We start from the raw sequence: 230,686 nt of genomic DNA on the forward strand, positions 1-230,686 counted from the left end.
TTATTAATCCAGGCAGTATTTTATTACCACGTCAGCGTGTAGAAAAGACATTTGCTTTATTAGAAATGGATGGAAATCAAATGGAAGTTCGTTTTGAAACGTTAGACGGACAACTAGTTGAACAAGCAGTTTTTAAAAGAGGATAAGAAAATTTATCCTCTTTTAAAAAAGGTGTTGACTTTATGTGTGGTTATACATATAATAAATATTGTCGATAGGGCAACGGCGCTAACGAAGAAAAGAAAATAACATATGCGGGTGTAGTTTAGTGGTAAAACAAGAGCCTTCCAAGCTCTGGTCGAGAGTTCGATTCTCTTCACCCGCTCCATGTCCCAGTAGCTCAGCCGGATAGAGCATACGCCTTCTAAGCGTACGGTCGGGAGTTCGAATCTCTCCTGGGACGCTAAAAAAACCTTGTTATCTTTTGATAACAAGGTTTTTTGTTTGTCTAAAATTTGATGTTTGGGTTATAGGTGTAGTTCATTCTTGATATTTGCGACCTTTCCTTTGATATTAAGTAGTTGCATATGTACTTCTTTTTCTTAAATAAAAAGAGCGCCATTTATGCGCCCTATTCCTCGTATTTAATTTAAAGAATCAATAGGTTTATGATGGAACTCAAATCCATATCCAGATTCTCTTAATTGTTTACTTACAATATTATAAAACTCTTTACCATTCTAGTACAATTCAGCAGCAGTTATCGGAACTTATTCCCGGTAGTGTGTTACAATTAATAGAAGCGGAAAACGAGAATCTCCAATTGACTGGACCTGTGATTGGTTAGATGGTTTAAGAAGGTCGTATAAAAAAGGGAGATGGCGCAAAGATGGCGAGATCAAATGAGAATGATTTAACGGAGAAATTGGCGGAAGGTCACCGGAAATATGGTGATGGCAATTTTACAGTACAGAACATCGGTGATGAAACTAACCCGAATTGGACTGTCGTAAAAAATGTGAGGAAAGGATCGGCAGGCATTCGCGAAGGAGAAGATATATTAAGACTGCGATCAAAATATATAAAATAGTACGGAAATGGGCGGAGCGGGAGTTCGAATCTCTCCTGGGACGCTAAGAAAACCTTGTTATCTTTTGATAACAAGGTTTTTTGTTTGTTTTAAATTAGTTGTTAATAAACTTGTCAAAGACAAAACCATAATCTTTCACATTATATTGTTTCTTCGTATCAACGAGCCAGTTAAAAGCGATTTCGTTTATTTCTTTAAACTGTTCTGCTAAATTTACTTGTGCGTTTGAAATACGGCTGAAAGCGTTAGATGCCATATCTAAACTTTTATGTGCATATTGTAATGTAATATCGTTGTCGTATGAAATTTCTTCAATTTTAAGTAAAGCCTTATATAAATCTTTTAATTCTTCAATATGTTTTTTATGGACATCAATTGAATAGTGTTCATCGCCCATTTGGAACTTAATTTCTACATCTAAATCAATCGTTCCCGCAGTTTCAAGCGCTACGTTTTTAATTTGATATTTACTATAGCTAAAGCGGCGTAGTGTACGTTTTTTACTTGTTGCGCTTGTACCGTCTAAGTGAATTAACCCTTTGTTTGTGAAGCAATATTCATCTGATTTCGATTTAATTAGAAAGTAAATTTTCTCCCCATCTTCATGCATTACATAATCATCGGCATCGACCTTATCATAGTCTTTAGGTGTAATAACAGAACCTACATCGCTTAGTCCTAATACATCTGCGGCCATTTTTTTAAACATATATAATCCCCCTTGTAAATTAAAGTCTTAATTGTACAAAAATATATTAACATGATCTTCATCCTTTGTTTTCTTGTAATACGAAAATATCTGAAGGTAAGTTAAGAAAAGTAATGAATAATTATTTTGATCCTAAATTATTTAGTAAATCTATTAGTTTAAGAGTGGATTCTCCGAAAAATAACCAAGAGAAAAAAGTTAATTTTGCAAGTGATTATAAATAAATTCCGTGAAAGCACCTCAAGCGATATGAGGTGTTTTTCAATCTCTTTTTGAAATCTTACAATTCTGTAAGGTAACTGTAAGGTAGTTCGATGGTAAGAAATTGCTAATCTTTTATAATGAAGATAACAACGATAAAACGAGGAGGCAGAAATGATGAAAGGATTAGTTGTAACGGGCTTGACGGTTGCTTTTGGATTTGTAGCGTATGAGAAATTAACGTATGTAGTTGATGTTGTGAAACATTTGATTGCTTAGAGAAAACAGCCATGAGAGGGAAAGGGAATGAGTGAATGAATGGAATGGTTATTTGGAATTATAGGTACTTGTAGTGTAGTGTTATTGTTCTTTGTCCCAAGTGGTATACTTAGTTCGACAACAAGTTTGTTCTTCTTAAGTTTGTTTGCTTGTACGATGCTTATTATTATGTTTTTAATGAAGCGAAGTAAACCAATCTTCTATTTTAGCATGATTGTTATGGCAATTATTGTTCTCCAAATTATTACCCTTGTAATATACCCCACAATTATAAAAGCTTTCCATTAATGATGAATCCTCTGCGTTTGTTGCTGGGGATTTTTACTTGTACAATTTTAATTTTTAGTAGAGATTTATTTGTATTGGAATGTAAAAATTAAATATTTTCATATTTCAAACAAATAGTTTTGGGATGTTGTGTTCTCATTACGCATTTGATATATTTACTTTGAACATAATTAAAATCAAGAAAAAGAGGCGGACGTATGGATAAAAAAGAAAATACGGTCGTATTGTTTCCACAACTATCAGAGCGCTATATTGATGAAGGTTTTTTAGCGCTGAAAGAGCGGAAGTTCGAAGATGCATTGCGCTGCTTTGAAATATTACGTCAGTATAATGCGGAAACGGAACAAACGGAATTAGCTTCAGTTATTTGTTTACTCGAATTAAAACGTATGGAAGAAGCGAAAGACAAATGTGAACAGTTGCTTAAAACAGGAGTTGTCTTATTTGGTGATATTCTTGAAACGTACGTGACTATTTTAGTTCAAACAAATGATTATGAAGGTGTTATTGAAACTGTTGAAAAGGTTTTACAAACGAAAGATATAATGCCTGATCAAAAGGAAAAATTAGCGCAGCTTGCTTTATTTGCAGAAGGTATGCTAAATGAGGGAGACGCATCGCTAGTGGATTCAAATTTTGAGTTGGATGAGTTTACTAAAGAAATTTTTGGAGAAAACTTTGGACAGAAGCTAAGAGCGATTCAGCGACTTTCATTAAAAGACTTAGATCTTGCATTACCTGTTTTAAAGAAATTTTTAATAGACGAAGAGCAACACCCCTATTTGAAAACTTCTATTTTGTATAAAATGATAGAAAGTCAGGTAGAAGAGGAAATAGAGGTAGAAAAGTTTGGGAATACGATTAAGGTAATTCCAGCATTTACAGGTCATAATGAGGAGCAATCCAATAACATTATACATAAATTATCAAGTCGATTAGAGCAAAAATATCCCGATATATTTGAAGCGATGGTTACATATTGGAAAGAATTGCAAATTAGCGTTTTCCCATTCGCTCTATTAATGGATAAAGAAGAGATTTGGTCAGCTGTTTTAGAGAGAATTGGAAGAAAGCGTTTCGGATTGGCTATTGATGAAGAAGAGCTTATGGCAGCATACAATATCGAATTGGAAGAGTTTCATATTGCCTATCAATGGTTATTACGTGTTGAAAGAGAAGGATATTTGCCCGTATAATTATGAAAAAGAATCGTTCAGTTCTTGAAACGAGCATATTCTATGTTATAATGTAAGGGTTGCAAAAGGCAGAAAACTGCCTGTTTGTAAGAGAAGAGAAGTGTAATTCTCTTACTTAATATGTTTCATATTATTCTCGAACAAAATATACCGTAGTTGTCTTCTGGGCAATTAGTAGATTGGAACATTATATCTGAAAGCTTTTGCTAGAGGATTATTTGTGTATTTGTTATTTCAAAAAAGAGATAATGAAGATCTTAATCTATAGAGGTATGTGCATACATTATTATAGTTGGAGGGAAAGAATAAATGTCTACAAAATGGGAAAAATTAGAAGGTAACGTTGGCGTTTTAACAATCGAAGTTGATGCTAAAGAAGTAAACAACTCTATCGACGCTGCGTTCAAAAAAGTAGTAAAAACAATTAACGTACCAGGTTTCCGTAAAGGAAAAATGCCTCGTCCATTATTCGAACAACGCTTTGGTATTGAATCTTTATACCAAGATGCTTTAGATATCATTTTACCAAAAGCATACGGTGAAGCGATTGAAGAAGCTGGTATCTTCCCAGTTGATCATCCTGAAATCGACATCGAGAAGTTCGAAAAAAATGCTAACCTTATCTTCACTGCAAAAGTTACAGTAAAACCTGAAGTTAAATTAGGTGAGTACAAAGGTTTAGCAGTAGAAAAAGTTGAAACAACTGTAACTGACGAAGATGTAGAGAACGAATTAAAATCTTTACAAGAGCGTCAAGCTGAACTAGTTGTTAAAGAAGAAGGAACTGTTGAAAACGGTGATACAGCTGTAATCGACTTCGAAGGTTTCGTTGATGGCGAAGCATTTGAAGGTGGAAAAGGCGAAAACTACTCTCTAGCAATCGGTTCTGGTACATTCATCCCAGGTTTCGAAGAGCAAGTAATCGGTCTTAAATCTGGTGAGTCTAAAGACGTTGAAGTATCATTCCCAGAAGAGTACCATGCTGCTGAATTAGCTGGCAAACCAGCAACATTCAAAGTAACAATTCACGAAATCAAAACAAAAGAACTTCCTGAGTTAAACGACGAGTTCGCTAAAGAAGCAGACGAAGCGGTTGCAACTCTTGATGAATTAAAAGCAAAACTTCGCACAAACTTAGAAGAAGGCAAAAAGCACGAAGCTGAGCACAAAGTACGTGACGAAGTAGTAGAATTAGCTGCTGCTAACGCTGAAATCGAAATTCCAGAAGCTATGATCAACACTGAGTTAGATCGTATGGTTCGTGAATTCGAGCAACGTTTAAGCCAACAAGGTATGAACCTTGAGCTTTACTACCAATTCACAGGTACTGATGCTGACAAATTAAAAGAGCAAATGAAAGAAGATGCACAAAAACGTGTAAGAATCAATCTTGTTCTTGAAGCTATCATTGAAGCTGAAAACATCGAAGTTACTGAAGAAGAAGTAACTGCAGAAGTTGAAAAAATGGCTGAAATGTACGGTATGCCAGTAGACGCTATCAAGCAAGCTCTTGGAAGCGTAGACGCTTTAGCTGAAGATCTTAAAGTGCGTAAAGCTGTAGACTTCTTAGTAGAAAACGCTGCATAATAAAATAACAAGGCACGATTAAAATCGTGCCTTGTTTTATAAATATAGAAATATATTTATAAAACTTTTCGATGGAGAAGGAAAAGTTCCTTTACAAGTCGAATATACATATTTCAAAAGTTTTAAAAATTTTTTATTTGTACATAACTAGTCATATTATTTGTATTTCTCGCCACGTAGTGACATAATATGTATTTACATACGATACATTTATCGTGTACATACGAAGGCAAGAGGTTAGCACTTTGTAAGGGGTGTGAAAATATGTTTAAATTTAATGATGAAAAAGGGCAATTAAAATGTTCTTTCTGTGGTAAAACACAAACGCAAGTTCGAAAGTTAGTGGCAGGTCCAGGTGTTTACATTTGTGACGAGTGTATCGAACTTTGTACTGAAATTGTACAAGAGGAGCTTGCGAAGGACGAAGAAGTAGAATTCAAAGATGTACCGAAACCGGTAGAAATTCGTGAAATCTTAGATGAGTATGTCATCGGGCAAGATAGCGCGAAAAAAGCACTAGCGGTAGCGGTATATAACCATTACAAACGCATTAATTCTAACAGCAAAATTGATGATGTAGAATTAGCGAAGAGTAATATCGCACTTATCGGGCCAACAGGTAGTGGTAAAACATTACTTGCACAAACGTTAGCGCGTATTCTAAATGTTCCATTTGCAATCGCGGACGCAACATCTTTAACAGAAGCTGGATATGTTGGAGAAGATGTAGAAAATATCTTACTAAAATTAATTCAAGCAGCTGATTATGATGTAGAGAAAGCGGAAAAAGGAATCATTTATATTGATGAGATTGATAAAGTGGCACGTAAGTCCGAAAATCCATCAATTACACGTGATGTATCTGGTGAAGGTGTGCAGCAAGCACTTCTGAAAATTTTAGAAGGTACTGTAGCAAGCGTTCCACCTCAAGGTGGTCGTAAGCATCCGCACCAAGAGTTTATTCAAATTGATACAACGAACATCTTATTCATTTGTGGTGGAGCGTTTGATGGCATTGAGCCGATTATTAAACGTCGCCTTGGTGAAAAAGTAATTGGATTTGGTTCTGAGAAGAAAAATGCTGATGTAAATGAGAAGCATGTTTTATCTCACGTATTACCAGAGGATCTTTTAAGATTTGGTTTAATTCCAGAGTTTATCGGTCGTCTTCCAGTTATTGCGAACCTAGAGCCACTTGATGAAGATGCTCTTGTTGATATTTTAACGAAACCGAAAAATGCACTTGTTAAGCAATTCCAAAAACTATTGGAGCTTGACGATGTTGAGTTAGAGTTTGAAGAAGGTGCACTAATCGAAATTGCGAAAAAAGCAATTGAACGTAAAACGGGTGCTCGTGGACTTCGTTCTATTATTGAAGGCTTAATGCTTGATGTAATGTTCGAACTTCCATCTCGTAAAGATATCGAGAAGTGTATTCTTACAAAAGAAACAGTAGCTGATAATGAGCCGCCAAAATTGGTGTTACAAGACGGTACTGTACTTGATACAAAAACATCTGCATAATGCGAAAGGGAAACAGCAATTTTTATAATTGCTGTTTTTCTTTATGTTTAGCTACGTTCCTCCGCGGAAATACTAAGAGATAAAATATTGCGGGAGGAAATAAATAATGAGCTGGACAAATATATTTTTAGTTGTTCAACTTGTTTTTGGTGTAATTGTCGGATTGTATTTCTGGCATTTACTTCGAAATCAACGAACACAAAAAGTTTCAATTGATCGAGAATCGAAAAAAGAATTAGAACAGCTTCGTAAAATGCGTGAGATTTCTTTAACAGAGCCGCTAGCAGAAAAGGTGCGTCCTACAACCTTTTTAGATATTGTAGGGCAAGAGGACGGAATTAAGTCGTTAAAAGCGGCTCTTTGTGGTCCGAATCCGCAACATGTAATCATATATGGCCCACCAGGTGTTGGGAAAACAGCGGCAGCACGTCTTGTATTAGAAGAAGCGAAACGAAATCCTAAATCTCCATTTCGTACGAATGCAACATTTATTGAACTTGATGCGACAACAGCTCGGTTTGATGAACGTGGTATCGCAGACCCTTTAATTGGTTCGGTGCATGATCCGATTTATCAAGGTGCTGGGGCGATGGGGCAAGCAGGTATTCCGCAACCGAAAAAAGGTGCTGTAACAGATGCACATGGTGGTATTTTGTTTATTGATGAGATTGGCGAGCTCCATCCGATTCAAATGAACAAAATGTTAAAGGTGTTAGAAGATCGAAAAGTATTTTTAGAAAGTGCGTACTATAGTGAAGAAAATACAATGATCCCAACATATATACATGATATTTTCCAAAAAGGCTTACCGGCAGATTTTCGCTTAGTTGGAGCAACGACACGTTCGCCAGAGGAAATTCCTCCTGCTATTCGGTCACGTTGCTTAGAAGTATTTTTCCGTGAATTAGATACGGAAGAAATTCAAAAAGTAGCGAAAAATGCCGCGGAAAAAGTGGAAATGCAAATAGGTGAAAATGGTATTGAGATGATTGGGATGTATGCAAGGAATGGACGAGAAGCGATTAATCTCGTGCAAATCTCTGCGGGTATGGCGATAAATGAAGAACGTTCTTTCATTAAGGATGAAGATATAGAGTGGGTTGTTCACTCAAGTCAGCTTACACCGAAATATGAAAAGCGCATTTATCCGATTCCAAGGATCGGTCTTGTAAATGGTCTTGCTGTATACGGACCAAATACAGGTGCGTTATTAGAAATTGAAGTAACAGCAATTCCGGCGAAAGATAAAGGATCGGTAAATGTTACCGGAATTGTGGAAGAAGAAAGTATTGGTAGTCAAACGAAATCTATTCGTCGTAAAAGTATGGCGAAAGGCTCTGTTGATAATGTATTAACAGTACTTCGTTCTTTAGATGTGTTGCCAGAAGGATACGATATACATATTAATTTTCCAGGGGGTATCCCAATTGATGGCCCTTCTGCAGGAATCGCTATGGCAACAGGTGTATATTCTGCGGTGCATCGCACGTATGTAAATAATGAAGTAGCGATGACAGGTGAAATAAGTATACACGGAGAAGTAAAGCCTATTGGTGGTGTATACGCAAAAATAAAAGCTGCGAAAAAAGCGGGAGCTAAGAAAGTCATTATTCCTGCTGAAAATATGCAACCATTTTTGTATACGATCAAGGGAATTGAAATTATTCCTGTCCGTAAGTTAAAAGAAGTATTTGAGTTAACGTTTATGCAAGGAAATATGCATAGAGAGCTAGATGTACATACTAACGTAGACGAAACAGATGCACAATCTATGTAAAAATAAACAATAATAAAATTTGCCAGACTTCGTTTAAGTTTGTATGCTTAATCGGAGTCTTTTTCTTTTCGTGAGGTAGAAAAACAAGCTATTTACAATTGCGCGGAATCTCAGCAATTGCATCTAGGTGTATTGTAATATAAAATAGTTGAACAGGAGTTTAATTTATTATGGAGGTGCTATGTCTAGTATGAATACGAACGAAAGAATCGTGCCCCTCCTACCATTAAGAGGCGTTCTCGTATATCCAACGATGGTTTTGCATCTTGATGTAGGACGTGATAAATCGATACAAGCACTAGAGCAGGCGGCAATGGATGAAAATATCATCTTTTTAGCAATGCAAAAAGAAATGAATATCGATGATCCGAAAGAAGATGACATATATAGTGTAGGTACAGTGGCGAAAGTGAAGCAAATGTTAAAATTGCCGAACGGTACGCTTCGTGTCCTTGTGGAAGGTTTACATAGAGCAGAAGTAATAGAGTTTATCGAAGAAGAAAATGTAGTACAAGTGTCTATTAAAACGGTAACTGAAGAAGTAGAAGATGATTTAGAAGAGAAAGCTTTTATGCGTACGTTACTGGAGCATTTCGAACAATATATTAAAGTTTCGAAAAAAGTTTCAAATGAAACTTTTGCAACGGTAGCTGATGTGGAAGAACCAGGGAGATTAGCTGATTTAATTGCTTCTCACTTGCCGATTAAAACGAAGCAGAAACAAGAGATTTTAGAGATTGTATCTGTAAAAGAACGATTACAAACACTTATTTCAATTATTCAAGATGAACAAGAGTTACTTAGCCTAGAAAAGAAAATTGGGCAAAAAGTGAAACGTTCCATGGAGCGCACGCAAAAAGAATATTTCTTACGTGAGCAAATGAAGGCGATTCAAACTGAACTTGGCGACAAAGAAGGCAAGGGCGGAGAAGTAGAAGAACTTCGTGAGAAAATTGAACAGTCAGGAATGCCGGAAGAAACAATGAAGGCTGCCCTGAAAGAATTAGATCGTTATGAAAAGTTACCAGCAAGTTCTGCGGAGAGTGGTGTTATTCGCAATTATATTGATTGGTTATTAGCGCTTCCGTGGACAGAGGCAACAGAAGATATAATTGATCTTGCTCATTCGGAAGAGATTTTAAATAACGATCATTACGGTCTTGAAAAAGTGAAAGAGCGTGTACTTGAATATTTAGCTGTACAGAAGTTAACGAATTCATTAAAAGGACCTATCCTTTGTTTAGTAGGCCCTCCTGGGGTCGGCAAAACTTCATTAGCGCGTTCAATTGCAACATCATTGAATCGTAACTTCGTCCGTGTATCTCTTGGTGGTGTGCGTGATGAATCTGAAATTCGTGGTCACCGTCGTACATATGTTGGAGCAATGCCAGGACGCATTATTCAAGGTATGAAAAAGGCGAAAACAGTTAATCCAGTCTTCTTATTAGATGAGATTGATAAAATGTCTAACGATTTCCGTGGAGATCCATCAGCGGCATTACTTGAAGTATTAGATCCAGAACAAAACCATAACTTCAGTGATCATTACATTGAAGAACCATATGATCTATCAAAAGTTATGTTTGTAGCAACTGCTAATACACTTTCAAGTATTCCAGGTCCATTACTTGACCGCATGGAAATCATTTCGATTGCTGGCTATACAGAACTTGAAAAAGTACACATTGCTCGTGAGCATTTATTGCCGAAACAATTAAAAGAACATGGCTTACGAAAAGGTAATTTACAAGTGCGTGATGAAGCGCTTCTTGAGATTATTCGTTATTATACACGTGAGGCTGGTGTTCGTACGCTAGAGCGCCAAATTGCAAAAGTTTGCCGTAAAGTAGCGAAGATTATCGTTACAGCAGAACGTAAACGTATCGTTGTGACAGAGAAAAAGATTGTTGATTTACTTGGTAAACACATATTCCGTTATGGGCAAGCTGAAAAAACAGACCAAGTTGGTATGGCAACAGGTCTAGCTTACACAGCAGCAGGCGGCGATACACTTGCCATTGAAGTTTCTGTAGCGCCAGGAAAAGGGAAACTAATTTTAACAGGGAAACTTGGGGATGTTATGAAAGAATCAGCACAAGCTGCGTTTAGTTATATACGTTCTCGTGCAGAAGAGCTTCAGATCGATCCGAATTTCCATGAGAAAAATGATATTCATATTCACGTTCCAGAAGGAGCAGTTCCAAAAGACGGACCGTCAGCAGGTATTACGATGGCAACGGCACTTATTTCTGCGCTAACAGGTATTCCTGTAAGTAAAGAAGTGGGTATGACAGGTGAAATTACACTTCGTGGTCGTGTATTACCAATTGGTGGTTTAAAAGAAAAAACATTAAGTGCTCACCGCGCAGGCTTAACAAAAATTATTTTGCCAGCAGAAAACGAGAAAGATTTAGATGATATTCCAGAGAGCGTAAAAGAAAACCTTACGTTTGTGCTTGCATCTCATTTAGATGAAGTATTGGAGCACGCATTAGTAGGAGTGAAACAATGAAAGTAACAAAAGCAGATATTGTAATTAGTGCTGTTAAACCAGAACAATATCCAGACAGTGATTTACCAGAAATTGCATTAGCAGGTCGTTCAAATGTGGGGAAGTCTTCCTTTATTAATAAAATTTTAAATCGTAAAAAGTTAGTGCGTATTTCTTCTAAACCAGGAAAAACGCAAACGCTGAACTTTTTCTTAATCAATGAGATGATGCACTTTGTTGACGTTCCAGGTTATGGATATGCAAAAGTATCTAAATCGGAGCGCGCTGCATGGGGGAAAATGATTGAAACGTACTTTACAACCCGTGAGCAATTAGACGCAGCTGTATTAGTAGTTGATTTACGTCACCAACCAACAAGTGATGACGTGATGATGTATGATTTCTTAAAGCATTATGAAATCCCAACAATTATTATTGCGACGAAAGCCGATAAAATTCCGAAAGGGAAATGGCAAAAGCATTTAAAAGTTGTAAAAGAAACGCTTGCTGTTGAAATTGGCGATGAAATTGTTCTATTCTCTTCTGAAACAGGACTTGGAAAAGAAGAAGCGTGGAAAGCAATTCATAAATTTACAAAAACAAAAAACGCGTGACGAATGTCGCGCGTTTTTGTTTTGCTAAATTTTTTAGCGTACGTTTAATGTAACTTCAATATTTCCTCGTGTTGCTTTCGAGTAAGGACATACACCGTGAGCCGCTTCTACAAGTTCTTGTGCTTCGCTATGTGAAACGCCAGCCACATGTACATCAAGTACAGCAGATAGACCGAAACCACCATCTGTATCTTTTCCGATAGAAACGTGAGCAGTTACTTCTGTACTTTCTACTTTCACACGTTTTGTACGAATGACAAGTTGTAATGCACTATCGAAACAAGCTGCATAACCAGCTGCAAATAGTTGTTCTGGATTTGTTGCTTCTCCGCCTGCACCACCTAGTGCTTTCGGCATTTTTACATCAAGATTTAATATGCCATCATCTGAAACTACTTTCCCATTTCTTCCACCTGTTGCTGTTACTGAAGCAGTATATAATTTATCCATATTTATTCCCCTTTTCCATCATTAATTGTTTTCATTGTGTCAATTAGTTTATTTAGTTGAATTAATAAAGAGCGATATTCTTGCTCTGTAATTCCTAAGTTTGTAGCCATCGTTGTCGGTAATGAACAAGCCTTTTCCTTTAAATCTTTGCCTTGTTCTGTTAATTCAATACAAACTTTTCGCTCGTCTTCTTTGGAACGAACACGTTTTACAAGTTTTAATGATTCCATGCGTTTTAACATAGGTGTTAACGTACCAGAATCTAAAAATAGACGTTCTCCAATTTCTTTTACTGTTAGTCCATCTTGCTCCCATAGTACGAGTAAAGTAATGTACTGGGGATACGTAATACCCATTTCTTCTAAATAAGGTCGATAAAAACGAGTAACCTCTCTAGAGCAGGCGTAAATAGAAAAACAAAGTTGGTTATCTAGATGCAAAGAGTCCTCTGTCATAAATAACTCCCTTCTAATTAAGTTGTGCACAATTTAATTTTGTAAAACCAATATAACGAAAAAGAAATACAATGTCAAATACATTGTATTGAGAAAGTCTTTGTTGCATTTTGGAACAATCATACATATTTTCCTTCATGATGAAAGAAGATAGGGAAGATGATGTTATAATTTATATGGAATAGTTTCCATCACTTGATTATGAGGGCTTTTTTTGGTAACGTACAAATAGAGTTATTAATTTATAATCATTATAAAGTAGAAGTTTTTTTATTAGTGTTACTGAATCTCCTTTATTACATACGGAGAATAATTAAAAAATAATCGGTTGTTCACACGATTGTCAGATTCATAAGAGGAAAGTTGTATTATGATAGTAGATAAAGTGATAAAACGGGTGAAGGGGGACATGCTGCGTGCATATTCTTGTTGTTAGTGTAAATTATCGAACAGCCCCTGTAGAATTTCGTGAGAAACTCACATTTCAGGCAGCAGAACTAGAGCGAGCGATGACTACATTACAAAATCAAAAGAGCGTGTTAGAGAATGTCATTGTATCAACTTGTAATCGCACTGAGATTTATGCTGTTGTCGATCAATTACACACGGGACGGTATTATATTAAGAAGTTTTTAGCTGATTGGTTTCAGCTTGAAATAGAAGAAGTCGCGCCATATTTAACTATTTTTGAACAAGATGGTGCAATAGATCATTTATTCCGCGTAACGTGCGGTTTAGATTCTATGGTAGTCGGAGAAACGCAGATTTTAGGTCAAATAAAAGATAGCTTTTTAGAAGCGCAACAAGTTAAAGCAACAGGCACAATTTTTAATGAATTGTTTAAGCAAGTCATTACATTAGCAAAACGTGCCCACTCAGAAACAACAATCGGGGAAAGTGCGATGTCTGTTAGTTATGCTGCTGTTGAGCTTGGAAAGAAAATATTTGGCGAGTTAACAGATTGTCATGTGCTTATTCTTGGTGCTGGTAAAATGGGCGAACTTGCACTGCAAAACTTATATGGAAGTGGTGCTCGTAAAGTAACAGTTATGAATAGGACGCTTTCGAAAGCAGAAGTAATGGCTGAGAAATATATGGGACATGCAAAATCGTTAAGCGAATTACAATGTGCATTATTAGAAGCAGATATTTTAATTAGTTCAACTGGTGCATCGGAGTATGTCATTACGAAAGAGATGATGACGAAGGTAGAGAAAATGCGCTCTGGTCGCCCTTTGTTTATGGTTGACATTGCAGTGCCACGTGATATTGATCCAGCGATTGATGAGCTAGAAGGTTCTTTCTTGTATGATATTGATGATTTACAAGGAGTAGTGGAGGCAAACCGTGCTGAGCGTTTGAAAGAAGCAGAGAAAATTCAATTTATGATTGAAGAGGAAATTGTTCTATTTAAAACGTGGTTAAGTACACTTGGTGTTGTTCCATTAATATCAGCTCTTCGTGATAAGGCACTTGCAATCCAAAGTGAAACGATGGTAAGCCTAGAGCGAAAAATACCAAACCTTAGTGATCGTGAGAAAAAAGTCATTAGTAAGCATACGAAAAGTATTATTAATCAATTATTAAAAGACCCAATTTTAGTAGCGAAAGAAATAGCTGCTGAAGAGGGAGCGAGCGAAAAATTAGCGTTATTTGCGAAGATTTTCGATTTAGAAACGGAAGACGTAGAGAGTTGTGCGGAAGAAGTAGAACATAAAAAAGTGTGGACACCATCCGTTCCATCTTTATAATTTGGAAGGATGATCGGATGAGTTTTTTAAATAACAGTATTATTTATCATATTGCAATTATTTTATATGCTTGTAGCATTAGTTTATATTTTATAGATTATTTCCAAAGTAACCGAAAGGCGAACCGATTTGCTTTTTGGTTACTTGCGATTGTATGGGTCCTGCAGTCTATTTTTATGTTGCTTAGGGCTACAGATTCAGAAACGAATCCTATTTTAACTTTATTATCAGGGATTTATTTTTATGTTTGGTTATTGATTACGATGTCGTTAGTCATTAATCGATTTATGAGAATCGACTTTTTAGTCTTTTTTACAAATGTTGTTGCATTTGGCGTAAGCGCTTTTTCTATTTTTACACCGCTCGGAAAGATGTCGCCAGTACTTGCGGAACAATTAGTTTCAGAACTTGTATACGTGCATGTCGGTATGGCAATTATTTCTTACGCAACGTTTACTGTATCGTTCATTTTTTCTATTATGTACTTATTACAATATCGCCTATTAAAAAAGAAAAAATGGAATGCGAGATTAAGAAGGTTAGGGAATTTACCGAAGCTAGAATCTATGTCTTACGGATTAAATTTATTTTCTGTTCCATTTTTCTTACTAGCAATTTTATTAGGATGTATATGGGGATATACAAAATTGGATAATTTCCATTGGTATGATACGAAAGTAATCGGATCTTTTGTCGTTCTATTTGTGTATTGCACAGGTTTATATTTACGAGCGGCAGATGTGTTGCAAGGTAAGAAAATTGTACAGTGGAATATCGGATCGTTTCTCGTAATGCTAGTAAACATTTTTCTATTAAGCAGTTTATCCAATTTCCACTTTTGGTATTTATAATGAGGAGAGAGAATTATGCGCAAAATTATTGTAGGATCACGAAAGAGTAAACTAGCATTAACGCAAACAAACTGGTTTATTGATCAGTTAAAAGCCCTAGGTCTACCATATGAATTTGAAGTGAAAGAAATTGTCACAAAAGGTGATGTTATTTTAGATGTTACTCTTTCAAAAGTAGGCGGCAAAGGCTTGTTTGTAAAAGAGATTGAACACGCGCTACTTACGAAAGAAATCGATATGGCTGTACATAGTATGAAAGATATGCCAGCCGTACTTCCAGAAGGTTTAATGATTGGCTGTACACCAAAGCGTGTTGACCCTCGTGATGCTTTTATCTCAAAAAATGGAGCATCGTTTAAAGAGTTAGCGGAAGGTGCTATTTTAGGTACGAGTAGTTTAAGACGTAGTGCACAGCTACTCGCTGCGAGACCAGATTTACAAGTTAAGTGGATTCGCGGGAATATCGATACACGTTTACGTAAATTAAAAGAAGAAGATTACGATGCGATTATTTTAGCGACAGCTGGATTACAAAGAATGGGCTGGGATGATGAAGTTATTACAGAACATTTAGATGAAGCGTTATGTGTACCTGCTGTAGGACAAGGTGCATTAGCGATTGAGTGTCGTGAGGATGATAAGGATTTATTGCAATTGTTAGCGCATATTAATGATACGATAACAGAAAGAACAGTGGCAGCGGAGCGAGTATTTCTTCATAAACTTGAAGGTGGATGCCAAGTTCCAATTGCTGGATATGCAACCCTTACAGAAAACGATGCAATCGAATTAACAGCTCTTGTCGGCTCTATGGATGGCTCTGTTTTATTAAAAGAGACAGTAGTGGGTACTAATCCTGAGGAAGTAGGATTAGAGGCCGCGGACCGTTTAATTAAGCAAGGCGCCAAAGAACTCATTCTTGCTGCAAATAAGGAGCAACAATAAATATGAACGCTCTCGCTGGAAAAACGGTATTGATTACACGTGCCCAGCATCAAGCGAAACAAATGAGTGTAGCAGTGAAAGAAAAGAGCGGAATTCCATTGGAAATTCCGCTTTTGCGTATGGAAGGTATGTCTCATAGGCAAATTCAACATATTGAAGAGCAGCTACATTCATACGACTGGGTTATTTTTACGAGCAGAAATGGTGTAGCTTTTTTTCTGGATAGTTTAAAAAAGAAACTACCACTAACCATTAAAATCGCTGCGGTAGGTGTGAAAACAAAATTAGAGTTAGAAAAAAGGGGCTATCAAGTTCATTTTGTTCCGACTTTATTTGTTGCAGAAGCATTTGCAGAAGAGTTTCTAAAAGAATTAAGTGGAAATGAACGTATTTTATTTCCGAAAGGGAATTTAGCAAGAGAGGTAATTCCGGTTGCACTTCGGGAAATTGGTATTTCTCTAGATGAGCTAACCGTATACGGTACGAAAGTGAATATAGAAAAAAAGCAAGAGCTTATAGCGGCATTGAAGTTAGGGAAAGTAGACATTATTACATTTACGAGCCCTTCAACTGTTACTAGTTTTGTTCGTTTACTTGAGGGTACAAACTGGAGAGAATGGACAAAAAAATGTACAATTGTTTGTATAGGACCTATTACGGAAAAAGAGGCAAGTCTTTATTTTCCGTCTGTTATTGTGCCGAAAGAGTACACTGTAGAAGCATTACTACAATGTGTTTGTGAATCTATAAAATGAAAGAATGGGGATAGAAATCTATGAACTCTTTACAATTTAATCGTCATCGTCGTTTAAGACAAAGCGGGGGCATGCGTGCGCTTGTGCGTGAAACGTTTTTACATACGGAAGATTTTATTTACCCTATTTTTGTATTAGAAGGTGAAAATGTTCGTAATGAAGTTCCTTCTATGCCAGGCGTATATCAAATGTCTTTAGATTTATTGCAAGCTGAAATGCAAGAAGTTGTTGATTTAGGTATTCGTTCTGTTATTGTATTTGGTTTACCTGCTGAAAAGGATGAAGTTGGATCATCAGCATATTGTGATCATGGAATTGTACAACGTGCTATTCAGCAAATTAAAGGTGATTTCCCTGAGCTAGTAGTAGTTGCAGACACATGTTTATGTCAATTTACAAGCCATGGTCATTGCGGTGTAATTGAAGATGGTATTATTTTAAATGACGAGTCTCTTGCAGTTCTTGCGAAAACAGCTGTAAGTCAAGCGAAAGCAGGAGCGGACATTATTGCGCCATCAAACATGATGGATGGCTTCGTAACAGCAATTCGCCATGCATTAGACGAAAATGGTTTTGGACACGTGCCAGTTATGTCGTACGCTGTGAAATATTCATCAGCATTTTATGGACCATTCCGTGATGCTGCGCACGGTGCACCGCAATTTGGTGACCGTAAAACATATCAAATGGATCCGGCAAACCGTATGGAAGCATTCCGTGAAGCAGAATCGGATGTAATGGAAGGTGCAGATTTCTTAATCGTAAAACCAGCTCTTTCTTACTTAGATATCGTTCGTGATGTGAAAAATAACTTTAATTTACCAGTTGTCGCTTATAATGTAAGTGGTGAATATTCGATGATTAAAGCGGCAGCGCAAAATGGTTGGATTAATGAAAAAGAAGTTGTTCTTGAAAAATTAATTAGTATGAAACGTGCAGGAGCAGATTTAATTATTACGTATCATGCAAAAGATGCAGCAAGATGGTTACAAGAAGGAGGCGCTAAATAATGAAAAAGTTTGATAAGTCAATTGCAGCGTTTGAAGAGGCGCAAGACTTAATGCCTGGTGGCGTAAATAGCCCGGTTCGTGCCTTTAAGTCTGTTGGGATGAATCCGTTGTTTATGGAGCGTGGAAAAGGCTCTAAAGTATATGATATCGATGGGAATGAATATATCGACTACGTATTATCATGGGGTCCTTTAATTCATGGTCATGCAAATGATCGTGTTGTAGAAGCGTTAAAATCTGTTGCTGAAAGAGGTACAAGCTTCGGTGCACCAACAGAAATTGAAAATAAATTAGCAAAACTTGTTATTGAGCGCGTGCCATCAATTGAGATTGTGCGTATGGTTAACTCTGGAACGGAAGCAACAATGAGTGCACTACGTTTAGCTCGTGGTTATACAGGTCGTAATAAAATCTTGAAATTTATCGGTTGTTACCACGGTCATGGTGATTCGCTATTAATTAAAGCTGGTTCTGGTGTGGCGACTTTAGGTTTACCAGATAGTCCTGGTGTACCAGAAGGTGTAGCGAAAAATACGATTACAGTAGCTTATAACGATTTAGAAAGCGTAAAATACGCGTTTGAACAATTCGGTGATGATATTGCTTGTGTAATTGTAGAACCAGTAGCAGGAAATATGGGGGTTGTTCCTCCACAGCCTGGATTTTTAGAAGGTCTTCGTGAAGTAACAGAACAAAACGGTGCATTGCTTATTTTTGATGAAGTAATGACAGGGTTCCGAGTAGCTTATAATTGTGGCCAAGGTTATTATGGCGTAACGCCTGATTTAACATGCTTAGGTAAAGTAATCGGTGGTGGTTTACCAGTAGGAGCATACGGTGGTAAAGCGGAAATTATGCGCCAAGTTGCGCCAAGCGGACCGATTTACCAAGCTGGTACTTTATCAGGTAACCCACTTGCAATGGCGGCAGGTTATGAAACGTTAGTACAGTTAACGCCAGAATCATATGTAGAATTTGAGCGTAAAGCTGAAATGTTAGAAGCTGGATTACGTAAAGCAGCTGAAAAACATGGCATTCCTCACCATATTAACCGTGCAGGCTCTATGATTGGTATTTTCTTTACAGATGAACCCGTTATTAATTACGATGCAGCAAAATCTTCAAACTTAGAATTCTTTGCGGCTTACTATCGTGAAATGGTAGAACAAGGTGTATTCTTACCGCCATCTCAATTCGAAGGTTTATTCTTATCGACAGCACATAGTGATGCAGATATTGAAGCGACGATTGCAGCAGCTGAAATTGCAATGTCAAAATTAAAAGCGTAATGTATTAGAGAAAATCGCTCTCCGTAAGGGGAGCGATTTTTTTTATTCATAAAGTAAGCTTTCCGCACATAAATCTGTAATGACATATAGTTTGGGAGGGGGAAAAGAAGTGGCTGCAGATCATTCATTACGATTTTCATTAAAAGAATCTGTGTGGTTCCAAAAAGGACAGGAAGTCGAAGAACTTTTGTCAATTTCGTTAGATCCAGACGTTGAGATAGAAGAGCTTGATCATGAAGTAATCGTGAGAGGACAATTAGATTTAACGGGAGAGTATGTTGCACGAAAAGATGATTCGGCGTATTCATTAAGAGAACTATCGCCAGCAAAGTCAATTGATTATGTAGAAACAAGAGAAGATGGGGTTAATGAACTTGTTCATTCCTTTCCACTTGAAATATCAATTCCGAGAAATCGAGTGAAAGTAATTGAAGAGCTATATGTATCAATCGAGGAATTTGATTATGAATTAAAGGAAAATGGTTGCTTACAATTATTAGCGGATATATCTATTACCGGTTTGTGTGATGAAGAGAGAAGCGAGGATGAAGTTGAAGAGGAAGAGGAAGAAACGGTGTATGCTGAGTTAGAAGAAGATTCAGCGCAAGAGGATGAAAATAGACCGGCGCCGCATGTAGAAGAACCAGCATATAAGGAATCAGATGAGTGGGAAGATTACGCATTTGAACCGTTCCAATTAGAGGAAAGAAAAGAGCAGGAATTAGAAGAAGAGAAAATAGAAGAACATGAATTTGTGGAACGTGAAGAGGAGCAAGAAACAACGCCACAATTTGAACTGTTCGGACGAAAAGATTTCAAGAAAGAAAAAGCGAAAAAGCAGGAAGAACAAGAAGAAGAGTACTCACAGCGAGATGAAAATGCGCTTTATTTAACAAAACTATTTACGAAAGAACCGGAAGAAGAATTTACAAAGTTAAGAATGTATTTCGTGCAAGAAGGGGATACAATTGAATCTATTGCAGACCGTTATGAAACGTCTGTACAAAATTTACACCGTGTCAATCAAACAGAAGATATATTTTTAAATACGGGGCAAATTATTTATATTCCCGTTTCAAGGGTAAAGACGAAATAAGGAAGTGAGTGTTTTCACTCACTTCCTTTCTTAGAGGCTATGTTTTGAATAGAAAGGGTTATTCGTATGGATATTGAGTTGCGAAATCACTATGAACCTATTGTGAGGCAATATAGATTGGATACGCAGCATATGGAAGAGCACGGAAATGTAATGAAAATTTATACGAATCAAGGTCCATATGCACTCAAGAAAATAGAAGGCAGAAAGTTAGAGCGGAATAACTTTCTGCATCATATTCAATATTTGAAGGAGAAAGGTTTTTCAAATTATGTACCTATATATCATGCGACGGATGGAAGTTATATTTTAAGTGACGGGACGTATAATTATTATTTAATGCCTTGGTTAGAACGTGCAGAAGGAAACGGTGAGGACAATGATCAATACCATAAAATGTTTCAGACACTTGGAACGTTGCATCAAAAAACTGTGAAGGAAGAAACGTATACGGAAGAAGATTTAGAAAAACATTATACAAGTATATCCGATCGTTGGGAAAATGATGGTGAGATGTTAGAAGAGTTTCTCGTAGAATCTGAATCAAAATGGTATATGTCCCCGTTTGAATTGCAATATTGTACGTACTATCATCATGTAATGAGAGCGCGTGAATTTGCAACGAAGCAATTAAATGAGTGGAACGATGCGATGAAAGAAAAAGAGAAAACGCGTATTACTTTTGTGCATGGTAATGTGTCACTTAATCATTTTTTATTTGACTATGAGCGGAATGGCTATTTTATTAGTTTAGAAAAATCGAAGTTTGCAACGCCTGTGCAAGATATAGTAGGTTTTTATTCACGGTCTTTAAACACATATCCAATCGCAAGAAGTGATCGGTTTGAATGGTTTCAAATGTATCAAAAAAATTTCCCTTTTACGAAAGAAGAGCAACTACTTATGTTTGCGTATATGACGTATCCATCGCAATTTATTCGGCAAATCCAGTCTTATAAGAAAAGAAGAGATAATCGCAACGAGGAAAATGAACTGCGCGGAGTAAAGAGTTTGCAACAATCGCATTGGCTCGTTAGCAATATAGAATATTTCCTGTCGCAATTACAAGCTGCCCAGCAAGGGAACGGATAAAGTAAAGGCATTCTCCGCTGATGATTAGCCTTCACCAATTGGGCGTTTACGGGCAGCAGGGCTCCCATCTAACTTCTTTGCTTCAGCTGAGTTTTGAGGTGGAGGTCTTACTGCCCGCAAATAGCGGGGGAAAGAAGATAAGTAGAGGATTCTACTTATCTTCTTTTTTTGCACGAAAAGCTGTAGTTTTAAATTTATCTTGACGAATAAGGTTTCGTTTTTTACACTATTGTATATAATAATTAACAATCATATAAATGCCTTGAAGGGGAAGAGTATAACATGAAACGTCTTCAGAGAGGAGAATCATTAGCTGAGAGATTCTCTAGATAGTTATGTTAGAAGGTAGCCCTGGAGCATCTTTTCTGAACGGAATAGTTCTTATTAGGAAAAGACGGATTTGTCCGTTATCAAATTAAGAGTATAAGCAAATTATGAATTTGTTTGTAAATAAAGGTGGTACCGCGATGTCCCTCGTCCTTTTTGGATGAGGGACATTTTTTATTTTAAGGAGGGAAAATAATGTCAAACACGGAAAAGAATTTACCAACTAAATATGATCATATGTCCGTTGAAGAAGGCCTTTATCAATGGTGGCTTGAAGGCAAATATTTTGAAGCAACAGGAGACGAGAAGAAACAACCGTATACAATTGTAATTCCACCTCCGAACGTAACTGGTAAGTTACACCTAGGTCATGCTTGGGATACAACTCTTCAAGATATTTTAACTCGTACGAAGCGTATGCAAGGATACGATGTACTATGGCTTCCAGGAATGGACCATGCTGGTATCGCAACACAAGCGAAAGTAGAAGGAAAACTTCGTGAAGAAGGTATTTCACGTTACGATCTTGGCCGTGAAAAATTCCTTGAAAAAGCTTGGGAGTGGAAAGAAGAGTACGCTTCTCACATTCGTCAACAATGGGGGAAAGTTGGTTTAGGACTAGACTATTCTCGTGAACGCTTCACATTAGACAAAGGTTTATCAGATGCGGTTAATAAAGTATTCGTTCAATTATACGAAAAAGGCTTAATTTACCGTGGTGAATATATCATCAACTGGGATCCAGCAACACGTACAGCTCTTTCTGATATTGAAGTAATTCATAAAGAAGTTCAAGGTGCATTCTATCATATGAACTATCCGTTAACAGATGGTTCTGGTCACATTCGTCTTGCGACAACTCGTCCAGAAACGATGCTTGGTGATACAGCAGTAGCAGTTCATCCAGAAGACGATCGTTACAAACATTTAATCGGAAAAACAGTTACACTTCCAATCGTAGGCCGTGAGATTCCGATTATTGCTGATGAGTACGTAGAAAAAGATTTCGGAACGGGCGTTGTAAAAATTACACCAGCTCATGACCCGAATGACTTTGAAGTAGGTAACCGTCATGACTTACCACGCATATTAGTAATGAACGAAGATGGAACAATGAACGAAAAAGCTGGTAAGTATAACGGTATGGATCGTTTCGAATGCCGTAAAGAATTAGTAAAAGACTTACAAGAAGCTGGCGTATTAGTAGAAATCGAGCCACATATGCATTCAGTAGGTCATAGTGAGCGTAGCGGTGCAGTTGTTGAGCCTTATTTATCAACACAGTGGTTCGTAAAAATGGCTCCACTTGCTGAAAAAGCAGTAGCGCTTCAACAAAAAGAAGAAGAAAAAGTAACGTTCGTACCAGAGCGTTTTGAAAACACATATTTACGTTGGATGGAAAATATTCATGACTGGTGTATTTCTCGTCAATTATGGTGGGGACACCGTATTCCAGCTTGGTACCATAAAGAAACTGGTGAAGTATACGTAGGTACAGAAGCACCAGCAGATATTGAAAACTGGAATCAAGATAACGACGTACTTGATACATGGTTCAGTTCAGCGTTATGGCCATTCTCAACACTTGGTTGGCCAAATGAAGATTCAGCAGATTTCAAACGTTACTATTCAACAGATGCACTAGTAACGGGTTATGATATCATCTTCTTCTGGGTATCTCGTATGATTTTCCAAGGTTTAGAGTTTACAGGAGAGCGTCCATTTAAAGATGTATTAATTCACGGTTTAGTTCGTGACGAGCAAGGTCGTAAGATGAGTAAATCTCTTGGTAACGGTATTGACCCAATGGATGTTATCGAGAAGTACGGTGCAGATGCAATGCGTTTCTTCTTATCAACAGGAAGTGCACCAGGTCAAGATTTACGTTTCAGCATGGAAAAAGTAGAATCTACTTGGAACTTCATTAATAAAATTTGGAACGCATCACGTTTCGTATTAATGAACATGGATGATATGAAGTATGAAGAAATCGATTTAACTGGTGAAAAATCAGTAGCAGATAAGTGGATCTTAACGCGCTTAAACGAAACAATCGAAAGCGTAACACGTAACATGGATAAATATGAGTTCGGTGAAGCTGGTCGTTCATTATACAACTTCATTTGGGACGATTTCTGTGATTGGTATATTGAAATGGCGAAACTTCCACTATACGGTGAAGATGAAGCAGCTAAGAAAACAACTCGTTCTATTTTAGCTTACGTATTAGATCAAACAATGCGTCTATTACACCCATTCATGCCATTCGTAACAGAGAAAATTTGGCAACATTTACCGCATGAAGGCGAGTCTATTACAGTAGCTGCGTGGCCAACAGTTCGCGAAGATTTACAAGATACGGAAGCTGCGGCAGAAATGCACCTTCTAGTTGATATCATTCGCTCTGTTCGTAACATCCGTGCAGAAGTAAATACGCCAATGAGCAAAAAAGTTCAAATGCAAATTAAAGCAAAAGATGAGGCTGTACTTGCTCAACTTACGAAAAACAGCTCTTACATTGAGCGTTTCTGTAACCCAAGCGAATTAACAATTCAAACGGACTTACAAGCGCCAGAAAAAGCAATGACTGCAATCGTATCAGGTGCAGAGTTATTCTTACCGTTAGCTGATCTTATCAATCTTGATGAAGAGAGAGCTCGTCTTGAGAAAGAACTTGAGAAGTTCGATAAAGAAGTAGAACGTGTACAGAAGAAACTTTCTAACCAAGGTTTCGTAGCGAAAGCTCCTGCAGCGGTTATTGAAGGAGAGCGTGCGAAAGAGCAAGATTACCTAGAAAAACGCGAAGCAGTTCGTCAACGTCTAGCAGATCTTGAAAAGTAAAAATGTTTTTAGAGACTCACTATATTGGTGAGTCTCTTTTCTTTGCGTATAATAGAACTATGAAAGTTGTCTTTTGAAAGGGGAAAAACATACGTGATACATACATACGAAGAAGCGATAGGGTGGATTCATAGCCGATTGAAATTTGGAATTAAGCCAGGATTAGAAAGAATGAAATGGATGCTAGCAGAACTTGGAAATCCAGAGCGTCATATAAAATGTGTTCATCTTGCTGGTACAAATGGAAAAGGTTCAACATTAACATATATGCGTTACATGTTAGAAGGCGCGAAATATAAGGTAGGAACGTTTACCTCTCCTTACATCGAAACATTTAATGAGCGCATTAGTGTGAATGGAACACCAATTGCAGACGAAGAGATTACTGAACTTGTAAAGATGGTAAAACCAGTCGTGGAAAAACTAGATGAAACGGATTTAGGGGAAGCGACAGAGTTTGAAATTATTACTGTTATGGCGATTTACTATTTCGGTAAAGTCAATTTCTGTGATGTTGTTTTATTTGAAACAGGGCTTGGTGGACGTTTTGACTCTACTAATGTCATACACCCTGTTCTCACGATTATTACGAATATCGGTCACGATCATATGCATATTTTAGGAAATACACTAGGGGAAATTGCATATGAAAAGGCGGGGATTATTAAGTCTGGCGTGCCGGTAATTACTGGTGTACAAGATGAAGAAGCTTTGCAAGTCATTCAAAATGTTGCAAAGGAAAATCATGCAAACTTATACGAACTTAGCAAGCATTTTACAGCGTTACATAAACAGTCTAATGAAGATGGGGAACAGTTTGATTTTACTTGTCCTTTTTCCGCATTTGAAGATTTGCAAATCTCAATGAAAGGCATTCATCAAGTAGGAAATGCAGCGTTAGCACTTATGGCAGTAATGTATGTAAAAACATATTTATCATTTTTAATTGAGGAAGAGGAAATAAGAACGGGATTACTGGAAGCATATTGGATTGGGCGCTTTGAAAAGCTGCAAAGTAACCCGGATATTATTATAGATGGTGCTCATAATCCAGAAGGTATCGAAAGCCTTGTGAAAACAGTAGAAGCGCATTACAAAGATAAAAATGTAATAGTGTTATTTACTGCCCTTGGTGATAAACAATTACATAACATGGTAGGCCAATTAGAAACCATTGCAGATGAAATTATTTTTACAACATTCGCCTTTGATCGTGCTATTTCTGCTGACAAGCTTGCATCATATTCACAGAAAGAATCAAAATTAGTTTTTGAAAATTGGAAAGAGGCAATTGATACAAAAGTTGAAAAGATAGCAGAAAATGATGTTTTTATCATAACGGGTTCTCTTTATTTCATTTCTGAAGTACGAAAATATATTCGCGAGAAAAACTAGATAGTCTTTGCTATCTAGTTTTTTTGTTCTACAAATGAAGTCAAATGCATACATATAAGATAAATATATAGGGTTATTTGGCGAATTCCTCTGACAAATATCTCGTTTTTTTATGAAATGAATATGATATGATGCGGACAACGATAAGAGGTGAGGTGTGAGTGTATGGACAAGCAATCACGAACGATCTCAGTGAAAGTGAATGGAACAGAAGCGAAGTATGAGGAAAAAAAGAAAGATGAATTTGAATGGATGGTAGTAGAAAGTGAACGACCGAAAAATGTTGTTCCGTTTCAAAAAGCGAAATCAATGTCTGTGGAAAAATACCGAAAGAAGTGGAGTAATACATTAATTGTAATCGTTGCAACTGCAATCATTATCGGTACGGCGTTTGGAATGGGGATGCTTCATTTACTTACTGGACAAGGAACGACAGGAGGAAGTGAAGTGACAGCTTCAAGGCCGACTGGAAATGGAGAATCAAGGGTGGGTGGAACGGCAGAACAAACACCAGCACCGAAAGAAGAAAAACAAAAAGCACAGGCAGGAACGTCATTGGATCCGATGAAATTATTTTTTGTTCAAGGGGGGCTTTATTCTTCTGAAGAAAAGGGACAGGCAGCTCTTGAAGAATGGAAAGGCAATGGGGGCATTGGTGCTTTGAGACCGAGCGGTGATAAGTATGCAATAGTTGTTGGTATTGCTAGCGATGAACAGTCTATAAATCAATTAATGACTAAGTATAAAAATGATGGTGTCTCCGTTTTAAAAAAGAGCTGGGATATAACAGATAAAGCATTGCTGAAAGATGATAAAGAAGTAGGGACATTTTTAACAAAAGTGCAGCCATTATACACTCATTTAGCAAAATATGCTTCTAGCGTACAAGTTGGTGGAAAAAGCAGCCCAAAAGATATAGAAGCAATTGAAAAAGAATGGAAAAAGGTTGAAAAAGAAGGGGAAAGTATGAAACGAGAAGAAGCAAAGAAACTGTATATGTATACGTCGGTAGCTGTACAAACAGTAAAAGATGGGAAGATGGATAAGGAATCTTTGGCGAAATTAAATCAAGTTATTATTGATGGTTTACTCTCGTATGAAAAAATTGTTTCGTAGAAAGTGAAATGATAGGATAATAAAATGAGTAAGAAAGAAGTACATGTACTTCTTTCTTTTCTTTTGAATTTAGAGCAAAGTGCTTTCTCTATGATGGGAATATAATCGTATGCAATAAAGAAGTGTTATTTTAGTTAGAGAAATTAATATTTCTTTCATTTGTGGGCAAACTATTCCTTTGATACGATTAATATAAATTGTTCTGCTTCATGTGAGAAAGGAAGGAGAAAATATGAGAAAAATAATTTTAGCTTCAGGATCACCTCGGAGGAAGGAATTGCTTGAGTTAGCTAGTGTGCCATTTGAAATCGTTGTAAGTGAAGTAGAGGAAACAATTGGTGCATATTCATCGCCTTCGGATATTGTAATGTCGCTTGCCTTGCAAAAAGCATCAGCGGTGGCAGAAAATAATAGTGATCACATTGTGTTAGGTGCAGATACAATTGTTACATATGAGTCGCGTATTCTTGGTAAGCCTTCTAATGAGGATGAGGCGAAAGAGATGTTACAATTACTATCAGGGAAAACACATGAAGTGTATACAGGTGTTGCGATTATAGCAAAAGAAAAAACGGTTACTTTTTATGAGCGTACAGAAGTTACATTTTGGGAGTTAACAGAAGAGGAAATTGATACATACGTCGCGTCGAAAGAACCTCTTGATAAAGCCGGTAGTTATGGGATTCAAGGTAAAGGATCTATTTTCGTTCAAAATATTCAAGGGGACTACTATAGTGTAGTTGGCTTACCAATCGCACGCCTCGTTCGGGAATTAAAACAATTTGATATTGATGTAACCCATGCGTAAAATTGCATGGGGTTTTCTTTGAGAGAACAAATAAAGGGGTGGAGAGATGAACGGTATTCGTGATGTTGTAAGAGAAGAACAGCCACGGGAGCGTTTATTGTTAGAAGGTGCTGGAAGTTTATCAAATCGAGAGCTTCTCGCAGTGTTACTCAGAACAGGTTCTAAAGAAGAAACAGTTTTAAAGTTGTCAGATAAAATTTTACACCAATTTGATGGCTTACGTATGTTGAAAGATGCAACATTAGAGGAGCTAATTAGTATACATGGTATTGGGATTTCAAAGGCATCGCAACTTATGGCAGCCTTTGAACTAGGCAGAAGAATGGTACGTTTAGAATATCAAAATAGATATAGTATTCGAAGTCCAGAAGATTGTGCGAAATACATGATGGAAGAAATGCGTTTTTTACAACAAGAGCATTTTGTTTGTTTATATTTAAATACAAAAAATCAAGTTATACATAGGCAAACGATCTTTATTGGAAGTTTAAACACGTCAATTGTACACCCGAGGGAGGTTTTTAAAGAAGCCTTCCGTCGTGCAGCAGCCTCTATCATATGTCTTCATAACCATCCCTCAGGAGATCCCACGCCGAGCCGTGAAGATATTGAAGTAACAAAACGCTTAGTAGAATGCGGCCAGATTATCGGAATTGAAGTGCTTGATCATATTATAATAGGTGACCATAAATTCGTGAGTTTAAAGGAAAAAGGTCATATTTAAGACTATGCTTTTTACTTATTTTGTTTTATAATGTGATTTATGAGTTTTTTGTAGAAATTTATCTACAAAAAGGATAAAGATATAAAAAACGTACTGTTTTTATAATATAAATTAAGAAAAAATGAGTCCGTGAAAACAAGAAAGGAAGATAAATAATATGTTTGGATTTGGTGGATTTACTCGCGATCTTGGAATAGACTTAGGAACTGCGAACACGCTTGTATATGTAAAAGGAAAAGGTGTAGTTTTACGTGAACCTTCAGTAGTGGCGTTACAAACTGATACGAAACAAATCGTTGCTGTAGGTAGCGACGCAAAACAAATGATTGGTCGTACACCAGGGAACGTTGTGGCACTTCGCCCGATGAAAGACGGTGTAATTGCTGATTACGAAACAACTGCAACAATGATGAAATATTACATTCAACAAGCTCAAAAATCAAACGGTTTCTTCTCACGTAAGCCGTATGTAATGGTATGTGTACCATCTGGTATTACAGCTGTAGAAAGACGTGCAGTAATCGATGCGACTCGTCAAGCGGGTGCTCGTGATGCTTATCCTATCGAAGAGCCATTTGCAGCAGCGATTGGTGCAAACTTACCTGTTTGGGAACCAACTGGTAGTATGGTTGTTGATATCGGTGGTGGTACAACAGAAGTTGCAATTATTTCTCTAGGTGGTATTGTAACAAGCCAGTCAGTCCGTGTTGCTGGTGATGATATGGACGATTCAATCATTCAGTACATTAAGAAAAGCTATAACTTAATGATCGGTGAAAGAACAGCTGAAGCATTAAAATTAGAAATTGGTTCTGCAGGCGAGCCAGAAGGTATCGAGCCTATGGAAATTCGCGGTCGTGATTTAGTAAGTGGTTTACCAAAAACAGTACTAATTCAGCCAGAAGAAATTGCAGATGCATTAAAAGATACAGTAGATGCGATTGTAGAATCAGTTAAAAATACGTTAGAAAAAACTCCACCTGAATTAGCGGCTGATATTATGGACCGCGGTATCGTATTAACAGGTGGCGGGGCATTACTACGTAATTTAGATAAAGTAATTAGTGAAGAAACGAAAATGCCAGTTCTTGTTGCAGAAGATCCATTAGATTGCGTAGCAATTGGAACAGGTAAAGCATTAGACAATATCGATCTTTTCAAAACTGCTGCTCGATAATATTGCAAAATAAAAATCAGTGAAATTAAGAGGGTGTGAACGTGCCACAGTTTTTCTTAAACAAAAGATTAATTGTTTTGTTGGTTAGTATTATTCTTCTCGTGGCATTGATTGGAATCTCATTGAAAGAACGGAACAGTTTAACATGGCCAGAGCAGTTTGTTAAAGATACTGTCGGTGTTGTAGAACGTGTATTCCAAAAGCCAGCGAAATACGTAGCTGGATTCTTCGAAAATGTAGAGGATGTAAAGCGCACGTATGAAGAGAATAAAGAATTAAAAGCAAAATTAGATAATTATGCAGGTCTATCAGGGAAAGTAAAACAATTAGAAGATGATAACAAGAAGCTACAAGAGCTAACTGGTAAAAAAGAGTTAAATAGCGGGTATACTGAAATTCCAGCTACTGTTGTTTCTCGTAATCCAGATAAATGGTACGATTTAATTGGAATTGATAAAGGGGCACAGCAAGGAATTAAAAAAGATATGGCTGTAGTAACTTCACAAGGGTTAGTTGGAAGAGTGAAAAGTGTATCTCAGTTTACATCATCAGTAGAATTACTAAGTTCTATGAGCCGAACAAATCGTGTTTCTGCTATTGTACAAGGGCAAGAGAAAATCTTTGGATTGATTGAAGGTTATGACAAAGAAAAGCAATTACTTCTTTTCACAAAGATTGGCTCTGATGCACCGGTAGTGAAAGATCAACTAGTTGTAACATCTGGACTGGGTGATATTTTCCCGAAAGGTCTTGTAATTGGAAAAATCGTTGAAGTTCAGCCGGATGCATATGGCTTAACAAAAACAGCTTATGTAAAACCTGCCGCTGATTTAAATGACGTAGAGCATATTACGGTTGCTAAACGTGCAACACCTTCAGCGCCATTAGAATAGGAGGAGAAGAAGAGATGATGAAGATATTAAAAAGAGCAGCTCTTCCTCTTTTGCTCCTTTTTGTGTTTCTATTTGAAAATATGTTTGCTACTGTTGTTCCAACGGATGTGTTTTGGAAAGACAGCATAGCAGCACCGCATTTCTTTATAATCGTCTTATGTTTTATTACAGTGTATTATAGTCCGGTCCAAGGGATTTATTACGGACTATTATTTGGCTTCTTATTTGATACCGTATACACAGAACTTGTCGGGATATATATTTTTGCTTATCCGATTTTAGCTTATTTAGTATATAGTGTGATGAAAGTACTACAATTGAATTTATTTATTGTTGTTTCTATCATATTAGCTAGCGTTGTAGCACTAGAGTATTATGTGTATGGATTCTTAACTTTATTAGGACGTACTCATATGCCAGCGTATGTCTTTTTCACAGATCGTCTCCTTTCTACTTTATTGTTAAATGCTATTTTCTTATTGATAGTTTGTTTCCCACTGAGACGATATATAGTGCGTCTTTCAAAAGCGATGGAAGAAAAAGAAAAAAGGATTTTCTAATTTTATGTCGAATTGAATCGGTGGGGTGAACTTTAGTGGAAGAAAAAAAGCAACAAAATGTAACGATAAAAGGGACAAAAGATGGGATAACGCTTCATTTAGATGATTGTTGTTCATTCTCAGAATTATTGGTGGAATTAGACGAAAAACTTTCTACACATTACTACGATGGTGATGGGCGCTCTTTAATTGAAGTGCATGTGAAAGTAGGAAATCGTTATTTAACAGAAGTCCAACAAGAAGAGATTCGTACGTTAATTCGTAATAAAAAGAATCTTGTTGTGGATTCAATTGAAAGTGATGTTATCACTAAAGCAGAAGCAATAGCTTGGAAAGAAGAAACAGAAATTGTCCCTATTTCCAAAATTGTTCGCTCTGGACAAGTTTTACATGTAAAAGGAAATTTGTTGTTAATTGGAGATGTTAATCCAGGCGGAACGGTTATCGCTGGGGGGAATATTTTTGTCGTAGGATCATTAAGAGGAATTGCACATGCTGGGTATTATGGGGATTCGGATGCTGTAATCGCTGCATCTGTTATGAACCCGATGCAACTTCGAATTAGTGATGTGGCAATGCGGGCTCCGGAAGAGAAAGAAGACGGAGCGGAGGCGGCAGAATGTGCGTATATTAATGAGAACAATCACATTGTTGTCGATCGCCTGCAACTTCTCACTCATCTTAGACCTAATTTAACAAAGTTAGAAAGGGGAATTGTATAGCTGTGGGAGAGGCAATAGTAATTACATCTGGAAAAGGCGGAGTAGGTAAAACTACTACATCTGCGAACATTGGTACGGCCCTAGCGTTATCTGGAAAGAAAGTGTGCTTAATTGACACAGATATCGGTCTTCGAAATTTAGACGTAGTAATGGGGCTGGAAAATCGTATTGTATTTGATCTTGTTGATGTCGTTGAAGGGCGTTGCCGTTTACCTCAGGCTCTTATTAAAGACAAACGTTTTGATGATCTTTATTTATTACCTGCAGCACAAACGAGTGATAAATCAGCGGTAACACCTGAACAAATGGATGAATTAATACAAGTATTACGTCAAGATTATGATTACATATTAATCGATTGTCCTGCGGGGATTGAGCAGGGATTTAAAAATGCGGTAGCTGGTGCGGATAAAGCAATCGTTGTTACGACTCCAGAAGTATCCTCAATGCGCGATGCGGATCGTATTATTGGGCTTTTAGAAAAAGAGGATATTGAACCACCGAAACTTGTTATTAACCGTGTACGTAGTCATATGCTTCATGAACAGGATATGTTAGATGTTGATGAAATTGTACGTACATTGTCAATCGAGCTTCTTGGTGTTGTCGAAGATGACGATGAAGTTATTCGAGCTACAAATACAGGTGAACCTGTGGCGTTGCAACCAAGCGGAAAAGCAGCGTTGGCTTATCGTAATATTGCAAGACGCTTGTTAGGTGAGAATGTACCATTACAAGCATTTGAACAAGAAAAGGTATCGGTATTTGCAAAGGTGAAAAACTTCTTTGGAATCCGTTAAGAGCACTTCGCACATATGCGAGGTGCTTTCTTTTTTCTTCACACGAATATCTTTCTTTCTTAGCTCATACATATGTACAAACTGTATACAACTGTTTCTAATGAAATTAGCTTAACGAAAGAAAGGAGACAGTATGAAGAATAGACGCGTAGAAGAAATTAAAAAGCGGATTGCAAAAAGGAAGGCCGAGCAAGAAAGGATGGAGGAAGAGCAGTATTTTAACGGAGGGAATTTCGATAGTGAAGCGGTATTTATTGAAGATGGAGAAAAGGAAATGCATCCTTTATTTCGAAAGGAAGTCTTTTTCTTCAAAGTTTTATTATCAGCAATATTAGTTCTTTCGGTTGCTATTTTATATAAGAATGCTCCTTCTTCATTCAATGGAGCTAAAGCTGTTACAGAAAAAGTGATGAAAGAGGAATTTCAGTTTGCTACTGTAGCGAAATGGTATGAAAAGCAATTTGGAAAACCGCTCGTATTCTATTCGCCGAACGAGAAAAAAGAAGGAAGTATTCAGCAAAAGGATTATGCAATTCCTGCTTCTGGAAAGGTAATGCAAGGGTTTCAAAAAAATGGCCAAGGTGTATTTGTCCAAACAGCTACAAATGCAAAAGTGGAGTCAGTAAATGAAGGGTTAGTTGTTTTTGCAGGCAAGAAAGAGGAACTTGGAAATACAGTTCAAATTCAACATGCAGATGGTACGGAGTCATGGTATGCAAACTTAAACGATATGTCAGTGAAATTATATGATTACGTTTCAAAGAAACAAAAAATTGGAACGGTGAGTAATGATACAAATGATAAAAATGGAAAGTTTTATTTCGCGATAAAAAAGAATGAAAAATTTATTGATCCGATCCAGGTGATATCATTTGATTAAATATAGGGACGTTTTAACGAAAATTTCCGTGCATCCATTATTTTGGGTTATTATTGTCATTGGTATTTTTACTGCGCGTTTTAAAGAGTTACTACTGTTATTTTGTATTGTTCTTATTCATGAACTTGGGCATGCTTTTGCAGCAGCACACTATAATTGGCGTATAAAAAGAATTCAACTTTTGCCGTTTGGTGGCGTGGCCGAGCTTGAGGAACATGGTAATAAGTCATTGAAAGAGGAACTTGTTGTCGTAATTGCAGGACCGATTCAACATGTTTGGATGATGCTGGTAGGTTATATGTTGTTCGAAGTCGGTTGGCTGAATACAGATTTATATTATTTCTTTATGTGGAATAATATAATTATTTTAGCATTTAATTTACTCCCTATTTGGCCGTTAGATGGCGGGAAAGTATTGTTTAATGTATTATCATATCGTTTCCCTTATTTACAAGCACATGAAAAGATGATGCAATTGTCATGTGTTTTTTTTGGTGTAATATTAGGATGGCAGTTACTCTGGAATAGTAACAATATTATGATGTGGGTACTACTCATATTTTTAGCAGTGTCATTATATCAAGAGTGGAAACAAAGACGGTATGCATTTATGCGTTTTTTATTAGAACGTTATTATGGAAACAAAAGAGGAATCGAAAAGATTGCACCTATTGAAGTGCAAACGGAAGATCGTTTATATACGATCTTCACAAAATTTCGTAGAGGATATAAGCATTCAATTATCGTCCGTGGAAAATATAAAGAGCATTACACATTGGATGAAAATGAATTGCTCTATGCATATTTTACTGAAAAACGAACAACTTCATCAGTTGAAGAATTAATCGGTTAGTGTTGACGATAGCACTAACCTTTTATTATTGTAAAAGCAAAGAAGATTATAAAGTGAGGAAATAATTTTGAAAACGTTATATGTGAATTACGCTGGTTCGGAAAAGCGCGTTGCAATTGAAGAGAAGAAAAAAATTGTTGAGTTTTTATGGAAACGTAATGAAGAGCAAGAGATTGTTGGGCATATTTATGTTGGACGTGTCGTAAGAACAATTGCTGGAATGAATGCAGCTTTTGTAAACATCGGTTTAGAAAAACATGCTTACCTTTCATACGATGATGTACCATCTTCTTATCGTATACATGAAGGGCAAGCGATACTCGTACAAGTTGTGAAAGAGGCAATTGATACGAAAGGGCCTAAATTGACAGCGAATATAGAATTTACCGGGAAATATGTCGTTTATATGCCGTTTGATGAGATGCGCGCTGTTTCTCGAAAAATAAAAAATAATAAAAGAAGACAACAGCTACTCCAAATTGAAATAGAGGGAACGGGGGGATACATTTTCCGCTCTGCTTCTGAAAAAGGAGCAATTGAAGAAATACAAGCTGAAATGCAAGGGTTACAACAGTTGTATGAAGAGTTAAAAAGAAAAGAGGGCCAAGGAAAGGCGCCGTTATTACTTCATCGACCGGCGACCTTTTTAGATCGTGTATTTCAAGAGAATCCAATTGAAACCATTGAAAAAGTAGTTGTAGATACAAGAAGTATAGTAAAAGAATTAGAAGACAAAGTTGGAAAAGAAAAAGTATCTTTTTATAATGAAAAGTCTTCGATGTTTAACCATTTTGGAATAGAGCGTGAAATTGAGAAAGCACTCCAAAAAATTGTGTGGCTTCCAAATGGTGCTTATTTAATTGTAGAACAAATGGAGACGATGACTGTAATTGATGTGAATACGGGCAAGTTTACGGGAAAACAAAATTTACAAGATACAGTACTTCGCACAAATGAGATGGCAGCTGAAGAAATTGCACGCCAATTAAGACTTCGTGATATTGGTGGTATGATATTAATTGATTTTATTAATATGAAAAAAAGAGAAGATAAAGAAAAGGTAAGAGAATGTCTTATAGCTGCTATGCAAGATGACCGCACATATACAAGGGTGCTCGGCTTTACGGAGCTAGGGATTTTGGAAATGACACGTAAACGTAAAAAGCATTCTTTACGGGACGTATTATTAAAAGAGTGTGTACCTTGCAAAGCGACGGGTTATGTGATGTCGCATGAAACAATTGCGTATGAGTTAGAGAGAGAACTAATCACATATGGCAATATAGAAGATGAAGCGGTATTAATCGCTGCGCCTAAAGAACTGCAAAAACAGTTTTTGCAAAAAGAATTACAAAAAAATATTCCATTTGAAATTTATTTCAAAGATGATAATATCGAAAAGTATGCTATCGTTCGTTTTGGAAGTAAAAAAGAAATTGTAGAGCGGAAAAAATAGTTAGCAGAACATTTATTGACAACCGTCTATGATTCATGATAACATCTTTATGTTATAGTTTATAGCACCTAAACGGCTATATGCTACAACCGCACAAGACAGGTTCCCTAAAGGCATTTATGTCTACCTCGTTTTTGGCGAGTCTTAGTAATTAAGAGGAGGTGCAAGTATGTACGCAATTATCGAAACAGGTGGAAAACAAATTAAAGTTGAAGCTGGTCAAGCAATCTACATTGAAAAATTAGATGTTGAAGCTGGTGAAACTGTTACTTTTGACAAAGTTCTTTTCGTTGGTGGCGAAAACGTTAAAGTTGGTAGCCCAGTTGTAGAAGGTGCAACAGTTACTGCGAAAGTTGAAAAACAAGGTCGCGCTAAGAAAATTATCGTTTTCAAATACAAAGCGAAAAAGAACAATCGTAAGAAACAAGGTCATCGTCAACCTTACACTAAGCTAGTTGTTGAAGCTATCAACGCTTAATTCTGGTTAACATGATTAAAATTACGATAAGTCGCACGAAATTAGGAAGTATCCAATCATTTAAAATGACTGGACATGCCGATTATGCGCCACATGGACAAGACCTTGTCTGTGCTGGAACTACAGCGGTTGTGTTTGGTTCTATAAATGCAGTGGAAGAACTTTGTAATGTGCAAGCAACTATTGAACTCGGAAGTGATGGCGGATTCTTAACGTATGAATTGCCTAATGATTTAGACGTTCATACAGCAGAAAAAGCACAAACGCTTTTAGAAGGATTAGTTGTTTCGCTTAAGACGATCGAACTTGATTACGGAAAGTATATCCGTTTAATAGAAAAAGTGCAGGAGGTGTAACGTATGTTAAGATTAGATCTTCAGTTTTTCGCATCTAAGAAAGGTGTAGGTAGTACAAAGAACGGTCGTGACTCTCAGTCAAAACGTCTTGGTGCTAAACGCGCAGATGGTCAAACGGTTACAGGTGGTTCAATTCTTTACCGTCAACGCGGTACAAAAATTTATCCAGGTGTTAACGTTGGTCGTGGTGGCGATGACACTTTATACGCGAAAGTTGACGGCGTAGTACGCTTTGAGCGTCTTGGTCGTGACCGCAAACAAGTGAGCGTATATCCTGTTGCTCAAGAAGCATAAGAACTCACGGAAAACTCTAACCTGAGTGCAGGTTAGAGTTTTTCTATATTAAGGGGTATCTAAATGAATGAAAAATGGACAATTATAGATGCATTGCGCCATTCAAGACATGATTGGCTCAATCGTATGCAGATGGTGAAAGGAAACCTTTCCCTTGGAAAAGTGGAAGAAATTCATAGTCTCATCGATCGTTTTGTCCAAGAAGCGAGACAAGAATCCAATCTGATGGGGCTATCAATGCCTTTATTTTCAGAGTGGATTTTAACATATAATTGGAAACAGCAGCCGTGCTTATTGGAGTACGAAGTATTAGGGAAATTACATAACTTATCTCACTTAGATGAGACTGTATGTACATGGACGAATCAATTTTTCTCGATGCTTCAGCATAGTTTAGACGTATATGTTGAAAATTATGTTTGTATCACAATTGAATGTGACGCGGATAATGCTCGTTTCTTTTTTGATTTTCGTGGTAAGCTAACGAGTGTAGAAGAACTACAGAATTGGCTTGCGACCCAAAACAATAAATGGTATTCCATTTCTTATACAGTGCGAGACGAAGAAGTCTCAGTTATATTACAACCAATTGAAAAAAGTGTGGTGAAATAATGTTTGTAGATCAGGTCAAGATATATGTAAAAGGCGGCGACGGTGGTAACGGTATGGTTGCGTATCGTCGTGAGAAGTATGTACCAAAAGGTGGCCCAGCAGGTGGCGACGGCGGTAAAGGTGCAGATGTTGTTTTCGTAGTTGAGGAAGGCTTACGTACATTAATGGACTTCCGCTACCAACGTCATTTCAAAGCTGATCGCGGTCAGCACGGAATGAGTAAAGGTCAGCACGGACGTAAATCTGAAGATTTACTTGTAAAGGTTCCACCAGGAACAGTAGTAAAAGATGAAAAAACTGGTCAAATTCTTGCCGATTTAGTAACGCATGGACAAACTGCTGTAATTGCAAAAGGTGGCCGCGGTGGCCGTGGTAACTCACGTTTTGCAACAGCTACGAACCCAGCGCCAGAAATCGCTGAGAACGGGGAACCAGGTCAAGAGCGTGATGTTATTCTAGAACTTAAAGTACTAGCAGACGTTGGACTTGTTGGATTCCCAAGTGTAGGTAAATCTACATTATTATCTGTTGTATCATCAGCGCGTCCGAAAATTGCAGAGTATCACTTCACAACAATCGTTCCAAATCTTGGTGTTGTTGAAACTGGTGATAACCGCAGCTTCGTTATGGCTGACCTTCCAGGACTAATTGAAGGCGCACATGCTGGCGTCGGACTTGGACACCAATTCTTACGTCATATTGAGCGTACACGTGTAATCGTGCATGTTATTGATATGTCTGGTTTAGAAGGCCGTGATCCATATGAAGATTACGTAACGATTAATAATGAATTAAAAGAATACAATCTTCGCTTAACTGAGCGTCCACAAGTTGTTGTTGCAAACAAAATGGATATGCCAGATGCAGAAGAAAATTTACAAGCATTTAAAGAGAAAGTGGGAGACGAAGTAAAAATCTTCCCAATCTCAGCTGTAACAAGACAAGGGGTTCGTGACTTACTGTTTGAAGTAGCGAACTTAATAGAAACAACACCAGAATTCCCAATACATGAAGTTGCGGATGAGTCTGATACAAGTGTAATGTACAAATTTGATACTGAAGGTGTTAAATTTGAAATTACACGTGAAAGTGATGGCACGTTTGTTATCTCTGGTTACGATATCGAGAAAACATTCAAGATGACAGACTTCTCACGTGATGAATCTGTACGTCGTTTCGCTCGTCAAATGCGCGGAATGGGTATTGATGAAGCGCTTCGTGCACGTGGTGCAAAAGACGGAGATATTGTAAAAATTCTTGAATATGAATTTGAATTTATCGATTAAGACTGCCGAAATACGGCAGTCTTTTTTTATATCGTAAAAATAGGATTTATATAGGAAAAAATCCCCACTAATTAAATTTTCAATTTATAATAAAAAGGGGAGTGGTTTTAGAAGAATTTTTTTATGGGGAGAAAACGAACATGTATAAAATATTAATTGTAGAAGATGATGAGAAAATCGCGGGAATATTAGAAGAGCATTTAGAAAGGTATGGCTATCAATCATTTAGAGCAAGTGATTTACGTCAAATAAAAGATGAGTTTGTAAAAGTGAATCCTCATCTTGTGTTACTTGATATTAATTTACCGTACTTTGACGGTTTTTATTGGTGTCGTCAAATTCGTACTGTATCGAATGCACCAATTATTTTTGTTTCTGCAAGAACAGGAGAAATGGATCAAGTAATGGCGATTGAAAATGGCGGCGATGATTATATTACGAAGCCATTCCATTTAGATATCGTAATGGCAAAGGTGAAGAGTGCACTTCGCCGTGGTTACGGAGAGTATGCTTCTGCCGCTGAGAGTGATTGTTTAGGTGTAAATGGACTGTTGTTATTCCCGTCTCAGCATATTGTTGAGTGGCAAGGACAACAAACTGAACTGACAAAAAATGAGTTTTACTTATTAGAGTGTTTAATGAAACAGGTGAATCAATATGTAACGCGCGAAGAACTGTTAGAAGCTCTATGGGATGAAGTAGCATTTGTGGATGATAATACATTAACCGTAAATGTAAAACGTGTAAGGAAGAAACTAGAGGAGTTAGGCATTAAAAATGCAATTGTAACGAAACGTGGATATGGTTATGCGCTTTTTACGGAGTGGGGCGAAGGGCATGAAGGTTAAAAATTACCTTATGGACCGCTTTTCTTTAATTCTTTCTTATATTGTTAGCCTTTGTTTATTTGGGCTCGTTTTACAGCTGCAAAGTCTTTTAGAAAAGAAATCCATTGATTGGAGTACGTGGTTATATGGACTTTTATTAGGAACAGTTGTGTTTACTGTATACCTCATTTACGATTACCGAAAACGGAGTGTGTTTTTAAAGAGGATCGAAAAGTATGTTACTGATGGAAATACATTACATGACTCTTTACTTATTGATGAATCTTATACATCAGAGCAAGAAATGGTCGTTGAATCTTTTACGTTATTAAGACAGCAATATATGAATGAAGTTCATAAACAGCATGCGAAAGAGCAACAGCAAATGATATTTATGAACCAATGGATTCACCAAATGAAAACACCAGTATCTGTTATTGAATTATTGCTGCAAAAGTTTGGCAAAGAGCATCGTGAGGCAAGAGCAACAGTTGAAAGTATTCGTGAAGAAAATAACCGTATACTAAATGGTTTAGATTTAGCGTTACATATGGCAAGACTAGAGCAGTTTGCGAAAGATTATAAGATAGAAGTAGTAAATGTTATAGATGTCGTGCGAGGTATTATTAATGAAAATCGGAAATCCTTTATTCAATCGTCTGTATTTCCGAAAGTGATGTTTGAAGAAGATACTTGTATGGTTGCATCTGATAGAAAATGGCTGAGTATTGCTATAGGTCAAATTGTTGTAAACGCAATCAAGTATACAAAAATTTCAGCGGCAGAGAAAAAAGAAATTCAATTTCAAATTGAAGAGAAAAATCAAAAGGTGTTATTACATATTAAGGACAATGGAATTGGTATTCCAGAGCAAGACGTAAAGCGCATATTTGATCCATTTTTTACGGGAATAAATGGACGTAAAACGAGAGAAGCGACTGGGATGGGCTTATATATTACGAAGGAAATTTGCGATAATTTACATCATGGAATGTATGTCCAATCGGCTGAAGGAGAAGGGACAACATTCACGTTCCAATTTGCAAAAGATGAAGAATATCATACATTGATGAGAAAAATGACAAAACTGTAAGATAACAAAACGTTTTGTAAGGGAAATCACTCGTTTCTTTTTCTTATTTTTCTTATAGTAAATGTAAGAAGAAAACACGTAGGGGGATTAGAAATGAGTGTTCTTGAAGTAAAAGGATTAACGAAGGTGTACCAATCAAAAGGTTCAGTAGCGACGACTGCTTTAAACGATATAAATTTTAAAATAGAAGAAGGCGAATTTGTAGGGATTATGGGTCCTTCAGGAAGTGGGAAAACGACGCTTTTAAATTTATTAGCAACAATTGATAAGCAAACTTCAGGTCATGTGCTTGTAAATGGTGAAGAAATTAATCAAATGCGTGCTGCAAAATTAGCGGAGTTTCGCCGTACACATTTAGGGTTCATCTTCCAAGATTTTAATTTACTTGATACGTTATCCATTAAAGAAAACATTATTTTACCACTTGTAATGGCGAAGAAATCTGTAAATGAAATTGATGCGAAAGTACTGGAAATTGCGAAGTTTTTAAACATCGAAGAAATTTTAAATAAAAAAGTATACGAAGTATCTGGGGGACAACAACAACGTGCAGCAGCAGCGAGAGCAATCATTCATGAACCGACGTTAATTTTAGCAGATGAGCCAACTGGAAACTTAGACTCGAAGTCAGCAAAATCGCTAATGGGCGCTCTGCAAGATTTACACGAGCAAAAGAAAGCAACGATTGCAATGGTTACGCACGATCCAGTAGCGGCTAGTTATTGTGAACGTATCCTTTTCATACGCGATGGAGAAATTTTCTCGGAAATACATAAAGGAAGAACGAAACAAGCCTTTTTCCAAGAAATCCTGGACGTACTTGCGATGCTAGGAGGAGAATATCATGAACTTTCGCCAGCTCGCGCTTAATAACGTAAAAGGAAATTGGCGTAACTATAAAGCGTTTCTTATAAGTAGTTGTTTATCGATTGTCGTATTTTTCATGTATGCTTCTTTTATTTATCATCCAGATGTCGTAAGCGGTAATATTAGTATGAGAAAGATGATCACAAAAGGATTAGAATCGATGAATTATATTGTGGTCATCTTCTCGGCACTCTTTATTTTATATGCAAATTCAACGTTTTTACGAGCAAGAAAAAAAGAGTTTGGTCTACTAACATTAATAGGCGGAACGAAATCGCAGCTCGGCCGAATGATTATATTAGAGCAACTGATGTTAGGTAGTATTGCAATTGTAGTTGGTATTGGGGTTGGGATGCTTTGTTCAAAATTATTTTTCCAAGCGTTAAGCGTATTATTAAAAATAGATAAGACACTTCCACTTGTTTGGAATAGTAAAGCAGTTCTTATTACAGCTGGTGTATACTTTATTCTATTTTTAATCCTATCATTGTTTAGTGTTTGGACAGTAGGACGCTTGCAAATTATTGATTTATTAAGAGAGGCAAGAAAGCAAAAAGTAGAGCCGTTTGCATTTACATGGTTATGTGTAGTTGGTATAGGATGTATTATTGTTGCATATGTACTTAGCTTCCAAGTAACGTTTCTGAATTTCCTCATCCTTTTTTTACCGGTGGTGGGACTGACAATTGGCGGAACGTATTTACTATTTACACAAGGTAGTACAGTTGTATTAAAAGCATTACAAAAAAGAAAGCAATCTTTTTATACGTACCCAAATATGTTCGTCCTTAGCAACCTTATTTATAAAATGAAAGATAATGCTCGTTTTCTATTTGTAATTTCTATCATTACGGCGGTAGTATCTTCAGCGGTGGGTACACTGTACGTATATTTTGAAAATATGAGTGCGAAAACGGTAGAACTTACACCACATGCTATTTCATATGAGGAAAAGGGGTTAAATACGCATAACCTTATTAATGAAGAAAAGGTACAGGAGCTTGTGAAGAGACACGGGTTTGAAGATGCGCGAAAAGTAACATACGTTAAACTACCGGCAACACAGAAAATAACGTTGTTTAATAGTGAACATGAAGTACCGATGACGATTATTTCAGAAAAAGAATATAATGCAGAAGTGCGCAAACAAAAGAGAGAGCAACCTACAGAAGTTCATAATGCACCAGGTAGTGCAACGATGGTTATGGTTGATATGTCAAATGAACTGATGAAGATAGATCGTACGAAATCGTATGAATTTACAATTAATGGACAAAAGCAGTCTGTTCAATTAAATAATCCAACGCAGTATTCTGTTTTTAATGATAGTGAATATCTCATTGTAAATGATCAAGATTTTGAGAAATATGCAACACTCGTACCAGATGAAGAAAAGACAAAATATTACGGTTATTATATTGAGGATTGGAAAAGTACAGAAAACCTTGTATTAGATTTGAAAAATGAAATTGTACCAGAAAAGCAAGGGGAATTGAGAAATTCAGTGTTTGCGTATAAGGATATAAGAGAAGGTGGAGCAATTACAATGTTCATCGGTTTCTTCGTAGCGGTACTGTTCTTCTTCTTCGCTTGTAGTATGACATACTTTAAATGGTTTAACGATAAAGAACAAGATCGTATTCAATTTAAATCGTTAAAGAGAATTGGTATGACAGATAAAGAAATTCGCAAAATTGCGATTCGACAAATGGGAGTTATCTTCTTTATCCCAATTTTAATCGGTTCCATTCATAGTGGATTTGCTCTTCATACGTTAGGAAAAATGCTTTATATTAATTTGTGGAAATCAGGTGCGCTTGTAATTGGAGCATACATTTTAGCTTCTGCCATTTACTTTATGATCGCGCAAAGAGGATATTTAAAACACGTAAAAAGCTAGGGGAACCTCTAGCTTTTTGCCTATGTAGTAAGTTACAGGAGGACGATAGATGAACATTCGGCAACTAGCGCTGCAAAATATAAAAGGAAATTGGCGTAATTATAAAGTGTTTTTCTTAAGTAGTTGTTTTGCAATATTTGCTTCTTACGCATATATGTCTGTCATTGTGCATCCATATATGCAAGAGACGATGTGGTATCAAAACGTACGCTGGGGACTTATCATATGTAATGTTATAATCATTTCTTTTTTCGTCATATTTATTTTGTACTCTACTTCTATTTTCATAGAAGCACGTAAGAAAGAATTAGGGTTATATATGTTAATGGGAGCAACGAAGTCTAACGTAATAGGAGTGATTATGACCGAGCAAATTTTAATCGGGGTCTTCGCGAATATTTTCGGTATTGGGCTTGGTATGATATTTTTAAAGCTCTTTTTTATGGTATTTAGTATGTTACTGGGGCTTCCGAAAGAACTCCCTGTCATATTTGACGTAAGGGCGATTGGTGTAACATTTATTACATATATGGTCGTTTTTATTTTGTTATCTTTTATAAGTGCTTTACGTATATGGAATATAAAAATCATTCGGTTATTGAAAGAATTTCGAACAGATAAAAAAGAGAAGAAAACATCAAAGTGGCTCTGTTTATTCGGTTTTGCTTGTTTAGTGGGCGGGTATGCATTGGCGCTACAAGTGACGATGGCTACGATAGCGATATACTTTTTCCCTGTGTCTATACTTGTCTTTTTTGGAACGTACTTTTCTTTTACACATGGAGCTACCCAAGTGTTAGAAATAATAAAGAGAAATAAAAAGATTATGTATACATATCCTTATTTATTTATAGTGAATCAATTGTCACATCGAATGAAGGAAAATGGTCGCTTTTTCTTTCTGATGTCTATGGCAACGACGTTTGTAGTTACAGCAACAGGTACGGTGTTCTTATATTTTTCTAGCATGCAAGATATGTGGCGAACTGGAGGGGTACACTCGTTTTCGTACATAGAAAAAGGTATTTCTACTCATGAAGTCTTTGAGGAAGGTGCGGTTGAAAAATTACTGCATCAATATGGGTATGACGATTTTCAATATATGAGTTTTGTTGGAGTGTATGCATCCTTTCAGTCTAGTAAAGGAGAAACAACAATAGTACCGCTTATAAAAGAAAGTGAACATAACCAAGAAGCAAGGAAACAAAAACAGAAAACGTATCGTCCTAAAAAAGGTACAGTGACACTCGTTTATTATAATAAATACAATAATTCGAATGTATATAATCAAAAAGAGATTCAATTGCAAGTAATGAATCAACCATATCAATTCGTATTTAACGGTCAGAAAGAAGGGGTTCAATTTAACCATCACCCTTCGTACATTAATGGTCTGTTCTTCGTTATGAATGATGAAGATTTTGATAGTATAGCAAATCAGGTTCCTGATTCTGAAAAAATGATATATAGAGGCTACACATTACCAAATATCGAAAAGACGAAGAAATTAAATGAAGATTTACGGAAACATATGAAACAAGATAATAATAATGCATTTCGAAGCAATATGGAGTTGTATGTAAATATGAAAGAAGGCGGCGATATTACTCTATTTGTAGGCTCATTTATTAGTATATTATTCTTTCTTACTTCATGTAGTATCGTTTATTTTAAATGGTTCCATAATATTGCATCGGACCGAAAGCAGTATGGTGCACTCTCTAAACTTGGAATGACGAAGGAAGAAGTATGGAAAATTTCTCGTTGGCAATTATGTATGCTATTTTTTGCGCCAATTATAGTAGGGAGTATGCATAGTGCAGTTGCGTTATATACGTTTCATAATACGCTTTTTATGGATGGATCATTAAGAAAAGTAGGTTTGTTCATTCTGTTTTATATCGCAGCATGTATCATTTATTTCTTCTTCGCTCAAAGAGAATATAAGAAACATTTAGACTAGCGAACGCTAGTCTTTTTTTTAATATTCGAAATTTACATAGAAGAATATAAAAAAGTATGGTATAACAGTAAGAAAACGAAAAAGAGGGGAAAAGACGATGATTCGAGTAGGATATTTAGGACCAGAAGCAACATTTACAAATATGGCGGTGAGTCGTTTTTTTCCGGAAGCAGAGCATGTACCATATCGAACGATTCCAGATTGTATAGATGCAGCTGCAAATGAAAATGTAGACTTCGCAGTTGTACCGTTAGAAAATGCAATAGAAGGTTCAGTGAATATAACGGTTGATTACCTTGTACATGAGCAGCCGCTTTCCATTGTAGGAGAAATTACAGTACCAATTCAGCAGCATTTACTTGTACATCCGCAGTATGCAGAAGTGTGGGATGAAGTATATGCAGTGCATTCTCATCCGCATGCCATTGCACAGTGCCATAAATTTTTAAATGAAGAATTAAAAGGAGTAACTGTTCGAGATATGACATCTACAAGTGCTGCTGCGCAATATGTGAAAGAACATCCTGAAGAGAAAATTGCCGCTATTGCAAATGAAGCGGCTGCAGAAAAATACGGATTAACAATTGTGAGACGTAGTATTCATACGCATAAAAATAATCACACACGTTTCTTGGTACTCCATAAGAAAAAGAAAGCAGTACTCCCGAATAACGGAGAGAATCGCGGAGAGAAAACGACGCTTATGATAACGTTACCTGCAGATTATGCAGGTGCCCTATATCAAGTGTTATCAGCTTTCGCATGGAGAAAATTAAACTTATCAAAAATCGAATCGCGTCCGATGAAAACAGGTCTTGGAAATTACTTTTTCTTAATCGATGTTGATAAAGCATACGATGACGTATTATTGCCAGGCGTAACGATGGAACTTGAAGCACTCGGTTTTTCTGTTACTGTGCTGGGGAGTTATTCTTCTTATTGGTTGTAAGATGTAGATGGAATGTTGGTATTTGTCTAATCGTCAATATCATTTCATTGCCTAGTATATTTTTTAATAGATTAATAAAATCCCACCTGCAGAAGGTGGGATTCTTTATTTTAACTTCGCAAGACGATCTTCTAACTGACCACGCCAAATATCAGCTAGTTCTGAAACAGCAAGAATTTTTTCAATACCATCTTTATCTTTTCTATTATGAAAATAAATTTCGTTAGAGAACAAGACAGAAACATTGCTCGGTTGACGTTCTAGTAATGTAATTTTAGAATCTTTACGTACAGTACCTTCTTGAAGAACGCGGCATAGGTAGCCTGTAAATCCAGTTGCTACAATGCGTGGCAGTATGCCAGGGATGCCAAGGCGTTTTGAAATAGTGCTACAAGGAACGCGAGCTTGTGTCACTTGAATGATTGCTCCACCTAGTTGATATGTATCTCCAATGCAAACATCACGCTCTAACATATTTGTTACGGTAATGTTTTCGCCAAATGTGGAAGCTGGTAGCGTAGTTTGAAATTCCTCTTCCCATAGTGCGTAATGCTCGTGTGGGTATACACAAACAGCTCGATCAGGACCGCCGTGATGTTTTAAATCCGCTACGTCATCACCACGAAATCCGTCTTTTGAGAGAAAGGCCTCTTCTGTAGGATCTTTACATATACCTGTTATCATTTCTTTATCTTCGCCATATTTCATTTGTTTCGGTTTACCAGTACTAAAGTGAACGAGTTCAATTCCCATATTTGATCTCCTTTACGATTGATTACAATATTATAGCATTAAAAAAGCACAGAGAATGATAAAAACTCTGTGCTTTACATTAATAAACGAGAAATCCTGCTTTATCTAACGCCTCACAAGCAGCATCTAACTTCTCTTTAGAATCTGCTTCAATTGTATGTAAGTGAATACCGTCTGTTAGTTGCGATAGATAGGAAGCATTTGTGTTTTCGATTTTTTGTAAATATTGCTCTACATCAAATCGATTACTTACCATAATTGATGCTGTTAAGTCGCCGTATACAGGATGCTCAACTTTTACGTCTTTAATCGTAACGCCATGGTCAACAAGCATTGTAAGTTCTTGACGTACTTCTGCTGGTTTGTGCTGGCATACGATTACGCGTTCGAAAGCTTGTTGTTTTTCTTGTGGCTTTAAATATAAATAGCCTTGAGCAGTCGCGATAATTGGTTCGTTTCGTGCTTTAAGCAAGGAAATATCTTGTACGATAACTTGTCTACTTACGTTTGTCTTCTTCGATAGTTCATTCCCAGATAACGGCTCATTTGCAGCGAGAAGCCACTGAAGGATAAGCTGTCGTCTTTCTTCGCCTAAAATCTTTTTTTGGTCATTTTGTTTCATTATGATTTAACACCTCTATAAAATTGATTTCCAATTGTGTGTAGTGCATGAATAGTAGTATCAATTTGATCTTTCGTTGTTTGTTGTCCGAAAGAGAAGCGGACATATTGTTTGGCCTCTTCATACGTTTTTCCAATTGCAAGCATAGTTTTCGAAGGTTCTTGTTTACCGACTTGGCAAGCACTTCCGGTGGAAATGGCGATACCATGGCGATTACATTCTAGCATAGTATATTGACCTTCTATTCCTTTTATTGTAACCCCAACAATATGTGGTAAACAAGAAGTAGAATGACCTTCTACTTCAATTTCTAGCGGAAGTGTTTGTATTTGCCCTAAAAAGTAGGAGCGTAACTCTTTAAAACGTAAACTTTCTTCCCATTGAGTTTTTAATATATTTTCAGCAGCTGTTAAAAAAGATGCGATGCCGGGAACGTTCACTGTACCTGGGCGAAATCCCTTTTCGTGAGAAGTTCCCGGGAATACTTGCTCCCAGCGAGATTGCGGATTTATGTAGCAAGCGCCGACACCTTTTGGTCCGTATATTTTATGTGCTGAAACAGAAAGACTATCAATCCCCATCTCAAAAACATGGATAGGCAGTTTACCAAACGTTTGCACACAATCCGTATGAAATAAAACATTATATTTTTTTAAAAGTGCCCCGATTTCTGTAATGTTTTGAACGGTTCCGATTTCAGAGTTTCCATGCTGTATACTTGCTAGCACAGTATCTTCTGTAATAGCTGCCTCTAAATCTACTAAACAAATGAGTCCATTTTTATCAACAGGAATTTCAGTGATCGTATAGCCTTTTGATTTTAGAGATTGAAAATAACTTCGAATGGATGCATGTTCCATAGGTGTCGTAATAATATGCTTCTTAGTTCGGGGATTTAGAAGTGATTGGATCGCAAGATAGTTTGATTCCGATCCGCCACTTGTGAAAAATACTCCTTGTTCTTTTCCTCCAATCATTTCCGCAAATGTTTTTCGGCAAACTTGTAATAAAGAAGCAGCTGTTCCTCCAATATCATGTAAACTTTGTTCATTTCCGAAGTATTGCGACGCTGCTTTCATATATGTTTGTAACGCTTCCTCGCTCATAGGTGTAGTAGCTGCATAGTCAAGATATATCATCATATAAGTTCCTCTCTCTAGTAAGAGTTACATTTCTTTTATTTTTTAAATGGTAGTGAAAATAAGAATTATAAAAAAACTCTTGTCATTATTTTAAAACTATGTAAATATAGGTGTCAAGACAGTTGAAAAGTGTAAAGTAGGAGGCAACAATTATGCCAAGCGCAGATGTCTTAATTATTGGAAGTGGCGTTGCGGCACTTCGTGTTGCAAAAGAGATTTGTCACGAAAAGAATGTGATTATTATCACAAAGGAGACGAAACGTAATAATAATACACATTTAGCTCAAGGTGGAATTGCCGCAGCGGTAGCTACCTATGACAATCCTAATGATCATTTTGAAGATACATTAGTAGCAGGTTGTCATTATAACAATGAAGAAGTGGTCCGTTATTTAGTCGAGGAGGGACCGAAAGAAATTAATAACCTTATTGAAAGAGGAATGAAATTTGATGGGGATGAAACAGGTCCTCATCTTGGAAAAGAAGGAGCGCATCGAAAACGTCGTATTTTACATGCAGGTGGCGATGCAACAGGAAAGAATTTATTAGAGCATCTTATTCAAGAAGTAGCTCCATACGTTACGGTAGTGGAACAGGAAATGGTGCTCGATTTTATTATAGAAAAAGATAAATGTGTTGGGGCTTTAACTCGCAACAATAAAGGAGAATTGAAACGTTACAATGCAGATTATACGGTGTTAGCTTCAGGCGGTATTGGCGGTTTATACGCCTTTACTTCTAATGATGAGACGATTACAGGCGATGGACTTGCAATGGTGTACCGTGCAGGCGGAGAGCTTGTAGATTTAGAGTTTATACAATTTCATCCGACGATGTTATACGCGGGTGGGCGTTGTTCCGGCCTCGTGTCCGAAGCTGTTCGCGGAGAAGGAGCTGTCCTTATAAATGGAAAAGGGCAGCGTTTTATGATGGATATACATTCCGAACAGGATCTAGCACCTCGTGATGTAGTCGCACGGGCTATTCATGAACAGCTACTTGCGGGTGAAAAAGTGTACTTAAACATCGAAATGATTCAAAACTTTGAACAACGCTTTCCGACCGTGTCATCGATATGTAAAACAAATGGAGTCGATATAAATAAAAAACTTATTCCAGTCGTGCCTGGTACTCATTTTCACATGGGCGGCGTGAAAACGAACTGTGATGGAGAGACGTCTATTCCGAACTTATACGCAGTCGGTGAAGTAGCTTGTAACGGAGTTCATGGTGCAAATAGATTAGCGAGTAATTCATTATTAGAAGGTCTTGTGTTTGGAAAAAGAATCGGACGACACATTTTATCTAGAGAGACAAAAGAAAAGGTGAACATGCTAGCTGAAAAGGAAGCAAAGTTCATCGTTCTGAATCATTTACCGACGAAAGAAGAAATACAAAAATGCATGATGAAATATGTTGGGATTGTGCGAACAGAGCAAAGTTTATCTTATGCGAAGAGATGGTTTAGTAAGTATGGTGTTCGAAATATGATATTACAACATGATGTTCTTACGAATGAAGAGATAACACTTATTAATATGTTAACGGCTTGTGAGCTTATAGTTGTGTCAGCCTTGCAAAGAGAAGAAAGTATTGGCGGGCATTACCGGAGTGATTATCCAGATAGAAATATAGGAAAGAAAGAGATTGTTCGAGTAAAGAGAAAACTACAACTTGTGTGATGAGGGGAAGAGAGGCTTTATGAACACGATAAAAGTTAAAGAAGCATTAAACCGATTTTTTTTAGAAGATATAGGAGAAAGAGATGTAACATCTCAGCTTATTTTTCCAGATAACTTGCTTTCGAAAGGAACGTTTCTTGCGAAGGATACAGGGGTCTTTGCAGGATGTTTAGTAATTGAATCAGGATTTAAATTAATTGATGAGAGAATTGAAATAGAGCTTCATAAAAAAGATGGGGATCTTGTAGAAAAAGGAGAAATTATTGCAACAGTGCAAGGTCCAATCGCATCGTTATTAACAGCAGAGCGCGTTATATTAAACGTTATTCAGCGTATGAGTGGAATAGCGACGATGACGCGTAAAGCGGTTCTTGCTTTAGATAGTAGCTATACTCGTATTTGTGATACGCGAAAAACGATGCCAGGACTGCGTATGTTTGATAAGTATGCAGTCGTGTGCGGCGGTGGATTTAATCATCGCTTCGGTTTATATGATGGTGTCATGATTAAAGACAATCATATTGCTTTTGCTGGTTCTATTACAAAAGCTGTTACATCAGTGAAAGAAAAGTTAGGACATATGGTGAAAGTAGAAGTGGAAACAGAAACTGAGGAACAGGTGAGAGAGGCTGTCGCTGCTGGTGCGGATATTATTATGTTCGATAATCGTACGCCAGATGAAATCCGGGAGTTTTCAAAGATTGTACCAAGTGCCATCGTTACGGAAGCTTCAGGAGGCATCACAATTGAAGATTTATCGAAATACGGAAAAACAGGGGTAGATTATATTTCACTTGGAGCGTTAACACATTCAGTGAAAGCACTTGATATTAGTTTCAATATTGAAGAGTAAGGAAAGTGGCTTAGAGGGGGAGAAACGTATATGAGTATTTTAGAACAAGTACAGCCAATTGAAACGATGTTACCAGAGCGTTATTACACAATGTCAACGGAAGATATGGAAAAGCGTGTTCGTGAAATTAAAGAGAAAATGGGGAAAATGTTATTCATTCCAGGGCATCATTATCAAAAAGATGAAGTGGTACAATTTTCAGATGCAGCAGGGGATTCACTTCAGCTTGCGCAAGTTGCAGCGAGCAATAAAGATGCAAAATATATTGTGTTTTGCGGGGTGCACTTTATGGCGGAAACAGCAGATATGTTAACTACAGATGATCAAGTTGTCATCTTACCAGATATGCGTGCAGGTTGTTCGATGGCGGATATGGCAGATATTGAACAAACAGAAAGAGCATGGAAAGAGCTCACGAAATTATTTGGAGATACGATGATTCCGTTAACATATGTGAACTCTACAGCTGCAATTAAAGCGTTTTGTGGTCGTAACGGAGGAGCAACAGTAACTTCTTCTAATGCAAAGCAAATGGTATCTTGGGCGTTTACTCAAAAAGAACGTCTCGTCTTTTTACCAGACCAACATTTAGGGAGAAATACAGCGCACGATTTAGGTATCCCGTTAGATAAAATGGCAGTATGGGACCCACACACAGATTCATTAGAGTACGATGGGGATATAGAAGAAATTCAAGTGATTTTATGGAAAGGACATTGTTCTGTTCATCAAAATTTTACAATGAAGAATATTGAGAGTGTACGAAAAAATCATCCGGATATGAATATTATTGTACATCCAGAATGTTGCTATGAAGTTGTAGCTGCTTCAGATTATGCAGGCTCAACGAAATATATTATTGATATGATTGAATCAGCGCCATCTGGTAGCAAATGGGCGATTGGTACAGAAATGAATTTAGTAAATCGAATTATTAAGCAACATCCAGATAAAGAAATTGTTTCGCTTAATCCATTTATGTGTCCGTGCTTAACGATGAATCGAATTGATCTGCCTCACTTATTATGGACACTTGAAACGATAGAAAGAGGAGAAGAAATTAACGTTATTAGCGTAGACAAACAAGTAACGGCAGAAGCAGTTCTTGCATTAAATCGTATGTTAGAGCGTGTGTAAAGCAACGGTATTCCCGTTGCTTTTTTTCATACATATAATCATAACGAGAACGAAATGGGCATACATTGTTTTGAAGAAATCATTGTGGTTCTTTATGCTTATTCCACTTCGAATGATATTGAAAATCGAAGAAGTGATAAAAGTGAAAAGAAGTTAATGTTATTTAGAAAGAGTTACTTCAAGAGATTTGTTACTTATAGATAAGTTATACAGGAGGGGGAAAATTTGAAAATTCATATCGTGCAAAAAGGGGATACCCTTTGGAAAATTGCGAAAAAGTACGGAGTGGATTTTGACACGTTGAAAAAAACAAATACACAACTTAGTAATCCAGATTTAATCATGCCAGGTATGAAAATTAAAGTGCCATCAAAGAGTGTTCACATGAAACAACAGGCTGGAGCAGGTTCAGCGCCTCCAAAGCAATACGTAAAAGAAGTGCAGCAAAAAGAATTTGCAGCAACACCAACTCCGCTTGGAATAGAAGATGAGGAAGAAGTTACGTATCAATCAGCACCAATTACACAGCAGCCAGCTATGCAACAAACACAAAAAGAAGTGCAAGTAAAACCGCAGAAAGAGATGCAAGTAAAGCCACAAAAAGAAGTACAGGTGAAACCACAGAAGGAGATGCAGGTAAAGCCGCAAAAAGAAGTACAGGTGAAACCGCAAAAAGAGGTGCAAAAAGAACAGCCAATTCAAAAAGAAAAACCGTCTGTTATTCAAAAACCACCTGTGATAGAAAAACAAAAACCGGCGGAAAAAGAAAACACGAAGTTTTCGGTAAATGTATTACCGCAGCCGCCACAACCACCAATAAAACCGAAAAAAGAATATAAAATTTCAGATGTAATAAAAAAAGGAAGCGAGTTAATTGCTCCTCAAATTAGTAAAATGAAACCTAACAATATCATTTCTCCGCAAACGAAAAAAAATAATATAATATCGCCGCAAGTGAAAAAAGAAAATGTAGGGAATATAGTGTCGCCGCAAGTGAAAAAAGAAAATGTAGGGAATATAGTGTCACCACAAGTGAAAAAAGAAAATGTAGGGAATATAGTGTCGCCGCAAGTGAAAAAAGAAAATGTAGGAAATATAGTATCGCCGCAAGTGAAAAAAGAAAATGTAGGGAATATAGTGTCACCACAAGTGAAGAAAGAGAATGTAGGAAATATAGTGTCACCACAAGTGAAGAAAGAGAATGTAGGAAATATAGTATCGCCAAATGTATCGAAAGAAAATGTAGTTATTCCACAAGTCATACCGCCAAATATTCAAATGCCAAATATAATGCCGATCATGGATAACAACCAACCACCGAATATAATGCCAATTATGGATAACAATCAAATGCCGAATATGATGCCAATTATGGATAACAATCAACCACCGAATATGATGCCAATTATGGATAACAATCAAATGCCGAATATGATGCCAATTATGGATAACAATCAAATGCCGAATATAATGCCAATTATGGATAATAACCAAATGCCGAATATGATGCCAATCATGGATAACAATCAAATGCCGAATATGATGCCAATTATGGATAACAATCAAATGCCGAATATGATGCCAATTATGGATAACAATCAAATGCCGAATATAATGCCAATTATGGATAATAACCAAATGCCGAATATGATGCCAATCATGGATAACAATCAAATGCCGAATATGATGCCAATTATGGATAACAATCAAATGCCGAATATGATGCCAATTATGGATAACAATCAAATGCCGAATATGATGCCAATCATGGATAACAATCAAATGCCGAATATAATGCCAATTATGGATAACAATCAAATGCCGAATATGATGCCGAGTATGGATAACAATCAACCACCAAATATGATGCCCTATCAAATGCCCATGATGCCGCCGAATCCGTATTATCAACAACCAAATCCATATCAAATGCCATATCAGCAAGGAGCGCCGTTTGGACCGCAACATACGTCTATGCAAAACCCGAATATGATGCCAATGGATAATAACATGCCGCCGCTTGTGCAGGGTGAGGAAGATTGTGGATGCGGAGGAGAAAGTAGACTATATAGTCCACAACCAGGCGGTCCGCAATATGCGAATCCTTTATATTATCAACCAACTCAGTCTGCATATGCACCACAGCCAGGAACGATGTATTATCAACCAGATCCACCAAATGTATTTGGAGAGCCCGTTTCAGAAGAAGAGGACGAAGAAGAAGTTTAAAAAGGCGGGAGTATTCCCGCCTTTTTTGCATTCCTGTTAATTAAGAAAAGGCAGTTTTTTTATGAAGTGCTAGAAAATTCCCAGTGAAATATTAACAGTGTAAAAACCTTCTCTGTTACTCATCATAAGAGGGAGCTTTTCAGTAGAGAAGCTCATTCTAACAGAGGGGGTTTTTGTATTGAATACGAAAGTAAAAGTGATTGCTGCTTCTTTGTTAGTTACTAGTGCATTAGCTGCATGTGGTACACCAAAAAACAATGCAATGGATGGACGTAACTACAATTACGAGCGTACATCTTATAATGATACACACCAGTATCGTGATAATGTGACGCGTAATGATCGTTATACAGATTATGTAACATATAGAAATGGTCGTAACGATACAGGATACAATTATTACCGTGATGTAAATTACAATGGACAAATTGCTAATCCGCATCCAACTCGTAATATTACAATGAACAATTCATACATTAACAATGATGGTAAAACAGCTGAAAGAATAACAAATCGTGTGAAACGTATGAATAACGTAGACCGTGTGTCTACAGTTGTATATGGAAACGATGTAGCGATTGCGGTAAAACCACGTAACACAGTGACAAATGAAACGGCGATGGCGAACGAAATTCGTCAAGCTGTTGCAAATGAAGTTGGAAACAGAAACGTATATGTTTCTGTAAGAAATGATATGTTTACTCGTGTCGATGCAATGAGTACGCGTCTACGTAACGGTACAGTTACAAACGATTTTAATCGTGATATAGGAAATATGTTCAGAGACATTCGTTACGGTTTAACTGGTACAGTGCGATAGCAAAACAAAAGAGGAAGGGGGAGCCCTTCCTCTTTATTCATCTTCGTCTTGTAAACGACGTTTTTTAATAAAATAACTAACGGAATAAGAACCTAAAAAGCATATGAAGAGAATACCACCTGTTAAAATAGCTTCAAATAGGGGGCTTTCTGGACTGAAAATGATATAAATAATAGCCATAACGATTCCTACAATAAGAGACCGTAAAACAATTTTGTAATAAGGAGTTAATTTTATCTCCTTTTCACTTTCTTCTACATCAATTGAAACACTTAACTGTAAATAACTAAGGATCATACTCGTAAGAATAAATACTAGCCATAATGGAGATTTCGTAATTTGATCTATTCCTTCAGTAAATCCGATATAGCCTAAAATACCGATTATACCAAGTGATTGAAAAAGAAAGACAATACGTATGTTTTTTAACGTTTGCAGAATGAGACGTTCATCCTTTATTTGTTTCATAATATCTATCTCCCGTTTATGATGATTTCGCTATTATGTTTATTGTAATATATATATTGCATTTATCAATTTATAATTTGCGTTTGATTTATTTGGATGAAAGAGGAAATAAAATATTTTTATAAACATGTTGCACTTATACTTTATTAATGTTATATTAGCAAAGCGATGAGCTAATTTACGTAAGACGAGAGATATGCTTAAGTGCTAAACACGCGAATGTGGTCGCCTGGTCTCTCGCCGTAAACGCATCAAGACGCCTGCTTTGCAGGCGTCTTTCATTTTATATGAATGTAATGGGAAGAATGGAGGAATCCAATCTTCCTTTTTTGATTAGAATTAAAGTCAGAAAATAAAGTTATTTACAATTGTATATGAAAGAGTTACTATTTAATGGTAATATATTACATGTTTTTTAGACATAAAAGGTTGGGATGAATAGGATATGGAGAATTTTGAATGTAGAAATACAGAAGTTGTATTAGAGAAATTTCAGGTTGTAACACCTATATTTCAGGCGTTAGGAGATGAGAATCGCCAGCAAATTATTATGCTATTATTAGAAAGCAAACAGATGAATGTAACACAAATAACAGATGAAATGGGAATTTCTAGACCGGCTGTTTCGCATCATTTAAAAATTTTAAAACAAGCAGAACTAGTTGAAGCCGATCGAAATGGAAAAGAAATTTTTTATTCTATAGTGGCTGGAGAGTTTTTAAAACAGGTAAAAGATTTAATTCAAGCGATAGAGTCAAATTATTAATTTTTTTTGATTGATAAGTAAACAAGTTTAAACTTATAAACGCGTTTTGTGGAAAAGGGGTAATAAAAATGAATAGTATAAATCGAATGTACGTAATTATGTTACTTGTTCCGTTGTTTTGGGGTGGCTCTTTTGCGACAGCGGAGCATATTATTACGGAGATTCCACCAATTACTGCAGCAACAATTCGTTTTGGTTTAGCTGGTTTTATTTTAATAGGCATAGTTTTTATGAAATCTGAGTGGGATACAAGTTTGTTATTAAAGAATTGGAAAGGGCTGTTATTTGTATCGTTAACAGGTATTTTTGGCTACAATGTTTTTTTCTTCATGGGACTTAACTATACTTCCACTCTGAATGGCTCACTTATCATTGCTACAATGCCCGTTTTTGTAACATTGGGAGCAATATTGTTTTTTAAAGAGCCTTGGAGTATAAAAGTCGGAATAAGTTTAACTTTGTCCCTTGTCGGTGTAATAGTTGTTATTACGGGTGGTTCAATGCATATACTTATGTCTTTGGCATTTAATAAGGGAGATCTTTTATTTATAGCTGCTTTAACCTGTGGGGTTTTATATAGCTTAACAGGAAAAAAAGTTATGAGTGGTGTCTCCCCTTTGTTAACTACAATGAGTATGACGGTATTGGGTACTGTGTTTTTAGCAGGCCTTTCTCTATATGAAGATGGATGGGGAAAGGTTGTAACATTTTCTTTACAGGGATGGATAGAAATGTTGTATATGGTCATATGCGGGACATTAATTGGATATATCGTGTTTAATAAAGGAGTAGAAGAGCTAGGTGCAAGCAAAGCGAGTGTGTATTTAAATCTAACACCTATTGTAGCTACTGGTATATCAGTTGTCTTATATGGAGCAGCTGTTACGTGGCAACAAATAGTTGGAATGATAATTGTACTAATGGGGGTTTATATTGTAACAGTACAATCAAATAAAGATATAAAGAAGCTTTCGCATAATCAATGTGTTTCCAAATAGATAAAAGTAATTGAACACTATAATTCTTAATGATGGCATTCTATGAATTAGGGATAAAACCCCCATTTCCGGAAAAACTACTAATGAAAGTATGATCTTGCCTAAAAGAGGTGAACGGAAATGAAATGGATACTGATTGCGATGCAAGCTTTCGTTATGATGTTTTGTTTCGTTTATGAAACGAATGTGAAGGCGGAAGGGCCAGTACCAGAAGTAACGAAAAAAGAACCTGAGGTTACAATTTTATTAGAGCGTATGTATGTTGATGGCGAAGTAAGCGAAGAAATACTTACAGAAAAAGTGACGGATTTAGAAAAGTTTTTACAGCAGTATAAAGAATGGCAGCTCGTTGATCGTGATGATGTACAAATTGTATTGCAAAAGAAAGTTGATGATATTTCTCCGTTATTGAAAACGAGCGGGTATTTTGGTGTTTCAGAGGAAGGGATATTACAAATTTTCAAAGGTGTGCCAAAAAATGATAATGCGATCCATTCTTTCTTTCAAATTGATATGAAAAAGCTTGAGAGCTATGAACGTGCGAAATTGAAACGTGGCATTCGTATTAAATCAAAAGAAGGTTTTGTGAAGACGATTGAAAAAATGAAGCAATACGCAGTTCAAAGTAAGAAAAAAAGCAGCTCATGGTGAGCTGCTTTTTTTCTTATTTATTTTTAGCTAAAATTTCTTTTGCGATTTCATCAATTAGCATATCTTTTCCGATTGGATTGAATGTTTTCGTATTGAAGACTTCATTTGATACTTCATATACGTGATTATTTTTAACTGCTTTATTGTCTTTCCAAACGGCACTGTTTTTGTAGTCTTCGTAAACTTTATCAGCTTCGCCGCCGAAGTTTACAATAAACATTTGGTCAGGCTGGAATGCAACTAGACCTTCTAGTGATACTTGCGCCATCGTTTGTTTTAAATCCGTACCTTTTGTTGCTGGAAGTTTTAAGTCATTAAAGATGATGTCACCGTATCCGAAGCTACCGTATACACGGAAGTTTTGTGGTGTAACTGCAACGAACATAAAGTTCTCATCTTTTGTTTTCTCTTTAATTTTTTTAGATAAAGAGTCTGCTTTCTTATCGTAGTCTGCAATCCATTTGTCTGCTTTCTTCTCTTCGTCAAATAGCTTACCTACTTCTTTAAACTTACCACGCCAGTCTTCTAAGTTTGTTTCTAGAACAACTGTAGGTGCAACCTTTTCTAGTTGATCATAAATTTTTAATTGACGGTTGTTTAAAATAATTAAGTCTGGTTTTAAAGCAGTAACAGCTTCTAAATCAACTTTAGGTGCCCAGTACCAACCTACTGCTTTTACTCCATCTAACTTGTCTGTTAAGTGATTTTGGATTTTATCTTTATATGTATTTGCTGTACCAACAGGTTTATGTCCAAGAAGTAATAGTTCTTCTGTTGATCCAGATAAGTCAACAATTCTCTTTGGATTTACTGGAATTGTAGCTTCACCTTTAGCATGTTTTACAACTTTTGTTTTCGGTTGTTCTTTTGCTTTCGATTCTTCTTTTTGAGAAGAACAGCCAACGATAGAAAGAACAACAAGCATAATAGTAAATAAAATAAATAGCTTACGTTTCATCCTGATGTAACCCCTTTAATTAGTATTGATAATCATTATCGACTTCTGTATATTAAGGTGCTTTAACCTTTCTGTCAATGGAAAACAACAGAAGTTTCAAGTGGAGAACATTTGTTGGGGCAGTCTCGCTTTTCTATCATTAAATATGTTAAAATGGAATACATGATTTAAGAGGGAGAGATCGTATTTTGTTTGAATATGTTACAGGTTACGTGGAGTATGTAGGGCCGGAATATGTCGTAATTGATCATAATGGAATTGGTTATCAAATTTTCACACCAAATCCGTATGTATTTCAAAGAAGTAAGCAAGAAATCCGTGTCTATACATATCATTATGTGAGAGAAGATATTATGGCACTTTACGGTTTTAAAACACGTGAAGAGCGTTTATTATTTACAAAGTTGTTAGGCGTGTCTGGCATTGGGCCAAAAGGCGCTCTTGCAATTTTAGCTTCTGGTCAAACAGGACAGGTCGTTCAAGCGATTGAGCATGAAGATGAGAAGTTTTTAGTGAAATTCCCAGGCGTCGGAAAGAAAACAGCACGCCAAATGATTTTAGATTTAAAAGGAAAACTAGCAGATGTCGTACCAGATGCATTTGTTGATTTATTCTCAGACACAGAACGTTTTGATGAGAAGAAAGGTTCATCAGCTGAGCTTGATGAGGCACTGGAAGCTCTGCGCGCACTTGGATACGCAGAACGCGAAGTTTCTCGTGTTGTACCAGAGTTATTAAAAGAAGCATTAACGACGGATCAGTATATTAAAAAGGCACTTAGTCTTTTACTAAATGGTAAGAGGTGAGTATAATGGACGAACGTCTCCTTTCAGGGGAATCTGCATATGAAGATGCGGATTTAGAATATTCATTACGGCCACAGACGCTCCGTCAGTATATTGGCCAAGATAAAGCGAAACATAATTTAGAAGTATTTATTGAAGCGGCGAAAATGCGTGAAGAAACGTTAGATCACGTGCTTTTATATGGACCACCAGGTCTTGGTAAAACGACGCTTGCGAATATTATTGCCAATGAGATGGGCGTTAATGTTAGAACAACTTCAGGTCCCGCAATTGAAAGACCAGGAGATTTAGCTGCTGTATTAACAGCGCTTCAGCCAGGTGATGTATTATTTATTGATGAAATTCATCGTTTGCATAGATCAATTGAAGAAGTATTGTATCCTGCGATGGAAGACTTTTGCCTTGATATTGTAATTGGAAAAGGGCCTTCAGCACGTTCTGTACGCCTAGATTTACCGCCATTTACATTAGTTGGAGCAACAACACGTGCTGGAGCATTATCGGCACCGCTTCGTGACCGCTTCGGTGTACTTTCAAGGTTAGAGTACTACACAGTAGATCAGCTTTCTGCGATTGTTGAACGTACAGCAGAAGTATTTGAAGTTGAAATCGATTCGTTAGCTGCATTAGAAATTGCAAGACGTGCTCGTGGTACACCTCGTATTGCGAATCGTCTTTTAAGACGTGTACGTGATTTCGCACAAGTTCGTGGTAATGGAACGGTTACGATGGAAATTACACAAATGGCATTAGAGCTACTGCAAGTAGATAAATTAGGTCTAGATCATATTGATCATAAATTACTGCTTGGTATTATTGAGAAATTCCGTGGCGGTCCAGTTGGATTAGAAACGGTTTCAGCAACAATTGGAGAAGAATCTCATACGATTGAAGATGTGTATGAGCCGTATTTATTACAAATTGGCTTTTTACAACGAACGCCGAGGGGCCGAATTGTAACGCCGCTTGCGTATGAACATTTCGGAATGGAGATACCAAAAGTATGACGGAGATGCCAAAGCTGCTTATTACAGCCGGGATCTTACTCATCGTTGTTGGATTAGCTTGGAAGTTCATTGGAAGGCTTCCAGGCGATATTTTTGTGAAAAAAGGAAACGTTACCTTTTATTTTCCTATCATTACATGTATTGTGTTAAGTATTGTATTATCTTTTATTATGTATATAATAAATCGATTTAAATAAGAAATAGGTGGATATAGCTATGGATATAAATCTGTTTGATTTTCATTTACCAGAAGAACTTATTGCACAAGTCCCGTTAGAAGAGCGTGAAACATCAAGATTAATGGTGTTAGACCGTGAAACAGGTGATATTGAGCATAAACATTTTACGGATATTCTTTCTTACTTACATGAGGGGGATTGCTTAGTTTTAAATGAAACGAAAGTTATGCCTGCTCGTTTGCACGGTGTGAAAGAAGATACAGGCGCGCACATTGAAGTACTTCTTTTAAAACAAGAAGAAGGTGATAAGTGGGAAACGCTTGTAAAGCCAGCGAAACGTGTAAAAGAAGGAACTGTTATCTCTTTTGGCGAAGGGAAATTAAAAGCAACTTGCACAGGAACTGCAGATCAAGGTGGACGTCAGCTTGAATTTTCATATGACGGCATCTTCTATGAAATTTTAGATGAACTTGGGGAAATGCCACTTCCTCCATATATTAAAGAGACGCTAGAAGATCGCGATCGCTATCAAACAGTATATGCGAAAGAAATCGGTTCAGCAGCAGCGCCGACTGCGGGACTTCACTTTACAGAAGAGTTACTTGAGAAGTTAAAGCAAAAAGGCGTTCAGTTAGCATTCATTACACTTCACGTAGGACTTGGAACATTTAGACCAGTTTCTGCAGACACGATTGAAGAACACCATATGCACGCAGAATATTATCATATGTCTGAAGAGACAGCGGCATTATTAAATCGTGTGAAAGAGAATGGTGGACGTATTATTACTGTAGGTACGACATCAACTCGTACGTTAGAAACAATTGCAACAGATCATGAAGGTAAGCTTTGCGCCGCTTCTGGATGGACAGATATTTTCATGTATCCGGGATATGAATTTAAAGCAATTGATGGTTTAATTACAAACTTCCATTTACCGAAATCAACATTAATTATGCTTGTAAGTGCATTTGCAAATAGAGATAATGTACTTCATGCTTATAATGAAGCAGTAAAAGAAAAATATCGTTTCTTTAGCTTCGGTGATGCAATGTTCGTTGCATCTCACGCTAAAATGAGAAACAAATAAAAGGAGTAAGTTATGACAGCAATTCGTTATGAATTTATTAAGACATGTAAACAAACGGGTGCCCGTTTAGGTCGTGTGCATACGCCGCACGGTTCATTTGATACACCAACATTTATGCCAGTTGGTACACTTGCAACAGTTAAGACAATGTCACCAGAAGAATTAAAAGCAATGGATTCTGGCATTATTTTAAGTAATACGTATCATTTATGGCTACGTCCAGGTCATGAAATTATTCGTGAAGCAGGCGGTTTGCATAAATTTATGAACTGGGATCGTGCAATCTTAACAGACTCTGGTGGTTTCCAAGTATTCAGTTTAAGTGACTTCCGTCGTATTGAAGAGGAAGGCGTTCACTTCCGTAATCACTTAAATGGAGATAAATTATTCTTATCACCAGAAAAAGCGATGGAAATCCAAAATGCATTAGGTTCAGATATTATGATGGCATTTGATGAGTGTCCACCATTCCCAGCTACTTTTGAATATATGAAGAAATCTGTAGAGCGTACGAGCCGCTGGGCAGAACGTTGCTTAAAAGCGCATGAACGTCCGCAAGATCAAGGTTTATTCGGTATTGTACAGGGGGGAGAGTACGAAGAGCTTCGTCGTCAAAGTGCGAAAGATCTTGTTTCAATGGACTTCCCTGGTTACGCTGTAGGTGGTTTATCTGTAGGCGAACCGAAAGATATTATGAACCGTGTACTTGAGTTTACAACACCACTTCTTCCAGATAATAAGCCTCGTTACTTAATGGGTGTAGGTTCTCCTGACTCGTTAATCGATGGCGCAATTCGTGGTATTGATATGTTTGACTGCGTACTTCCAACTCGTATCGCTCGAAATGGTACATGTATGACAAGTGAAGGTCGCCTCGTTGTAAAAAATGCGAAATTCGCAAGAGACTTCGGTCCGCTTGATCCAAACTGTGATTGCTACACATGTAAAAACTACTCTCGTGCGTACATTCGTCACTTAATGAAATGTGATGAAACGTTCGGAATTCGTTTAACGTCTTATCACAACCTTCATTTTCTGTTAAACTTAATGGAGCAGGTGAGACAAGCTATTCGTGAAGACCGTCTTGGCGATTTCCGCGAAGAGTTCTTTGAACAGTATGGCTTTAATAAACCGAATGCTAAAAACTTCTAATACATAATTTAAAAGGAGGAACAAAAGATGAATGCAGGTATGATGAATATCGTTATGATCGTTGCGATGTTTGCGATTTTCTATTTCTTATTAATTCGCCCGCAACAAAAACGTCAAAAAGCAGTTGCTCAAATGCAAAGTGAGTTAGCAAAAGGTGATGCTATCGTAACAATCGGTGGTTTACACGGTACAATCGAATCAGTAGATGAGACGAAAATTGTTATTAAATCTGGTGGTTCACACTTAACGTTCGATCGCAATGCGATTCGTGAAGTTGTGAAAAACTAATTTGGAAGGCCCTGCATGAAATATGCAGGGCCTTTTTTAGTTACTTTGCTTTGACATATTTACACCGAAAATACCACCGAGTGTACTCGCCCCCATTAATGCTAATTGATAAAGTAATTGTGAGTTCGATAAAGTTTGAGAAAAGCCTAAATAGTTAACTAGAAAAACGAGTATAGTGAACGTGAGACCTGTTGTGAGACCTACTAGCCAACCTTTTCCTTGAGCCTTTTTGCCGGCAGTAAATCCAGACATAAGCATAGATAAAAGAGCGAGTATAAAAATAGTAACGGTTAATGTCCCTTCGTTTATATTCGTAAACTTTAATAAAAGAGCCATAATCATGCTAGTAATAGATGCGAGAATTAGTAGTGTAATAATACCGAAGCCAATTGCAGTTGATAATTTTTTCGTTCTATCCATTTATGCATTCCCCCTTTTTAATACAAGCATATTTTCCTTTTGTCTAAGTTAGACTAGTTTCTTTTTTATAGGGGAGTCTATACGTAAAAAAGGAGATGTAGAAATGGAATGGATATCAATAATTGGACGGACAATGCTTTTGTATATCATCATCTTAATTATTTTTCGTCTTATGGGTAAACGTGAGATAGGAGAGCTAAGTGTATTAGATTTAGTCGTATTTATTATGCTTGGAGAAATGGCTGTAGTGGCAATTGAAAATACCGATAAATCACTTTGGCATCAATTAGTTCCGATGACTTTTCTTATGTGCATCCAAATTATTTTGTCAGTCATTTCCCTAAAGTATCAACGCTTTCGGCATTTAATAGAAGGTGAGCCGGCTATTCTTGTAAACGCGGGAAAGATTGATGAAAAGAAGATGAGAAAGCAACGTTATAATATAGATGATTTAATGATGCAATTAAGGGAACAAGGAGTTGGAGATATTCGGGATGTAGAATATGCTATTTTGGAACCGTCTGGGAAGTTATCTGTCTTTCAAAAACAAAAAAATAAACAAGATACATTGCAGTTTACGCTTCCTCTTATTATTGATGGAGAAATTCAATCTAGTCATTTACAAATGATTGAACATACAGATGCATGGCTTATTGAGAAATTAAAAAACTTAGGTTATAACGATGTAACACAAATTTTATACTGTAGTTTTCAAAACGGAAAATTTTTTGTTGATTTAAAAGAAGATTAGAGATTTATCCTTTGAAAGAGTAAGAATGATTAGTTTAACTAATAATCAGTGGAGATTACCCCACTGATTAAAGTTTCAACTTATTTCAAAAATGAAAGTTTACGAATGATAGGGAGACGACTTAACTCTTCTTTTCGAATGAGTTTGAAAGTGAAGAGAAGTACGATATAAACAATTGTTGTTAAAGTGATTTCCCATAATGTTTGTATGCCAAGGGCATGAGAGAAAATAATATATTTATGAAGATAAAAACCGAAGGCGCCCGCGATACCGATGGCGAGTCCACCGAAAATATAGTCTTTTGCGTAAATGGTAAATGTAATCTTTTTTAAAACAGTAGCGTAGTGAAGAAATGTTACTGTTACAATATTTGCAGCAATAGCGAGAGCAACCCCCATCATTTGAAATTCTGGCCTTGATGCTAGTACAAAAATAACGATTAATTTCACGATGGCACCAATAAATGTATTCATCATTGCAGCTCTTGCTAAGTTTAAAGCTTGCAAAACAGAGGTAAGTGGACTTTGGAAATAATGAAATAAAAAGCAAGGCGCAAGAAGTTGAATGAATGCTGTTGCACTGTCTGACCCATACATAAGAGTTAAAACAGGAGAAGCGAATACGTATAATATAACGACAGACCATCCGCCGGTAATTAATGAAATTCGAAGTGCTTGTTGTAAACGGTGCTCCACTAATTTATGTTGTCTTTTTGCCATTGCTTCACTAATAGAAGGGACGAGCGCTGTAGAGAGAGCGTATGTAATAAAGGCGGGTAGTGATAGAAGCGGGAATGCATAACCGTTTAATATACCGTATTGCTGAGTTGCAACAGAAGCAGCGACACCAGCAATTGCTAAGCTTTGCATAACGACAATAGGTTCAAAAAAATATGAAACGGAGCCGATTAAACGACTTCCTGTAGTTGGAAGGGCAATATCCATCAGAGAATAAAATGTCCCTTTGCTTTCCTTTACAGTAGTAAAAAATCCAGAGCGTATTGATAAATGTTTTTCTCGCTGAAATAACGTGAGTAAAAATAATAACGATGCAACTTCACCGAGAACAGCTGATAACATAGCGCCGGCTGCAGCGTATTCTATGCCGTAAGGTAAAAATAATTGAATGCATATAGCAATAATGGTAATGCGGACGACTTGTTCTAGAACTTGCGCATAAGCGCTAGGTTTCATGTTTTGTTTCCCTTGAAAATAACCACGCAAAACAGAAGAAACAGCAATAACAGGAACAACGGGCAAAATGGCCATTAATGGATAGTACGTTCTTTCGTCGGTTAATAATGTTTTTGCTAAAATAGGTGTGAGGAACATAATTCCGATTGTTAAAATGATACTAATAACGGATGTAACAGCTAGTGATACGGTTAATATTTTTTTAACTCTTTGTTTATCGTTCACAGCTTCCGCTTCTGCTACAAATTTTGCGATTGCGACAGGAAGACCAATTTGTGTCAATGTAATTGCTAAAATGAATGTAGGAACGGCCATCATATAAAGACCAACGCCTTCTTCTCCCAAAATACGTGCCATTACTATGCGGTTGATAAAGCCGAGTATTTTTGTAATAAAGCCGGCTATCATTAAAATAAATGCGCCTTTTAAAAAGCTTTGTCTCGTCATGTTCTTCTCCTACCTTCTCAAAATCAATGGAATGATTTACAATAATTTATATGCACGTACGAGACAAGAATGACAAGCATTTAAGAGAGTGAAATATGATAGTGCTCTTGAAAGTAGTTATTGCTGTCCATTAGAGCGGGAATAAAAGCGACTTTTCGTGCGAAATAAGAAGGAGATGTTATAGATGTTAGATAGAGAGGCTTTGGTAGAATCATACCGCGGACAGTTACAAGTCGTTTTAGAAAGTAAAGTAGAAGAGTTTCAAATGTTCGGCTACGACAGAGTGACAGATGATGACATTTGGAAGTTTCTTAAAGTAAAAAAGTGGAAGAAGATAGACAGCGATGTTAGATTGTATGAATTAGTTAATGACGTATTAACAGTAAGTGCTAATGAATATATGACATATTTAACTGTTGAAGCATATCAAGCGCCACTTTGGTCATTTGATGAATATGAAAATAAATAACCGACTGCAATTGGTTTGTTCTTCCTTTTGCAGTATAATGATAGGTATTGATAATCAGGAAATAATTATGTCTAAGATCATATATAAAGGAGGTAGTGAAGAGAGAAAACAAATAATGAAAGTGCAGGTATCGTGAAAACGTACCGGCACAGCTAGTGATGAGCTAGCAAAATTATAGAAAGGAAGTCTACTAACTAGACGTATGCACACGTGTAAAAGTGAATCGTAAGAGATTTATTTAAAGTGTTAGTAGCGGAAAGAGGGTACATATGGCAAAGCGTGGTACGAGAATTGCCGCCTTTTTCCTCATCGTTTTATTAATCGGTGGAGTAATTGGTGCGGCAGGAAAAGACATAGCAAAAGGAATTAGTCTAGGACTAGACCTTCGCGGTGGTTTTGAAATTCTGTATGAAGTAAAACCAGCCAAAAAAGGTGACAAAATCGATCGAGACGTACTTGTAAGTACAGTAGGTGCTCTTGAGAATCGTGTCAATGTTCTCGGTGTAAGTGAGCCGAACATTCAAATCGAAGGGCAAGATCGAATTCGTGTACAGCTTGCTGGTGTACAAGATCAGCAAAAAGCACGTGAAATGTTATCAACACAAGCGAAATTAACATTCCGTGATGTAGATGATAATCTTCTTATGGACGGAACGGATTTAAAAGGCGGCGGAGCGAAGCAAACATTTGATGAGCAAGGCCGTGCGAGCGTAGGTCTTACACTAAAGAGCGCTGAAAAATTCCGTGAAGTAACTGAAAAAATTTCAAAAATGCCACCACCAACGAATTTAATGGTAATTTGGCTTGATTTTGAAGAAGGAAAAGATTCGTACAAAGCAGAATCTGCAAAACCGAATCCGAAGTTCTTATCAGCAGCAACAGTAAACCAAGTATTTAACCAAGCTGAAGTATCTATCGTAGGTGGAAACTTCACAGTTGAAAGTGCGAAACAACTTTCATCTTTATTAAATGCAGGTGCACTTCCTGTTGATTTAAAAGAAATGTATTCAACATCTGTTGGAGCGAAGTTTGGTCAACAAGCGTTAGAGCAAACGATTTTCGCTAGTGCGATTGGTATCGCTCTTATTTTCTTATTTATGCTTGTATTCTACCGTTTACCAGGACTTGTAGCGGTTATTATGTTAGGTTTATACATTTTCGTTACATTACTTGTCTTTAACTGGATGCATGCAGTTCTTACGTTGCCAGGTATTGCGGCGTTAGTGCTCGGAGTAGGTATCGCAGTTGATGCGAATATTATTACGTACGAGAGACTGAAAGAAGAGTTGAAAATTGGTAAGTCCATGATGTCGGCATTCCGCGCTGGTAACCATCGTTCATTAGCAACAATTCTAGATGCAAACGTTACAACTCTTGCGGCAGCTGGTGTGTTATTCGTTTATGGTAATAGCTCTGTAAAAGGATTCGCAACAAGTTTAATCGTAAGTATTTTAGTTGGTTTTATTACGAACGTATTCGGTACTCGTTTCTTACTAGGTTTACTTGTAAAGAGCCGTTACTTTGATAAAAAACCAGGATATTTTGGTGTGAAACAAAAGGATATTATTCCATTAACAAAAGGTGTAGTACATCCGCCAACGAGATTTGATCGTATTAACTTCGTAAATATCGGTCATAAATTCCTTATCTTCTCGATTGTAGTTGTAATTGCGGGTGCAATTATCTTACCAATTTTCAAATTGAATCTTGGTATTGACTTTGCAAGTGGTACACGTATTGACTTGCAATCAAAACAAGCCGTTACGGTGTCTGATGTTCATAAAGATTTTAAAGAATTGAACATTGATGTGAAGGAAGAAAATATTGTACCGACTGGAGATGACAATAAAGGTTTCGCAGTTCGTACATTAGGTGTTTTATCAAAAGATGAAATTGCGAAAACAAAAACATTCTTCCACGATAAATATGGTACAGATCCAAACATAAGTACAGTTTCACCGACAATCGGTAAAGAAATTGCACGAAATGCATTTATCGCTGTACTGATTGCTTCTGCGGTTATCATTTTATACGTAAGTATTCGATTCCGATTTACGTATGCGTTATCTGCAGTACTTGCATTATTACATGACGCTTTCGTTATGGTTGTTATGTTTAGTATTTTCCAACTAGAGGTAGACTTAACGTTTATCGCTGCAGTGTTAACAATCATCGGTTATTCTATTAATGACTCGATTGTTACATTTGATAGAAACCGTGAATTATACAAACAGAAAAAACGAGTGCGCGATATAAAAGATCTAGAAGAAATCGTAAATGCAAGTATTCGCCAAACGCTTGGTCGCTCGATTAACACCGTATTAACAGTGTTATTCCCAGTAATTGCACTGCTTATCTTCGGTAGTGAGTCACTACGTAACTTCTCGTTTGCGTTACTTGTTGGATTAATTGTAGGTACGTACTCTTCTGTTTTCGTTGCCTCTCAAATTTGGTTAATGCTTGAAAACCGTCGTTTGAAAAAGGGAAAAAACAAGAAGAAGGTTGAGAAAGTAGAATCTGAACCGCAAGTATAGAAAAGATGATGTCTCTTTATGAGGCATCTCTTTTTTCGTTTGTGGATACAATAAGATAGCAACTTTTTAACAGAAAGAAGATGGAAGAAAGTGGTGGTGTTATCGCTGTTTTTGTTAAAATAAAAAGATAGGTTAAGAAAAGAAGGGATTTTAATTATGGAAAAAGATGAACGTTTTAAACAGGCCGAGTTTGGTGCTATTGTCGGGATCGTTGGTAATATTATATTAGCGATTGTAAAGGCGGTAATTGGTTATATTGGGAACAGTAAAGCGTTATTAGCGGATGCCGTGCATTCTGCATCAGATGTAATAGGTTCGCTAGCTGTACTTTTTGGACTGCGAGCGGCAAAGCAGCCACCTGATGAGGATCATCCGTATGGTCATGGTAAAGCGGAATCGATTTCAGCGATTATTGTTGCGGTATTATTATTTATTGTGGGACTTGAAATCGCGATTTCGTCTATAAAAGCTTTTTCGCAAGAACTAGAACCGCCGAAAGGAATTACGATATTTGCTGTTGTTCTTTCAATCGTCGTGAAAGAAGGAATGTTTCAATATAAATTCCGATTAGGGAAAAGAGTAAACAGTGATGCAATTATTGCAAATGCATATGAGCACCGTTCTGATGTATTTTCTTCAATTGCAGCTTTAATCGGTATTTGTGCAGCTATAATCGGTGGTAAGTTTGGTATAGACTGGCTCGTATATGCTGATCCGATTGCAGGATTAGTTGTTTCACTTCTTGTTGTAAAAATGGCATGGAGCATTGGAGCGGAAGCAATTCATGCAACGCTTGACCATGTTCTTCATGAGGAGGATGTTATTCCGCTTAGAGAGGCCGTTCTTCAAGTAGATGGTGTGAAAAAAATTGGTTCTTTATATGCACGGGAGCATGGTCATTATGTTATTGTCGATATTAAAGTGTCTGTAGATCCATACATTACCGTAGAAGAAGGACACCGTATTGGAAAACATGTGAAAGAAATACTTATGAAACAAGATAATGTACAAAATGTATTCGTACATATAAATCCGTATTCTCCAAATTAAACATCATTAACATTTTAGTATATAGATATTGCATCGTAGTTTGCATTATATTGTCACCCCTTAATCTGTCTTGTATAATGAACAGGTTAAGGGGTGATTTCGTGTTACAACCGAAGACGCGTTGGAAAGAAAAAGAATATAATGACGAGCGAGTGAGTGAATTAGCAAGTAAATTACAGTTATCGCCACTTGTCGTTTCATTATTCCTCGGTAGAGGACTAGATACAGAAGATAAGATTTTAGATTTTTTAAATACAGAAAATCAAGAATTTCATGATCCATTTTTATTAGAAGGAATGGATAGAACGGTAGAACGTGTAAATAAGGCGATTCAAAATGGAGAGCAAATATTAATATTTGGTGATTATGATGCGGACGGAGTAAGTAGTACGACGGTTTTATATCTTGCTCTTCAAGAATTAGGTGCAGAAGTAGAATTTTACATTCCAAATCGTTTTACAGAAGGGTATGGACCGAACGAAGAAGCATTTCGTTGGGCGCATAGTGCAGGTTTCTCACTGATTATTACTGTCGACACTGGCATCGCAGCAGTACATGAAGCGAATGTAGCGAAAGAGCTTGGAATAGATCTAATTATTACAGATCACCATGAGCCACCGCCAGAATTGCCAGAAGCGCTTGCGATTATACATCCGAAATTAGAAGGTGGCGTATATCCGTTTCACTATTTAGCTGGTGTAGGTGTTGCGTTTAAAGTTGCGCATGCACTATTAGGCCGTGTACCAGAACATTTATTAGAGATTGCAGTAATCGGTACAGTAGCCGATTTAGTATCACTTCATGGTGAAAATAGGTTGCTAGTGAAACGCGGTTTAAAACATATGCGTATGACGAGAAATATTGGTTTGAAGGCATTGTTTAAAGTTGCTAACGTTTCGCAAAGTGAAATTACAGAAGAGAGTATTGGCTTCTCAATTGCACCTCGTATTAATGCGGTTGGGCGTTTAGAAGATGCTGCGCCGGCTGTACACCTTTTATTATCAGATGATCCAGAGGAAGCGAAAGAGTTGGCCGAAGAAATTGATGAGCTGAACAAACTGCGAAAAGATATTGTAAAGCAAATTACAGAAGAAGCTATCGCTGAAGTTGAAAATAAATTCCCGCCAGAAGAAAACAAAGTATTAGTACTTGCAAAAGAAGGCTGGAACCCAGGGGTAATTGGAATTGTTGCTTCTAAATTAGTTGAACGTTTTTATCGTCCGACGATTGTATTAAGCATCGATCCTATAAAAGAAACAGCAAAAGGCTCAGCACGTAGTATTGCAGGATTTGATTTGTTTGCAAACTTATCAGATTGTAGAGAGTTATTGCCACACTTCGGAGGGCATCCGATGGCAGCGGGAATGACGCTACATATGAATGATGTAGATGAATTACGTCGCCGATTAAATGAACAAGCAGATGCGATTTTAACAGAAGAAGATTTTATTCCAATTACAGCAGTTGATGTTTTTTGCAAAGTAGAGGATGTAACGCTAGCGGCAATTGAAGATATGCAAAAACTAGCCCCGTTTGGTATTGGAAATCCGAAACCACGTATTGCAGTAAAAGATGCAGAGTTAGAAAGCATTCGCGCAATCGGATCAGATGGTTCTCATTTAAAAATGGCTCTTCGTGATGGACAAGCAACACTGGATACAATTGGATTTGGTTTTGGTGCATATGCTAAAGAAATCTCTCCAGTTGCAAAAGTATCTGTAATAGGAGAAGCATCCATCAATGAATGGAATAATTTTAAGAAGCCACAACTAATGGTACAAGATATTGCTGTAGAGGCGTGGCAATTATTTGATTGGCGTAGTATGCGTAATGCAGAAGCAAATTTAGCAGAACTTCCGAAAGAAAAAATAACAATGGTGTATTTTTCTGAAGAGGTATTGAATAAATTCTCTTTAGAGAGCTATAAAGAAAAGCTCATGCATGCTTCAGAAGTAACGCATTTAGATGATCAATATATCGTGTTACTTGATTTACCAAAAGGAACCGATGAATTACGTGAGTTATTTAAGGCAGGATTCCCAGCGCGAATTTATACGCTATTTTATCAAGAGAATAACCACTTATTTAGTACAGTTCCTACGAGAGAACACTTTAAATGGTATTATTCTTTCTTAAACCAAAAAACACCATTTTCTTTAAGACAATATGGAGAACAACTATGTCGTCATAAAGGTTGGTCAAAAGATACAGTAAATTTTATGACACAGGTGTTTTTTGAGTTAGAATTTGTTACAATAAAAGATGGCGTCATTTTTATGGCAGACAAAAAACAAAAGCGTGATTTAATTGAATCGAACACATATCGTGAGAAAATGAACCACTTACAATTAGAAAAAGAATTGGTTTATAGCACATATCAGCAACTATATACATGGTTTGAAACGATTCGTAATCATAAAGAAGTAGAACAGTTAGGGTAAAGGATTTGTATTTACAAACCTTTTAGATCTGAGGAGGATTCAGAAATATGGATTTCAAGCAACATATCGCAATTGTACCGGATTATCCGAAAGAAGGTATTGTGTTTAAAGACATTACACCTTTAATGAATGACGGTAAAGCATACAAAGCAGCAACAGATGCAATCGTTGAATACGCAAAAGAAAGAGATATCGATGTTGTAGTAGGACCAGAAGCTCGTGGTTTCATTATCGGTTGCCCAGTTTCTTATGCGTTAGAAGTAGGATTTGCGCCAGTTCGTAAATTAGGAAAATTACCACGTGAAGTAATTACAGTTGACTACGGTAAAGAATATGGTAAAGATGTTTTAACAATCCATAAAGATGCAATTAAGCCAGGTCAACGCGTATTAATTACAGATGACCTATTAGCTACAGGTGGAACTATCGAAGCGACAATTAAGCTAGTTGAAGAACTTGGCGGAGTTGTAGCAGGGATTGCATTCTTAGTAGAGCTTACTTACTTAGATGGTCGTAAAATGTTAGATGGTTACGATGTATTAGTATTAGAAAAATACTAATCACTATATAGGTAAAACTACGGTGATAAAAAGTACCCGTGAATCTCTTGGAGAGGAGCGGGTACTTTTGTATAATTGAACAAAAAATCATGGTGAAATGTCAGTAAAATCTTTTCCTTTTCACAATTCACAATCATTGGGTTATAATGATAGAATATAATTTATTCTATTAAATAAAGATAAAGTCAATTTTCAATAAAAGGTGATTCGATGGCAAATGAGCAGGTACTAACAGCTGAACAGGTACTCGAGAAAGCAAGTCAATATTTAGTGGATGAAGATATTGAGCTAGTAGCACGTGCCTATGAATATGCACGCGATGCGCATAGCGAACAATACAGAAAATCGGGTGAACCGTATATTATTCATCCAATTCAAGTTGCAGGTATTTTAGTTGATTTACACATGGATCCAGCTACGGTATCAGCAGGTTTCTTACATGATGTAGTGGAAGATACAGAGATTACGTTAGAAGATATTGAACGGGAATTTAACAAAGAAATTGCTATGCTTGTTGATGGTGTTACGAAGCTTGGGAAGATCAAATATAAATCTCACGAACAACAACAAGCAGAAAACCATCGCAAAATGTTTATTGCAATGGCTCAAGATATTCGAGTTATTTTAATTAAACTAGCTGATCGTCTTCATAACATGCGTACATTGAAACATTTGCCTCAAGAGAAGCAGCGTCGCATAGCGAATGAAACGCTAGAAATCTTTGCACCTTTAGCACATAGACTCGGAATTAGTACTATTAAATGGGAGCTAGAGGATACGTCACTTCGCTATTTAAATCCACAACAATATTATCGTATTGTAAATTTAATGAAGCGTAAACGTGCAGAACGTGAAGAATACTTAGACGAAGTAATGACTGGTATTCGTGAGAAATTAAAAGAAGTTGCAATTCAACCTGAGATCTCTGGAAGACCGAAACATATTTACAGTATTTATCGTAAAATGGCACTGCAAAATAAACAGTTCAATGAAATTTACGATTTATTAGCTGTACGTGTCGTTGTAAATAGTATTAAAGATTGTTATGCAGTGCTTGGAATTATTCATACGTGCTGGAAGCCGATGCCAGGTCGTTTTAAAGATTATATTGCAATGCCAAAAGCAAATCTATATCAATCTCTTCATACGACTGTAATTGGACCGAAAGGTGATCCACTTGAAGTGCAAATTCGTACGAAAGAAATGCACGAAATTGCAGAATTCGGGATCGCGGCACACTGGGCATACAAAGAAGGAAAAACAGCAGAAACAACAGGTACATTAGAGAAGAAACTCACGTGGTTCCGTCAAATATTAGAATGGCAAAATGAAGCTTCTAATGCAGAAGAATTTATGGAGTCATTAAAAATTGATTTATTCTCTGACATGGTATTCGTCTTTACACCGAAAGGCGATGTAATGGAATTACCACTTGGATCGGTTCCAATTGATTTCGCGTATCGTGTCCATTCGGAAATTGGGAATAAAACAATTGGTGCAAAAGTAAACGGGAAAATGGTAACGCTGGATTATAAATTAAAAACCGGCGATATCATTGAAATTTTAACGTCGAAACATTCATATGGCCCAAGTCAAGATTGGGTAAAACTTGCTCAAACATCTCATGCGAAAAATAAAATTCGTCAATTCTTTAAGAAACAACGTAGAGACGAAAATATTGAAAAAGGCCGTGAACTTGTTGAAAAGGAAGTACGTGGTCTAGAGTATGAGATGAAAGAAGTATTAGCGCCTGATAACTTAAAACGCGTCGCTGAGAAATTTAACTTTGCAAATGAAGAAGATATGTTTGCGGCAGTTGGATATAGCGGAATTACAGCTTCGCAAATTGTTACGCGACTAACGGACAAGTTCCGCAAGCAACGCGAAGAAGAAGAAATTGTTGAAGTCAAAGAAGTTCGTAAACCGATGAAAATTCGAAAATGGGATTCTGGTGTAAAGGTAAGCGGTGCTGATAATTTATTAATCCGTTTATCGAAATGCTGTAACCCAGTTCCGGGTGATGATATCGTTGGGTATATTACGAAAGGCCGAGGTGTATCGATTCACCGCCGTGATTGTGTAAATGTTCATACAGAAGAAGCGATAGAACGTTTATTAGAAGTTGAGTGGGAAGGTAGCCCTGAAAAAGAAATAGAGTATAACGTTGATATTGAAATTTCAGGTTACGATCGCCGCGGTTTATTAAATGAAGTACTGCAAGCTGTTACAGAGACGAAAACATACATTTCAGCTGTTTCTGGTAGAAGTGACCGTAATAAGATGGCAACAATTAATATGTCAATCTCGATTCGTAACTTACAACACTTGAAAAAAGTAGTAGAACGCATTAAACGCGTTCCAGAAATTTATGCAGTACGACGCATGATGCATTAATAGGGAGTGTAGAAAGATGAGAGTTGTTTTACAACGATCAAAGAAAGCGTCTGTCACAGTAGACGGTGAGATCGTAGGACAAATTCCGTTCGGTTTAACATTACTAGTTGGCATTACGCACGAAGATACAGAAAAAGATGCAACTTACATTGCGGAAAAAATTGCAAACTTACGTATTTTTGAAGATGAGAGCGGAAAGATGAATCATTCTGTACTTGATGTAGAAGGACAAGTTCTATCTATTTCGCAATTCACATTATACGGAGATTGCCGCAAGGGAAGACGTCCAAACTTTATGGATGCTGCGAAACCTGATTATGCAGAGCGTTTATACGATTTCTTTAATGAAGAAGTTCGTAAACAAGGATTACATGTGGAAACAGGGAAGTTCGGAGCAATGATGGATGTTTCTTTAATCAATGATGGTCCGGTGACCTTAATTGTAGAAAGTAAATAGTGTTGATAAAAAAGAGAGGGTTATATAATCCTCTCTTTTTTATACATTGTTGTATGTTTTGTTCATTTATTTGGAATTAATAGCAGTTTCGGTTATGTATAACTCTCCCATCAATATGGAACAATAAAAAGTAAAACATCCATATTGAATGTGAGGGATATACGTATGCGTATGAATGAAAAAGGGCATTCTGTTACAAATGGTGCAAATCAACTATTTAACGTGAATTTTCATGATTTTATTTCAAAAGAGCAAAACAATACTTCAATGGAGCTTGCTTCCGAGTTTGGGATTTCTCTTCAAGATGTAAAGCGTTTAAAGAAGCAGATTGAACGTTCTTAGAGCACTTGACAATCCTACTTAACAAACGTATAGTAATTTTATATTTACATATGAATATAACCGTTGATAGAGAAGAGTAAATGAGACACACATGGAAAGAGAAGAAATGTCTTAGGCTGAAAACATTTCTACATGATGACTGATTGAATGACACTCTAGAGGTTTCAACTTGAACGGCATATACGCTTAGTAGGGATGAACGCATATTTAAGCGTTATTAAAAAAGTGGAAGCATAAGTGCTTCAATTAGGGTGGCACCACGGGTATAATACTCTCGTCCCTACTGTTCAAACAGTAGAGGCGGGAGTTTTTTTATTTTTATTAAGATTAAAACAATTTGAGGAGGAACTGAATATGTCTATTCAAATCCCACGCGGAACGCAAGATATTCTTCCAGGCACTGTTGAGTTATGGCAGTATATCGAAGGGCAAGCACGCGAAATTTGCCGTCGTTACAATTATAAAGAAATTCGTACACCAATTTTTGAGCACACTGAGCTATTTTTACGCGGTGTTGGTGATACGACAGATATCGTACAAAAAGAAATGTACTCATTCCAAGATCGTGGAGAGCGCAGCTTAACATTACGTCCAGAAGGTACTGCACCTGTTGTACGTTCTTATGTTGAAAATAAAATGTTTGGTGATGCAACACAACCAACGAAATTATACTATATCGGTCAAATGTTCCGTTATGAAAGACCACAAGCAGGTCGCTATCGTCAATTCGTACAATTCGGTATCGAAGCAATCGGCAGTAATGACCCTGCAATTGATGCAGAAGTAATTGCACTTGCTGTTGAATTTTACCGCGGCATGGGCTTGAAAAATATTAAAGTTGTATTAAACAGCTTAGGTGATGCGGCGAGCCGTCAAGCACACCGTGATGCGTTAATCGCACACTTTGAGCCACGTATCGGTGAGTTCTGTTCTGACTGTCAATCTCGTTTAGAAAAGAACCCTCTTCGTATTTTAGATTGTAAGAAGGACCGTAACCATGAATTAATGGGAACAGCACCATCTATTACAGAATACTTAAATGAAGATTCAGCAGTATACTACGACAAAGTTCAAGAGCTATTAACGATGATGGATGTTCCGTTTGAAAAAGATCCGAACTTAGTGCGTGGTTTAGACTACTACCAACACACTGTTTTTGAAATTATGAGTGAGGCAGAAGGTTTCGGTGCGATCACTACATTAAGCGGTGGTGGCCGTTATAACGGACTTGTACAAGAAATCGGTGGACCAGAAATGCCAGGTATCGGTTTTGCAATGAGTATTGAACGTTTAATTATGGCGCTAAAAGCTGAAAACATTGAATTACCACTTGAACATAGCATTGATTGTTACGTTGTGGCGCTTGGCGAAAAAGCGAAAGACCATGCTGCAAAAGTTGCGTTCGATCTTCGTAAAGCTGGATTGTCAGTTGAAAAAGATTATTTAGATCGCAAAATGAAAGCACAATTTAAATCAGCAGATCGTCTAAAGGCGAAATTTGTAGCTGTATTAGGAGAAGATGAGCTAGATAAAGGCATCATTAACTTAAAAGATATGGCAACAGGTGAACAAGAAGAAGTAGCGTTAGATGTATTTGCTTCATACGTAGCAGAGAAATTAATATAGGGGGAACTTACAGTGGCTGAAAGAACACATGCATGTGGAAAAGTAACAGTAGAAGCTGTTGGACAAACAGTTCAATTAAAAGGTTGGGTACAAAAACGCCGTGACTTAGGTGGATTAATCTTTATCGATTTACGTGACCGTACAGGTATCGTACAAGTTGTATTTAACCCAGAAACATCAAAAGAAGCGTTAGAAGTAGCAGAAACAATTCGTAGCGAGTACGTATTACACGTAGAAGGTACAGTTGTTGAACGTGGTGAAGGCGCAATTAATGACAATATGGCAACTGGTCGTATTGAAGTACAAGCAACGAAAGTAAATGTACTAAATGCAGCGAAAACAACGCCAATCATCATTGCTGATGATACAGATGCATCAGAAGATGTGCGTTTAAAATATCGTTATTTAGACTTACGTCGCCCAGTAATGTTTAACACATTCAAAATGCGTCATGACGTAACGAAAACAATTCGTAACTTCTTAGACACAGAAGAGTTCTTAGAAGTAGAAACACCAATTTTAACGAAAAGCACGCCAGAAGGAGCTCGTGACTATTTAGTACCAAGTCGTGTGCATGATGGTGAATTCTATGCACTACCACAGTCACCACAGTTATTTAAACAGCTTCTTATGGTCGGCGGATTTGAGCGTTACTATCAAGTAGCACGTTGTTTCCGTGATGAAGATTTACGTGCGGATCGTCAACCGGAATTCACGCAAATCGATATCGAAGCTTCATTCTTAACACAAGATGAAATTTTAGATATGATGGAGCGTATGATGACGAAAGTTATGAAGGATGCAAAAGGTGTAGAAGTTAGTGCACCATTCCCTCGTATGAAATATGCTGATGCAATGGCTCGCTACGGTTCTGATAAGCCAGATACACGCTTTGAAATGGAACTAACAGACTTATCTGAGTTTGCAGCAGGTTGTGGCTTTAAAGTGTTTACAAGTGCTGTAGAAAGCGGCGGACAAGTAAAAGCAATCAATGCAAAAGGTGCTGCAAGTAAATATTCTCGTAAAGACATCGATGCATTAACTGAATTCGTGAAAGTATACGGTGCAAAAGGTTTAGCTTGGCTTAAAGTTGAAGAAGACGGTTTAAAAGGACCGATTGCAAAATTCTTCGGTGAAGAAGATGCAAATGTGTTAATGAGCACATTAGAGGCTACTGCTGGCGACTTATTACTATTCGTAGCAGATAAGAAGAGCGTTGTTGCAGATAGCTTAGGTGCACTTCGCTTACGTCTAGGTAAAGAGCTTGAGTTAATTGACGAAAGTAAATATAATTTCCTATGGGTAACGGATTGGCCACTTCTTGAGTACGATGAAGATGCAGATCGTTACTTCGCAGCTCACCACCCATTCACAATGCCATTCCGTGAAGACGTTGAGTTACTAGAAACAGCACCAGAAAAAGCACGTGCACAAGCATATGACCTTGTATTAAACGGTTATGAGCTTGGTGGTGGATCACTTCGTATTTACGAGCGTGACGTACAAGAAAAAATGTTCAAAGCACTTGGATTCTCACAAGAAGAAGCGCAAGAGCAATTCGGGTTCTTACTAGAAGCATTCGAATACGGTACACCACCACACGGCGGAATCGCATTAGGTTTAGATCGTCTTGTTATGTTACTTGCAGGCCGTACGAATCTTCGTGATACAATTGCATTCCCAAAAACAGCAAGCGCAAGCTGCTTATTAACAGAAGCTCCAAGCCCAGTTGCAGAAGCACAGCTTGAAGAGTTAAACTTAAAATTAAGCTTAAAAGAAGAGAAGTAAGAATAGGGTCTAGATGGTTATACTATAACCGTCTAGACTTTTTTTGAGAGGTTGTTTAAAAAGTCCGGTTTAGATAACTGTCGCATCTCATCGTTGCTTCGCCAGTCCGGTGCTCGAGTAGTATTTTTCTACACTGCGCTCCTCCTGGCTTCAGCGCCTCGATCTGCTTGGTTCTCTAAATCCTCCTTTTTAAACGTGTATTGAAAGGAAGTTTAAAAAGTCCGGTTTAGATAACTGTCGTATCTCATCGTTGCTTCGCCAGTCCGGTGCTCGAGTAGTATTTTTCTACACTGCGCTCCTCCTGGCTTCAGCGCCTCGATCTGCTTGGTTCTCTAAATCCTCCTTTTTAAACGTGTATTGAAAGGAAGTTTAAAAAGTCCGGTTCAGATAACTGTCGCATCTCATCGTTGCTTCGCTAGTCCGGTGCTCGAGTAGTATTTCTACACTGCGCTCCTCCTGGCTTCAGCGCCTCGATCTCCTCGGTTCTCTGAATCCTCTTTTTTAAACGTGTATTTAGGAAGAAATGAAATTCTGGTCTATGTTTTCATTTTCGAAATATGTATTTTTAGGAATTCTATAACTTTTTCTATACAAATAGTCGGAAAAACGCTAGAATACATGGTAGACCATTTTTGTAATAGGAGTGTAGAGCTGAATGTTACATCAATTTTCACGTAATGAATTAGCCTTCGGTAAAGAAGGACTTGAAATATTAAAAAATAGTACAGTCGGTATTTTAGGAATTGGCGGCGTAGGTTCATTTTCAGCTGAAGCGTTAGCGCGTTCTGGAGTAGGACGTCTCGTATTAGTTGATAAAGACGTTGTAGATATTACAAACGTAAACCGTCAAATTCACGCTTTAGTATCTACTGTAGGACGTTCAAAAGTAGAATTAATGAAAGAGCGTATTGCAGACATTAATCCGGAATGTGAAGTAATTGGACTAGAAATGTTTTATACAGATGAAACATATGAAGAGTTTTTTAAACACGGTTTAGATTTCGTAGTGGATGCATCTGATACGATTACGTTCAAAATCCATTTAATTAAACAATGTTTACGTCGTAAAATTAAAATTATCTCATGTATGGGTGCAGCAAATAAAATGGACCCAACTCGTTTCCGTATTGCGGACATTTCTAAAACACACACAGATCCGATTGCGAAAGTCATTCGTACGAAGCTTCGTAAAGAGGGTATTAAAAAAGGTGTAAAAGTTGTCTTCTCTGACGAAAACCCAATCGTAATTCGTGAAGAAGTACGTAAAGAAATCGTACCAGACGAAAATGCAAAAATTCGTAAAGCGAAATTACCGCCTTCATCAAATGCATTCGTACCATCTGTGGCAGGCTTAATTATGGCAAGTCACGTTGTACGTGAACGTATTAAAAATGTAGAAGTGAAACGTGTAGGGCAAGAATAAAAGAAAAGCATATATCCATTTTGGATATATGCTTTTTTATATGTATTAAAGAAATATGGAAATTTGCATCACTACTAGTTCAAATGTAAGTAAGGTTAGTAAGTAAAAATCATATTTATCTGATTTATAGGCGGATGTCTTTTTTAGACTGTTAATGGTGAAAAGAGCTAAAGTCAGGACGAGAAGGCCAAGAGTTATTTTGAAGATTATTAATGAAATAGCAACCATCCCCCTTTAAAGGTATATGTTTATAATAACATTTTAGTAAAAAATATCTAATCCGTTTTAGGAGTTTCCTTGTATGACAAGGAGGAATGTTATTGTCAATCTTTGTCGTTAAATCGATATCCTTTATTGAATCGTTGATATATTGCAAATTGTGATAGATATATTCGAAAAATCGTTAATATAATTTCATTTACCGACATGTATATATATGATTTACCGAAAACAAACAAGGATGTCACTCAGTTAAAAAAGTGACATCCCTGTTTTTAATTCTCAGCAGAATAAATAATATCTAAATTCCCGTTTTGATCGGTTTTGAAAATCGGGGCAATTTGCTCTTCTTGCTCTTCGACCGAAACAAGTTTTCGAGCACGATCCATAATTCGAACAAGCATCGCGTAATCTTCTTCGATTGCTTGTTGTTTTTTTGTGAGTACCGCTAATTTCGTTTCAAGTTCATGATTCGTTTTTTGCAGAGAAGTGAGCTGAGCTTGTAATACATCATTTTCAGTTTGCAACTTTGCGAGTGAAGGGTTATTATGCTCCAAGTTTTGCAAAAATGAGATGACATTTTGCATCGTAAGTTCTTGTTTACTTGGCGTAATATCTTCAGAAAACTCAGCATCGATTACGAGTTGTTTCGTTTTCGTGAACTGATTTTTTTCTATTTTAGCTTCAGAGCGCTTTAATTCTTTACGTTGTTTCTTCGCAAGCTGCACAGCATCTTCGTAATTTGGTCTTACTTCAGCATTCCATCTAAAGCCGCAAGCTGCTGAAGTCCGGTTCAACGTATCGCCGACTTCATCAAATGCTTTTATTTGTGTACTTCCACTGCGAATATGTCGTAAAACAGTTTCTGCTAAAAGGAGATCATCTTCTTTTGTCCATGCATCTTGACGTGTTTTCATAAGCGAAGCCTCCATAATGGTGACGTTTTCGTTTATGTTACCCTTTATTTTTCGTTTTATTCGAAGTTTGTAATCTTTCATAAACAGTAGAAAGGGCTTGCTCAAATTTCCCTGTCGTTTTCGGTTTATAATATTGCTTGTTTTTTATTTTATCAGGTAAGTATTGTTGCCTGACCCAGCCGTTTGGATGGTCGTGTGGATATAAATATCCAATGCCTCTTCCAAGTGATTCTGCGCCTTTGTAATGACTATCTTTTAAATGGCTTGGAATGTCACCTGTTTGACCGTTGCGTAAATCGTGTAATGCAGCATCAAGTGCTTTATAAGCTGAATTTGATTTTGGTGATAAGCATAGCTCGATAACGGCATTTGCAAGTGGGATGCGTGCTTCTGGGAATCCAACTCGTTCAGCTGATTCAATTGCAGCTAGTGTACGTGGTCCAGCTTGTGGGCTAGCAAGTCCAATATCTTCATAAGCCATAATAAGAAGGCGTCTGCCAATACTTTGTAAATCACCTGCTTCAATAAGGCGTGCTAAATAATGGAGCGCTGCATTTACATCACTTCCGCGCACTGATTTTTGAAATGCTGATAATACGTCATAATGAGCATCGCCGCCTTTGTCGTGAACGAAGCTCTTCTTTTGTAAGCATTCTTCCGCAATCTCGAGTGTGATTTCAGCCGCTTGATCGTCTGTAGTAAAGCTAGATAATACAGCAAGCTCAAGTGCGTTATAAGCGGAACGCATATCACCACCAGAGGCGTTTGCAAAGTGATGTAGTGCTTCATCTGTTACCGTTACAGCATATTCTCCAAGGCCTTTTTCTTTATCTTCTAAAGCTCTTTTTAACCCAATTAAAATATCATCTTCTGTTAGTGCGTGTAATTCGAAAATTTGACACCTGCTTCGAATAGCGGAGTTTATTGCATGGAATGGATTACTTGTCGTTGCACCAATTAAAGTAAGAAGTCCGCTTTCTAAGTGAGGTAATAGAAAGTCTTGCTTTGCTTTATCTAGACGGTGAACTTCATCTAAAATTAAAACGAGGTGTCGATGCATCTTCGCTTCTTGTACGACAACTTCCATATCTTTTTTATTGTGAGTAACAGCATTCAATAGACGAAACGGGGTACCGGTACTTCCAGCAATTGCACTGGCAATGGATGTTTTTCCTGTACCTGGAGGACCGTATAAAATCATAGATTGAAAATGATTGGCTTGGACCATTCGCCATAAAATCTTTCCTTCACCAACTAAATGTTGTTGCCCAATAATTTCTTGAATATTTGTAGGGCGCATTCGATGTGCGAGTGGTTGTTTCATTTGGACCGTCTCCCTTAATATATAATCTCGTTCTATCGTATCATTTTTTTCTACGAAATTTGAAATAGGATGCTGTTTTATGGGGAAAATAAATGATAATATTTTCATTTTTCTTTCAATTGTAATAATTCCCGAGTTTTTCAATGTGATTTTATGTTATCATTTTGATACACAAGTTGAAATTTCTTATAATACTATATTATGCTATAATTTCATAGGATTTTAAATTGTGTTCTTTTTATAAATAAGATATAACCAATAGAAGTGAAAATTTGAAAAGAGGTGCAAAATAGATGAAAATTTCAACGAAAGGCCGCTATGGCTTAACAATTATGATTGATCTTGCAAAAAAGTTTGGTGAAGGTCCGATTTCATTAAAATCAATTGCGCAGGCACATGACTTATCGGAACATTACTTAGAGCAATTAATTTCACCACTTCGTAACGCGCGTCTAGTAAAGAGTACGCGGGGAGCATATGGCGGATATGTACTATCAGATCAGCCGGCTAACATTACAGCTGGAGATGTAATCCGTGTATTAGAGGGTCCGATTAGTGTTGTAGAAATGATAGAAGAAGAAGAACCAGCACAACGCCAATTATGGATGCGTGTTCGTGATGCGGTGCAAGAAGTGTTAGATAGTACAACGTTAGAAGATTTAGTACGTTATGAGGAAGAAAATCACGGGGGCTATATGTTTTACATTTAATTCCTTGTGAAACGATTTGGAAAGAAGGAGATTTAATGGAACGCATTTACTTAGATCATGCTGCGACATCTCCGACTCACCCAGAAGTGGTCGAAAAGATGATTCCATATATGACAGAAATATTCGGGAACCCGTCTAGTATTCACTTTTATGGACGTCAAACTCGTCACACAGTAGATGAGGCGAGAAGAGTGTGTGCACGCAGCATTCATGCGAATCCGAATGAAATTATATTTACGAGCGGTGGTACAGAAGCTGATAATTTAGCGCTTATCGGTGTAGCACGTGCGAACCGTCATAAAGGTAACCACATTATAACGACGCAAATTGAACATCATGCGATTTTGCATACGTGCGAATTGTTAGAGCGTGAAGGGTTTGAAGTGACATATTTACCTGTCGATGAAACAGGGCGCATTCAAGTTTCTGACATACAAAAGGCATTAACAGAAGAGACGATTCTTGTATCTGTTATGTTTGGGAATAATGAAGTAGGGACGATGCAACCGATTGTGGAAATAGGAAAGCTGTTAAAAGAGCATCAAGCGTATTTCCATACAGATGCGGTACAAGCTTACGGTTTAGTAGAAATTAATGTGAAAGAGTTTGGTATTGATTTATTATCAATTTCAGCTCATAAAATTAACGGGCCAAAAGGTGTAGGTTTCTTATACGCTGGTGCAAATGTGAAATTTGAACCGTTATTAATAGGCGGAGAGCAAGAAAGAAAACGCCGTGCTGGTACGGAAAATGTGCCTAGTATTGCTGGGCTTCAGCATGCAATTCTTATAGCTGAAAAAACTCGTGAGCAAAAAAATGCCCAATATGAAGAGTTTAAAGATATAATGGTATCTGTCTTCAAAAATGAAGGCATTACTTTCGAGGTAAACGGAAACTTAGAACATCGCTTACCGCATGTACTTAATGTAAGTTTTACAGGAATGAACATTGAACCGTTTCTTGTGAACTTAGACTTAGCTGGTATTGCAGTATCAAGTGGTTCTGCTTGTACAGCTGGTTCGATTGATCCATCACATGTATTAGTAGCGATGTTTGGAAAAGACTCCGATCAAATACGTTCATCCGTACGCTTTAGTTTTGGACTTGGAAATACGAAAGAGCAAATTGAAAAAGCGGCGTACGAAACAGTGAAAATCGTGAAGCGATTAACACAAAATTAGTATGGGAGGTGACATGATGAACAAACTACCTCACGAAACACGCGTTGTCATCGGAATGTCCGGTGGCGTCGATTCATCTGTAGCAGCACTTTTATTAAAAGAGCAAGGTTATGATGTAATCGGAATTTTTATGAAAAACTGGGATGATACAGATGAGAATGGTGTCTGCACAGCAACAGAAGATTACAATGATGTAATTGAAGTGTGTAACCAAATTGGTATTCCGTATTATGCAGTAAACTTTGAAAAACAATACTGGGATAAAGTATTTACGTACTTCTTAGATGAGTACCGAGCTGGTCGCACACCAAACCCAGATGTAATGTGTAATAAAGAAATTAAATTTAAAGCATTTTTAGAGCATGCAATTGCGCTTGGTGCGGATTATGTGGCAACAGGCCATTATGCACGCGTTGCTTATATGGACGGCGAATATAAAATGCTTCGCGGTGTTGATGACAATAAAGATCAAACATATTTCTTAAATCAATTAAGCCAAGAGCAATTATCAAAAACAATGTTCCCGTTAGGTGAATTAAAGAAACCGCAAATTCGTGAAATGGCGAAAGAAGCTGGCTTAGCGACAGCGGCGAAAAAAGATAGTACAGGTATTTGCTTCATTGGTGAGCGTAACTTTAAAGATTTCTTAAGTAACTACTTACCGGCACAACCAGGTGTAATGCAAACATTATCTGGTGAAGTGAAAGGGAAGCATGACGGTTTAATGTATTATACAATTGGACAACGTCATGGCCTTGGAATTGGTGGTAATGGTGATCCATGGTTTGCTGTTGGGAAAAATCTAAAAGAAAACATTTTATATGTTGATCAAGGATTCCATAACGAACTTCTATATGGTGATGAAGTTATTGCTACGAATGTAGGATGGGTAAGTAACAAAGAAAAAGAAACAGAATTTAAGTGCACGGCGAAATTCCGTTATCGTCAAGAAGACAATAAAGTAACGGTTCAAATCGTTGATGAAAATACAGTTCGTATTCTTTGTGATGAGCCAATTCGTGCAATTACACCAGGACAAGCAGTCGTTTTCTATGATGGAGATGAGTGCTTAGGCGGTGCTACAATTGATGAAGTATACCGTAGTGGTAAGAAATTGGATTATTTAGGATAAATGAGAAGCCTCTGCCGATTAGCGGTTAGAGGTTTCTTTTACATAAAGCGAATTTTCGTTCGCTTGGAAAATACATTCTTTGTTATAATTTGTTGTAGAGGTGAAGGACATGTCAAACAAACTTGAAACAGGTATTCAATATATGCAAGAAGGAAACTGGGAAGAAGCAGCTAAAAATTTTACAGAAGCAATCGAAGAAAATCCGAAAGATGCGCTTGGGTACATTAATTTTGCAAATTTATTAGACGTATTAGGTGATAGCGAGCGAGCGATTTTATTTTATAAACGTGCACTAGAGTTAGATGATAAATCTGCAGCAGCCTATTATGGTTTAGGAAATGTATATTATGGCCAAGAGCAATTTACTGAAGCGAAAGCTGTATTTGAACAAGCAATGCAAGCTGGATTACAATCAGCTGATGTAACATTTATGTTAGGTATCACACATGTACAGCTTGGAAATGATCGTCTTGCACTACCATTCTTACAAAGAGCAACAGAATTAGATGAAAACGATGTAGAAGCTGTATTCCAGTGCGGACTTTGCTTCGCGCGATTAGAACACGTTCAAGAGGCGAAACCTTATTTTGAAAAGGTATTAGAAATGGATGAGGAGCATGCAGATGCGTATTACAATTTAGGTGTTGCGTACGTATTTGAGGAAAATAATGAGAAGGCTCTCGCTTTATTTAAGAAAGCAACTGAAATTCAGCCAGATCACTTTTTAGCGGGTAATGGCGTTCGTTTATTAGAGCAAGAAGCTGAATAAGATAAAAATATAGTTTAATGGGTAGTTATCCCTCATCTAAAAAGGTGGGGGATGTACTGCTCATTAAAGTGAAAATACCGGAAAGGAGAGGAAAAATGGGAAATCAACATGCAATGGATTTGTTTGAGGAAGAGAAAAAGTTTATAAAAGCGCAAGTTCTTCATACCATTTTCCACAACGAAGAAAACCTCTATTCCGTTGTCAGTATGAAAGTCATTGAAACGAATGAAACGTATGACGAAAAGAAAGTAATGATAAACGGTCATTTTCCCCGCATGCATGAAGATGAAGTGTTTACATTGACAGGTCATTTTAAGGACCATCCAAAGTATGGAAAACAATATATGGTTGAAACATTTAAAAAAGAATTGCCGCAAACAAAAGCAGGTATGGTGCAATATTTAGCGAGTGATTTATTTAAAGGGATAGGAAAGCGTACAGCTGAAAAAATTGTGGACCATCTCGGAGAACATGCTATTTCTAAAATTATGGATGACCCTGAGGCATTAAATGGTGTCGTTAATAAACAAAAGGCTCAGGAAATATATGAGACAATTGTTGAACATCAAGGGCTAGAGAAAGTAATGAGCTTTTTAAATGGCTACGGTTTTGGAACGAAACTTTCTATTAAGATTTACCAGCAATATAAAGAGATGACATTAGAAGTGATTCGTAATAATCCGTATCAACTTATCGAAGAAGTGGACGGGATTGGTTTTGGAAGAGCGGATGATATAGGGCGTGCGTTAGGGATATCGGGTAATCATGACGACCGTGTACGCGCAGGATGTTTTTACACATTAGAGAATGTCTCATTACAACTTGGTCACGTTTATATGAGGAAAGATCAACTTGTAAGAGAAACGATGTCACTTTTAAACAATCAAGAAGGAAGAGTGACTGAGGAAGATATTATAGGTTGTATTGAAACGATGCAAAGTGAAGGGAAAGTCATCATAGAAGAAGAACGAGTGTATTTAGCAACGTTATTCTACTCTGAGAAAGGTGTTGTAAAGTCTATTCGCAGGCTTATGAATCAAGAAGAAACACCTTCATTTCCAGAAGCAGAAGTGTTAAAAACGTTAGGTGAAATTGAAGAACAACTGAACGTACAATATGCACCGTTTCAGCAAGAAGCAATTCAAACGGCACTTCATAAACCGATGATGTTATTGACAGGTGGACCAGGAACAGGGAAAACAACAGTTATTAAAGGGATTGTTGAAATGTATGCATCACTACACGGGTTATCGTTAAATCCGAATGAATACAGTGATGATAATCCATTTCCAATACTATTAACAGCTCCAACAGGAAGAGCAGCGAAGCGGATGAGTGAATCGACAGGACTTCCAGCTTGCACAATTCACCGTTTACTTGGTTGGACGCCAGAAGGATCTTTCCAGCGTAATGAAACGGATCCTGTCCAAGGTAAGCTCCTTATTATCGATGAATTTTCAATGGTTGATATTTGGCTTGCAAATCAGCTATTTAAGTCGTTGCCGACGAACATTCAAGTTATCGTTGTAGGTGACGAAGATCAGTTGCCATCTGTAGGACCTGGACAAGTATTAAAAGATTTATTAAATGCAGGCGCAGTTCCGACAGTGAAGCTTACTGAAATTTATCGTCAAGCGGAAGGCTCATCAGTGATTCAACTTGCCCATGCGATAAAAAATGGAACTCTACCACCAGATTTAGCACAAAATCAAAAAGATCGTTCATTTATCGGCTGTACAGGAGCTCAAATTGTTGAGGTTGTGAAAAAAGTTTGTGAAAATGCTAAAACAAAAGGCTTTAGCGCAAGAGATGTACAAGTATTAGCACCGATGTACCGCGGGCCTGCTGGTATTAATGTATTAAACGAAGCGCTGCAACAAGTATTTAATCCGAAGAGGGAAAAGAGTAAAGAAATTGCTTACGGTGATGTTGTGTACCGAAGAGGCGATAAAGTACTGCAACTCGTGAATCAGCCGGAGAGCCAAGTGTTTAATGGTGATATTGGAGAAATTGTTTCGGTGTTTTATGCGAAAGAAAACGTTGAGCAACAAGATATGATTATCGTTTCATTTGACGGAATTGAGGTAACGTATACGAAGCCCGATTTAAATCAAATTACGCATGCATATTGTTGTTCCATTCATAAATCACAAGGTAGTGAATTTCCGATTGTTATTATGCCAATCGTGAAAAGTTACAACCGTATGTTACGTCGTAATTTAATTTACACGGGCATTACAAGAAGTAAGAAGTTCCTTATTATTTGCGGAGAGGAAGCAGCTTTCCAATCTGGTGTAAATCGCCTTGATGATGCAATGCGTCAAACAACCTTAGCTAGTCGCTTGCAAGAATCACAAGGAGAAGTACAGATGGTCACAGTTAATGGCGAGGAAATGGACGTGGAAAACATTTCACCGTATGATTTCATGTAACAAGGTGAAATTATATAGTGAAACTTTCAAAAGCATAGCGTTGAAAGGCTCCAGTAAAATGTATAAATGAATGCAGTTTGGACATAATGGCGAATAGAATCTGGGAGACTGTAAGGAGATGAAAGCCATATGTTTATTTGTCCAAATTGCAAAGGGAAAGACATTGGAAAAATAGGTGTCAACCAATTTTATTGCTGGAATTGTTATATCGAATTATCGGTTTCAAAGGGGAAAATCCATACGCATCAAGTTGAGGAAGATGGTTCACTAAGCTCTCTTGATGATTTATTTGATGAGAATGAAAGAACGATCGGATAACGAAAAGGGGGATTTACTTTGAATCTACGCAATTCATTAATCGCATTAGGTGTTGGAGCTGCAGCATATCAATATGCTCGTAAGCAAGATGTATTTTCAAAACGCAATATGAAAAAAGCACGTAAGATGATTAAGTCTTACTTATAATCATTTCGATAAAGTGAAAAACTCCCTTGTAGACAAGGGAGTTTTTTTATGCACCCATATGTAAATAAAAAAGTCCGATCTCTGAGAAAAGATAAGATAGACCGTAGCAGCCAACGCCAAGTATTCCATACTGCCATAATTGCTTCGCTTTTTCTTTACGTGAGGAATGAATAAAGAACCCCTTCCAAATACCGAACCCGATACAAATCCATTCAAGAATCATAAAAAGTGCTGATAATCCAAGCATAAACAAAACCATAATTAGCCCTCCTGATTATATTAATTCATGCTGTATTCTCAGGGGTGGTTGTCCTTGTTATGTTATTTATATGTACGTCTTTAAAAAACAGTATGGTCCGTATGAAAAGATTTTAAAAGTTTCGCACATAACCTACCCCATTTATTTTCAAAATAAAGGTGGAGGAGGTTTTTCATGTGAAGAATCTTAAAATCATTTGGATATATCGTTTAGGATTATTGTTACTTGTTTTTCTTTGTCTGCTCGTCTTTTTAAAAATTAAGCCGCTATGGGCACCGATTATTTTTGTATTTAAAGTAGCAATCACGCCGTTTCTTATCGCGTGTTTTATTGCGTATTTATTGCACCCTTTAATTGAAAAAATTCATAAGGAAGGGATGCCCCGTACACTTGCCATTTTGCTCATTTATATCCTTTTCTTTGGCGGAATTGGTTATGGGATTTATAAAGGAACACCAGTCGTTATTAAACAGTTACAAGAGATTAATGAACAATTTCCGCAGTTTACAAAAATGTACGATTCGTGGATGGATGGCGTTACAGAACAAACGGCGAATTTCCCTTCGTTCATTCATGAAAAGGTGAAACAACTTTTTGTGGGTGTGGAAACGAAGATTCAAGCGCTTTTAAATAAAGTGATGAGTACAGCTCGTGGTGTACTCGATTCATTGCTCATTATTTTCTTAATACCGTTCATTGTATTTTACATATTAAAAGATTATGGTGAGTTTTATCATATCTTTTGGAAACTAGTCCCAAGTAAATGGCGAGGTACGGGGCAAATGCTTGCGAAAGAAATTGATAAATCACTTGGAAGTTATATTCGAGGACAGTTATTTGTTTGTTTAGTATTAGGGGGAGTATCAGCTCTTTCTTTTTGGTTTATCGGTATGAAATATCCATTATTGCTTGGCATTATTATTGGGGTAACGGATATAATCCCGTACTTCGGTCCTATTTTAGGAGCAATCCCGACGTTAATGATTGCAGCAACAGTATCAACGAGTTTACTTATTAAGGCGGGGATCACAATTGCGATTTTGCAATTTGTGGAGAGTAACATTTTATCGCCTTACATCGTTGGTAAGTCACTTCGTATGCATCCCGTTATTATTATGCTTGCCTTACTAGTTGGGGGAGAGGTAGCTGGGATTGTAGGATTGCTAATATCGGTTCCGATTTTAGCAGTTATTCGCACTGTCATTGTTCATGTGAGACCGCTCTTGAAAAAAGAAGATGTGTAAGTATAGAAGCCCTCTATGTAAGAAATAGAGGGCTAATCATATATTTATTTAGAAAGCTGCTCGTGTATCTTTTGAACGAGGGAGCTCACATCATTTGTTTGAATATGTTTTATTTTTTTCCATTCGTTATCATACATAAATACAATTTGATTGTTGAAAAGACGCTTTTGTTCTTTTAGATTAGAAATTTTTGCGAAAGAGTACTCTTCAAATATTGGATTCTTACTTACATCTGGCCCATAAAAAAATAGCCTTTTGTTCGTTAAAATTAGCATTCCTGGCCTTGCGACGGAACGATAAATAAATATGTCTAATGAACATGCTGCGTAAAATAATATCGTTTCGTCAGTCGCTAATATGTTTTTAGCTTTGCTAAGTAAGGTTGTCATTGTGATCGCTCCTTTATTTTATTAACAATAATTTAATTATAACAAAAAAAGTAATATTTAGAAATTTTTATAAATTATTCTTATAAGGAGATTCCGATTTATTAATAAATGCATACTATATGAAAAGGCTGTTAAGAATGAATAGTAGAATACTTATGATTAATAAGTAATTAATCCAATATAAATGATTATCTACATTGACAAACTTAAGAGAATTCTATTATATTTAGTCATATAATACATTAAATCAATGACGGAACAAGTACGTTACAGCCCATTTATAGAGAGAAGCTTCCATATGGCTGAAAGAAGCTTTAAATGAAGGGTAACAGAAAGCTAATCCTGAGAGCAGCTAATCACTGCCGTCTTGCCACGTTACGGCACCATGAGGTGATGGATTGATTGTTATTGTAATCAATTCATAATTAGGGTGGTATCGCGAGTTAACTCTCGTCCCTTTTATAGGGACGGGAGTTTTTTATATTTAAGGAGGAAAATACAATGAAACAACTAACAGGCGCACAAATTCGTCAAATGTTTTTAGACTTTTTCCAAGAAAAAGGACATGCAGTAGAACCTAGTGCATCACTAGTTCCGCATGAAGATCCATCTCTTCTATGGATTAATAGTGGTGTAGCTACATTAAAAAAATATTTTGATGGACGTGTAATCCCACAAAATCCACGTATTACAAATGCTCAAAAATCAATTCGTACAAACGATATTGAAAACGTAGGGAAAACAGCTCGTCACCATACATTCTTTGAAATGTTAGGAAACTTCTCAATTGGTGATTACTTCAAAGAAGAAGCAATTACATGGGCTTGGGAATTCTTAACGAGCGACAAATGGATCGGATTCGATAAAGAATTACTATCAGTTACAATCCATCCAGAAGATGAAGAAGCATTCACAATTTGGAATGAGAAAATGGGCGTTCCAAAAGAGCGTATTATTCGCTTAGAAGAAAACTTCTGGGATATCGGTGAAGGACCAAGTGGACCGAATACAGAGATTTTCTATGACCGCGGAGAAGCCTACGGTAATGACTTTAGTGACCCAGAATTATATCCAGGCGGAGAAAACGAGCGTTACTTAGAAGTATGGAACCTTGTATTCTCTCAATTTAACCATAATCCAGACGGTTCATATACACCACTTCCTAAGAAAAACATTGATACAGGGATGGGTCTAGAGCGTATGACATCTATCGTTCAAGATGTGCCTACAAACTTCGATACAGACCTATTCATGCCGATGATTGGTGCAACAGAAACAATTTCTGGTGAAAAATATCGTAATGGCGATTTAGAAAAAGATATGGCATTCAAAGTAATTGCTGACCATATCCGTACAGTAACATTCGCTGTTGGTGACGGTGCTCTTCCATCTAACGAAGGCCGTGGTTATGTATTACGTCGTTTATTACGCCGCGCTGTTCGTTATTCGAAGAAATTAAACATCAATCGTCCATTTATGTTTGAATTAGTACCGGTTGTTGGAGAAGTAATGAAAGACTTCTATCCAGAAGTACTTGAAAAGAAAGATTTCATTGCGAAAGTTGTGAAGAACGAAGAAGAGCGTTTCCATGAAACACTTCATGATGGTGAAGCGATTTTAGCTGAAGTAATTGCAAAAGCAAAAGAAGAAAAAACAACTGTTATTTCTGGAGTAGATGCGTTCCGTCTATATGACACATACGGTTTCCCAATTGAATTAACAGAAGAATATGCAGAAGAAGCTGGCATGACAGTTGATCATGAAGGTTTTGAAAATGAAATGGAAAAACAACGTGAGCGTGCACGTGCTGCTCGTCAAGACGTTGATTCTATGCAAGTTCAAGGTGGTGTCCTTGGAGAAATTAAAGTAGCGAGCGAATTCGTTGGTTACGGTACAGTTGCAACAGAAAGTAACGTTGTTGCACTTGTGAAAAACGGTGAATACACAGACAGCTTACAAGCTGGTGAAGAAGGGCAATTAATGCTTGATGTAACACCATTCTATGCTGAGAGCGGTGGACAAATTGCAGACCGTGGTTACCTTCTTGCGGATGGTGTGAAAGTTCTTGTAAAAGACGTACAAAAAGCACCAAACGGCCAAAACTTGCATAAAGTTGTTGTTGAAGAAGGTACATTAACGAAAGATGCGGCTGTAAAAGCTATTATCGATACAAAAAACCGTAGTAGCGTTGTAAAAAATCATACAGCAACTCATTTACTACACCAAGCATTAAAAGACGTACTTGGAACACACGTTAACCAAGCAGGTTCTCTTGTAACTTCTGAACGTCTACGCTTTGACTTCTCTCACTTCGGTCAAGTACAAGCTGACGAATTAGAAAAAATTGAGCGTATGGTAAACGAGAAAATTTGGGAAAGTATTGATGTTGAGATTTCTCAAAAAGCAATCGAAGAAGCGAAAGAAATGGGTGCAATGGCATTATTCGGTGAAAAATACGGTGATGTTGTACGCGTTGTACAAGTTGGCGATTACAGCTTAGAGCTTTGCGGCGGTTGTCACGTTGATAACACAGCTTCTATCGGTATTTTCAAAATCGTTGCTGAGTCTGGTATCGGTGCAGGAACTCGTCGTATTGAAGCAGTAACTGGTAAGTCTGCATACGAATTAATGAATGATCAAGTAGGTTTATTAAAAGAAGCAGCAGGAAAAATGAAAACAAATCCGAAAGATATTTTAACAAGAGTTGATGGTCTATTTGCTGAAGTGAAACAACTGCAAAAAGAAAATGAATCTCTTGCTGCGAAATTAAGCAATATCGAAGCTGGAAACTTAACTGATTCTGTAATGACAGTTGATGGTGTGAATGTATTAGCAGCGAAAGTAAATGTTGCAGATATGAATAACTTACGTACGATGATGGATGATCTGAAAAATAAATTAGAGTCAGCAGTTGTTGTATTAGCGTCTGTTAATGACGATAAAGTAAACATCCTAGCAGGTGTAACGAAAGACTTAATTAGCCAAGGTTACCATGCTGGTAAACTTGTGAAAGAAGTAGCTTCTCGTTGCGGCGGTGGCGGTGGCGGCCGTCCTGATATGGCACAAGCAGGCGGTAAAAACCCAGCTCAAGTCGAAGAAGCTTTAGCATTTGTACAAGAGTACGTTAAATCTGTTTCAAAATAAAGAGATAGTAGTGTACAATGGTAGGGAGAGGAGAAGTTCTTCTCCCTATACTTACTATATAAGTGAGGTGCTTGAAATGGACGGTTTTGATAAAACAATGAAGTTTAGCATTCAAGATGAAAAACAGAGTGTCCATGTAAATGATGTACTTTTAACTGTGTATGATGCACTTCAAGAAAAAGGCTATAATCCGATTAACCAAATCGTCGGTTATTTATTAAGTGGAGACCCAGCATACATACCTCGCCATAAAGATGCACGTAGCATCATTCGCAAGCTTGAACGTGATGAGTTAATTGAAGAGCTTGTGAAGTCTTACTTGAAACATCATCGTGAGGAGTAGTTTATGCGGATATTAGGTTTAGATGTAGGTACAAAAACAGTCGGAGTTGCAATTAGCGACGAAATGGGCTGGACAGCACAAGGATTAGAAACAATTAAGATTAACGAAGAACGAGGTCACTTTGGTTTTGATCGTATTTCTGAGTTAGTAAAGCAGTACAATGTGGACAAGATAGTAGTAGGTTTACCTAAAAATATGAATGGTACAATTGGCCCGCGTGGTGAAGCGTGCCAACAATTTGCAGAAAACCTACGAGAGCTGTTACAATTAGACGTTGTAATGTGGGACGAGCGTTTGTCAACAATGGCAGCGGAACGTCTGCTCATTTCAGCCGATGTAAGCCGTAAGAAGCGAAAGCAAGTAATTGATAAGATGGCTGCAGTCGTAATCTTACAAGGATTTTTAGATAGTAAATAAGAGGTGACCAAAATGGAAGAAAATCAAATTACAATTGTAGACGAAAAAGGTAACGAACATTTATGTGAAATTATTTTCACTTTTGACGCTGAAAAATTTGGAAAAAAATCATACGTAGTCTTCTCTCCAATCGGTGAAGTAGACGAAGATGGAGACCAAATTTATGATGCAATGGCTTATGAGCAAAATGAAGAAGAGGGCGGAACTTTACTTCCAATCGAATCTGAAGAAGAGTGGGAAATGGTACAAGAAATGTTCAACACTCTAGCTGATGAGCAAGAAGCTGAATAATAAGTACTGAAAAGATGGACGACATACAGTCCATCTTTTTTTGTATTTATATGTAAAATGAAAGATTTTTTGTCGAAACTGTGTAAGTCTTTGTAGTATAATGAGACGGATTGTAGAAAAATAAAGTGTCAATTAAAAAAGATAAGTGAATTTTTTGCGTTTTTACATCGTGCTGTATAGAAAGGTGTACATACGGTCTACAATTAAGTAAGGAGGAAATGTTTTGATAGAGAATCAAGTGAAAAAGAAGCGTAGACGTATCTTTTTATTTTCGATTATTGCACTGCTTTTAGTTTGTGGTTCAGTCTATGCGTATATTTCATCCGCATTAGGACCAGTTGATAGCGGGAATAAAAAAGAGATTGAAGTAGAAATTCCGAAAGGATCATCTACAAGTAAAATTGGAGAAATTTTAGAAGAAAAAGGCGCTGTAAAAAACGGTACAGTTTTTAGTTTTTATACAAAGGCTAAATCGAAAAGTTTACAAGCAGGTACATATTTATTAAATCCTTCAATGAATGCTGAAGATGTGATTGAACAAATGTCATCTGGCAACGTGCATCGTCCAGCTCTTTATAAAGTGACGATTAAAGAAGGGGCGCAAGTAACTGAAATTGCAGAAACGATTGCGACAGAACTAAAGTGGAATAAAGATGATGTTACGCGTCAATTAAACGATAAAGCATTTATTCAAAAAATGCAGCAAAAGTATCCGAAGTTATTAACGGATAAAATCTTTGATAGCAATATTAAATACCCATTAGAAGGTTATTTATATCCTGCAACGTATTCGTTTTATAAGAAAGATACGACGTTAGAAGAAATTGTAATTCCAATGCTTGAGAAAACAAATGCAATCATTGTTCAAAATGAGGCGAAAATGAAAGCGAAGAATTGGGATGTTCATCAGCTTTTAACATTATCTTCACTTATTGAAGAAGAGGCAACTGGTTTTACAGATCGTCAAAAGATCTCTAGTGTCTTTTATAATCGTTTAGCAAAAGGTATGCCGCTTCAAACGGATCCAACGGTATTATATGCACTTGGAAAGCATAAACAACGTGTATTATACGAAGATTTAAAGGTCAACTCACCGTACAATACGTATGTTGTAAAAGGATTACCGGTAGGGCCGATCGCAAACTCTGGTAAACATTCAGTAGAAGCTGCGTTAGAACCTGCGCAAACAGATTATTATTATTTCTTAGCTGCACCAAGTGGTGAAGTGTACTATGCGAAAACATTAGAAGAGCATAATGCATTAAAGCAAAAATACATTACGAAAAAATAGTGAAATGGGGAGGGATAGCGAAAAAAGTCGCACATCCCTCTTTTTTGTGGTAAAATATATCGGGTTAAAAACTGGCAGAAGAATCGTTTTTAATATCAAAACGGGACGTACAAGCTAAGGATAAAGCTGGCTTGTATTTTTATTGCATTCTATGTGTGAAAAGACGTCATAGAGGCACTTCTCCATGTAAATAAGGAGGACCATTTATGGAGGATGCAGTTAACGAGTACCTATTATCATTTATTGATCCGAAAGATAAATTAATTCTTGAAATGGAAGAATATGCAACAGAAAATCATGTGCCGATTATGGATCGACTTGGAATGGAATTTATGCTGCAATTTTTACGTTTAATTGGACCGAAAAGCATTTTAGAACTTGGAACAGCAATCGGTTATTCTAGTATTCGTATGATGCAAGCTATTCCAAATTCACGTATTGTGACAGTTGAGCGCAATCGTGAGCGATATGAAAAAGCACTTGAATATATAGAACGTTCCCCAGTAACAGATCGTATTTCAGTTATTTACGGTGATGCGTTAGAGACAGGTGAACAAGTAAAAGAACACGGGACATTTGACGTTATTTTTATTGATGCAGCAAAAGGACAGTATCGTCGCTTTTTTGACTTATATGAACCGTTATTAAATCCTGGTGGCGTAATTATTTCAGATAATGTTATGTACCACGGTCTTGTAACGACAAAAGAGAAAATTGAAAACAGACGTACACGTGGTTTAATCCGTCGTATTAAGACGTACAATGAGTGGCTTATGAACCATGAAGGATATGATACAACGATTTTCCCAATTGGTGATGGAGTAGCTGTTAGTAAAAAGAGAGGGTGACCAAGGTATGAAGAAACCTGAATTGTTAGTAACGCCAAGAGCGGTGGCGGATATCGAACAACTTGCAAAAGCAGGAGCAGATGCGGTAATGATCGGTGAGCAAAAGTTTGGTTTACGTTTAGCAGGGGAGTTTTCACGTGAAGATGTAAAACAAGCTGTGAAGATTGCACATGAAAATGGTGTGAAAGTATACGTAGCCATGAACGCTATGTTCCACAACGATAAAGTAGAAGAATTAACAGATTACGTTTCATTTTTAAACGAAGTAAATGTAGATGCAATTGTTTTCGGAGATCCAGCGGTATTAATGGCTGTTCGTGAAGTAGCACCAAATATGCAGTTGCACTGGAATACAGAAACGACAGCAACAAACTGGTTCACTTGTAATTACTGGGGACAAAGAGGATCAAAGCGTGCTGTATTAGCTCGTGAGCTTAGCTTAGATGAAATTGTTGATTTAAAAGAAAATGCTGAAGTGGAACTGGAAGTACAAATTCACGGTATGACTTGTATGTTCCAATCGAAGCGTTCATTAGTAGGAAACTACTTTGAGTATCAAGGACGTAATCTTGACATTGAAAAGAAAAAATATGAAGAGAATATGTTCTTATATGACCCAGAGCGTAACAATAAATATCCAATTTATGAAGATGAAAATGGTACTCACATTATGAGTCCGAACGACATTTGTTTCATCGATGAATTAGAGGAACTAATCGATGCTGAAGTTGATAGCTTAAAAATCGACGGTGTACTAAAAAGCTCTGAATACATTATTGAAGTAACGAAGAAATATCGTCAAGCGATTGATTTATGCGTAGAAGATCGTGATGCATATTATGACGTGAAAGATGATCTATATAAAGAAATAGAAGAAATGCAACCAGTAAATCGTCCGTTAGATACAGGATTCTTCTTTAAAGAAACGGTTTACTAAACGAGGAGGGTGTAGGAAATGACTGTACAAGAAATTTCACGAGTGATCGATGGCAAACGTGTTATTGTGAAGAAACCTGAACTGTTAATCCCTGCGGGTAACTTAGAAAAATTAAAAGTAGCTATCCATTACGGGGCAGATGCTGTATATTTAGGTGGACAAGAATTTGGTCTTCGTTCGAATGCAGGTAACTTTACGCTAGAAGAAATGGCAGAAGGCGTTGAGTTTGCAAAGAAGTATGGAGCGAAAATATACGTAACAACAAATATCTTTGCACATAATGAAAATATGGACGGGCTAGAGGAATATTTAAAAGGGATTGAAAAAGCTGGCGTAACGGGAATTATCGTTGCTGATCCGCTTATCATTGAGACTTGTAAACGCGTAGCGCCTTCTGTTGAGGTGCATTTAAGCACACAGCAATCACTATCCAACTGGAAAGCAGCACAGTATTGGAAAGAAGAAGGTTTACATCGTCTTGTATTAGCTCGTGAAGCAAGCTATGAAGAAATGAAAGAAATTAAAGAAAAAGTGGATATTGAAATTGAAGCGTTCGTCCATGGTGCAATGTGTATCGCATATTCAGGAAGATGTACATTAAGTAACCATATGACAGCGCGTGATTCTAATCGTGGTGGTTGTTGCCAATCTTGCCGCTGGGATTATGATTTAGTTCAAACAGTATCACAACATAAAGATGCAAAAGAGCTTCCTCTATTCCAAGAAGGAGATGCTCACTTTGCGATGAGTCCAAAAGATTTAAATTTAATTTTATCAATTCCAAAAATGATTGAAATCGGAATCGATAGCTTAAAGGTAGAAGGACGTATGAAATCAATCCATTACGTAGCGACTGTAGCAACTGTATATCGTAAAGTAATTGATGCGTATTGTGCGGATCCAGATAACTTTGAGTTTAAACAAGAATGGTTAGATGAGCTTGATAAATGTGCAAATCGTGATACAGCTCCTGCCTTCTTTGAAGGGGTTCCAGGACATCAAGAGCAAATGTTTGGAAATCATAGTAAGAAAACAACGTATGATTTTGCTGGTTTAGTGTTAGATTATAATGAAGAAACGGGCATCGTAACGATTGAGCAACGTAATCATTTCAAACCAGGACATGAAGTGGAGTTCTTTGGACCAGAAATAGAAAACTTTACGCAAACGGTGGAGAAAATTTGGGATGAGGATGGAAACGAATTAGATGCAGCGAGACATCCGTTGCAAATCGTGAAATTCAAAGTGGATCAACGAGTGTATGTGAATAATATGATGCGCAAAAGCATACTTCAATAAGAAAGAGTGATAGTCGAATGGGGACGAATAAGCCTGTTGTAATTGGAATTGCTGGTGGTTCGGGATCAGGTAAAACGAGTGTAACGAAAGCGATTTTTGACCATTTTAAAGGTCATTCTATTTTAATCTTAGAGCAAGATTATTATTACAAAGATCAAAGCCATTTACCAATGGAAGAGCGTTTAAAAACAAATTATGATCATCCGCTTGCGTTTGATAATGATCTGTTAATTGAACATTTGCAGCAGTTGCTTGCATATGAGCAAATTGATAAGCCTGTATATGACTATACATTGCATACGCGTTCAGAAGAAATTATTCCGGTTGAGCCGAAAGATGTAATTATTTTAGAAGGAATTCTTATTTTAGAAGACCCACGTCTTTGCGAGTTAATGGACATTAAATTATTCGTTGATACGGATGCTGACCTTCGTATTCTGCGCCGCATGCAACGTGATATTAAAGAGCGCGGTCGTACGATGGATTCAGTTATTGATCAGTACGTAAATGTTGTACGTCCAATGCACAATCAATTTATTGAGCCTTCTAAGAAATTTGCGGATATTATTATCCCTGAAGGTGGACAAAACCACGTTGCAATTGATATTATGGTGACAAAAATTGCAACAATTCTTGAACAAAAAGTAAATTTGTAATAGCATAGTAAAAGATATACGGTAGGAAGGGATTTTTTCCCTTCTTATCGAATACAATGAAACATGCAACCTCATCTATATATAGGTGAGGGCATATTTATATCAACTTTCCATACATATCTTCTTTATATAAAGAAGAATTGGAAATACGGGGTTGTATGTGACAACTCCGCTAGTGCAAGGGTACTAGAAACCTCCGCTAACAATGGAAGCGGAGGAGTTTTCATATGGAACTCCTCTTTTTTTTCGGGGGATTGGTATATAAAAGGAGTGGAAAATATGTCAACAGAAAAAACATACCCTATGACGCAAGAGGGTAAGCAAAAACTAGAGAACGAACTTGAGCAATTAAAAACAGTAAGACGTAAAGAAGTAGTAGAACGTATTAAAATCGCACGTAGCTTCGGGGATCTTTCTGAGAACTCTGAGTACGATGCAGCGAAAGATGAGCAAGCGTTCGTAGAAGGACGTATTACACAATTAGAAAATATGATTCGTAACGCAGTTATCATTAAAGATACTGGCGAAGTATCTACTGTTGTTACATTAGGTAAAACAGTAACATTTAAAGAATTACCAAACGGAGATGAAGAAGCGTATACAATCGTAGGTAGCGCGGAAGCTGATCCATTCGAAGGAAGAATTTCTAACGATTCTCCAATCGCAAAAAGCTTATTAGGTAAGCAAATTGGTGAGAAAGTAACAATCCAAACACCAGGCGGAGAAATGCAAGTAGAGATTGTCTCTGTAAAATAAAAAAAGATTCTCCTATCGGGAGAATCTTTTTTTTCTGTCGAATGAAAAAAATTGTGTAAACCTTAGAGTGATTCGACAAAAAATGTCAAAAAAACACTTTAAGCTTTGATATCATAATTAGAGACCATAGGTTTTAAAAGGGAAAAGGGGCTAATTATGAAACATAAAATCTTTACAGGATTGGTTTGTAGTATCTCCATATTAGGACTTGCTGCATGCGGAACGAATGAAGAAACTACATCATCAAAGGGAGAAAAAGTGAAGCAAGAAGAAAAAAAGGATATTAAAGCAACTGAGAGTTCAAAAGCCTTAGAAAATCCACAAGATAAAAAGGAATTTAATGATTTTGATGTAGCGTATCAATTAGCAATTGTCATGAAAATATTTCAAGATGTAACGATTAAGTATGATTACGCAATTGGGAATCCAGATTATTTATTGCGAGATTCGATGGATCAAAAAACAATAGATGATATGAAGAATATGTTACAAGAACAGGCGAAGAATAATGATAAAATTTTAAAAGATGAAGTGAATCAAGCATATACATATTTAAAACAATTGAAAGTAAGTAATAAAGATGATATTCAAAAAATAATAGATGCACAAAATAATTATTTACATATTGTAGATAAGATGATTACTTGTATTGATTCTGTAACAGTTGAGAATGCAAAAGAAAAAAGAAATGAAATGGATAATCTTAGTAAGGATTATTTAAAAATAGCGGCTAATGTAACAACCACTGTAATTGAAGTTGCTAAAAACACTGGAGTGAATGAAACTGAATTTAGATCGCTTCTTATGAAATTTTTAGAGAAGCCAAAGAAACAATAATAGCCTTATATAATATCTGTTTTTGTTTTGGAGATTGTATAAATAAAATAGTACCTCGTCTAAACTACAATAGACGAGGTGTTTTTTATGAAAATAAAACGGAGAATTACAATTGTTTTAATTTGTTTTATGAGCGTTATGTTTGTATTGCTTTGTCGTTTAATCCAAATTCAAATTATAGATACAGAATCATTTACTGATCGCAAAATAAATTTAATTGAAAAAAGTGTTACGCAACGTACACAATCCATTACAGTAGACGATGGACGTGGGCAGTTTATAGATCGTAATGGTAAAAAAATAGGTGAGGAAAAATATCCTGTTTTAATTATTTTTCCATTTTTACAAATAAAAAATGACATGTTAGAGAAAATCGCGCATATCATTGGTGTGTCGAGACAAGAGATTAGAAGACAAATGAAAAATAATAAAAATGCATTTACACTACAAGGAGAAACTGCTCCATTTCGAGTGACACGAGAGCAGATGGAGAAGGTAAATGAATTACATGTATTAGGTATTGTAGCAGCTGAAGTGCGATTAAAACAAACTGGAGAGATAAATCATTTAATTGGTGATGTAGGGGAGAACGAAAGGGAGTTTCAAAAGCGATATGGAGAATTGAAAAGAATCTCAAAACAAACGCCGATAGGTATTTCAGGATTACAGCAATCATTTGATGAATTTCTATTGACTGATGGAGAGGCAAAAGTATTATATCAAGTAGATCGGCAAGGAGAACCAATTTTCGGAAAGCAAGCGAAATACACTTCACCAGGAAATCCATTTTATCCAGTTAGGATTCAAACTACTTTACATAAAGAGTTGCAGCAAAAAGCAGAAGAAGTGATTGAAGCGAATGAAATAAAGAAGGGGGGACTAGTATTACTTGATGTAAAGACAAATGAAATATTAGCGATGGCTAGTAAGCCGTCTTTACAAGTAAGGGATGAGAATTTATATAAAACTACACTTGAAAATCAAATGTTAACGCCACATTTTCCAGGCTCTGTTTTTAAAACAGTAGTTGCAGCTGCAGTCATTGATCAAAAAGTAAATTTGTTTAATCGGACATTTAACTGTAATAAAGATTTATATGGTGAAAACGACCCGCAAGTTAGGATGGGTACACTTAACTTTAAAGAGAGCTTTGCTAGGAGCTGTAACAGGACATTTTCCGAGTTAGGTAACGAGCTATTACAAAAGGATAAGACGGTGCTAGAAACATACGTAGCAGCTTTAGGAGCAAATGAAAAGGTTGGATGGAAAGGTTCTGTATTTCATACACCTCATTTTGAGCAAATGCCAGAAGAAAAGGGTACTACTATTTGGGGGAATGAAGAAAATAAAAAGAGTAAAAAAGCGGTAGAACAAACAGCAATTGGACAGAAAGATGTACGTATATCACCTCTAGCAATTGCAAATATGATGGCGACGATTGCGAGGAATGGAGAAAAGATGGAAGTGAAAGCAGTTGAAAAAATAGTATATAAAAATGGAGCGGATTTTTTTACATTTGAGAGCCATACGTTAAATGGAAAACAGCTTTCGTATGAAACAGTGAAAACATTACAAGAGTTATTAAGAGGCGTTGTAACAAGGGAGAAAGGAACAGGAACGGCATTCCGTTCGTTGCCACTAAGTGTCGCTGGAAAATCCGGGACAGCGCAAACAGGGAAAGGGACGAGGGTGAATCGCTGGTTTGCAGGTTATTTTCCGTATGAGAATCCAAGATATGCTTTAGTTGTTGTTGATCTAGAGACTGATAGCAAAGTGAATAAAGTTACACCTATTTTTAAAGATATGGTAGGAGCAATCTATCAATTGGAGAATGAAAAGTAATCTTGCAATTTATAGTGAAATGTCTTCATTTCATGAAAATATCATTGTAAATGTTCAACCTTTCTAGATTTAATGTTACAATAGCAATTAGGAAAAACTGCATGGAGGTTTGGAGAATGGCAGGAGGATCAAGATTCCAACAGAAACAACAAAAACGTCGTCAAAACGGTGTTTTAAATATTGCAATCGCTATTGTATTACTATTAGTAGCTATTGTAGCATATCAATTGTTCGTTCCTAGTACGAAAGAGCAAGCATCTTCTACTGATAAGAAAGTCTCTCAACAAACAACAAAGAATGAGAAAGCTGGAAAATCAGAAGATAAAGAATCTGCTAAGAAAAAAGAAAAAGAACAAGAGCAAGCAGAAGCTAAGAAAAAAGCTGAAGAAGAGAAGCTAAAGGCTGAAGAAGAACAGAAAAAAGCTGAAGAAGAAGCGAAAGCTAACGAGAAAGTATCAGCTGAGAAAACTGTATCTAAGGCAAAAGAGGCGTATACAAAACCTTCTTGGAAAGCTGTAGGAACAGAACAAGGTTCATCACCAGCGATGACGTTTAAACAGGGTTCATCAGATTGGAATGAGATGCAAAGTGCAATTGCTGCAGGTGTTGAAGTACCAAAAGAGCAATTAGTATTCCATTTTGTTGGAAGAGACAAAACTGGAAAGAGCAAAGCTTATGGTGATGTTCAAGATAAGCAAAGTGGGAAAAGATATTATGTAAATATTGATTGGGTAGACAATGAGGGCTGGAAACCAGTACTTGTTCAAACTCTAAACTAAAAAAGAGAGGCTCCTTAGGAGCTTCTCTTTTTTGTTAACGCAATTTCTTTAATTTAAAATGAACAACCGCGCTATAATACGGTCTTTTACTTTCAGGATCCATAACCATTTGATGTGAGATGTGATGAACTTCAAGCATAAGTGCTTTATTATTATCAATTTGTTCACTAATTTTTCGTTCTAAAGAAGCTAAGTCTCCCGCTTCAAAAAACTCTACTTTATCTTCTAACATTTCAAAGGTAAATGACATGAAGACGGCCCCTCTCCTATGTAATCAACTATAGTGTAACAAAGAAAAGAAGGAAATACCATGTACATTTCAATTGACATTTTTAGAAAGAGGGAATATCATACTGATAAAACCGATAAGAAAAAGGGGAATTTTTATGGGTACAGAATTTAATGGTTTATTTGATGAGTGGGCTCATACGTACGACTCATTTGTACAAGGCGAAGATATACAATATAAAGAAGTTTTCGCCCATTATGAGGACATTCTAGAGGATGTAGTTAACAAGTCATTTGGTAATGTATTAGAATTTGGTGTCGGTACAGGTAATTTAACAAATAAATTATTACTTGCTGGCCGCACAGTTTACGGTATAGAACCGTCGCGTGAAATGCGCATGATTGCAAAAGAGAAATTGCCAAAAGAATTTTCAATTACAGACGGTGATTTTCTTTCGTTTGAAGTTCCAAATTCAATTGATACCATTGTAAGCACCTATGCATTTCATCATTTAACAGATGATGAAAAAAATGTAGCGATTGCGAAGTATAGTCAATTGCTAAACAAAGGTGGTAAAATAGTGTTTGCTGATACGATATTTGCAGATCAAGATGCATATGATAAAACTGTTGAAACAGCAAAACAAAGAGGTTTCCACCAGTTAGCAAACGATTTGCAAACGGAATACTATACACGTATTCCAGTTATGCAGACTATTTTTGAAAACAATGGCTTCCATGTAACGTTCACGAGATTAAATCATTTCGTTTGGGTAATGGAGGCAACTAAGCAATAGAAAGAGGGATTAGATTGAGAATTGCTGTAATTGGAGCAATGGAAGAAGAAGTACGTATTTTACGTGACAAATTAGAACAAGCAGAGACAGAAACGGTTGCAGGTTGTGAATTTACGAAAGGGCTATTAGCAGGGCATGAAGTAATCTTGTTAAAGTCTGGTATTGGTAAAGTAAACGCAGCGATGTCAACGACAATTTTATTAGAAAAATATAAGCCTGAAAAAGTAATTAATACTGGTTCAGCTGGTGGCTTCCATCATTCTCTAAACGTTGGTGATGTAGTTATTTCCACTGAAGTTCGTCACCATGACGTAGATGTAACAGCATTTAACTATGAATATGGTCAAGTACCAGGAATGCCGCCTGGATTTAAAGCTGATGAGGCGTTAGTTGCATTAGCTGAGAAATGTATGCAGGCTGAAGAAAATATTCAAGTTGTAAAAGGTATGATTGCAACAGGTGATTCATTTATGAGTGATCCGAACCGCGTTGCAGCCATCCGTGATAAATTTGAAAATCTTTATGCGGTAGAAATGGAAGCAGCAGCTGTTGCACAAGTATGCCACCAATATGAAATTCCGTTTGTTATCATTCGCGCACTTTCTGATATTGCTGGTAAAGAATCAAATGTTTCATTTGATCAGTTTTTAGATCAAGCAGCTCTTCATTCTACAAACTTTATCGTAAAAGTGTTAGAAGAGTTAAAGTAATGTAACAAAAAGGCAACTGTCTCATATAAAGAAAATACATACAGTTGCCTTTTCTTTATTGGCAAACAAGGGGGAGAACACGATGAATGTATATCGTGGAGTTCATGAGTTAATTGGTCATACACCAATTGTAGAAATTACTCGTTTTTCACTTCCGAAAGGAGTCCGTTTATTTGCAAAGCTTGAATTTTATAACCCAGGCGGAAGCGTTAAGGATCGTTTAGGAAGAGAATTAATCGAAGATGCGCTAGAAAAAGGGCTTGTGACCCAGGGTGGAACAATTATTGAACCGACTGCTGGGAATACTGGTATTGGACTGGCACTTGCAGCATTAGAACATGATTTACGTGTTATTGTTTGTGTACCAGAGAAATTTAGTATTGAAAAACAAGAATTAATGAAAGCACTAGGTGCAACGGTCGTGCATACACCGACTGAGCAAGGAATGACCGGTGCAATTGCTAAAGCAAAAGAGTTAGTAAATGAACTACCGAATTCATACTCTCCAAGTCAGTTCGCAAATGAGGCAAATCCTCGTGCATATTTTAAAACACTAGGACCTGAACTGTGGGACGCATTGAATGGAGAGATTAACATATTTGTTGCTGGAGCAGGAACTGGCGGTACGTTTATGGGGACTGCATCTTATTTGAAAGAAAAAAATATAGATATTAAAACAGTTATCGTAGAGCCAGAAGGATCTATTTTAAATGGTGGTAAGGCTGGTTCACATGAGACCGAAGGAATTGGACTGGAATTTATCCCGCCATTTTTGAAGACATCTTATTTTGATGAAATTCATACGATTTCTGATCGAAATGCATTTTTACGAGTGAAAGAATTAGCGCAAAAAGAAGGACTTCTCGTTGGGAGCTCTTCAGGAGCAGCATTTCATGCGAGCTTACTGGAGGCCGAGAAGGCAGCACCAGGTACAAATATTGTAACGATTTTTCCTGATAGTAGTGAGCGCTATTTAAGTAAAGACATATACAAAGGATGGGAATAAAAAATGAGAGCAAAGACAAAGTTAATTCATGGTATTCGCATAGGAGAACCTTCAACTGGATCTGTAAACGTACCGATTTATCAAACAAGTACGTACAAACAAGAAGCAGTTGGTAAGCATCAAGGATATGAATATTCACGTACAGGTAACCCAACACGTGCAGCTTTAGAAGAAATGATTGCTGTATTAGAAAATGGGCATGCTGGATTTGCATTTGGTTCAGGAATGGCTGCTATTACAGCGACAATTATGTTGTTCTCAAAAGGTGACCACGTTATTTTAACAGATGATGTTTATGGCGGAACATACCGCGTTATTACGAAAGTATTAAACCGTTTCGGTATTGAGCATACATTTGTAGATACAACAAACTTAGAGGAAGTTGAAGAAGCGATTCGTCCAAATACGAAAGCAATTTATGTGGAAACACCAACGAACCCACTACTAAAAATTACTGATATTAAGAAAATATCTACTCTTGCTAAAGAGAAAGACCTATTAACAATTATTGATAACACATTCATGACGCCATATTGGCAGTCGCCGATTTCTTTAGGAGCAGATATTGTGCTTCATAGTGCAACGAAATATTTAGGAGGTCATAGTGATGTAGTTGCAGGTTTAGTAGTTGTAAATAGCCCACAACTAGCAGAAGATCTTCACTTTGTACAAAACTCAACAGGAGGTATTCTTGGGCCACAAGATAGCTTCTTACTACTTCGCGGTTTAAAAACATTAGGAATTCGTATGGAAGAACATGAAACGAATTCACGTGCTATTGCTGAGTTCTTAAATAATCATCCAAAAGTAAATAAAGTATATTACCCAGGTCTTGAATCACATCAAAATCACGAATTAGCAACAGAACAAGCAAACGGGTTTGGTGCTATTATCTCATTTGATGTAGATAGTGAAGAAACATTAAATAAAGTACTTGAGAAACTACAATACTTTACACTTGCTGAAAGCTTAGGAGCGGTAGAAAGTTTAATTTCTATTCCATCTCAAATGACACATGCATCAATCCCAGCTGATCGCCGCAAAGAATTAGGAATTACAGATACATTAATTCGTATTTCTGTCGGTATTGAAGATGGTGAAGATTTAATTGAAGATTTAGCACAAGCGCTAGCATAATAAAAAATGCACTGCTCTATATTAGCAGTGCGTTTTTTTATTACGTCTATTTTGTGAAACATTTCACAAAATAGACATACACAAACGAAATGATTTCATGTATATTGAATTCAGGAAACGTTACTCACGAACAAACTTGTGAAACTTTTCACAAACAATGAAATTCATGTAGGAAAGCATCTCTATTTTTTTGTGTTAATTGGGACTTATTTTGACCTACAGGGACATATAAGGACCGTAATAGTAGAATAGGAGGAAATTCACATGGTAGTCAAAGAGAAAGTTGTAAATGAAATGCAGGAAGTAAAAAAGATGATTGATACGCTAGTAAATAATGGTCAACAAGCTTTACAAGCATTAGAAAGTTTTACACAAGAGGAAATTGACAACATTGTTCATGAAATGGCATTAGCAGGTGTTGATCAACATATGCCGCTAGCAAAATTGGCAGTTGAAGAAACTGGCCGTGGTGTATATGAAGACAAATGCATTAAAAATATTTTTGCCACTGAATATATTTGGCATAGTATAAAGCAAGATAAAACGGTAGGGATTATTCACGAAGATCCTCATGAAGAAATAATAGAAATCGCGGAACCTGTCGGTGTAGTAGCTGGAGTAACACCAGTAACGAATCCAACGTCGACAACAATGTTTAAAGCGTTAATTGCGATAAAAACAAGAAATCCAATTATTTTCGCATTTCATCCTTCCGCACAAAAATGTTCTGTGGCAGCAGCGAAAACCGTATATGATGCAGCGATGAAAGCTGGTGCACCAAAACACTGTATTCAATGGATTGAAAGACCGTCTGTTGAAGCGACGAAACAATTGATGAACCATGATGGTGTAGCACTCGTTCTAGCAACTGGAGGCGCTGGTATGGTGAAATCAGCTTACTCTACTGGAAAACCAGCGTTAGGCGTTGGTCCTGGTAATGTACCGTGTTATATAGAAAAATCAGCACATGTAAAACGAGCTGTTAATGATTTAATTTTATCAAAAACATTTGATAACGGTATGATTTGTGCATCGGAACAAGCAATCATTGTCGATAAAGAAATTTATGATGATGTTAAAACAGAAATGATTGAAAACAGTTGTTACTTTGTAACAGAAGAAGAAAGAAAAAAATTAGAAAAGCTCGTTATAAATGAAAATACATGTGCAGTAAATAGTGATATTGTAGGGAAATCCGCACAGTATATTGCCGATTTAGTTGGGATCACTGTTCCTGGACATACAAAAATGCTTGTAGCTGAAATTCAAGGTATCGGAGCAGCATATCCGTTATCCCGTGAGAAACTGAGTCCAGTATTAGCTTGTGTGAAGGCAAATTCATTAGAAGAAGGATTTACATATTGCGAAGAAATGTTGAACCTCGGTGGTTTAGGACATTCAGCAGTTATCCATTCTACAAATAAAGATGTGCAAAAGCAATTTGGGTTACGTATGAAAGCTTGCCGTCTCATTGTAAATGCACCTTCATCACAAGGTGGAATAGGGGATATATATAATGGATTTATTCCATCACTTACACTTGGTTGTGGTTCATACGGAAAGAATTCAGTTTCCCAAAATGTAACAGCGACTCATTTATTAAATATAAAAAGGCTGGCAAATAGAAAAAAGAATATGCAGTGGTTCAAACTGCCACCAAAAATTTATTTTGAAAAACATGCTACAGCTTATTTAGCAAATATGCCTAACATTTCACGTGCATTTATTGTAACGGACCCCGGAATGGTTGAACATGGCTATGTCGATACAGTCGCGCACTATTTAAACAAGAATGCAAATGATGTGAAAGTTGAAGTTTTCTTTGAGGTCGAACCAGATCCATCAGATGAAACTGTTTTCAAAGGTGCGGAAATGATGAAAAGCTTTAAGCCAGATGTAATTATCGCACTTGGTGGTGGTTCAGCTATGGATGCAGCAAAAGGAATGTGGTTATTCTATGAGCATCCAGAAACGACATTCTATGGTATTAAACAGAAATTTTTAGATATAAGAAAACGTACATGTAAATATCCGGAATTAGGAAATAAGGCGCAGTTTGTTGCGATTCCAACGACATCAGGAACGGGATCAGAAGTGACACCATTTGCGGTTATTACAGATAAGAAAAATAATATAAAGTATCCGCTCGCAGATTATGAATTAACACCAGATGTAGCAATTGTTGATCCACAATTTGTAATGACAGTACCACCACATGTAACAGCAGATACTGGTATGGATGTTTTAACACATGCAATTGAGGCGTATGTGTCTGTTATGGCAAATGACTATACAGATGGATTAGCATTAAAAGCTATTGATCTCGTATTCAAATATTTACCGAGAGCATATAAAGATGGAAATGATGAAGAAGCAAGAGAAAAAATGCATAACGCTTCTGCAATTGCAGGGATGGCATTTGCAAATGCTTTCCTCGGTATTAATCACAGCTTAGCACATAAGATTGGACCAGAATTCCATATTCCGCACGGACGCGCAAATGCCATTCTAATGCCGCACGTAGTCCGCTATAATGCTATTAAGCCAAGAAAACACGCATTGTTCCCAAAATATGAGCACTTTGTGGCAGATGAAAGATATGCACATATAGCGAGAATGCTCGGGCTTCCAGCAAGTTCGGCAGCAGAAGGGGTGGAATCACTCGTCCGAGCAATTATTGAGCTTGGAAAAAGCTTAAATATTAATATGAGTATTGCGGGACAAGGAGTCGATAAAGAGCAATTTGAAGAGGTTGTTGGAGTATTAGCAGAAAGAGCTTTTGAAGATCAATGTACAACTGCTAATCCAAAGTTACCGCTTATTTCAGAGCTGAAAGAAATTTATATGGAAGCATATAAAGGTGAATAATGATAAAAAAAGAGCCGCAGTAAAAGCGGCTCTTTTTTTATTGGAAAACATCTCCCAGAATGGCTGTATTTACTGGTCTTTCAGTTTCATAGAATATGATACAGTGAAATGGAGGAGTGAGAATATAATGAAAGAATTAAAAGGAAAAATAGAAGATTATACTCGGTTTGGACAAATGCTTCTCGCTGTAAGTACATTGTTAATGGTTGGCTTATTGATTCCGAGTGGAGCAAAAGAGACAATCCAATTTTTTGTTATGATGGGGAGCATCGTTATATTTTTAAGCTTATCGTTCTTTTTCTTTCAGCGTGTGAAAGTGATGCGTGACCAGCTAGAGGAAAATGAATGTGAATAATATTGTTAACTAGAGCGCAGCGAAAAGAAAAAATCTTTTTGTCGCGCTTTTTGTTTTTTTGTAGGAAAATATATGCGTTTCGTGTTGACAATGATAATCCTTATCAATTAAAGTAGAATAGTAGTTAATGATTATCATTATCAATTAGAGGTGAAGGAATGAAAAAATCTATTACGCTATTTACAGCGATTTTATCTATTTTTTTCTTGTTAATAGGTTGCAGTGCCAAAGGGGACGAAAAAGCGTCTGCAATCAAAACAGAAAAAGGAAAAGAGAAAATCGAAATTACCGACCTATCAGGAAGAAAGGTAACATTCGATAAAGTGCCAGAAAGTTTTGCAACATTAAGTATGGGGGACATGGATATTATTGATGTTTTAGGTGGAAAAATAGTAGGTCGCCCGGATACGAAATTAACTCTTCCAGATGAGCTAAAGAAAGCACAAGTAATTGGGAATGCACATCAACCGAATTTTGAGCAAATTGCTAGTTTAAAGCCCGATGTACTTGTTGCTAACAATGGATTCCAAAAGAATGTGCCAACGGTTGAAGGACAAGGAACGCAAGTTATCATTTCTTCTGCGAATTCTGTACAAGATATTCAAAAAAATATTGAATTATATGGAACGGTAATGAAGAAAGAAGATAAAGCAAAAGAAATTAATCAAAAAATGAATGATCAAATGAAGAAATATGAGAAAAAGAGCGATGTGAAAGCATTGCTAGTGTATGGCGCACCAGGAACTTATTTAGCGGCATTACCAACATCTTTATCAGGTGATATTTTAGAAAAAACAGGCGGAAAAAATATTGCTTCTGATTTTCCAGAAACGAAAGAATATCCGCAATATGCACAGCTAAGTGTAGAACGTATTATTGAGGCGAATCCAGATGTGATTTATTTAATTACACACGGAGATCCAAAAAGTGTGAAAAAAGCATTCGAAGGCGAAATGATGAAAAATGAAGCGTGGAAAAATTTAGAGGCAGTAAAACAAAACCGCGTAGTTATTTTGCCACCTGATTTATTTGGATCTAATCCTGGTACAAAAGTTACAGAAGCAATGGACTTTATGTATAAAAGTATACAAGATGTAAGGAAATGATACTATGGAAAGTAGTGAAGTAGTAAGAGAAAAGGAACATCCTTTTGCGAAAAAAAGATGGATAATAGCAGTTACTTTAGTTGTATTAACAATCCTAGGTCTCTTTTACGGTCTTTTCGCAGGAAGTTTATCCTTTTCTGTACGAGATATTCTAACGGGTATACAAGATGAAGGTTCGACAGTTCATCGAATTGTATGGGATCTTCGCATACCGAGAGTGCTCATTGGGTTTATAGTAGGAACATGTTTAGCTGCATCTGGTACACTGCTACAAGGAGTTATGAGAAACCCTCTTGCAGATCCTGGTATTATCGGAGTTTCATCTGGGGCAGGCCTTGTAGCAATTGTCATCATGATTTTATTCCCACAGCATCTAGCTTTTTTACCACTAGGGGCGTTTTTAGGATCTTTCATAACAGCGATGGTTATTTATGCTTTATCATGGCAAAAAGGGGCACCACCTTCAAAAATCGTCTTAGTAGGGGTGTCGATCAATGCATTAATTGGTGCAGCAACGTCAGCATTAATGTTATTACATAGTGACAAAGTACAATCGGTGTTACCGTGGCTAGCGGGTGGTATTGGTGGTGTAAGTTGGGCACATTTAAATATGATTATTTATTATGCAATATTCGCCATTATATTAGCTTTCTTTGGTATTAAGCATATTCGAGTGTTAATGCTTGGAGATGAAATGGCAAAGTTATTAGGACATAACGTGGAAAAAAGTCGGTTTTATTTAATCGTAGTAAGTACATTATTAGCTGGAATTGCAGTAAGTGTGTCTGGTCTTATTGGATTTGTCGGTCTTGTCGTACCACATATGCTACGTTTATTAGTTGGAAATGATTATAGATATTTGCTACCTTTATCATGCCTTGGCGGCGGGGTATTACTTGTTTTTGCGGATGCAATAGCTCGAAGTTGGTTTGACCCAATCGAATTGCCTGTTGGTATTTTACTGTCCTTCTTAGGTGGTCCGTTCTTCTTATATTTAATTCATAGAGGAGGAAAACAAAGTGATTTCCGTTAACAAAGTGTTTTACGCACACTCTGAAAGATTTCAAATGCAAAATATGAATGTACATATTAAGGCTGGAGAAATCGTTAGTTTAATTGGTCCGAATGGATCGGGAAAATCTACTTTGCTTCGTTTAATAGCAAGGCTACTGAAACAAAGCGAAGGGGACATCATTTTAGATGGGAAAAATATTCATATGATGAAGAGTGCTGATGTAGCGAAGCAATTAGCAATGTTACCACAAATGCATGATCATCAATTAGATTTAACAGTGAAAGAACTAATTGAGTTCGGAAGAGGTCCACATAAATCATGGAGTAGCCACTTAAATAAAGAAGATGAAGAAATTGTTGATTGGGCATTGTCTGTTACAAATCTTGAAGGGTATGAATATCGTCTTTTACATTCTTTATCAGGAGGGGAACGGCAACGTGCTTGGATTGCGATGACGCTAGCGCAACGTACAAATGTCTTATTATTGGATGAACCAACAACCTTTTTAGATATCGTTCACCAGTTGGAAGTAATGGAACTTGTGAAACGATTAAATGAGGAGTTTGGAATGACAATTATAATGGTTTTACATGACATTAACCAAGCTGCTCAATATAGCGATCGTTTACTTGTATTAAAGCGAGGAAAAATTCAGTATGATGGTATACCAGAAGAAGTACTATGCCATGAAATGTTTCAACATGTATTTGGCATAGATGTAGATATTTTTCAGGGAAGTGACAAGCCTTTTTTTACACCGAAACGAATTTCTAAAAGGGGAGAAGAGCGATGCAAACAGAAGAGCGTATTACCATTGAATTAGTAAGAGAATTTGTTATGGCAGCTCACGGGGATTTAGAGAAAGTACAAGAGCTATTGGTTGAATCACCAAGCTTACTTCACGCCTCTTATAATTGGGGTGGATCAGATTGGGAAAGTGCGTTAGGCGCATCGGCACATGTAGGTCGTAAAGATATTGCTCTTTATTTACTAGAAAAGGGTGCTCGGATGGATATTTTTGCAGCAGCTATGCTTGGTGAATTAGAAGTTGTACAAGCTATTTTAGTAGCTCAACCAGAAGCATTGCGCGCATCTGGTCCTCATGGTATTTCTCTTCTTCAACATGCACGAATGGGTGGAGAGAAATCTAAGCGTGTATATGATTATTTAGCAATACTATCTTAATGAACGAAGGAAGTTCTTATGTGCGGTAAACTTTTCACTTGAAACAATTGGAAAGTTTACCGCCCGTTAGAACGGGATAAGTATCTAGTATATTTGAAAATCCTACACCCCCCTCAATTGTAGTTTTCTTTATGCTAGTTATGATATGGATGCAGTGGACAATATTTGTCTACTGCTTTTTTGTTTCTATAAGATTGAATATTCTGTGTTATGTGGTTGATTCATTTATAATAAATGGTAACACTTATTGTGCATACAAAATATGATTGTGAAATTAAGAAGAAATTAGTAGAAAGGAGTGAAGGAATGTTTCATACAGACCGTTTACAAATTCGTAAATATACAATGGATGATTTACAGTTCTACGCTTCACTATGGGGAAACGAAAAAGTAATGCGCTATATTGGAAATGGGAATTTAAAAACATATATGCAATGTAAAAAAAGTTTGGAAGAGTGGGTAATTCCTAGCTATAAAAACGGCCTCGGTTTATTTGTATTAATTGAAAAGGAAACGGGGATACGGATTGGTCATGCAGGATTAGTAAAGCAGCAGATAGATGGAAAAGAGGAAATTGAAATTGGTTATTGGTTATTACCTCAGTATTGGGGAAAAGGCTATGCGAGAGAAGCAGCGGCAGCATTTCGAGACTATGGCTTCCAAGCGTTACGAATGAATAAATTGATTTCTCTTATTAATCCGGACCACCCCGCCTCAATCTTTGTTGCTAGAAAAACGGGGCTTAGTTATGAGAAAACAACTTCATTTCATGGGATGGATGTTCTCGTTTATTCCATTAGGCGCGTTGGATGAAAAAAGGTTAATTGCATTTTTTGAAGAATGGTATATAAAAATAAAGGGGGGATTACATGTACATTTATCATAATGGACTTATTATTCGTGAGGGGACGAATGGTGTACCTGCATATGCAATTAAGACTTTATTCGAAGATGCCGGTTGGAGCAATGATAATATCCCTTCTTGGCAAATTGAAAAATTCACGATAGCATTTGAAAATTCAACATGGGCATTCACAATTTGGGATGAAGAAGAGATGATTGCCATGGTTAGAGTCATTTCTGATGGAATCATGGTCGCGAACATAGTAAATTTAGTTGTGAAATGTGAATATAGAGGGAAGGGATTAGGTAAGAAACTTGTCGCTCTTTGTTTGCAAAAGCTACCACATGGTGACTGGTTTGCACATACTTCTGCGAACAATTTTGATTTTTATAGAAGCTGTGGATTTGAAGTTAGAGAGCTATCGAGAAATGGAACATGTGCGTATTATGGATATCAAGTCGCGAAAAGAGATGGTCACCGATAAATGAATGAAAAGTAAAAGTTTAGCGAGGTAATTTTGAGGATTTGATAATAGAGAATGGATTGAGGCACATTTTATGATAAAATAAAAGAAAATTCTGTTTATTATTAGGGGGATAAAAATGAGTATAAAAGTTGGGGATGTATTTAAATATGAAAGAAGATTTACTGAGGAAGAGGTGTTTGAATTTGCAAATATTACCGGAGATAAAGGTAGACACCATGTGGAATATGATGAAAATGGAAGATTAATGGTCCATGGTTTATTGACTGCTAGCATTGGAACGAAAGTAGGCGAAGAATTACATTACATAGCAAGAGAATTAGTAAGTGAGTTTATTAGACCAGTTTTCACAGGAGATACAATCACTTGTGAATTAACTTTAACAAATGTTGAGCAAATGGAAGGATATAAAAAAGTTTCAATCGAGTCAGTTTATCGCAATCAACACGAAAAGACTGTACTAGTGGGGACAAGTTATGGAATTATAAGGGGATAAAAAAGAAGCCTGTTTAGCAGGCTTCTTTTTTATTATTTAGTAAACACGTTTTCGATTTTCCGCATAACTAGAGATGAGTAGTAATGCAGTTTCTTCTCCTATATTACGAACAATATGAGGAACGCATGCATTCCATGAGAAAGAATCACCTTCTTCTACAATTGCAATATCTTCACCGTGCTGAACTTCTAGTTTTCCGCGTAATACAAGGTGACATTCTTCCCCTTCATGGGCATTTGGTGAGTTTTCTTTCGGGAATCCAGTAGGGATTTCTACTAAAGATAGGCGAAGGCCCCCTTGCTCCGCAACATGTTCAATTCTTTGCTCATCTTTGCCGTATACACTGTATTTCCGTTCTTCTTTTTTGACAATTTTTAATCGATCTTTTTGCTCTAACAATAAATAGGGAAGGGGAACGTTTAAAAAATTGGAGATCGTTTCTAAAGTTGAGATAGATGGTGATGTTTTATTATTTTCAACCTGACTCATAAATCCTTTAGAAAGACCTGTTCCCTCACAAATTTGTGCGATTGTTATGCCCCTACGTTGACGAATTTCACGTATTGCAGAACCAATATTCATAAAATCAAGCTCCTTTTTGTAAACAACTATTTGTATCATAGCAAAAAAAATATATTTTTTCCCAGTGAAAATGAATTGACGAATAAAAAAAATTAGTGTATGTTTTGTAATGTAAATAAAAGTTTTGTATAAGAAAACTATAAAGGAGAGAAAGAAATGAATCAACATATTGGTAACTTAATTATTCGTATCGTGTTAGGGGTAACATTCTTCATGCACGGTTTAACAAAATTCCAATCAGGAATTGACAATATTGCAGGGTGGTTTACAAGCATTGGTTTACCAGGAGGACTTGCATACGGTGTAGCAACATTTGAATTAGTTGGAGGCCTATTATTAATTCTAGGTTTAGGTGTAAGATATATTGGATTATTATTTGCACTTGTTATGGTTGGAGCAATCGTAAAAGTGAAATGGTCAGCTGGTTTATTGGGAGATGGAAAAAATCCTGGTTTCGAATTAGAACTTGCATTATTAGCAATGGGTGCATACTTATTTGTTGCAAAAGCTGATGGTTTTGTAGATAATTTCTTAAAAGAAAAAATGTCAAAGAAGAACTAATTTAAATGGGGGGCTAACAAGATGAGTTTTCAACTTCATCCCGATACAACACTGGATGTTGTTCATTTATACGTATCTAATGTAAAGAAATCACTAGAGTTTTATACGGAAGTACTAAGTATGAAGGTGCTAAAAGAAGAAAAAGCAGTCGTTACATTTGGGAATGAAAATGATGAACCACTTCTTATCATTGAAGAAAAAAAAGAAGCTTTTCCGAAGCAAAGAGGAAGAACAGGGTTATATCATTACGCAATTTTATTACCAAGTAGGCAGGATTTAGCGAATGTTCTTCGTCATCTTGTAGAAATGGTATATCCACTACATGGCGGGGCCGATCATTACTTTAGTGAAGCTCTTTATTTAGCTGATCCAGATGGAAACGGGATTGAAATTTATCATGATCGACAAAAAGAAGTTTGGCGTGATGAGAATGGAGAGCTCCCATTTGTTAGTAACCCGTTAGCTGGTGAAGAATTATTGCAGCAAGGAAGTACATGGAGTGGATTTCCAGCTGGTACTGTGATGGGGCATATTCATTTCCATGTAGCTGATTTAGAGGAAGCGAAACGTTTCTATGTTGATGGTCTTGGTTTTGAAGTAACAATCCCAGCTCGTAATGGAGCGTTGTTCGTATCAGCAGGTGGCTATCATCACCATATCGGTTTAAATACATGGCAAGGTGAAGGGGTACCACCGCAAATGCCAGGTTCTGTTGGTTTGAAATATTTCACAATTGTATTAGCGGATGAAAAACAAAAAGAGCAAGTATGTGAAAGCTTAAAAAATATTGGTAAGATTGCTACGTACAAAGATGGAATATTACAAGTCGAGGATCCATTTGGACATTGTATCCATTTCCAAATAAAAGGAGAAGCCTAAAAAGGCTTCTCTTTTTTATTTTCTTATAATTGCATTTTCGTTTTGTAAAAATAGTTCATCAAATTGTTTTGCAAGCTCAAAATCTAGTTTCGTTAAACCTTTTGCATTCCAAGATGACAAAGTAATAATAACTGCTTTATACTGGATAAGGATAAATGGATGGTGATTATGTTCTTCTGATAGTTTGGCGGCTTCAGAGACAAATTCGACTCCTTTTAAGTAGTCGGAAAACATATATTTTCGTTCAATCCATTTCTCATCTTTTACCATCCATTTATCTACCTTCAATAATTCCTCGTGAACTTCTTCTTCAGTTAATCTTAGCATCATTTTTCACATCCTTTATTGGAAGTAACGCAAGACCATTGTTAATAAGGCGTGTTACAGCTTCGTCAGTTGTGAAAGTAGAAAGTTGATGTAGTAATGCTGCAGATGTTTCATGCCCTTTGTTATGCTCTAAAAGTAACTCTAATACTTCAAGGCGCAGCAACCATTCTTTCGCATAAAATTTATTTAATACTTCTTGGATTGCTACTAATTGATCGATATGCGCGTCGTGTAAAATCCCCTCACTTCGAATATCTCGAACTGTTTGATACATACGCTCGAGTTCATTCAGTACAAGCGGAGCAGGAATTTCTTGAACTTCTTCATCCATTGGGAAAAATGCTGCTGCATCTGCGGCACCTGGGAATACTGAAGTGATTTGTGAGCCAACAGCCATATCAAATGCGCCCCATGAAGCATCAAATAAAACGCGGGCGTTATAAGTAACTGTGCAATCGATAAAGGAAATAAGAGCAATTTTCTTATCATTTTTCACAATATCTGTTACTGTTCCTTTTACATGAATACCACTTGCAAAAGTAAACTCAGCGATAGTTCCAATTGTAATTCCTAATGATTGTAGTTGTTCGTCTGTACAATTTTCTAATGCAATATTTTCAGTAAGTAATCCAATCGGTGTTCCAAATCCGTCACTGTGTACAGAAGTAGAATGATTCGCTAACTGTTTATTATGAAGCGCTAATGCCGTTGGCGAATTTGTTCGCATGTAAATTAATTCACCTGCATCGTTTTCAATTGTCTCGCTAAATGTACCTGTAATTTGTAATCCACTATTTAGCTCAGCTGTTGCATAGTTCTCAGAGCGAATTGCTTTTTCTAAACCTTCTTTTCCACCTGTTTTAAAGGCCATTGTTTTAGAAAATGTTTCAAGCGCATCTGTTAATTCTTCAAAGGATTCACAAACAAATAGTTGTGGTTGCATTTTTGTTACGTCATAAGTTGTCCCTGTACATGCTTCGATAGAAAATGGAACCTTTTCTACAGCGTCTGTTAAGCAATGTTTGCTTTCGCCAACAGAAGAAAGGAGACCAGCACCATATATCTTTGGATCATCTATATTTCCGATCAATCCATATTCTACTGTCCACCAGAAAAGACGTGAAATTTGTTCAGCTTCCGATAAACCAGAAACTAAGCTTTGTTTTTCAATTACAGCATTTTCAGCAGCCTTAACTTCATCAGGAGTAGAAGTAGGGCTTTCTTTTACTATCGTTAATGTACGAACAGCTTCAAATGCATCATGTTCTTCTTTTGTAGAGAAAGCTTTTGCACCAATTTGCCCAAAACGTTTCACATATTTTGCATATGTAGGATCAAGTAAAATCGGTGCGTGTCCTGCGGCTTCATGTACGATATCTGGAGCTGGTGTGTACTCGATATTTTCTACTTTCCGGATATCTGTTGCAATCGGTAGTAATCCGTGTCCTTGAAAATCGAAGAATGCTACGCCAGGAATAAGTCCGTCAATTGTTACAGCGCCCCAGCCGCTTGGTGCCAAACACTCATTCATTTCTTCTACTTTTGGAATTGCATCTATATTAATACCAGATGATTGTAGTCCGTTCACATAGGCTGGATGAGCAACGTCTTTTAAGAAGCTATGATTTTGTCTCATAATATAACGCCACACAGCGTGATTCACCGGTGTGTATTGATCATAATGTTGTGTGGATACAAATGGTTTTAAATGCGATGGAATTTCTGTTTTCTTTGTCATTTAGACATCCTCCTTTTTTTCAATAAAAATGAATATCGATTTCGTATAGCTTGTATCACCCCCTTTCATTTTTTGTAAGCGCTTATAAAATTTTATCATAAGATTCGGAATTATTTAACATATGTTTCTGTGATAAATAGAAAAAGCCCCTATCGGAAAATCCGATAGGGGCGAAAGAATCGCGGTACCACCCTATTTGTAAGTGAAAATATACTTACATCTCAATTAATGATAACGGAAAAATTCCGTCTTTTCCTTCATGCATAAAAGCACTACGAAAAAGAAGCTCCAGAATTGTAATTCATACTTATATATGTGCTAATTTCCACCGACCATTAGCTCTCTGTAACAGGGATATAAGATACTACTGCGATTCTTTCAACGCGTATATATGAAATTGTGTAAGAGGATGGATGCAAAAAAGTCCCTATCGGAAAATCCGATAGGGACGATAAAAATCGCGGTACCACCCTATTTGTAAACAACTAATTGTTTACCACTCACTTTACGATAACGGAAAGATCCGTCTTTCTCTTCATGCATAAAAAGCATTACGGGAAAGAAGCTCCAGAATTGTAATTCACGCTTGTATATGTACTGATTCGCACCAACCATCAGTTCTCTGGGACAGTGATATAAGTCGCTACTAGCATTCCTTCAAAGCCGATATATAATTCGTTCAACTAAACTATGTTTTGTATTATAAAACTATATTAAAAAAATTGTCAACAAAAATTTTTTATCCCGTGTTAATGAGCAGTAAAATTCCTACCTCAAAATTCAGTGGAAGTAAAGAAGTAAGGTGGGAACCTAACTGCTCGTGAACCCCCGATTGGTGAAGGCTAAAAATCAGTGGGGATGAACGAAATATCCATTGATTAACGTTTCACTTTATTTCACTTCTAAATTAACAGTTAAATTAGAGGTATTGCCAGCTGCATCAGTTGCTACAATGTGAATAGTATTTTTTTCTTCGTGTAATTGAGTGCGATCGAAATAAATGTCATAGCTTTTCTCCCAAGGGTTCAGGAATGCCTGTTCCCATACACCATTTCCGTTAATTTCATATTGCATTCTCACTGGAATACCAGGTGCTATCCAACCAGATTCTGACATCCAATCTAGTAGAATATCATCAACTTTTCCTCTAATTACGAGATTTTCTTGGTCAACTTCGTGTGTTAACTTAGGTGCAGTTCGATCAAGAAATACAGCAGCTGTTTGTTTTGTTTCCCCACCAGAATTAGAAGCAACTGCTTCGATTTGATATAGCCCGTCAGCTAAAGGAGTGCCATCTGCTTTTGTACCATTCCATTTGAAAGGTTTGCATCCAGGAGTTGCATTTTTAGCTTGATGGATAATCCCTTGATACGTTACACGTTCTTTCGTAACTAAATTTGCATGTAATGTTACATCATCCACAGGCGCAACTAAATAGTAGTTGATGAGATTATCATCTAGTACGTGGTCGCCATTTGGGCTAAAAGTAGAATTAATAATTTCAAGTCCATCGATACGTTTATAATCTTTAGGATCGATACTAAATGTGAATGGAATTCGAATTTCTTCTTTTGCCCCTTGTTCTTTTACATATACATTTCCAGTATACAAACCTTGTGGTAGTGAGCTATCTACCGTGATAGTAAATGGTTTTTCGGTACTACTATTCGGTTGTATGCTAATCGATGAAGGGACAGAAGCTTTTACTTTTGTTTTTGTGTTGGCATCTAGTAATTCCACACGAGTTGAAAAACTTTTCTTTTTACTAGAAAGGTTTTGTAATGTAACATTTTGCGTCAGTTTTACTTTTCCGCTATTTGGCTTAATAAGACCAAAGCTGACATTGTTAGGTTTTACTAATACATTTGTTTGAGCTGCTTTCGGAATGTTAATTAAACCAGATCCTTGTGCCATAACAGGGTATGTATTTTCATTGACATCATGTAATGTTTTTGCATTGTTAGCAAGAGCCGCTTTCAATTGTTCTGTCGTCCAATCCGGATGCATTTGACGCAAGAGGGCAACCGCTCCAGCTACTTGCGGAGCAGCCATACTTGTTCCGTTATGCGATTCATAGCCGCCTCGCGGTACTGTACTAGTAATTTGTACTCCAGGTGCAACAACATCAGGCTTTATTAGCCAACTTCCTTGTGATGGTCCTCTTGAACTAAAGTTACCGATAAGTTCTGTTTGCTTTGGTTGTCCAATTTTTATATTTTTCTTTCGTTTTGTGATTAAAGTTTTTAATTCTTCCCCATTTGTATTTGATAATTGCATTACTGGGATAGCCAGATGTTCACGTGAAAAATATTCCGGCATCATATTAATTTCTTTTTCGTTAGAGATTAATAACACACCAAGTGCCCCAGCTTGCTTCGCTTGTTCTGCTTTTACTAATGTACTAGAAGTACCTTGTAAAATAAGTGCGAATTTCCCTTTCACATCTTGTTTTGCATAATCACTTGGATTGCCATAACCAACATATACAAGAGGGGAATCATTTCCTATTGGAAAATCGGATTTTGATAACGGTAACCCTTGATATGTTTTGCTGGAACCAGCTACTTGGAATGTTGGAAACGGGATAGAAACCGTAGATGCTCCAACAGAAATGACACTACTTGCGTTACCGGGAGCATCAACAGACCAAGGTTTTGGTCCGTCATTTCCATTTGAAACGACAGTAGTAACACCAAGTTTCGCTGCTCGTTCTAACGTTAATGTTACAGGCTGATCAGGTACATTTAAATCTTGCCCAAGGGAGAGGTTTAACACATCCGCACCATCTTGAATCGCTCGCTCAATCCCTTGGATAATATCATCTGTTGTACCAGTTCCACCGTCATTCATTACACGATAGGCTAGAATAGAAGCGTTTGGAGCAACGCCTTTAATTTTTCCATTACCCGCAATAATTCCAGCTACATGAGTACCATGTACGTTACCATCCATTGGATCGCTATCTTCATCAACCGTGTCATATCCACCGATATAATTTGCCTTTAAGTCAGGGTGTGTATAGTCTACGCCAGAGTCGATAATGGCTACTTTCATGCCTTTTCCATCAAGCGGTTTGCCAGATGGATCTTTTAAATTCCACGCTTCAGGTGCACCAATTGTCGGTCCACCGATATTTGGTGCTTCTTCGTTAGTAGTACTTTTTGATGTTTCATGCAATTTATATGTTAAGTTCGGATAGACTGCTTTTACTTCAGGTAAAGAGGCAAGAGAGGTAATTTGATCTCCAGGAACTGAAATAGAGAATCCGGAAAATAACGTATTATACACTTCTTTAATTTTTGCACCAGGTGCTTTTTCTTTTATTTTCTTAGTCGTATCTTCTTGTGCTTTTTTTAGCTCAGCATGATAAGACTGAGCATTACTATTTTGTAAATCTGGAGCATGCTGAATATTACTTTGAGCAGCGAGAGGTGCATGTTGCAATTCTACAATTACTGATATTTCTTTTTTTGTTTTCGTTTCAACATTTTGAGCAATTTTATGTTCTCCCCACTGTTCAATCGTTGTTTTTAATTGTGGACTAAATTGCTTCTCCTTTTGTAGTGATTCAGCATGAGCGCTTAAAGCTCCAAAACTAGAAAAGACAAGCGCCATGCTTAATAGTGTAGAAGTAGTTTTTTTCATTGATACTCCCCCTAATAAAAAGTGCCAATATTCAGAAATGAAATCTTACATTTTAGTTATAACTTATAAATATAAATGTTGGCTAAACTATACTTTCGACATAATTCATACCAATCCTCTATGAATTGAAAATTTCTTGGGAAATTTTTTCTGATTATGTCGAATCGATATTTTTCACATATTGTAGGAAGAAAGTGAGGAATGCTATGAGGGAAATGGAGTGATGGTATGAAAAGGCTAATAGTAAGTGGTAGTGTAGTGTTGTTTATGTTTTTGTGTTCTATCACTATTACTAGCGCAGAAAATAATAGTGTGAAAGTTGCTTTTATTCGTCATCATAACCTTTGGATTAAAGTTGAGGGGAAAGAAAAACAACTTACAAAAGGAGAGAACATAACAGGGCCAAAGTGGTCACATGATGGAGAATGGCTGGCATATGTAAAAGGGAAGAAACAAAATATTCTTGAGTTATATCGGCTGAAAGATGGAAAGAAAGTTACGCCGTTTCACTCAGAAGCATCGAATTATCAATGGTCACCAACAGAAAATATAATTGCATTTATATTTACAGGTACATTAAATACATTTGATGTAGAAAAAAAGAATGCAGATTTTGAAAATGTATCGGCTGGTGTAGGGGATTATGCATGGTACCCCGATGGAAAGAACTTTCTTGTATCCTCTGAAGCGCACTTACTTCCAACAGGATGGACAGGGGCTCAGCTATATGAAGTGCAAAAAGATGCACATATGAATCCTCACAAAATGAAGCATTTGTATGCATTGCCAAATGAACATGATGATTTCCTAGCCCTAGTAGCAAGTGGCTTTAAGTGGTCACCAGATCAAAAGTGGATTTCATTTTTAGCAGTACCGACAGCTTCATGGTCAGCTGATAGTAATACGCTTTGCTTAGTTCGTGCAGATGGCAGTCGGTTTGAAAAAGTAGATCAAATGTTACTAAACGCACAATGGTTTCAATGGGCACCATCAAAAAATATATTAGCTTATATTGAAGGGAGCGGAAGAGTTGCATTAGAAAATAAGCATTTAAAAGTAAAGGAATTGCCAGCACTTCAGCAGAACATATTTACGCCGAAAGGATATGTTGATTGGGATTTTGTATGGAAGAACGATAGAGTAATTATCGTTTCACGAGCAAAGGAGGCAGGGATAGAAACTCCACCAGAAAAAAGGCCACTACCATCTTTGTATGAGGTCGATAGTACAAGTAATGCACAGCATCAAATCACAAAGAAAAAGAACAAGCAAGGGGATTACCACCCGATCTTCATGAAGAAGAGTAATCAATTAATTTGGATACGTTCAGACCGTAAGAAAGCGGATGTATGGCTTGCTCATAAAGATGGGAAACAGGAAAAGAAGTGGATTGAAAATATAGATGTACCAGCGTGGTATTATGAGAAATGGAATTGGGAAAATGTCATCTCGGTGAAATAACAATAAAAAACTGCCTAAAAGATCATTTTAGGCAGTTTTTTATTGTTATTTATGCGTTTTATTTGGCTTTTTTTTCGCTGGGTTTCCGTTCCCTTGGCGCTTTCTATTTTGTTCATCTTTTGCTTGTTTTTCATGTAGTGTATCTAAAAATTCATTCGAGTTACTCATTTTTCTATCGCTCCTTTCATTTCGTCCTAATTACTATAACCATTTAGGAGGATAATCATGAGTTAGAAGTTAGGCACTTAATTTTCTTCGATAATGTAAGTAAAATATTCCATACATAACAAATAGCATGAGTAAAACTTGTAACTCTACATTTTCCTTTAAAATAGCTGCGATAGGGTCTGGTAAGTACGGTGATTTATCGTTTGTGCTTAAACCTAACCATTTATTTAAGAGGCTAATGGTACAAAACATAAAAACACCGGACCAGCTTGCCGTAATTGCTTTTTGTTTAATTTTTGTTTCACGTTCATCATCTGTAATCCAGGGATTAGCAGTTTGATCACTACTAAAGAAGCCGTTTATATATCCCCATACAATCATTCCAATAAAGACAATTATCCATTTCATATATGTAATTCTCCTTTCGGTGTAAAAAGTATTTTACATGTAATATTGTAATATTTTACAAAGATTAGTGTCAAATGTTTTTTACATATCGGTTTTTATACAGCAGGAATAAAGAATGCAATAGGGAAGAAATATGTGTGAGGATTTTATAGTAAGAGGAGGCTGAATATGAAAATCGTTTTTGTTCGGCATGGTGAAGGTGAACATACAACGGATTTACCAGAAAGTTTACAAGTGTTTGACCCACCATTGACGAGAGTAGGAAAGGCTCAAGCTAAATTACTTCAACGTGATATATCATTACAAGAAGCGGATATATTAATTGTTAGTCCTACACTTAGAACTTTGCAAACGGCGACAATATGGAGTGCGAAAGTTGCTTGTCAAAAACTAGTCCATCCATATGTATCCCCACGTATTTTTCCTTATCGAGAAGGAGCGAAAACATTACCGTGCGATTATATAGTAGATCAGGGAATGATAACAAAGTTATTTCCGCATTTTTCGATAGAGAAAAGCTCAAATAATCAGTTATGGAAGGAAGGTATAAACACTATTTCAGAGAATAGTTTTCAGCAAATAGTAGATGAATTTCTTCTTTGGTGTTATGAACTGGGTGCTGAAAGAATTTGCATTGTATCTCACGATGGAACAATTACAGCATATAGGCAATATTTACAGAAAGTCGTTTTAACTAGATCAGATTTTTTGAAAGAAACGGGCATATATGAAATGGATTTATCCCATAAAATTCTGATTGATAAGGGCTGATTATAGGATGGGGGTTGTATGTTGAATATTGCATTAGTAGTTGGTTTTAATTCGGATTTAGAAGCGCAATCAATTCGAGCATCTCTTGAATATTTTGGTGCAAGGGTTGTGACATATTGGATTGGTAGACCGAAAGATTTTGTGGAAGTTCTTTCTGGAAAGAACTTATTTAACAATATTAATTATATTATTTTTTGCTTTCATGGTGAAGAAGGGAAGTTTGTCATGGAAGAGTTAGGCGAAGAAGTATATGAACAAGATGAACCGAGAGGGTATTTTGGTACAGAAGAAATTTATAAATATGCAAAATTGCATAATACACATATTGTAAATAGCGGGTGTACGTTAGGGGAGCAAAATCTAGCAAAATCTTTTTTACATAGTGGTGCGAAATCATATATTGGATCGATTGATTATGTAGATGGAAATGCAGCACTTATGTTTACTATACGCTTATTTTATGGGGTTATTAACCATGGGAAAACGTTAGAAGAAGCGTTTCAAGAAGCGAGTTTAATTGATGAGGAGACACATACATTTCGATTCTATAATTAGTGTGAAACACGTTTATTCTATATTCGAATAAACGTGTTTCACATTTAACTCACATTTTTTTTACATTTTTTTCAATGAAAATGGTTATCACTTGTGGTATGATATGTTCAAGTTTTTACAGGTAATAAAAGTTACTATATAAACGTTAGTTTTTAATGTTTCATACGCATGTCACAGATTATTCATAATTAACGTTTGAAAAATAAGTAACTAATGTTATTATATTATCTGTAACTAACTTAATTACAACTTTAGGAGGAAGATATGGTTATTCAATTTTTAAGAGAAAACAAAGCAGTTTCTTTTGCATTAGCAGTAATTCGAGTATATCTTGGTTACACATGGTTAATGGCTGGAATCGGTAAACTACAAGGAAAAGGATTCGATGCAACAGGTTATTTGCAAGGGGCAATTGAAAAATCTAAAGGTGCACAACCGGCTGTTCAATCTTGGTGGGCATCATTCTTACAAGAATTTGCAATTCCAAATGTAGATTTGTTTAATACACTTGTAACATGGGGAGAAATTTTAGTCGGAATTGGTTTAATTGTAGGCTGTTTAACAAAAACAGCGGTCTTTTTTGGTCTTGTAATGAACTTTTCCTATATGTTTAGTGGGTCAATTGGTGTGAACCCTGAGATGGTTATCTTATCTATGTTTGTTCTTGTTTCCGGTATGAACGCTGGGAAATTTGGAATGGATGGCTTCGTTATCCCGAAAGTATTAGGATCAAAAACTCCAAAACGCCAAAAGCAAGCTGCTTAATATATGAAAACGGGTATCTCATTTTGAGATACCCGTTTATGTTATTTTTCAACTTTAATCGGATTGTTCTTAAAGAAATCTTTTACATACCCGACAAATTCTTGTGGTTCTTGGCGAAATGGTGCATGATAACCTTTTTCAATAATATGTAAAGTGCTATTTTTTAAGAATTGATGATACGTTTCTCCTTCTTTCCAGGAAACGCTACTATCATTTCTGCCCCATATAATTAAAGTTGGCTGTTTTATTTCATTTGCATTAATTTTAAGACGTCTAGGCCATAATTTCATTTTATTATAATGCTCTTCATCATTACGTTTGAATTTCACTTTGCTTTCATCATAATCTGTAATAGAAGAAACGGCATTTAAATCAGTCGACAATTGTGGTTTTGGTGAGCCTTGTTTATTAACGAATGTATGAGGGCCACCTGTAGCATCAGTTAAAATAAGGTGAGTAACTGCTTCAGGATATAAATATGTTAAATTTAGAGAAATTTCTCCCCCCATGGAATGCCCCAGTATTGCGAATGAATCATACCCTAGTTTTTTCATTAATTTATAATACAAATTTGCATGAGTTGGAAAAGAATAATAAAAATCCATTGGCTTAGATGAGCGCCCGAATCCTAAAGCATCTACAGAAATAATTGTATGATCTTTTGCTAAATCGGAGTAAATCTTTTGAAAACCATCTGATGACCCTCCAAAGCCATGAATCATAAGTAAAGGTGGTTTTTCATTACCAATCTTTTTAAAGTAAATGGTTTGACCATCTATTTCTACCATTTTTTCCTCGGTAGCTAGTTTCGCTGTAATTGTATTTTTAACTTGTTTTACTTGTTCTACTGGCTTTTCTGCTGCACTACATCCTACTAATAGTGTAAGAGTAAGACAACCTACCATAAAATAGCTAAATCGCTTCAATTAGGTGTCTCCTTTCTAACATAACGCTGTATCTATCATAGCAAATAGCATATTACGATTTCCAGGAAGTTGGCTACCATTTTTTATCATAAGAGGTGAAAGGAGCGTTTCTTGGAAATTTTCTGTTTGAAGAAATTGACGAAATGTAAATTGTGAGTGTGGAACATCAATTCGTACTATACCATTCCAACATTCACATATCTTTTTTAATAATTGGATAGCATCTTCTTCTTGCTTGGCGATAAGTGGATTGATACATAATATATTGCCCTTTTGTATGCATAATGAAAAAGCTTCTATACAGTTATTTCTTTCAATTTTAAAAGAGTGTACGGCCCTTGGTAATAGCAAAGAGTAAAGTAGAGAACGATTCATACCAGTTGCAATTTGATCCAGAGAAGTAACAGATATAAGGTCTTCTTCTTGTACTTGTTGTAAGTGAGAAGGGTACGTCTTAATAGTTTGCTTTTCAAAACGATGAATCGTTGTTGCTGTTTGAAATCCGCATGATGTGTATAGAGGTTCGCCAGCTTTTGTCGCAATAAGTGCAATGGGTTGTTTTGGATGAATTTGTTCCAAGCAATGATTTAGCAACATGCGCCCTATTCCGCGTCCTTGAAAATTAGGGTGAACGATTAACATACCAATGGAAGCGAAGTTACTTGTAAAGGGAAATACTCCTCCAGTCGCAATGAGTTTGTTTTCATGAATGTAACCTACAAGTGTGCCGATAGAAAGATACATTTCGAATTGTTTTTTCATAAAAATTTCATCGTGTAACCATCCAACAGATTTGCAAAGATTAAGTAATTCAAAAATAAAAGATTCATTTAGCTTTACTATTTTCATAAAGGCTCACCGCATTTCTATTTATTTTCATAAACATAGAGTCAAAATGTAAAAAAAGAGATTTACGTTAAATGAAATCCAACTTGTTTATATTTAAATTGTAAAGGGCGGAATGATTGATACAAAAAGACAAACTTATACAAATTATAACTGATATTTACATAAGTTAACAAAAAATTTACATACAGCTAATTTTCTCTTAATAGTCTTCCATTAAATTTGATAGTGGGAAATGAATAACCTAATTAGGGGGACAAGACAGTGAAAAAGTTTGTGAAAAAAGCATGGCCATTTGCAGTTGTGGCATCATTAGCAGTTACTTCGGTAGCAACATGGAATTTTACTCGTTCTAGTGAGGTTAATGCAGATGAGAACGGAAGCAATGCAAAGATTAAAAATGTTATCGTATTAATTGGGGATGGTATGGGTCCTTCATATATGACGGCTCACCGTTATATGAAAGATAATCCAAAAACCTTTGAAATGGAATCTACAGAATTTGATAAGCATCTTGTAGGAACACAAAAAACATACCCAGAAGATGAACATGAAAATATTACAGACTCTGCATCGGCAGCAACAGCTATGTCAGCAGGAATTAAAACATATAATGCTGCAATTGCAGTTGATAATGATAAAGCGGAAGTGAAAACAGTTCTTGAGCAAGCGAAAGAAAAAGGGAAATCAACGGGACTCGTTGCAACTTCTGAAATTACACATGCAACACCAGCTGCTTTCGGTGCGCATGACATTAGCCGTAAAAATATGGATGCAATTGCAAATGATTATTTTGATGAGAAAATTAAAGGGAAGCATAAGGTAGATGTTATGCTTGGCGGCGGCGTAAAGAACTTTGTTAGAAAAGATCGTAATCTTACAGAAGAGTTTAAGAAATCTGGTTATAGCTATGTAACGGATCGAGATCAATTGTTAAATGATAAAAATGATCAAATTCTTGGTTTATTTGCACCAGGTGGATTAGATAAAATGATTGACCGCAATGAGAAAACACCTTCATTAGAAGAAATGACTAATGCAGCAATTGAGCGTTTGAACAAAAATAAAAATGGTTTCTTCTTAATGGTGGAAGGAAGTCAAATCGACTGGGCTGGACATGATAATGATATTGTTGGTGCAATGAGTGAAATGGAAGACTTCGAAAAAGCTTTCAAAGCAGCGATTGAGTTTGCGAAAAAAGATAAAAATACGTTAGTTGTTGCAACGGCAGATCACGCTACTGGTGGCTTATCTTTAGGTGCCAATGGCGAGTATAACTTTAAAGTAGATCCAATTAAAGCTGCAAAACGCACACCAGACTTTATGGCAAATGAGATTGCAAAAGGTGCAAATGTAGAAGAAACATTGAAAAAGTATATTGATTTACAATTAACTCCAGAAGAAATTCAAGCTGTAAATGATATAGCTCCGTCAAAAGATGTAACAAAGATTGATAATGCAATTGAAGATATTTTCAATAAGCGCTCGGTTACAGGCTGGACAACAGGTGGACATACAGGGGAAGATGTGAACGTGTATGCATTTGGTCCAGGTAAATACTTGTTCTCTGGCGTTCAAGAGAATACAAATATAGCGAAACGTGTCTTTGATATTGTTGGCGGTGGTGATCCGAATAAAGGAAGACGCTAATTAAGAGCGAAAGTGAGGCGAACTGCCTCGCTTTTCTTTTTAGGAGTTGGAAATATGAAAAAAATATTTGCGAAATTAAGATTCCTTCTAGCATTTGTAGTATTACTAGTTGGATGTCAACAAGAAGAGAATAATGTAGCACAAAAATCTACTACTAAAAAAACTGAGGAAAAGGTACAAATAACAAAAGAAGAAGAGAAATCTATTCAAGATATTATTCATACATTTGTGCGAACGACCAATGAAAAAAATCTTGCAGAACATATGGAGTTATTTTCAAAGAAGATGCCTAGTGCTGAAGACTTAAAAACACAAAAAGAAGCCGCATTTCAAAAGGGAAATAAGAAAATTGAATTGGAACATATAGATATGAATGTTAGTAAAGTAGGGTATGTTATTGTTGAAACGAAAGAAAAGGAAGTAGACGACAGTATTACTCTTCAAAAGAAAGTACAGTATGCCCTTGGAAAAGAAGAGGGTAAATGGAAGATTGAAGAGGTTCGAACAATAGAGAAAAAATAACGTGAAACTTTAATAAGTGTGGAGTCGTACTTCCCAAAAATGATAGAAAAAAGGTTCTCATTGGCGAGAACCTTTTTTTATAGTGGTAGCATAATTTGATTTGAACATGCCTCAATATCATCAATATCTTGACGAATTGTGGCCATTTTATTATCCAGATCTTCAGCTTTCATTGCTGCATCATGTAGTTCATCTTTTAAATACTCCGGTATTTTTCCTTCATATTTATAATAAAGTTTGTGTTCTAAACTTGCCCAAAAGTCCATTGCCAGTGTACGTAACTGAATTTCTGCAAATACATCTTTTGTACCAGAATTTAGTGATAAAGGGTATTTAATGATCATGTGTAAACTTTTATATCCGTTTCGTTTTGGGTTAGCGATATAATCTTTTACTTCTATGACTTCCATATCTTCGCGTTTTTGAATGACTTCTTTCAAATGATAGATATCTTCTACGAAGCAACATGTAATACGAATACCAATAATATCTTGTAAATGTGTTTGAGCATTTTCAACTGTTGGTAATAAGCTTTTGCGCTCTAGTTTTTTAATAATACTTTCAGGTTGTTTTAGTCTTGTTTTTATATGTTCAAACGGGTTGTAATCCTCTAGAAATTGAGCTTCCCGGTTCATAATTTCAAATTTAGTTTTTAACTCTTCTAAAGCAAATGTATATGGTAATACAAAAGCTTTCCAGTAGTTAACTGTTGATTGATTATATTCCATTTATATACACACCTTTTCCTATTTGCAAGTGAGGTCGTTATTATACTAAATACCAAATCATATAAGCGCAAGCAGCAAATGATGAGATCATAAAGCGATATTTAGTTTTCATACTTTCAACTCCTTTCGAGTAAGATTTTATATAAATAAACGTGATTGTTAATAAGTTCACTATGTACAGTTTCTATAGTAATAGATTCGTGTGAATTTCGTATGAACTAATTGTTTCAGCTTTTTGTCTTTTTTGCTGTTAATCATAATTATTATTCGGATTTAAAGTGTTTTTATTTGATTTATCTATTTGTATAAATTAATGTATATTTAAATTTACAGTTATCGAGGAGGATATATGGTGAACTTTGAAGAATTAGCAATTGCTAGACGTTCTGCAATGAAATTTATACAAGGTATAGAAATCCCTGATGAGGATTTTAAAAAAATATTTGAGTTAACTAAGCTTTCTCCATCTTGCTATAATTTGCAGCACACACATTATGTTGTAATTCGTGATCAAGAGCGAAAAGAAAGATTAAAAGAATTAGCTTTCGGTCAATATAAAGTATCGAGTGCATCAGCGGTAGTGCTCGTTTGTGGTGATAAAAAAGCATACCAAAATGTTGAAAATATTTACTTCGGTATGAAAGTTTTAAAAATGATTGATGAATGTGAATATGAAGATACAATTAGGCAAACGAAAGGTTTATATGAAGGAAAAGGAGAGCGTTTCATGGAGGATGAAGCGATTAGAAATGCTTCGTTAAGCGCGATGACTTTTATGTACGCAGCTAAATATTATGGCTATGATACATGTCCAATGATTGGTTTCGATGAAAAAGCAGTACAAAGTGAATTAAATATGCCGGAGCATATAGTACCTGTTTTAATGATTACGATAGGAAAAAGTGATACGACTAAAACTCGCCTACGAGGATATCGAAAGCCGATTAGTGAGTTTGTTACATACGAATCGTTTTAATAAAGTGAAACTTTTAATCAGTGGGGGTCTTACTGCCCGTTAATGCGGGAGAAAATTTATTTAACTATAAAAACAAGGGGATTCTAAATGGAATCTTCTTGTTTTTGCAATTGACAAATGGAATGAAGTTTTATAATATATAAATCGTAATCATTACGTTTTAGTTGCGATTTTTGAAAGAAAGGAGAATTAAATATGCGTGTAAATATTACATTAGCTTGTACGGAGTGCGGTGATCGTAATTACATTTCTAAAAAAAATAAACGAAACAATCCAGAACGCATCGAATTAAAAAAATATTGTCCACGATTAAAGCGAGTAACGTTACATCGTGAAACGAAGTAGAAGACTAGAGATATCTCTAGTCTTTTTTTATAGTTCTTTGGTTTTGTTTGTTATAATTACCTTAAATTGTAATAAAGGGAGCGGTATGATGAATCAAAAAGATAAAGAAAGAAAAGAGCAAGTGGCTCATATTATTAATATTCCAGATGAATATAGTCTTGTTGTAGATGATCAAGAAGGGGTTGATGACCCGTATCATCTATTATGGTGGGAGCATAAAGGGGATCAGGAGAGAACGATACAAATTACATTGAATAGACATACTGGTAATTTAATTGAATTTAGGATAGATGATGAAAATCCTTTTTCAAGTGGCAAGGAAGCGATAGAGGAGAAGAAGGCAAGAGAGATTGCAAATGCGTTCTTGAAAAAATATACAAAAGAAGGATATGAATTCTATACATATGTAACGGTTAAGGACGACAGGCGCGGTTGGAAAGAAGTAAATTATATGCAAGAAGTGAATAGCTATCCATTGCCGAATACAGGGTGCGTTGTGCGAGTGCACTCTTCAGGTAATGTTGTGCATTTTCATTACAATGGACAAAAAGCTATAGAGAAAAAACCGTTATGGCCAAGTGAAATTGTTGAGGAGAATATCGTTTTAGAAAATTTGAAAGCTAGACAAGATATGAGACTTGTATTTATAGATTTAACATACTCTTCATGTGAGTATGAAAACGGGGAAGAAGTAAAAGGGTACCATCTTGTATATGAACCAGAGCCTAGTCATGCGTTTATTGATGCAAGTACAGGTAAAGATTTATTTGGACCAGATCATTATAAATTGCCTTCGGCTGTAGCTGTTGAAAAATCGAAAAAAGGTAACGAACGAGGTGAAGTATTCGAATTATTTGACTGGAATAAAGAAGGTTTTACAAAAGTAGATGAGACAGAAAATGATGATGAAATAAGGATGAAATTTGTTCCGAAAGAGGAATTACAAAAACAGAAAGAAGAAAAGAATCCATATTTAATGAATGAATTCTTTAAAAAGCATTTACCGATGTTGAAATATAATAATTTAGTTAGCGTTACAATTGATAAATTAACCAATGAATTAACTGGTTTTATAAAACTGACAGATGATAAAGAAGTAAAGCAAATACTGTCTAGAGAGGAATGTTTACAAAGAGCACTTCAATTTTTAGAACGAGTTATTCCAGATATCACACAATATCTGCGTCTTTGGGAGGAACGTGAAGAAGCAGAAGATGGGATTGAAAGATTTATCTTTTCTGTATATATAAATGATATTCCGGCAGAGTATAACCAATTTATGATTAACATCAATGCAGAAAATGGTGCTGTTATGCACTACTCGGGGGAGTCTAGCAACTTTATAAAAGAATTGCTCACATATGAAATAACACCAAAAGTAACTAAAGAAAAAGCGTTAGAAATATACAGAGAGGCTATCCGAGTTAAATTAGAATGGTTTTTAGATCATGATGCAGAGGAAACGAAATACAAACTACTTTACAAACAAACGACAGATGAAAAACATAAAGAACCTTTTAATTGTAGGCGGGAAATTCGTTATATTGATGCCCAAGCGGGGAGAAAGATTTGGAGTAAGTAAAATAAAAGAGTTATTTTTCAAAGAAAATAACTCTTTTTATTTTTATACTTTGCCTGTTCGTTTTTCAAAAGTAAATGTGATAGGAAGATTGGAATAAGAACTATCACTTTTAAATATTACTTTCCATTCTTTAGTATGGGCTTTAATTTCAAAATTAAGAAGATTCATCGCTCTACGTTTATCTATTTCTAAAAACATATTATGAATCTCTGGTTCTTGCTGTAAATTAAGAGCCTTTAGTGTGACTGTAAATGTGAAAAAATTCTGTCCTTCATATACTATTTTTGATATTTTTGTTTTTTGTTTATTTAACAGCACATAAAAACGGTCTGATGGAGTTAATTGTACAGAGTCATCAGTAATTTCATTTTCGCTATTATGAAGTTCAACTAAGTAAGATGTACTATGGGAAGAATCTTTTTTGCTTGTAATCTGTAATTCAGTAGGAATCATCGGTATTTCATAAAAATCATTTCTTATTATGTTGTTGTAATCCTCTGAAAATTTACGAACTTCTTTTGGAAAAGAGTCATCTTGTGTACTTAAAAAAGTTTTGTTTTGCTTTGGAATTTTTTTACTAAAATTTAATGTTTCTTTAAAGTAATAATTGGATCCAGTTAAAAATAAACAACTACAGATTAATAAAAAAATTCGATACGGATTTTGAAAGTGAAAGAATAATAGTATACATGTAATAATTCCAATTACATAGAAAATAAAGATAAGTAGTTCTAGTTTTGAGTGAAAGGAGAAACCATAGTTATGAAAAAATTTTATTCCAGTTATAATTTGAGCTCCAAAAAATAAAGAAATTCCAAATTGAAAAAATAATAAATCAGGCCCTCTTTTAATAACAAAAGTAATGAACGAAATGAAAAGTAAAAATACCCCTAAATAAATTGTTACATTTAATAATCGTTCTAATGTAATCATGAATAGTGTCCCCTTTAATAGCATATTCATATATAAATAACAATTTTATTTAATTATAATATAACGATAAAATATTTTAAATGTTAGAAGTGTTGAGTTTTATAAATAAACTGTACAGACACAAACAACCTCACGCCCACATACACATAATAAAGACCACTATTTTGGCGGAGGTGAAAGGTTTGAGTCTATTCGCCGCAATTGGATATATGGTTCGAGAAGTGTTTGTCTTTGTTTCTTATGTGAAGAACAATGCGTTCCCGCAGCCGTTATCATCAGATGATGAGAGAAAGTACTTAGAGTTAATGGAGCAAGGTGATGCTCAAGCGAGAAATCTTTTAATTGAACATAATTTACGGCTTGTAGCTCATATCGTTAAAAAATTTGAGAACACAGGAGAAGATGCAGAAGATTTAATTTCAATTGGTACAATCGGGCTCATTAAAGCGATCGAGAGCTATTCTGCAGGAAAGGGAACGAAGCTTGCGACGTATGCAGCACGCTGTATTGAAAATGAAATTTTGATGCATTTACGTGTACTAAAGAAAACGAAAAAAGATGTTTCACTTCATGATCCGATCGGGCAAGATAAAGAGGGCAATGAAATATCGCTTATTGATATATTAAAATCAGAGTCTGAAGATGTAATTGATATGATTCAGCTTAGTATGGAGTTAGAAAAAATTAAAGAGTATATCGATATTTTAGACGAAAGAGAAAAAGAAGTGATTGTGAAACGTTTTGGACTTGGGCTAGATAAGGAGAAAACACAGCGGGAAATCGCTAAGGCGCTTGGTATTTCTAGAAGCTACGTATCACGGATTGAAAAGCGTGCTTTAATGAAAATGTTCCACGAGTTTGTAAGGGCAGAGAAAGAGAAAAAAGCGAAAGAGTAAAGTGTATTAGAAGCAGCCATATTTAAAATGGGCTGCTTTTTTTATTGTAAATAAGAAAAGAAAACGCGTTATGCTAAGAAGAAATACACGTTCACTGTTGAAAATGACGGATTCTATCTGTAATATTAGAAGGTGCTAAATAATTTAAGAATAATACCATACTTAGTTTTCTGTATATATAATAAGGCTGCTTTATATGATATGTGGGAATAAGAACCAATTTTACATATGATATAGAAAGAAAAGAAGGGAAAACTAAAGTTATAGACTGATTAGGGGGTTTCGCAATTTGCGACGTACATTATATCGACTTATGATAGAACTTACAAATGGTCGCTTTACTTCTTATATATTACGTAAATTTGCACAATCTCGTTTGAGCTCTATCATTATTCCATCGTACGCGAAAGTTTTTCAAATTAATCAAGATGAGATGGAAAAGGGTTTGAAGGAATATAGAACATTGCATGAATTATTTACGCGTAAGCTAAAAGAAGGAAAGCGTAGTATTGATACAGATGCATCGAGTATCGTTAGTCCTGTTGATGGTGTTTTTGCAGATCATGGTCCTATTGAGGATACAAAAACATTTGATATTAAAGGAAAGCGCTATTCAATCGTGGATATGCTAGGTAATGAAGAACGTGCAACGCGATATGCAGGCGGTACATATATGGTAATTTATTTGAGTCCAAGTCATTATCATCGCATTCATAGTCCGCTTTCTGGTTCTGTGACTGAAAGATTTGTACTCGGTAGAAAATCATATCCGGTAAATGCAGCTGGTATGGAATACGGGAAAGAACCACTGTCAAAAAATTATCGTTCTGTTACAGAAGTAAGCAGTGATGGCGAGCATATGGCTCTTGTAAAAGTAGGTGCTATGTTTGTTAATAGTATTGAGCTTTTGCATGAGAGAGACACTGTTCAAAAAGGTGAAGAAATGGCATACTTTACATTTGGTTCAACAGTTGTGTTATTGTTTGAAAAAGATATGATAGAAGTAGTGCAGGAATTAAAGAGTGGACAAGAGCTTCGTCTTGGTGAAAAAATAGCTACTCGCTTAGCTCATAAATAAAGAAAAGCTTTTATAACCGTAAGTAAGAGTTATGGGCAAAGATACTTAATGATGAAATCCCCTAGATGGGAGTACTTGTTTATTCGAGAGCCATCGTAGGATGGCTCTTTTTACAGGGCATCTAATAATTTATCCTTTAACTGTTTGATTGGTAAGGGCTGATTAAACTTTCACTTTATATGTAATCAAGATGATTTGACAAGCTTGTCCTCTAATGAGCGTCTAATGATTTCTTGTTTTATAAGTAAAATGAAGTCGGGATTTAATTTTAGTTCTTTTGCTTTATAATAAGACTCAGTGAGTAACTCAGTGGATAACTGTTCCATATGTTTTGTTTTCAAGGTGAGTCACCTCCTAATAATATAAGGATTGATTCGTTGATGCATTTAATGTACCAAAAAAATATGACAGTCACAAACGAGTGGTTATCCACATACCTAGGTGGATAAAGTGTGTATAGTTTGTTAGTAAATTCCAAATTAACTGCAAAATTAATGTGGAAAATGTGTACAATTTTATCCACAGGTTATATATCGAAAAATGTTGTCGAAAAATTTTATGAAAAATCCTCAAAGAGGTGAAAGAAATTGAAACTATTTTTACCAAATGAATATGTGAAAAATGTATATCATGTTCAACCAGAAGATTTAAAAAAACGTGGGATTAAAGGCGTTATTACTGACTTAGATAACACTTTAATTGAATGGGATCGTCCCAATGCAACGCCGCAACTTGAAAAATGGTTCTTGGAAATGAAAGAGCAAGGCATTCAAGTAACGGTCGTTTCAAATAATAATGAGCAACGTGTGAAAGATTTTGCTGATCCATTAGGTATTCCATTTATTCATAGTGCACGTAAACCATTTGTTCGCGCATTTAAGCGTGCGATACAAGAGATGCGTTTGCAGCCAGATGAAGTTGTAGTAATTGGAGATCAGTTACTGACTGACGTGCTTGGTGGAAACCGAGTAGGCCTTCATACAATTTTAGTTGTACCGGTAGCACAAACGGACGGATTAGTAACGCGCTTTAATCGAAAAATTGAACGAAGAATTATGAAAAATATGAAGAAAAAAGGTTTAATTAACTGGGAGGAATAAAGTTTGACTGAAACAATTAAATGTATTGGTTGCGGTGTAGAAATTCAAACAGAAAATAAAAACGAAGTGGGGTATGCTCCTGCCTCATCTTTAGAGAAAGAACAAGTCATTTGTCAACGTTGTTTTCGCTTGAAGCATTACAATGAAATTCAAGATGTATCGTTAACAGATGATGACTTCCTACGCATTTTAAATGGAATTGGAAAATCAGATGCATTAGTAGTCAAAATTGTAGATATTTTTGATTTTAATGGTAGCTGGTTACCTGGCTTACATCGTTTCGTAGGGAATAATAAAGTATTACTTGTTGGAAATAAAGCTGATTTAATTCCAAAGTCAGTAAAACATGATAAAGTAAAACATTGGATGCGCTATAGTGCAAAGCAGCTAGGATTAAAACCAGAAGATGTCTTTTTAATTAGTGCAGCGAAGGGACAAGGAATTGCTGAACTAGCAGATGCTATTGAGTATTATCGCGGCGGCAAAGATGTTTATGTTGTTGGATGTACGAATGTAGGAAAATCGACATTTATTAATCGTATGATTAAAGAATTTAGTGATGAGACTGAAAATGTAATTACAACATCTCATTTCCCAGGAACAACACTGGATTTAATTGATATTCCATTGGACGAAGAGTCTTCTTTATATGATACGCCAGGTATTATTAACCACCACCAAATGGCTCATTATGTTGGAAAGCAAAGCTTAAAGCTTATTACACCAACAAAAGAAATTAAGCCGATGGTATTCCAATTAAATGAAGAACAAACGTTATTCTTTAGTGGATTGGCACGTTTTGATTATGTAAGTGGTGGTCGTCGTGCATTTACTTGTCACTTCTCGAATCGCTTAACAATCCATCGTACAAAGCTTGAGAAAGCAGATGAATTATATAAAAATCATGCCGGGGATTTATTAAGCCCACCAACGCCAGAAGAATTAGCAAATATGCCTGAGCTAGTGAAATACGAATTTAATATTCGTGAACCTAAAACGGATGTTGTATTCTCTGGATTAGGATGGGTTACTGTGAACGAACCAGGAGCAAAAATTGTTGCACACGTACCAAAAGGAGTAAGTGTTTCACTACGTAAATCTTTAATTTAATATGGAGAGGGATTTATGAAACAATTATATGGTGTAATCGGAAATCCAATTGGACATTCATTATCACCCGTTATGCATAACGATGCATTTGAACACTTGAATATGGATGCCCATTATCATGCGTTCCTTGTTGAAGAGGAATTGCTAGGGGAAGCAGTAAGAGGTTTAAAAGCATTAGGTATTTCAGGATTTAATGTAACAACTCCGCACAAGGTTGCTATTATGGAGTATTTGGATGAGATTGACCCATTGGCAAGGAAAATCGGTGCAGTAAATACAGTGGTTCATAAGGATGGAAGATTAATTGGCTATAACACAGACGGGATTGGTTTTGTTCGAGCGCTGCAGTCAATTAGTAATGAACCACTTCAAGGGAAACGTATTTTGTTACTTGGTTCAGGTGGTGCTAGCCGAGCTATTTATTTTTCTCTTGCTGATGTAGGTGTAAAAGAGATTGATGTAGCCAATCGTACAGTAGATAAGGCGAAGGAACTTATTGCTGCACGTACGGCCGATGTTAATTCTGTTGCTTTGTCGTTAGAAAAAGCGACAGAAGAACAAGGAAATTATGATATTATCATTCAGACGACAACGATAGGTATGCATCCGCACGTAGAATATACGCCATTACAAATTTGTTCGTTAAAAAAAGGAACGATTGTATCAGATATAATTTATAATCCATTTGAAACGAAAATTTTATGTGAGGCAAAAGAGCAAGGTGCAATCATTCAAAATGGTATTGATATGTTTGTTTATCAAGGAGCACTTGCATTTGAAATGTGGACAGGACGCACCCCAAATATCGAGAGAATGAAACAATTAGTTATAGAAAAGCTTGGAGGCTAACATATATGTTAACAGGAAAACAAAAAAGATTTTTACGTGCACAAGCACATCATTTAACACCAATTTTTCAAGTAGGAAAAGGCGGAGTAAATGAAAATATGATTAAACAAATTGCAGATACTTTAGAAGCTCGTGAGTTATTTAAAGTAAGTGTATTACAAAACTGTGAATTTGATCGCCGTGAGGTTGCGGAAGAACTTGCAAAAGGTGCACGTGCTGAAATCGTTCAAGTAATTGGAAGCACAATCGTTTTATACAAAGAATCAAGAGAAAATAAACAAATTAAGCTTCCTCGATAAAAAGATTAGCATGGGCTATTTTTATCGCTGATGCGTAATGATGTAGAGAGCGAAACCAATTGAACTTTTATTAATAGCAACTCTCTTCATTTCTAACCGAGGAGAGTTGCTGTATATAAAAGGAAGGGGCGTTTCTTTTGAGGAAAATTGGCATCATTGGCGGTACATTTGATCCGCCTCACTATGGACATTTGCTAATTGCAAATGAAGTATATCACGCTTTGAACTTGGAAGAAGTATGGTTCTTGCCAAACCAGATTCCCCCACATAAACAAGGGCGGAATATTACAAGTGTAGAAAGTCGTTTACATATGTTAGAGCTCGCGACTGAGGCAGAAGAACACTTTTCTATTTGTTTAGAAGAGCTAAGTAGGAAGGGCCCATCTTATACGTATGACACTATGTTACAATTGACGAAGAAGTATCCGGATGTGCAGTTTCACTTTATTATTGGTGGGGATATGGTTGAATATTTACCGAAGTGGTATAACATTGAAGCTTTACTTAATCTTGTAACGTTTGTTGGAGTTGCAAGACCTGGGTATACATTGCATACACCATATAAGATTACTACAGTGGAAATTCCGGAATTTGCAGTTTCTTCATCCTTATTACGTGAGAGATATAAAGAGAAGAAAACGTGTAAATATTTACTTCCTGAAAAAGTACAGGTATATATCGAGAGGAATGGGTTGTATGAATCGTGAGAATGCACTGCATATTGTCAAACAACAAATGCATGAAAAACGTTATATACACACAATTGGTGTAATGGAGACAGCGATTGAGCTTGCTAAGTTATACGGTGTGGACGAGAAAAAAGCAGAGATGGCAGCTATATTCCATGATTATGCGAAATGTAGAGCAATTTCAGAAATGGAAGAGATTATTAAACGTGAAGATTTGCCGAAAGATTTACTTTGCTATAACAAAGAGTTATGGCATGCACCTGTTGGGGCATACTTAGTAGAAAAAGAAGTAGGCATTACGGATTCTGAAATTTTGCAAGCTATTACATATCATACAAGTGGTCATGAGAATATGACGATGTTAGATAAAGTGATTTATGTAGCTGATTACATTGAACCTGGGCGAAAGTTTCCAGGAGTGGAAGAGGCTCGTAAACTCGCATATACGGATATAAATCAAGCCCTATTATTTGCGTTAAAGAGAACAATTCAATTTTTAATGGAAAAAGATCAGACGATTTATCCATTAACATTCCAAACATACAATGCAGTTATCAAGGAGGAAATGAGTAAATGAACGATAAAGAATTATTAGTATTAGCGGCAAAAGCAGCTGATGATAAGAGAGCAGAAGATATGGTTGTCCTAAATATGCAAGGTATTTCACCAATTGCAGATTATTTCATTATTTGTCACGGAAATTCAGATAAACAAGTGCAAGCAATTGCACGTGAAATTAAATCAAAAGCACATGAGTTCCAAATCGACGTACAACGTATGGAAGGGTTTGACGAAGCACGTTGGGTATTAGTTGATCTTGGAGATGTAGTTGCTCATGTATTCCATAAAGATGAGCGTAATCACTATAATTTAGAGCGTCTATGGGGCGATGTGCCACGTGAAGATATTACAGAAGAGTTAGGCCAATGAAATACGAACAATTTGCATTGTTGTACGACGAACTAATGAATGATGTCCCTTATGATAAATGGGTGGAATTTACAGAGGGAAGTTTACAGCAGGCAGGTATGAAAGAGGCAAAAATTCTTGATGTAGCATGCGGTACAGGTAATGTAACCCTGCCGCTTGTGCAAAAGGGTTACGATTTAATAGGTGTCGATCTTTCAGAAGAAATGTTAACAGTCGCTCAGCAAAAACTAGGCGGAGAAGGGCATTTTATTCCTTTTTACCAACAAGATATGCGCGAGCTTGATGTTCCGGGTGAGTTTGACTGTGTAACGATTTTTTGTGATTCATTAAATTATGTATTGCAAGAAGATGGAGTACAAGAAACATTTAGAAGAGTATTTCACCATTTACGTCAAGATGGTTTGTTTTTATTTGATGTACACTCTTTATATAAAATACATCATGTATTTCAAAATGAAACGTATACAGTGAATGGAGAAGAAATATCTCTTATTTGGAATTGCTTCCCTGGTGAAGAATCAAATAGTGTAGAGCATGATTTAACATTCTTTGTTCAAGATCCAGAAGAAGATGTGTACCATCGGTTTGACGAAGGTCACGTGCAACGTGCATATCAAGTGGAAGAGTTAACGAAATGGCTTGAAGAAGCAGGTTTTACAGTGCTTCGTGTAACAGGTGATTTTGAGCGACTTGAAGTTACAGAACAAACAGAGCGTATTTTCTTCATGGCGAAGAAAAACGGATAAAAACAAAAGCAACCGAGAAGGTTGCTTTTGTTTTATAAAGAAGATGTATTTTTAGTTCTAGCATAATCTAAAGATCGTATGCGTAAAGTGTGGGAATAGTAGTTGAAGTGAAAATGTATTGTAAAAAAGTAAGTATTTATAAAAAGGATTTGGAATGAAAATGACGTATTTATTATGTGTGTTTATTGAATTGCTGATCAACGCATTCTAAATCTTCATCAAATTTTTCATGTGTTCGCTCGATTAACTTATGGAACATATCTCCAACGTGTTCTTCTAAAACCCGAATGCCTTCCCCAGTAACGCCGCCTTTCACGCAAACCTTTTCTTGTAAGGTAGGTAATGTGAAGATTTCTTTTTCAAGTAATTTCCCCATCCCCACGACCATTTCACTTACTAAAGTAGTAGCCTCTTCGTGTGTAATATTTGTTTTATCTACAGCAGCGTTAATGAAGCATTGTAGTAAATAACTAAAGAAAGCAGGACCGCAACTTGCTATATCAGATGAAACGCGCGTTATATCTTCTTTTATTACAAGAGGTGTAGAAATGTTTTTGAATAGACGAAGTAGTTTTTGTTGCCATTCTTCAGAGCAATTATCTCCAAATGTAAATAGTGAGGCGCCAGAGAGAGCGCGATTTGTGATACTTGGAATGATACGCGCGACGTGGCAAGGTACGAGAGTCTCTAATTGTGATGGAGATATTGGACTTGTAATAGAAACTAAGCACGTTTCATCAGAAAAATGTTCAGCGTATTTTTTTAGGATAGGGTATATATCTATCGGCTTAACACAAATAAAAATAAGTTGTGATTGTTCGATTACTTCCGGGATTGTTTTTGCTATCTGAACAGAAGGGTATTTTTCTTTTATATGATATGCTTTTGCGGGCGTCCGATTAATGATTGTAAGGCAAGAAGGTTTGACAGCACGGGTTTCTAAAAATGCATCGATTAGTATATTTCCCATGTTTCCTGTCCCTATAATTCCTATGTTCAAAGTTTCATCCCTCCTTCGTAACAGCTTTCTCCTAAACAATATGAATGATGTTATAAATTTATGATTAGAGGTGTAAAATGATGTGGGATTTTCCGAAAAAGTGGTTAGGTTTAGTAGCTATTATTGGAACTTTACTTTTTCTTGTTTTTTGGAAAACGAATCAGAATGTAGAACGAACGCCTATTACAATGAATGTACAAGAGAAGGAGATAGAAAAAAAGGGTAAACCGAAAATATCGGATACAAAGGAACAGAAAAGAACAATTATAATTGATGTGAAAGGAGCGGTTAGTAAAGAAGGGGTATATGAAATGAAGGAAGGAGATCGCGTAAAGGATGCGGTTCAAAAGGCTGGTGGTTTTTTATCAGAAGTAGATATGAAAAAAGTAAATTTAGCACAAATTGTACAAGATCAAATGCTTCTTTATATACCGAGTAAAAATGAGTCAGAACAAGGGGTGCTTACTTCTTCTAAGGAAGATGGCAAGATTCGAATAAATACAGCGGCGAAAGAACAACTAGAAAAAATTACAGGGATTGGCTCTCGAAAGGCAGAAAGTATTTTGAAATATCGAGAAGAACATGGTCCGTTTCAGAAAATAGAAGATTTATTAGAGATTGATGGGATTGGTGCGAAGTCTCTTGAAAAGATAAAAGGTCAAATTATTATTCCGTAAAAGATTGACGAAGTTTTTCTTCTTTCGCTACACTACAAGTAGACAAAAAAGTAGGTGAAAAATATGGAACGAATTTCATGGGATCAATATTTTATGACGCAAAGCCATCTACTATCTTTGCGTAGTACATGTACAAGGCTTGCGGTAGGAGCGACAATCGTTCGCGATAAACGAATTATTGCTGGTGGGTATAATGGTTCAATTAAAGGTGGCGTACATTGTATAGATGATGGTTGTTACGTAATCGATAATCATTGTGTTCGGACAATTCATGCCGAAATGAATGCTTTATTACAATGTGCCAAGTTTGGTGCGAAAACAGAGGAAGCAGAAATTTACGTTACGCATTTCCCTTGTTTACAATGTTGTAAGGCAATTATTCAAAGTGGTATTACAGCGGTTTATTATGCACAGGATTATAAAAATCATCCATACGCCATAGAGTTATTTGAACAAGCGAACGTAACAGTGAAGCACGTTCCGCTAGAATATGATATTGCTGCATTAGAGGAGCAAAAACGTTATACAGAGTTGAAAGAATTATTTGCGTCTTTAGAAAAAGATAATTTATCAATGGAAGAATTACAGCATGTATTCACGAAAGCAAAAATGATGCTATAAGGAGTGAGTATAAGTTGCAGGAACAATGGGGGTATGTTGCAATCTCATTTATAATAGGGATTGCAATTGCCTTTTCCTCGTCACTTTTATTGATAGTTTTTTGCCTCTTTTTAAATGTTTTCTTCTGTTTATATCGCACTTCGCGTAAAACCTTCATTTTTTGTATTGTAGCGTGCTTTAATAGCGCCATATACACTTCCTATGTTCAAACGTGGAATAAGCCTCTAGGGGAGTCCTATGGAGTTACAAGAGGGGTTATACAAAATACACCGCTTGTTAATGGGGATCGCCTATCTTTTCAATTTGAAGATCAGAATAAAAATATAGTGCAGTTAAGTTATAGAATCAAATCAGTCTTGGAAAAGAAAAAAATGCAACAATTATACGCAGGGATATCATGTGTATTCGAGGGTGAGAGGAAAGAACCGGAAACAGCTCGGAATTTTCATGGTTTTAATTACCGTGATTATTTATACAAACAACATATTCATTTCACATTTGAGGCTACATATATTTCTGAATGCTATAAAACATCACTGTCGCTCACGCAATGGATTCTTCTTTTGAGGCAACAAGTAATCTCGAAAGTTACAGAAATGTTTCCAGAGCAATCAGGTGCTTTTATGAATGCATTACTATTTGGTGATAGACAACAAATGACGTTTGAAGTGGAAGAGCAATATCAACAATTTGGTCTTGTACATTTGTTAGCAATTTCAGGTTCGCACATTGTACTGTTAATGGTGATAGTATATTTTATTTTGCTAAGAAGCGGTGTGACAAGGGAGGTAGCAACAATTTGCCTTATCGTTTGTATTCCTTTGTATATGGTTTTAGCAGGGGCGTCACCCTCTGTTATAAGAGCTTCTATAACAGGAGTTTTGATGTTAATTGCTTTTATGTGCTCGATTCGTTTATCTAGTTTAGATGCTTTAAGTGTAACAGCTATATGCATGCTTATATATGACCCTTATCTTGTTTTTAATATTGGATTTCAGTTTTCTTTTGTAGGTAGCTTCGCTTTACTTTTGTCTGCTCCGTTATTGTTAGAGAGTAGCAACGGAGTAATCCGAAATTCTATTTATATTTCTATCATTTCACAGCTCGTTAGTACTCCGATTTTGTTATACCACTTTGGTTATTTTTCTCCATATAGCATTCTCCTCAATCTCTTATACGTTCCGTTTTTATCTATCATTGTATTACCATGTAGCATTATTATTTTACTGTGTATGCCAATTGTCCCGTTTCTCGCAAAAGGATTTGCCGATGTATTATCAATAGGCTTGAGTATGTCTAATGATTTTCTAAGTTATTGTGAAAGTTTACCATTTACCCAGCTTATCTTCGGGGAAACGCCCTTCAATCTTGTAGCTGTATATTGCGCCAGTATTGTCAGCATATTGATGGTTTGGGAACGGAGAGCGCCGAAAAAAATAGTTTGTATAGTTGCGAGTGTATTTCTTTTTATTAGCACATGTCATTATACATATCCATATTTTAGAGGCGGCGGAAGTGTAACATTTATTGATGTTGGACAAGGTGATGCAATATTAATTCGCCTTCCGTATGATAAAGGGATTTATCTTATTGATACAGGTGGAACGCTTCGTGTGAATAAGGAAGAATGGCAACAAAAAAAGCATGAATTTTCTGTTGGAAATGATGTTTTAATACCCTTTTTACAAAAAGAAGGTATTAAAACAATTGATAAATTAATCGTAACGCATGGAGATGCAGATCATATAGGTGCTGCGCAAGAATTATTATCATATATACCTGTAAAAGAAGTGGTATTTGGCCGAAAGGGAAAAGATGCAGTATTAGAAAAAGTAGTAAAGAAACAGGCATTAGAAAAGGAAATGAAAATAACTGAAGTGGGGGAAGGGGAGAGTTGGAGTGTAAATGAAGCGGAATTTTTCGTTTTAGCTCCAAAAGGAAAAGAAAAAAGCGAAAATAACGTTTCAATTGTAATATGGGCAAAATTTGGAGGGTTGAAGTGGCTATTTACAGGCGATTTGGAAGAAGAAGGGGAAAAGATTTTAGTAGAGGCATATCCAGATTTACAAGTGGATGTTTTAAAAGTTGCTCATCATGGGAGTAATACGTCATCTATAGAGCCTTTTTTGAACGTCATACAGCCTCGTGTAGCGATTATATCTGTTGGTAAGCAGAATAGGTATGGACACCCGCATAAAGAAGTGATAGAACGTTTTGAGAAGATGGGGAGTGCGATATGGCGCACGGACAAGCAAGGTGCTATTTCCTATGTTTTTAAAGGGGAAAATGGAACCTTTAAAAGTAAAATCACATATGATAAAACACATAATAGATGAAAAAGAGAAGACTGCCATGAAGTGGCAGTCTTTAAGAACCGATAAATTTAATAACAGTTGCAATGATGAAAAGTGTTGCGAAAAAACCAAATGAGACGATAAATCCTACCCCTGAATCAATAGCGTCATTGCGTTTACTTTGAACGTTTTGTTCAAAATCATTCATTTAGAATCCCTCCCCAACATTCCACTTTAGTATAAAATATTGTCAGAAAAAAATCTACAATTTCCATATGAAGAGAAAACGAGCTTTTTTGTTACTTGTAAATCATGAAGTAATGTGAGTTTTTCGTTTCCAAGCATGTTAACAGTTGGCACTTATACTCAAATTTTTATTGTGAATAATAAAGGGAAGGTGATTACCGCACACCAATAAGAAACCCGGGGCTTATTGCGTGGCGTTTAATATAAATAAAGGGACGGGTTATAAAGCCTGTTCCTTTGTACTTGTAAAACAAAAGCTAGGGCATTAGTATAAATATATATTGCCAAGTTAGGGAGTAGGAAAAAGTATGAGTGATATACATAAAAAAATTAAAAAGAAACAGTTTGCTCCGTTATATTTAATATATGGAACGGAAGCTTTTTTTATAAATGAAACGATAAAGCTTATTACGACAGAAGCACTTGAAGAAGAAGATCGAGAGTTTAATGTTGTGACATACGATTTAGAAGAAGCGTATTTAGAAGATGTGGTTGAGGATGCGCGTACGCTTCCTTTCTTCGGAGAACGGAAAGTACTGTTAATAAAATCACCGCTATTTTTGACTTCGCAAAAAGAAAAGTTAGAGCAAAATATAAAAATTTTAGAAGAATACATTGGTGAACCTTCTCCATTTTCTATTCTTGTTTTTGTTGCGCCTTACGAAAAACTTGATGAGCGAAAAAAAATTACAAAACTATTAAAGAAAACAGCAGATGTAGTAGAAGCGAATGCGATGCAAGTACAGGATGTTCAGAAGTGGATTGTTGCTCGTGCAGATGAAGTGCATGTGCATATTGATAACGCGGCTGTTAGTTTGTTGCTAGAGCTTGTGGGAAGTAATGTAACGATGTTGGCGAAGGAAATGGACAAGTTAACGTTATACGTTGGTATGGGCGGAGAGATTACGACGAAACTTGTTGCAGAGCTTGTGCCAAAATCAGTTGAGCAAAATGTATTTGCTTTGACAGAAAAAGTGGTGAAAAAAGATATTGCAGGTGCAATGCAAATTTTGGATGGATTATTTACGCAGCAGGAAGAGCCGATTAAATTGCTTGCGTTATTAGTGAGTCAATTCCGCTTGTTGTATCAAGTGAAAGAGCTACAGCAACGTGGTTATGGACAAAATCAAATTGCGTCTCATATTGGTGTACATCCGTATCGTGTAAAGTTAGCAATGAATCAAACGAAGTTTTTTTCTTTTGAAGAGTTAAAAAAAGTGATTATAGAATTAGCGGAAGCTGATTATAGTATGAAGACGGGAAAGATGGATAAGAAGCTTGTGCTCGAATTTTTCTTAATGCGATTAAATCATATGTGATGACACAAAAAAGTTCATGCACTTAGTGCATGAACTTTTTTGTATATAAAAAAACGATCCAAATGGATCGTTTTTTAAACGCCTTACGCGTTTACTTGTTTCGCTAAGCGAGATTTTTGACGAGCTGCAGCGTTTTGGTGGATAAGACCTTTACGAGCTGCTTTGTCAAGTTTTTTAGAAGCAGTTTTGAAAGCTTCTTTAGCATTTTCAAGATCGTTATTAGTAACTAAAGCTTCTACAGTTTTAACAGCAGAACGCATGTCAGACTTGATAGAAGCGTTATGTGCACGACGCTCTTCGCTAAGTTTAGCGCGTTTGATAGCAGATTTGATGTTTGCCATACTTTTCACCTCCCTGGTGCAATCGAATGACTCGATTCTTACATAGAACAAGTGATATTCTATCAAACGGTGAAGAGAATTGCAATAGTATATCCATGAAATTTCACGTAAAGGAAAGAATGACCTTATATAACTTTGGGAAATCTAACGATATTTACTATGAATTACGGAGGAGATACGATGAAAGAACCATTAGATTTAAGTAAATATAGCATTAGAACTGACCTTGCTGTAGAAGCTCATCAAATGTTGCAAGAAAGCCAAGAAGAACAAAAAGGGATACAGGGAGTTATTGTAAAAGAGAGAGAAGAAGAAGGTACTATAATTACAAAAGTAACGATTGATGAAGCTGCCTCTGAAGCGATGGGGAAAAAACCTGGAAATTATTTAACACTTGAAGTACAAGGGATACGTCAGCAAGATACAGAACTTCAACAAAAAGTGGAGCGTATTTTTGCAAAAGAATTTTCTTGTTTCTTAGAAGAGGTTGGAGTTACAAAAGAAGCAAGCTGTTTAATTGTAGGTCTTGGGAATTGGAATGTAACACCAGATGCTCTTGGACCGATAGTTGTAGAAAATGTATTAGTAACGAGACATTTGTTTCAATTGCAGCCTGAAAGTGTAGAAGAAGGATTTAGGCCTGTTAGTGCAATTCGGCCGGGGGTAATGGGGATTACAGGAATCGAAACGAGCGATGTTATTTATGGAATTATTGAGAAGACGAACCCGGACTTTGTAATTGCAATTGATGCATTAGCTGCTCGTTCTATTGAACGAGTAAATAGCACGATACAAATTTCTGATACTGGAATCCATCCTGGATCGGGGGTTGGGAATAAACGTAAAGAACTAAGTAAAGACACATTAGGTATCCCTGTTATCGCAATTGGTGTTCCGACTGTGGTCGATGCTGTTTCGATTACGAGTGATACGATTGATTTTATTTTGAAACATTTTGGTCGAGAGATGAAAGAAGGAAATAAACCTTCACGATCTTTGTTACCAGCGGGATTTTCATTTGGAGAAAAGAAAAAATTAACAGAAGAAGATATGCCGGATGAAAAGAGCAGAAATATGTTTTTAGGTGCTGTTGGTACGTTGGAAGAAGAAGAAAAAAGAAGGCTGATTTATGAAGTGCTATCTCCTCTTGGTCATAATTTAATGGTAACCCCAAAAGAAGTAGATACTTTTATTGAGGATATGGCGAATGTAATAGCGAGTGGTTTAAATGCAGCGCTACATCATCAAATTGATCAAGATAATACGGGAGCATATACACATTGAGGGGAACAGATGATTATGGTTTGAGTCGCTTTGCGCTTTTGTGTATATGTAGTGTAGCTTTATGTTTACTTATGATGATAGCAGGAGTGGCACTTGCTAATCATGGTTTGAAAAGTATGAAAGGCTATCAGCAATTGTCATATGAACAAATAGCTCATATGACAGGGACAGAAAGTACAGGTGCTGAATCAGAAATTTTGGGTAGCTCGTTTTCGGCCTCAGAAAAACAACAGCAATTAGAACGTTTAAGAAGTTTTAATGTTGTAGAAGGAATTGGGATGGCGGTAGCAAGTGTAGCTTATGAAATGACGAAGTTCGGGACGGATATAGTTGTTGGGAAAATAAAAGGAATTTTTAGCTAAGAGTAACATGGGAGGCGGTTGTTTTACTGATTTGTAGGACAGCCGTTTTAAAATTTGAAAAGGGTTTGTCTCTTATGGTTTATTCGCATAAGATATAGATAGAATGATTTGTATCGTAAGCAGCACGAGTTTTCATTGAATCTTTGTTGCTCTATTGATATAATCAGTGCTAGTGTATATTGGCGAGACTATTAGGAGTTGAGAACATAGATGAATAAAGAAGAAAGAGCAAAAAGACAGTCCAAAATTCGTAATTTCTCTATTATTGCTCATATTGACCACGGAAAATCAACGTTAGCAGACCGTATTTTAGAGAAAACAAACGCGTTAACACAACGCGAAATGAAAGCTCAGTTGCTTGACTCTATGGATTTAGAGCGTGAGCGTGGTATTACAATCAAATTAAACGCAGTACAATTAAACTATAAAGCAAAAGATGGTGAAGAGTATATTCTTCATTTAATTGATACACCAGGACATGTCGACTTTACGTACGAAGTATCTCGTAGTTTAGCGGCTTGTGAAGGCGCGATTCTTGTAGTAGATGCAGCGCAAGGTATTGAAGCGCAAACGTTAGCAAACGTATACTTAGCGCTTGATAACAATTTAGAAATTTTACCAGTTATTAATAAAATCGACTTACCAAGTGCGGATCCAGAACGTGTACGTCAAGAGGTAGAAGATGTAATTGGTTTAGATGCATCAGAAGCGGTACTTGCTTCTGCGAAAGCTGGAATTGGTATTGAAGAAATTTTAGAACAAATTGTTGAAAAAGTACCAGCTCCGTCGGGTGATTCAGAAGAGCCATTACAATGTATGATTTTCGACTCTTTATATGATCCGTACCGCGGTGTAATTGCTTATATCCGTGTTGTAAATGGAACAGTAAAAGTTGGCGATAAAGTACGTATGATGGCAACGGGTAAAGAATTTGAAGTAACAGAAGTAGGTGTATTTACACCGAAAACTACGCAACGTGACGAGTTAACAGTAGGTGATGTAGGTTTCTTAGCAGCATCGATTAAAAATGTTGGTGACACACGTGTTGGTGATACGATTACACATGCGAAACGTCCAGCTGCAGAGCCGTTAGCAGGTTACCGTAAGTTAAATCCGATGGTATTCTGTGGTCTGTATCCAATTGACTCTGCTCGTTATAACGATTTACGTGATGCATTAGAAAAATTAGAGTTAAACGATTCTGCTCTTGAGTTTGAACCAGAAACATCTCAAGCGCTAGGATTTGGTTTCCGTTGTGGTTTCTTAGGGCTTCTTCACATGGAAATCATTCAAGAACGTATTGAACGTGAATTTAAGATTGACTTAATTACAACAGCGCCAAGCGTTATTTATAAAGTTTATTTAACTAACGGTGAAGATGTTATTGTTGATAACCCATCTAATATGCCAGATCCACAGTCTATCGATCGTGTAGAAGAGCCGTTTGTGAAGGCTTCAATTATGGTTCCGAATGACTATGTTGGAGCTGTAATGGAGATTTGCCAAGGTAAACGTGGAACGTTTATTGATATGCAATATTTAGATGAAACGCGTGTTACATTAACATATGAAATCCCGTTATCAGAAATCGTATATGACTTCTTCGATCAATTGAAATCAAATACGAAAGGGTATGCATCATTTGACTACGAGTTAATTGGCTATAAACCATCTAAACTTGTGAAAATGGATATTCTTTTAAATAATGAACAAGTGGATGCTTTATCATTTATCGTACACCGTGATTCAGCGTATGACCGTGGTAAAGTAATCGTAGAGAAATTAAAAGAATTAATTCCGAGACAACAGTTTGAAGTGCCAATTCAGGCGACTATCGGAAATAAAGTTGTAGCACGTTCTACAATTAAAGCGATGCGTAAAAACGTACTTGCAAAATGTTACGGCGGTGACATTTCTCGTAAGCGTAAACTTCTTGATAAGCAAAAAGAAGGTAAAAAACGTATGAAGTCTGTTGGTTCTGTAGAAGTACCGCAAGAGGCATTTATGGCTGTACTGAAAATGGATGACAACTAATATTTGAAATAAAAAAGAAGTCGTTTGTGCGGCTTCTTTTTTCTGTATAATTACTTTTTAGACATCTGAGCAGCTCTCATTTACAATAATGAGAGAGCTTTTTAGTTCATATAGAGTTAGGAGATTGTTAATGTCCGAAAATATTCGAAAAGATATTCAAGATAAAATACAAAATGGTAATTTTAATTGTGAAAAGGAATTGACGCTTTCTATTATTAGTGGAAAGTGGAAAGTTGTGATACTGTGGCATCTTGGTGTGGAAGGACCACATCGTTTCAGTGAATTACAACGGTTATTCCCAAGCATTTCTCATAAAGTTTTGTCGAACCAATTAAAAGAGTTAATGGAAGATGGAATTGTTGATCGGACAGTATATCCCGAAATTCCTCCTCGCGTTGAGTATTATATGACGGAACTAGGCATGTCACTTTTACCGATCGTTGAAATGATGTATGATTGGGGAAAAATGCGAATGGAACAAATTCGTAATACGTTAGAGAAGTAGAGAACCCTCCGGAGTGCGGAGGTTTTCTTTTTAGAAAGGTAGGAGTTATATTTGGTACAAGCTGCATATATTCATATTCCGTTTTGTCAGCACATTTGTCACTATTGTGATTTTAATAAAGTGTTTATTGAACGCCAACCGGTTGATCAATATTTAGATTATTTAGAGAAGGAAATAATAAATACGGTTCAAAAAGTTCCGTTTGATAGTATAAAAACGATTTTTGTGGGCGGGGGAACTCCGACAGCGTTAAATATGGAACAGACAAAAAAATTACTCGAGATTATTAATCGTCATTTGCGTCCGTTCGCCCCAAATTGTGAATTAACATTTGAAGCGAATCCAGGAGATCTGCCGAAAGAGAAGTTGAATGTACTGCTAGAAGGTGGAGTGAATCGAATTAGTTTTGGTGTGCAAACGTTCCGTGATGAACTGCTTGAGAAAATCGGGCGCAAGCATACGAGGGAAGATGCATTCCTCGCGATTCGAGAAGCGCAGGAAGTAGGATTTAAAAATATTAATGTAGATATTATTTATGCTTTGCCAGGACAGACGATAGAAGATGTAAAAGAAACATTAGATATTGCTTTTACGCTTGGTGTACAACATTTCTCTGCATATTCATTAATTGTGGAACCTAAAACAGTGTTTTATAACTTAATGAACAAAGGGAAATTGCGTCTTCCGGGTGAAGACCATGAAGCGAAAATGTATGAAATAGTAATGGATGAAATGGAGAAACACGGTTATAACCAGTATGAAATTAGTAATTTCTCAAAAGGTGACAATAAAAGTAGACATAATCTCACATACTGGAATAATGAAGAGTATTATGGATTTGGAGCTGGAGCTCATAGTTATGTGAACGGGGAACGTATTCAAAATGTAGGTCCGCTGAAGCAATATTTTAATAAAATTGATGAAACAGGATTTCCGTATTTAGATGTTCACAAAGTGACGGAGAAAGAAAGAATGGAAGAAGAGCTGTTCTTAGGGCTTCGAAAAACAAAAGGTGTTTCTAAAACGGCGTTCCGCAATAAATTTAATGTAGAGATGGATCAAGTTTTCGCGAAGCAGTTACAAAGCAACCAAGAGCAGGGATTGCTTGAAGAGGAAGATGGACATGTGCGTTTAACGCGAAAAGGAAAATTATTAGGGAATGAAGTATTCCAATCATTTTTGATTGACTAATTAAATGTTCCATAGGCGTGAAAAAGTTTCATTATTTCGTGACGTTTCCGTTGACAATTGAATGTCAATTTTGGTAAGTTATTAATAGATTTAGCACTCAAAGACAAAGAGTGCTAACAGAGGTGATGATGAGATGCTTACGGAACGTCAGCTCTTAATTTTACAAACAATTATTGATGACTTTATTGGATCAGCGCAGCCCGTTGGGTCTAGAACGTTGGCTAAAAAAGATGAAATTACATTTAGTTCAGCTACTATTCGAAATGAAATGGCGGACTTAGAAGAATTAGGTTTTATTGAAAAAACGCACAGTTCTTCTGGACGTGTTCCTTCTGAGAAAGGCTACCGATTTTATGTAGACCATCTTTTAGCACCGCAAAACTTACCGAACGCTGAAATTGTACAAATTAAAGATTTATTTGCTGAAAGAATTTTTGAAGCGGAAAAAATTGCACAACAATCTGCTCAAATTTTATCAGAACTTACGAATTATACGGCCATTGTTCTTGGACCGAAGTTAAGTACAAATAAACTTAAAAATGTACAAATTGTGCCGCTTGATCGTCAAACTGCTGTCGCTATTATTGTAACCGATACAGGGCATGTACAAAGTAAAACGATTACCGTTCCGGAATCTGTTGATTTATCAGATTTAGAAAAAATGGTTAATATTTTAAATGAAAAGCTATCTGGCGTACCGATGGAAGAACTTCATAATAAAATCTTTAAGGAGATTGTTACAGTTTTACGTGGGTATGTTCATAATTACGATAGTGCAATAAAAATGTTGGATGGTACATTTCAAGTTCCGTTATCGGAAAAGATATACTTTGGAGGAAAAGCAAATATGCTTTCACAGCCAGAGTTCCATGACATTCAAAAGGTTAGATCTTTACTTACCATGATTGATAATGAAGCCGAATTTTATGACATTTTGCGTCATAAACAAGTCGGGATTCAAGTGAAAATTGGTAGGGAAAACTCTTCGACGGCTATGGAGGATTGTAGTTTAATTTCTGCAACATATTCGATCGGCGAAGAGCAACTTGGAACAATTGCTATTTTAGGTCCTACGAGAATGCAATATTCTCGTGTAATTAGTTTGTTACAGTTATTTACGAGACAATTTACTGATGGACTTAAAAAGTAAATGAGAGTAATACATTCGCTCAAGTGATGAAATTTTCATTGCTGTGTGTAATATATAATGCTTAGGTAATCATGCTATGCATGATACCTAATACCTTTTAAGGAGGTGAATATTGTGGAAGAGCGTAACGAACAAGTGGTAGAAGAAGTAAAAGAAGCGCAAGTTGAAGAAGCTGTCACACCAGAAAACAGTGAAGAAACTGTAGAAGAAAAAAGTGAGGCTGCTCTTTTACAAGAAAAAGTAGATGAGCTACAAGCGAAACTAACGGAAACGGAAGGTCGCACATTACGTCTACAAGCTGATTTTGAAAATTATAAGCGCCGTGTCCAAATGGATAAACAGGCTGCTGAAAAATATAGAGCACAAAGTCTAGTTTCAGACATCTTGCCAGCTCTTGATAATTTTGAAAGAGCAATGCAAGTGGAAGCGACTGATGAGCAAACGAAATCCTTGTTACAAGGTATGGAAATGGTGCATCGTCAATTGTTAGAAGCGCTGACTAAAGAAGGTGTGGAAGTGATTGAAGCTGTTGGTAAACAGTTTGATCCTAATGAACACCAAGCTATTATGCAAGTGGAAGATAGTGAATTTGAATCAAACGCGGTTGTGGAAGAATTCCAAAAAGGTTATAAACTAAAAGACCGTGTGATTCGCCCATCAATGGTAAAAGTAAATCAATAATTTACATAAAACTAGGAGGATTCGCCATGAGTAAAATTATCGGTATTGACTTAGGTACAACAAACTCTTGTGTAGCTGTTATGGAAGGGGGAGAACCAAAGGTTATCCCAAATCCAGAAGGAAACCGTACAACACCTTCTGTTGTAGCTTTCAAAAATGAAGAACGTCAAGTTGGGGAAGTTGCAAAGCGCCAAGCAATTACAAACCCAAATACAATCATGTCTGTTAAACGTCATATGGGTACAGACTACAAAGTAGAAGTTGAAGGTAAAGATTATACACCTCAAGAAATTTCTGCAATCATTTTACAAAACTTAAAAGCTTCTGCTGAAGCATACTTAGGTGAAACAGTAACGAAAGCTGTTATTACAGTACCTGCATACTTCAACGATGCAGAGCGTCAAGCAACGAAAGATGCTGGTCGTATTGCTGGTTTAGAAGTTGAGCGTATCATTAATGAGCCAACAGCAGCAGCACTTGCTTACGGTTTAGAAAAACAAGACGAAGAACAAAAAATCTTAGTATATGACTTAGGTGGCGGTACATTTGACGTATCTATCCTTGAGTTAGCAGACGGCACATTCGAAGTTATTTCAACTGCTGGTGACAACCGTCTTGGTGGCGATGACTTTGACCAAGTTATCATCGATCACTTAGTAGCTGAGTTCAAAAAAGAAAATAACATTGATTTAAGCCAAGATAAAATGGCGCTTCAACGCTTGAAAGATGCAGCTGAAAAAGCGAAAAAAGATCTTTCTGGTGTAACACAAACTCAAATTTCATTACCATTCATTAGTGCTGGAGCTGCTGGTCCATTACACTTAGAATTAACGTTAACAAGAGCGAAATTCGAAGAGCTTTCAGCAGGTCTTGTTGAAAGAACATTAGAGCCAACTCGTCGTGCATTAAAAGACGCTGGTTTTGCTCCAAGCGAATTAGATAAAGTTATTCTTGTTGGTGGATCTACTCGTATCCCAGCTGTACAAGAAGCTATTAAACGTGAAACTGGTAAAGAGCCATATAAAGGTGTAAACCCTGATGAAGTTGTAGCATTAGGTGCTGCAGTTCAAGGTGGCGTACTTACTGGTGATGTAGAAGGCGTTCTATTATTAGACGTAACTCCACTTTCTTTAGGTATTGAAACTATGGGTGGCGTGTTCACGAAATTAATCGAGCGTAACACTACAATTCCAACAAGTAAGTCACAAGTATTCTCGACAGCTGCTGATAATCAACCAGCAGTAGACATTCACGTATTACAAGGTGAGCGTCCAATGTCGGCTGACAACAAAACGTTAGGTCGTTTCCAATTAACTGACCTTCCACCAGCACCACGTGGTATTCCACAAATCGAAGTAACATTCGATATTGATGCGAACGGTATCGTTAACGTACGTGCGAAAGACTTAGGAACAAGCAAAGAGCAAGCTATTACAATCCAATCTTCTTCAGGTCTTTCTGATGAAGAAGTAGAACGTATGGTACAAGAAGCGGAAGCAAATGCTGACGCTGACCAAAAACGTAAGGAAGAAGTTGAACTTCGTAACGAAGCTGACCAACTTGTATTCCAAACAGACAAAGTTGTAAAAGATTTAGAAGGTAAAGTAGATGCAGCTGAAGTTGCAAAAGCAACAGAAGCGAAAGAAGCATTACAAGCTGCAATTGAGAAAAACGAGCTTGAAGAAATTCGTGCGAAAAAAGATGCTTTACAAGAAATCGTACAACAATTAACTGTTAAATTATACGAGCAGGCTCAAGCAGCTGCTGGTCAAGCAGAAGGTGCGCAAGGTGCACAAGATGCTGGCGCAAAGAAAGACAATGTAGTTGACGCTGAGTTTGAAGAAGTAAAAGAAGACAAGTAATTCAATTGTAAACATAATAAGTAAGATGACAAAAAGTCAAAGTCAAGCGTGCCTTGACTTTGGCTTTTTTCACGAATGAGAAGCGATGTGTGAGGATCTTAAGTTTTTCGCTTTGCATACTGTAAGTGAGGAAACTTTGTTGCAAAGCACTTTCTTTCGGTGTTAAAATTACGTTTATGTGAAAGATTCGGGGGTTGTAAATTTATGAGTAAACGAGACTATTATGAGGTCCTTGGACTTAGCAAGGGCGCTTCAACAGATGAAATTAAAAAAGCGTATCGTCGTTTGGCTAAAAAATACCATCCAGACGTAAGCAAAGAAGAAAATGCAATTGAAAAGTTTAAAGAAGTACAAGAAGCATACGAAGTGTTAAGTGATGATCAAAAGCGTGCACAGTACGATCAATTTGGTCATGCTGGTGCAAATCAAGGATTCGGTGGATTTGGCGGCGGAGGAGACTTCGGCGGTGGCTTCGGTTTTGAAGATATATTTAGTTCTTTCTTTGGCGGTGGCGGCGGCAGACGTCGTGATCCAAATGCTCCGCGCCAAGGTGCTGACTTACAATATCAAGTCACTTTAGATTTTGAAGAAGCTATTTTTGGTAAGGAATTAAATGTGGAAATTCCAGTAGAAGATCCATGTGATACTTGTAAAGGTAGTGGAGCAAAACCAGGAACTTCAAAAGAAACATGTAAACATTGTTCAGGCTCTGGTCAAGTGAGTGTAGAACAAAACACACCGTTTGGTCGTATCGTAAATCGTCAAGCTTGTGGTCATTGTTCAGGAACTGGACAAATTATTAAAGAAAAATGTACAACATGTCACGGTTCAGGTAAAGTTCGTAAACGTAAAAAAATCAATGTTAAAATTCCAGCGGGTATCGATAATGGTCAACAAATTCGTGTGTCTGGAAAAGGTGAAGCCGGCGTAAATGGCGGACCAGCAGGAGACTTATATGTTGTCGTTCATGTAAGAAATCATGAATTCTTCGAGCGTGAAGGAGATCACATTATTTGCGAAATGCCATTAACATTTGCGCAAATGGCGCTTGGTGATGAAGTGGAAGTTCCTACTGTTCATGGTAAAGTGAAGCTGAAAATTCCAGCAGGAACACAAACTGGAACAGAATTCCGCTTAAAAGGAAAAGGTGCTCCGAACGTACGTGGATACGGCCAAGGAGATCAATATGTAGTCGTTCGTGTTGTTGTACCGACGAAATTGACTTCGCAGCAAAAAGATTTATTACGTGAATTTGCAGGACAAGAAGAGCAGGATGATAGTTTATTCGGAAAGCTTAAACGTGCTTTCAAAGGGGAATAATGGAAATAAAAAATGGAGTTGGTAAATTGTGAAATGGTCAGAAATTAGTATTCATACAACAGAAGAAGCAGTAGAAGCTGTCTCTCATATTTTACATGAAGCTGGTGCTAGTGGAGTTGCGATTGAGGATCCAGCGGAGTTAACGAAAGAGCGCGAGCAACAATATGGTGAAATTTATGCATTGAACCCAGATGAATATCCGGCGGAAGGTGTATTAATAAAAGCGTATTTCCCGCAAACGGATTCTTTACATGAAACGATTGCAGGTGTAAAATCATCTATTGATGTGCTTCCATCTTACGACATCGAAATTGGTACTGGAAATATTACCGTTAACGAAGTCAATGAAGAAGATTGGGCTACTGCTTGGAAAAAATATTACCATCCAGTACAAATTTCTGATACATTCACAATCGTACCGACTTGGGAAGAATATACACCATCTTCTCCTGATGAAAAAATCATTGAATTAGACCCGGGTATGGCGTTTGGTACAGGAACTCATCCAACAACAACGATGTGTATCCGTGCTTTAGAAAAAACAGTACAGCCAGGTGACACTATTATTGATGTAGGAACAGGTTCTGGTGTACTTAGTATTGCGGCTGCAAAATTAGGTGCGTCTTCTGTTCAAGCATATGATTTAGATCCGGTTGCGGTTGAAAGTGCAGAAATGAATGTACGTTTAAATAAAACAGATGATATCGTGTCTGTTGGACAAAATAGTCTTTTAGAAGGCATTGAAGGTCCTGTTGATTTAATCGTAGCTAACTTATTAGCAGAAATTATTCTATTATTCCCTGAAGATGCAGCAAGAGTTGTGAAGTCAGGTGGATTATTTATTACATCGGGTATTATTGCTGCGAAGGAAAAAGTAATTTCTGAGGCGTTAGAACAAGCTGGATTTACAATTGAAGAAGTGTTACGAATGGAAGATTGGGTAGCAATTATTGCACGAAATGCGTAATATAGATTTTAGTCTATAATGAAAAGGGGAGTCTCTCACTATAAGGTGAGAGACTTGCCGTTTGTTATATGAAAAATGATAACGTTTCGTTCTTTTCGTAAGTGTTGACTTACGAAAGGAACGAAACTCTACTAAGGTGATTATATGCAACGTTATTTTGTAGAAGAGAAATATGTAAATGAGACAAGTATTCGCATTGTAGGTGATGACGTACATCATATCGCAAGAGTGATGCGTATGTCAGCTGGTGATCATATTTATTGCTGTGTAAACGGAAAAACAGCAGTATGTTCAATTGATGAAATTACCAGTGAATTTATTAATACGGCTATTGTAGAATGGGTAGAGGCGTCAAGTGAACTTCCTGTTTTCGTGACGATTGCAAGTGGACTGCCAAAAGGAGACAAGCTAGAGTTAATTTTTCAAAAAGGAACTGAGCTTGGGGCAGCTGCATTCTTACCATTTCAAGCATCTCGCTCTATCGTAAAATGGGATGCGAAAAAAGCTGATAAAAAAGTTGAGCGTTTAAGAAAAATTGTGAAAGAAGCTGCGGAACAATCACATAGAAGTGAAATTCCAGAAGTACATGCTCCGGCATCATTTAAGCAATTGCTTTCAATGAGTGGTGAGTACGATGTTTGTCTTGTTGCTTACGAAGAGGAAGCAAAACAAGGTGAGAAATCTAATTTTGCGAAAGCTTTAACGACAATGAAACCAGGTCAAAAGCTATTGATTGTATTTGGCCCAGAAGGCGGTTTAGCTGAGGAAGAGATTACAGCGCTTCGTGAACATAAATTTGTACCATGTAGTTTAGGACCAAGAATTTTAAGAACAGAAACGGCGCCGTTATACGCGTTAAGTGCTGCTTCGTATCATTTTGAATTGATGGGGTGATGATCAATGTCAACTGTTGCGTTCCATACGTTAGGTTGTAAAGTAAACCACTATGAAACAGAAGCCATTTGGCAATTGTTTAAACAAGGTGGTTATGAAAGAACAGAATATGAAAAGAAAGCTGATGTATATGTTATTAACACATGTACAGTAACGAATACTGGGGACAAAAAAAGCCGTCAAGTAATCAGACGTGCTGTGCGTCAAAATCCAGATGCAGTTATTTGCGTAACGGGATGTTATGCACAAACATCTCCAGCTGAAATTATGGCGATTCCGGGTGTAGATATTGTAGTTGGTACACAGGATCGTGAAAAGATGTTAGGTTACATCGAAGAATTCCGTAAAGAGCGTCAACCAATTAATGCTGTCCGTAATATTATGAAAACACGTGTGTACGAAGAACTTGATGTACCTTATTTCACGGATCGTACACGTGCGTCTTTAAAAATACAAGAGGGTTGCAATAACTTCTGTACATTCTGTATCATTCCTTGGGCGCGTGGTTTAATGCGTTCTCGTGATGGAAAAGAAGTTATTAAACAAGCACAACAATTAGTGGATGCAGGCTATAAAGAAATCGTATTAACGGGTATTCATACAGGTGGATACGGCGAAGACATAAAAGATTATAACTTAGCTGGATTACTTCGTGATATGGAAGCGGAAGTAGGCGGATTAAAACGTCTTCGTATTTCTTCTATTGAAGCGAGTCAAATTTCAGATGAAGTAATTGAAGTGTTAGATAAATCTGAAGTAGTTGTACGCCACTTGCATATTCCGTTGCAATCTGGTTCTAATACTGTATTAAAACGTATGCGTCGTAAATATACGATGGAGTTCTTCCAAGAGCGTTTGGATCGTTTGAAAGAAGCGTTACCAGGCCTTGCGATTACATCTGACGTAATCGTTGGTTTCCCAGGTGAAACAGAAGAAGAATTCATGGAAACATACAATTTCATTAAAGAGAACCGCTTCTCTGAGTTACATGTGTTCCCTTACTCAAAACGTACAGGAACACCTGCAGCACGCATGGAAGATCAAGTTCCTGAAGATGTGAAGAATGATCGTGTTCATCGTTTAATTGAGCTATCTAATCAATTAGCGAAAGAATATGCATCAGCGTTTGAAGGTGAAGTGCTTGAAATCATTCCAGAAGAGCAATTTAAAGACGGCGACCGTGAAGGGTTATATGTAGGGTATACAGATAACTACTTGAAAATTGTATTTGAAGGATCAGAAGAATTAATTGGTAAGCTAGTGAAAGTGAAAATTACGAAAGCGGGTTATCCATATAACGAAGCGCAATTTGTTCGTGTTCTTGAAGATGATGTAAAAAAAGAATCAGCTAGCGCATAAAAAGAGCGTGCAACCGGAAACGGTTTGCATGCTTTCTTTATTTGAAGCGGTTAAGTACTATAAGGTGGGGAGGCGTTTCATGCATCCCTGTATGAAAAAAGATGAAATGATAAAAATATAGTTGTCTTCATCAGTAAAGGATACTAGCTATTTGCATAACTTTTGAAAAGGAAATGCTTCTATTCTTCTTTTATTCTGCCAAATAGTTGACCTGAAGTGATAAAATGTATTATAATCGTAAAAGACATGCTGAAGAAGTGTTTCTTTTTGCATGCTGAAGTTAGTATGTAAGTGTGATGTTTCGGAGGGAGGGAAAGAGAATGTCAAAAACAGTCGTTCGTAAAAACGAGTCTTTGGAGGATGCACTTCGCCGTTTTAAAAGATCGGTTTCTAAAACTGGTACACTTGCTGAAGCAAGAAAGCGCGAGTTTTATGAAAAACCAAGTGTAAAACGTAAGAAGAAATCTGAAGCGGCAAGAAAGCGTAAATTCTAAGAGAGGGTGTAAGTTATGAGTCTTCTCGGTCGTTTAAACGATGATATGAAACAAGCGATGAAGAATAAACAAAAAGAAAAATTAACCGTTATTCGTATGGTTAAGGCTGCTTTACAAAATGAAGGTATTAAACTGCAACATACTCTTACTGAAGAAGAGGAAATAACAGTTTTAGCTCGTGAAGTAAAACAGTATAAGGACTCCCTCCTTGAATTTAAAAAAGCTGGTCGTGAAGACCTTGTTAATAAACTGCAAAGTGAAATTCAGATTTTAAGCGCATATTTGCCAGAGCAATTAACTGAAGAAGAACTAGTTGATGTAATCAAGCAAGTTATTTCTGAAGTTGGTGCGACTTCTAAAGCAGATATGGGTAAGGTGATGACTGCTGTTATGCCGAAAGTAAAAGGTAAAACAGACGGATCACTTGTGAATAAGCTGGTTATCCAGCTATTAGCGTAAAAAAACGTCTCATTTCGTATGAGACGTTTTTTTATTGTTCTTATTAAGGAGAAACGCTATATTGCTTAAAAAGGGTTTCTATAAGTGATAGAACCCCCTCTAGTTAAAGTTTCAATTTATTATTTCCTTGTATAATTCCGATTCTACACCTATTCTTACTTCCTTGACTAAAACTTCTTTCGCAAATAAAAGCTAAGTACCGAACCTTCTGAAAATCAGATTGAAGTTTTATAGCTTGCTCTTCAGCATAATCCTCAAAGGTAACGAAAGAGATTCTAACTATTTTAGATTTTGCATCAGTTGCATAAAATGGCCGGATATTACTGTCGATAATTTGTTTTATGACATTCGAAATTTCTTGACTAAAGCCAATTTACTTTCGTATTTCCTCATTTATTAATTCATTTTTTAATGAACCCTAATATTTTTTGAAATTCATATAACAACCATCTATAAAATATTCTTACTTACAACGTAACATTCAGAGTGGAGAAATTTTCTTTTTTTTGATTTTATCCCTCATTAACGGGCAGCCCGATTGGTGAGGGGGGATTAAAGTTTCACTTTATCTCATTTGTCCAATAAATGACAACTACTTATTCTATGGTCAGTATGTCACATCCAGAACGAATTGTAACAGTTTTTTTCAAGTTTCTAACTTCTCGCTAGGCTCAATTTCTTAATGTAACTTGTACTGATATCCTGTAGGGGCGCATATTCTTGTATTAATACTTCTATTATTAAAGGTAACATCCTCTGATCCATCATTGTCCTGACAAATATGATTTCATATAGCGACTGTTTTAATTAACATGATATGAACTCTTACAGAATATAGTTATGTTAGTGAAGACGTTATAACACGATAGGCACTTGTGAAGAAATACATATATATGGGATGAGAGGGGGTCTTTCGAGATGAAGAAATTAGAACAAATGAAAAATTGGTTGACAAAACAAGTAGACCTACCAGTGGATGTATTAATGGATCTACCTCGGATTACTCTTGTTGGGCAAATACATATTTATATAGAAAATCATCGGGGGTTATTAGTGTTTTCAGATAAAGAAGTGCGATTACTTTTAAAACACGGTCAATTATTAATTAAAGGACAATCCTTTGTTATTAAAACGATTCTTCCAGAAGAGCTTTTGCTCGAAGGGATAATTGAGCAAGTAACATTTTTAGAAAATGAAAAAAAAGGTGATTGAAGTGAAACTTCCATTTGTGAAGTTTTTCTTCTTTATCCTGTAAAAGTTCCGTTGATAGAGACTGATTACAGTTTTACTCGGTTTCATTTTAGTACGAGCTATTTTAATGTTTCAAATAAAAAGTAGTATATCTACTTTTAGAAAGGTAGTGAAGGTGGTAAATGAAAAATAAATGGTTTATAAAGTGGCTTGGATATGTAAAAGTGCGAATTGAAGGTAGAGGAGCGGAACGGTTTGTTAATGAATGTGTACGGAGGAATTTATTAGTTTGGGATGTTAAAAAGATAGCTGATGAAACGTTAGTTTTTTGTATGTTGTTACGCGATGTGAAAAAAATAAAACCAATTTATAGAAAAAATGAATGTAAATTATATTTTATTGGACGTTATGGTTTTCCTTTTTGGAATAAGCGTTTAATTAAAAATAGTGGATTTTTAATTGGTTTTTTAATTTTCTTTTTTGGTGTAATTGCAATGTCAAATATGGTTTGGAAAATTGAAATTACAGGAGCAAAACCTGAAACGGAATATATATTGATGAAAGAATTGGATAAAATGGGTATTAAAAAAGGGAAACTACAATTTCAAATGCCGAATGTAGAAGATGTACAACGCCATTTGACAGATAATATTAATGCCATTACTTGGGCGGGACTAGAAGTAAGAGGAACGACGTATCATTTTAAAATTGTTGAAAAAAACGAACCGAAGAAAGAAAAGGAACAAAGGCCGCAAAATTTAGTAGCAAAAAAAGAAGCGATTATTACAAAGACGTTCGTAGAAGTTGGAAAGCCGGTTGTACTGAAAAATGATCATGTAGAAAAAGGGCAAATTCTCGTATCAGGAATATATGGTAATGAGGAAAGTCCGACGATTGTTTCAGCGAAAGGTATTGTGTATGGAGAAACGTGGTATACATCTAAGGTGGATGTCCCGTTAAAGACGCAATTCCAAGTGTATACTGGTAATGTATACAATGAACATTTTCTTAAATTTGGGGATACGAAAATAAAAATATGGGGATTTCAGCATGATAAGTATAAACGCTCTCGTACTGAAAGTGTAAAGCATGATGTGAAATTATTTGGTTTTACACTGCCGATTGCATATGAAAAAGATGTTGTGAGAGAAGAGGAAGAAGCGAATCGAGAATATACAGAAAAGCAAGCGCTGAAAGTAGCGAAAGAGATGGCCGAAAAAGAACTAAAGAAAAAATTGGATGAACATGCTATGATTGTAAGTGATAAGATTTTGAGTAAAGAGGTTGAGGCGGGTCAACTAAAGGTCACATTGCATTATACTGTGGTTGAAAATATTGCAGAGCCACAACCAATATCCGAATCCGATATTCAAGGAGACTGAGTAATGGCAGAACAATTAGTAGAAATGAACCAACAATTGGAAAATACTAACGAAGCAATCGCTCTTTTTGGAGTCAATGATGCACATTTAAAAGTAATTGAACGAGAACTGAATGTATCGATCGTAACTAGAGGAGAAACTGTTCATGTATCTGGGGCAGTTGAAACGGTGACACTCGTAGAAAAAATCTTACAGCAATTACTTGTTGTAATTCGTAAAAGTATATCAATTTCAGAGAGAGATGTTGCGTATGCAATTCAGCTTGCACAACAAGGGAAAATTGCTCAATTTGAAGAGTTATATGAAGAAGAAATTTTCAAGACTGCAAAAGGTAAATCCATTCGTGTAAAAACAATGGGGCAAAGACGATATATTCATGCGATGAAGAAGAATGATATTGTCTTTGGGATAGGGCCTGCAGGAACTGGAAAAACATACTTAGCTGTAGTAATGGCTGTGAGGGCTTTAAAACAAGGGTATGTAAAGAAAATTATTTTAACAAGACCTGCTGTAGAAGCTGGAGAAAATTTAGGTTTTTTACCAGGGGATTTGAAAGAGAAGGTAGATCCATACTTACGCCCATTATATGATGCCTTACATGATATTCTTGGACAAGAATATACGCAGCGTATGATGGAGCGAGGAGTAATTGAAATCGCGCCGCTTGCTTATATGAGGGGGCGTACGCTTGATGATTCATTTGTTATTTTAGATGAGGCTCAAAATACAACGGGTGCTCAAATAAAAATGTTTTTAACAAGATTAGGTTTTAGTTCTAAAATGGTTATTACAGGGGACCCTTCACAAGTAGACTTGCCAAAAGGGGTAAAATCAGGGCTATCTATAGCTGCTAATATTTTATCTGGTGTATCAGGTCTGTCATTTATTACATTAGAACAAACGGACGTTGTGAGACATCCATTGGTGCAACGTATTATTGAGGCATATGATAAAATGGAATGATCCTATTTGTCAGGATCATTTCTTTTTGTATGATAAGGTTGGCGAACGTCATATTTTTTACTATCATGAAAGATAAGGAAAATAAACTATAGGTACTAGTGTATAAAATGTTGCCTCAAAGTATCGTTTGGTAGAAGAAATGAAAGCTATAAATAGTTTCACTTTATTTCTGGAGAGGAGAAGGTATTGAAATCATGTCAAGATCTCAAGAAATTTCTAAGTGGTTTCGTAATTTACAACATTCGAAAAAACTAAGTTGGATTTCTTACGTTGTATTAGGAGCAGTGCTGTTTTTTGCGCTTATGAATAATGTAAAACCAGAGCAATTAGATGTTAATATGTATTCTATTGCGAAAAAGACAATCCATTCTCCTATAAAAATTGAAGATAAAGTTACAACGGATAAAAAGAAAAAAGAAGCCGCTACAAAAGTTGAAGATCAATATACATATAAAAGTGAGTATAAACAAAACAAAGTTGATATTGTGAATGACGTCTTTGCTAAAGTGGATGAAGTGGTGCAAGAGATTAAAGCTGTTGGACCGGATGATCAAAAAAAGATGACTGATGCTGAGAAAGTGGAGAAGTTAAAAAAGAAACTACCCGCTGACTTAACGAAAGAATTATCTGATTCAAACTTACTAAGTTTGATTAATGCAGATTCGAGCCAATTAGTATTAGCGAAAGATGCTGCGGTCACAGCGATTAATAGTATCATGACTGAGCATATTAAAATGGACGAATTGAAAGATGCGAAAGAACGATATGTAAGTGAGATGAATAGTGTTAATGTTGATAATGGTTTAAAAGAGTCAATTAAGGCGCTAGGAAGATATGCAATTTCAGCAAACTATTTTTATGACCCGATCTTAACGAAAGAGAAGAGAAAAGCAGAGGAAGATTTAGTTCCACCTGTTTATATTCTTCAAGGACAAGTTCTTGTTAGAGAAGGTGAAACAATTTCAAGTGATGTGTATAATCAGTTGAAATTAGTTGGTTTGTTAGAAAAAGGGAACGGCTTTCAACCTTATGTTGGATTAGCGGTACTCATTGGTGTGTTACTATACTTTATGCATAAACAATTTGAATTATTTTTAAAGAGAAAAAGAGAAGATAGACCGTATGTTTTAGCGTATATTACAATTTTGTCTATCACAATCGTCTTAATGAAAATCATTAGTTTGTTTCAAAAACTTGAATACGCGGGGATTGCATATGTTGTCCCAGTTGCGATGGGAACAATACTTGTAAAACTAATGATTGGTGATCGATTTGTCTTTTTAACGAGTATGATTTTTTCTGTATGCGGAAGTATTATGTTTAATGAAGGAGTAACGAGTACATTAAATTATAGTGTAGGGATTTACGTATTGTTAAGTTCATTATCGGTTAGTATTTTCTTGCGAGAAAAAAATCGTCGTACAATGATTTTACAAGCTGGTATACTCGTTTCTGTATTAAATGTAGTCGTATTGGCGGCGCTCTTATTATTACGTAATGGGAATTTTTCGCCTCTTGAAATTGGTACGCAATTATTAATGGCTTCACTTTCAGGGATTATATCATCCGTTTTGGCTATGGGGATTTTACCATATTTAGAAAGTGGACTTGGAATCGTATCAAGCATGAAGCTTATGGAACTATCAAGTCCAAACCATCCGCTTTTACGCAGAATTTTGTTAGAAGCGCCAGGGACATATCATCATAGTGTAATGGTAGCGAATCTTTCTGAGGCTGCTTGTGAAGCAGTCGGGGCAAATGGTGTATTAGCGCGTGTAGGGGCATATTATCATGATGTAGGAAAAACAGTACAACCGCAATTTTTTATTGAAAACCAAATGGGAATTGAAAACCCGCATGATAAATTAGATCCTGTAACGAGTAAAGATATTATAATTGCTCACGTAACGGATGGAGTAAGAATGCTCGAAGAATATCATATTCCACAAGAAATTATTGATATCGCTGGGCAACATCACGGTACAACGTTACTGAAATATTTTTATTATAAAGCTATTAAAGAAGATAAAGAAAAATATACAGAAGAGATGTTCCGTTATCCAGGTTCAAAAGCAACTTCGAAAGAATCGGCAATTGTTGGTATTGCTGATAGTGTAGAAGCTGCGGTACGTTCTATGAATCACCCAACGCCAGAACAAATTAATAATTTGGTGCAAAGTATTATTAAAGATCGACTACAAGACGGTCAATTTAGTGAATGTGATTTGACGTTTAAGGAACTACAAATCGTTGGAAAAACGTTGTGTGAAACGTTAAATGGTATTTTCCATTCGCGTATTACATATCCGGAACTTCCGGAAGAAAAGGAGAAAGAATGAGTTTGTTAATTGATTTTATTGATGAAACAGAAGAAGTAAAAGAAGCGTATATGAGTTTAATTCGTGAAGTGTTAGAAAAAGCAGCTCAAATGGAAAATATCGAGGATGGTGCGGAGGTATCGGTGACATTTGTAGATAATGAGCGCATTAGAGAAATTAATCGTGATTACCGAGATAAAGATCAACCTACAGATGTAATATCCTTTGCGATGGAAGAAATGGGAGAAGGAGAAATGGAGATTGTTGGTGCAGAGATGCCACGCATGTTAGGTGATCTTATTATCTCTATTCCAAGGGCGAAAGAGCAAGCTGAAGAGTACGGACATTCTTTCGATCGTGAACTTGGATTTTTGGCATTACATGGCTTTTTACATTTACTTGGTTATGATCACATGACAGAAGAAGATGAAAAAGAAATGTTCGGAAGACAAAAAGAAATTTTAGAAGCTTTTGGATTAGGACGATGAAAAAAGGAAAACTTATAGATAGTTTTGGATATGCTATAGCTGGTATATTCTTTTGTTTTCGTCATGAGCGAAATATGAAAATCCATTATTTAGCCGCAGTCATTGTTATATGCTGCGGCTTTTATTTCCATATTACGAGAACAGAGTGGATGATATTACTTATTGTAATAGGGAGTGTAATGAGTTTAGAAATGGTAAATACGGCTGTGGAAAAAACAGTAGATTTAGCGACTGCCGATATTCATCCATTTGCAAAAATTGCAAAGGATGTTGCGGCAGGAGCGGTTTTATTGTTTGCAATTATAGCTGTTATAATTGGTGCTATTATCTTTTTACCGTATATGGTATAGTTGCATTCCGAAGCTTTTATTAAGCTTTGGAAGTGCCGTAAGGGGCTTTAATGAGAGAGTGTACCTCTTCATAGCTGTGAACAGGAAGGATGCGGGAATATGAATAGTAAACAATTAATTCTAGAAGCAATCGAAGCGCGTAAACAAGCGTACGTACCATATTCTAAATTTCAAGTAGGTGCAGCACTATTAACGCGCGATGGAAAAGTATATCGTGGATGTAATGTTGAGAATGCATCATATGGCTTATGTAATTGTGCTGAAAGAACAGCTTTATTTAAGGCGGTTTCTGAAGGAGATAAAGAATTTGTAGCCATTGCGGTTGTAGCAGATACAAAGCGCCCAGTACCTCCTTGTGGAGCATGTCGACAAGTTATGGTAGAATTATGTAAACAGGATACGAAAGTATACTTAACAAATTTACATGGTGACGTTCAAGAGACGACAGTCGGAGAGTTGTTACCAGGAGCATTTTTAGCGGAGGATTTACATGAATAGAAAAGGTTATAAATCAGGTTTTGTCTCTATTATTGGCAGACCGAATGTTGGGAAATCTACATTTTTAAATCGTATTATCGGCCAGAAAATTGCTATTATGAGTGATAAGCCACAAACGACTCGTAATAAAATTCAAGGTGTATATACAGAAAATGATGCACAAGTTATTTTCATTGATACACCAGGAATACATAAACCTAAACATAAACTAGGCGACTTCATGGTGAAGATGGCGCAAACGACATTAAAAGAAGTTGATATCGTTCTGTTTATGGTTAATGCTGTCGAAGGCTTTGGTCGTGGTGAAGAATTCATCATCGAGAAGTTAAAAGAAACGAAACAACCAGTATTTTTAGTAATTAATAAAATTGACCAACTTCATCCAGAGCAATTACTAGAGTTAATTGATCAATATCGTAAACTACATGAGTTTGCAGAGATTGTACCAATTTCTGCGTTAGACGGTAATAATGTGGACGCTTTAATTGGAACAATTAAAAAGTATTTACCAGAAGGACCACAATACTATCCAGATAATCAAGTAACGGATCATCCGGAGAGATTTATTATTGCAGAGCTTATTCGTGAGAAAGTACTACATTTAACACGTGAAGAAGTGCCGCATTCTGTGGCTGTTGTTATCGATGCGATTCAAAAGCGTGAGGGCGGGGCAGTTTATATAAATGCAACGATTGTTGTTGAACGTGCATCACAAAAAGGAATCATCATCGGAAAACAAGGGAAAATGTTAAAAGAAGTTGGTAAGCGAGCTCGTTTTGATATTGAAGCGCTACTTGGTTCTAAAGTATTTTTAGAAGTATGGGTAAAAGTGCAAAAAGATTGGCGTAATAAAATGTCTCAGCTTCGTGACCTAGGTTTCCGCGAGGATGAGTACTAAAATAGAGTCAAGCTGTAATCAGTGGATGGTTGGTTCATCCACTGATTATTGGTTTTTATGAACTTTGATAAATTAGGAAAAATTTTTCTCACATGAAAATGGACAAAATGGGTCAATTTAATAACAACAAAGGAAATTGGTTTATAGGCTACGCTTATTGAGAAAGGTGGATTCTTATGCTAGATTTTACCTGGAAGTTTTTCTCCAAAACAGGAAGCATTGAAACGTACTTGCTTTTGAAAGAAATGGAAAAAGACGTAAACGATGAGATGGATCAACATGAAGAGGAGCTAGCGCATCTAGACTCTCCAATTTCTTGACCCGTTTTGTTCAAACCTTGGATGGTGACGAACATGTTTCAAAAAGTTGAAGGCATCGTTATCCGTACGACAGATTACGGAGAAACGAACAAGATTGTTACAATATTCTCAAGAGAACTTGGTAAGGTAAGTGCAATGGCAAGAGGGGCAAAAAAACCGAAAAGCCGATTAGCATCTGTGTCGCAATTAATGACACATGGCCAGTTTCTTATTCAAATGGGATCTGGGCTTGGAACATTGCAACAAGGCGAGATTATTTCAACTATGAAAGAAATTCGCGAGGATATATTTTTAACTGCTTATGCATCATTTATTGTTGAATTAACTGATAAAGCAACAGAAGATAAAAAACATAATCCGTATTTATTTGAAATGTTATATCAAACGTTGCATTATATGTGTGAGGGTGTTGATCCAGAAGTATTATCATTAATTTATCAAACGAAAATGCTTCCGGTATTAGGGATGCGCCCGTACTTTGATACATGTGCGATTTGTCATCAAGAAACAGACTTTGTCGCCTTCTCCGTTAGGGAAGGCGGTTTTCTGTGCTCACGTCATGCAGAGCAAGACCCGTATCGTATACCGGTAGGAGAAGCTGTTCATAAATTATTACGTCTTTTCTTCCATTTCGATTTACATAGGCTCGGAAATGTATCGGTAAAGGATAGCACAAAAAAACAAATGCGTTTAGTATTGAATACATATTATGATGAATATTGCGGAATTTATTTGAAATCAAGACGTTTTTTAGAACAACTTGATAAGTTTCAAATATAATTTTGGGCCGTATACGGTCCTTTTTACATACTTTCTTTTTCGAATAGCATATTTAGTATATAATATTTAAGAGATAGTATAACTTTTTTCGTTGTGCATTAAAGGTGGTGATTATCATAGAGCTGAATAAACGGCAAGAACATATCATTCAGATTGTAAAAGATCACGGTCCTATTACAGGGGAATCAATTGCAGCGCAATTGGGTCTAACACGTGCGACGCTAAGACCAGACTTAGCAATTTTAACGATGGCTGGTTATTTAGAAGCACGTCCACGCGTAGGTTATTTTTATACGGGTAAAACTGGGGGGCAGCTATTATCTGAAGCTGTTAAGAAAATTAAAGTACAAGATTATCAATCTAGACCGGTTGTAATTGATAAAAATGTTTCCGTATACGATGCAATTTGTACGATGTTTTTAGAGGACGTTGGTACATTGTTCGTTGTAGATCAGATGACTCTATTAGTTGGTGTTGTGTCTCGTAAAGATTTATTAAGAGCGAGCTTAGGAAAGCAGGATTTAACCTCTCTTCCGGTTAATATTATCATGACAAGGATGCCAAACATTGCGATGTGTCGTAGAGAGGATTCTTTATATGATATTGCGATGGAATTAATAGAAAGACAGATTGATGCAATGCCAGTTGTAAAAGATACGAAACAAGGTTTAGAAGTGATTGGGCGAATTACAAAAACAAATATTACACGTGCGTTTGTAAATTTAGTAAATAACGAATAAGTGTAATTTGTTTAAAGTGAGGTAATGTAATGGATAATAAAATCGTATATGTCGTATCTGACTCTGTAGGGGAAACGGCTGATTTGGTTGTTCGAGCAGCAATGGGGCAATTCCCGTTTGCTCCTGATATTAGACGTGTACCATATGTAGAAGATACAGGGACACTAAAAGAAGTGATTTCGATTGCTAAGAGTAATCAAGCACTTATATGTTTTACGTTAGTTAAGCCTGATATGCGCAAATATTTAGTAACAGAGGCTGCAAAAGAAGGGGTAGAGGCATACGATATTATCGGCCCTCTTATTGATCAAATAGAAGAAATTACGGGGCAAGTGCCGAGATATGAGCCAGGCGTTGTCCGTAGGTTAGATGAAGAATACTTTAAAAAGATTGAAGCGATTGAGTTTGCTGTGAAGTATGATGACGGCAGAGATGCACGAGGTATTTTAAAAGCGGATATCGTGTTGATTGGTGTTTCGCGTACATCAAAAACACCACTTTCCCAATATTTAGCTCATAACAAACGCTTGAAAGTTGCGAATGTACCACTCGTGCCAGAAGTTGACCCACCTGAAGAACTATATCAAGTGGCAAAAGAAAAATGTTTCGGTTTGAAAATTACGCCAGATAAGTTAAATCATATTCGAAAAGAACGATTAAAATCACTTGGATTAAGTGATGGAGCAACATATGCAAATATTAATCGTATTCAAGAAGAAATTAATCATTTTGAGGAAGTAATTAGTAAAATAAATTGCCAAGTAATCGATGTATCGAATAAAGCGATTGAAGAAACAGCAAATATTATTGTGAATGCAGTGCAAAACCAAAAAATGTTTTAGCACATTTACCAAAGGTGAATGTGCTTTTTTCGCTCGTGTGAAATATGATACCTATGGATTTTGTAATAGATTGTAGTGTAATGGTTATACTTATACTCCTTTGTCTTTTAGTATATTCAAGGTGTGAGTTTGTCATCCTGAAATGTAAGATGAAAAAATAAAGGGATATGTAGCGTAGTTGAAGAAAATATATTATAATAAAAAATTGTGATAAAAACCTATATTTTACGTTTAGACTTTAATTTTTCAGAATAAACTAGGGATAGGATTTACGAAAAAGACATGTAATTACGTTAAATCGACAAAATCTATACAAGAAAACGCACATTATGGAAGGATTCGCAGAAGGGATGTAGAATACAGAAATATGCAAAGCATCAACAACATATTAGTTGGTGTAGATGTATATCCCGTGAAGGCTGAAATTGTGCAAGTTGGAGCGGAATTTCATGTCGGAATTTTGTTTGTCGCATCATATGCTCATCCTTTAAGGAAATAGCAAGGCAATTGGATCTTTGTAGATACTGAACAAAATGGAGTTGATCGTTATATGGATCAACATGAAAAAGTTACAAATCTCAAGATCAAACAGTATATGTGGCTTGCTACTCTTCTTATAAAAAGGTGTATATGTATTGTTTCTAAGAGATACATTTGTAACAGATGAGCGAATGTATACAATTTTATATAGCAAGTATGTATATGCGATTTATGCAGATAAAGGACCTATAGGAAAGGTTCAAAATCGTTTATACAATGTAATCGGCAACACTTTCTAACAAGTTTAGAAAAATATTGTCGAATTATAAAGGAATTTTTTAATTTATATCGAATACAAAATACGACACGGAGATGGAGTTATGGGGAACAGAATTCCCGAAGAAGTTGTTGAACAGATTCGGACATCATCCGATATTGTAGAAGTCATTGGTGAATACGTTCAACTTAGAAAACAGGGGCGTAACTATTTCGGCCTTTGTCCATTTCATGGTGAGAATTCTCCTTCATTCTCTGTTTCATCTGATAAGCAAATTTTTCATTGCTTCGGATGTGGAGAAGGTGGAAATGTATTTTCCTTTCTAATGAAAATGGAAGGACTGGCTTTTACCGAGGCTGTTCAAAAGCTAGGCGAAAGAAATGGAATTGCGGTTGCAGAGTATACATCAGGGCAAGGACAACAAGAAGACATATCTGATGACACTGTCATCATGCAACAAGCTCATGAATTATTGAAAAAGTATTATCATCATTTATTAGTAAATACGGAAGAGGGAAATGAAGCACTTTCATATTTATTAAACCGTGGTATTACGAAAGAGATGATTGAGAAGTTTGAAATTGGTTATGCATCACCTGCTTGGGATGCAGCGACGAAAATTTTACAAAAAAGAGGTTTATCGCTGTCTAGTATGGAACAAGCTGGCCTTCTAATAAGAAGTGAGAAGGATGGTAGTCATTATGATCGCTTCCGTGGAAGAGTTATGTTCCCGATCTATACGTTACAAGGTAAGGTGATAGCGTTTAGTGGAAGGGCGTTAGGAGATGACACTCCGAAATATTTAAATAGCCCTGAAACACCGATTTTTCACAAAAGTAAATTGTTGTATAACTTCCACCAAGCAAGACCGTTTATTAGAAAGCGTGGGCAAGTGGTTCTTTTCGAAGGATATGCCGATGTACTAGCTGCGGTAAAAAGTGGTGTGGAAGAAGCTGTTGCGACAATGGGAACAGCTTTAACTGAAGAACAAGCAAAACTTCTGCGACGTAACGTTGAAACTGTTGTTCTTTGCTATGATGGTGATAAAGCAGGGCGAGAAGCGACGATGAAAGCAGGGCAATTATTGCTAAAAGTTGGTTGCCAAGTGAAAGTCACATCCTTGCCAGATAAGCTTGATCCTGATGAATATGTGCAACAATATGGGACTACTGCTTTTGAAAATCTTGTGAAATCAAGTGTGAGTTTTGTTGGTTTTAAAATAAATTATTTGCGTTTAGGGAAAAATTTGCAAGATGAGTCTGGCAAAGAAGAATATGTGAAGAGTGTTTTAAAAGAGTTATCGTTGTTACAAGATGCGATGCAGGCAGAGTCATATTTGAAGTCATTATCGCAAGAATTTTCGTATTCAATGGAAACACTTTTGAACCAATTGCACCAATATCGCAAAGAACAAAAGGTACAGCAAAAACAAATAAAGCAGGTTGCTAAACCGTCTCAAGTCGTTCAAACAAAACCGAAGTTAACAGGTTTTGAAAGAGCGGAAAGAGAAATTATTTACCATATGTTGCAAAGTGCAGAAGTAGCTGTTCGTATGGAATCCCATATAGAAGATTTTCATACAGAAGAACATAAAGGGATTTTATATGAACTATACGCATATTATGAAAAGGGAAATGAACCTTCAGTTGGAACATTTTTAAGTTGGCTCTCTGATGAAAAGTTGAAAAATATTATCACTGATATTTCGACGGATGAATTTATTAATCCAGAATACACAGAAGAAGTGTTGCAAGGCCATTTGGAGACGCTTAGACGGCATCAGGAAAAACTTGAAAAGATGGAAATTATCTTTAAAGTGAAACAAATGGAAAAAACAGATCCTGTAGAGGCTGCTAAATATTATGTAGCATATTTACAAAATCAAAAAGCGAGAAAATAGCTTTTTTGATAAAGTTTTAGTATAATGAATGTTTGTATCTCGCGTAAGGAGGGGAACAGATGGCTGACAAACCAGCTCGTTCTAAACAAATTGAAACTGAAATGACCCTTGAGCAAGTGAAAGAACAACTCACTGAGCTCGGAAAAAAACGTGGCGTTCTTACATATGAAGAGATTGCAGAACGCATGAATGGATTTGAAATTGAATCCGATCAAATGGATGAATACTATGAATATTTAGGTGAACAAGGCATTGATTTAGTTGGTGATAATGACAACGAAGAAGGCCCTAATAATCGCCAAATTACAAAAACAGAAGAAGAGTTTGACCTCAATGATTTAAGTGTACCACCTGGGGTTAAAATCAACGATCCTGTTCGTATGTATTTAAAAGAAATTGGTCGTGTAGACTTACTATCTGCAGAAGAAGAAATTCGACTTGCAACGCGTATTGAAGAAGGCGATGAAGAAGCGAAACGTCGTCTTGCAGAAGCAAACTTACGTCTTGTAGTAAGTATTGCAAAGCGCTATGTAGGCCGTGGTATGCTTTTCTTAGACTTAATTCAAGAAGGTAATATGGGTCTAATTAAAGCTGTTGAAAAGTTCGATTATCGTAAAGGTTTCAAATTTAGTACGTATGCAACTTGGTGGATTCGCCAAGCTATTACACGTGCCATTGCAGACCAAGCGCGAACAATTCGTATTCCAGTTCATATGGTTGAAACGATTAATAAGTTAATTCGTGTACAACGTCAATTATTACAAGATTTAGGTCGCGAACCATCTCCTGAAGAGATTGGTGAGGAAATGGATCTTGCTCCAGAAAAAGTACGTGAAATCTTAAAAATTGCACAGGAGCCAGTTTCTCTTGAAACACCAATTGGTGAAGAAGATGACTCCCATTTAGGTGACTTTATTGAAGACCAAGAAGCAACATCGCCTGCGGACCATGCAGCCTATGAATTGCTAAAAGAACAATTAGAAGATGTGTTAGATACACTAACAGATCGTGAAGAAAATGTTCTACGTCTTCGTTTCGGTTTAGATGATGGACGAACTCGTACGCTTGAAGAAGTTGGGAAAGTATTCGGCGTAACGAGAGAGCGTATTCGTCAAATTGAAGCAAAAGCACTTCGCAAATTAAGACATCCAAGCCGTAGTAAGCGTCTTAAGGATTTCTTAGAATAGGTTATTTTTTAAGTTTACTTCACTTTTGTGAAGTAAACTTTTTTATTTTGTTAATTTTTGTTAAAATTTAGCTATGGGCAACGATTACAATTTCTTGTAATTTATTTTACAGAATTGTCTTTTGATTTGCAAATGCTCATTTTTCGATTTTTCGATTAATTTTGTTTATTATATACAAAAATATATGTAGAAAAGCGAAAAATATGATGAGAAACGTTAATAATTATCGAAATAATAAGCGATATGACAATAAAAAACAATAAACTGAATTTATGGAATATTTTTAACAAGTAGTAGTTTGCTCTTTTCTGATAGAGCGTTTTCAAGTACAATATAAATGACTGAATCATCTAACTATTTAGGGGTATAGAGGGGGGAGAAGAGATATGAAACGTAATCCGCTGATTCCGTTCGCTCTTATTGCAGCATTGGGTATTATCGTTATGTTTGTATTTTCATTTCAGGGGCTAAATAAATCTAAAGAGTTAGCTGATGCAAAAAATGGCGGGAAGCCAGCACAAACGGCATCAAAACCAGAAGATATTGTGAAGCAAAGCTGTACGAGCTGCCATGGTGATCAGTTACAAGGGGCAGTTGGACCTAACTTACAAAAAATTGGTGGGAAACTTTCAAAGGATGAAATTAAAGAAATTCTTTCGAAAGGAAAAGGCAATATGCCTGCCAATATAGTTCCAGCTGATCAAGCCGCTAAAGTAGCTGATTGGTTATCGAAGAAAAAATAAAGTTCCGTATGACAAGCCTTTTGCTTATGCAAAGGGCTTGTTTTTCTATATTTTCTAAAATACGATGAATGATAGAGCGGTGAATTGTTGTTATGGGCTTGCAACAACTACTATAAATTCATTATCATGGAGACAGACTGACAAGAGAAGGAGTAATGGAAATACATGAATGAAGTAAAGCTTTCAAAACGATTAGAAGAAGTTGTACGTGAAATACCAGTAGGATCTACAGTTGCTGATATTGGATCGGATCATGCGTATTTACCGTGTTATACAATTATAAATAATATTGCTACAAAAGCAGTTGCAGGAGAGGTTGTAGATGGACCATTTCGCTCTGCGCAAGCAACTGTAGCTGAAAGTGGTTTACAAGATAAAGTAGATGTACGTAAAGGGAATGGATTAGCGGTTATCGCACCAGGAGAAGTAGATGTAATTACGGTTGCCGGAATGGGCGGAGCGTTAATTCGTGACATTTTAGAAAGTGGTAAAGAAAAATTAGAAGGTGTAACGCGTTTAATTTTACAGCCTAATATTGCAGCGCATCATATTCGTGAATGGTTTATTGAGAATGGTTGGGAGCTTATCCATGAAAAAATCGTAAAAGAAGATGGGAAAATTTACGAAATTTTAGTAGGGGAGCGCGGAAATGTTGCAGCGCCTTACTCTGAAAATAAACAAGCTGAATTGTTTATGGGACCATTTTTAATAACAGAAAAAAGTGAAGCTTTCGTAGAAAAATGGGAAGGAGAATTAAAAAACTTCCAAAATATTTTAAAACAGTTAGAACGTGCGGCTGATTCTGAAGAAACAAAAGCGAAGCGTGGGGAAGTAGAAGCGAAAATGAAAATGATAGGGGAGGTTTTATCATGAGTAAAATTCCAAATGGCCATGAAATTATTTCTTTATTTGAAAGTATGTATCCGAAGCATTTGGCGATGGAAGGAGATAAGATTGGTCTGCAGATTGGAGCGCTTAATAAACCCGTGCAGCACGTATTGATTGCGCTAGATGTAACGGAAGAAGTTGTGGATGAAGCAATTCAATTAGGGGCAAATGTCATTATTGCTCATCATCCTTTAATTTTTAACCCGTTAAAAGCGATTCATACAGATAAGGTGTATGGGAAAATTATTGAAAAGTGTATTAAAAATGATATTGCAATCTATGCAGCGCATACAAATGTGGATGTTGCTAAGGGCGGGGTAAACGATTTACTTGCTGAGGCGTTAGGATTGCAAAATACAGAAGTTCTAGCACCGACATATGCAGAAGAAATGAAAAAAGTTGTTGTGTTTGTGCCAGTCACTCATGCAGAAGAAGTAAGGAAAGCATTAGGAGACGCAGGTGCTGGTCATATCGGCAATTATAGCCACTGTACGTTTAGTAGCGAGGGTACAGGCACATTTGTACCTCAAGAGGGGACAAATCCTTATATCGGGGAAACTGGACAGTTAGAACGTGTAGAAGAAGTGCGAATCGAAACGATTATTCCAGCTTCCTTACAGCGGAAAGTGATTAAAGCAATGGTAACGGCGCACCCTTATGAAGAAGTAGCGTACGATGTGTATCCGCTTGATAATAAAGGTGAAACGTTAGGCCTAGGAAAAATAGGATACTTACAAGAAGAAATGACGCTTGGCCAATTTGCAGAACATGTGAAACAATCATTAGACGTGAAGGGCGCAAGAGTTGTCGGTAAGTTAGATGATAAAGTGCGTAAAGTAGCTGTACTTGGTGGAGATGGTAATAAATATATAAACCAAGCGAAATTTAAAGGAGCAGATGTATATGTAACTGGTGACATGTACTATCATGTTGCTCATGATGCGATGATGCTCGGTTTAAATATAGTTGACCCGGGACATAATGTTGAAAAAGTAATGAAACAAGGTGTGCAAAAGCAATTACAAGAAAAAGTGGATGCAAAGAAACTCAATGTACACATTCATGCTTCGCAGTTACATACAGATCCATTTATATTTGTATAAGAAAAATAAAAACCGTTGCTCATGTAAGCAACGGTTTTTATTATTGTTCTTTTTTCACTTTCACGCGAGGTAATATTTTTTGTAACGGTACTTTTCGAACTCTTTCCCATGTAGCGGGATTCATTGGGTCATATTGCTCTAAGAAAGCGATAACTTCTTTCGTAATTGGCGTTGGAGTAGAAGCACCTGCTGTAACAGCTACGTTTTCTACACCTTGTAGCCACTCTAATTGAATTTCGCTTACATCAGCAACTCGATATGCTTTTGTACCCGCGATTTCTTGTGATACTTGTGCTAAGCGATTTGAATTGTTACTTTTCGGATCACCAACAACAATTGTTAAGTCTGCAACATCAGCTTGTTTAGCGACAGCTTCTTGGCGAACTTGAGTAGCTAAACAAATTTCTTTATGGAATTCTGCTGTTGGGAATTTTTTTTGAATGTCCTCCATTAAATGTTGAACATCCCATTGACTCATCGTTGTTTGATTTGTTACTAAAATTTTATCTGTTGGGATTTCTAATGTTTTTAAATCATCGGCTCTTTCGATAAGGTGAACGATGTCAGGTGCAATACCAACTGCGCCTTCTGGCTCTGGATGATTTTTTTTACCGATATAAATGACATGATACCCTTCCGCTTTCTTAGCTTCGATAAGGTCATGCGTCTTGGTAACATCTGGGCAAGTGGCATCGATTGTTGTTAAACCTTTTTCTTTTGCGCGTTGTTTAACTTCTGGAGAAACACCGTGTGCTGTGAAAATAACAGTACCAGAATCAATTTTATCTAAAATTTCTAAGCGACTTGGACCGTCTAATGTGATGATTCCATCTTCTTCAAAAGCGTCTGTAACATGTTTATTGTGAACAATCATACCTAAAATATAAATGGGTCTCGGCAATGATTTATCTAATGCAGCATTACGTGCAATTACCATTGCATCGACAACACCGTAGCAATAACCACGAGGGGAAATTTTAACAATTTTCATATGAGTAATCCTCTCCTTCTAAACAAGGGATACTTTTGTGCATAGTCTTTTACATTATAAAGGAGGAGTGGATAGAAAACAAAGGATTGTTACACATATAGTTTTGGTTTTGTTGCTGTTTGTTGAACTGGTTCTTTCGGTAACTCTTTTTCTATTACAGGTTCAATCACTATTTTCTTTCGTTTTCGTTTCTTTTTTTGAGGTGCAGGAGGCGGACTTTCTACCTCAACTGGCTCTGTTACATTTTCCGTTTGATTTTCTTCCGTACTTTTTCCAGAGGTGAGGATTTTAACAATGCTTGGTAGACTACGCATAATAGGACCATACTGTTCGACGACAGGACCTACAGATTGAACGACTTGGGATACTTTTTCGATGTTGTTTATCATATTAGTGGGATTTGAAATTAAGTTCGAAAAGAAACTGCCGATGCCACTGCTTGCTGTTGCCGCAGCTGTAGTTGCGCCGCCGCGCGTTTCATTTGATTCATACATTTGAAGCGGTATCATTTGCTCAGGGTGTTGCTGCATGTATGGTTGATATTGTGGATGTTGCTGCTGATATTGTTGGTGGTATTGCTGCTGATATTGCTGTTGATATTGTGGCGGTGGTGGTTGCTGATGCATCATCGGTTGCCCTTCCATTTGTCGGTAAGGTGGAACCATTTGCATAAAAGGCTCGGTTGGATCGTGTTTTTTAAAAAGCTTAGCAAGAAAACCTTTCTTTTTTTGTGCCATTGGTGGTAGTTGTGGAATTGGATATGGTGTATAAGGTTGTTGCCCTGGATTCGGATACATTTGCCTTGTAGGGGATTTCGGAAACATGTGAGAAATCCTCCTTTCTTCAGTTAGGTATATACACATACAATATGCAATAAAAGGGAAGAAGGTTAGTTTTTGAAGTGAAAACCTAAACTAAAGATGGATTTTACTTGTAGATTTCGATATAATGTAGACTTGACTGATTTGTGCGCGCAGTAGAAATTTTAGAAAGAAGGTGTAACTTATGACACAACAAACTTTTACACAGTATGATTTTAAACCATTTTTAATAGATGCAGTTCGTGAACTACGCTTTACAGAGCCGACAGGAATTCAGCAGAAAATTTTCCCGGTCGTGAAAAAAGGTGTAAGTGTAATTGGACAATCCCAAACAGGTTCTGGGAAAACACATGCATACTTACTTCCTACATTAAACAGAATTAATGCAAGTCGTGAAGAAGTACAACTTGTTATTACAGCGCCTACTCGTGAGTTAGCACAACAAATTTACGAAGAAATCGTGAAATTAACAAAGTTTTGTGCGGAAGACCAAATGATTACAGCACGTTGTTTAATTGGTGGAACTGATAAACAACGCTCAATTGAAAAGTTGAAAAAACAACCTCATATCGTAGTTGGAACACCAGGACGTATTAAAGATTTAGTAGAAGAGCAAGCATTATTTGTTCATAAAGCAAATACGATTATTGTCGATGAAGCAGACTTAATGCTTGATATGGGATTCATTCATGATGTAGATAAAATTGCAGCACGCATGCCTAAAAACTTGCAAATGTTAGTTTTCTCTGCAACAATTCCTCAAAAACTAAAACCGTTTCTGAAGAAGTATATGGAGAATCCAGAGCATATTCATATCAATCCAAAACAAGTTGCAGCTGGAAACATTGAACACTATTTAGTGCCTTCTAAACATCGTAATAAAATTGATTTAGTGCATAAAATGCTACTTCAATTTAAACCGTATTTAGCAGTTGTTTTCACGAATACGAAAAAGATGGCAGACCAAGTTGCTGATGGATTAATGGAACGCGGCTTAAAAGTTGGACGAATTCACGGGGATTTATCACCACGTGATCGTAAAAAAATGATGAAACAAATTCGTGACCTTGAATTCCAATATATTGTTGCGACTGATTTAGCAGCACGTGGTATTGATATTGAAGGGATTAGCCATGTTATTAACTATGAGCTACCATCAGATTTAGATTTCTTCGTTCACCGCGTTGGAAGAACAGCACGTGCGGGGCATTCTGGTATTGCAGTGACGATATATGATCCAGCAAACGAAGAAGCGTTAGATAGTTTAGAAAAACAACGTCATATTGAGTTCAAGCATGTAGATTTACGCGGAGATGAGTGGGCCGATTTAGGTGAGCGTCGTCGTCGTAAGAGCCGTAAAAAACCAAATGACGAACTTGATGTTATGGCAACGAAAGTTATTAAAAAACCGAAAAAAGTAAAACCAAACTATAAACGTAAACTTGCAACAGAACGTGACAAAGTGAAGAAAAAATATGGCAATAAAAAAAGATAAGGGGTTTCCCTTATCTTTTTTTTATCCCGCTATTTGTGGGAGGTGTAATCAATATGGATAGAAAAGTATTGATTAAAGTTTCACTTAATCCAGCTAATTTAAATGAAAAGTATAGTCTGTATAAATAGTCATATAAATTTGTGTAGTGCATCTTTTGTGAACAAACAATTCACTACATATTTCTACAAATTATGCTATCATTATATCTATTGTATATTGAAGAGGTGATTGTATGTTAAAGATTGGATCTCATGTTTCCATGAGTGGTAAGAAAATGTTATTAGCAGCAAGTGAAGAGGCTGTTTCATACGGTGCAACAACGTTTATGATTTATACAGGTGCACCGCAAAATACACGAAGAAAACCAATTGAAGAATTGAACATAGAAGCAGGAAGAAAACATATGGAGCTGAACGGAATTGAGGAAATTATCGTCCATGCGCCGTATATTATTAATGTTGGGAATACGACGAAGCCAGAAACATTCCAATTAGGCGTAGACTTTCTTCGCATGGAAATTGAAAGAACATCGGCATTAGGTGTAGCGAAACAAATTGTTCTTCACCCAGGAGCGCACGTTGGTGCTGGAGCGGATGCTGGTATTCAACAAATTATTAAAGGGCTTAATGAAGTATTAACGCCAGAACAGACGGTTAACATTGCGTTAGAGACGATGGCAGGAAAGGGAACAGAATGCGGTCGTAGCTTTGAAGAAATTGCAAAAATTATTGATGGTGTAAAATATAATGAAAAGCTATCTGTATGCTTTGATACATGTCATACGCACGATGCAGGATATGATATTGTAAATGACTTTGACGGCGTATTAAACGAATTTGATAAGATCGTTGGTATAGATCGTTTACAAGTACTTCATATTAATGATAGTAAAAATATACGCGGAGCAGGAAAAGACCGTCATGAAAACATTGGATTTGGTCACATTGGGTATAAAGCATTGCATCACATTGTACATCATCCACAGTTAATGCATGTACCAAAAATTCTTGAAACACCGTATGTAGGGGAAGATAAAAAAGATAAGAAGCCGCCATACAAATTGGAAATCGAAATGCTGAAAAACGGCACTTTTGATGAAGGGCTTCTTGAAAAAATTAAAGCGCAATAAGGAGGGGGAAATCCCCTCCTTATTTTAGTAGTTGCTGAAATAATGTATTTACTTGTTGGGCAGTGGCAGGGGAAGTTACTTTTGCGATTTGTTTTAAGAGCTCTAGTCGCTCGTTGTTATCGTAAATATTAATATTTTTACCCTTCATAAGTAAAACGATTTGATCAGCTTGTGCGGCTGTAATGGGAACTTCATATTCTTTGCTATATTTTAATAACTCTTTTGTAGAAATATGATTTAATTTTTTATTAACAATTTGTTTAATGAGGTTCATCTTATTATCCTCCTTCACGCGTTCTTCTATCGAAATATATGAGCATATAGCTTGTACATATTCGTATGGAGTTTCTTTTTTCATGAGGAAAAGAAGCGTATGTTATAATATAAGGACAAAACTACAGAAAAAGAGTAAAGGGAGGACTTATGGAGCAAAAGCAACATCGAAAAGAAAGTGTTATTCATCTCATTTATCGTTTAGTTATGATTATTTTTGGAGCAGCATGCGCGGCGGTAGCAATTGAACTATTTTTAATGCCAAATAAAATTATTGATGGTGGAATTATTGGTATTTCTCTTATATTAGATTATCTTACTCCTAACATTTGGTGGTTAAGTTTTTCTACTTTAGTCGTTGTTCTCAATATCCCATTTATGTATTCCGGTTATAAGCAAATTGGAAAAACATTTATGTTATCTTCGACATTTGGTATTGTAGCATTAGCTTTCATTGAGTCAACGTTACATGCGGTACCACCATTTACAACAGAACCTATTTTAGCGACAGTGTTTGGTGGTCTTATTTTAGGTCTTGGTGTAGGACTTGTAATTCGTCATGGTGGATCGCTAGATGGAACTGAAATTATGGGGATTTTATTAACGAAGAAATTACCGTTCTCTGTTGGTGAATTCGTAATGTTTGTGAACTTATTTATTTTTGCATGGGCAGCATTTGTGTTTGGTGTGGAACAAGCGATGTATTCTGTTATGACGTACTATATCGCATTTAAAACGATCGATACAGTAATTCAAGGGCTAGATGAAACGAAGGCGGTTTTAATTGTATCTGATCAATATGAGGAAGTATCAAACGCGATTTTGCATCGTCTTGGCCGTGGAACTACAAAGCTTGTAGCGAAAGGTGGTTACACGGATAAAGAAAAAGAAGTTATTTATGCAGTTGTAACGCGTCTAGAAGTGACGAAGTTAAAATCAATTGTGCATGAAATTGATGAAAATGCGTTTGTTACGATTATGAGCACGCAAGAGACAAATGGTGGTAAGTTTAAATCGGCTATTCACTAAAAAGTTTATAGGAATATTTTTCGAAAGCAGAGAATTTTTCTCTGCTTTTTGTTATAATAGTAAGGTTTCTTGAAAAAATAGATATATTTTAGGCAGATTGGTTTACAACTATAATAAGCTGTACTATAATTCAAATAGATATAAATCGGAATCATTCTGAATTAAAATAGGTGAGATGCTATGAATAATATATTAGAAATTGAAGGTTTAACATTCCGATACGAAGATCGGAATGTGTTAGAAAATATTAATTTGCAAGTTCCGAAGGGAGCTTTTTTAGGTTTAGTGGGACCGAATGGTTCAGGTAAATCAACTTTACTTAAGTGTTTATTAGGTGTTTTAAAGCCAAAAGAAGGAAGCATTCGCGTGTTTGGCGTTGATAGTAAGAAGTTTAAGGAATGGAACAAAGTTGGTTATGTATCCCAAAAGGCAAATAGTTTCAATTCTGGTTTTCCAGCAACTGTTTCTGAAGTTGTGTCAATGGGACTTGTTTCGAAAAAAGGGCTTTTTCGCTTTTTCACAAAAGAGGATAAGAAAAAGGTAGAAAAAGCAATTGCTGATGTAGGGATGAGTGAGTTTCAAGGTCGTAACATTGGAGAGCTTTCTGGTGGACAGCAACAGCGTGTATTTATTGCTCGTGCGCTCGTTAGTGATCCTGAATTGCTTATTTTGGACGAGCCTACTGTTGGAATCGATGTGAAAAATGTGGAAAGTTTTTACGAAATATTAGAGGATTTAAACAAAAGGCTCGGGATCACATTAATTCTTGTTACTCATGATATGGGAGCTGTTACTGAAAAAGTAACACATGTTGCATGCCTAAACCAACATCTACATTTCCATGGAAATGTAGAGAAGTTCCGAGAGTTAGAAGATGCAGAAATGTCCGTCTTATATGGACATCATGTTCATCGTTTAGAACACGAACATGAGCATCACGGGAGGATATAATGATACAAGATTTTTTACAATATGACTTTTTACGTAATTCTTTATACGCAGGTATTTTAATTGGACTTGTTGCACCGCTAATTGGTGTGTTTGTTGTTATTCGTCGTTTATCTCTTATTGCGGATGCATTAAGTCACGTGACGTTATCGGGTATTGCAGCAAGTTTATTACTTGAAAAAACCATTTTTACAGGTGGGTTTTTAAACCCCTTATATATGGGGATGATTTTCTCGATTGGTGGAGCGCTACTAATCGAAAAGTTACGAACTGTATATAAGCACTATCAAGAATTAGCAATTCCAATTATCCTTTCGGCAGGTATGGGGGTTGGAGTTATTTTCATTTCACTTGCAAATGGATTTAACACAGACTTATTTAGTTATTTATTTGGTAGTGTCAGTGCTGTAACAAGTACAGATTTAATTATTATTGGGATTGTAGCAATTGTTGTTGTTGCGACAATTATTTTATTATATAAAGAGCTGTTTCTATTATCATTTGATGAGGAATACGCAGTATCAACTGGTTTAAGAGCGAAATGGATTCACTTTATTTTCATTATATTAGTTGCTCTTGTCATTGCAGTATCAATGCGTGTAGTGGGGGTTCTTCTTGTATCATCATTAATGACGTTACCAGTTGCAGCAAGTATTCGTATTGCTAAAGGATTTAAACAAACAATTTTCTTTTCCATTTTATTTGGTGAAATTGCAGTAATTGGTGGAATGTTTGCTTCGTATCAACTTGATCTAGCGCCAGGTGGTACAATTGTTATGATAGCAGTTCTTATTTTAATCGGTGCGATTTTATGGAAGAAGAAAAAAACTGCATAAAGTAGGGATAGGTATGAATCTAACAGAAGCTTTACGCCTAATGAAAGAAAAAGGATACAAACATACTGGAAAAAGAGAAGAGATGCTCAGATTATTTGCAGCACATAATCGTTATTTAACTGCGAAAGACGTTTTAGAGCATATGAAGGACGATTATCCAGGGCTTAGTTTTGATACGATTTATCGTAACTTAACAGTTTTTGCTGAGATTGGTGTTTTAGAACAAACGGAATTAAATGGTGAAAAACATTTTCGTTTTACTTGTTCTATTATGGAACATCATCATCATTTTATTTGTTTGGATTGTGGGGGAACGAAAGAGATTACTTCCTGTCCAATGGATTTTATGAATAAAGATTTTACCGGTTATGAAGTAACGGGGCATAAGTTTGAAATATATGGTCGTTGTCCAAAATGTGCAAAGTAAAAGCTCGTCGGTTATATAACTGACGAGCTTTTTTACGTAGAAAAGAAGGTTGCTCACAAATGTTGTGGCAACCTTCTTTTTATTGTTCTTGTGTCTCTTTTTCTTTTTCTCGTTCAGCAGCCATTTCAGCAGCAATTACGTCGATTTCTTTTTTCAGTTCTTCTACCATTGTTTCTTCTGGTACTTTACGAACGACTTGCCCTTTACGGAATAATAATCCCTCTCCACGTGCACCGGCAATACCGATATCAGCTTCACGAGCTTCACCAGGGCCATTTACAGCGCAACCAAGTACTGCAACTTTAATTGGTACTTGAAGTGTAGAGATGTATTCTTCCACTTCGTTAGCGATGCTAATTAAATCAATTTCAATACGACCACAAGTTGGACAAGAGATAAGTGTTGCTGCGTTAGACGCAAGACCGAATGATTTTAATAGTTCACGAGCAACTTTTACTTCTTCAACTGGATCAGCACTTAATGAAATACGTAGTGTATTTCCGATGCCTTTATTTAAGATTGCTCCAAGACCAGCAGCACTTTTTACAGTTCCGGCAAACAATGTTCCAGATTCTGTAATACCTAAATGTAATGGATAATCAAAAGCACGAGCAGCTTTCTCGTATGCTTCAATTGCTAAGTTAACATCAGAGGCTTTCATAGATACGATAATATCGTGGAAATCTAGGTCCTCTAAAATTTTAATATGATGTAGCGCGCTCTCAACCATACCATCTGCAGTTGGGTACCCGTACTTTTCTAAAATATGACGCTCTAATGAACCAGCGTTTACACCAATACGGATTGGAATACCGCGCTCTTTTGCTGCATTTACAACAGCTTCTACTTTATGGCGACGACCAATGTTACCTGGATTGATACGTACTTTATCAATGCCGCCTTCAATTGCTTTTAAAGCAAGGCGATAATCAAAATGAATATCAGCAACAAGTGGAATGTTGATTTGTTTTTTTATATCAGCAATAGCATCTGCTGCGCGTTCATCTGGAACGGCAACGCGGACGACTTGACAGCCGGCTTCTTCTAAACGCTTAATTTCAGCAACTGTTGCTTCAACATCATGTGTTTTTGTTGTTGTCATACTTTGTATAATTAATTCATTATTACCGCCGATTGTTAAATTACCGACTTTAACTGGACGTGTTTTTGTACGATGAGTCATTTCATTCACGAATAGATCGCTCTCCTTATAAAAGAAGTTTCTTATTTAGTCCCTCATATCAATGATAGTATACGTGATATAGGGCTATAGAAACCGAAGTACTCGGTTTCACTTTTACTATTGTATCAGCGCCTTTATGTAATTGACAAGGATTAAGTGATAGCTTATTGATATAAGGGGAATTTATAAGACTTTCCAATTTGTATTTTTGTAGCAGATGTACTTTTGTTTAATTGTTTAAAGTCGTCAATGACTTTTTCTATGGAAGGAATTTTTTTCTTGTTAATTTGTTCTGTAATAGAAAGAACTGTCTCACCAGTTTTTACTTCAATTGTTTTATAAGATACATCCGTTTCTTTTTCTGTTTTGTTCTCTTTATTCTGCTGACTGTCTGTGTTTTCTTTTTTAATCGTTTGAGCAGCAGTTGTTTTTTTATATGAACTTAACATCGGTAAAGTACCGATTTTTATATCGTAATAAAATATATAACCGAGAACAAGCACGAATAGGAATATACCTAATCTCTTCATATTCTTCACTCCTTTGCTAGGAATATATGCTTGTCCAAAAAAAAAATGCCTATTTAGGCATTTTTTTTCGTTCTTATTTTTCTTTCGGTTTTGGAACTTCTTTAATCGTTAAGTACAGAACAATTAAAACAACTGCGATATAGATGAATGTTGATCCAGGTACGACAATCTTACATGCATCCATAATCATAAAGAAGATTGTTGGGATTGTGTAGCTGTATGCAGTTAGTGTCCAAACTTGTTTATAGGATAGTTTACGTTGACCGCTCATAGCAGAACCGATGAACGCAAGTAAAGTCACACCTACAAAAGTGATGAATAATTGGAATAGGTACACTAAGAATCCAATAACAAATAATAAAATTGGATAAATATTATCGAATAAAGAAATAAATTCTTGTAGATCTTTTTTCTCAAGAGATGCACCTAACAAATCGTTATAAGAATACGTTTGTATTTGACCATTTCCCATAGAGACTACTTTATCTTTTAAAACAAATAAACCTGTTTTATTTTGATATTTTTCTAGGTCTGTTGAATTTGGATCAAATACGAAAAGTGCATTTCCTTCTTCTTTTTCAATAGGTTGATCAATATCGGCTTTTAGTTCGCCATTTTCAATTTTAAAATCAGGTAAATCTTTATCGATGACTTGATTTACCATGCTTACACCATCTTGGATAAAACTACCGTACAAAAAAGTTCTTGGAATAGTAGTAATTAAGCAAAGCAGCATAATATACAAAATGGTTTTACCGATTTTTTGAAAACGGAATAGCGCCATATCTTTAGGCGAGTATATGCTTTTTACGAATTGGGTAAATATGGACATAGATTCACTTCCTTTATGTATGTATAAAATCATTGTAACGTAGTAATCTAGAGAATCTCAAGATATATTATATTTACATATAGTGGAGATAACTAAATTTCTTTTATTAACTTTCTTCTTTTAAATAAGAAAAATACAATTGACACTTTTCTTTTCTATATGGTAAATTTATCTTACATTTCTTAAAGAGCATATCCGATAGGAATTCCTTTATTTGATATGTTGTTACATACATAATTGTGGACCCTTAGCTCAGCTGGTTAGAGCAGACGGCTCATAACCGTCCGGTCGTAGGTTCGAGTCCTACAGGGTCCATATCCATTTCACATGTTTATTATGTTAGCAGGAAGCTTCCTTGTAGAAGGAAGCTTTTTTTACGGAATATATGAGCATTTTAATTGAAAAGAAGTGGGAATTTTGCTACTTTAATGATAGCAAGACAATGTGATTTATTTGTTTGCACCCTATGGCAATTAGGGTAGAATGAAGTTGTATGTCACTTAAGTGGCAATACATAAACTGGGAGGAATATAACAATGGCAAAACACGAATTACCAAATTTACCTTATGCGTATGATGCTTTAGAGCCTCACTTTGACAAAGAAACAATGAACATCCATCATACAAAACATCACAACACGTACATTACAAACTTAAACGCTGCTTTAGAAGGTCATGCAGAATTAGCTGACAAAAGCGTAGAAGAATTAGTTGCAAACTTAAACGAAGTACCAGAAGCAATCCGTACAGCAGTACGTAACAATGGTGGCGGACATGCTAACCATACATTCTTCTGGACAATCCTATCTCCAAATGGCGGAGGACAACCTGTAGGTGAACTTGCAACTGCAATTGAAGCAAAATTCGGTAGCTTCGATGCATTCAAAGAAGAATTCGCAAAAGCTGGCGCAACTCGCTTCGGTTCTGGTTGGGCTTGGTTAGTAGTAAACAATGGTGAGTTAGAAGTAACAAGCACTCCAAACCAAGATTCTCCTTTAACTGAAGGTAAAACGCCAGTTATCGGTTTAGATGTTTGGGAGCATGCTTACTACTTAAACTACCAAAACCGTCGTCCAGACTACATCGGTGCATTCTGGAACGTTGTAGATTGGAACGCTGCTGAAAAACGTTACCAAGAAGCAAAATAATTGTAATAAATATAGAAAAAGCTAGGGGAGAGCCCCTAGCTTTTTTCTATGCTTTCCTTTTACATAATTGGGCTTGTCTTTGGAAGACTAGAACATGAAGTAAAGGAGAGTTGTGTATGAAATGGAAACATATAATTGGTGACGTTGAAGTGAATCGGGATTTAGTGTTATTGCTCCTTATAGGAGGTTTATACACGCTCGCAATTTCTTTATCGAATACGTTTGTAAATATTTATTTATGGAAACAAACACAAAATTATGTGAATCTTGGCTTGTATAATTTAGCAAGCGTGGTATTACAGCCTCTCACATTTCTTGTAGGGGGGAAATTAGCGAAACGTATCGATCGCTCGATTTTATTACGAATAGGGGTAGGAACGCTCGCAATTTTTTTTATCGTTGTCTTAGTAGCAGGAAAAAGTGCTTCTCAGTATATTTTATTAATGGGGGCTCTTTTAGGAGTAGGATACGGTTTTTACTGGTTGGCTTTTAACTTATTGACATTTGAAATTACAGAACCAGAAACAAGAGATTTCTTTAATGGGTTTCTTGGACTTCTTACATCCTTCTCTGGGATGATCGGACCAATAGCAGCAGGATACACAATTTCACGTATGGAGAAATGGAGTGGTTATACTGTTATATTCTTTCTTTCATTAGTTCTATTTGCAATTGCTATCGTCTTAAGCTTCTTTTTATCTAAAAGAGAATGTGAAGGGCGTTATGAAATCGTGCAAGTATTGAAAGAACGACGGATTGATAAAAATTGGGGAAAGATTACACGAGCTCATTTTTTCCAAGGATTGAGAGAAGGAACGTTTATTTTTGTCATTTCAGTATATGTTTATTTAGCAACTAATAGTGAGTTCGCATTAGGGAAATACAGTTTAGTGAACTCTGCTGTATCCTTTGTATGTTATTACTTAGTTGCTCGTATGTTAAAGAAAGAGTGGCGAAAAAAAGCAATTTTACTTGGAGGCATTATTTTATATGCTGTCGTCTTTTTAGTTATTTTCAATGTTACATACACGAAATTACTTATTTATGCGGCATGTATTGCGATTGCATATCCTATTTTACTTGTTCCGTACGGATCAATGACATATGACGTAATTGGTAGAGCGAAAAATGCGAGAGAATGGCGTGTGGAATATGTCGTTGTTCGGGAGTTATGGTTAAACGCCGGAAGAATCTGTTCCATTTTAAGTTTTTTATGTGCTGTACTATTCTTTCCACCTGAAAAAAGTTTACCTTACTTATTATGTATTTTAGGTGCTGGACATTTTCTTATTTATTTTGCAGTTAAAAATGTCAAATATGATGAGGGAAATGCGAGTAAAACAAGTGTTGTAACGCAAGGGAACGCGCAAAACCAAACTGAACCAGAAGGTTAACTTCTCGTTTGTTTTATGCTAGAATAGAAAAAGATGTAAGACAGCAGTGAGGACACCTGTATGAAGGTGTCCCTTTCACATTACATAGCTGTTGGTAGAGGGGGTTTGTATGAGCAAGAAGCAGAAGCAAAATAAGAAAAAGACCCACGTTCCTTTTCGATTAAACGTGTTGTTTTTCTGCGTGTTTTTAATGTTCTCCGCGGTTATTGTAAGGCTCGGATATGTACAAATTGTTCGCGGTGAAGAATATAAGAATGAAGTGGAGAAGAAAGAAAACTCAACGATAAGTAATCCTGTACCGCGTGGGAAAATATTTGACCGTTATGGGCGACCTGTAGTAGATAATGCAGCCATTCGTACTATTACATTTACAAAAATGAAAGGATCAACTGCAGAGGATCGCTTAGAAACAGCGAAAAAGCTAGCAGATTTGATTGAAGTACCGACAGATAAATTAACAGATCGCGATAAAAAAGATTATTGGCTTGCTATGCATAAAGAGGAAGCTAAAGAAAAAATTACGAATAAAGATCGTCAAGAGTTTAAAGATAAAAAAATTGATGATAAAGAATTAGACGAGCGTCAGCGAAGTCGTGTAACAGAAGAAGAGATTAATCAATTATCCGCAAAAGATCTAGAAATACTAGCGATTAAGAGTAAGATGGACGGCGGATATGCAATGACACCTCAAGTTATTAAAAAGGATGCTACAGAAAAGGAATATTCGATTATTAGTGAAAACCTAGCAGCATTACCAGGTGTAGATACGAATGTTGATTGGGAGCGAAAATATACGTACGATGATTTATTCCGAAGTGTACTTGGTGGGGTGTCGACATCTGATGAAGGCTTACCGAGAGAAAGACTAGATTACTATCTTGTTCGTGATTACAATCGAAATGACCGAGTAGGAAAAAGTTATCTTGAACAACAGTATGAAGATAGCCTGCATGGTACGAAAGCAGAAGTTAGAAATGTTACAGATAAAAACGGTAATATTTTAGAAACGATTAATGTATCAAAAGGACAAAGTGGTAATGACCTGAACTTAACAATTGATATGGAATTACAAAAGCGCGTGGAAGATATTCTTGCGAAGAATTTAATGAGGTTTAAAGGAAGTGAACCTCTTTTAGATCGCGCATTTGTTGTAATGATGAACCCAAAAAATGGTGAAGTTTTATCTATGGCGGGGAAACAATTAGTTAACGAAGATGGTCAAACGAAAGTAAATGACTTTGCATTAGGTACCATGACAAGTTCTTATCCGATGGGGTCAACTGTAAAAGGTGCAACAGTACTTACTGGATATCAAACTGGTGCGATTCAACCAGGGGCAGTACAATTGGATGAACCAATTAAATTAAAAGGTACACCTACGAAGTCGTCTTGGAAAACGATGGGATACATTAATGACCTTACAGCTTTAAAAATGTCTTCTAACGTTTATATGTTTAAAACAGCGATGAATATCGCCGGTGTTCCATATGTGAGAGGTGGTACGTTAGATATACCTCAAAAAGCATTTGATACGATGCGTTATTATTTCGGACAGTTTGGACTTGGTGTAAAAACAGGAATTGATTTACCGAATGAATCTGCTGGTCAGATGGGTAAGAGTAGTCAACCAGGTTTCTTACTAGATTTATCAATTGGACAGTATGATACGTATACACCGCTTCAATTAGCGCAATATATTTCGACGATTGCCAATGGTGGATATCGTATGCAACCACAAGTTGTAAAAGAAATTCGTCAACCGGCAGTGAAACCAGATGAAGTTGGGAAAGTTGTTCAATCTATGGAACCGAAAGTATTAAATCGTATTGATATGCCAGAATCGCAAATTAAACGTGTTCAAGAAGGATTTAGACAAGTGTATAATGATTCAGGTGGTACAGCTACAAAGTACTTTACAGGTGCAAAATATAAAGCTGCTGGGAAAACTGGTACAGCTCAAACTGTGTATGGTGGAGATAAAGAGATTGGTAGAAATGCAAAAGGTGAACGTGTGGAAACATATAACTTAACATTAGTAGGTTATGCGCCACTTGAAGATCCAGAAGTAGCATTCTCTGTTGTCGTTCCGTGGGTACATGATGATAAGACTGGTATTAATGGATATATTGGTCGTGAAATTATGGACGCTTACTTTGATTTGAAAAACAAAGAAGTAAATGGTGAAGCTCCAAAAGATGATAAAGACAATAAAAATAAAGAGCAAGATGATGAATAAAAAAGTTGTAAAAAAGCACACTATCTGAAAAGATAGTGTGCTTTTTTTTATGGTTTATGCATATCGTGTAATAAATGTGGACAAGTATACAACATTTAAAAAACGCGGCCCTATAAATGATACTTGTATATGGTGGGATAGGGAATAAATATTTTATAGGGAAATCATCAGAGGAAATGAATAGCTACTACTGAATTAAAATTGTATCGTATGTTGATTTTTGTGGAACTTTACAAAACTTTTACAAACAATTAAAACCGAATTAATAGTTTAGCAGTATTCTTATATCTGTAATCCTGTTATTTCCGGTTACTTCTAGGAGGAAGAACACGTGAAATGGATGCGTACACCGATTAAGATTTTCGTATTATCAATATGGTTCCTCTGTTTTGAAATGTCTACTGCATTTGCTTTAAATGATACGGGAGAAGTGAGAGTTGATGGATCCTCAACGGTTTTTCCTATTATAGAAGCAGTAGCGGAGGAATATACAAAGGTGCATCCAGACGTGAAAATTTCCATCAGTATTTCTGGAACTGGGGGAGGATTTAATCGTTTCAGTAAAGGAGAAGTAGATATAAATAATGCTTCGAGAGTAATGAAACAAGTCGAGAAAAATGAAATGAAGAAAAACTCTATTCAGTTCACACCTTTTGAGGTTGCTAACGACGGTCTTACGATTGTTGTGAATCGCCATAATACATGGGTAGACGATATGTCAGTAGACGAGTTACGACTACTTTGGAGTGAAGATGGAAGAGAGAAGCGATGGTCACAAATTCATTCAACATGGCCACGTGAACAAGTGAAGTTTTATGCACCAGGCGTAGACTCTGGTACGTATGATTATTTTCAAAATGTCATCTTACAAAATCATCGCATTGTAAAAAAAGTCTCTTTGTCTGAAGATGATCAAGTTATTATGCAAGGGGTAATGAATGATAAACATGCCATTGCTTTTGTAGGATATGCTTATTATATGGCTAATCGAGATAAGGTGAAAGCAATAAAAGTAAATGGTGTATTTCCGACGAAAGAGACCATTCAATCAGGTAAGTATAAGCCGTTATCTAGGCCGCTACTTGCTTATGTGAATAATGCATCTATCCGAAATAAAATGAATGTAGCAAACTATGTTGAGTTTATGATTCAGCATGTCGGTAACCTCGCTGAAGAGGTCGGGTATGTAAAATTACGAAAAGAAAAATACAATGAACAGCTGCGTATGTTAACAGAAATAAAAAGGTAATGTCAGGGTGGAAAGGGGTTTTCATCTTTGGCTCATAATGACAAAAGTCAAATTACATTTTCTGTACAACATTTGATTGAAAGAAATACAAAACAAAGAAAAAAAACGCAGCGAATCAATCGAATAGTGCCTTTATTACTAAAAATAATTGCTAGCGTTTCTATTGTGACGACACTTGGAATTGTTTTTACGCTCTCTAATGAAACAATCATGTTTTTTCAAAAAATATCATTATACTCCTTTTTGACGGAGAAAGAATGGTTACCATTTTTTGAAGACCCTAAATTCGGTATATTACCACTCATATGTGGAACGTTCCTTATAACTGCAATTGCTATGTTTGTAGCAATTCCTATCGGTTTAGCGTGTGCCGTATTTTTAAGCGAATATGCTTCAAATAGTGCACGGAAAATATTAAAGCCGATGTTAGAGCTATTAGCAGGTATCCCGACAATTGTATATGGTTTTTTTGCATTAACAATTGTTACGCCGCTTTTACAAAGGCTTATACCAGATTTACAGTTTTTTAATGCGATTAGTCCAGGAATCGTTATCGGATTTATGATGATGCCTACAGTTGCATCTCTATCTGAAGACGCGATGAGAGCTGTGGCGAAAGGGACGAAAGAAGCTTCATTAGCACTCGGAGCGACGCGGTTTGAAATGGTAAAACAAGTGGTGTTTCCGTCCGCTTTTACAGGGATTATGGCAGCGATTATATTAGCGGCTTCTCGTGCAATTGGTGAAACGATGATTGTTGTAATTGCAGCAGGATCCACACCGAATGTATCGCTTGATCCGACACATTCTATTCAAACGTTAACAGCCTATATTGTGCAAGTAAGTTTAGGTGATGCTCCGCATGGAACGATTACGTATTACAGCATGTATGCTGTAGGTGCAACGTTATTTTTGTTTACCTTTATTATGAACATCATTTCGCAGTCTATTATGCGCCGTTTTAGGAGGATGACATAATATGCGAATGTTGAATCATAAAAAAATACAAAAAAACATGGCATCACGCTTTTTAAAAGATCGAATTTACAAATTGTTATTTTATATAGCAATTTTATTTTCAATCGTAATTTTGTTTTTGTTACTGTTTCAAATTGTTGAAAAAGGTATAAGTTATCTTTCAATAAATTTCTTTACAAATTTCGCTTCACGTAATCCGAAAGAAGCTGGTATTGCTGCAGCTTTGTCAGGGACAATATTATTTATGAGTATTGTTATACCTGTTTCTTTTATATTTGGAGTTGGAACAGCACTTTATTTAGAGCAATATGCGAAGGAATCTCTATTTAAAAAAATAATAGAGATTAATAATCAAACGTTAGCAGGAGTACCATCCGTTGTATTTGGATTGCTTGGTTTAACTATTTTTGTATATGCTCTTCATTTAGGAGAGAGTATAGTTGCAGCAGCACTGACGATGAGTCTACTCGTTTTACCAACAGTTGTTGTGGCGAGTCAAGAAGCAATTCGATCAGTACCAAGTGTATTATTAGAGGGTTCTTACGGATTAGGTGCTACGAAGTGGCAAACGATGTATCAAATTGTATTGCCATATGCTTTCCCAGGGATTATAACGGGCTGTACGTTAGCGATATCAAGAGCAATTGGAGAAGCTGCACCACTATTAGTTATTGGGGCACTTGCGTTTGCAAATTATGTTCCATTTAGTATGTTTGATAGATTTACAGTTCTACCAATTCAAATTTTTAATTGGATGAGTAGGCCACAAGAAGAATTTCAGTATGTAGCAGCAGCTGGGATGATTGTTTTGTTAGGTTTGTTGCTATTTATTAATATATTTGTTTTATGGTTACGAAATCGAAAATAAGTTGGAAGTGGATGAAAGGGGAATTCAAATGGTAGCAACAGTAGTAAATGTACAGGTGAAAAACGAAGAGAAAATCGAGACTGCGCCAAAGAAGGTAGTATTTGATACGAAAAACTTAAATTTATGGTATGGGGAAGACCATGCTTTAAAAGATATTAATTTAAGTATTCATGAGAATGAAGTTACAGCCATTATCGGTCCAAGTGGCTGTGGTAAATCAACTTACTTAAAAACATTAAATCGCATGGTAGAATTAGTACCGATTGTTCGAACTACAGGTGTAATTGAATATAGAGAACGCAATATATTTGATAAATCATATCCAGTTGAAGAATTAAGAACGCATGTAGGAATGGTGTTCCAAAAGCCAAATCCATTTCCAAAATCTATTTATGAGAATGTAGCATACGGTCCAAAAATCCATGGTATTCGTGACAAAAAGACATTAGATGAAATTGTTGAAAAAAGTTTACGTGGAGCAGCGATTTGGGATGAGTTAAAAGATCGTTTGCACGATAATGCATACGGTTTATCTGGTGGACAGCAACAGCGTCTATGCATCGCACGCTGCTTAGCTATTGAGCCAGACGTTATTTTAATGGATGAGCCAACATCGGCATTAGACCCAATTTCAACATTAAAAGTAGAAGAATTAATTCAAGAGCTAAAGAAAGATTTTAGTATTGTTATCGTAACGCATAATATGCAACAAGCAGCGCGTATTTCAGACAAAACAGCTTTCTTCTTAAGCGGGGAAGTTGTGGAGTATACAGATACAAACAAATTATTTACGACTCCTTCAGATAAGCGTACAGAAGATTATATTACAGGTCGCTTTGGTTGATATCGTTTCAAAGCTAAGAGCAAATGCCCTCTTAACAGAGGGCATTTCTTATTTTATCTTACTGTTAATAGAGAAGTAATACTTCTCCTTATCTTAAGGTTTATTACAAGCGCAAGAGGCTATGTAGGAGATTTACCCCGCTATTTGCGGGCAGTAAGACCCCCACCTTAAAATTTAGCGAAAGCAAAGAAGTTAGGGAGGGGATCTTGCTGCCTATCAAATCCCGATTGATGAGGGTTGATTAAAGTTTCACTTTTATATAATGGCACATAATATTGAGGGGGAAGAAAAATGGTAAGAGAACAGTTTCAAGGTGATTTAAAAGCGTTACAGCAAAAGGTGATCGAGCTTGGAGAATTAGCAAATGCGGCTTTATTGATGGCTATGGAAGGTCTGCATACAAGGGATGTAGAGAAAGCGTTAGAGGTCATTGATGGTGATTACCGCATGGATAATTTAGAAGAGGAAATAAACGATCTTGCGCTTATGCTCATTACGAAGCAGCAACCTGTAGCAAGTGACTTAAGAAGGATTTTTATTTCAATTAAAACAGCGACAGATTTAGAGCGTATTGCAGATCATGCTGTTAATATTGCAAAGGCTACAATTCGTCTTGGGGAAAAAGAAGTGGCTGTTAGTTTGCACAACCTGGATGAAATGTTTGCGGTTGCAAATGAGATGTTGCATTTAGCGTTAGAAGCATATGAACAAGAAAATTTAACTTTTGCGAAACAAATTGCTGAAATGGATGATTCCGTTGATGAAATATATGGAAAAGCAATTCGTGAGTTTATATCGTCGGTTCCGGAACAACCAGAAGCAATTACGCAAATTACACAATTATCATTTGTCGCGAGATATATTGAGCGTGTAGCAGATCATATTACAAATATTGCTGAAAATGTCTTTTATTTAGTGAAAGGAAAGCATTATTTATTGAATGAGTAGGAATAAAAGCAGGTGATGAGAAATCACCTGCTTTTTTTAGTCAAAACATGACAAAAAAAGCTCGTTGTTTCCTTTAGTTTATGATGATAAGATGTATCATAATGTAATGGAAAAATTAGTATATATGTTTGTTGTTAATAAGTATTATTTACCAATTTACAGTAAGCGCTTTCTTTTTGTTTGAAACATACGTTTTTATAGGTGAGAAATTTAATTATATGGTCTTCTAAATGAGGATTTGTTTAACTAATCAAGTTTATGCTGCTAGTTCATGTGGGATAGGGAATATACATATGGTATATGGAGTTACTGAACATTATATAAGTGGAGGCTGAAGTATATGAAGGGGGTTATTTTAGCTGGAGGAAAAGGAAGACGCCTTAGACCATTAACATGTAATACTCCAAAGCCGATGTTACCATTATTAGAAAAACCAGTTTTAGAATATAATATTGAGTTATTACGTCAGCATGGTATTCGTGAAATTGCAATTACTGTTCAATATATGAGTACGACCATTAAGCAATATTTTGGTGACGGTAGTAAATGGGGAGTTAACTTGTATTATTTTGAAGACTCTCCTCCGCTTGGCACAGCAGGGAGTATTAAACAAGCAGAACAATTTTTAGATGAAACATTTGTTGTGATAAGCGGGGATGCATTAACTGACTTTCAATTATCAGAAGGAATTAGGTTTCATGAACAAAAGAAAAGAATGGTAACAATGTTTGTGAAAGAAGTAGAAAATCCACTCTCATTTGGATTGGTTGTAATGAATAAAAACCAGGAGGTTACACGATATATAGAAAAGCCGGGCTGGAATGAGGTAGTATCTAATGTTGTGAATACAGGCATATATATTATGGAGCCAGAAATCTTTTCTTACATACCGCCTAGGCAATTTTTTGATTTCAGTCATGATGTGTTTCCATTATTGGCAAACAAAAATTTGTTATTCGCATATTTGTCAGAAGGTTATTGGTTAGATATCGGCACATTTAATCAATATCGACAAGCACAATTTGATTTGTTAACGAAAAAGTTACAAGTACCTATTCCTTATACAGAAGTATTACCTATGGTATGGATGGGGGAAGGGGTGACGATTGGTAAAGGGACGAAAATTCATGGCCCCTCTTTTATTGGAGAAGGAGCAAAGATTGGTACAGGAGCTGTAATTGAGCCATATTCTATTATTGGGAAAAATAGTATCGTTTCAAGTTATTCTCATCTTCAAAAAAGTATTGTTTTTGCGAATGCCCACATTGGGAAGTATTGTGAACTATTAGAAACGACAATAGGAGAGCGTACAATAGTTGAAGATGATGTTACACTGTTTCAAAAAAGTGTTGTAGCGGATCACTGTCATATCGGGAGAAGTACGGTAATTAAGCAAAAAGGAAAACTATGGCCTTATAAGGCGATTGATAGTCATTCGATAGTAGGAGCGGCTGGTATTCAAGAGAGTGAAATGAGTGCAGGGTGGTTACAAAAAAGCCGCATTGTAGGAAGAGGGAATGTTGAAATTACTCCCCAGTTTATCGTGAAGATTGCGATGGCGTATGGTTCTCTTTTTGAAAAAGGAGAAAGTATATTAATTGGAAGTCAAGAAAATATAGAAACAACCTCTTATAAAAATTTATTTTTACATGCTATTCATGGTATAGGGATTCATACGATGGAATGTAAAGAAATGAACGAGTCACTTTTTCAATATAGTGTTCATCATTTGCAATGTGCAGGTGGTGTTTTCATTCAAGTGGAGAATGAGAATGAGATTGTTATAAAGTTATACGGTCAAGCTGGCATGCCGTTAACGTATAAGCAGCAAAAAGAGATAGAACAAATATATATGTCCGAATTGTTTTATTACGTGCAGGAGAAAGAAATGGGGCGTAATAAGCTCGTTCATGTTTCTATGAATGAGTATATAGAAGTTATATTGGAGCATATTGATATCGAGAAAATACAGATGCAGAAGTTTCATCTTCTTATTAATAAGAGAAATGATACGTTGCAACATTTACTTATGCTCTTTCTGCAAAGACTTGGTTGTACAGTTACATGGATTTATGCAAGCGAACAAAAAGATCATGTGAAAGCTTTGATGAAATCAAGTAAAGCGAATATGGCTCTTATGTTTTCGGAGAAAGGAAATCATTTCGAGTTATACGATAAACATAGTAATATTTACCAAGGTACAGATTTGGAAGAGGTAGATATTCCAGATTTCTTGCTCGAATCGACAGGAAATATTTACCCAATGTCTTTGAAGTTAGGAGAATGTTATCTTCTATTTTATACGCAGGATGAAAGAAAGTCGTTTCAAGTGAGGTGGAAGCGAGATATTTTATATCGGATTGGAAAATTATTCGAGCTAATAGCATTGCAAGGAAAAACGTTTCTCAGCATAGTAGAGCAATCACCTCCGCTCTATTTACTTTATGATGAAGTGGTATGTTCATGGAATGAAAAAGGGGAAATTATGAGGAAATTATTGGATGATATAGAAAGGAAGGGAGAAGGGATATTTGAAGGAGTGCAGTTCAAATATACTGAAAAAGAGTGGTCTTATATCGTTTCTGACATAAAACAACCAAAATTTTTGGTGTATTCACATGCTAGAAACCCAGTAATAGCAAGGGAAAATATGAAAAATCTTATAGAAAAAATTAGACAATATCAAAAGGTGTAGAATTTTTTTTTTAAAAGTGGTATTATAGTATAGTCTGATTTAAGTTATTAGTACTGGAGGGAAATAAGAATGCGTGTGAATATTACTCTAGCATGTACAGAATGCGGAGATCGTAACTATATCTCAAAGAAAAATAAACGTAACAACGCTGAGCGTATCGAGCTTAAAAAGTATTGCAAGCGTGACAAGAAGTCTACGTTACACCGTGAAACAAAGTAAGCAGTAGGAATATTTTCCTACTGTTTCTTTTTTTATTCGATTCCTATGTTAAAAGTGATACACTATCAGCATAGAGTAAAGTGTCACTGTAAGGGGGAGAATGTGTGAAAGCAGAGAAAGTACGTTTGCGTAAACAAATAATAGAACACATGAATTCTTTATCAGAAGAACAGTATACAACTTTATCAGAACAGATTGCATTTTCGTTGTATGCGCAAAAAGAGTGGGTTGAAGCTAAAACAATTGGAATTACTCTTTCAATGGAAAATGAAGTGAATACATATCCTATTATCGAAAAAGCTTGGGAAGAAGGAAAGAAAGTTGTAGTTCCTAAGTGTAATAAAGGAACAAGAACGATGTCCTTCCGGCAAATTAATAATTTTGATCAATTAGAAACGGTGTATATGAATTTACGTGAACCGATTCCCGGGCTTACGGAAGAAGTGAATATGGATGAAATTGATCTTCAAATTGTCCCAGGCGTAGCTTATACAGAACGAGGAGAGCGAATTGGGTACGGCGGTGGCTATTATGATCGTTATCTCGTGCATTATAAAGGGAAAACGCTGTCATTAGCGTATGATTTTCAAATGGTAAAACACATTCCGGTAGAGCCATTTGATAAAAACATAGAAAAAATTATTACAGAAAAAGGAACACTGCTTACAAATAAGCTTGTATAGACAAATAAAAATTGACGAGACTTTTTCTTCTTGATTATAATAAAATATGTGAACGTTTTCTTATTATAATTTTTTATAGTAAGTGAGCATAGAGGGTGATGAAATGGTATCTATTTATGATATTCAGCAATTGCTAAAGAAATTTGGTACGATTATTTATACGGGAGATCGAATTGCAGATTTACAATTAATGCAAGATGAATTGCGTGAATTAAATCAATCACAGCTAATCGATCCACAAGACTATCAAACAGCTTTATTTTTATTGAAGCAAGAAATTCAAAAAGAGCTAAATAAGAATTAGATAAAGGTAGGTAAGCAACATGGAAGAGAAATGGTTAGTTGGTGTTGACCTTGGTGGTACAACGATTAAATTAGCATTTATTAATGTGTACGGTGAAATTTTACATAAGTGGGAAATCCCTACGAATACAGGTGAGCAAGGAAAACATATTACACTTGATGTTGCGAAAGCAATTGATAAAAAGCTAGAAGAATTAGGCGAATTGAAGAGCAAGTTAATTGGTATTGGTATGGGAGCTCCTGGTCCTGTACATGTGGCGTCTGGAATGATTTATGAAGCGGTTAATTTAGGATGGAAAAACTATCCGCTAAAAGATTTATTAGAAGTAGAAACAGGATTACCTGTTGTTATTGATAATGATGCAAACTTAGCAGCGCTTGGTGAAATGTGGAAAGGTGCTGGTGAAGGTGCAAAAGATTTAATCTGTATGACACTTGGTACGGGCGTTGGTGGTGGTGTAATCGCCAATGGTGAGATTGTACACGGCGTGAGTGGTGCTGCTGGTGAGATTGGACATATTACAGTCGTTACAGAAAATGCTTTCCCATGTAATTGCGGGAAGTCTGGTTGCTTAGAAACAGTAGCATCTGCGACAGGTATTGTACGTGTTGCTATGCAAAAAATACAAGAGACTAATAAAGAGAGCATGTTGCGTTCTATGTTAGCTGAAGAAGGACGTATTACATCAAAAGATGTCTTTGAAGCACTTGGACAAGGTGATGAATTAGCAGGTGAAGTAGTAGAAAAAGTAGCCTCTTATTTAGGATTAGCTGTAGCGAACCTTTCTAGTACATTGAACCCAGAGAAAATTGTTATTGGTGGAGGCGTGTCTAAAGCTGGAGATGCGCTATTAGAACCAATTCAACGCTATTTCGAGCAATACGCTTTCTCACGTGCTGTAAAGAGCACGAAGTTAGCTATTGCAACACTTGGTAATGATGCAGGTGTTATCGGAGGAGCTTGGCTTGTAAAAAAGCACAAATACGAAGCGAAGATGATATAAGTTGTGAAATATGAAAAGAGGAAGGGGGAACCCTTCCTCTTTTTGTGTGAAATCTCGATGAAGAATAAAGTGTAAACGAATTAAGCTGCTGGTGGATACCCGTTATATAGAACAGTCATGATCGTAAACCATCCGAAAACGAGTACAGTTGCAATTGCAAAGCCGCTCGCGAAAAAGTTTTTTTCACGAAGTGTTCTAAGCGTAGCAAATACAGCTAACAGAGTGACAAGTGTAAAAATAATAACAAGGCCCATACAATATCCTCCTCTGTCTACCCATTTCTTATTATGAGTTTTTGGAATATTTACTCTTTTATATTGTACATGTTTTAAAAATGATTGTCGAGATAGCATCCTTTCTTTTCCTCAGAGAAAGAAATGTTGTATCATTAAAAGTAAGTTTAATAACTGGAGGAGATTTTCATATGAAATGGATACAAATGCCGTTAGGCCCATTACAAACAAATGCTTATATTTTAATGAACGATCAAAAAGAGTGCATTATCTTTGACCCTGGTCATGAAGGTGAAAAGCTCGTTACATATTTACAAGAAGAACAATTAAAACCATTAGCTGTTTTATTAACACATGCTCACTTTGATCATATCGGTGCTGTTGATGCGGTAAGAGACACTTTTCATATTCCTGTGTACGTACATAAAGAAGAAGCAGATTGGTTAGGAGATGCAACTGTAAACGGCTCTCAAATTTTTATGATGAACCGCAGTATTACAGCAAAACCAGCGGATCATATTATTGATGCAGAAGGTACATTAACAATTGGATCATTTAATTTTGAAATTTTTGAGACACCAGGACATTCTCCAGGAAGTATTTCTTATTATAGTAAAGAGGCGAATGCTGTATTCTCAGGAGATGTATTGTTCCAAATGAGCATTGGAAGAACAGATTTACCTGGTGGAAGTTTCGCTGAATTAATTGGAAGTATTGAAGAGAAATTATTTGTATTACCAGATGAAACAGCGGTTTTATGTGGACATGGTCCAGAAACAAGCATTGGCTTTGAAAAAGAAAATAATCCGTTTTTACAATAAGGAGTCATTATGGGAATGGAGCTCATTTTAAGAGAATGGATGGGGAAAGAAAAGGATTATTCAATTTCATATAGTACGTATATGAACCTTGTATTATATACAGAAGGTCATGGATATTATATGAAAGAACGTGAAAAGATTGGAAGACAAGGGGATTTTTTTACAAGTAGCAACGTATCCTCTGTGTTTGCAAAAACTTTTGCTAAACTTTTTATTCGTCTTGTTGAAAATGGTGAAGTTGCTCCGAATATTTGTGAAATTGGCGGAGGAACAGGGAAGTTTGCCTATGATGTTTTACAAGAATGGAAGCAATTATCTCCAAAAACCTTTATTGATTTAAACTATTCAATGATTGAAGTGAGCCCTTTTCATAGAAAATTACAGCAGGAGCACCTTGGCTCATTTTCTAATGTATCGTACTATACCTCCTATAGTGAAATGGGAGATTCTTTCGAGGGAATTCTTTTTTCGAATGAGTTGTTTGATGCATTTCCTGTTGAAATAATTGAGAAAAGAAATGGTATGTTGTATGAAGTACGTATTACATATACAGAGGAAGGAAACCTTTCAGAAGTATGTAGGCCGTTAGATAAAAGAATTGGTCGCTATTTATTGAAATATAATATTCATATTGCTGAAGGGCAACGTTTTGAAGTACCAATTGTGATGGAGGAGTATATAAAAGAAATTGCGAAATGGTTTCAAAAAGGTATATGTATTACAGTTGATTACGGATACACAAAAGAAGAATGGATGCATCCAGCACACCGTGAAGGAAGTTTGCGAGGGTATTATCAGCATAAGCTAATACGTAACCCACTAGCGCATCCAGGTGAAATGGATCTTACTACTCATATTCATTGGGACGAGCTAAAGGAGATGTTTAGTATGCAAGGAATGAGTGCAGTATGGCATAAGAAACAATCTGAGTTCTTGTTAGCTGCAGGGATATTAGAACAGCTTACGAGCCATCAAGATATGAATCCTTTTTCTGAAACGCAAAAACAAAATCGAGCCGTTCGTTCTATGATTTTGAATGGAGGAGTAGGGAGTGCATTTGATGTTGTTATACATACAAAAGATATGCAACATTTACATTTGGATCGGTATGTAACAATATAAAAAACAAGACACAGTATATACTGTGTCTTGTTTTTTAATACGACTTATGTAGTATTATATATTTCCTCTCATGATATATATTTATATTAAAGATATGAGATGAAAAATATAGAATACGTTCTTTTTCTTCGATTATTAGTCCCTAACCTAATAATACGCGAACGAGCTGAATGATTGTTTCATTCTCTACTTTGTAATAAATTTCCAATCCTTTTCTTTCACTAGAAACGATTTTAGCGCTTTTTAATTTTGCTAAATGCTGTGAAATTGTAGATTGTGGCATGTTTAAGCCAGTATACATTGTAGAAACGTTGCTTGGACCGCGCTCGATTAATCCTTTTACGATACATAAACGAACAGGATGAGCTAGCACTTTTAATAATTCTGCATTACTTTCATATAGTTCTAATTCTTTTTGAAAGGTTTCTAACATGTTCTTTTCCACCTCCGTGTGAGCTATTATACCATACTATACATACCAAAAATTTAAAGAAAAGAAAATAGTTGTTGCAGAAAAAAAGTCCTAAAGTAAAGAAATTGTAAGAAAAGAGACCCTGATGTAAATAAAATAGGTAAATTAGCATGTTTTTGTAAAATGACATTTTTGGGTGAAAATTTCGATGCGTTTTAAAAATTGAAAGATATAGATATATTTGTAACACAATTTTATCATGATTTTCTTATTCTTTCAAATGAATATACGAAATTTTTAAAATAATATGACAAAGGAATTATAATGATATATATAGAATATAAAACAGGTTAAAAGAAAAGAAGCTGAATGTAATTCGCTTCTTTATGGTGATAATGAAATATTTGCTTACGGCTGATAAATCTTAGGATGATCAAGTCATTAGTCATTTATTCTAAAATTCATCTTTTAGCAACGTTAAAAACCTGTGATTCCATATGTTCTCATAAAAATCAATTGTCTCTTTTGCGGACATAAAAGGATTATTCAACGTAGAGGTTGTTTTCTGTACCATAAAGTTTTCGTATCCTAGTCCGTGGGCAAACTTAATCGTAGCATCCATACAGTACTCTGTTTGGGCGCCACAAAATTCAATGCAATTTACAGATAATTGATCTAAAATTTCTTTTAAGTTTGTTTTATAAAATGAATTTGCATGTGTTTTTCTTACAAAAAAATCTTGTTCTTGAACATCTAGATCGGTATGAATAGCCCAAAGTTCTTTCTCGGGTACTAAATCATCATCACAATGTTGAACAAAAAGGATTGGTTTATTTAATTTTCTGTATGAATAAATTCTTTTATTTACTTTTGTTAGTAAGTTCTGTAAATCAAATAAATGCTCCTCGCTATAACATACGCCATTTTGTAAATCGATAACGATTAAAATATCTGAACAAATATCCATTATTTTCACCCCTTTTTATTTCTTAATATATCAATTAATCCATTATTTAGAAATAGATGATATACTTTTATTTTTTTATGGACTATAAGAAAAGAAGAAATTCAAATGAATATAACTAAAACGCAGAAAAAGAAGATATGAAAACCTAATCTCATATCTTCTTTTTCTCTATGCATTTACAGGTTCTTCTACATAAGAAAGGGCATTTTCAAAATCGGATATTAAATCGTTAACATTTTCAAGACCGACTGATAACCGAAGTAATGAATTAGAGATTCCTCTTTCATCACGAGCTTCTTGCGACAGTGCTGCATGTGACATTTTTGCTGGATAAGAAAGAATTGACTCTACAGCTCCTAAACTAACTGCAAAAACAGGTAATTTTACTTTTGATAAAAATTGGCGGAGTGCATCTTCTGACTGCAAAGTAAACGATAAGACCGCTCCAGCTGATGTTGCTTGAGATTGTTGAATATCAAATCCGAGATGTGTTTGTAATCCCGGATAATAGACATTTTGTACTTTAGCGTGCTCTTGTAAATAATGTGCGATTTTATTGGCATTTTTAGCTGAATGCTCGAGGCGTACGTGCAATGTTTTTAGACCGCGAAGTACGAGAGAACAATCTTGAGGTCCTAAAATAGCACCGAATGCATTTTGTAAAAATCCAAGCTTTTGAGCGAGTTCTGCATCTTTTACTACTGCTAATCCGGCAGTAACATCACTATGACCAGCAATAAATTTTGTAGCACTATGAAGAACGACATCAGCTCCAAGTTCAAGTGGTTTTTGGAATAGTGGTGTCAAAAATGTATTATCAACAAAAGTAAGAGCGCCAATAGATTTTGCGAGTTTAGAAACCTCGCGAATATCTGTCACTTTTAAAAGTGGGTTAGAAGGTGTTTCTATATAAAAGAGCTTTGTATTTGGTTTCATGTTTTGTTTTATTTCTTCTAAATTGGTCATATCAACAAATGTATGTGAAACACCGTAACGGGAGAGTACCTCAGTTATCACTCGGTAAGTGCCTCCGTACACATCTTCTGAAATGAGTACGTGATCACCTTGTGAAAGAAGGAGGAATGCAGTGGAAATCGCTGCAATGCCTGATGCAAAGGCGAATCCTTTTGTTCCGCCTTCTAATAAAGCAATGATATCTTCAAGAGCTTCACGAGTTGGATTTCCTGACCTGCTATAGTCATATTTTCCGAACGTATCTACATCAAACTGGTGAAAAGTTGATGTGTTATAAATAGGAACGTTCACAGCGCCTGTTTGCGAGTCATGTTTATATTGGTTGTGTAGTAAGAGTGTATCTATAGAATAGCTCATATTCTTACACCTTCTTTTACGAGTTTAATGGCTTGCTTTAAGTCTTGAATTAAATCGTTACTATTTTCAATGCCAACTGAGAATCGAAGAAGACGATTGCATACGCCGTTTGCTGTTCTAATTTCTTCAGGAATATCAGCATGTGTTTGCGTTGCTGGATAAGTCATTAAACTTTCTACACCACCAAGACTTTCGGCAAATGTAATTAAGGATAAAGATTGTAAGAATGGATTAATCCAAGCTTCATCTTTAAGGCGGAATGAAATCATGCCGCCTCTTCCTGGATAAAATACATCTGTCACCCCGTCTTCATCATTTAAATACGCAACAACTGCTTTCGCATTTTCTTCATGTTGTCTCATGCGAAGCGCTAACGTTTTCATACCGCGAATTAATAACCATGAGTCAAATGGGCTTAAAACTGCACCTGATGCATTATGATAATGAGCGATTTCCTCGCAAAGTTCCTTTCCTTTTGCAACGACAAGCCCGCTTAGTACATCGTTATGTCCCCCTAAATATTTCGTTGCGCTATGAAGTACAATGTCAGCACCTTCTGTTAATGGTTGCTGTATATAAGGTGTGTAGAATGTGTTGTCTACAATAAGAAGTAGTCCGTGCCTTTTCGCTACAGTTGCGACAGCGGCAATATCAGTAACTTGCATTAATGGATTAGTTGGAGTTTCTATGAAAATAGCCTTCGTTTCAGTTGTGATAGCTTGCTCAATTTGTTTAATAGACTGTGTATTTACGTATCTACATCGAACATTCCACTTTTTTTCATGCTCAGAAAATAATCGATACGTTCCCCCGTATAAATCTTCAGATACAATAAGTTCGTCTCCAGAGCGGAATAGAGAAAGGACGAGGAGAACAGCCGCCATCCCTGAACTACAGGCATAACCTTGTTCGCCATATTCTAAGTCTGCGATCGCCTGTTCTAAAAGACCGCGAGTTGGATTGCCAGTTCGTGAATAGTCAAAGCCAGTAGATTTACCAATTCCTTCGTGGCGATAAGCGGTTGAGAAATAAACTGGTGGATTAACCGTTCCAGTTGTAGTTTCACTACGATTTCCGATTTGTGCTAGTTTTGTTTCGATTGTTGACATGTGAAAATTCCTCCTTTTTAAATTGAAACATTAAGTGAATATAAAATAAAAAAAGCCTTCTAAGAAGAAGGCTTTCGGTTTGAATAGAGTCTTCTTCTCATCTGTCAAATCTTTCACAATTTGCTGGAATTAGCACCTTATTAACAAAATGTTAATGGTTGCTGAGGCGTCACAGGGCCAGTCCCTCTACCTCTCTAGATAAGAATGTTCGTATGAAATTTTTATTATGTTTTTAACTTTACAATAAAAGATAATTGAATTGCAACTTTATTTTAAATAATTTTTATTTTTCCGCAAGTGTCATTGACTTTTAATTTTGTGCATGCTAAATTTATTAAAAAATTAACAAACATTGTTAAAAGGGGAACGCATTTCCTTTTAGCTACATAAATAAAATAATAAAGACAACTCTTATTGAGAGCGGTGGAGGGAAAGGCCCTGTGAAACCCGGCAACCTTCAAACAAAATGTTTGAAACGGTGCTAATACCTGCAAAACGAATGTTTTGCATAATAAGAGGAGGAACAATTATGTCCCCCTCTTCAAAGTGAAGAGGGGGTTTTTATATTGATAGAAATGAGGGAGATTCGTGAAATTACTAGATTTATTATCAAAAGGAATTGTAATAGGTGATGGTGCGGTTGGAACGTTATTGCATTCACATGGTTTGCAAAGTAGCTTTGAAGAATTGAACGTATCTGATCCAGATCTAATTATATCCATTCATAAACAATATGTAGCTGCTGGAGCAGATGTAATTCAAACGAATACGTATGGAGCAAATGAGGCGAAATTACGTATGTATGGTTTAGAAAATCAAGTTACAAAAATTAATAGAGCGGCAGTGAAATTGGCGAAAGCATCTGTGACAGATAAAAATGCAATTTTAGGAACAATTGGTGGTATGAAACATATCGGAGCTGTTACAACGACTGATATGGAAAGGGAGTTTATGTTACTTGAACAGGCGGGGGCTTTACTAGAAGAACAGGTTGATGGATTACTATTAGAAACTTTTTATGATGAATTTGAATTACTTCATGCTGTTAAAGTGTTGCGTAAGCAAACGAATATTCCGATTGTTGCGCAATTAGCGTTACATGAAGCAGGTACGACTCAAAATGGAAATGATGTCAATGAAATATTAAAGCAGTTTATAGATTACGGTGCAAATGTTGTTGGATTGAATTGTCAACTGGGGCCGCTTCATATGACGGAAGCTTTCAAAATGATATCGATTCCGCAAAATGGCTATTTATCAGCATACCCAAATGCAGGTCTCCCGAATTATGTAGAGGGACGTTACGTATATGAGGGAAGTCCAGCTTATTTTGAAGCAATGACACCGAAATTTATTGAGCAAGGTATTCGGTTATTGGGTGGCTGTTGTGGTACGACTCCAGAACATATTCAAAGTATGAAGCGCGCTGTTGCGAATATTACCCCTGTAATAGAAAAAGAAACGATTCAAAGGCCAAAAGTCGTTCATACGCATGAGAAACGTTCGAAGGCTCACGTCACTCTAGCAGAGAAAGCAAAAAAACAAACGACAGTTGTAGTGGAATTAGATCCACCGAAAACGTTAGATACACAGCGTTTTTTTGAAGGAGCAAGAGCGTTAAAAAGAGCGGGAGCAGATGCTATTACTCTAGCAGATAATTCATTAGCATCGCCTCGTGTCTCTAATATGGCGATGGGTGCGTTATTAACGAAGCATGATATCCCAGTATTGACGCATTTAACGTGTAGAGATCATAACGTCATTGGACTACAATCTCATTTGTTAGGTTTATCGGCGTTAGGGATGGAAGAAGTGTTAGCTTTAACTGGTGATCCAGCGCGCGTTGGTGATTTTCCCGGTGCCACTTCTGTATATGATTTATCCTCTATTGAGCTTATTAAAATGATTAAAGAAATGAACGATGGACGTTCAATTTTAGGGAAATCAATTGGACCGGCGACAAGGTTTTCTGTAGGCGGCGCATTTAATCCTCACGTGAGGCACTTAAAAGCAGCAGTTAAGCGAATGGAACGAAAAATAGATGCTGGAGCGGAGTATTTTTTAACTCAGCCAATTTACGATATCAAGTTAATTGAAGAAGTGTATGAAGCGACAAAGCATTTGGAACAACCTATTTTTATTGGAATTATGCCGTTAGTAAGTAAGCGGAATGCAGATTTTCTTCATTTTGAGGTGCCGGGTATTACTCTTCCTGAAGAAATAAGAGAGAGAATGGATGGACATGAAACGAAAGAGGCAGCAATTGAGGAAGGGATTCGCATTTCACAAGAATTGGTCGACGCAGCGATGAAATATTTTAATGGTATTTATCTTATTACACCATTTTTAAAGTATGAAATTACAGAACATCTTGTTAAATATGTAAGAGAAAAGCAAGAAGTGAAAGAAGGTATTAATTGATGAAGTGTATAGAAGAAAAATTGAAAAATAGCATTTTAATATTAGATGGTGCAATGGGGACAATGATTCAGCAAGAGGATTTAACTGCTGAAGATTTCGGAGGAGAAGAGTACGAGGGCTGTAATGAATATTTAGTGGAAACAAGACCAGACGTTATTTTAAAGATTCATAAAGCTTATATTGAAGCTGGAGCGGATATTATTGAAACAAATACATTTGGGGCAACGAATATTGTACTAAGTGATTATGAGCTGTCTCATTTAGATGAAGAACTAAATGAAAAGGCAGCACTTTTGGCGAAGCAAGCTGTTAAAGAAAGCGGGAATGAAGTATATGTTGCGGGAGCGATGGGACCAACAACGAAAGCAATTAGTGTTACTGGTGGTGTGACTTTTGAAGAATTGATTGAGGCTTATACAAGGCAGGCACGAGGATTATTAAAAGGAGAAGTTGATGTATTACTCGTTGAGACGAGTCAAGATATGCGTAACGTGAAAGCAGCTTATATTGGAATTCAAGCTGCTTTTGAAGAACTGAAAAAAACGGTTCCTATTATGATTTCAGGTACGATTGAGCCAATGGGAACGACTCTGGCTGGGCAAACAATTGAAGCTTTTTATTTATCAGTAGAACATATGAAACCATTATCTGTTGGGTTAAACTGTGCGACTGGTCCGGAGTTTATGAGGGACCATATTCGTTCACTATCTGATTTATCGGAGTGTTACATTTCTTGTTATCCAAATGCAGGTCTTCCTGATGAAGATGGACATTACCATGAATCTCCATCTTCTCTTGCTGAAAAGGTGAAGCGATTTGCTGAAGAAGGGTGGGTTAATATTATTGGTGGTTGTTGTGGCACGACACCAGAACATATAAAAGCAATGAAATCCGCGCTAGCATCTCTTAAGCCTCGTGACCATCATGAGAGAGAAGGACATGGAATTAGTGGATTAGAAGCACTGCAATATGATGAGTCTATGAGACCGTTATTTGTAGGTGAAAGAACGAATGTTATTGGGTCACGTAAATTTAAACGATTAGTAGCAGAAGGGAAATTTGAAGAGGCTGCTGAAGTGGCAAGAGCGCAAGTGAAGAAAAATGCTCATATTATTGATATTTGTATGGCAGATCCTGATCGCGATGAAATAGAAGATATGGAAAACTTCTTAGCAGAAGTTACGAAAGTTTTAAAAGTACCGATTATGATTGATTCAACAGATGAAAATGTGATGGAGCGAGCTCTTACTTATATTCAAGGAAAAGCTGTTATTAATTCAATTAATTTAGAAGATGGAGAAGAACGATTTAAAAAAGTGACACCGCTTCTTCAGAAGTATGGTGCTGCTATAGTTGTAGGAACAATTGATGAAGACGGTATGGCGGTTAGTGCGGAGCGAAAGATAGAAATTGCGAAAAGAAGCTATGAATTACTTACAAAGAAGTATGGGATACGCCCGTCAGATATTATTTTTGATGCACTTGTGTTTCCGGTAGGGACAGGTGATGAAGAATATATTGGTTCAGCAGCAGCGACTATAGAAGGAATTCGCCTTATTAAAGAAGCGTTACCAGAGTGTTTAACGATTTTAGGGGTAAGTAACATATCATTTGGTTTACCACCGGCTGGACGTGAGGTATTAAATTCAGTCTTTTTATATCATGCTACGAAAGCAGGGTTAGATTACGCGATTGTGAATACGGAAAAATTAGAACGCTATGCGTCGATTCCAGAGGAAGAAAAACGCCTTGCAGATGCACTACTGTTTGAAACGACGAAAGAGACGTTAGAAGAATTTACAAACTTTTACCGAGTTGCTAAAAAGAAAGATATCGTTGTGCAAGAAACGTTAACGCTTGATGAAAGACTAGCAAATTATATTGTAGAAGGTACGAAACAAGGATTACACGAGGATTTAAGTCTTGCGCTTGAAGAAGGAAGAAAACCTCTTGATATTATTAACGGTCCGCTTATGACAGGGATGGATGAGGTAGGACGACTATTTAATAATAATGAACTTATTGTTGCTGAAGTATTGCAAAGTGCTGAAAGTATGAAAGCTGCTGTAAGCTATTTAGAGCCACATATGGAATCTAGTGATAGTGCGAAAAAAGGGAAAGTATTATTAGCAACTGTAAAAGGTGACGTGCATGATATTGGGAAAAATCTCGTTGAAATTATTTTAGCAAATAACGGATATGAGATTATTAATTTAGGAATTAATGTACGTTCGGATCGAATTGTTCAAGAAGTACAAGAAAAGAAGCCGGATATTATAGGCCTTTCCGGTTTATTAGTAAAATCAGCGCAACAAATGGTAACGACTGCTGAAGATTTAAAAGCAGCAAATATTGATGTTCCCATTGTTGTAGGTGGTGCAGCGTTAACGAGAAAGTTTACAGATAATCGGATTTCACCATCATATAAAGGGCTCGTTTGTTATGCGAGTGATGCGATGACGGGGCTCGATATTATTAATAAGCTTCAAAAAGAAGAAGAGCGTGAGAAGATGAAACAGGATAAAAAAGAACGTCATCTTCATATCGTAAAAAAAGAGGAGAAGAAAGTAGAAATTCCAGCAGTAATTGAGCCATTACCGAAGGCTGAAGTTATCGTGCCTGATTCAACAAAACGAATTGTATTACGCGATATTCCGGCCCTTCATCTCGCTCCATTTTTAAATAGACAAATGCTACTTGGGCATCACCTTGGATTAAAAGGAAATGTGAAGAAGCTTTTGAAAGAGGGAGATAAGAGAGCACATGAATTAAATGATTTAATAGATGAATTATTGCAGGAAGGACAATCTTGGTTAAAGCCGAAAGCAGTGTATCAATTTTTCCCAGCGCAAAGCGACGGACAAAACATTGTAATATATGATCCAGAAGATCATACGCGTGTTATAGAGCGTTTCACATTCCCTAGACAAGGAAAGGCTCCCTATCGTACTTTAGGTGATTATTTGCGCCCAATAGGAGATGAGATGGACTATGTTGCTTTCTTATCTGTTACGGTTGGGGAAGGAGTTCGGGACATTGCTGAAGAGTGGAAGGCGAAAGGTGATTACTTACGTAGTCATGCCATTCAATCGTTAGCGCTTGAATTAGCGGAAGGACTTGCTGAAAAAACACATATGCTCATTCGTGACCGCTGGGGCATTCCGGACTCACCTGAACTGACGATGGAAGAACGTTTCCGTACGAAATATAGAGGAATACGAGTGTCATTTGGTTATCCGGCGTGTCCAGAACTTGCAGATCAAGAAAAGCTATTTCGCTTAATTCATCCAGAGGAAATAGGTATTTCATTAACAGAAGGATTCATGATGGAGCCAGAAGCGTCCGTAACGGCTATGGTATTTTCTCACCCTGAGGCAAGATATTTTAGTGTATTATAGTCTAGAAGGGGGAGACGTATGAAGAAAATAGTCTTTACAGGTGGCGGTTCGGCAGGACATGTAACACCTAATTTAGCCATTATCCCATATTTACAGGAAGACAACTGGGATATCTCTTATATTGGTTCTCATCAAGGTATTGAGAAAACGATTATAGAAAAGGAAGGCATTCCCTACTATAGTATTTCGAGTGGAAAGCTACGTCGTTATTTTGATTTGAAAAATATAAAAGATCCTTTTCTTGTAATGAAGGGTGTTATGGATGCGTATGTAAGGATTCGAAAACTAAAACCAGATGTAATTTTTTCAAAAGGCGGTTTCGTATCTGTACCAGTCGTAATTGGAGGATGGCTAAATAGAGTACCAGTTTTATTACATGAATCTGATATGACACCAGGACTAGCAAATAAAATTGCGCTTCGTTTTGCTTCGAAAATATTTGTTACATTTGAAGAAGCAGCGAAACATTTACCGAAAGAAAAAGTAATATATACGGGATCTCCTGTACGTGAAGAAGTGCTGAAGGGAAATCGTGAAAAAGGTTTAGCGTTTTTAGGTTTTTCACGTAAAAAGCCAGTTATTACGATTATGGGAGGCAGCTTGGGCGCGAAAAAAATTAATGATACGGCTCGAGAAGCATTACCAGAACTTCTTAAAAAATATCAAATTGTTCACCTTTGCGGAAAAGGTAACCTTGATGAAAGTTTACAAAATAAAGAAGGATATAGACAATTTGAATATGTACATGGAGAACTGCCAGATATATTAGCGGTAACAGATTTTGTTATTTCACGCGCGGGCTCCAACGCAATTTTTGAATTTTTAACATTACAAAAGCCGATGGTTTTAATTCCATTATCGAAATTTGCAAGCCGTGGAGATCAAATATTAAATGCAGAGTCCTTTGAAAGGCAAGGGTATGCCTCCGTATTATATGAAGAAGATGTAACTGTAAAATCTCTTATAAAGTATGTCGAAGAATTGAATCAAAATAATGAGAAGTATAAAACAGCACTAAAAAAATATAATGGAAAAGAAGCAATTAAAACAATCATTCAAAATATTTCAGAGGCATGATGAAACAATCATGCCTCTTTTAGTAGGGTGAAAGATTCCAAGAATTGATATTTTTATGTTACAATAAAGTGAAACTTTAATCAGTTGGGTTCATCCCACATCTAACTTCTTTACTGTTACTAAATTTTGAGGAGGTAGTCTTACTGCCCTCAAATAGCGGGATAACAAATGGGTTAATAGGGAAATTCCAATTAATGAGGCGTGAAAATACGAATGGATTAGGAGTGACTGTGTTGGAGCTAAGTCTCTATGAAAATACTGCACTTATTATATGCTTTGTGTTGTACGTTGGTAGTGTTATTGTTTATATTTCAAGGAAATTTTCGCAAGAAAGAGAGCTTGAAAAGTCAGAGATAACAGCTGAACTAGAAATGTTAGCTGATGAAAGTTATAAAAAACAAAAAATAAAAGAAGACCATGAAGCATCCCATCATTTAAACGCAAATAAGTTTTAAAGATGGGGATTTTTTTTGAAATTGTTCTTTATTATAGCTATAACAAATAACGCTAAAAAGGAGTTTCCCCATACACAATGAAGGAGTGTATATAAATGAATTTTTATATCGCCTCAGGTTTCCAAAATAAACATCTTGTACATTCCGTAGCAAATGAACTGAAACATGTAGGATGGCACCATACATATGATTGGACCAAAAATGAAAGAGCAGCGAATGAAGAACAATTAAGAGAAATTGGTCAGGCAGAACGAAATGCTGTAAAAGAAGCGGATGTATTTTTACTTATATTAGATGGCGGAAACGGGAGCCATACAGAGTTTGGAATGGCGATTGCACTAGAGAAAACGATATATGTATATCATGCAGGAAACCCGCTCCAAACAACGTTCTATCACTTGCCAGAAATAAATATTTTTGAAGGAGATGTAGCTGAGTTTGCATCTTTTGTTATGAATCATGTGAAATAATAGTAACTACCTAAAAGGTTATAAAAGTGATCTTTTGGGTACAGTGATGATAAGAAACGTATATAAAGGAGTACATAATATGAAATTAGAAAATGGATGGGAAACGAGCTTTTTAGAAGTCGTACAAAATAGTGAATTTAAGAAAGAGGCACTTCTTAGTCAATTGCTTTGTCAGGATAGTGAAGAAGTAGAAGAGCTTGTGGATGATTACGGCTACGAAGAACTTGTTGAACGTGAACATGATGATGAGTTAGCTGAAATCTTAGGAGAAGAACTTTTTAGTGAGATAGAACGCCAAGTATTCTTATCTTCAAACCCAGAAGAAAAACTTATTTCATTCGTCAATGGATTAGGTTTTCATGTGCTAGATTGGATCGTTCTTCTTGAAACAGAATTTGGCATTGATAGTGCAAACTTTACATCAGATGCTGTGAAGGTGTTAGAAAAGCGTTTCAGACAGTTTCCATACATAGAGGACAAGACAATTTTTGATATGACATTTGGAGAATCGATGGATGTATTAGAATCTGTTACAGGATTACAACTAAAGGAAAAGATGAACGTATAATGAAAAAAGAACGTGATTGGATCACGTTCTTTTTTTACATAATAATAATTTTATCATCTAGTTTTGTCTGCCCGGTAAGAAGTGCGTTTAAATATTCCACTTTTCTTATACAAGCTTGTATATGTCTTTCAATCTCTTGTAACTCTGCTTGGTGATGCGTTTCAATTGGATGAATTTGTACGTTGAATTTTTCAAATTGACTACTATATGTTATTTCTGCATAGCCGCTCATAATATCGGTTTCGTTATGAAATAAAAATTGCTTCGTTTTGTCACAGAATGATACATCCTGAAAGCCATATACTTTTAATGCTTCAATTACTTTTTTAATCATTTTTGTATTCATTTTTTAACCCTCTTTACGAAGTTCTACTTATATATTATAACATAAAAAATTACATAGAAAGCGCTTCCAAGTGTATTTTATTATAAACTTTACGTTTCAATCACAAAAATGAAACAAAGAAAAAATAATTGTAAAGAAGGAAGGACTCTTTTATTGTTTCGTCATATATATAGAGAAATAGTGCAATGAAAGGAAATTTTCCGAGGTGGAGATCGTATTTCCAATTTGAGCGCAGTAAAAGAGGTGAGAATTTTGAACTTTGATATTGTAGGACAAAAAGCATATATAAAAGATGGACCGCATCGGAACCGAATTGGAATTGTAAAGAAAAACGAGACAAAATTAGCATCGCAGTTTGCTATTGTAATTGGAGAACAAATCATTGATGTAGAGCTAAAGGATATCGTGTTAGTTGGAGTAGACGTAGGACAATTTCATAAATGGTGCGAACAAAATGGTTATTTGTGAAAAGGACGGGCTGTGAGATAATGAAATATATTTGAGGAAAGAGGATATGTTATCATATTCTCTTTTTCTATGTTTCAGGAGGCGAAAATGAAATATAAAGAACAGGAGTTTACGTTGGAGTTAAAAGAGAACATTCAATGTATGGAGAAGGAAATAGAGCGAATATCACTTAAACTGCATAAAGAGTATGCGCATTTATACATAGAAAAACACATGGAATTAGATATGGGATTTGCAAGAGAAAAAGAGAATCCCTTTGAGGTGGGTTATTATTCATCAGTTGCCATAGCTATATTAGATGAAGAAAAAGAGATGATTGAATTTCACTATATTCCAATTTGGAAATGCGAAAGAATCTTTTTAGGAATGTCAATTCAATCAAACATTTTTGGGAGTAAGAAAGTAGGGGAACTTGTTGATGAATCTTGTTATGAGATTGAGGAGGAGTTAAAAGAGCAACTAGAAGAATACTTGGAGTAAGAATTCTCAAGATAAAATCTATAAAGAGGGAACGGAATAAAAAAGACGCTAACAATTGTATGTTAGCGTCTTTTTTTCATTATGAAGCAATTTCACCAGTTTTTGTATCATCTTGATTGTACGTGTCTTGATCTAATTCACCAAGCCATTTACTTGAAATAAGACCTGCTGTCATAGAACCACTTACGTTAAGAGCTGTACGCCCCATATCGATTAATGGCTCAACCGAGATAACTAGAGCAACAATACCGATTGGTAAGTTCATTGTAGATAGTACGATTAAAGCTGCGAATGTTGCGCCGCCACCAACTCCGGCAACACCGAATGAGCTAATAGCAACAACAGCGATTAAAGTTAAAATAAATTGTGGTTGTAATGGATCAATTCCTACAGTTGGAGCGACCATCATTGCAAGCATTGCTGGATAAATACCTGCGCAACCGTTTTGTCCGATAGATACCCCAAATGAAGCTGCGAAGTTTGCAATTCCTTCGGAAATACCAAGCTTTTCTTTTTGAGCTTCAATATTTAATGGCATCGCACCAGCACTAGAGCGAGATGTGAATGCAAAAGTTAGTACAGGGAACACTTTTTTCAAATATTGAATTGGATTTAAACCAGACAATGCAATTAATAATAAGTGAATGATAAACATTACGATAAGTGCTACGTAAGAGGCTAACACGAAGTTACCAAGTTTTAAAATAGCATTTATATCGCTACCAGCAACTGTTTTTGCCATAAGAGCTAATACGCCGTATGGAGTAAGGCGTAAAATTAATGTTACCATACGCATTACGATTGCATATACAGCATCAAGCATTTTCTTAAATAGTTCTGCTTGTTCTGGATATTTTCGTTTTACACCTATAAAGGCAATGCCGATAAAGGCTGCAAATATTACGACAGAAATTGTTGATGTTGGACGAGCGCCTGTTAAATCAAGAAACGGATTTGTAGGCAATAGCTCTAATAATTTATCTGGAATTGTTGTCTTTTCAATAGAAGTAAATCTTTCTTCAACTAGTTTCAGACGAGCAGATTCTGCATCACCTTGTTGCAAGCCTGCTGCAGATACATCAAATCCTGCACTTGCAGCGATACCGACAGCTGCAGCGATTCCTGTAGTAAGAATTAAAATTCCGATAATAAGACCACTGATTTTACCAAGGTTTTTCGTTAACTGTAATTTTGTAAAGGCTGAAATAATAGATACTAAAATAAGTGGCATAACGATCATTTGAAGTAATTTCACATAACCGTTACCGATTAAGCCAAACCAAGTATTTGATTCAATAATTACTTTAGAAGTTGGTTCATAAATAAATTGTAATATAAGACCGAATATAATTCCGACTCCTAAAGCAGTAAATACACGTTTATTAAAAGATACATGCTTACGTTGCATATAATATAATACGCCAACTAAAATGAGCATGACTGCAACGTTAATTCCGACAAGCAGTGTATTCATGTTGATTCCCCCTAATTCCAATCTGTTATATAGAATATAAGGCAATAAAACCTATAAGTCAACTAGGAAATTCCGGAATTAAAAAAAGATGGCAAAATGCCATCTTTTAATGTCCAGCCCCAGGGACAAGTAAAAACGTCGTGTAGTATGTAAATCCTATGAAGAAAACAGTTAAATATGCCCCAAATACGTATATATACATACGCTCTGTTAATTTTAAATAGCTTAAAAGTACGAAGAAACCTGTTTGTCCTAAAAATAGTAGTGCGGTCTGTTGCATATCCCCTACGTAAAACATAACCGAGAAAATTCCAGTCCAAAAGCCGAGAACGCGAAACATGCGCTCCATGCCATCTCCCTCCTTTTCTAAAAAAAGTAAACCTCACCTCATTATAGTTTATTTTTCTTACTATTGTAAATATTCATTCATATAAAAAGAAGCCAATTATTATTGGCTTCTTTTTATATGAGAAATTAAATTGTTAGTTTATAATTACAAGATTTACATCCATCTAATAGACTATCATTTCGAGTTAATTCCATGTTAGGGAATAGGATTTCAAAAATTCCTTTCATCATATCTCCGTGCATGTTACAAATTTCAGTTGGATGATGAACAGCAACTTCTTTGAATGGACAATTGTGTACATCATAGAAAATTTTTGTTCCATCTGCACTTAATTCAAATGCAGGTGATAAGCCAGCTGTTGAGAAAGCTTCTTTTGCAATTTGAACTTTTTGTTCCACTGTTAAAGCATCTTCACTCACATTTAAACGTTGCATATGTTGTTGCATTAATTCAGCTCCGAATTGTTTTCCTGTTTCGTATAGCGCTTTCTCACCAGCAGCGCCAAGGCTAAGTAAAGAATTAAATGCGATTCTTGCTAACAATTGATAATCACGGAATGGAAATTGTAATTGGATAACATCTTCAGATAAGACATACAATCTGCTCGGTCGTCCGCCTTTTCCAGTTTTCTTCGTTTCCGATTTTAGCATATGAACATCTTCTAATTTAGATAAATGTAAACGCGCTACGTTTGGATGAATGTCAAACTCATCTGCAATTTCTTGTACCGTTACGTAACTATGTTTTTGCGAAATATATTTATAAATGTAATAACGAGTTGGGTCAGATAATACACCTGTAATTTTTAAAGCTTGTTCCATGAGGATCTCCACCTTTATCACTTTATCCAAGATAATAACATTATAATACAGATAAACATGAGTATAGGTAATTTCAGACAATAATTCGGAAATTGTTCATAATTTCACAAACATATTTTTCCTTTTTCCTCTATTGAAAATACAAAAGTCCAAATTTTTATTGCGAATGTTTTCATGCTATATACATAGTGAGGAGGGAAAAGTGATGAATGGGATTGAAATTTTCGCGAATACAATTTTAAAAGAAGCGTGTAGGGTACAAGCGTCAGATTTACATATTGTGCCCCGGCAGAAGGATGTAGCGGTGCAACTACGTATAGGAAAAGATTTAATGACGAGCCAGTGTATTGAAAAGGAGTTTGGAGAAAAACTTGTCTCACATTTCAAATTTTTAGCATCTATGGACATAGGAGAGAAACGGAAGCCACAGAATGGTTCGCTGTATTTGCAAATTGATGGACAAGAAGTGTATTTACGCCTTTCAACACTTCCAACAGTATATCAAGAAAGTCTCGTTATTCGCCTTCATTTACAAGCATCTGTTCAGCCCTTATCACATCTTTCGTTATTTCCAAGTACGGCAGCAAAACTACTCTCGTTTTTACGCTATTCACAGGGGCTACTCGTGTTTACTGGACCGACTGGATCTGGGAAGACGACGACAATGTATGCATTATTAGAAGTAATTAGAAAAAAGAAAACACGTCGCATCATTACACTTGAAGATCCGGTTGAAAAAAGAAGTGACGATGTATTACAAATTCAAATAAATGAAAAAGCGGGTCTCACATATGAAACAGGATTAAAGGCTATTTTACGTCATGATCCAGATATTATTTTAGTCGGTGAAATCCGGGATGAGGAAACAGCAAAAATAGCTATAAGAGCAAGTTTGACAGGACATTTAGTAATGACAACGCTGCATACGAATGATGCGAAAGGAGCAATCATTCGTTTCATGGATTATGGTATAACGAGGCAAGAGATTGAACAGTCTTTATTGGCTGTAGCTGCACAGCGACTTGTCGAATTGAAGTGTCCGTTTTGCAGAGGAAAGTGCTCAACTTTATGTAAATCAATGAGGCAAGTAAGGCAAGCAAGCATTTATGAGCTGCTATATGGATATGAGTTAAAACAAGCACTTAAAGAAGCAGATGGAGAATGTGTTACTTACAAACATGAGACTTTAGAATCATCAATACGAAAAGGATATGCTTTAGGTTTTTTAGAAGAAGATGTTTATGTTTAAGAAAACTTGGAGTTTAAGTGATCAAGTAGTATTGTTGAAACGTTTAGGAGAATTATTAGAAAAAGGCTACTCTCTTTTACAAGCATTAGAATTTTTACAGTTTCAATTACCTGTAGAAAAGAAAGTACAATTGCAGCGCATGATTGAGGGATTAAAAGATGGGAAAAGTCTACACGATTCTTTTCATCAGTTAAAGTTTCATCAGGACATGTTAAGTTATCTATTTTATGCCGAGCAACATGGTGATATTTCTTTTGCTTTGCAACAAGGAAGTGTACTTCTTTATAAGAAAGATAAGTATAGGAGAGACATGATGAAAATAATGCAGTATCCTATGTTCTTGATGTTTTTTCTACTAATCATGCTTTTTATTTTTAACCTCATTTTATTACCTCAGGTTGAAATGGTTTATAGTTCGTTCGGTTCTAATACACCACTACTTACAGAACACATTTTAAGTGCAATAAAACTGCTACCATACATTATTTTAACCGCTATTTTAACTGTTATTATTGGATGTAGTTTATACATGTTGTATTTTAGGAAACTTCCACATATTAGACAGGTAAAAATCATGCTTCGTATTCCTCTCATCAAAACATTTCTTATTTTAAAGCATTCACATTATTTTGCTACTCAGTTGAGTGGTTTATTAAATGGTGGACTATCAGTATGCGAAGCTTTAACAATAATGATGGAGCAAAGATATCATCCGTTCTTTCAATATGAAGCGAATCGGATTGAAAGACAATTAATTGGAGGAGAACAGTTACAATCTATCATTGCTAAAAGTGGGTATTACG

General features: G+C 36.3%; 232 protein-coding genes, 3 tRNA genes, 2 pseudogenes, 2 riboswitches and 6 other annotated features (2 of these 245 only partly in view). Of the genes and pseudogenes, 192 read left to right on the forward strand and 45 right to left on the reverse strand.

Annotated elements, in window-relative coordinates:
- From ES895_RS01545 to ES895_RS01555, 3 genes are all read left to right on the forward strand, one after another.
- Positions 1 to 146, forward strand: partial view of a metallophosphoesterase gene (locus ES895_RS01545; RefSeq protein ID WP_000645506.1) — the end only. It extends 358 nt beyond the left edge of the window; the window shows 146 of its 504 coding nt (coding positions 359-504); its start codon lies off the left edge, out of view; its stop codon occupies positions 144 to 146.
- 108 nt (positions 147 to 254) lie between these two features.
- Positions 255 to 328: transfer RNA gene (locus ES895_RS01550), tRNA-Gly, on the forward strand.
- Position 329: 1 nt separating this feature from the next.
- Positions 330 to 403: transfer RNA gene (locus tag ES895_RS01555), tRNA-Arg, on the forward strand.
- Between the two features lie 181 nt (positions 404 to 584).
- Here ES895_RS01555 and ES895_RS30175 read toward each other — a convergent pair.
- Positions 585 to 677 (reverse strand): annotated as a pseudogene (locus tag ES895_RS30175) (DUF6572 domain-containing protein); the annotation flags it as partial.
- Between the two features lie 152 nt (positions 678 to 829).
- On the opposite strand from ES895_RS30175, the gene ES895_RS01560 reads away from it, so the two are divergent.
- A complete protein-coding gene (locus ES895_RS01560; RefSeq protein WP_000124460.1) occupies positions 830 to 1,030 on the forward strand; it encodes a hypothetical protein in 201 nt (66 codons plus the stop codon).
- 94 nt (positions 1,031 to 1,124) lie between these two features.
- Here the strand turns inward: ES895_RS01560 and ES895_RS01565 are convergent, their stop codons facing one another.
- Positions 1,125 to 1,739: a PH domain-containing protein gene (locus ES895_RS01565; RefSeq protein ID WP_000473866.1), complete on the reverse strand. Its 615-nt coding sequence runs from the start codon at positions 1,737 to 1,739 to the stop codon at positions 1,125 to 1,127.
- Between the two features lie 519 nt (positions 1,740 to 2,258).
- Between ES895_RS01565 and ES895_RS01570 the strand changes: the two genes are divergently transcribed.
- The 7 genes from ES895_RS01570 to ysxC all read left to right on the forward strand — a co-directional run bounded on the left by ES895_RS01570 (position 2,259) and on the right by ysxC (position 11,696).
- Positions 2,259 to 2,507 carry a hypothetical protein gene (locus tag ES895_RS01570; RefSeq protein WP_001983650.1) on the forward strand — a complete coding sequence of 83 codons (249 nt, stop codon included), beginning with the start codon at positions 2,259 to 2,261 and terminating at the stop codon, positions 2,505 to 2,507.
- A gap of 197 nt (positions 2,508 to 2,704) precedes the next feature.
- On the forward strand, positions 2,705 to 3,703 hold the full coding sequence (locus ES895_RS01575; protein ID WP_000358271.1) for a hypothetical protein: 999 nt from the start codon (positions 2,705 to 2,707) through the stop codon (positions 3,701 to 3,703).
- 309 nt (positions 3,704 to 4,012) lie between these two features.
- Positions 4,013 to 5,290 carry a trigger factor gene (tig, locus tag ES895_RS01580; protein ID WP_000105215.1) on the forward strand — a complete coding sequence of 426 codons (1,278 nt, stop codon included), beginning with the start codon at positions 4,013 to 4,015 and terminating at the stop codon, positions 5,288 to 5,290.
- Between the two features lie 264 nt (positions 5,291 to 5,554).
- Positions 5,555 to 6,814, forward strand: coding sequence for an ATP-dependent protease ATP-binding subunit ClpX (gene clpX, locus ES895_RS01585; RefSeq protein ID WP_000472289.1), 1,260 nt, complete (start codon positions 5,555 to 5,557; stop codon positions 6,812 to 6,814).
- Between the two features lie 106 nt (positions 6,815 to 6,920).
- Complete coding sequence (lonB, locus tag ES895_RS01590; protein ID WP_000119180.1) at positions 6,921 to 8,591, forward strand: ATP-dependent protease LonB; 1,671 nt, start codon at positions 6,921 to 6,923, stop codon at positions 8,589 to 8,591.
- Between the two features lie 181 nt (positions 8,592 to 8,772).
- Entirely contained in the window at positions 8,773 to 11,103 is a 2,331-nt protein-coding gene (gene lon / locus ES895_RS01595) for an endopeptidase La (RefSeq protein ID WP_000097285.1), read from the forward strand.
- Positions 11,100 to 11,696, forward strand: coding sequence for a ribosome biogenesis GTP-binding protein YsxC (ysxC, locus tag ES895_RS01600; RefSeq protein ID WP_000869116.1), 597 nt, complete (start codon positions 11,100 to 11,102; stop codon positions 11,694 to 11,696). Before lon ends, ysxC begins: the two co-directional genes overlap by 4 nt.
- 33 nt (positions 11,697 to 11,729) lie before the next feature.
- Here ysxC and ES895_RS01605 read toward each other — a convergent pair whose 3' ends face one another.
- The gene (locus ES895_RS01605; RefSeq protein ID WP_000359781.1) at positions 11,730 to 12,146 is read right to left on the reverse strand and encodes an organic hydroperoxide resistance protein; all 417 of its coding nucleotides are present in this window, start codon (positions 12,144 to 12,146) and stop codon (positions 11,730 to 11,732) included.
- A gap of 2 nt (positions 12,147 to 12,148) precedes the next feature.
- Complete coding sequence (locus ES895_RS01610) at positions 12,149 to 12,601, reverse strand: MarR family winged helix-turn-helix transcriptional regulator (protein ID WP_000133916.1); 453 nt, start codon at positions 12,599 to 12,601, stop codon at positions 12,149 to 12,151.
- 416 nt (positions 12,602 to 13,017) lie between these two features.
- Between ES895_RS01610 and hemA the strand changes: the two genes are divergently transcribed.
- The 32 genes from hemA (at position 13,018) to pheA (ending at position 46,567) form a co-directional block, all read left to right on the forward strand.
- A complete protein-coding gene (gene hemA, locus ES895_RS01615; protein ID WP_000547867.1) occupies positions 13,018 to 14,352 on the forward strand; it encodes a glutamyl-tRNA reductase in 1,335 nt (444 codons plus the stop codon).
- Between the two features lie 17 nt (positions 14,353 to 14,369).
- Positions 14,370 to 15,203 (forward strand): cytochrome c biogenesis protein, encoded by an 834-nt coding sequence (locus tag ES895_RS01620; protein WP_000008991.1) that lies wholly within the window; start codon positions 14,370 to 14,372, stop codon positions 15,201 to 15,203.
- Between the two features lie 15 nt (positions 15,204 to 15,218).
- The gene (hemC, locus tag ES895_RS01625; RefSeq protein ID WP_001226396.1) at positions 15,219 to 16,148 is read left to right on the forward strand and encodes a hydroxymethylbilane synthase; all 930 of its coding nucleotides are present in this window, start codon (positions 15,219 to 15,221) and stop codon (positions 16,146 to 16,148) included.
- Between the two features lie 2 nt (positions 16,149 to 16,150).
- Positions 16,151 to 16,903 (forward strand): uroporphyrinogen-III synthase, encoded by a 753-nt coding sequence (gene hemD / locus ES895_RS01630; protein ID WP_135238144.1) that lies wholly within the window; start codon positions 16,151 to 16,153, stop codon positions 16,901 to 16,903.
- Between the two features lie 20 nt (positions 16,904 to 16,923).
- Positions 16,924 to 17,913: a porphobilinogen synthase gene (gene hemB, locus ES895_RS01635; protein WP_001087065.1), complete on the forward strand. Its 990-nt coding sequence runs from the start codon at positions 16,924 to 16,926 to the stop codon at positions 17,911 to 17,913.
- Positions 17,913 to 19,202 (forward strand): glutamate-1-semialdehyde 2,1-aminomutase, encoded by a 1,290-nt coding sequence (gene hemL, locus ES895_RS01640; RefSeq protein ID WP_000712943.1) that lies wholly within the window; start codon positions 17,913 to 17,915, stop codon positions 19,200 to 19,202. Before hemB ends, hemL begins: the two co-directional genes overlap by 1 nt.
- Positions 19,203 to 19,281: 79 nt before the next feature.
- On the forward strand, positions 19,282 to 20,298 hold the full coding sequence (spoVID, locus tag ES895_RS01645) for a stage VI sporulation protein D (RefSeq protein WP_002062448.1): 1,017 nt from the start codon (positions 19,282 to 19,284) through the stop codon (positions 20,296 to 20,298).
- A 66-nt stretch (positions 20,299 to 20,364) separates the two neighbouring features.
- On the forward strand, positions 20,365 to 21,390 hold the full coding sequence (gene ysxE / locus ES895_RS01650) for a spore coat protein YsxE (RefSeq protein WP_000350658.1): 1,026 nt from the start codon (positions 20,365 to 20,367) through the stop codon (positions 21,388 to 21,390).
- A gap of 253 nt (positions 21,391 to 21,643) precedes the next feature.
- Positions 21,644 to 21,875: a binding site (T-box leader), on the forward strand.
- A 37-nt stretch (positions 21,876 to 21,912) separates the two neighbouring features.
- Positions 21,913 to 24,558 carry a valine--tRNA ligase gene (locus tag ES895_RS01660; protein ID WP_000072250.1) on the forward strand — a complete coding sequence of 882 codons (2,646 nt, stop codon included), beginning with the start codon at positions 21,913 to 21,915 and terminating at the stop codon, positions 24,556 to 24,558.
- 93 nt (positions 24,559 to 24,651) lie between these two features.
- Positions 24,652 to 25,953 carry a bifunctional folylpolyglutamate synthase/dihydrofolate synthase gene (locus ES895_RS01665; protein ID WP_000582036.1) on the forward strand — a complete coding sequence of 434 codons (1,302 nt, stop codon included), beginning with the start codon at positions 24,652 to 24,654 and terminating at the stop codon, positions 25,951 to 25,953.
- 165 nt (positions 25,954 to 26,118) lie between these two features.
- Positions 26,119 to 27,069: a hypothetical protein gene (locus ES895_RS01670; RefSeq protein WP_000361014.1), complete on the forward strand. Its 951-nt coding sequence runs from the start codon at positions 26,119 to 26,121 to the stop codon at positions 27,067 to 27,069.
- Between the two features lie 232 nt (positions 27,070 to 27,301).
- A complete protein-coding gene (locus tag ES895_RS01675; RefSeq protein WP_001226291.1) occupies positions 27,302 to 27,877 on the forward strand; it encodes a Maf family protein in 576 nt (191 codons plus the stop codon).
- A gap of 46 nt (positions 27,878 to 27,923) precedes the next feature.
- A complete protein-coding gene (gene radC / locus ES895_RS01680; RefSeq protein WP_001013391.1) occupies positions 27,924 to 28,601 on the forward strand; it encodes a DNA repair protein RadC in 678 nt (225 codons plus the stop codon).
- Between the two features lie 157 nt (positions 28,602 to 28,758).
- Positions 28,759 to 29,778, forward strand: coding sequence for a cell shape-determining protein MreB (gene mreB, locus ES895_RS01685; protein WP_000466736.1), 1,020 nt, complete (start codon positions 28,759 to 28,761; stop codon positions 29,776 to 29,778).
- 41 nt (positions 29,779 to 29,819) lie between these two features.
- A complete protein-coding gene (gene mreC, locus ES895_RS01690; RefSeq protein ID WP_001135490.1) occupies positions 29,820 to 30,671 on the forward strand; it encodes a rod shape-determining protein MreC in 852 nt (283 codons plus the stop codon).
- Positions 30,672 to 30,685: 14 nt separating this feature from the next.
- A complete protein-coding gene (mreD, locus tag ES895_RS01695; RefSeq protein ID WP_000975766.1) occupies positions 30,686 to 31,231 on the forward strand; it encodes a rod shape-determining protein MreD in 546 nt (181 codons plus the stop codon).
- A gap of 35 nt (positions 31,232 to 31,266) precedes the next feature.
- On the forward strand, positions 31,267 to 31,953 hold the full coding sequence (gene minC / locus ES895_RS01700; protein WP_000391525.1) for a septum site-determining protein MinC: 687 nt from the start codon (positions 31,267 to 31,269) through the stop codon (positions 31,951 to 31,953).
- 2 nt (positions 31,954 to 31,955) lie between these two features.
- Positions 31,956 to 32,753, forward strand: coding sequence for a septum site-determining protein MinD (gene minD, locus ES895_RS01705; protein ID WP_000503309.1), 798 nt, complete (start codon positions 31,956 to 31,958; stop codon positions 32,751 to 32,753).
- A gap of 133 nt (positions 32,754 to 32,886) precedes the next feature.
- Positions 32,887 to 33,633, forward strand: a complete 747-nt coding sequence (gene spoIVFA / locus ES895_RS01710) for a stage IV sporulation protein SpoIVFA (RefSeq protein WP_000797471.1) — start codon at positions 32,887 to 32,889, stop codon at positions 33,631 to 33,633.
- Positions 33,626 to 34,486: a stage IV sporulation intramembrane metalloprotease SpoIVFB gene (gene spoIVFB / locus ES895_RS01715; RefSeq protein WP_000599056.1), complete on the forward strand. Its 861-nt coding sequence runs from the start codon at positions 33,626 to 33,628 to the stop codon at positions 34,484 to 34,486. The genes spoIVFA and spoIVFB overlap by 8 nt, the downstream gene beginning before the upstream one ends.
- Positions 34,487 to 34,553: 67 nt before the next feature.
- A complete protein-coding gene (locus tag ES895_RS01720) occupies positions 34,554 to 35,942 on the forward strand; it encodes an Rne/Rng family ribonuclease (RefSeq protein WP_000855488.1) in 1,389 nt (462 codons plus the stop codon).
- A gap of 77 nt (positions 35,943 to 36,019) precedes the next feature.
- Positions 36,020 to 36,097 (forward strand) — a sequence feature (ribosomal protein L21 leader region).
- A gap of 14 nt (positions 36,098 to 36,111) precedes the next feature.
- On the forward strand, positions 36,112 to 36,420 hold the full coding sequence (rplU, locus tag ES895_RS01725) for a 50S ribosomal protein L21 (protein WP_000270907.1): 309 nt from the start codon (positions 36,112 to 36,114) through the stop codon (positions 36,418 to 36,420).
- An 11-nt stretch (positions 36,421 to 36,431) separates the two neighbouring features.
- Complete coding sequence (locus tag ES895_RS01730) at positions 36,432 to 36,776, forward strand: ribosomal-processing cysteine protease Prp (protein ID WP_002001054.1); 345 nt, start codon at positions 36,432 to 36,434, stop codon at positions 36,774 to 36,776.
- 3 nt (positions 36,777 to 36,779) lie between these two features.
- A complete protein-coding gene (rpmA, locus tag ES895_RS01735; protein WP_000944958.1) occupies positions 36,780 to 37,070 on the forward strand; it encodes a 50S ribosomal protein L27 in 291 nt (96 codons plus the stop codon).
- 63 nt (positions 37,071 to 37,133) lie between these two features.
- Positions 37,134 to 37,682 (forward strand): sporulation initiation phosphotransferase B, encoded by a 549-nt coding sequence (locus tag ES895_RS01740; protein ID WP_001003584.1) that lies wholly within the window; start codon positions 37,134 to 37,136, stop codon positions 37,680 to 37,682.
- A complete protein-coding gene (obgE, locus tag ES895_RS01745; protein ID WP_000497128.1) occupies positions 37,682 to 38,968 on the forward strand; it encodes a GTPase ObgE in 1,287 nt (428 codons plus the stop codon). The genes ES895_RS01740 and obgE overlap by 1 nt, the downstream gene beginning before the upstream one ends.
- Before the next feature lie 140 nt (positions 38,969 to 39,108).
- Positions 39,109 to 39,816, forward strand: a complete 708-nt coding sequence (locus ES895_RS01750) for a response regulator transcription factor (RefSeq protein WP_001986640.1) — start codon at positions 39,109 to 39,111, stop codon at positions 39,814 to 39,816.
- Positions 39,806 to 40,888, forward strand: coding sequence for a HAMP domain-containing histidine kinase (locus ES895_RS01755; RefSeq protein ID WP_000865398.1), 1,083 nt, complete (start codon positions 39,806 to 39,808; stop codon positions 40,886 to 40,888). Before ES895_RS01750 ends, ES895_RS01755 begins: the two co-directional genes overlap by 11 nt.
- Before the next feature lie 93 nt (positions 40,889 to 40,981).
- Entirely contained in the window at positions 40,982 to 41,758 is a 777-nt protein-coding gene (locus ES895_RS01760; RefSeq protein ID WP_098340799.1) for an ABC transporter ATP-binding protein, read from the forward strand.
- Positions 41,733 to 43,655, forward strand: a complete 1,923-nt coding sequence (locus tag ES895_RS01765; RefSeq protein WP_001011424.1) for an ABC transporter permease — start codon at positions 41,733 to 41,735, stop codon at positions 43,653 to 43,655. Before ES895_RS01760 ends, ES895_RS01765 begins: the two co-directional genes overlap by 26 nt.
- 49 nt (positions 43,656 to 43,704) lie before the next feature.
- Positions 43,705 to 45,618: an ABC transporter permease gene (locus tag ES895_RS01770; RefSeq protein ID WP_098287022.1), complete on the forward strand. Its 1,914-nt coding sequence runs from the start codon at positions 43,705 to 43,707 to the stop codon at positions 45,616 to 45,618.
- Between the two features lie 97 nt (positions 45,619 to 45,715).
- Positions 45,716 to 46,567: a prephenate dehydratase gene (pheA, locus tag ES895_RS01775; RefSeq protein ID WP_000621701.1), complete on the forward strand. Its 852-nt coding sequence runs from the start codon at positions 45,716 to 45,718 to the stop codon at positions 46,565 to 46,567.
- 105 nt (positions 46,568 to 46,672) lie between these two features.
- On the opposite strand, the gene ES895_RS01780 is transcribed toward pheA, so the two are convergent.
- From ES895_RS01780 to ES895_RS01790, 3 genes are all read right to left on the reverse strand, one after another.
- The gene (locus ES895_RS01780; protein ID WP_135238145.1) at positions 46,673 to 47,320 is read right to left on the reverse strand and encodes an MOSC domain-containing protein; all 648 of its coding nucleotides are present in this window, start codon (positions 47,318 to 47,320) and stop codon (positions 46,673 to 46,675) included.
- Positions 47,321 to 47,399: 79 nt separating this feature from the next.
- On the reverse strand, positions 47,400 to 47,942 hold the full coding sequence (locus ES895_RS01785) for a transcription repressor NadR (protein WP_000812240.1): 543 nt from the start codon (positions 47,940 to 47,942) through the stop codon (positions 47,400 to 47,402).
- Positions 47,942 to 49,084, reverse strand: coding sequence for an IscS subfamily cysteine desulfurase (locus ES895_RS01790; protein ID WP_016111795.1), 1,143 nt, complete (start codon positions 49,082 to 49,084; stop codon positions 47,942 to 47,944). The genes ES895_RS01785 and ES895_RS01790 overlap by 1 nt, the downstream gene beginning before the upstream one ends.
- A gap of 152 nt (positions 49,085 to 49,236) precedes the next feature.
- Here ES895_RS01790 and nadB point away from each other — a divergent pair, with 152 nt between their 5' ends.
- From nadB to ES895_RS01815, 5 genes and pseudogenes are all read left to right on the forward strand, one after another.
- Positions 49,237 to 50,766 carry an L-aspartate oxidase gene (nadB, locus tag ES895_RS01795; RefSeq protein WP_098294936.1) on the forward strand — a complete coding sequence of 510 codons (1,530 nt, stop codon included), beginning with the start codon at positions 49,237 to 49,239 and terminating at the stop codon, positions 50,764 to 50,766.
- Positions 50,767 to 50,785: 19 nt separating this feature from the next.
- Positions 50,786 to 51,619, forward strand: a complete 834-nt coding sequence (gene nadC / locus ES895_RS01800; protein WP_001092209.1) for a carboxylating nicotinate-nucleotide diphosphorylase — start codon at positions 50,786 to 50,788, stop codon at positions 51,617 to 51,619.
- Positions 51,620 to 51,649: 30 nt separating this feature from the next.
- Positions 51,650 to 52,756 carry a quinolinate synthase NadA gene (gene nadA / locus ES895_RS01805; RefSeq protein WP_048656457.1) on the forward strand — a complete coding sequence of 369 codons (1,107 nt, stop codon included), beginning with the start codon at positions 51,650 to 51,652 and terminating at the stop codon, positions 52,754 to 52,756.
- A 225-nt stretch (positions 52,757 to 52,981) separates the two neighbouring features.
- Positions 52,982 to 53,138, forward strand: a pseudogene (gene safA, locus ES895_RS30180) (SafA/ExsA family spore coat assembly protein); the annotation flags it as partial.
- A 2,025-nt stretch (positions 53,139 to 55,163) separates the two neighbouring features.
- Entirely contained in the window at positions 55,164 to 55,805 is a 642-nt protein-coding gene (locus ES895_RS01815; RefSeq protein WP_001093541.1) for a YhcN/YlaJ family sporulation lipoprotein, read from the forward strand.
- Between the two features lie 33 nt (positions 55,806 to 55,838).
- On the opposite strand, the gene ES895_RS01820 is transcribed toward ES895_RS01815, so the two are convergent.
- Positions 55,839 to 56,273 carry a branched-chain amino acid ABC transporter substrate-binding protein gene (locus tag ES895_RS01820; RefSeq protein ID WP_135238147.1) on the reverse strand — a complete coding sequence of 145 codons (435 nt, stop codon included), beginning with the start codon at positions 56,271 to 56,273 and terminating at the stop codon, positions 55,839 to 55,841.
- A 445-nt stretch (positions 56,274 to 56,718) separates the two neighbouring features.
- Here ES895_RS01820 and ES895_RS01825 point away from each other — a divergent pair, with 445 nt between their 5' ends.
- The 3 genes from ES895_RS01825 to ES895_RS01835 all read left to right on the forward strand — a co-directional run bounded on the left by ES895_RS01825 (position 56,719) and on the right by ES895_RS01835 (position 58,688).
- Positions 56,719 to 57,039, forward strand: a complete 321-nt coding sequence (locus ES895_RS01825) for an ArsR/SmtB family transcription factor (RefSeq protein ID WP_000426922.1) — start codon at positions 56,719 to 56,721, stop codon at positions 57,037 to 57,039.
- A gap of 68 nt (positions 57,040 to 57,107) precedes the next feature.
- Positions 57,108 to 58,037 (forward strand): DMT family transporter, encoded by a 930-nt coding sequence (locus tag ES895_RS01830; RefSeq protein WP_048567727.1) that lies wholly within the window; start codon positions 57,108 to 57,110, stop codon positions 58,035 to 58,037.
- 120 nt (positions 58,038 to 58,157) lie between these two features.
- Positions 58,158 to 58,688, forward strand: a complete 531-nt coding sequence (locus ES895_RS01835) for a BofC C-terminal domain-containing protein (RefSeq protein WP_000871174.1) — start codon at positions 58,158 to 58,160, stop codon at positions 58,686 to 58,688.
- Positions 58,689 to 58,701: 13 nt separating this feature from the next.
- On the opposite strand, the gene ES895_RS01840 is transcribed toward ES895_RS01835, so the two are convergent.
- Complete coding sequence (locus ES895_RS01840; protein WP_098218617.1) at positions 58,702 to 59,646, reverse strand: iron-hydroxamate ABC transporter substrate-binding protein; 945 nt, start codon at positions 59,644 to 59,646, stop codon at positions 58,702 to 58,704.
- A gap of 188 nt (positions 59,647 to 59,834) precedes the next feature.
- On the opposite strand from ES895_RS01840, the gene ruvA reads away from it, so the two are divergent.
- The 6 genes from ruvA to yajC are packed head-to-tail and all read left to right on the forward strand — an operon-like array spanning position 59,835 to position 64,168.
- Positions 59,835 to 60,452 carry a Holliday junction DNA helicase RuvA gene (gene ruvA / locus ES895_RS01845; protein ID WP_000464509.1) on the forward strand — a complete coding sequence of 206 codons (618 nt, stop codon included), beginning with the start codon at positions 59,835 to 59,837 and terminating at the stop codon, positions 60,450 to 60,452.
- Positions 60,453 to 60,457: 5 nt separating this feature from the next.
- A complete protein-coding gene (ruvB, locus tag ES895_RS01850; protein ID WP_000344449.1) occupies positions 60,458 to 61,459 on the forward strand; it encodes a Holliday junction branch migration DNA helicase RuvB in 1,002 nt (333 codons plus the stop codon).
- On the forward strand, positions 61,456 to 61,656 hold the full coding sequence (locus ES895_RS01855) for a DUF2905 domain-containing protein (RefSeq protein WP_000138162.1): 201 nt from the start codon (positions 61,456 to 61,458) through the stop codon (positions 61,654 to 61,656). Before ruvB ends, ES895_RS01855 begins: the two co-directional genes overlap by 4 nt.
- Before the next feature lie 19 nt (positions 61,657 to 61,675).
- Positions 61,676 to 62,728 carry a tRNA preQ1(34) S-adenosylmethionine ribosyltransferase-isomerase QueA gene (gene queA, locus ES895_RS01860; protein WP_000354034.1) on the forward strand — a complete coding sequence of 351 codons (1,053 nt, stop codon included), beginning with the start codon at positions 61,676 to 61,678 and terminating at the stop codon, positions 62,726 to 62,728.
- 12 nt (positions 62,729 to 62,740) lie between these two features.
- Complete coding sequence (tgt, locus tag ES895_RS01865) at positions 62,741 to 63,880, forward strand: tRNA guanosine(34) transglycosylase Tgt (RefSeq protein WP_000125365.1); 1,140 nt, start codon at positions 62,741 to 62,743, stop codon at positions 63,878 to 63,880.
- 27 nt (positions 63,881 to 63,907) lie between these two features.
- A complete protein-coding gene (gene yajC / locus ES895_RS01870; protein WP_000991115.1) occupies positions 63,908 to 64,168 on the forward strand; it encodes a preprotein translocase subunit YajC in 261 nt (86 codons plus the stop codon).
- A gap of 36 nt (positions 64,169 to 64,204) precedes the next feature.
- On the opposite strand, the gene ES895_RS01875 is transcribed toward yajC, so the two are convergent.
- Positions 64,205 to 64,588: a TIGR04086 family membrane protein gene (locus ES895_RS01875; RefSeq protein WP_053512757.1), complete on the reverse strand. Its 384-nt coding sequence runs from the start codon at positions 64,586 to 64,588 to the stop codon at positions 64,205 to 64,207.
- A 103-nt stretch (positions 64,589 to 64,691) separates the two neighbouring features.
- On the opposite strand from ES895_RS01875, the gene ES895_RS01880 reads away from it, so the two are divergent.
- On the forward strand, positions 64,692 to 65,339 hold the full coding sequence (locus ES895_RS01880; RefSeq protein ID WP_058840262.1) for a DUF421 domain-containing protein: 648 nt from the start codon (positions 64,692 to 64,694) through the stop codon (positions 65,337 to 65,339).
- A gap of 80 nt (positions 65,340 to 65,419) precedes the next feature.
- Here ES895_RS01880 and spoVB read toward each other — a convergent pair whose 3' ends face one another.
- On the reverse strand, positions 65,420 to 66,979 hold the full coding sequence (gene spoVB / locus ES895_RS01885; RefSeq protein ID WP_000198300.1) for a stage V sporulation protein B: 1,560 nt from the start codon (positions 66,977 to 66,979) through the stop codon (positions 65,420 to 65,422).
- Between the two features lie 184 nt (positions 66,980 to 67,163).
- On the opposite strand from spoVB, the gene ES895_RS01890 reads away from it, so the two are divergent.
- The 11 genes from ES895_RS01890 (at position 67,164) to ES895_RS01940 (ending at position 82,063) form a co-directional block, all read left to right on the forward strand.
- Positions 67,164 to 67,448, forward strand: a complete 285-nt coding sequence (locus tag ES895_RS01890) for a post-transcriptional regulator (RefSeq protein WP_000886978.1) — start codon at positions 67,164 to 67,166, stop codon at positions 67,446 to 67,448.
- 269 nt (positions 67,449 to 67,717) lie between these two features.
- Positions 67,718 to 69,982 carry a protein translocase subunit SecDF gene (secDF, locus tag ES895_RS01895; RefSeq protein WP_001119065.1) on the forward strand — a complete coding sequence of 755 codons (2,265 nt, stop codon included), beginning with the start codon at positions 67,718 to 67,720 and terminating at the stop codon, positions 69,980 to 69,982.
- Positions 69,983 to 70,138: 156 nt separating this feature from the next.
- A complete protein-coding gene (locus tag ES895_RS01900; protein WP_000409741.1) occupies positions 70,139 to 71,032 on the forward strand; it encodes a cation diffusion facilitator family transporter in 894 nt (297 codons plus the stop codon).
- Between the two features lie 101 nt (positions 71,033 to 71,133).
- Positions 71,134 to 73,473, forward strand: coding sequence for a single-stranded-DNA-specific exonuclease RecJ (gene recJ, locus ES895_RS01905; RefSeq protein ID WP_000941236.1), 2,340 nt, complete (start codon positions 71,134 to 71,136; stop codon positions 73,471 to 73,473).
- Positions 73,474 to 73,520: 47 nt separating this feature from the next.
- Positions 73,521 to 74,033 (forward strand): adenine phosphoribosyltransferase, encoded by a 513-nt coding sequence (locus tag ES895_RS01910; protein ID WP_000346215.1) that lies wholly within the window; start codon positions 73,521 to 73,523, stop codon positions 74,031 to 74,033.
- A gap of 210 nt (positions 74,034 to 74,243) precedes the next feature.
- Positions 74,244 to 76,427, forward strand: coding sequence for a GTP diphosphokinase (relA, locus tag ES895_RS01915; protein ID WP_001262811.1), 2,184 nt, complete (start codon positions 74,244 to 74,246; stop codon positions 76,425 to 76,427).
- Between the two features lie 16 nt (positions 76,428 to 76,443).
- A complete protein-coding gene (locus ES895_RS01920) occupies positions 76,444 to 76,884 on the forward strand; it encodes a D-tyrosyl-tRNA(Tyr) deacylase (RefSeq protein ID WP_001266965.1) in 441 nt (146 codons plus the stop codon).
- A gap of 165 nt (positions 76,885 to 77,049) precedes the next feature.
- Positions 77,050 to 77,226, forward strand: coding sequence for a hypothetical protein (locus ES895_RS29140; protein ID WP_001242605.1), 177 nt, complete (start codon positions 77,050 to 77,052; stop codon positions 77,224 to 77,226).
- Positions 77,227 to 77,280: 54 nt separating this feature from the next.
- Positions 77,281 to 77,511 (forward strand) — a binding site (T-box leader).
- A 69-nt stretch (positions 77,512 to 77,580) separates the two neighbouring features.
- A complete protein-coding gene (hisS, locus tag ES895_RS01925; protein ID WP_000027084.1) occupies positions 77,581 to 78,852 on the forward strand; it encodes a histidine--tRNA ligase in 1,272 nt (423 codons plus the stop codon).
- A 12-nt stretch (positions 78,853 to 78,864) separates the two neighbouring features.
- The gene (gene aspS, locus ES895_RS01930) at positions 78,865 to 80,640 is read left to right on the forward strand and encodes an aspartate--tRNA ligase (RefSeq protein ID WP_000840899.1); all 1,776 of its coding nucleotides are present in this window, start codon (positions 78,865 to 78,867) and stop codon (positions 80,638 to 80,640) included.
- A gap of 655 nt (positions 80,641 to 81,295) precedes the next feature.
- Positions 81,296 to 82,063 (forward strand): tRNA threonylcarbamoyladenosine dehydratase, encoded by a 768-nt coding sequence (locus ES895_RS01940; RefSeq protein ID WP_000903182.1) that lies wholly within the window; start codon positions 81,296 to 81,298, stop codon positions 82,061 to 82,063.
- A gap of 494 nt (positions 82,064 to 82,557) precedes the next feature.
- Here the strand turns inward: ES895_RS01940 and ES895_RS01950 are convergent, their stop codons facing one another.
- Together ES895_RS01950 and ES895_RS01955 are read right to left on the reverse strand one after the other, a co-directional pair.
- Positions 82,558 to 83,199, reverse strand: a complete 642-nt coding sequence (locus tag ES895_RS01950; protein ID WP_000857722.1) for an RsfA family transcriptional regulator — start codon at positions 83,197 to 83,199, stop codon at positions 82,558 to 82,560.
- Positions 83,200 to 83,236: 37 nt separating this feature from the next.
- Positions 83,237 to 84,523 (reverse strand): replication-associated recombination protein A, encoded by a 1,287-nt coding sequence (locus ES895_RS01955; protein WP_000812919.1) that lies wholly within the window; start codon positions 84,521 to 84,523, stop codon positions 83,237 to 83,239.
- Positions 84,524 to 84,816: 293 nt separating this feature from the next.
- Between ES895_RS01955 and cymR the strand changes: the two genes are divergently transcribed.
- The 7 genes from cymR (at position 84,817) to ES895_RS01990 (ending at position 91,212) form a co-directional block, all read left to right on the forward strand.
- Entirely contained in the window at positions 84,817 to 85,233 is a 417-nt protein-coding gene (cymR, locus tag ES895_RS01960) for a cysteine metabolism transcriptional regulator CymR (RefSeq protein ID WP_000704116.1), read from the forward strand.
- 35 nt (positions 85,234 to 85,268) lie between these two features.
- The gene (locus ES895_RS01965; RefSeq protein WP_000439892.1) at positions 85,269 to 86,414 is read left to right on the forward strand and encodes a cysteine desulfurase family protein; all 1,146 of its coding nucleotides are present in this window, start codon (positions 85,269 to 85,271) and stop codon (positions 86,412 to 86,414) included.
- Positions 86,415 to 86,430: 16 nt separating this feature from the next.
- Positions 86,431 to 87,546 carry a tRNA 2-thiouridine(34) synthase MnmA gene (mnmA, locus tag ES895_RS01970; protein WP_001038010.1) on the forward strand — a complete coding sequence of 372 codons (1,116 nt, stop codon included), beginning with the start codon at positions 86,431 to 86,433 and terminating at the stop codon, positions 87,544 to 87,546.
- A gap of 109 nt (positions 87,547 to 87,655) precedes the next feature.
- Positions 87,656 to 88,315, forward strand: coding sequence for a tetratricopeptide repeat protein (locus ES895_RS01975; RefSeq protein ID WP_000066409.1), 660 nt, complete (start codon positions 87,656 to 87,658; stop codon positions 88,313 to 88,315).
- Between the two features lie 95 nt (positions 88,316 to 88,410).
- Positions 88,411 to 90,747: an SF1B family DNA helicase RecD2 gene (gene recD2 / locus ES895_RS01980; RefSeq protein ID WP_000528086.1), complete on the forward strand. Its 2,337-nt coding sequence runs from the start codon at positions 88,411 to 88,413 to the stop codon at positions 90,745 to 90,747.
- Positions 90,748 to 90,876: 129 nt separating this feature from the next.
- The gene (locus ES895_RS01985) at positions 90,877 to 91,065 is read left to right on the forward strand and encodes a hypothetical protein (RefSeq protein ID WP_000469281.1); all 189 of its coding nucleotides are present in this window, start codon (positions 90,877 to 90,879) and stop codon (positions 91,063 to 91,065) included.
- A gap of 18 nt (positions 91,066 to 91,083) precedes the next feature.
- On the forward strand, positions 91,084 to 91,212 hold the full coding sequence (locus tag ES895_RS01990) for a YrzQ family protein (protein ID WP_001053553.1): 129 nt from the start codon (positions 91,084 to 91,086) through the stop codon (positions 91,210 to 91,212).
- 46 nt (positions 91,213 to 91,258) lie between these two features.
- On the opposite strand, the gene ES895_RS01995 is transcribed toward ES895_RS01990, so the two are convergent.
- Complete coding sequence (locus ES895_RS01995; RefSeq protein WP_000242535.1) at positions 91,259 to 91,471, reverse strand: hypothetical protein; 213 nt, start codon at positions 91,469 to 91,471, stop codon at positions 91,259 to 91,261.
- 176 nt (positions 91,472 to 91,647) lie between these two features.
- Between ES895_RS01995 and ES895_RS02000 the strand changes: the two genes are divergently transcribed.
- Positions 91,648 to 92,715, forward strand: a complete 1,068-nt coding sequence (locus ES895_RS02000; protein WP_000793128.1) for an AI-2E family transporter — start codon at positions 91,648 to 91,650, stop codon at positions 92,713 to 92,715.
- A 44-nt stretch (positions 92,716 to 92,759) separates the two neighbouring features.
- Here the strand turns inward: ES895_RS02000 and ES895_RS02005 are convergent, their stop codons facing one another.
- On the reverse strand, positions 92,760 to 93,104 hold the full coding sequence (locus ES895_RS02005) for a PH domain-containing protein (RefSeq protein WP_000209584.1): 345 nt from the start codon (positions 93,102 to 93,104) through the stop codon (positions 92,760 to 92,762).
- 241 nt (positions 93,105 to 93,345) lie between these two features.
- Positions 93,346 to 93,565: a binding site (T-box leader), on the forward strand.
- Between the two features lie 40 nt (positions 93,566 to 93,605).
- Between ES895_RS02005 and alaS the strand changes: the two genes are divergently transcribed.
- From alaS to ES895_RS02070, 13 genes are all read left to right on the forward strand, one after another.
- Positions 93,606 to 96,248, forward strand: a complete 2,643-nt coding sequence (gene alaS, locus ES895_RS02010) for an alanine--tRNA ligase (RefSeq protein WP_000811831.1) — start codon at positions 93,606 to 93,608, stop codon at positions 96,246 to 96,248.
- Between the two features lie 76 nt (positions 96,249 to 96,324).
- Complete coding sequence (locus ES895_RS02015; protein ID WP_000348590.1) at positions 96,325 to 96,591, forward strand: IreB family regulatory phosphoprotein; 267 nt, start codon at positions 96,325 to 96,327, stop codon at positions 96,589 to 96,591.
- Between the two features lie 3 nt (positions 96,592 to 96,594).
- Positions 96,595 to 97,008 carry a Holliday junction resolvase RuvX gene (gene ruvX, locus ES895_RS02020; protein ID WP_001221193.1) on the forward strand — a complete coding sequence of 138 codons (414 nt, stop codon included), beginning with the start codon at positions 96,595 to 96,597 and terminating at the stop codon, positions 97,006 to 97,008.
- A 12-nt stretch (positions 97,009 to 97,020) separates the two neighbouring features.
- Complete coding sequence (locus tag ES895_RS02025; protein ID WP_000392247.1) at positions 97,021 to 97,299, forward strand: DUF1292 domain-containing protein; 279 nt, start codon at positions 97,021 to 97,023, stop codon at positions 97,297 to 97,299.
- A gap of 223 nt (positions 97,300 to 97,522) precedes the next feature.
- On the forward strand, positions 97,523 to 98,590 hold the full coding sequence (gene mltG / locus ES895_RS02030) for an endolytic transglycosylase MltG (protein WP_000572137.1): 1,068 nt from the start codon (positions 97,523 to 97,525) through the stop codon (positions 98,588 to 98,590).
- Positions 98,591 to 98,796: 206 nt separating this feature from the next.
- Positions 98,797 to 99,438, forward strand: coding sequence for an O-methyltransferase (locus tag ES895_RS02035; protein WP_000389102.1), 642 nt, complete (start codon positions 98,797 to 98,799; stop codon positions 99,436 to 99,438).
- A 7-nt stretch (positions 99,439 to 99,445) separates the two neighbouring features.
- Complete coding sequence (locus tag ES895_RS02040) at positions 99,446 to 100,375, forward strand: peptidase U32 family protein (protein WP_000742807.1); 930 nt, start codon at positions 99,446 to 99,448, stop codon at positions 100,373 to 100,375.
- An 18-nt stretch (positions 100,376 to 100,393) separates the two neighbouring features.
- Positions 100,394 to 101,674 carry a peptidase U32 family protein gene (locus ES895_RS02045; RefSeq protein WP_000217974.1) on the forward strand — a complete coding sequence of 427 codons (1,281 nt, stop codon included), beginning with the start codon at positions 100,394 to 100,396 and terminating at the stop codon, positions 101,672 to 101,674.
- Positions 101,675 to 101,691: 17 nt separating this feature from the next.
- A complete protein-coding gene (gene udk / locus ES895_RS02050; protein ID WP_000537078.1) occupies positions 101,692 to 102,330 on the forward strand; it encodes a uridine kinase in 639 nt (212 codons plus the stop codon).
- A 279-nt stretch (positions 102,331 to 102,609) separates the two neighbouring features.
- Entirely contained in the window at positions 102,610 to 103,086 is a 477-nt protein-coding gene (gene greA, locus ES895_RS02055; protein ID WP_000102591.1) for a transcription elongation factor GreA, read from the forward strand.
- A 156-nt stretch (positions 103,087 to 103,242) separates the two neighbouring features.
- Complete coding sequence (locus ES895_RS02060) at positions 103,243 to 103,923, forward strand: hypothetical protein (protein WP_098619329.1); 681 nt, start codon at positions 103,243 to 103,245, stop codon at positions 103,921 to 103,923.
- 87 nt (positions 103,924 to 104,010) lie between these two features.
- Positions 104,011 to 105,765: a peptidoglycan D,D-transpeptidase FtsI family protein gene (locus tag ES895_RS02065; RefSeq protein ID WP_061138943.1), complete on the forward strand. Its 1,755-nt coding sequence runs from the start codon at positions 104,011 to 104,013 to the stop codon at positions 105,763 to 105,765.
- 116 nt (positions 105,766 to 105,881) lie between these two features.
- Positions 105,882 to 106,544, forward strand: coding sequence for a YrrS family protein (locus tag ES895_RS02070; protein ID WP_000897099.1), 663 nt, complete (start codon positions 105,882 to 105,884; stop codon positions 106,542 to 106,544).
- Between the two features lie 34 nt (positions 106,545 to 106,578).
- On the opposite strand, the gene ES895_RS02075 is transcribed toward ES895_RS02070, so the two are convergent.
- Positions 106,579 to 106,794 (reverse strand): YrzA family protein, encoded by a 216-nt coding sequence (locus ES895_RS02075; protein WP_000010984.1) that lies wholly within the window; start codon positions 106,792 to 106,794, stop codon positions 106,579 to 106,581.
- Positions 106,795 to 106,930: 136 nt separating this feature from the next.
- Here ES895_RS02075 and ES895_RS02080 point away from each other — a divergent pair, with 136 nt between their 5' ends.
- The 13 genes from ES895_RS02080 (at position 106,931) to ES895_RS02145 (ending at position 118,775) form a co-directional block, all read left to right on the forward strand.
- On the forward strand, positions 106,931 to 107,569 hold the full coding sequence (locus tag ES895_RS02080; protein WP_000536315.1) for a class I SAM-dependent methyltransferase: 639 nt from the start codon (positions 106,931 to 106,933) through the stop codon (positions 107,567 to 107,569).
- 14 nt (positions 107,570 to 107,583) lie between these two features.
- Positions 107,584 to 108,279, forward strand: a complete 696-nt coding sequence (gene mtnN, locus ES895_RS02085) for a 5'-methylthioadenosine/S-adenosylhomocysteine nucleosidase (protein WP_001217024.1) — start codon at positions 107,584 to 107,586, stop codon at positions 108,277 to 108,279.
- 82 nt (positions 108,280 to 108,361) lie between these two features.
- Positions 108,362 to 109,285 (forward strand): O-acetylserine dependent cystathionine beta-synthase, encoded by a 924-nt coding sequence (locus tag ES895_RS02090; RefSeq protein ID WP_001103881.1) that lies wholly within the window; start codon positions 108,362 to 108,364, stop codon positions 109,283 to 109,285.
- A gap of 3 nt (positions 109,286 to 109,288) precedes the next feature.
- Positions 109,289 to 110,422, forward strand: coding sequence for a bifunctional cystathionine gamma-lyase/homocysteine desulfhydrase (locus ES895_RS02095; protein ID WP_001201908.1), 1,134 nt, complete (start codon positions 109,289 to 109,291; stop codon positions 110,420 to 110,422).
- Between the two features lie 264 nt (positions 110,423 to 110,686).
- Entirely contained in the window at positions 110,687 to 113,290 is a 2,604-nt protein-coding gene (adhE, locus tag ES895_RS02100; protein WP_000260500.1) for a bifunctional acetaldehyde-CoA/alcohol dehydrogenase, read from the forward strand.
- 127 nt (positions 113,291 to 113,417) lie between these two features.
- Complete coding sequence (locus ES895_RS02105; protein ID WP_000661265.1) at positions 113,418 to 113,645, forward strand: YrhC family protein; 228 nt, start codon at positions 113,418 to 113,420, stop codon at positions 113,643 to 113,645.
- Positions 113,646 to 113,803: 158 nt separating this feature from the next.
- Positions 113,804 to 114,751, forward strand: a complete 948-nt coding sequence (locus ES895_RS02115; protein ID WP_098518799.1) for an ABC transporter substrate-binding protein — start codon at positions 113,804 to 113,806, stop codon at positions 114,749 to 114,751.
- 4 nt (positions 114,752 to 114,755) lie between these two features.
- Positions 114,756 to 115,784, forward strand: a complete 1,029-nt coding sequence (locus tag ES895_RS02120; RefSeq protein ID WP_000445963.1) for a FecCD family ABC transporter permease — start codon at positions 114,756 to 114,758, stop codon at positions 115,782 to 115,784.
- Positions 115,771 to 116,589, forward strand: coding sequence for an ABC transporter ATP-binding protein (locus ES895_RS02125; protein ID WP_000626525.1), 819 nt, complete (start codon positions 115,771 to 115,773; stop codon positions 116,587 to 116,589). Before ES895_RS02120 ends, ES895_RS02125 begins: the two co-directional genes overlap by 14 nt.
- Positions 116,556 to 116,951 (forward strand): ankyrin repeat domain-containing protein, encoded by a 396-nt coding sequence (locus tag ES895_RS02130; protein ID WP_001192763.1) that lies wholly within the window; start codon positions 116,556 to 116,558, stop codon positions 116,949 to 116,951. The genes ES895_RS02125 and ES895_RS02130 overlap by 34 nt, the downstream gene beginning before the upstream one ends.
- 234 nt (positions 116,952 to 117,185) lie before the next feature.
- A complete protein-coding gene (locus ES895_RS02135; RefSeq protein ID WP_000258037.1) occupies positions 117,186 to 117,764 on the forward strand; it encodes a GNAT family N-acetyltransferase in 579 nt (192 codons plus the stop codon).
- A gap of 56 nt (positions 117,765 to 117,820) precedes the next feature.
- Entirely contained in the window at positions 117,821 to 118,279 is a 459-nt protein-coding gene (locus ES895_RS02140) for a GNAT family N-acetyltransferase (protein ID WP_000276114.1), read from the forward strand.
- Positions 118,280 to 118,397: 118 nt separating this feature from the next.
- Positions 118,398 to 118,775 (forward strand): hotdog family protein, encoded by a 378-nt coding sequence (locus tag ES895_RS02145; protein ID WP_000025015.1) that lies wholly within the window; start codon positions 118,398 to 118,400, stop codon positions 118,773 to 118,775.
- Positions 118,776 to 118,811: 36 nt separating this feature from the next.
- Here ES895_RS02145 and ES895_RS02150 read toward each other — a convergent pair whose 3' ends face one another.
- Positions 118,812 to 119,357, reverse strand: coding sequence for a helix-turn-helix domain-containing protein (locus tag ES895_RS02150; RefSeq protein WP_001020693.1), 546 nt, complete (start codon positions 119,355 to 119,357; stop codon positions 118,812 to 118,814).
- A gap of 156 nt (positions 119,358 to 119,513) precedes the next feature.
- Here ES895_RS02150 and ES895_RS02155 point away from each other — a divergent pair, with 156 nt between their 5' ends.
- Together ES895_RS02155 and ES895_RS02160 are read left to right on the forward strand one after the other, a co-directional pair.
- Positions 119,514 to 119,918, forward strand: a complete 405-nt coding sequence (locus ES895_RS02155) for a DoxX family protein (protein WP_001071553.1) — start codon at positions 119,514 to 119,516, stop codon at positions 119,916 to 119,918.
- A gap of 21 nt (positions 119,919 to 119,939) precedes the next feature.
- Positions 119,940 to 120,797 (forward strand): VOC family protein, encoded by an 858-nt coding sequence (locus ES895_RS02160; RefSeq protein WP_000009844.1) that lies wholly within the window; start codon positions 119,940 to 119,942, stop codon positions 120,795 to 120,797.
- Between the two features lie 15 nt (positions 120,798 to 120,812).
- Here the strand turns inward: ES895_RS02160 and ES895_RS02165 are convergent, their stop codons facing one another.
- The 3 genes from ES895_RS02165 to ES895_RS02175 all read right to left on the reverse strand — a co-directional run bounded on the left by ES895_RS02165 (position 120,813) and on the right by ES895_RS02175 (position 126,507).
- Positions 120,813 to 121,127: a 4a-hydroxytetrahydrobiopterin dehydratase gene (locus tag ES895_RS02165; RefSeq protein ID WP_000979538.1), complete on the reverse strand. Its 315-nt coding sequence runs from the start codon at positions 121,125 to 121,127 to the stop codon at positions 120,813 to 120,815.
- Entirely contained in the window at positions 121,108 to 122,862 is a 1,755-nt protein-coding gene (locus tag ES895_RS02170; protein ID WP_135238148.1) for an aromatic amino acid hydroxylase, read from the reverse strand. The genes ES895_RS02165 and ES895_RS02170 overlap by 20 nt, the downstream gene beginning before the upstream one ends.
- Positions 122,863 to 123,025: 163 nt before the next feature.
- Positions 123,026 to 123,253, reverse strand: a binding site (T-box leader).
- A gap of 50 nt (positions 123,254 to 123,303) precedes the next feature.
- Positions 123,304 to 123,532, reverse strand: a binding site (T-box leader).
- A 221-nt stretch (positions 123,533 to 123,753) separates the two neighbouring features.
- Positions 123,754 to 126,507 carry a S8 family peptidase gene (locus ES895_RS02175; protein WP_135238149.1) on the reverse strand — a complete coding sequence of 918 codons (2,754 nt, stop codon included), beginning with the start codon at positions 126,505 to 126,507 and terminating at the stop codon, positions 123,754 to 123,756.
- 228 nt (positions 126,508 to 126,735) lie between these two features.
- On the opposite strand from ES895_RS02175, the gene ES895_RS02180 reads away from it, so the two are divergent.
- Entirely contained in the window at positions 126,736 to 127,968 is a 1,233-nt protein-coding gene (locus ES895_RS02180) for a TolB family protein (protein WP_000825724.1), read from the forward strand.
- 45 nt (positions 127,969 to 128,013) lie between these two features.
- Here ES895_RS02180 and ES895_RS02185 read toward each other — a convergent pair whose 3' ends face one another.
- Both ES895_RS02185 and ES895_RS02190 read right to left on the reverse strand, forming a co-directional pair.
- Positions 128,014 to 128,136: a DUF4023 domain-containing protein gene (locus ES895_RS02185; RefSeq protein WP_000071866.1), complete on the reverse strand. Its 123-nt coding sequence runs from the start codon at positions 128,134 to 128,136 to the stop codon at positions 128,014 to 128,016.
- Positions 128,137 to 128,205: 69 nt separating this feature from the next.
- Entirely contained in the window at positions 128,206 to 128,544 is a 339-nt protein-coding gene (locus ES895_RS02190) for a hypothetical protein (RefSeq protein ID WP_000871153.1), read from the reverse strand.
- 168 nt (positions 128,545 to 128,712) lie between these two features.
- On the opposite strand from ES895_RS02190, the gene ES895_RS02195 reads away from it, so the two are divergent.
- The 3 genes from ES895_RS02195 (at position 128,713) to ES895_RS02205 (ending at position 130,635) form a co-directional block, all read left to right on the forward strand.
- Positions 128,713 to 129,315 (forward strand): histidine phosphatase family protein, encoded by a 603-nt coding sequence (locus tag ES895_RS02195; protein WP_000706246.1) that lies wholly within the window; start codon positions 128,713 to 128,715, stop codon positions 129,313 to 129,315.
- A gap of 18 nt (positions 129,316 to 129,333) precedes the next feature.
- The gene (locus ES895_RS02200; RefSeq protein ID WP_000931929.1) at positions 129,334 to 129,870 is read left to right on the forward strand and encodes a hypothetical protein; all 537 of its coding nucleotides are present in this window, start codon (positions 129,334 to 129,336) and stop codon (positions 129,868 to 129,870) included.
- 264 nt (positions 129,871 to 130,134) lie between these two features.
- Entirely contained in the window at positions 130,135 to 130,635 is a 501-nt protein-coding gene (locus ES895_RS02205; RefSeq protein WP_000236592.1) for a DoxX family protein, read from the forward strand.
- 41 nt (positions 130,636 to 130,676) lie between these two features.
- On the opposite strand, the gene ES895_RS02210 is transcribed toward ES895_RS02205, so the two are convergent.
- Together ES895_RS02210 and ES895_RS02215 are read right to left on the reverse strand one after the other, a co-directional pair.
- Positions 130,677 to 131,561, reverse strand: a complete 885-nt coding sequence (locus ES895_RS02210; protein ID WP_000819810.1) for an alpha/beta fold hydrolase — start codon at positions 131,559 to 131,561, stop codon at positions 130,677 to 130,679.
- Positions 131,562 to 131,576: 15 nt separating this feature from the next.
- Entirely contained in the window at positions 131,577 to 132,410 is an 834-nt protein-coding gene (locus tag ES895_RS02215) for a GNAT family N-acetyltransferase (RefSeq protein ID WP_000706696.1), read from the reverse strand.
- Between the two features lie 261 nt (positions 132,411 to 132,671).
- On the opposite strand from ES895_RS02215, the gene ES895_RS02220 reads away from it, so the two are divergent.
- Together ES895_RS02220 and ES895_RS02225 are read left to right on the forward strand one after the other, a co-directional pair.
- Entirely contained in the window at positions 132,672 to 134,057 is a 1,386-nt protein-coding gene (locus ES895_RS02220) for an alkaline phosphatase (protein WP_000714912.1), read from the forward strand.
- 54 nt (positions 134,058 to 134,111) lie between these two features.
- Entirely contained in the window at positions 134,112 to 134,579 is a 468-nt protein-coding gene (locus ES895_RS02225; protein WP_000717903.1) for a hypothetical protein, read from the forward strand.
- Between the two features lie 77 nt (positions 134,580 to 134,656).
- Here ES895_RS02225 and ES895_RS02230 read toward each other — a convergent pair whose 3' ends face one another.
- Complete coding sequence (locus tag ES895_RS02230) at positions 134,657 to 135,307, reverse strand: GTP pyrophosphokinase (protein WP_000456230.1); 651 nt, start codon at positions 135,305 to 135,307, stop codon at positions 134,657 to 134,659.
- A gap of 349 nt (positions 135,308 to 135,656) precedes the next feature.
- On the opposite strand from ES895_RS02230, the gene ES895_RS02235 reads away from it, so the two are divergent.
- The 3 genes from ES895_RS02235 to ES895_RS02245 all read left to right on the forward strand — a co-directional run bounded on the left by ES895_RS02235 (position 135,657) and on the right by ES895_RS02245 (position 138,210).
- Positions 135,657 to 136,283: a nitroreductase family protein gene (locus tag ES895_RS02235; protein WP_135238150.1), complete on the forward strand. Its 627-nt coding sequence runs from the start codon at positions 135,657 to 135,659 to the stop codon at positions 136,281 to 136,283.
- A 195-nt stretch (positions 136,284 to 136,478) separates the two neighbouring features.
- Complete coding sequence (gene rpmG, locus ES895_RS02240; RefSeq protein WP_001265617.1) at positions 136,479 to 136,628, forward strand: 50S ribosomal protein L33; 150 nt, start codon at positions 136,479 to 136,481, stop codon at positions 136,626 to 136,628.
- 88 nt (positions 136,629 to 136,716) lie between these two features.
- On the forward strand, positions 136,717 to 138,210 hold the full coding sequence (locus ES895_RS02245; RefSeq protein ID WP_087967299.1) for a YcdB/YcdC domain-containing protein: 1,494 nt from the start codon (positions 136,717 to 136,719) through the stop codon (positions 138,208 to 138,210).
- A 42-nt stretch (positions 138,211 to 138,252) separates the two neighbouring features.
- Here ES895_RS02245 and ES895_RS02250 read toward each other — a convergent pair whose 3' ends face one another.
- Entirely contained in the window at positions 138,253 to 139,173 is a 921-nt protein-coding gene (locus ES895_RS02250; RefSeq protein ID WP_003285365.1) for a hypothetical protein, read from the reverse strand.
- A 152-nt stretch (positions 139,174 to 139,325) separates the two neighbouring features.
- Here ES895_RS02250 and sigK point away from each other — a divergent pair, with 152 nt between their 5' ends.
- Positions 139,326 to 140,039, forward strand: coding sequence for an RNA polymerase sporulation sigma factor SigK (sigK, locus tag ES895_RS02255; protein ID WP_000051382.1), 714 nt, complete (start codon positions 139,326 to 139,328; stop codon positions 140,037 to 140,039).
- 289 nt (positions 140,040 to 140,328) lie between these two features.
- A complete protein-coding gene (locus ES895_RS02260) occupies positions 140,329 to 141,117 on the forward strand; it encodes a phosphatidylserine decarboxylase (protein WP_001255000.1) in 789 nt (262 codons plus the stop codon).
- A 185-nt stretch (positions 141,118 to 141,302) separates the two neighbouring features.
- Here ES895_RS02260 and sda read toward each other — a convergent pair whose 3' ends face one another.
- Positions 141,303 to 141,458, reverse strand: a complete 156-nt coding sequence (gene sda, locus ES895_RS02265) for a sporulation histidine kinase inhibitor Sda (protein WP_000850094.1) — start codon at positions 141,456 to 141,458, stop codon at positions 141,303 to 141,305.
- Positions 141,459 to 141,704: 246 nt separating this feature from the next.
- Between sda and ES895_RS02270 the strand changes: the two genes are divergently transcribed.
- From ES895_RS02270 to ES895_RS02305, 8 genes are all read left to right on the forward strand, one after another.
- Positions 141,705 to 142,217, forward strand: coding sequence for a YqeG family HAD IIIA-type phosphatase (locus ES895_RS02270; protein WP_000765314.1), 513 nt, complete (start codon positions 141,705 to 141,707; stop codon positions 142,215 to 142,217).
- 3 nt (positions 142,218 to 142,220) lie between these two features.
- Positions 142,221 to 143,327 carry a ribosome biogenesis GTPase YqeH gene (gene yqeH, locus ES895_RS02275; protein ID WP_000140799.1) on the forward strand — a complete coding sequence of 369 codons (1,107 nt, stop codon included), beginning with the start codon at positions 142,221 to 142,223 and terminating at the stop codon, positions 143,325 to 143,327.
- A 15-nt stretch (positions 143,328 to 143,342) separates the two neighbouring features.
- Entirely contained in the window at positions 143,343 to 144,176 is an 834-nt protein-coding gene (gene aroE / locus ES895_RS02280) for a shikimate dehydrogenase (RefSeq protein ID WP_000812077.1), read from the forward strand.
- Positions 144,177 to 144,181: 5 nt separating this feature from the next.
- On the forward strand, positions 144,182 to 144,475 hold the full coding sequence (gene yhbY / locus ES895_RS02285) for a ribosome assembly RNA-binding protein YhbY (RefSeq protein ID WP_000955224.1): 294 nt from the start codon (positions 144,182 to 144,184) through the stop codon (positions 144,473 to 144,475).
- A 137-nt stretch (positions 144,476 to 144,612) separates the two neighbouring features.
- The gene (nadD, locus tag ES895_RS02290; protein WP_001226048.1) at positions 144,613 to 145,182 is read left to right on the forward strand and encodes a nicotinate-nucleotide adenylyltransferase; all 570 of its coding nucleotides are present in this window, start codon (positions 144,613 to 144,615) and stop codon (positions 145,180 to 145,182) included.
- On the forward strand, positions 145,172 to 145,741 hold the full coding sequence (gene yqeK / locus ES895_RS02295) for a bis(5'-nucleosyl)-tetraphosphatase (symmetrical) YqeK (RefSeq protein ID WP_001078477.1): 570 nt from the start codon (positions 145,172 to 145,174) through the stop codon (positions 145,739 to 145,741). The genes nadD and yqeK overlap by 11 nt, the downstream gene beginning before the upstream one ends.
- Positions 145,738 to 146,094, forward strand: coding sequence for a ribosome silencing factor (gene rsfS, locus ES895_RS02300; RefSeq protein ID WP_000998193.1), 357 nt, complete (start codon positions 145,738 to 145,740; stop codon positions 146,092 to 146,094). Before yqeK ends, rsfS begins: the two co-directional genes overlap by 4 nt.
- Positions 146,091 to 146,840 (forward strand): class I SAM-dependent methyltransferase, encoded by a 750-nt coding sequence (locus ES895_RS02305; RefSeq protein ID WP_135238151.1) that lies wholly within the window; start codon positions 146,091 to 146,093, stop codon positions 146,838 to 146,840. Before rsfS ends, ES895_RS02305 begins: the two co-directional genes overlap by 4 nt.
- Before the next feature lie 172 nt (positions 146,841 to 147,012).
- Here ES895_RS02305 and comER read toward each other — a convergent pair whose 3' ends face one another.
- Positions 147,013 to 147,840 carry a late competence protein ComER gene (gene comER, locus ES895_RS02310; RefSeq protein ID WP_001020560.1) on the reverse strand — a complete coding sequence of 276 codons (828 nt, stop codon included), beginning with the start codon at positions 147,838 to 147,840 and terminating at the stop codon, positions 147,013 to 147,015.
- A gap of 77 nt (positions 147,841 to 147,917) precedes the next feature.
- Between comER and ES895_RS02315 the strand changes: the two genes are divergently transcribed.
- The 3 genes from ES895_RS02315 to ES895_RS02325 all read left to right on the forward strand — a co-directional run bounded on the left by ES895_RS02315 (position 147,918) and on the right by ES895_RS02325 (position 151,474).
- The gene (locus tag ES895_RS02315; RefSeq protein WP_000989929.1) at positions 147,918 to 148,517 is read left to right on the forward strand and encodes a helix-hairpin-helix domain-containing protein; all 600 of its coding nucleotides are present in this window, start codon (positions 147,918 to 147,920) and stop codon (positions 148,515 to 148,517) included.
- A gap of 63 nt (positions 148,518 to 148,580) precedes the next feature.
- Positions 148,581 to 149,138: a ComE operon protein 2 gene (locus tag ES895_RS02320; protein ID WP_000439773.1), complete on the forward strand. Its 558-nt coding sequence runs from the start codon at positions 148,581 to 148,583 to the stop codon at positions 149,136 to 149,138.
- Positions 149,139 to 149,152: 14 nt separating this feature from the next.
- On the forward strand, positions 149,153 to 151,474 hold the full coding sequence (locus ES895_RS02325; protein WP_135238152.1) for a DNA internalization-related competence protein ComEC/Rec2: 2,322 nt from the start codon (positions 149,153 to 149,155) through the stop codon (positions 151,472 to 151,474).
- Positions 151,475 to 151,505: 31 nt separating this feature from the next.
- On the opposite strand, the gene ES895_RS02330 is transcribed toward ES895_RS02325, so the two are convergent.
- Positions 151,506 to 151,640, reverse strand: coding sequence for a YqzM family protein (locus ES895_RS02330; protein WP_000997609.1), 135 nt, complete (start codon positions 151,638 to 151,640; stop codon positions 151,506 to 151,508).
- A gap of 346 nt (positions 151,641 to 151,986) precedes the next feature.
- On the opposite strand from ES895_RS02330, the gene holA reads away from it, so the two are divergent.
- A complete protein-coding gene (holA, locus tag ES895_RS02335; protein WP_001279908.1) occupies positions 151,987 to 152,997 on the forward strand; it encodes a DNA polymerase III subunit delta in 1,011 nt (336 codons plus the stop codon).
- Positions 152,998 to 153,080: 83 nt separating this feature from the next.
- Here holA and rpsT read toward each other — a convergent pair whose 3' ends face one another.
- Positions 153,081 to 153,338 carry a 30S ribosomal protein S20 gene (gene rpsT / locus ES895_RS02340; RefSeq protein WP_001274011.1) on the reverse strand — a complete coding sequence of 86 codons (258 nt, stop codon included), beginning with the start codon at positions 153,336 to 153,338 and terminating at the stop codon, positions 153,081 to 153,083.
- A gap of 180 nt (positions 153,339 to 153,518) precedes the next feature.
- On the opposite strand from rpsT, the gene gpr reads away from it, so the two are divergent.
- The 32 genes from gpr (at position 153,519) to ES895_RS02500 (ending at position 185,248) form a co-directional block, all read left to right on the forward strand.
- The gene (gene gpr / locus ES895_RS02345; protein WP_000662616.1) at positions 153,519 to 154,622 is read left to right on the forward strand and encodes a GPR endopeptidase; all 1,104 of its coding nucleotides are present in this window, start codon (positions 153,519 to 153,521) and stop codon (positions 154,620 to 154,622) included.
- Positions 154,619 to 154,984, forward strand: a complete 366-nt coding sequence (locus ES895_RS02350; protein WP_001215034.1) for a YqxA family protein — start codon at positions 154,619 to 154,621, stop codon at positions 154,982 to 154,984. Before gpr ends, ES895_RS02350 begins: the two co-directional genes overlap by 4 nt.
- A 210-nt stretch (positions 154,985 to 155,194) precedes the next feature.
- Positions 155,195 to 157,018 carry an elongation factor 4 gene (gene lepA / locus ES895_RS02355; protein WP_001030951.1) on the forward strand — a complete coding sequence of 608 codons (1,824 nt, stop codon included), beginning with the start codon at positions 155,195 to 155,197 and terminating at the stop codon, positions 157,016 to 157,018.
- 130 nt (positions 157,019 to 157,148) lie between these two features.
- Positions 157,149 to 157,523, forward strand: coding sequence for a winged helix-turn-helix transcriptional regulator (locus ES895_RS02360; RefSeq protein ID WP_001293539.1), 375 nt, complete (start codon positions 157,149 to 157,151; stop codon positions 157,521 to 157,523).
- A 51-nt stretch (positions 157,524 to 157,574) separates the two neighbouring features.
- On the forward strand, positions 157,575 to 158,714 hold the full coding sequence (gene hemW / locus ES895_RS02365) for a radical SAM family heme chaperone HemW (protein ID WP_000249427.1): 1,140 nt from the start codon (positions 157,575 to 157,577) through the stop codon (positions 158,712 to 158,714).
- Positions 158,715 to 158,847: 133 nt separating this feature from the next.
- Positions 158,848 to 159,864: a heat-inducible transcriptional repressor HrcA gene (gene hrcA / locus ES895_RS02370; RefSeq protein ID WP_000954941.1), complete on the forward strand. Its 1,017-nt coding sequence runs from the start codon at positions 158,848 to 158,850 to the stop codon at positions 159,862 to 159,864.
- A gap of 114 nt (positions 159,865 to 159,978) precedes the next feature.
- Entirely contained in the window at positions 159,979 to 160,545 is a 567-nt protein-coding gene (gene grpE, locus ES895_RS02375) for a nucleotide exchange factor GrpE (protein ID WP_000392711.1), read from the forward strand.
- 26 nt (positions 160,546 to 160,571) lie between these two features.
- Positions 160,572 to 162,407: a chaperone protein DnaK gene (gene dnaK / locus ES895_RS02380; RefSeq protein ID WP_000034700.1), complete on the forward strand. Its 1,836-nt coding sequence runs from the start codon at positions 160,572 to 160,574 to the stop codon at positions 162,405 to 162,407.
- Between the two features lie 204 nt (positions 162,408 to 162,611).
- On the forward strand, positions 162,612 to 163,727 hold the full coding sequence (dnaJ, locus tag ES895_RS02385; protein WP_000043947.1) for a chaperone protein DnaJ: 1,116 nt from the start codon (positions 162,612 to 162,614) through the stop codon (positions 163,725 to 163,727).
- Between the two features lie 28 nt (positions 163,728 to 163,755).
- Positions 163,756 to 164,694 (forward strand): 50S ribosomal protein L11 methyltransferase, encoded by a 939-nt coding sequence (gene prmA, locus ES895_RS02390; protein ID WP_000872103.1) that lies wholly within the window; start codon positions 163,756 to 163,758, stop codon positions 164,692 to 164,694.
- 144 nt (positions 164,695 to 164,838) lie between these two features.
- A complete protein-coding gene (locus tag ES895_RS02395) occupies positions 164,839 to 165,588 on the forward strand; it encodes a 16S rRNA (uracil(1498)-N(3))-methyltransferase (protein ID WP_001190159.1) in 750 nt (249 codons plus the stop codon).
- A gap of 6 nt (positions 165,589 to 165,594) precedes the next feature.
- Complete coding sequence (mtaB, locus tag ES895_RS02400; protein WP_000108679.1) at positions 165,595 to 166,947, forward strand: tRNA (N(6)-L-threonylcarbamoyladenosine(37)-C(2))-methylthiotransferase MtaB; 1,353 nt, start codon at positions 165,595 to 165,597, stop codon at positions 166,945 to 166,947.
- Positions 166,948 to 167,267: 320 nt separating this feature from the next.
- Entirely contained in the window at positions 167,268 to 167,441 is a 174-nt protein-coding gene (gene rpsU, locus ES895_RS02405; protein WP_000048061.1) for a 30S ribosomal protein S21, read from the forward strand.
- 15 nt (positions 167,442 to 167,456) lie between these two features.
- Positions 167,457 to 167,900: a GatB/YqeY domain-containing protein gene (locus ES895_RS02410; protein WP_000054562.1), complete on the forward strand. Its 444-nt coding sequence runs from the start codon at positions 167,457 to 167,459 to the stop codon at positions 167,898 to 167,900.
- Positions 167,901 to 168,818: 918 nt separating this feature from the next.
- Positions 168,819 to 169,112: a sporulation protein YqfC gene (gene yqfC, locus ES895_RS02420; protein WP_000732269.1), complete on the forward strand. Its 294-nt coding sequence runs from the start codon at positions 168,819 to 168,821 to the stop codon at positions 169,110 to 169,112.
- 161 nt (positions 169,113 to 169,273) lie between these two features.
- Positions 169,274 to 170,473: a sporulation protein YqfD gene (gene yqfD, locus ES895_RS02425; RefSeq protein WP_000792499.1), complete on the forward strand. Its 1,200-nt coding sequence runs from the start codon at positions 169,274 to 169,276 to the stop codon at positions 170,471 to 170,473.
- Positions 170,474 to 170,476: 3 nt separating this feature from the next.
- Positions 170,477 to 171,436, forward strand: a complete 960-nt coding sequence (locus ES895_RS02430; protein WP_000840520.1) for a PhoH family protein — start codon at positions 170,477 to 170,479, stop codon at positions 171,434 to 171,436.
- Positions 171,437 to 171,630: 194 nt separating this feature from the next.
- Positions 171,631 to 173,775, forward strand: a complete 2,145-nt coding sequence (locus ES895_RS02435; RefSeq protein WP_000091514.1) for an HD family phosphohydrolase — start codon at positions 171,631 to 171,633, stop codon at positions 173,773 to 173,775.
- Positions 173,772 to 174,242, forward strand: a complete 471-nt coding sequence (gene ybeY, locus ES895_RS02440; protein ID WP_000054679.1) for an rRNA maturation RNase YbeY — start codon at positions 173,772 to 173,774, stop codon at positions 174,240 to 174,242. Before ES895_RS02435 ends, ybeY begins: the two co-directional genes overlap by 4 nt.
- Positions 174,239 to 174,592: a diacylglycerol kinase family protein gene (locus ES895_RS02445; RefSeq protein WP_000715469.1), complete on the forward strand. Its 354-nt coding sequence runs from the start codon at positions 174,239 to 174,241 to the stop codon at positions 174,590 to 174,592. Before ybeY ends, ES895_RS02445 begins: the two co-directional genes overlap by 4 nt.
- Before the next feature lie 99 nt (positions 174,593 to 174,691).
- On the forward strand, positions 174,692 to 175,090 hold the full coding sequence (locus ES895_RS02450) for a cytidine deaminase (RefSeq protein WP_001086282.1): 399 nt from the start codon (positions 174,692 to 174,694) through the stop codon (positions 175,088 to 175,090).
- A complete protein-coding gene (era, locus tag ES895_RS02455) occupies positions 175,083 to 175,988 on the forward strand; it encodes a GTPase Era (protein ID WP_001080229.1) in 906 nt (301 codons plus the stop codon). Before ES895_RS02450 ends, era begins: the two co-directional genes overlap by 8 nt.
- Positions 175,989 to 176,164: 176 nt before the next feature.
- Positions 176,165 to 176,308 carry a YqzL family protein gene (locus tag ES895_RS02460; RefSeq protein WP_000883924.1) on the forward strand — a complete coding sequence of 48 codons (144 nt, stop codon included), beginning with the start codon at positions 176,165 to 176,167 and terminating at the stop codon, positions 176,306 to 176,308.
- A 33-nt stretch (positions 176,309 to 176,341) separates the two neighbouring features.
- Entirely contained in the window at positions 176,342 to 177,088 is a 747-nt protein-coding gene (gene recO / locus ES895_RS02465; RefSeq protein WP_000487013.1) for a DNA repair protein RecO, read from the forward strand.
- Between the two features lie 107 nt (positions 177,089 to 177,195).
- Positions 177,196 to 177,828, forward strand: coding sequence for a transcriptional regulator CcpN (ccpN, locus tag ES895_RS02470; RefSeq protein ID WP_000583756.1), 633 nt, complete (start codon positions 177,196 to 177,198; stop codon positions 177,826 to 177,828).
- A 29-nt stretch (positions 177,829 to 177,857) separates the two neighbouring features.
- Positions 177,858 to 178,670: a pyruvate, water dikinase regulatory protein gene (locus ES895_RS02475; protein ID WP_000368937.1), complete on the forward strand. Its 813-nt coding sequence runs from the start codon at positions 177,858 to 177,860 to the stop codon at positions 178,668 to 178,670.
- 635 nt (positions 178,671 to 179,305) lie between these two features.
- Positions 179,306 to 179,449: a hypothetical protein gene (locus ES895_RS29145; RefSeq protein WP_167754508.1), complete on the forward strand. Its 144-nt coding sequence runs from the start codon at positions 179,306 to 179,308 to the stop codon at positions 179,447 to 179,449.
- Between the two features lie 81 nt (positions 179,450 to 179,530).
- Positions 179,531 to 181,327 carry a DNA primase gene (dnaG, locus tag ES895_RS02480; protein WP_000528221.1) on the forward strand — a complete coding sequence of 599 codons (1,797 nt, stop codon included), beginning with the start codon at positions 179,531 to 179,533 and terminating at the stop codon, positions 181,325 to 181,327.
- A gap of 59 nt (positions 181,328 to 181,386) precedes the next feature.
- On the forward strand, positions 181,387 to 182,514 hold the full coding sequence (gene rpoD, locus ES895_RS02485; protein WP_000764066.1) for an RNA polymerase sigma factor RpoD: 1,128 nt from the start codon (positions 181,387 to 181,389) through the stop codon (positions 182,512 to 182,514).
- Between the two features lie 386 nt (positions 182,515 to 182,900).
- On the forward strand, positions 182,901 to 183,257 hold the full coding sequence (gene cccA, locus ES895_RS02490) for a cytochrome c550 (protein ID WP_000828141.1): 357 nt from the start codon (positions 182,901 to 182,903) through the stop codon (positions 183,255 to 183,257).
- Between the two features lie 165 nt (positions 183,258 to 183,422).
- Positions 183,423 to 184,130 (forward strand): tRNA (adenine(22)-N(1))-methyltransferase, encoded by a 708-nt coding sequence (locus ES895_RS02495; RefSeq protein WP_001006542.1) that lies wholly within the window; start codon positions 183,423 to 183,425, stop codon positions 184,128 to 184,130.
- Entirely contained in the window at positions 184,127 to 185,248 is a 1,122-nt protein-coding gene (locus tag ES895_RS02500) for a Nif3-like dinuclear metal center hexameric protein (RefSeq protein WP_000036233.1), read from the forward strand. The genes ES895_RS02495 and ES895_RS02500 overlap by 4 nt, the downstream gene beginning before the upstream one ends.
- A 40-nt stretch (positions 185,249 to 185,288) precedes the next feature.
- Here the strand turns inward: ES895_RS02500 and ES895_RS02505 are convergent, their stop codons facing one another.
- Together ES895_RS02505 and ES895_RS02510 are read right to left on the reverse strand one after the other, a co-directional pair.
- A complete protein-coding gene (locus ES895_RS02505) occupies positions 185,289 to 186,239 on the reverse strand; it encodes a 4-hydroxy-3-methylbut-2-enyl diphosphate reductase (RefSeq protein WP_000706659.1) in 951 nt (316 codons plus the stop codon).
- Positions 186,240 to 186,328: 89 nt separating this feature from the next.
- On the reverse strand, positions 186,329 to 187,063 hold the full coding sequence (locus ES895_RS02510; protein WP_135238153.1) for a YqfQ family protein: 735 nt from the start codon (positions 187,061 to 187,063) through the stop codon (positions 186,329 to 186,331).
- A gap of 181 nt (positions 187,064 to 187,244) precedes the next feature.
- Between ES895_RS02510 and ES895_RS02515 the strand changes: the two genes are divergently transcribed.
- Together ES895_RS02515 and ES895_RS02520 are read left to right on the forward strand one after the other, a co-directional pair.
- Positions 187,245 to 188,555 carry a DEAD/DEAH box helicase gene (locus ES895_RS02515; RefSeq protein WP_000194015.1) on the forward strand — a complete coding sequence of 437 codons (1,311 nt, stop codon included), beginning with the start codon at positions 187,245 to 187,247 and terminating at the stop codon, positions 188,553 to 188,555.
- A gap of 232 nt (positions 188,556 to 188,787) precedes the next feature.
- On the forward strand, positions 188,788 to 189,684 hold the full coding sequence (locus ES895_RS02520; RefSeq protein ID WP_000912456.1) for a deoxyribonuclease IV: 897 nt from the start codon (positions 188,788 to 188,790) through the stop codon (positions 189,682 to 189,684).
- Between the two features lie 19 nt (positions 189,685 to 189,703).
- Here the strand turns inward: ES895_RS02520 and ES895_RS02525 are convergent, their stop codons facing one another.
- Positions 189,704 to 189,958: a DUF2624 domain-containing protein gene (locus tag ES895_RS02525; protein ID WP_001048954.1), complete on the reverse strand. Its 255-nt coding sequence runs from the start codon at positions 189,956 to 189,958 to the stop codon at positions 189,704 to 189,706.
- A 149-nt stretch (positions 189,959 to 190,107) separates the two neighbouring features.
- Between ES895_RS02525 and ES895_RS02530 the strand changes: the two genes are divergently transcribed.
- The 4 genes from ES895_RS02530 (at position 190,108) to ES895_RS02545 (ending at position 193,197) form a co-directional block, all read left to right on the forward strand.
- Positions 190,108 to 190,986, forward strand: a complete 879-nt coding sequence (locus ES895_RS02530; RefSeq protein WP_000435963.1) for a YitT family protein — start codon at positions 190,108 to 190,110, stop codon at positions 190,984 to 190,986.
- A 180-nt stretch (positions 190,987 to 191,166) separates the two neighbouring features.
- Entirely contained in the window at positions 191,167 to 191,937 is a 771-nt protein-coding gene (locus ES895_RS02535) for a metal ABC transporter ATP-binding protein (protein WP_001059662.1), read from the forward strand.
- Entirely contained in the window at positions 191,937 to 192,770 is an 834-nt protein-coding gene (locus ES895_RS02540; protein WP_000613815.1) for a metal ABC transporter permease, read from the forward strand. The genes ES895_RS02535 and ES895_RS02540 overlap by 1 nt, the downstream gene beginning before the upstream one ends.
- 13 nt (positions 192,771 to 192,783) lie before the next feature.
- On the forward strand, positions 192,784 to 193,197 hold the full coding sequence (locus tag ES895_RS02545; protein ID WP_001054516.1) for a Fur family transcriptional regulator: 414 nt from the start codon (positions 192,784 to 192,786) through the stop codon (positions 193,195 to 193,197).
- 79 nt (positions 193,198 to 193,276) lie between these two features.
- On the opposite strand, the gene ispG is transcribed toward ES895_RS02545, so the two are convergent.
- The 3 genes from ispG to yqgB form a co-directional block, all read right to left on the reverse strand.
- Positions 193,277 to 194,380, reverse strand: a complete 1,104-nt coding sequence (gene ispG, locus ES895_RS02550) for a flavodoxin-dependent (E)-4-hydroxy-3-methylbut-2-enyl-diphosphate synthase (protein WP_153577907.1) — start codon at positions 194,378 to 194,380, stop codon at positions 193,277 to 193,279.
- Positions 194,381 to 194,544: 164 nt separating this feature from the next.
- A complete protein-coding gene (gene yqfZ, locus ES895_RS02555) occupies positions 194,545 to 194,910 on the reverse strand; it encodes a protein YqfZ (protein ID WP_000825416.1) in 366 nt (121 codons plus the stop codon).
- Positions 194,911 to 194,983: 73 nt separating this feature from the next.
- Positions 194,984 to 195,742: a protein YqgB gene (gene yqgB, locus ES895_RS02560; protein WP_000021899.1), complete on the reverse strand. Its 759-nt coding sequence runs from the start codon at positions 195,740 to 195,742 to the stop codon at positions 194,984 to 194,986.
- 241 nt (positions 195,743 to 195,983) lie between these two features.
- On the opposite strand from yqgB, the gene ES895_RS02565 reads away from it, so the two are divergent.
- The 14 genes from ES895_RS02565 to glcK all read left to right on the forward strand — a co-directional run bounded on the left by ES895_RS02565 (position 195,984) and on the right by glcK (position 210,311).
- A tRNA-Ile gene (locus ES895_RS02565) sits at positions 195,984 to 196,057 on the forward strand.
- Positions 196,058 to 196,278: 221 nt separating this feature from the next.
- Complete coding sequence (gene sodA / locus ES895_RS02570) at positions 196,279 to 196,890, forward strand: superoxide dismutase [Mn] (RefSeq protein WP_001052031.1); 612 nt, start codon at positions 196,279 to 196,281, stop codon at positions 196,888 to 196,890.
- 116 nt (positions 196,891 to 197,006) lie between these two features.
- Positions 197,007 to 198,284 (forward strand): MFS transporter, encoded by a 1,278-nt coding sequence (locus ES895_RS02575; protein ID WP_000871383.1) that lies wholly within the window; start codon positions 197,007 to 197,009, stop codon positions 198,282 to 198,284.
- A gap of 109 nt (positions 198,285 to 198,393) precedes the next feature.
- On the forward strand, positions 198,394 to 200,520 hold the full coding sequence (locus ES895_RS02580; RefSeq protein ID WP_000038983.1) for a peptidoglycan D,D-transpeptidase FtsI family protein: 2,127 nt from the start codon (positions 198,394 to 198,396) through the stop codon (positions 200,518 to 200,520).
- A gap of 331 nt (positions 200,521 to 200,851) precedes the next feature.
- Positions 200,852 to 201,769: a PstS family phosphate ABC transporter substrate-binding protein gene (locus ES895_RS02585; RefSeq protein WP_000871823.1), complete on the forward strand. Its 918-nt coding sequence runs from the start codon at positions 200,852 to 200,854 to the stop codon at positions 201,767 to 201,769.
- A 27-nt stretch (positions 201,770 to 201,796) separates the two neighbouring features.
- The gene (gene pstC, locus ES895_RS02590; protein WP_000940912.1) at positions 201,797 to 202,747 is read left to right on the forward strand and encodes a phosphate ABC transporter permease subunit PstC; all 951 of its coding nucleotides are present in this window, start codon (positions 201,797 to 201,799) and stop codon (positions 202,745 to 202,747) included.
- Position 202,748: 1 nt separating this feature from the next.
- Complete coding sequence (gene pstA / locus ES895_RS02595) at positions 202,749 to 203,615, forward strand: phosphate ABC transporter permease PstA (RefSeq protein WP_001242559.1); 867 nt, start codon at positions 202,749 to 202,751, stop codon at positions 203,613 to 203,615.
- A gap of 28 nt (positions 203,616 to 203,643) precedes the next feature.
- Positions 203,644 to 204,459 carry a phosphate ABC transporter ATP-binding protein gene (pstB, locus tag ES895_RS02600; protein ID WP_000226681.1) on the forward strand — a complete coding sequence of 272 codons (816 nt, stop codon included), beginning with the start codon at positions 203,644 to 203,646 and terminating at the stop codon, positions 204,457 to 204,459.
- A 291-nt stretch (positions 204,460 to 204,750) separates the two neighbouring features.
- On the forward strand, positions 204,751 to 205,407 hold the full coding sequence (gene phoU, locus ES895_RS02605; RefSeq protein ID WP_000251243.1) for a phosphate signaling complex protein PhoU: 657 nt from the start codon (positions 204,751 to 204,753) through the stop codon (positions 205,405 to 205,407).
- 340 nt (positions 205,408 to 205,747) lie between these two features.
- The gene (locus tag ES895_RS02610; protein WP_070756952.1) at positions 205,748 to 208,102 is read left to right on the forward strand and encodes a sugar phosphate nucleotidyltransferase; all 2,355 of its coding nucleotides are present in this window, start codon (positions 205,748 to 205,750) and stop codon (positions 208,100 to 208,102) included.
- 69 nt (positions 208,103 to 208,171) lie between these two features.
- Complete coding sequence (rpmG, locus tag ES895_RS02615) at positions 208,172 to 208,321, forward strand: 50S ribosomal protein L33 (protein ID WP_001265616.1); 150 nt, start codon at positions 208,172 to 208,174, stop codon at positions 208,319 to 208,321.
- A gap of 104 nt (positions 208,322 to 208,425) precedes the next feature.
- Positions 208,426 to 209,004 carry a 5-formyltetrahydrofolate cyclo-ligase gene (locus tag ES895_RS02620; RefSeq protein ID WP_000642751.1) on the forward strand — a complete coding sequence of 193 codons (579 nt, stop codon included), beginning with the start codon at positions 208,426 to 208,428 and terminating at the stop codon, positions 209,002 to 209,004.
- A gap of 103 nt (positions 209,005 to 209,107) precedes the next feature.
- Positions 209,108 to 209,308, forward strand: a complete 201-nt coding sequence (locus ES895_RS02625) for a YqgQ family protein (RefSeq protein ID WP_000253699.1) — start codon at positions 209,108 to 209,110, stop codon at positions 209,306 to 209,308.
- Positions 209,309 to 209,327: 19 nt separating this feature from the next.
- Positions 209,328 to 210,311: a glucokinase gene (gene glcK / locus ES895_RS02630; RefSeq protein ID WP_000391701.1), complete on the forward strand. Its 984-nt coding sequence runs from the start codon at positions 209,328 to 209,330 to the stop codon at positions 210,309 to 210,311.
- Positions 210,312 to 210,391: 80 nt separating this feature from the next.
- Here glcK and ES895_RS02635 read toward each other — a convergent pair whose 3' ends face one another.
- The gene (locus ES895_RS02635; protein WP_000524852.1) at positions 210,392 to 210,565 is read right to left on the reverse strand and encodes a DUF2759 domain-containing protein; all 174 of its coding nucleotides are present in this window, start codon (positions 210,563 to 210,565) and stop codon (positions 210,392 to 210,394) included.
- Between the two features lie 170 nt (positions 210,566 to 210,735).
- Between ES895_RS02635 and ES895_RS02640 the strand changes: the two genes are divergently transcribed.
- Positions 210,736 to 211,365, forward strand: coding sequence for an MBL fold metallo-hydrolase (locus ES895_RS02640; protein ID WP_000871233.1), 630 nt, complete (start codon positions 210,736 to 210,738; stop codon positions 211,363 to 211,365).
- Between the two features lie 9 nt (positions 211,366 to 211,374).
- The gene (locus ES895_RS02645; protein ID WP_000525139.1) at positions 211,375 to 212,487 is read left to right on the forward strand and encodes a class I SAM-dependent methyltransferase; all 1,113 of its coding nucleotides are present in this window, start codon (positions 211,375 to 211,377) and stop codon (positions 212,485 to 212,487) included.
- A gap of 142 nt (positions 212,488 to 212,629) precedes the next feature.
- Here ES895_RS02645 and ES895_RS02650 read toward each other — a convergent pair whose 3' ends face one another.
- From ES895_RS02650 to metI, 4 genes are all read right to left on the reverse strand, one after another.
- On the reverse strand, positions 212,630 to 212,920 hold the full coding sequence (locus ES895_RS02650; RefSeq protein WP_000894377.1) for an ArsR/SmtB family transcription factor: 291 nt from the start codon (positions 212,918 to 212,920) through the stop codon (positions 212,630 to 212,632).
- Between the two features lie 433 nt (positions 212,921 to 213,353).
- A complete protein-coding gene (locus ES895_RS02655; protein WP_000350341.1) occupies positions 213,354 to 213,866 on the reverse strand; it encodes a cysteine hydrolase family protein in 513 nt (170 codons plus the stop codon).
- A gap of 168 nt (positions 213,867 to 214,034) precedes the next feature.
- A complete protein-coding gene (metC, locus tag ES895_RS02660) occupies positions 214,035 to 215,198 on the reverse strand; it encodes a cystathionine beta-lyase (RefSeq protein ID WP_000122300.1) in 1,164 nt (387 codons plus the stop codon).
- Entirely contained in the window at positions 215,195 to 216,307 is a 1,113-nt protein-coding gene (metI, locus tag ES895_RS02665) for a cystathionine gamma-synthase/O-acetylhomoserine thiolyase (RefSeq protein ID WP_000103889.1), read from the reverse strand. Before metI ends, metC begins: the two co-directional genes overlap by 4 nt.
- A gap of 94 nt (positions 216,308 to 216,401) precedes the next feature.
- A riboswitch (SAM riboswitch) is annotated at positions 216,402 to 216,512 on the reverse strand.
- Between the two features lie 203 nt (positions 216,513 to 216,715).
- Positions 216,716 to 216,825, forward strand: a riboswitch (SAM riboswitch).
- A gap of 70 nt (positions 216,826 to 216,895) precedes the next feature.
- Here metI and ES895_RS02670 point away from each other — a divergent pair.
- From ES895_RS02670 to ES895_RS02695, 6 genes are all read left to right on the forward strand, one after another.
- On the forward strand, positions 216,896 to 218,728 hold the full coding sequence (locus ES895_RS02670) for a bifunctional homocysteine S-methyltransferase/methylenetetrahydrofolate reductase (protein ID WP_000770360.1): 1,833 nt from the start codon (positions 216,896 to 216,898) through the stop codon (positions 218,726 to 218,728).
- The gene (gene metH / locus ES895_RS02675; RefSeq protein ID WP_044584861.1) at positions 218,728 to 222,126 is read left to right on the forward strand and encodes a methionine synthase; all 3,399 of its coding nucleotides are present in this window, start codon (positions 218,728 to 218,730) and stop codon (positions 222,124 to 222,126) included. The genes ES895_RS02670 and metH overlap by 1 nt, the downstream gene beginning before the upstream one ends.
- Positions 222,127 to 222,144: 18 nt before the next feature.
- Positions 222,145 to 223,203: an undecaprenyldiphospho-muramoylpentapeptide beta-N-acetylglucosaminyltransferase gene (gene murG / locus ES895_RS02680; protein ID WP_000724777.1), complete on the forward strand. Its 1,059-nt coding sequence runs from the start codon at positions 222,145 to 222,147 to the stop codon at positions 223,201 to 223,203.
- 194 nt (positions 223,204 to 223,397) lie between these two features.
- Positions 223,398 to 223,658, forward strand: coding sequence for a DUF3966 domain-containing protein (locus tag ES895_RS02685; protein ID WP_001250699.1), 261 nt, complete (start codon positions 223,398 to 223,400; stop codon positions 223,656 to 223,658).
- A gap of 95 nt (positions 223,659 to 223,753) precedes the next feature.
- Positions 223,754 to 224,128 (forward strand): nucleoside 2-deoxyribosyltransferase, encoded by a 375-nt coding sequence (locus ES895_RS02690; RefSeq protein WP_001012336.1) that lies wholly within the window; start codon positions 223,754 to 223,756, stop codon positions 224,126 to 224,128.
- Between the two features lie 79 nt (positions 224,129 to 224,207).
- Positions 224,208 to 224,696 (forward strand): hypothetical protein, encoded by a 489-nt coding sequence (locus ES895_RS02695; protein ID WP_000764261.1) that lies wholly within the window; start codon positions 224,208 to 224,210, stop codon positions 224,694 to 224,696.
- A 34-nt stretch (positions 224,697 to 224,730) separates the two neighbouring features.
- Here ES895_RS02695 and ES895_RS02700 read toward each other — a convergent pair whose 3' ends face one another.
- Positions 224,731 to 225,042 carry a hypothetical protein gene (locus tag ES895_RS02700; protein ID WP_001093237.1) on the reverse strand — a complete coding sequence of 104 codons (312 nt, stop codon included), beginning with the start codon at positions 225,040 to 225,042 and terminating at the stop codon, positions 224,731 to 224,733.
- A 252-nt stretch (positions 225,043 to 225,294) separates the two neighbouring features.
- Between ES895_RS02700 and ES895_RS02705 the strand changes: the two genes are divergently transcribed.
- Positions 225,295 to 225,510 carry a DUF3912 family protein gene (locus tag ES895_RS02705; RefSeq protein ID WP_001008326.1) on the forward strand — a complete coding sequence of 72 codons (216 nt, stop codon included), beginning with the start codon at positions 225,295 to 225,297 and terminating at the stop codon, positions 225,508 to 225,510.
- Between the two features lie 87 nt (positions 225,511 to 225,597).
- Positions 225,598 to 225,990, forward strand: a complete 393-nt coding sequence (locus tag ES895_RS02710; protein WP_000875390.1) for a hypothetical protein — start codon at positions 225,598 to 225,600, stop codon at positions 225,988 to 225,990.
- 79 nt (positions 225,991 to 226,069) lie between these two features.
- Here the strand turns inward: ES895_RS02710 and ES895_RS02715 are convergent, their stop codons facing one another.
- From ES895_RS02715 to ES895_RS02725, 3 genes are all read right to left on the reverse strand, one after another.
- A complete protein-coding gene (locus ES895_RS02715; protein WP_001094334.1) occupies positions 226,070 to 227,464 on the reverse strand; it encodes an L-cystine transporter in 1,395 nt (464 codons plus the stop codon).
- 106 nt (positions 227,465 to 227,570) lie between these two features.
- Positions 227,571 to 227,813, reverse strand: coding sequence for a DUF2626 domain-containing protein (locus ES895_RS02720; RefSeq protein WP_000440721.1), 243 nt, complete (start codon positions 227,811 to 227,813; stop codon positions 227,571 to 227,573).
- Positions 227,814 to 227,938: 125 nt separating this feature from the next.
- Positions 227,939 to 228,634, reverse strand: coding sequence for a helix-turn-helix transcriptional regulator (locus tag ES895_RS02725; protein WP_000434125.1), 696 nt, complete (start codon positions 228,632 to 228,634; stop codon positions 227,939 to 227,941).
- Between the two features lie 205 nt (positions 228,635 to 228,839).
- Between ES895_RS02725 and comGA the strand changes: the two genes are divergently transcribed.
- Entirely contained in the window at positions 228,840 to 229,883 is a 1,044-nt protein-coding gene (gene comGA / locus ES895_RS02730; protein WP_001013186.1) for a competence type IV pilus ATPase ComGA, read from the forward strand.
- Positions 229,876 to 230,686 carry the 5' portion of a competence type IV pilus assembly protein ComGB gene (gene comGB, locus ES895_RS02735; RefSeq protein ID WP_000475192.1) on the forward strand. It continues 221 nt past the right edge of the window, so 811 of the gene's 1,032 nt are visible here — the first part of the coding sequence; it begins with the start codon at positions 229,876 to 229,878; the stop codon falls past the right edge of the window. Before comGA ends, comGB begins: the two co-directional genes overlap by 8 nt.

It is taken from the genome of Bacillus sp. 007/AIA-02/001, assembly GCF_004634455.1.
Taxonomy (GTDB): Bacteria; Bacillota; Bacilli; order Bacillales; family Bacillaceae_G; genus Bacillus_A; species Bacillus_A cereus.

What these genes read in the sequence shown, in the direction of transcription:
- ES895_RS01965 (WP_000439892.1), top strand. Translation starts at nt 85,269, where the DNA reads ATGGAACGCATTTACTTAGATCATGCTGCGACATCTCCGACTCACCCA.
- ES895_RS01760 (WP_098340799.1), top strand. Translation starts at nt 40,982, where the DNA reads ATGAGTGTTCTTGAAGTAAAAGGATTAACGAAGGTGTACCAATCAAAA.
- nadB (WP_098294936.1), top strand. Translation starts at nt 49,237, where the DNA reads ATGCCAAGCGCAGATGTCTTAATTATTGGAAGTGGCGTTGCGGCACTT.
- greA (WP_000102591.1), top strand. Translation starts at nt 102,610, where the DNA reads ATGTCAACAGAAAAAACATACCCTATGACGCAAGAGGGTAAGCAAAAA.
- hrcA (WP_000954941.1), top strand. Translation starts at nt 158,848, where the DNA reads ATGCTTACGGAACGTCAGCTCTTAATTTTACAAACAATTATTGATGAC.
- ES895_RS02070 (WP_000897099.1), top strand. Translation starts at nt 105,882, where the DNA reads ATGGCAGGAGGATCAAGATTCCAACAGAAACAACAAAAACGTCGTCAA.
- sodA (WP_001052031.1), top strand. Translation starts at nt 196,279, where the DNA reads ATGGCAAAACACGAATTACCAAATTTACCTTATGCGTATGATGCTTTA.
- ES895_RS02695 (WP_000764261.1), top strand. Translation starts at nt 224,208, where the DNA reads ATGAAATTAGAAAATGGATGGGAAACGAGCTTTTTAGAAGTCGTACAA.
- ES895_RS02155 (WP_001071553.1), top strand. Translation starts at nt 119,514, where the DNA reads ATGAATCAACATATTGGTAACTTAATTATTCGTATCGTGTTAGGGGTA.
- ES895_RS02065 (WP_061138943.1), top strand. Translation starts at nt 104,011, where the DNA reads ATGAAAATAAAACGGAGAATTACAATTGTTTTAATTTGTTTTATGAGC.
- ES895_RS02430 (WP_000840520.1), top strand. Translation starts at nt 170,477, where the DNA reads ATGGCAGAACAATTAGTAGAAATGAACCAACAATTGGAAAATACTAAC.
- glcK (WP_000391701.1), top strand. Translation starts at nt 209,328, where the DNA reads ATGGAAGAGAAATGGTTAGTTGGTGTTGACCTTGGTGGTACAACGATT.
- ruvB (WP_000344449.1), top strand. Translation starts at nt 60,458, where the DNA reads ATGGACGAACGTCTCCTTTCAGGGGAATCTGCATATGAAGATGCGGAT.
- radC (WP_001013391.1), top strand. Translation starts at nt 27,924, where the DNA reads ATGAACGGTATTCGTGATGTTGTAAGAGAAGAACAGCCACGGGAGCGT.
- ES895_RS02175 (WP_135238149.1), bottom strand. Translation starts at nt 126,507, where the DNA reads ATGAAAAAAACTACTTCTACACTATTAAGCATGGCGCTTGTCTTTTCT.
- ES895_RS02655 (WP_000350341.1), bottom strand. Translation starts at nt 213,866, where the DNA reads ATGGATATTTGTTCAGATATTTTAATCGTTATCGATTTACAAAATGGC.
- ES895_RS02250 (WP_003285365.1), bottom strand. Translation starts at nt 139,173, where the DNA reads ATGAATATGCTATTAAAGGGGACACTATTCATGATTACATTAGAACGA.
- ES895_RS02625 (WP_000253699.1), top strand. Translation starts at nt 209,108, where the DNA reads ATGGTATCTATTTATGATATTCAGCAATTGCTAAAGAAATTTGGTACG.
- ES895_RS01565 (WP_000473866.1), bottom strand. Translation starts at nt 1,739, where the DNA reads ATGTTTAAAAAAATGGCCGCAGATGTATTAGGACTAAGCGATGTAGGT.
- ES895_RS02190 (WP_000871153.1), bottom strand. Translation starts at nt 128,544, where the DNA reads ATGAAATGGATAATTGTCTTTATTGGAATGATTGTATGGGGATATATA.
- ES895_RS02115 (WP_098518799.1), top strand. Translation starts at nt 113,804, where the DNA reads ATGAAAAAATCTATTACGCTATTTACAGCGATTTTATCTATTTTTTTC.
- ES895_RS01890 (WP_000886978.1), top strand. Translation starts at nt 67,164, where the DNA reads ATGTTAGATAGAGAGGCTTTGGTAGAATCATACCGCGGACAGTTACAA.
- spoVID (WP_002062448.1), top strand. Translation starts at nt 19,282, where the DNA reads ATGACATATAGTTTGGGAGGGGGAAAAGAAGTGGCTGCAGATCATTCA.
- dnaJ (WP_000043947.1), top strand. Translation starts at nt 162,612, where the DNA reads ATGAGTAAACGAGACTATTATGAGGTCCTTGGACTTAGCAAGGGCGCT.
- ES895_RS01750 (WP_001986640.1), top strand. Translation starts at nt 39,109, where the DNA reads ATGTATAAAATATTAATTGTAGAAGATGATGAGAAAATCGCGGGAATA.
- rpmG (WP_001265616.1), top strand. Translation starts at nt 208,172, where the DNA reads ATGCGTGTGAATATTACTCTAGCATGTACAGAATGCGGAGATCGTAAC.
- ES895_RS02510 (WP_135238153.1), bottom strand. Translation starts at nt 187,063, where the DNA reads ATGTTTCCGAAATCCCCTACAAGGCAAATGTATCCGAATCCAGGGCAA.
- ES895_RS01620 (WP_000008991.1), top strand. Translation starts at nt 14,370, where the DNA reads ATGAGTTTTTTAAATAACAGTATTATTTATCATATTGCAATTATTTTA.
- tgt (WP_000125365.1), top strand. Translation starts at nt 62,741, where the DNA reads ATGACAGCAATTCGTTATGAATTTATTAAGACATGTAAACAAACGGGT.
- ES895_RS02200 (WP_000931929.1), top strand. Translation starts at nt 129,334, where the DNA reads ATGTTGAATATTGCATTAGTAGTTGGTTTTAATTCGGATTTAGAAGCG.
- ES895_RS02685 (WP_001250699.1), top strand. Translation starts at nt 223,398, where the DNA reads ATGAGGCGTGAAAATACGAATGGATTAGGAGTGACTGTGTTGGAGCTA.
- ES895_RS02515 (WP_000194015.1), top strand. Translation starts at nt 187,245, where the DNA reads ATGACACAACAAACTTTTACACAGTATGATTTTAAACCATTTTTAATA.
- ES895_RS01755 (WP_000865398.1), top strand. Translation starts at nt 39,806, where the DNA reads ATGAAGGTTAAAAATTACCTTATGGACCGCTTTTCTTTAATTCTTTCT.
- ES895_RS01675 (WP_001226291.1), top strand. Translation starts at nt 27,302, where the DNA reads ATGAGAAAAATAATTTTAGCTTCAGGATCACCTCGGAGGAAGGAATTG.
- ES895_RS01950 (WP_000857722.1), bottom strand. Translation starts at nt 83,199, where the DNA reads ATGAAAACACGTCAAGATGCATGGACAAAAGAAGATGATCTCCTTTTA.
- mtaB (WP_000108679.1), top strand. Translation starts at nt 165,595, where the DNA reads ATGTCAACTGTTGCGTTCCATACGTTAGGTTGTAAAGTAAACCACTAT.
- ES895_RS02575 (WP_000871383.1), top strand. Translation starts at nt 197,007, where the DNA reads ATGAAATGGAAACATATAATTGGTGACGTTGAAGTGAATCGGGATTTA.
- ybeY (WP_000054679.1), top strand. Translation starts at nt 173,772, where the DNA reads ATGAGTTTGTTAATTGATTTTATTGATGAAACAGAAGAAGTAAAAGAA.
- ES895_RS02150 (WP_001020693.1), bottom strand. Translation starts at nt 119,357, where the DNA reads ATGAATATTGGTTCTGCAATACGTGAAATTCGTCAACGTAGGGGCATA.
- secDF (WP_001119065.1), top strand. Translation starts at nt 67,718, where the DNA reads ATGGCAAAGCGTGGTACGAGAATTGCCGCCTTTTTCCTCATCGTTTTA.
- hemL (WP_000712943.1), top strand. Translation starts at nt 17,913, where the DNA reads ATGAAAAAGTTTGATAAGTCAATTGCAGCGTTTGAAGAGGCGCAAGAC.
- rpoD (WP_000764066.1), top strand. Translation starts at nt 181,387, where the DNA reads ATGGCTGACAAACCAGCTCGTTCTAAACAAATTGAAACTGAAATGACC.
- ES895_RS01770 (WP_098287022.1), top strand. Translation starts at nt 43,705, where the DNA reads ATGAACATTCGGCAACTAGCGCTGCAAAATATAAAAGGAAATTGGCGT.
- ES895_RS02170 (WP_135238148.1), bottom strand. Translation starts at nt 122,862, where the DNA reads ATGACAAAGAAAACAGAAATTCCATCGCATTTAAAACCATTTGTATCC.
- ES895_RS01825 (WP_000426922.1), top strand. Translation starts at nt 56,719, where the DNA reads ATGGAGAATTTTGAATGTAGAAATACAGAAGTTGTATTAGAGAAATTT.
- ES895_RS02720 (WP_000440721.1), bottom strand. Translation starts at nt 227,813, where the DNA reads ATGGAGCGCATGTTTCGCGTTCTCGGCTTTTGGACTGGAATTTTCTCG.
- pheA (WP_000621701.1), top strand. Translation starts at nt 45,716, where the DNA reads ATGATTCGAGTAGGATATTTAGGACCAGAAGCAACATTTACAAATATG.
- ES895_RS01920 (WP_001266965.1), top strand. Translation starts at nt 76,444, where the DNA reads ATGAGAGTTGTTTTACAACGATCAAAGAAAGCGTCTGTCACAGTAGAC.
- ES895_RS02315 (WP_000989929.1), top strand. Translation starts at nt 147,918, where the DNA reads ATGATGTGGGATTTTCCGAAAAAGTGGTTAGGTTTAGTAGCTATTATT.
- metC (WP_000122300.1), bottom strand. Translation starts at nt 215,198, where the DNA reads ATGAGCTATTCTATAGATACACTCTTACTACACAACCAATATAAACAT.
- recD2 (WP_000528086.1), top strand. Translation starts at nt 88,411, where the DNA reads ATGGGAAATCAACATGCAATGGATTTGTTTGAGGAAGAGAAAAAGTTT.
- rpmA (WP_000944958.1), top strand. Translation starts at nt 36,780, where the DNA reads ATGTTAAGATTAGATCTTCAGTTTTTCGCATCTAAGAAAGGTGTAGGT.
- ES895_RS02180 (WP_000825724.1), top strand. Translation starts at nt 126,736, where the DNA reads ATGAAAAGGCTAATAGTAAGTGGTAGTGTAGTGTTGTTTATGTTTTTG.
- ES895_RS01670 (WP_000361014.1), top strand. Translation starts at nt 26,119, where the DNA reads ATGGACAAGCAATCACGAACGATCTCAGTGAAAGTGAATGGAACAGAA.
- ES895_RS02040 (WP_000742807.1), top strand. Translation starts at nt 99,446, where the DNA reads ATGAAGAAACCTGAATTGTTAGTAACGCCAAGAGCGGTGGCGGATATC.
- metH (WP_044584861.1), top strand. Translation starts at nt 218,728, where the DNA reads ATGAAGTGTATAGAAGAAAAATTGAAAAATAGCATTTTAATATTAGAT.
- lonB (WP_000119180.1), top strand. Translation starts at nt 6,921, where the DNA reads ATGAGCTGGACAAATATATTTTTAGTTGTTCAACTTGTTTTTGGTGTA.
- hemB (WP_001087065.1), top strand. Translation starts at nt 16,924, where the DNA reads ATGAACTCTTTACAATTTAATCGTCATCGTCGTTTAAGACAAAGCGGG.
- aroE (WP_000812077.1), top strand. Translation starts at nt 143,343, where the DNA reads ATGAAACAATTATATGGTGTAATCGGAAATCCAATTGGACATTCATTA.
- ES895_RS01785 (WP_000812240.1), bottom strand. Translation starts at nt 47,942, where the DNA reads ATGAAACAAAATGACCAAAAAAAGATTTTAGGCGAAGAAAGACGACAG.
- ES895_RS02145 (WP_000025015.1), top strand. Translation starts at nt 118,398, where the DNA reads ATGAGTATAAAAGTTGGGGATGTATTTAAATATGAAAGAAGATTTACT.
- alaS (WP_000811831.1), top strand. Translation starts at nt 93,606, where the DNA reads ATGAAACAACTAACAGGCGCACAAATTCGTCAAATGTTTTTAGACTTT.
- ES895_RS02460 (WP_000883924.1), top strand. Translation starts at nt 176,165, where the DNA reads ATGCTAGATTTTACCTGGAAGTTTTTCTCCAAAACAGGAAGCATTGAA.
- ES895_RS02500 (WP_000036233.1), top strand. Translation starts at nt 184,127, where the DNA reads ATGAGTAAAATTCCAAATGGCCATGAAATTATTTCTTTATTTGAAAGT.
- spoIVFA (WP_000797471.1), top strand. Translation starts at nt 32,887, where the DNA reads ATGAAGAATAGACGCGTAGAAGAAATTAAAAAGCGGATTGCAAAAAGG.
- ES895_RS01765 (WP_001011424.1), top strand. Translation starts at nt 41,733, where the DNA reads ATGAACTTTCGCCAGCTCGCGCTTAATAACGTAAAAGGAAATTGGCGT.
- yajC (WP_000991115.1), top strand. Translation starts at nt 63,908, where the DNA reads ATGAATGCAGGTATGATGAATATCGTTATGATCGTTGCGATGTTTGCG.
- rpsT (WP_001274011.1), bottom strand. Translation starts at nt 153,338, where the DNA reads ATGGCAAACATCAAATCTGCTATCAAACGCGCTAAACTTAGCGAAGAG.
- lepA (WP_001030951.1), top strand. Translation starts at nt 155,195, where the DNA reads ATGAATAAAGAAGAAAGAGCAAAAAGACAGTCCAAAATTCGTAATTTC.
- mreD (WP_000975766.1), top strand. Translation starts at nt 30,686, where the DNA reads ATGATGAAGATATTAAAAAGAGCAGCTCTTCCTCTTTTGCTCCTTTTT.
- rpmG (WP_001265617.1), top strand. Translation starts at nt 136,479, where the DNA reads ATGCGTGTAAATATTACATTAGCTTGTACGGAGTGCGGTGATCGTAAT.
- phoU (WP_000251243.1), top strand. Translation starts at nt 204,751, where the DNA reads ATGGTAAGAGAACAGTTTCAAGGTGATTTAAAAGCGTTACAGCAAAAG.
- metI (WP_000103889.1), bottom strand. Translation starts at nt 216,307, where the DNA reads ATGTCAACAATCGAAACAAAACTAGCACAAATCGGAAATCGTAGTGAA.
- ES895_RS01880 (WP_058840262.1), top strand. Translation starts at nt 64,692, where the DNA reads ATGGAATGGATATCAATAATTGGACGGACAATGCTTTTGTATATCATC.
- dnaG (WP_000528221.1), top strand. Translation starts at nt 179,531, where the DNA reads ATGGGGAACAGAATTCCCGAAGAAGTTGTTGAACAGATTCGGACATCA.
- era (WP_001080229.1), top strand. Translation starts at nt 175,083, where the DNA reads ATGAATAGAAAAGGTTATAAATCAGGTTTTGTCTCTATTATTGGCAGA.
- murG (WP_000724777.1), top strand. Translation starts at nt 222,145, where the DNA reads ATGAAGAAAATAGTCTTTACAGGTGGCGGTTCGGCAGGACATGTAACA.
- ES895_RS01900 (WP_000409741.1), top strand. Translation starts at nt 70,139, where the DNA reads ATGGAAAAAGATGAACGTTTTAAACAGGCCGAGTTTGGTGCTATTGTC.
- yqeK (WP_001078477.1), top strand. Translation starts at nt 145,172, where the DNA reads ATGAATCGTGAGAATGCACTGCATATTGTCAAACAACAAATGCATGAA.
- ES895_RS01605 (WP_000359781.1), bottom strand. Translation starts at nt 12,146, where the DNA reads ATGGATAAATTATATACTGCTTCAGTAACAGCAACAGGTGGAAGAAAT.
- ES895_RS02060 (WP_098619329.1), top strand. Translation starts at nt 103,243, where the DNA reads ATGAAACATAAAATCTTTACAGGATTGGTTTGTAGTATCTCCATATTA.
- ES895_RS02320 (WP_000439773.1), top strand. Translation starts at nt 148,581, where the DNA reads ATGGAACGAATTTCATGGGATCAATATTTTATGACGCAAAGCCATCTA.
- ES895_RS02520 (WP_000912456.1), top strand. Translation starts at nt 188,788, where the DNA reads ATGTTAAAGATTGGATCTCATGTTTCCATGAGTGGTAAGAAAATGTTA.
- ES895_RS02195 (WP_000706246.1), top strand. Translation starts at nt 128,713, where the DNA reads ATGAAAATCGTTTTTGTTCGGCATGGTGAAGGTGAACATACAACGGAT.
- comGA (WP_001013186.1), top strand. Translation starts at nt 228,840, where the DNA reads ATGAATGGGATTGAAATTTTCGCGAATACAATTTTAAAAGAAGCGTGT.
- hemC (WP_001226396.1), top strand. Translation starts at nt 15,219, where the DNA reads ATGCGCAAAATTATTGTAGGATCACGAAAGAGTAAACTAGCATTAACG.
- ispG (WP_153577907.1), bottom strand. Translation starts at nt 194,380, where the DNA reads ATGACTCATCGTACAAAAACACGTCCAGTTAAAGTCGGTAATTTAACA.
- ES895_RS01820 (WP_135238147.1), bottom strand. Translation starts at nt 56,273, where the DNA reads ATGAAACAAATAAAGGATGAACGTCTCATTCTGCAAACGTTAAAAAAC.
- yqfD (WP_000792499.1), top strand. Translation starts at nt 169,274, where the DNA reads ATGAAAAATAAATGGTTTATAAAGTGGCTTGGATATGTAAAAGTGCGA.
- rsfS (WP_000998193.1), top strand. Translation starts at nt 145,738, where the DNA reads ATGAACGATAAAGAATTATTAGTATTAGCGGCAAAAGCAGCTGATGAT.
- ES895_RS02165 (WP_000979538.1), bottom strand. Translation starts at nt 121,127, where the DNA reads ATGATGCTAAGATTAACTGAAGAAGAAGTTCACGAGGAATTATTGAAG.
- holA (WP_001279908.1), top strand. Translation starts at nt 151,987, where the DNA reads ATGAGTGATATACATAAAAAAATTAAAAAGAAACAGTTTGCTCCGTTA.
- obgE (WP_000497128.1), top strand. Translation starts at nt 37,682, where the DNA reads ATGTTTGTAGATCAGGTCAAGATATATGTAAAAGGCGGCGACGGTGGT.
- rpsU (WP_000048061.1), top strand. Translation starts at nt 167,268, where the DNA reads ATGTCAAAAACAGTCGTTCGTAAAAACGAGTCTTTGGAGGATGCACTT.
- mnmA (WP_001038010.1), top strand. Translation starts at nt 86,431, where the DNA reads ATGAACAAACTACCTCACGAAACACGCGTTGTCATCGGAATGTCCGGT.
- ysxE (WP_000350658.1), top strand. Translation starts at nt 20,365, where the DNA reads ATGGATATTGAGTTGCGAAATCACTATGAACCTATTGTGAGGCAATAT.
- ES895_RS02305 (WP_135238151.1), top strand. Translation starts at nt 146,091, where the DNA reads ATGAAATACGAACAATTTGCATTGTTGTACGACGAACTAATGAATGAT.
- ES895_RS02235 (WP_135238150.1), top strand. Translation starts at nt 135,657, where the DNA reads ATGGTGAACTTTGAAGAATTAGCAATTGCTAGACGTTCTGCAATGAAA.
- mreB (WP_000466736.1), top strand. Translation starts at nt 28,759, where the DNA reads ATGTTTGGATTTGGTGGATTTACTCGCGATCTTGGAATAGACTTAGGA.
- ES895_RS02185 (WP_000071866.1), bottom strand. Translation starts at nt 128,136, where the DNA reads ATGAGTAACTCGAATGAATTTTTAGATACACTACATGAAAAACAAGCA.
- ES895_RS02140 (WP_000276114.1), top strand. Translation starts at nt 117,821, where the DNA reads ATGTACATTTATCATAATGGACTTATTATTCGTGAGGGGACGAATGGT.
- ES895_RS01875 (WP_053512757.1), bottom strand. Translation starts at nt 64,588, where the DNA reads ATGGATAGAACGAAAAAATTATCAACTGCAATTGGCTTCGGTATTATT.
- ES895_RS02410 (WP_000054562.1), top strand. Translation starts at nt 167,457, where the DNA reads ATGAGTCTTCTCGGTCGTTTAAACGATGATATGAAACAAGCGATGAAG.
- ES895_RS02725 (WP_000434125.1), bottom strand. Translation starts at nt 228,634, where the DNA reads ATGGAACAAGCTTTAAAAATTACAGGTGTATTATCTGACCCAACTCGT.
- ES895_RS01610 (WP_000133916.1), bottom strand. Translation starts at nt 12,601, where the DNA reads ATGACAGAGGACTCTTTGCATCTAGATAACCAACTTTGTTTTTCTATT.
- ES895_RS02075 (WP_000010984.1), bottom strand. Translation starts at nt 106,794, where the DNA reads ATGTCATTTACCTTTGAAATGTTAGAAGATAAAGTAGAGTTTTTTGAA.
- nadC (WP_001092209.1), top strand. Translation starts at nt 50,786, where the DNA reads ATGAACACGATAAAAGTTAAAGAAGCATTAAACCGATTTTTTTTAGAA.
- ES895_RS02640 (WP_000871233.1), top strand. Translation starts at nt 210,736, where the DNA reads ATGAAATGGATACAAATGCCGTTAGGCCCATTACAAACAAATGCTTAT.
- rplU (WP_000270907.1), top strand. Translation starts at nt 36,112, where the DNA reads ATGTACGCAATTATCGAAACAGGTGGAAAACAAATTAAAGTTGAAGCT.
- ES895_RS02135 (WP_000258037.1), top strand. Translation starts at nt 117,186, where the DNA reads ATGGTAACACTTATTGTGCATACAAAATATGATTGTGAAATTAAGAAG.
- ES895_RS02535 (WP_001059662.1), top strand. Translation starts at nt 191,167, where the DNA reads ATGAATAATATATTAGAAATTGAAGGTTTAACATTCCGATACGAAGAT.
- relA (WP_001262811.1), top strand. Translation starts at nt 74,244, where the DNA reads ATGGCAAATGAGCAGGTACTAACAGCTGAACAGGTACTCGAGAAAGCA.
- ES895_RS02230 (WP_000456230.1), bottom strand. Translation starts at nt 135,307, where the DNA reads ATGGAATATAATCAATCAACAGTTAACTACTGGAAAGCTTTTGTATTA.
- ES895_RS01955 (WP_000812919.1), bottom strand. Translation starts at nt 84,523, where the DNA reads ATGAAACAACCACTCGCACATCGAATGCGCCCTACAAATATTCAAGAA.
- ES895_RS01740 (WP_001003584.1), top strand. Translation starts at nt 37,134, where the DNA reads ATGAATGAAAAATGGACAATTATAGATGCATTGCGCCATTCAAGACAT.
- gpr (WP_000662616.1), top strand. Translation starts at nt 153,519, where the DNA reads ATGAAAGAACCATTAGATTTAAGTAAATATAGCATTAGAACTGACCTT.
- ES895_RS02005 (WP_000209584.1), bottom strand. Translation starts at nt 93,104, where the DNA reads ATGACAACCTTACTTAGCAAAGCTAAAAACATATTAGCGACTGACGAA.
- udk (WP_000537078.1), top strand. Translation starts at nt 101,692, where the DNA reads ATGGGGACGAATAAGCCTGTTGTAATTGGAATTGCTGGTGGTTCGGGA.
- ES895_RS02580 (WP_000038983.1), top strand. Translation starts at nt 198,394, where the DNA reads ATGAGCAAGAAGCAGAAGCAAAATAAGAAAAAGACCCACGTTCCTTTT.
- ES895_RS02545 (WP_001054516.1), top strand. Translation starts at nt 192,784, where the DNA reads ATGAATCTAACAGAAGCTTTACGCCTAATGAAAGAAAAAGGATACAAA.
- ES895_RS02225 (WP_000717903.1), top strand. Translation starts at nt 134,112, where the DNA reads ATGAAAAAAATATTTGCGAAATTAAGATTCCTTCTAGCATTTGTAGTA.
- ES895_RS02505 (WP_000706659.1), bottom strand. Translation starts at nt 186,239, where the DNA reads ATGAAAATTGTTAAAATTTCCCCTCGTGGTTATTGCTACGGTGTTGTC.
- ES895_RS02045 (WP_000217974.1), top strand. Translation starts at nt 100,394, where the DNA reads ATGACTGTACAAGAAATTTCACGAGTGATCGATGGCAAACGTGTTATT.
- ES895_RS02105 (WP_000661265.1), top strand. Translation starts at nt 113,418, where the DNA reads ATGAAAGAATTAAAAGGAAAAATAGAAGATTATACTCGGTTTGGACAA.
- ES895_RS02215 (WP_000706696.1), bottom strand. Translation starts at nt 132,410, where the DNA reads ATGAAAATAGTAAAGCTAAATGAATCTTTTATTTTTGAATTACTTAAT.
- ES895_RS02330 (WP_000997609.1), bottom strand. Translation starts at nt 151,640, where the DNA reads ATGAATGATTTTGAACAAAACGTTCAAAGTAAACGCAATGACGCTATT.
- hisS (WP_000027084.1), top strand. Translation starts at nt 77,581, where the DNA reads ATGTCTATTCAAATCCCACGCGGAACGCAAGATATTCTTCCAGGCACT.
- yqfZ (WP_000825416.1), bottom strand. Translation starts at nt 194,910, where the DNA reads ATGAAGAGATTAGGTATATTCCTATTCGTGCTTGTTCTCGGTTATATA.
- ES895_RS01975 (WP_000066409.1), top strand. Translation starts at nt 87,656, where the DNA reads ATGTCAAACAAACTTGAAACAGGTATTCAATATATGCAAGAAGGAAAC.
- ES895_RS02035 (WP_000389102.1), top strand. Translation starts at nt 98,797, where the DNA reads ATGGAGGATGCAGTTAACGAGTACCTATTATCATTTATTGATCCGAAA.
- ES895_RS29140 (WP_001242605.1), top strand. Translation starts at nt 77,050, where the DNA reads ATGCGTATGAATGAAAAAGGGCATTCTGTTACAAATGGTGCAAATCAA.
- ES895_RS02080 (WP_000536315.1), top strand. Translation starts at nt 106,931, where the DNA reads ATGGGTACAGAATTTAATGGTTTATTTGATGAGTGGGCTCATACGTAC.
- ES895_RS02095 (WP_001201908.1), top strand. Translation starts at nt 109,289, where the DNA reads ATGAGAGCAAAGACAAAGTTAATTCATGGTATTCGCATAGGAGAACCT.
- ES895_RS01575 (WP_000358271.1), top strand. Translation starts at nt 2,705, where the DNA reads ATGGATAAAAAAGAAAATACGGTCGTATTGTTTCCACAACTATCAGAG.
- ES895_RS02130 (WP_001192763.1), top strand. Translation starts at nt 116,556, where the DNA reads ATGCAAACAGAAGAGCGTATTACCATTGAATTAGTAAGAGAATTTGTT.
- ysxC (WP_000869116.1), top strand. Translation starts at nt 11,100, where the DNA reads ATGAAAGTAACAAAAGCAGATATTGTAATTAGTGCTGTTAAACCAGAA.
- spoVB (WP_000198300.1), bottom strand. Translation starts at nt 66,979, where the DNA reads ATGACGAGACAAAGCTTTTTAAAAGGCGCATTTATTTTAATGATAGCC.
- ES895_RS02525 (WP_001048954.1), bottom strand. Translation starts at nt 189,958, where the DNA reads ATGAACCTCATTAAACAAATTGTTAATAAAAAATTAAATCATATTTCT.
- ES895_RS02635 (WP_000524852.1), bottom strand. Translation starts at nt 210,565, where the DNA reads ATGGGCCTTGTTATTATTTTTACACTTGTCACTCTGTTAGCTGTATTT.
- cccA (WP_000828141.1), top strand. Translation starts at nt 182,901, where the DNA reads ATGAAACGTAATCCGCTGATTCCGTTCGCTCTTATTGCAGCATTGGGT.
- ES895_RS02650 (WP_000894377.1), bottom strand. Translation starts at nt 212,920, where the DNA reads ATGTTAGAAACCTTTCAAAAAGAATTAGAACTATATGAAAGTAATGCA.
- ES895_RS02015 (WP_000348590.1), top strand. Translation starts at nt 96,325, where the DNA reads ATGGACGGTTTTGATAAAACAATGAAGTTTAGCATTCAAGATGAAAAA.
- ES895_RS02645 (WP_000525139.1), top strand. Translation starts at nt 211,375, where the DNA reads ATGGGAATGGAGCTCATTTTAAGAGAATGGATGGGGAAAGAAAAGGAT.
- ES895_RS02205 (WP_000236592.1), top strand. Translation starts at nt 130,135, where the DNA reads ATGGTTATTCAATTTTTAAGAGAAAACAAAGCAGTTTCTTTTGCATTA.
- ES895_RS01830 (WP_048567727.1), top strand. Translation starts at nt 57,108, where the DNA reads ATGAATAGTATAAATCGAATGTACGTAATTATGTTACTTGTTCCGTTG.
- dnaK (WP_000034700.1), top strand. Translation starts at nt 160,572, where the DNA reads ATGAGTAAAATTATCGGTATTGACTTAGGTACAACAAACTCTTGTGTA.
- ES895_RS02475 (WP_000368937.1), top strand. Translation starts at nt 177,858, where the DNA reads ATGGATAATAAAATCGTATATGTCGTATCTGACTCTGTAGGGGAAACG.
- ES895_RS02395 (WP_001190159.1), top strand. Translation starts at nt 164,839, where the DNA reads ATGCAACGTTATTTTGTAGAAGAGAAATATGTAAATGAGACAAGTATT.
- ES895_RS02435 (WP_000091514.1), top strand. Translation starts at nt 171,631, where the DNA reads ATGTCAAGATCTCAAGAAATTTCTAAGTGGTTTCGTAATTTACAACAT.
- ES895_RS02450 (WP_001086282.1), top strand. Translation starts at nt 174,692, where the DNA reads ATGAATAGTAAACAATTAATTCTAGAAGCAATCGAAGCGCGTAAACAA.
- ES895_RS02160 (WP_000009844.1), top strand. Translation starts at nt 119,940, where the DNA reads ATGAGTTTTCAACTTCATCCCGATACAACACTGGATGTTGTTCATTTA.
- ES895_RS02540 (WP_000613815.1), top strand. Translation starts at nt 191,937, where the DNA reads ATGATACAAGATTTTTTACAATATGACTTTTTACGTAATTCTTTATAC.
- ES895_RS01855 (WP_000138162.1), top strand. Translation starts at nt 61,456, where the DNA reads ATGACGGAGATGCCAAAGCTGCTTATTACAGCCGGGATCTTACTCATC.
- ES895_RS02120 (WP_000445963.1), top strand. Translation starts at nt 114,756, where the DNA reads ATGGAAAGTAGTGAAGTAGTAAGAGAAAAGGAACATCCTTTTGCGAAA.
- ES895_RS01910 (WP_000346215.1), top strand. Translation starts at nt 73,521, where the DNA reads ATGGATTTCAAGCAACATATCGCAATTGTACCGGATTATCCGAAAGAA.
- yqfC (WP_000732269.1), top strand. Translation starts at nt 168,819, where the DNA reads ATGAAGAAATTAGAACAAATGAAAAATTGGTTGACAAAACAAGTAGAC.
- hemD (WP_135238144.1), top strand. Translation starts at nt 16,151, where the DNA reads ATGAACGCTCTCGCTGGAAAAACGGTATTGATTACACGTGCCCAGCAT.
- ES895_RS01840 (WP_098218617.1), bottom strand. Translation starts at nt 59,646, where the DNA reads ATGAAACGTAAGCTATTTATTTTATTTACTATTATGCTTGTTGTTCTT.
- ES895_RS02610 (WP_070756952.1), top strand. Translation starts at nt 205,748, where the DNA reads ATGAAGGGGGTTATTTTAGCTGGAGGAAAAGGAAGACGCCTTAGACCA.
- ES895_RS02530 (WP_000435963.1), top strand. Translation starts at nt 190,108, where the DNA reads ATGGAGCAAAAGCAACATCGAAAAGAAAGTGTTATTCATCTCATTTAT.
- ES895_RS02710 (WP_000875390.1), top strand. Translation starts at nt 225,598, where the DNA reads ATGAAATATAAAGAACAGGAGTTTACGTTGGAGTTAAAAGAGAACATT.
- yhbY (WP_000955224.1), top strand. Translation starts at nt 144,182, where the DNA reads ATGTTAACAGGAAAACAAAAAAGATTTTTACGTGCACAAGCACATCAT.
- lon (WP_000097285.1), top strand. Translation starts at nt 8,773, where the DNA reads ATGTCTAGTATGAATACGAACGAAAGAATCGTGCCCCTCCTACCATTA.
- ES895_RS01570 (WP_001983650.1), top strand. Translation starts at nt 2,259, where the DNA reads ATGGAATGGTTATTTGGAATTATAGGTACTTGTAGTGTAGTGTTATTG.
- ruvX (WP_001221193.1), top strand. Translation starts at nt 96,595, where the DNA reads ATGCGGATATTAGGTTTAGATGTAGGTACAAAAACAGTCGGAGTTGCA.
- ES895_RS01835 (WP_000871174.1), top strand. Translation starts at nt 58,158, where the DNA reads ATGAAATGGATACTGATTGCGATGCAAGCTTTCGTTATGATGTTTTGT.
- ES895_RS02090 (WP_001103881.1), top strand. Translation starts at nt 108,362, where the DNA reads ATGAATGTATATCGTGGAGTTCATGAGTTAATTGGTCATACACCAATT.
- ES895_RS02700 (WP_001093237.1), bottom strand. Translation starts at nt 225,042, where the DNA reads ATGAATACAAAAATGATTAAAAAAGTAATTGAAGCATTAAAAGTATAT.
- ES895_RS01780 (WP_135238145.1), bottom strand. Translation starts at nt 47,320, where the DNA reads ATGGGAATTGAACTCGTTCACTTTAGTACTGGTAAACCGAAACAAATG.
- adhE (WP_000260500.1), top strand. Translation starts at nt 110,687, where the DNA reads ATGGTAGTCAAAGAGAAAGTTGTAAATGAAATGCAGGAAGTAAAAAAG.
- yqgB (WP_000021899.1), bottom strand. Translation starts at nt 195,742, where the DNA reads ATGTCCATATTTACCCAATTCGTAAAAAGCATATACTCGCCTAAAGAT.
- ES895_RS02360 (WP_001293539.1), top strand. Translation starts at nt 157,149, where the DNA reads ATGTCCGAAAATATTCGAAAAGATATTCAAGATAAAATACAAAATGGT.
- nadA (WP_048656457.1), top strand. Translation starts at nt 51,650, where the DNA reads ATGAGTATTTTAGAACAAGTACAGCCAATTGAAACGATGTTACCAGAG.
- pstA (WP_001242559.1), top strand. Translation starts at nt 202,749, where the DNA reads ATGCGAATGTTGAATCATAAAAAAATACAAAAAAACATGGCATCACGC.
- ES895_RS01560 (WP_000124460.1), top strand. Translation starts at nt 830, where the DNA reads ATGGCGAGATCAAATGAGAATGATTTAACGGAGAAATTGGCGGAAGGT.
- ES895_RS01790 (WP_016111795.1), bottom strand. Translation starts at nt 49,084, where the DNA reads ATGATGATATATCTTGACTATGCAGCTACTACACCTATGAGCGAGGAA.
- cymR (WP_000704116.1), top strand. Translation starts at nt 84,817, where the DNA reads ATGAAAATTTCAACGAAAGGCCGCTATGGCTTAACAATTATGATTGAT.
- ES895_RS02690 (WP_001012336.1), top strand. Translation starts at nt 223,754, where the DNA reads ATGAATTTTTATATCGCCTCAGGTTTCCAAAATAAACATCTTGTACAT.
- ES895_RS02245 (WP_087967299.1), top strand. Translation starts at nt 136,717, where the DNA reads ATGAATCAAAAAGATAAAGAAAGAAAAGAGCAAGTGGCTCATATTATT.
- ES895_RS02025 (WP_000392247.1), top strand. Translation starts at nt 97,021, where the DNA reads ATGGAAGAAAATCAAATTACAATTGTAGACGAAAAAGGTAACGAACAT.
- ES895_RS01940 (WP_000903182.1), top strand. Translation starts at nt 81,296, where the DNA reads ATGTTACATCAATTTTCACGTAATGAATTAGCCTTCGGTAAAGAAGGA.
- recO (WP_000487013.1), top strand. Translation starts at nt 176,342, where the DNA reads ATGTTTCAAAAAGTTGAAGGCATCGTTATCCGTACGACAGATTACGGA.
- clpX (WP_000472289.1), top strand. Translation starts at nt 5,555, where the DNA reads ATGTTTAAATTTAATGATGAAAAAGGGCAATTAAAATGTTCTTTCTGT.
- ES895_RS02445 (WP_000715469.1), top strand. Translation starts at nt 174,239, where the DNA reads ATGAAAAAAGGAAAACTTATAGATAGTTTTGGATATGCTATAGCTGGT.
- pstB (WP_000226681.1), top strand. Translation starts at nt 203,644, where the DNA reads ATGGTAGCAACAGTAGTAAATGTACAGGTGAAAAACGAAGAGAAAATC.
- ES895_RS02715 (WP_001094334.1), bottom strand. Translation starts at nt 227,464, where the DNA reads ATGAATACACTGCTTGTCGGAATTAACGTTGCAGTCATGCTCATTTTA.
- ES895_RS01660 (WP_000072250.1), top strand. Translation starts at nt 21,913, where the DNA reads ATGTCAAACACGGAAAAGAATTTACCAACTAAATATGATCATATGTCC.
- ES895_RS01730 (WP_002001054.1), top strand. Translation starts at nt 36,432, where the DNA reads ATGATTAAAATTACGATAAGTCGCACGAAATTAGGAAGTATCCAATCA.
- ES895_RS01985 (WP_000469281.1), top strand. Translation starts at nt 90,877, where the DNA reads ATGTTTATTTGTCCAAATTGCAAAGGGAAAGACATTGGAAAAATAGGT.
- ES895_RS02495 (WP_001006542.1), top strand. Translation starts at nt 183,423, where the DNA reads ATGAATGAAGTAAAGCTTTCAAAACGATTAGAAGAAGTTGTACGTGAA.
- queA (WP_000354034.1), top strand. Translation starts at nt 61,676, where the DNA reads ATGGATATAAATCTGTTTGATTTTCATTTACCAGAAGAACTTATTGCA.
- tig (WP_000105215.1), top strand. Translation starts at nt 4,013, where the DNA reads ATGTCTACAAAATGGGAAAAATTAGAAGGTAACGTTGGCGTTTTAACA.
- ES895_RS01995 (WP_000242535.1), bottom strand. Translation starts at nt 91,471, where the DNA reads ATGGTTTTGTTTATGCTTGGATTATCAGCACTTTTTATGATTCTTGAA.